We start from the raw sequence: 230,686 nt of genomic DNA, 5'->3' as shown, positions 1-230,686 counted from the left end.
GCGATATGAAGCCGCAAATTCTTTAGAAATGTAATTATCATAGCTTTGGCATACCTCAGATGCCAGATCCATGCCGCAACGGATGATCTTTTCCCATGTCTCTTTGCTTAAGGTAGGAAGATCATGATATCCGATATTGTATTTAAGCAGTCCGTAAATGATGCCGGCATTGAAATTGTCGCCGGCCCCGATGGTGCTGACGGGATCGATCGGGTCCGTATCGAAATGTTCGGATAATTTATTTGTGTATAGATTGACTCCGTTTGCTCCGTGTGTGGAGATGAACCGTTCGCAATAGAACTTGATATGATCGGAATAGACCCTGTTTACGTCTGTCTTTCCAAAGATATTGAGAAAATCTTCGTCCGATCCGCGTACGATATCTGCATATTCCAGGTTCTCCAGGATCGTGGGAGTGAGGTATATCGCCTCGTGTGCGTGTGCTTTCCGGAAATTAGGGTCATAATAGATGATCGCTTTCCGTTCTTTGGCATACTCCAGGAACTCGACCATTCGTTCCCGCAAGGCTGGGTTCAGTGAATAATAGGAACCGAATATGAGGATATCGTCCTGATTGATGACCGGCATCGGCACTTCCAGCCGTTGTTTGGGGTAATCTTTATAAAAGATGTAATTGGCATTGTTCTCATTGTCGAGGAAAGCCAGCGATATGGGACTTTTCCCATCGGGGAAACGGTCTACCAGTTCCGTGGAAATATGATTCTCTTCCATGAATTTGCGGATAATATCGCCTACGCGGTCGTTTCCAACCTCGCTGATGAAAGAAACCGGGACGTCCAGACGGCCGAGCGACACCAATCCGTTGAATACTGATCCGCCCGGTACGGCTGCATGGGGCTGGTTGTCCTTAAAGATGATGTCGAGAATGGTTTCTCCGATGCCAATAACTTTTCTCATATATAAATGGTCTGTTTATAATCTATTCGTTCTTGCTCTGCTCGCGGCTTTTTGATCCGAGATAACCGCCATGATGCCGTTTGGCATAGTCTTTATTGTTGAAATTGATCCTTTTCATCGTACCGACAACCAGGATATCTCCGATAACGGTCATCACCGTAGTGGATGTAGTCGGTGTGAGACCGAGCGGACAGACCTCGTTCGGTGCTCCGGTAAGCAGGCATACATCAGCATCTTTAGCCAATGAGCTTTTCGAATTGCTGGTGATAACGATAAATTTCATATCGGGCACCAGTCCGCGTGTCAGGTCGACCAGTTCCAGCAGTTCACGGGTCTTTCCTGAATTGGAGATCAGGAGCATGATATCGTTGTCACGTACGATACCCAAGTCGCCGTGTTGTGCTTCGCTGGGATGCAGGAAGAAAGCAGGCGTTCCGGTAGAACTGAATGTGGTAGCAATATTCATCGCGATCTGGCCGGCTTTCCCCATTCCGCTGGTGATCAGCTTTCCGCCGAGTTCATGGACATATTTGACAATAAGAGTTACTGCATCTTCATAGCCGGAGGTTACCGGGATATTCAGGACTGCTTCAGCTTCCTGTTGCAGGATGCTCGCGATTACTTCGTGTGACATAGCTACTTTATTATTTATACAATTATCTCTAACAGTTTGCAAAAATACTATTTTAATCGGTTGGTTAGATAGGTATTCCTATTAATATATTGTTTTCCTGGTCTTCTCCCATCCAACACCCAGTATAGAAATCTAAAATACGGGGTAGGGTAATTATATTTTGATAGTTGGAGATTCTATTTTTCTCCCATACAAAGTATCGTTTTATTGTTATCGAATGAAAGAAGCATAATTATCAAATGAAAAGAACACACATATGCTTTATTCGTTTGATATATGTCAAACGAATGAATGATCGAATGGAAATATTATACAGAGGCAGTGTTTTGGAAAAGGTTCGCCATAAATTTCAGTTCCAAAACACGGAATATGGAAGGGTGGAAGGTTGTTTGATTTATACTTTATAATGAGAGTGATGGTTCTCTGTTGTAGAATTTTGTTTTACCTTTGTGCGTTTGTAACGTAAAAAGAAAACAATGCATTACTTCTCACATATTTTACCCAATGGTCTTCGTATGGTACACTTGCCGATGGAATCACCGGTTTCGTACTGTGGTTTTGCGGTGAATGCCGGAACGCGTGATGAAGAGGCGAACGAGTTCGGCCTGGCACATTTCGTGGAGCACATGATGTTTAAAGGTACAGAAAAACGGAAAGCATGGCATATACTGAACCGGATGGAGAATGTTGGTGGCGAGTTGAATGCCTATACGACCAAAGAAGAGACATTTGTTTATTCCATCTTCATGGAAGAGCACTATCAGCGTGCCCTGGAATTGTTGACTGACCTAATCTTCCATTCTCAATTTCCGCAGCAGGAAATAGAGAAAGAAGTGGATGTCATTCTGGATGAAATCAATTCGTATGAGGATAGTCCATCTGAACTTATCTTCGATGAATTCGAGAATTTACTTTATGACGGGCACGCTTTGGGACATAATATCTTGGGGGATGAAGCCTCTCTTTTGACATTTAACTCTGAGTCTGGTCGTTCTTTCATGCGTCGTTTTTATGCACCGGAGAATATGGTATTCTTTTCGATGGGGCGGATTGATTTTAATAAGATCGTGAAGATGGCCGATGGTTTTTTGTCGGATATTGCTTTTCCGGTAGCTCTGCGTAACCGTATTGTTCCCAGTGCAATTGAACCTTGTGTTAGGAAGGTTCATAAGGATACACATCAGGCACATGTATTGATTGGTAGCCGTGCTTATAGTATGCATGATGAAAAACGAATACCTTTGTTCCTGCTTAATAATATGTTGGGCGGACCGGGTATGAACAACCGTTTGAATGTCTCGCTTCGGGAAAAGCACGGGTTGGTCTATAATGTCGAATCGAATGTCACTTCTTATACGGATACCGGATTGGCCAGTATTTATTTCGGAACAGACCCGAAAAATATGGAGAAAGCTTTACGCCTGGTTTATAAAGAGCTGGATAAATTGCGGGATAATAGTTTATCTGCAACGCAGCTGGCAGCAGCCAAGAAACAGGTGATCGGGCAGTTGGGTGTTTCCGGTGATAATAAGGAAGGGCTTTTCCTGGGATTGGGGAAGAGCTTCCTGCATTATAACCGCTATGACACGCTTCCGGAGGTTTTTGCCCGTATTGAAGCCCTTACCATAAAAGATATTCAGGAAGTAGCAAACGAGGTTTTTGCTCCGGAACGGTTGTTTAGTTTGATTTATCAATAACAGTTTTCGGGCTATTTAATATTTTCATCATACATTTTGTATCATACAAAATGTATGATGCTTTTACCAACATTCCGCTTTGTCGGTAAGTTCCGGGATACTGTTTTTATCGAAAACAGGACTTATTATTCCTTTTTGCTTTTGGGCAATATAATCTTTCAGTAAAAGGAATGCCTGGCGACTGAGCAGGGAGATGGCAATCAGATTGCAAATGGTCATCAGTCCCATGGTTATATCAGCCAGGCTCCATGTCAGGTCAAGGCTTGCCAATGCACCGAACATCACCATTCCACCGACTAACAGGCGGTATGTAAACAATACGCTCCTCTTTTGGGTAACAAACCGTATGTTTGCTTCACCATAATAATAGTTACCGATGATACTGCTGAAAGCAAACAACAGAATTGCTATGGCGACAAAGATGCTTCCAACGCTTCCTACTTCATTGGTCAGTGCATGCTGCGTTAGCTGTACGCCGTTAACTGATCCGTCGAGCGGTGCACCACTAAAAAGAATAATGAAAGCTGTACAGGTACATATAATCAATGTATCGGTGAAAACGCCTAGTGTCTGGATCAAACCTTGTTTTACCGGGTGAGAAACATCAGCCGTGGCGGCTACATTCGGAGCGGAACCCATACCGGCCTCATTGCTGAACAATCCTCGCTTAATACCTTGCATCAGAGCTGCGCCGATGCTGCCGCCAATGGCTTGTTCCCATCCGAAGGCATTATTAATGATCAACTCCAATACGGCAGGAAGTTTCCCGATATTGAAAAGTACGATGCCCAATGCCAGTGCTACATATCCGAGAGCCATGACCGGAACAATGATACTACTTACTTTGGCGATCCGCTGAATGCCTCCGAAAATGATCAGAATGGTCAATACGGTCAATATCCCGCCAATAATCCTGTGATCGAATCTGAATGCCCCTTCCCACGCAGCACAAATCGTATTACTTTGTACGGAATTGAAAGCAAAACCGAAGGTAATAGAGATCAATACGGCAAAAAATACTCCCATCCACCGTAATCCAAGTCCACGTTCCATGTAATAGGCAGGACCTCCGATAAAAGAGTCTTTCCCTCTTCTTTTATATAATTGCGCCAATGTGGATTCTACAAAGGCACTGGAAGCTCCCAGCAGAGCAATTATCCACATCCAGAATACGGCACCCGGACCACCGACTGCGATGGCAGTAGCTACTCCGGCCAGATTACCCGTTCCTACGCGACTGGCCAATGATACGGCAAAAGCCTGAAAGGAAGAGATATGTTTTTCACCGTTTTTAGTTTTTTCGGTGGAGTCGCCAAGCAATTTTATCATTTCTTTAATCATACGGAACTGTACGAAGCGGGTTTTGAAGGTAAACCATATCGCACAACCCAATAGCATGATTATTAATATATAAGACCATAAAACATCGTTGATGGCGCTGATCCAGGAGTTTAATATATCCATGTGTTTTGTTCGTTTTGTTTCAAAGATACGGGTTTTCTTGAATTTTCGTGTGGGATATGTTTATAAACGAAAAAACGAGATTTGGGCTCTCTGCCGAGTTTTTATTTTTTTGCTTCTTCTGTGTAACCTTTTTTCGAGTTGCTTCGTCTTACTAACAGAAACAAACAAGAAAGCGGGGAAGGCCACCCTGCAGATTGAAATAAACAATAAACTTATGAAACGGATAATATTCGGGATCATGCTGCTTGGCTGCATGGTACAGGGAGTTTTTGCTCAAAATTTAGGGATAAAAGGTTTGGTGAAAGATGGTCGGAACAAAGAACCTCTTGAGTTTGCCAATGTCGTTCTGCAAACGATGGATTCTACGTTTATTACTGGAACAACTACCGATGGAAAGGGACATTTTGTTTTAGATAAAGTGAAATCCGGTGATTACCTGCTGGCTATCTCCAGCTTGGGATATGAGACGCAGTATGTTTCTTTAAAAGGATTTAATAAAAGTGTGACGTTGGGTGATATTCCGATGGAGGATGCAGCGGTCTCTTTGGATGGTGTTACAGTCAGTGCATCCAATACGAGCAGCCGTTCCGACCGGAAACTGGTTTTTCCGTCCGAGCGGCAGGTAAAGGCTTCAACCAACGGTATGGATCTGTTGCAACAACTGATGCTGCCGAAGATACAGGTGAATCCGTTGTCAAGCGAAATTAAAGTGCCGGGAAACGGTGAAGTTCAACTTCGTATAAACGGGGTGAAAGTGGAACTGGATGAAATCAAATCGTTGTTGCCTTCTGATATTATCCGTATTGAATATCATGATAATCCCGGATTACGTTATGGTAATGCGGAAGTGGTACTCGATTATATCGTTCGTCGTCCGGAGACGGGGGGAAGTTTCAGCGTGGATATGAGTCAGGGAGTAAATGCTCTATGGGGAGAACATCGGGTTTCCGGAAAGATCAATCATAAGAAATCAGAGTTCGGTGCTTCCTATCGGATCGGTCCGCGCGATTTTTATGGACTTTCCAGGGATAATGAAGAAATCTTTCATTTGGGTGACGGGACGGTTTTGCACCGGAAAGAGGAAGGTGAACCGGCTCATGGCCGTATGTTCATGCATAATCTGAACCTGAATTATAGCGTACAGGATCCCGAGAAGTATTTGTTCAATGCTACATTCCGTTATTGGAATAACCATCAACCGCATTGGGATTACCGCGGTATTTTATCCAATCAGGAAAATTTGTCGGACTATGTAAATATGGTCGACCTGAATAGTTCAGATAATCAGGTTCCTGCATTAGACTTATATTATCAGCGTAATTTGAAAAATGATCAGACGCTGGTTTTTAATGTGGTTGGAACCTACAACCGTACTTCTTCCCATCGTTTTTATCAGGAAAGTCGTGGTGAGGATTTACTGACGGATATCAATAACCGTGTTTCAGGAAATAAATATTCAGTGATCGGTGAAGGTATTTATGAAAAGAAGTTGGAGAATGGGAACCGTTTGAGTACCGGTATTCGCCATACACAGTCGTTTTCCAATAATGAATATCGCAACGGGCACGATTATAATACTCGTATGAATCAGTCAGAAAGTTATCTCTACGGGGAATTCAAAGGAAAAGCCCGGAAGCTGGATTATACGCTAGGGGTTGGTGTGTCGCGTTCCTATTACAAACAGGATGGAACAGATGATTCTTACCAATATTATACGTTCAATCCGCGTTTTACATTACAATATGCTTTACCCGGACAATCGTTTATCCGTTTGAGAGGTTTTGTCGGTAATTCTTCTCCTTCATTGGGGAATTTGAGTGCTATCGAGCAGGTAATCGATTCTTTGCAGCTGCAACGCGGTAATCCGCAACTGGAGGCTTATATGCGTTATCGCCTGGCACTAACTTATGAATATCAGAAAGGTATCTTTTATACCAATTTAGACGGAGCCTACGAGTATCTTCCCAATCCTATTATGGACGAGAAATATCAGGAAGGCAATAAGATCATCCAGACCTGGAATAACCAAAAGAACTGGCAACGCCTGACCGGTTCGGCTATGTTCCGTATCGGACCGATCAAAGACATTCTGCAGTTCTCGTTTACTGGTGGTGTGAATCATTATATCAGCAACGGAAACACCTATTCCCACCGCTATACGAACTGGTATTGTGAAGCACAGGCATCTCTCACCTGGAAAAAGTTCATGCTGATGTATCAGATGAATACGAACTGGAACTGGTTTTGGGGTGAAACCTTGGAAGGCGGCGAGAATATTCAGATGTTAATGGTGCGCTACAGTCATAAGAATCTGTCGCTGGGAGTAGGGGCACTTAACCCGTTCTCTGATAATTATAAGGTGAAGACAGAAAATTGGAACCAGTATGCATCTTATAAAAAAGCGATGTATATCAAAGAAAGCTCGCGTCTGTTCGTTGTCTCATTGACTTATAATTTCTCATTCGGTCGAACTTATAAAGCAGGTCAGAAACGTCTGAACAATGCCGATAACGACTCCGGTGTAATGAGTACGGGTAAATGATATTCTTTGTACCTTTGAAAAAAATTAAAGCGTATAATGTATGAAAGCAATTGAACCCAGTCTGATCAAGGACAACTTTATTGAGATGATCGGTAAAGAGTGGATGCTGGTAAGTGCCGGCGACAATGAAAAGTTTAACATGATGACGGCCAGTTGGGGAGGCATAGGTTTTCTTTGGAATAAACCTGTCGTATTCGTATTCATCCGTCCGGAGCGATATACCCGTGAATTTGTCGATGAAAAGGGATGTTTTACACTCTCTTTCCTGGGAGAAGAACACAAAGCGGCACATAAAATCTGTGGTTCTAAATCCGGACGTGATATTGACAAAGTTGCCGCAACCGGGTTGACTCCCTATTTTACTGAGCAAGGAAACCCCTGTTTTGAGGAGTCCCGGTTGACACTTGAGTGTAAGACGCTCTATGTGACAAAGATGGATAAGAATAGCTTTGTCGATCCGGCTTTGTATGAAAAATGGTATAGCGCGATGGCAGGTAATCCGCATAATGTATATGTGGCGGAAATACTGAATGCCTGGGAAAAGTGATTTTACCTTAATCCGAGTTCCCTAAGCATTTGCTCCGTATGAGTTAAGAAATACTTCGTCAATTGATAATGTTGTGTTTCCTCATACGGAGTAATTTTTGCTCCGTCTTGGTCGATCGAGTAGATGTCTGCATCCGGATAGGCCATGATGATCGGCGAGTGGGTAGAAATGATCAACTGACAGCCTTGTGCGACGAGTTCATGGATGCGTACCAGCAAAGCCAGTTGGCGTTGAGGGGAGAGGGCCGCCTCCGGTTCATCGAGGATAAAGAGAGTGTTTCTTCCTGCGTAATTCAGGAAAGTGCTGAGAAAGCTTTCCCCGTGCGATTGTTCCAGTAAGCGTCGTCCGCCGTAGGCTCCCATCGAATAATCGCGTCCATACTTCAGAATGTCTTTCATCGACTTGGCATCGATTTCGGCAGCATGATCGAAAAAGGATTCAGCGCGGAAAAAGAAGTGGTCGAAAGGTTTCCGCTCTTCAATCAGGCGAATGCACTGTGGCAGAACGTTTGAGTATGATTTCCATGCTTCAACACCGTCATAAAGCATTCCTTGTTGATCTTCGTCGCGCTCCTCATATTTGAACATGATACCTTCCAGCAGGGTCGATTTGCCTGCACCGTTTTCACCGACCAGAAAAGTAACCGGTTTACGGAAAACGATTGATTCGATATAGCGTACGGCTGCAGCGCGGAACGGGTATTTTAAGTCTTCTACCGGTCCTTCCACTTCTGCCGGATTGGTCAGTTTTACTTGTTTGAGGTAAATCATAGCTTTCTTTTTTTACAAATGTATATAAACTTCTTTGCTTATTCAAACGACAGATAGGGTGTCAGTCTTTCCTTGTCGGTATGGGTAAATTCTTCCAGTAGCTGAAAATTCTCCCAACCGGTCAGTTTCCCCTTTTGTTTTCGTAATTGTTCGATAATGCGGGCTTGCTGCTTGTTTATATAAGGATGTCTGTAGAGGTCTTGGATGTAAACTCGGTTTACAAATAATTTACAAATAGCTGATGTGTCTACCGAAAACCACGATTTCATCGCATTATATCGTTCCTCGTCGATTCCATATACTTCACAAAGTTGGGATACGGAATAGAAGCCTCCTAACAATTCTCTGTATTTAACAATCCGGCGGGCGAATGTGCTTCCGATGCCGGGTACTTTTTTTAGAATTGTCGTATCGGCGGTATTGAGCTCGACGATAGTTCCGACGGGGTATTTTTCTGTTGGGGGAAAATACTTCCTTGCGGATGTATTTTTAGTTTCTCTCGAATGAAATTCTTTTTTCTCTCGGGAGAAATTATTTTTGCTATCGGATGAGGGTATTTGTCGCTTCCCGGAATTAGGTCTGTTCACAGTTGTATCTGCAGTTATCGGAACCGGTTCCGCTGCCTTTTTATTTTCATCGGCAAAATATGCCGGTTTGTTGTCTGTCAGCAACAAAATGATCCAGGATATAGAGATCAGGCAGAGTAGGAGAGTAAGGGCCTTGCGTTCCCCTTTTGAAAAATAAAGTAAATCCCGCCAGTTCATAGTTTATAAAGATTATGGTTTGATATTTCGTTTGTTTCTGATGTGTGAGATGCTTTCCCGATAGGAAATGATGTCAAGTACTTTAATCCGTTTGTTTTCTCCTTGCTTCCCTCCATTTTCTCATCATTTCGAAACCTTCATCCAATGTATAAAAAGGTCCTTCTTCCGCTTTGCGGACACGTGCGATTAGTTCTTCTTGGGTCATGTTTAATCCCGGAAGTAATTTCTGTTCCTTGGAAACAGTTTCAATTTCAAGTGAGACGGTTTTGATTTCCATGTTGTTGTTTTGTTAAAGATGAATACTCTGTTACAAAGATATAAGTTACTGCCAATAAACAAGTAACTTATATCGTTTATTTTTCAAAACAAAGCGGTTATCTTTTTGACCAGTCCCAATTCGTTCAGGAAAATAAGTCCGATCGCTGCCGGAGCGATGTATTTGATAAAGAAAGCATATGTGTTGAAGAAATAAAAAGTGATTGTCCCTTTGTTTGTCAATTCCTCTTTCAGAACTTTCTTTTCAATCCGCAGGCCGACGAAGATACAGATCATCATACCTCCGATAGGCATCATTATTTTGGCTGTCAGATAATCCAGTGCATCGAAAAGGATCATGCCTCCGATCGTGTATTCTTTAAGCAGGCCGAAAGATAATGAACTCAAAGCGCCGATGACGGCAACCCCTATGGAGACAATCCAGGCGGCTTTTTTTCGGGTCATGTGATATTCTTCATGTACATAAGCGGTAGCGACCTCGTGTAAAGAAATCGTAGAGGTTAATGCTGCCAAAGCCAGTAAAATAAAGAAAATGAGTGACCAGATATTTCCAAACGGCAGTTGTTCGAAAATATTGGGCAGAGTGATGAATACCAGTTCCGGACCTGCAGTCGGTTCGATACCGAAACTGAACACGGCAGGAAATACCATAATACCTGCCAGCAATGCTACGAAAGTATTCAGAACAGTTACTTGCACCGCCGTTAATTGCAGATTGGTCTCTTTCCCGAAATAAGAAGAATAGGTAATCAGACACCCCATACCGATACTCAGTGAAAAGAAAGTTTGTCCCATCGCACTTAGAACGACGGAAGAGGTGATCTTGTCGAAGTCAGGCTTGAACAGGAATGCCAATCCTTCATCCACTCCCGGTAAGGTGACAGAACGGATACACAAGACCAATAATATGATAAACAAGGCTGGCATCATAATTTTGGAAGCCCTTTCAATCCCTTTTTCTACACCCGAAACAATGATGAAATGCGTCAGTCCGATAAAGACAATCGTCCACATAATAGGTCGCAGGGCACTTGACGAAAACGCCTCGAAGTCTGATGTAAACTCTGCCGTTGTCTTTCCTGACAGCGAACCGGTCATCGCCTGCCATATATATTCCAGCGTCCAGCCGGAAACCACCGCATAAAAACCTAATATAAGAAAAGCCGCCAGGACACCGTTATAACCGATCAGCGACCATTTTGTACCCGGTGCCAGCTCCTTGAAAGCTCCGGCTGCATTTCTGCGTGAATGCCGGCCGATAAAAAATTCAGTAATCATGATGGGAAGTCCGAGCAAGACAGTACATATCATGAAAACCAACAGGAAAGCACCTCCGCCATTCGATCCTACCATATAAGGGAAACGCCAGATGCTCCCTAAACCTACTGCGCATCCGACGGTTGCTAATATTACTCCGATTTTGCTACCAAAAGTGACTCTCTCTTTATTTGCCATAACTGATTTATACTCTTTCTTTTTATTGTAAAACGACCCCGTCTTTGATATGTATCACGCGGTCTGTGTTTGCCGCCAGTTGTTCGTCGTGAGTTACAATGACGAATGTCTGATGCATCTGGTCACGTAACTCAAAGAAAAGGCTGTGTAATTCTTCTTTATTTTTGGTATCCAAACTACCGGAAGGTTCGTCTGCCAGGATCACTGACGGGTTATTGATCAGCGCACGTGCTACGGCAACCCGCTGTTTTTCTCCTCCGGATAATTCTGCCGGCTTGTGAGTCATGCGGTCTGATAGTTTCATGAAATCAAGAATCTCTTTCGCCCTTCTTTCTGCATCGGAAGCCTTTTCATGTGCAATCAGAGCAGGGATCATGACATTTTCCAGAGCCGTGAACTCCGGTAATAGCTGATGGAACTGAAAAACAAAACCGATATTCTTATTGCGGAAAGAAGCCAGTTCTTTTTCAGATAACTTGCCGGTTTCGGTCCCGTTGATGAACAATTGTCCGTTATCCGGTGCATCCAGTGTACCGATAATCTGAAGCAGCGTTGTTTTTCCCGCTCCGCTGGGACCGACAATCGCTACAACCTCACTCTTATTAATGGTCAGGTCAATGCCTTTCAGCACCTGTAAATTCCCGAAACTTTTGGTAATGCCTTGTGTCTGTATCATATTAGATATTTCTTATTACATAGGAAGCCAGATAACAACCGAAAATGGCGGGCATATACGCGACCGTTCCGGTGGTTGTCCGCTTGCATTGTTCGTTTTCCACCTCTACGATTGCATCCGGATCGGCGAACTCGGTAGAGAAGACGACCGGAATGCCTTTGTTCACACCCAAATGGTGAAGACGTTTGCGTACCGCCCTTGCCAATGTGCAGTTGTAGCTCTTGGAAATATCGGCTATCTTCACCTGCGACGGATCGAGCTTGGCACCGGCTCCCATAGAGGATACAATTGGAATATCATGTTTGTAGGCATAAGCCAACAGGTATACTTTCGGACTGAGCGAATCGATGGCATCCACGATGAAATCGTATTTTTGGGAAGAAAGAACTTCATCCGTCCGTTCGTCGCGCAGGAATTCATTGAGTATTGTCAGCTTTAACCTGGGATTGATATCGAGCAGACGTCGGCCGACGACTTCAGCTTTCTGCATCCCCAATGTAGAATGCAAAGCAGGCAATTGCCGGTTGATATTGCTTTCATTTACCGTATCCGCATCGACAATGGTCATATGTCCGATTCCGGCCCGGCAGATCTGCTCGGCTGCATACGCTCCGACACCTCCCAATCCTACAACCAGCACATGGCAATGTGATAAGTACTCCATCCGTTCGGCACCGAGTAAAAGTTCCGTCCGTGTGTTCCAATTGTAACTCATTAATATGTTTTTGAGCACAAAAGTAATAAATCAATCAGAAACCGCCTTTTTATTAGTCATCTTTTAACTATTCCTTTATTTTAGGCTTGTCCGGATGATTAAAAAGCAGTAATATTGTGCGCTTAAATTTAAAATACGATGAAGATAAGACGCTATTTGATGCTTTTTGCAGTATGTACTCTCTTTTTAGGGAAAAGTTTTGCTGCCAATAATGAGAAACCGTTCGTGATACCGGAATTACAGGAATGGAGAGGTGCTCAGGGAATGTTTACACCCTCGGCAACTTCCCGTATCGTTTGGCAAGGGAAAGATTCGGCTGTAGCCCGTGTTGCCAATCAGTTTGCAGAAGATTATGAGACGATGTTCGGGCGTAAACTGACTGTTGTACAGGGCAGAGCTTCTGCCGGTGATTTTGTTTTTTCTTTGTCCGGCGACCGGCAATTGGGTGAAGAAGGATATGCTGTCCGGATTGCAGACCGTGTAAACGTATCTGCTCCTAAAGCAAAAGGTTTATACTGGGCGACCCGTACACTCCTGCAAATGACCGAACAAAACAGTGATCAGGCATTGCCGAAAGGTTCGATGCGCGATTATCCCGACTATGCGATCCGTGGCTTTATGATGGATTGCGGGCGAAAATTCATTCCGATGGATTTTCTGCGCGATTATGTAAAGATGATGGCTTATTATAAGATGAATACTTTTCAGATCCATCTGAACGACAATGCATTTAAACAGTATTTCGAACATGACTGGAATAAAACCTATGCCGCATTCCGCCTGGAAAGTGAATTTTTCCCTGGACTGACAGCCCGTGACGGTTATTATACAAAGAAAGAATTTATTGATTTTCAGTTGATGGCGGATAGCCTCGGAGTCGAGATCATTCCGGAAATAGATGTTCCCGCCCATTCATTGGCACTGACGCAGTATCGTCCGGAGATCGGTAGCGAAGAATATGGCATGGATCACCTGGATTTGTTCAAACCGGAAACCTACCAGTTTGTCGATAGCCTGTTCCGTGAATATCTGGAAGGACGAAATCCGGTGTTCAGAGGTAAAAGGGTCCATATCGGTACCGATGAATATTCGAATAAAAAGAAAGATGTAGTAGAGAAATTCCGTGAATTTACCGATCATTATATCCGTTTTGTAGAAGGCTTCGGCAAGCAGGCTTGTGTCTGGGGAGCTTTGACCCATGCAAACGGCGATACTCCCGTTAAGTCTGAAAACGTGTTGATGAATGCCTGGTACAACGGCTATGCAGATCCGAAGGAGATGATCAAACAGGGATATGACCTGGTCAGTGTTCCCGACGGTTATTTGTATATCGTTCCGGCTGCCGGTTATTATTACGATTATCTGAATACGGAGAAATTATATAAAGACTGGACACCGGCACATATCGGTAAAGAGGTTTTCCCTGAGAAACATAAACAGATCAAAGGTGGAATGTTTGCCGTGTGGAATGACCATGCAGGCAACGGAATCAGTACGAAAGATATTCACTACCGTGTATTCCCGGCGATGCAGACATTGGCTGTTAAGATGTGGACGGGCAAAGACTGTAAGGTTCCTTACGAGACCTTCAATACGATGCGTACCGTATTGGGTGAAGGTCCTGGTGTAAATATTGCCGGACGTATGGGAAGCAAGCCTCGTGCTGTCTACAACCAGGATGTTTTAAAACCGAATACAAAGACGGGGCTGAAAGAGATCGGTTATCATTATACAGTTTCATTTGATGTCCAGTCCGTTAAAGAAGAACCCGGAACAGAACTATTCCGTTCTCCCGATGCCGTATTTTATTTGTCCGATCCAGTCAGCGGTAAATTAGGTTTTGCCCGTGACGGTTATCTGAATACATTCAATTATCAGTTCTATCCCGAAGAGGAAGCATCCGTAGCAATCAGCGGTGATGAAAAAACAACACGTTTGTATATTAACGGAGACCTGAAAGAAGAACTGAATATTCAGAAACGTTTCTTTAATGGCGGAAAAGACTCTATGAGTTATGTACGGACACTGGTCTTCCCATTAGAGAAAACCGGTGATTTCAAGAGTACGATTAAGAATGTGGAAGTGCTGAATTATTGCAAGTAAGCCGTCGAAGAACGGTTTATATTTTATAAAGTAAGGGGTGTGTTATTGTTCGCTTAAAGCAAACGATAACATACCCTTTTTTAGTTGATCTTTCGGAGATAATCCTTATACCTTTTAATCGTAATAAGGAAAGAATTATGTGTTAATTCAGGAGGAACTATCTGTTAAGTCTTTACTTTTTGTTGCTACCCTCTACACCCTGCCGGATTACCCTGTACACCCTGCGCGGGCAGCCTCTACACCCTGGTCGGCTACCCTGTACAGGGTGGTTTTAGCAGGTCGGGACTTTTGTGTTAGTTTGTCGGGACTTAACACGTAGTTGTCTGCCTTTTAACAGATAGTTTGTTAGGGTTACTGTGACAGATGACAGACTCTGTTGCAGATAAAAAAAGTATCTGCAACGCCTTTATCTGCTGGATGTCTGATTATTACAAAGGCTGGTGACAGATGGCAGATACTTTTCTAAAACTTTATGTAGGATTGCGATGTAAAAGACGTATTTGCCTTGCAATAGGAGGAAGTAATCAATCAGAACCGGACCTGTAGCCGCAGTTGCATCATGTTAATTTCGCATTTTCCTAATGCCGAGTATTTATCCATCCAGAGATGTGCGTAATTCAGGCGGGAGGAAATATACTTGTTGAAATAGTAATTGATGCCGATCGACAGGTCGTGCTGGCTTCCTCCTGTCATGTTGCTGCTGAAGTCATTCAGATTGGTGTAATTATAGCGGCAGGCGAGCAGGATCGAGTGGGGCTCTTCCGGCATGACCGGTACGGCATCGAGGGTGTCGTAAGCGTACTTTGTGCCTTTCAGCAGGAAACCTCCCATAATATAGCCGCCATGAGCGGAATAGGAGGGCTTATGGTTCTTACGGTGGATATTCGTATATAAAAACTCGGTCTGAAGCAGCCATTTATGGCGGAAGAACAGGCATTCCACGTTAGACTGGACCTGGTTTCTCGCCTCTCCGACAGTCAGCTCTAACGTCCGCGGGGAAGGGATATAGGTGACACCTTTACTTTTTAACCGGATTTGTTGAGCCTGTGTTTCCGTATCTTCGTCCGGTACTTTGAATAAGGCACCGGTTCCGATATGAAATAATTGTCCGGACGAATTGATCGGCCGCCATACGATACGCCCTGAGAAGTTGTAACCGGGTTTGGTTGTTTCGGTGAAGCTGAGTCCGTCGCCGCAGAATGCGCCTGCGGATAAATAATATGAAGGGAGGGAACGCGTATAGGATACACCGATCCGGCGGTCCGGGTAGAACGTTTCAGATACGTTGGAGGCTGTGTTGAAGATAAGATCGTTCGTGCTGGTCGATTGGTCTATGCTGTAATAACCGAGCATATAGCCGGCACGAAAGTAGTTTCCGTCTTTCCCGTATTCGGTAAACGCATCTTTCAAGGTGACCTTATTGTTAGCAAAACCGACATCGATCTTGGTATACCAGCAGGAATAGATACGGACTTTTGCCGCTAGTCGTACATCCGAAATATGTGCACCTGCGTGCAATGCTTCAGGCGAATGAATATAGGCACCGCCATCTAGAAATAAACGTCCGGATAGCTTCCAGTTGATAGGAGAGGAGTCGGGCGTTGCGAAAACAGGTAAAGTTATAAGTAGAATCAGAAATAAGGTTGCTATATGTTTCATGAAAAATGTACCTTTACAGTATGAAACCGTAAAGGTACAAAAAAATGGAAAAAATTGAAGTGATATTGTAAAGATATTGGTTATAGACCGAGCTTACATTCTTTACTAAATAAGTAACTAAAAAGACCAGTGCTGTTGTATGATTGCTAGTCTCGACCTTTTTTAAGTATCTTTGGAGTCAGTTTTTATTATGTTGCTTTGTATTTGAGATATTTTATAGATTGATTTTTTTAATTATTTGTCCTTTAGTATCTAAAACAGTAAGAAGCATTTCTTTCCCTTTTTTAGCCAGGATCATGATTGTTGCATTTTCCGGTTTGTTTCCTCCACCGATAATTACCGGGAAATTATTCTCCTTACTATTTTTAGGGTAATATGCAAAGCGATGTATATGTGCATTGATACATATATCAAAAGATGCATTTGAAAGAAGATTTCCCCATAACTCCCGACAAGGAAGATAGGCTTTTTCGGGCATTCCATATAATGGTATATGATGGATCAGAACTTTTTTTGAGGCTTTCTTGAACTCTTTTCCTTTTAGTTCGTTTTTTAGGAAATTGATTTGTTCAGAGCGTAACTTATCAAAATTATTCAGATTATAATATACCCATGTTGTGTCAGGTTTATCTTCACCGCAGTCCAACATTATGAAACGTGTATCTCCCCAGTTGAAGGCTCCATAAGTTTTATCTCCCACATAGTCGAATAGTTCGCGTAGTTGTATGGAATAGGCATTACGTATTTCGTGATTACCTCGTAAATAAAAGACCGGAGTATTTTCTGCGCCCACCTTTTCATTTAAATAGGACAAAAAACGAACCGCTTGTTCTTCGTTATACGGATCATCAATGCAGTCTCCGTTAAATAGAACGAAGTCATAGTTTATATCTTTTACTTGTTCTGTTAGCATTTCTAAAACTTGGTTGTTTTTGTGAAGATCATTTAAGATGATTGCCGTGAAATCAGATGTATCTTTTGCAGGAACAGTGAAAGAGTAAATATCAGAATAAGCAGTATTGCCAAATTCTTTTTTGTAAGCTTCATATAAAGTGATTTCTTGCGAACATACACGATAATAGTAGGTTTTTCCAGGCTGTAAATTAGCCAGCCTTATTTTATGATGCTTATTATTGCATATAATCTGTCCGTCAACAATGTTTTCTTCCCGGTTTCTCAGATTCAGATCTGTACCATATTCGACCCAACTGTGAACCGGAACATGGGTCAGCCAGGAAACGGTGATACCGTTTCCTGTTGGGTTCTGTAAATATGGTTTTGTCCGAAAAATGTCAATAACATTTGCTTTTAGACGTACATCGACGAATAAAGGCAGATGATCGGAAGCTGTTTGTTCTTCCTGAAGTACTTGACGCTGTAAAACACTGTATGAGTTCCCATTATTATATCCATATATAAAATCAATACATCTGTTTGGATTAACCACCGGAATAGTGTTTACCTTATAATTATTCAACGGTATAAACTTTTCTTGCAAGGCGACTTGCGTCGGTGATCCCTGGACAGAATTCATATCTCCCGCAAGAAATAATGGTTTTGTTATACCTTTTAATTCTTCAAAGATTATAGGGACTGACAAGATTTGATCTTCCTTGGTCAAAGAGAAATGGCTGCAACAAAGAATATATTTTTCAAATTCTGTTATTAGTAGCAACCGATTTTCTTCACGTCCGGGTAGTTTTACTGTTTTGTAATTTAAAGGTTTTTCTTTAGAAAGAATACCAATACCATATTTCCCCCCTTGATAGTCTATGGAAGCACCATAAACGTAATGCATGAGTGTCCTTTCTGACAACTCTTTTAATGCAAATACACCTTGGTTCCTCTCCGTTACACTATCGAGTTCCTGTACAGCTACCACATCCGGATTTACTCGATTGATAATATCGGCAACTCTTTGGTAATTTATAATATCATCCATCCCTCGGCAGTTTCGTACATTGTAACTCATTATACGTAACGAGTTTTCTTCTTTCGGTTCTATGTCATTTCGAGCATGAACGGCTAGCCCCAGCAACAAGCCGGTGATTAGTAAAAAATATTTCTTCATGGCTGTATGAAAATAATTATAACCCATCGTTCCAACCTGGATTTTGAGTCAGATTCGTATTTAATAAGCGTTCCTGAATTGGTATAGGATATAAATAGTCTTTATTTTCATCCCATACTTTTTGGAGATGGGGATTAACAACAATACATCCACTTTCTCCGTTTTCCAACGTAATATCACTATTCAGTTTTAGATATTGAATTGATTTACCATCTAATGATGGTTTTGAGTCTTTGTAAATATGTATATCGATATTCCCATCTCCATCCAGATCGAAAGAACCTATGCTTGGAAAATACATTCCTTTAAACTGTTCTGTGAATGTAGCCCCTTCTTTCCAGCGCATCATATCATCCCAGCGGAAACTTTCCATAACAAGTTCTATACGTCTCTCTCTTCTTATTTCCAGAATGACACCTTTATTGGAACCTGATACATGTGGGTATTGCTTTTCCAAGTATGGATCCGGATTTGAGTTGGCTTTTGTCAGATCTATATTAGGCATTCCAACCCGGTCTCTGATTGGTTTGATGGAGATATCAAGATCATTTTGAGTAAGAATCCCTAATTCGGCTTTTGCTTCAGCATAGATTAAAAGTGCTTCTGCAAAACGGAAAATGGGCATGTCGTTAATATCCTTCTGATTTGTATCCCACTTTCTCTCTGTTACAAATTTTATCAATTGGTAACCTGTTACTGTAGAGCCGAATTCCTGTACAAGAGTTTCTGTCTCATCAATACGAGTATACCCCGGTGTACGTATGGTTTGGCTTAGGCGAGGATCTCTGTTTTTAGTTTCATCGGTAAAAAACATGGTTTCATGCCCTGGTATATCTGTAAAACGTTTTCCATCTCTCATCAGATAGCTGTTTACCAATCTTTTTTCAAGTCCCGGGCGTCCGTAGGAAGCTGTCATTGTATAATAATTCAGGTTGTGATATACCTGAAATTCATCACTATACCCTCTTGCAAGTATCACCTCGGCAGGAATGGCTTCATGGGATGCAAAGAAATTGAGATAATCTTTATCCGGGTTACCCGTAGAATAAATTTTATATCCGCTTTGCGAGATTAATTCTTCAGAAGCATTTACTGCCTCTTTTAAGAATTTATCGGCATCCGGCAAGTTAAATTCTGTATGATATTTGCGGAAAGTACCTTCATGAAGACATATACGTGCTTTTAAAGCCAATGCTGTCCATTTAGACAATTCGTTCACTGTTTTTTCTGTTGGTAAATGTTCAATAGCTTTGTTGATGTCTTCCAATATATGTTCCATGATTTCCGTACGGGGACTCCTGGCTTTTTCCAATGCTTCCGTATCCTGATCATTAATGACTTTATCATACCAAGGAACATCTCCAAAACGCTTTACTTTATCAAAATAGAAGAAAGCACGGAAGAAATAAGCAATAGCATCATAACGTAACCGCGATTTCTCATCACTACATTTAACAGAGTTCTCCAGATAGAAATTAATGTTTCTCAAATCTTCCCAAACCCAGTTTCCACCGCTGGTCGGAACGATGCGTGTACCTCTTAATTCATCGGCTAAGTCCATCTTTATAATATTGTCTACCGCTTCATTATATACACCTTCTGCATTAGGTAGTGTTTTATAGAAAGAATTTGTGTAAAGCCTGAGGTCGTTTCCTGTATTAAAGAATGTGTTTGGAGAGATAGCATCCAATGGATATTTTTCCATTTCACAAGCAGAAAAACAGCAACTTGCGATTAATATGTAAATGATATTTTTCATAACGATAATTCCTTTAAATGATTAATTAGAATGTGATATCCAATCCAATAGAGAAAGTTTTTGATAACGGATAACTTCGTCCGTTGGAATCGGCTACAGGTTGTTCCGGATCGATATAATCCGTTACAAAAGGTGTCCATGTTATTAGGTTTTCTCCACTAAGATAGAGACGACAGTGTTGAACTGCAATCTTTTTCATCCATTTTTCCGGAAGAGTATATCCTATTACCAGATTTTTGAGTCGTAAATAACCTATATTCTGTATATACTTATCATTGGGGTCTCTTAAACAACCGCCGCTGTTTAAGGCTGTGTAACCTCGTAATACCGGAAAATAGGCATTTGGGTTATCTTCTGTCCAGACTAGGTCATTGAAATTCTTTGGAGTAAAAGAGAAATATGGACGTGAATAAGGTCCCCAAAACTTGTCTGCATTATTACTAGGATACCAGTCTCTGCGACCAATTCCCTGAAAGAATACAGATAAGTCAAGACCATTCCAGTTAGCATTCAAATTTATGCCGTAATTGTAACGGGGTTCGGAGTTTCCTATGATTTCCATATCTCCGGGATCATCAGCGGTCTTTTTCCCTGGACTGATTATTCCGTCATTATTCAGATCTCTGAATTTCAGGTCTCCAGCACGTAGTTTTCCCCATTCACCGGGTGCTTTTTGGATTTGAGTATTCACCAGCTTTTGGTCTATTTTCCAGTTGGCAGCCTCTTCGTCTGTTTGAAAGAATCCATCTAGTCTGTAACCCCATATTTCTCCGAAACGTTCACCTACATAATGGTTTGCAAGTAATTTATTAGGATTGTCATATCTGGTTATTTCGGATACGGCATCTCCGAAAACGAAAGATACTCCATAATTAAAAGGCTTTCCTTTCAAAGAAAATTCATCTTTCCAGTTTATTACGATTTCATAACCTTTGGTTCTTAAGTCTCCTGCATTTTGCTGTGGAGAAGCGGCTCCGAATACGGCAGGTAATGTTTTTCCTGGCACAAGCATATCTGTAGTATTACGTACATATGCATCAGCAGATATATTTAATCTGTTATCTAGGAATCCCAGGTCAATACCAGCATTGATTGTTGTTGCTTTTTCCCATGTCAGGTTATCTATGATCGGGTTGGGAGAACTTACATTCTGAGTTTTTTGTCCATCGATCAACCAATTAGAAAGTTCCATTCCCATCGTAGAGATATATGGATAATAATTAGGACTTTTACTGTTGACTGCCTGATTCCCCAGTGAACCATAAGATGCACGGATCTTCAGATTGTTTACTACTTCTTTTGCTTTATCGAAAAAGGCTTCTTCGCTTAATCTCCATCCTCCCGATACGGAAGGAAAGAAACCATAACGCATTCCTTTTTTGAAACGTGATGTTCCATCGTATCGGCCGTTCACTTCAATGAGATATCTGTCGTTGAAATCGTAGTTTGCACGGAAAAATGCTCCAAATAAAGCATAATCATAAGCTCCGCCCTCAACCAACATGTCTCCTGTGCCCAAATTCAAGTCATTTAGAGATTCTGATATAAGATTTTTACGGGAAGCCATCATCCGTGAATGTTTTTTATTTTCATAATTTATACCGGCCGTTAATCCGACGGTATGTTTGCTAAATGTTTGATTATAATTAGCATAAATGTTTGCTACATGCATCGGATCGAACCACATTGTCTTTTTAAACTGGTCTGTATTGTAGTTGGGGACTTCTTGTATAATGCCTGGTTCAATAGAATAATGTGCTACTGTCGAACGGTACCAGTCATCTGCAATGTAAAATGAATAAGTATAATCTGCATTTAATTTTATATTCTTGGTTATATCTAATGCCATACTGGTTGTTGTCGTGAATTCATGTATCCCTTTTTGACCACGCGAACCTCCATCAAGTAACATGGCATAAAGTCCATCTCCGATTGAGTAGTTATTTTTTAGAGTATTGTAAGTTGCAGTTCCGTCTGGATTGATAGGGGCATAACATGGTAATGCATGTACGGTTACATATACGAAGTTTGGATTTCCTCCTCCTTCTCTTCCATAGTATTTGTAACTTTTATCATAATAAGAAGTGTTGTTGGAGACCTTCAGGAATGGGAATAACTGGGCATTGATTTTACTGCGGAAATTGAAAGATGTAAATTTATCCGTATTAATTTTCATGATGCCATCTTTAGTATAAAAATTACCGGATAGAAGGAAATTTACTTTTTCGGTTCCTCCCGATAAATTAATACTATGTGATTGTGATGGCTGGTGGTCGTTAAATACGGTCTTCCACCAGTCGTAGTTTCCGTAATAGTTATAAATGTCTTTTCCGTTCACGTTTTTAACAACAACCCAAGGGCGTTCCGGATTTTCAGTTTTGTCGTAGCGGCGTGCTTTCAGTTCTTCCATATCCTCATCTGTATATCGGGTGTAGGTGTTTCCTGTTGCTCTGCGGAATGCTTCGTCGTTCAACATGACGGCATCGTATCCGGTGGTCATGAAATCAGTTCGTACAGTAGGTTTCGAAGATGCGAAGAAGGTCCCGTATGTGATACTCATTTTCCCAGCCTTTGCATTTTTAGTGGTTACCAAAATTACCCCGAATGCACCTCGTGCTCCATAGATGGCAGATGCTGCAGCATCTTTTAAAACGGATACAGATTCAATATCTCTGGGGTTTACGCGGTTTATATCTCCCGGAACTCCGTCGATGAGAACCAGTGGTTCCCCTCCGTTTATGGAAGCTTGTCCACGCACATTAATAGAACCTCCGGCTCCTGGTTCACCAGTGGAGAAGGTGATATTAACGTTTGGCATTGTTCCTTGCAGGATCTGAGTTGCGTTTGATACCGGACGGTTTTCTAATTCTTTGGCAGTGACTTGTGCTACAGCCCCTGTCAAGTTTACCTTTTTCTGTACTCCATATCCGACTACTACAACTTCATCCAGAGCTTGAGTATCTTCTAATAGTTTAATATCAATATTGTTTTTATTTGCGACTGGTATTTCCTGTGAGTTATAGCCGATAAATGAAATGACGATTATGGCTGACTCCGCGACATCCAGGCTGTATTTTCCATCTATATCTGTAATTGTACCATTACCGGTTCCTTTTTCAAGAACATTGGCTCCAATTACGGGTTGTCCACTCTGATCTGTAATTGTCCCACGTACTCGTTTTGTTTTTGGGGAAGTTTGTGGTTTTTTCATTATGTTTATGTGGCGGTCATTGATGGTGTAAGTCAGATCTGTCTCTTTTAGTGCCTGATTTAACACATCACTGATTTGTTTATTCTGAGCATTGACATTGACATAAATGCCATTAATATCAGAGTCAACATAAAAGAAAAGGAATTCACTTTGTTTCTCAATTGTAGAAAAAACTTCGGAAAGTTTGATTTGTCCAGCATTAACTGAAACCTTCGTATTCTGCGAATAAGAATCCATTGCAACAGCCTGAAACAGGGTCACAAATAGTAGAACGACTGTGATCTTCATAATCTGAATGATTTTTTTTAGATCTTTAGATAAAAAAGATCTGTAGTAAGAAACATTTTCCATAATTTTGCGTAGATAAAAGATTTATAATAGCTTCAGTCACAATGTTTGGTCGCGGAGCGACTGAAGCGGATTAAATTTTTGCGATAAACCGGTTATATCAGTATAGCCGGTTTTTGTAGGTTAACATTATTAATACTCCATAGGCTTTCTGTTTTCGTTAATAAAGATTTATCTGATGTAATATGTATTATTCTTTTTTTTCCATTTTATAGGGAGGCTTCGTGAAATTATTTCTAATATTTTATCTAGCGTTTGTTCTTCGCTAAAACTACCGGATATGGTAATGGATGGTTTCATTAATTGCTTGTTTTCGATAATAATTTGTACATTGTATTTCTTCTCAAGTTCTTTTATTAATTTGCTGAACGAGATCATTTTATATTTTATCAAGCCATCTTTCCAGGAAATTTCTTTTTCTATATCTACTTCATATACATCGATGTTACTGGTTGAATAGTCGAATGCCAGTTGTTGGTTGGGATATAATTTAACTTTTTGTCCGGATCCTTCGAAAGATATCCCCCCTTCTATTAATGTGGCAATGATTTTTTCTGATTCAGTATCAATTTTAGCATTGAACACCGTACCTAAAACTTTAATAGTACCTTTGTGTTGATTACCTACCTCAAAGGAAACTTTAAATGGGTTATCAGAGTTTTTGGTAACTTCAAAAAGGGCTTCTCCTTCCAGTTTAACCGATCGGTTAACTTTACCATAAGCGTCTGTATAAGTGAGTGTACTATTTTTATTTAATGTGACTTTTGTACCATCATTGAGGGTGAACTCTGATTTATTGTTATTGGTAAGATAAGTATAATATTTCGTATTTTTCTCATTTGTATGGGTTATAATAAAAAAAGACGAAATGCCAATAATCAAAATAATAGAAGCTACAATTGGGAGAAGGATTGATAGTAAATACTGTTTCCTGGGAATTGGATGTATATTTATTTTATCTTGCAACTTCTCTAATGAAATAGAAGGATTTACATATAGATTAGATGAAATATCTGCATTCCAATAACTTTTCAGCAGATAGAATGTTTGACGATTCTCCTCTTTTTCATTTATCCAATTACTGATGACTAGAATATCTTCAGCTGAAGCATTTTCTGTCAGAACCTTTGTTATAATATGATCTATTTTGTTATCCATCTTTGTTGCTTCTATTAAAATAGTCGCAACCTTGGAGAAAAACCCTTAGTTACAGATGGAAAAATATTATGCGAATAGTAAAAAATTGTATCTGATTCTGCATTTTCCTGATAATGGATACTTGTTCATCGTTGATCCGGATTATGTATTATGAAAATCGTACCTTTACAGTATAAAACTATAAAGGTACGAAAAAATGGAAAAAATTGAAGTGATATTGTAAAGATATTGGTTATAGACCAAGTATGTATTTTTATTAATAAGACATGAATTCCGTGAATACCCCTATTGGAGAAAGGAAAATATTCTAGTTCTGATAAATATAAAAAATGAAAGGGAAAGTCTGGGTTTAATTCCAGCTCTTCCCCTCTCTTACTTAACCGACCCCCTTATTTCCCAATAAGTTTTATGTAACAAATGTATATGATTTGTTAGGATGATTTGTTTCGTAAATCAAGCAAATTAATTCTGTGTTCAGTCAAATTTCATTCTAGATTACGATATGTAGTTCTATGACCGATACAAAATAGACTCTGTATTGCTGCTCGTTTTAAAAAGAGTGCCAATTGGAATAATAAGTTTCGGTCTGAGACTATTTTTGAGAAGTTAGTAACTTATTTATCCTGTTTGAGTGATTCGCGTAGTTTTTTGATGGCAGTAGAGAGATGGGCTTCTAGTGTTTTTACGGATATGTCTAATATAGTTGCTACTTCTTTATATTTAAGTTTATCTTCACGAACCAGTTTGAAAGCTGCTTTGCATTTAGCAGGAAGGGCATCGATGGCTTTATTTAGTTGGTTGATTCTCTCTTTAGAGATAAGGTCATCCTCTGGAGTTGTTTCTGTATATGTGAAAAGATCGATTGAGATTTCATTTAGTTCTATCTGTTCCATATGTATAGTACGGTAATAACTAATAGCTTTGTGTCTGGCTATAGAATAAATGTAAGCATCAAAGTTGGCTATTTTCAATAAAGATTTCCTGTTGTTCCATACAGCGAGAAAAGTATCTGATACTATTTCTTCGGCTTCTACCGCAGAGGAGACATAAAGAGTTGTAAATCGCATCATCCTTCGAAAATAAGTGAAGTATAACGATTTAAAGGCCATTTGTGAATCGTGCAAAGCCATTTCACATATCCATTTTGCTATGTCTTCTTTATAGTCGTTCAATAGTTGAAAGTTAACAACTTTATTAATATAGTCGTATTTGAAAGGAAAAACCCTTAGTGTGATAACTTTATTTTCTTACGGTTTTTAATAATACGAGGGTGTTTTAACGATTGTAACATGTTTGTAACATCTGTGTAACACATGTGAAATATTTGTTTCAGAACTTTGCCGTCGAATATGTAACACTCATTTATGGAAACATTTTATCTGTTCCTCGTAATTTTCCTCTTTGTGCTGGCGGTGTTCGACCTGTCGGTCGGAGTCAGTAATGACGCAGTAAACTTCCTTAATTCTGCAATCGGTTCGAGGGCCGCATCATTTAAAGTAATTATGGTCATCGCCGCAATCGGTATTTTTGTCGGCGCTTCATTGTCAAACGGAATGATGGATATTGCCCGGCATGGGATCTATCAGCCCCAGCACTTCTATTTTTCGGAAATAATGTGCATTCTGTTTGCCGTTATGCTTACGGATGTTGTTCTGTTGGATGTATTTAACTCGTTAGGTATGCCGACTTCTACAACTGTTTCTCTTGTATTTGAACTCTTAGGAGGTACTGTTGCACTTGCTCTGATTAAAATAGCCCATTCTGACGGGGCTTTGCAATTGGGAGACCTGCTGAATACGGATAAGGCATTTACCGTTATTCTGGCGATATTCCTGTCCGTTGCGATCGCCTTTTTCTTCGGTTCCGTAGTGCAGTACATCTCTCGTCTGATCTTTACCTTTAATTATAAGAAACATACCAAATACTTTATCGCTCTGTTCGGCGGTCTGGCTGCTACTTCCATTTTATATTTTATGCTGATAAAAGGATTGAAAGAAAGTTCTTTCATGACAAGTGGATTGAAAGAAGCTGTATATGGTAATACGGAGACGATTGTCTGGTGTGCCTTTATCGGTTTCACGATCCTGATGCAGATTCTTCACTGGCTGAAAGTGAATGTGTTCAAAGTAGTGGTGTTGATGGGTACGTTTGCCCTGGCGCTGGCTTTTGCGGGCAATGATCTGGTGAACTTTATCGGTGTTCCTTTGGCTGGCTATTCTTCTTATATAGATTTGATGGCACAGGGGGGAACGACTACGACGGATACGTTCCTGATGTCTTCCTTGCTCGAACCGGCACAGACACCCTGGTATTTCCTGGTAGGATCGGGGCTGGTGATGGTGATTGCATTGGCTACATCCAAAAAGGCACAGAGCGTAATCAAGACTTCGCTGGATTTGTCCCGTCAGACGGAAGGAAATGAAAATTTCGGAACTTCACCTGTTGCCCGTGTGCTGGTCCGGACATGCAACAACACAGCCAGTACGCTGCTGAGTGTGGTTCCTCCCCGCGTAAAAGACTGGATAGACAGCCGTTTCAATAATGACGAGATCATCCTGGAAAATAAAGCCAGCTTTGACCTGGTCAGAGCTTCGGTCAATGTTGTGTTGTCCGGTTTGCTGATTGCACTGGGTACTTCTTTGAAATTGCCTCTGTCTACTACTTATGTTGCGTTCATGGTGGCGATGGGTAGTTCGCTGGCCGACCGTGCCTGGGGACGTGAGAGTGCCGTTTACCGTATTACCGGTGTGTTGTCCGTGATCGGAGGATGGTTCATCACGGCGGGTGCAGCATTTACCATTTGTTTCCTGGTTGCTTTGCTGATTTATTTCGGCGGTATTGCCGCCATGGTTGCCATGGTCGGTGTAGCGGTTTATATGCTGATCCGTAATCAGATTGCCTATAAGAAGAAACTGAAGAAAGAGGCTTTGAAAGAAGAAGTCAATACGACGGTTGCGAAACTGCGTGAAACAACCGACGGACGCGAAGCACTTTCTTTGTTCCGCGAACATAGCCGCGAAGAATTGGAATCTGTCCTGCTCTTCACTGCGGATATGCTGGATAGATCGGTCCACGGATTTATGAATGAGAATCTCCGTGAACTGCGTAAGGTCCTGAGTGCCGTGGAAGAAAAGAAAATCCACCTGAAGCAGGTAAAACGAGTCGGAACTCTTGGTGTCACTCATTTGGATCATGATATAGCCGTTGAAAAGGGGTTATATTATTACCAGGGAAATGATTTCGCCAGTGAGATCATATTCAGTGTCCGCCGTATGACGGAGCCGAGCAAGGAGCATGTGGATAATAACTTCAGTCCGCTCAACGATATCCAAAAAGAAGATTTCAGTAAGATGACGGAAAGTATCGTTACTTATCTGAAACGCTGTGCGACTATGGTCGAGAAGAACGACTATCATCGTTTGGACGATGTGATCGCCGAATCGGTGGATTTGACAAACCAGCTTACAGCTTTGAAGAAAGGCGAGCTGAAACGTATCCAGGGACAAAGCGGTAGCACCAAGGTGAGTATGGTTTACCTGAACATGGTACAGGAGGCGCAGAATATCGTATCCTTTACCGCGAATCTGATCAAAGTAAGCCGTAAGTTCCAAAAAGAATGAAATACAATCGTCGGCTGAAACATATTTGTAACAAAATCTAAACAGATTGGTCACATCATAGAAATACCCTCGTCATATCGCGAGGGTATTTTTGTTGCCGGAAATAAAACGACAACAAAGATGAACAATTTGTTACAGATAAATGAAACGACCCGGAAACGCCTTTCCGACTTCCTTTTTATCCTTTGGGCGGGAGGAGCCGCTTTGCTCTCTTATTCCTTGGTTTATGCACTCCGTAAACCGTTCACCGCAGCCTCTTTCGAGAATGCGGAATTTTTCGACCTGGATTATAAGGTGGTGGTGACGATCTCCCAGATACTGGGATATGTGATCTCCAAGTTTATCGGTATCAAACTGATCTCTGAGTTGAAGGCGGAGGAGCGGTTTAAGTTTATTCTGACATCCGTCTTGCTGGCGGAAGCGTCGTTGATCCTTTTCGGATTGCTTTCAACGCCGTTCAATGTGGCTGCGATGTTCCTCAACGGTCTTTCTTTGGGATGTATGTGGGGAGTGATTTTCAGCTTTATCGAAGGACGGCGGGTAACGGATATTCTGGCGAGTCTGCTGGGTGTCAGTATGGTGGTCAGTTCGGGGACGGCGAAGTCGGTCGGATTGTATGTCATGAATCATCTGCATGTAAGCGAGTTTTGGATGCCTGCACTGATCGGTGCAGTGGCACTTCCCCTGTTGCTCCTGCTGGGTTGGGCACTTAACAGGCTTCCCAAGCCGACCCAAGAGGATATCGCCATGAAGTCCGAACGCGAAACACTGAACGGAAGACAGCGGCGGGAGCTCTTCAAAAGCTATATGCCTTTTCTGAGTATGCTTTTCGTGGCCAATATCGCGATTGTCGTTTTGCGAGATATAAAGGAAGACTTCCTGGTGAATATAATAGATGTATCCAGTTACTCGCCGTGGCTCTTTGCCCAGATAGACAGCATCGTGACATTGATTATCCTGGGGATATTCGGTCTGATGGTCTTCGTGAAAGACAATTTGAAGGCACTGTCTGTATTGTTTGTTCTGATCATGTCGGGAATGGTGGTGATGTCGGTCGTCTCTTTCGGGCAGGAACAGTTCCGGCTTTCGCCTGTTGCATGGTTGTTTATCCAGAGTTTGTGCCTGTATATCACCTACCTGACATTCCAGACTATCTTTTTCGACCGTTTCATCGCTTGCTTCAGGATTCGCGGGAATGTCGGTTTCTTTATTGTGACGACAGACTTTCTGGGATATACCGGAACCGTCGTTGTGCTTGTCCTGAAGGAGTTTTGCAACCCCAATATCGATTGGGCTTTGTTTTATAACCAGCTGGCAGGTTATGTCGGTATCTTTTGTTGCATCCTTTTTGCTTGTTCTTTTGTATATTTGCACCAGCGTTTCCGTAGAGAAACAGGTGTGACAGCCGCCAGGGAAGAGACACTAGAAGCCGTTCCGCAGAATGCCATCACCGTTGCCTGAATTTGATATATCGGAATATAAAGAATAATCAGTATATAAATGAAGTTATGAAGAAGATTTCGTGTGTAATTATGGACTGGGCGGGAACAGCTGTCGATTTCGGTTGTTTTGCCCCATTGAACGCTTTCCTGAAAGTTTTCTCGGAAGAAAAAGGGATCGATATTACGTACCGCCAGGCACGTGAGCCGATGGGACTCCTCAAGATCGATCATATCAAGGCTATTCTGAATATGCCGGAAGTCAGTGATAAGTTCCGTGCCCGTTATGGCCGCGACTGGAACATGGATGATGTGAACGAGATGTATCAGAGTTTTGAGAAACATCTGTTCGCCTCGCTGAAAAACTTTACTACTCCAATACCCGGCGTATTAGAAACAATGAAACTGCTACGTGAGGACGGTATAAAGATCGGTTCTACAACCGGCTATACACAGGCTATGATGGACGTGGTCCGTCCCGATGCCGCTGCCAAAGGCTATGAGGTCGACAATTTGGTCACTCCCGACGATGTTCCTGCCGGTCGTCCTGCTCCTTATATGATCTATAAAAATATGATCGATCTGGCTATTCCGTCTGTAGATAATGTTGTGAAAGTAGGCGATACGATTGCCGACATCAAAGAAGGCCTGAATGCGAAAGTTTGGAGCATCGGTATCGTAACGGGAAGTAACGAGATGGGAATTACTGAAGAAGAATACAACCATCGCTCTGCCGACGAACTGGCTGAACTGAAGCGCGAAGTACGCGAACGTATGCTGGCTGCAGGTGCTCATTTCGTATTGGATAACATTACCGAACTGCCTGCTTGCATTGAGAAAATTAACCGATAAAATAAAGACATAACATATCCATTGAAATGAGAAATTATCTTTTACTGACTCCCGGCCCGTTAAGTACTTCACAGACAGTACGCGAAGCCATGCTCCAGGATTGGTGCACCTGGGATAAAGATTATAACGAAGGAATTGTAACTCCGATCCGTAAAGGCTTGCTGGCCATTGCCGGACTGGATGAGAACGAATATACCGACGTACTTTTGCAGGGAAGCGGTACTTACTGCGTGGAAGCAACGATCGGAGCAGCCGTGAAACCGACCGATAAACTGCTTATCCTTGCCAATGGCGCATACGGTAAGCGTATGGCGCAGATTGCTGAATATTATCATATCGATTATGTGCTGGTCTCTCTGCATGAAACGGAGCTGATCACAGGAGAAGTTGCCCGCAAGGCACTGGAAGCGAATCCGGGCATCACCCATCTCTCTATGGTGCACAGTGAAACAACGACCGGTCTGCTGAATCCGATTGAAGAAGTGGCGGAAGTGATCCGCGGTAAGGGAATCACGTTTATCGTAGATGCCATGAGCAGCTTCGGAGGCGTGCCTATCGATGTGAAGAAGCTGAATATCGATTTTTTAGTGAGCAGTGCCAATAAATGTATTCAGGGAGTTCCCGGTTTTGGCTTCGTCATCGCCAGGAAGGAAAAGCTGATGGCCTGTAAAGGAGTTGCCCGTTCGTTGTCCCTGGATATCTATGCACAATGGGAAACGATGGAAAAAGGCGGAGGTAAATGGCGTTTTACGTCACCTACGCATGTGGTCCGCGCTTTCTACCAGGCAATGAAGGAACTGAATGAAGAAGGTGGCATCGCAGCCCGCTACGAACGCTATAAGAAGAATCACCGTACATTGGTAGACGGCATGCGTGCATTGGGATTCAAGACGTTATTGCCGGATGCTTCGCAGGGGCCGATCATCACATCTTTCCTGTATCCTCATGCTGATTTTGATTTCCATGCTTTTTATGAAGCACTGAAACAAAAAGGTTTTGTGATTTATCCCGGAAAGATCTCGGATGCCGACACTTTCCGTATCGGGAATATCGGGGATGTTTTCCCTCAGGATATGGAGAATTTGCTGGAAGCGATCAAACAGACATCTATCCGTTGACGGCATTGTCTGACTCACAAGGATGAATGAATACAAAGCGGGCTCCGGCAGTATATGATGTATCCAGGAATATGCTGTCCGGCCCGCTTAAATGTTCTGCTATATAACTGCATATATGGAGACCGAGACCTGTGCCTGATTGGTAGTTGTCCGACTTTTCGAAACGTTTAAATATTTCTTCCTGCTTTTCTTTTGGAATACCCGTTCCGGTATCGGTGACCGTTATCCGTACGTGCTTTTTATCTGCTTCCAACGTATAAGCCAGGTTGATTTCTCCTTTTTCCGTAAATTTGGCCGCATTGGTTAGCAGGTTGGTTAGTAATTGTTGCAGGCGTATGGTATCTGTATTGATAATCACTTGTTCTGAGGTAGGGGAAAAAGTTAATACCACTCCTTCACGTACATGTTGCCGGATGCTGTTGAGAGCTTTTCGGCAGCAATCTTTCAATAATACTTTTTGCAAATTGAAGCTCATGTCACCCGTTTTCATCATTGACAGGTTGAGTACATCATTTATTAACGTCAGCATCAAATCGGTATTATTCTGAATGATTCCGGAATATTCTCTTTTCTCTTCTGGAGTTGTTCCCTTTTCTGTCAGCAACTCGGAAAAACCGACAATTGCATTCAGAGGAGTACGTATTTCATGACTCATATCTGCAATGAAAGAACTTTGCAGGCGATTGGCTTCATCTGCTCGTATCGTTTCGAGTATCAGTTTTTCTTTTGATTTTAGTAAAGCCTCTTTTTCCTGCTGTAAATAATTCTTCAACCGTTGTGTCCTGCTACTGTAAATATATAGGATATAGAGTGTTATTAGTAATATGATAATTACAGACAGGAAGAATAGCAACTGATTTTGTTTCTGTATAATTTGCTTTTGGTTATTCTTCATCTGGTCTTTTTGCATGATATCGAAATTGATATCATGTAATGTACGCAGTTGGTTCACTTGACGCAGAAACATTTCGTTGTTACTTTTGTCATTATAGGCGCTGATCTCTTCATAAAGCTTCAGGACTTCGTTTTCTTTCCCTTGTTTTTTCAGTATATCGGCTTTTAATTGTAAATCTTCCGGTAAACGCTGTTTTTCTAAAAGTTTGTCAATGTAATGTAAAGCGAGTGTAAAATTACCTGTTCGGGCATAATAATGGGATTTGACAGCCAGATATACTTTTCCTGCATAGTCTCCCTCTACAAATTCACTTCCTTCGAAGCGACTGGCCATTTCGATGGATTCCCTGGCTTTGTCCAATTCATTCTCTTTCAGATACAGATCGGTATAGAAACAATATAAAAGCCAGTATTCCCGGTTGACGGGGAATAAACCGTTTTGTGTTTTATTCAATCCATCTAATTTGTCTATCAACTGCTTATAATCCGCGAGCATTTCCAAGGTCTTTTTATATGAATCGGTCCGCAGGCTCGACTCTATTTGGTAAGCGATCAGACGTAATTCGGTGTCATTGTCGTCTCCCTGTTGTTTCAGACGGTCGAGTCCGTCCTGGAAAGCGATCACGGCATCGCTATCACGACGGATGGCTTGATAAATCTGACCCAGGCATTCCGAACTGCGCAAGAGTCCGTAACTTTGTTTCGTGTTTATAGCCAATTGGTATAGATTATGAGTATTGTTCAATGCTTCTTCATAATTCCTGTGCCATAACAGATCCTGGCAGTATAATGCTCTTGCCCTGAATAAGGCATCCGGATATTCATTACGTTCACGGGCGATAGAGTCGATCGTGTGCATCCAGTAAGCCAGACTGTCACTTTTATCCAAATTATAATAGTAGGTGGCAATGTCCGACAATGCTGTATAAACAGCTTGGACAGAATCGATCTTTTCAGCTTCTTTTATTGATCTTTTCAGGTATTCGATCTGTTCTGGTTTTTGTTCATGGAGAAGAGAAAGACGGTATAATACCGGAATTTTTTCCTGTGGTTCGGATTGCTCCGGCAAAATGGCTTTCAGACTATCGATTTCTGCCATATGTGAGTTGATGGCCAGTGCCGATAGGGGAAAAAGCAGGAGTAACCTTATCATAAGTGCCCAAATCCTGACATGATATGTAAAAGATAGAAGCTGTCTTTTCATGATTGTTTGTTGTTTATCAGCTCCGTTGAATGCGTAAAAATAAAACGGGCTCCTGTTGTATAAGCAGAATCTATAAATAAACTCCCTTTAAATTGTTCGGAGATATGTGAGCTGATAGCTAATCCAAGACCTACACCCTGGACAAACTCGTTTACCTTTTCAAACCGATGGAATATATGTGATTGTTTTTCAGGGGAGATCCCACATCCTGTATCAGTGACCGACACTCGGATTAGATGTTCTTCTTCTTCGAATGTAAGATTTATTTCTCCTTCCCGTGTAAATTTAGCTGCATTTTCCAATAGATTCCTCAGGACTTGCATGAAGCGGTTCCGGTCTGTATTTAGCATGTATTTTTCTACCGGAGGTTCAAAAACTAGTCTGACATTTGGCTGCATAAGGGAGTTGATTTCGCTGATGACTTCCCGGCAACAGGCTATCACATCGTAGGCTTTTATATTCAGGCTGAACCTACCGGCATCGACCAGGGCAAGATCGAGTATGTTGTTTACGATATTCATCAGCAATTTGGAGTTTTCTTTAATTAAGTCTGTAAATTCTTTTTTCTCTTCGTCAGAGAATGAATCCTCATCCTCACTTAATAGTTTGGAAAAACCGACAATGGCATTTAATGGAGTACGTATTTCATGACTGATCTTTGCGATAAAATCAGTCTTTTGTCGGTTGGCCTCTTCTGCTTTCTCTTTGGCCAGCCGTGATTCTTTTTCTGATTTAACCAATGCTTCCTTTTCACACTCCAAAGCATTTTTCAGTTTATTGGAGCGTAAATAATAACGGATTCGTATAAATAACAATATGAGTAATAACAGAGAGATTCCTAATCCCATCCTTACCCATTGTGTCCGTAAGGCCAGTTGATCGTTTTGACGCTGCAGTTCGTAAGTCTGCCGTTCCTGATCGTTCAGATCATTCAGTAACCGGAGTTGTTGTATCTGACGTTCGAAGGCTTCTTTTTTCATACGGCTATTCAATGCAAACAATTCTTCATAGGTTGCAATGGCTTTTGCTTTTTGTCCGTCGGCTGTCAGGATATCTATTTTCAGCTTTAAATAATGGGGTTGAACTTCGATATCCAGTCCTCTATTAATGGCTTTGAGGGCATTAGTGTAGTCTTTATTTTTATAGCAGTACAGGGCTTTTATACGGTAATATGGATATTTCATATTCTCTTCTGTCGACTGATCGATATATTTATCAGCCTCTTTAATATATTTTCCAGCTTTATCGAGTTGTCCTTTTTTCATGTACAATTCCGCATAATAACTGTTGAATAGCCATTTATGCCATATCGACTGATAAGAAACTCCTTTATCTGCGTAAATTTTATATACAATCTGATACAGCTCTTTATATCTGTTTATTAATTGGAGAGATTCATCTAACAGGTTCTCGTCCAGGAATGACGGAATAATTTCCGATACATATTGTATTTCATAAACCGGGTTGGAGTTTAGCTTTTTCAGATAGATTAAACCTTCCTTATAAGCAGTGGTCGCTTCTTTATTTCGCCCCATACCTTGGTATGCAAATCCGATACATTGGTTGGCCAGCATCAGGCCATAGTCATCCTGTGCCTTTTTAGCGTCGTTCAACAGTTTGAAAGCTTCACTGATGGCTAGTTCATAATTCAATATTCCCTGATAATATTTGCATAGCAATAGTCTTGTCTGGAAAAAAGCCGGTGGTGTTATTGCATGTCGGCGGTAGATCGAATCCAGTTGATTTTTCCAGTAAATCAAACTATCCAATTGAGATTCATTATAATAGTACCGGCATAATCTTGAGTAACTTTCACCGATATAATTTAGAGTATCGAGTTGTACGGATAAATCGATAAGTTCTTTCAACAACGTAGCTTCTTCGGGTTGTTGCCAATAACTACGGGATAATTCGAGTAAGACCGGCAGCTTTTCTGATGGCTCTTTGGTATTCTTCAAAATAGTATGCAAGCTGTCTTTCCGGCTATCGTCTGTTTGTGCCTGCAAATGTGGGCGGGAAGATAAACCGGTTATTACAATAAGTAATAATATTGAAATAAATTTAGGCATACTAGTGTTCGGTAAATGCTATTGGGTCCTAAAATACACTTTTGCAAAGATACTCTTTACTAAATAAAAAAAACGGTTTATATCAATAAAAGCGTTGTTTTATACACACTTTGGTTATTTTTTACCATTAAGGCTGGAATAAGTCTACTTTTTTGTGTCCGGAGAGTAAAATAAGTAAATAAAAGCTGCGTATAATAAATTATTTTGATTACGTTTGTATCCGTTAATTTTCAACTAATCTGAAATTTTTATCAGAGAGATTTTTTTACAAAGTTGTACTTTAATTAATAAAAACAAATGAAACGGTCAGATTTAATTGCAGCTATAGCTGCTGAAAGTGGTTGTAGTAAGAAAGATGTAGATGCAATGCTCGAAGCATTTTGTTCTGTTGCGACTGACGCACTTCGTCAGAGAGATCCGATAGTCCTGAAAGGATTTGGTACTCTTTCTCCCAGAGAGCAAAATAGTCGTCCGGCCCGCAACCCCAAGACAGGAGAGGTTGTTATTATTCCGAAGCGTCTGAGTGTGAAATTCAGCGTCGGTAAATTCCTTTTTGAAGATCTGAACAAGTAACTGCTATGCAGGGCGGATGGAGTCGCGCAGAACAAGTATTCCTTCCGGTCCCGTGTTGAATAGCAAGTCTACAATACTTAAGTTGGGGAGGAATCCGAATTTATCCCGGAATACCTGGTAATAGGGTTGCGGGATGAAGTCAGGATCTTCCCCTTCGTGTTTCGGGCGGATGATCTCCCGGAAATCGTTTTCTACCTCCGGTGTATAAGTTTCTGTATAGGCAATGTTCGGCTGCAAGTCCAGTAACCGGCAAACCAACATGCGTAGCTCCTCATTAAAATCGAACAGGAACTCAAATTTCTTTTCATAGAACGGAGCGAAGTCTTCCTCGTAATATTCAAAGAACGGACTCATATTATAAGCCGAGACCAGCGCATTCCAATGAAGATGGCGCCAGTTCCCGTGGTCGGATATACGGATATCTTTTGTCGGGCATTTCAATGTGTCCGGTTTGACGATGGGGACGGAGAGGGATAACGGACCGTTGGCGGCTGCGATCGTACAGCGGTTGCGGTAGGTTTGTTTCAGATAGTTCTCTGCTGTCTCTATCCATACTTTCTCAAATTGGAAAAGTTTACAGTACTGTTGTACCGGACCCAGATAGGCCGATGATATATATACAGATTGCATGATCAGTTTATGGGTTTAAAGATTCGTTGCCTGTCCGGACTGTACCAGCTGAACCAGGCGTTTCCTATGATATGGTCGCGCGGAATGAATCCGAGATGGCGGGAGTCTACCGCATCGTTGGTATTATCTGAAAGCATCCAGTAATAATCCTGGTTGAAGAAAAAAAACGTAGTTTCCCTTCCGTCTAAATATAGCTTTCCGTTACGGAAAACAGCCTTTTCTCCAGCCTCGGCCAAGATCGCTTCACGGCAGGCGGTCAATGCGGCAGCATCGAGCCGATGAGCTCTTCCTTTTTGGGGAACGATCAGCTCATAACTGTCTGTCCGGTCTTTTATAAAACGGATATCGGCTTCTTCCGATAATTCCTCCCTGATCTGATACTCTTCAAAAGAGGTGAGATAGAGAGAGAGCCCAAATTCCTCCTCTTTCATTTCCCTGACGGGGATGTTCAGCTTCTTCTGTATAGCCGAAAATTCGTCCTGCCCTGCCTTTGTCACCATATACCGGTTAAGTGATTGCGGCGAATGGGGGATGAGCTTTCCGTTGACCAGATAGCCGTCGCTTGCGACACGGATCGTATCGCCCGGCATACCGATACAACGACTCAGGAATAAAGGAGTCGAAACGGAATCTTTCAGCAACGGACTGGTAAATAAAACCACCCTGTTGCGCCCGGGATTATCTTTCAGAGGTAACTTGTTGACCAGGATATAATCGCCTTTATGCAACGCCGTCTCCATAGAATTGGTCGAAACATGGAAAGACTCCACACAAAAGTGGCGGACTGCCATAACGCCTCCTGCCAGCAACACGATCGTTGCCAGCCATCTTACTGCAGATATAAAGGAGCGTTTTGCCATATTATTCAAGTTGACAGATGACAGTTGACAGGGGACAGATGAGCTTCGAATTTATCAAACTTTCAACTGTCCCTTGTCAACTGTCAACTTTTAATCAGGGTGTACCATGCGGAACAGGCGGTTCCAGCGGATACCACCGTCAAACAGACTGCGGTCTTTATCCAGTGACAACCAGATCAGGATCGGTTTTCCGACGATATGATCTTCCGGAACGAATCCCCACGAACGACTGTCGGCACTGTTGTGACGGTTGTCCCCCATCATCCAATAGTAATCATATTTGAATGTATAGTCTGTTTCCGGCTTGCCGTTGATATAATAGGTTCCGTCTTTTACTTCCAGTGTGTTGTTCTCGTAGTTTTTGATGCAACGGCCATACAAGGCGATGTTACGTTCGTTCAGCGGGATGGTCGCTCCTTTTTTCGGAATCCACAGCGGACCGAAATTATCGCGTGACCAGCCTGTTTCGTACCATGCCGGATACGTATTTCCAGCCCAGGCATCCGGTTCGATAACGATCTTTTTCACAGACGGTAGTTTCTCGGCAATGGCAAGCGCTTTCTTGGTCAGAGGCATGTGGTAAACCGGGTTGAACTGTCCGCTTTCATTCGGCTTAAAGCCGAGGAAAGACATCAGGTCCTGATAAAATCCACTGTTCGTAGCCAGTATGCGATCATCTTTACTTACCTCCATCAGGCGGAACTGTTCCTCCGTGATGGGAGAACCGTCCGTTTCAACAAAGTAGTTGAACTGCAGGTTTTCCGGATTCTTGGCAGGTTTGCCGTCGATGTATACCTGGTTATTTCGTAATTCGATCGTGTCGCCGGGTAAACCGATACAGCGTTTTACATAATTCTCGCGTTTGTCTACGGGACGGTAGATCACCTCTCCGAATGTGTTTTTATCCATCCAGATCCGGTCGCGTCCGTACATGGCGACCAGTTCGTCGTAACTCGGATTCTGTTGTTTCAGGGCAACCGTGTCGCCTGCCGGGAAGTTGAACACGACGATATCGTCACGTTTCACATGACCGAATCCTTTGACACGCTTGTAACCCCATTCAGGCCAGTCCAGATACGATTTGCAGTTGAAGAAGGGCAAGGTGTTTTGTACCAGCGGAAATGACAGCGGCGTGTTCGGTACGCGCGGACCATAGCTCAGTTTGCTCACAAACAGATAATCGCCAACCAGCAATGATTTCTCCAGCGAAGAACTCGGTATCTGATAGTTTTGGAAGATGAACAGGTTAATGAAATAAACGGCAATCAGCGCGAACAGGATATCGTCCACCCATTCCAGTGCATTCCGCACACTTGGGTTCTTCGACTGTTTCCAGGCTCCCCAGGGAATGTATTTTGTCAGGAAAATATCCACCAGCACGATCAATCCGAGCAACAACCAAAGGTTCTGCATCCAGATTGAAAAGAGTATATACAATACGGCCGAGATGCCGAACTTGATCCATTGTTTCTTGGAAAACTTTTTCATTTGTAGACTAATCTGTGGAATTAAAATTGAAGCATATCATCCATACCGAGGAAGCCTTTCTTCCCGGCTGTAAATTCGGCGGCAACGACAGCGCCGAGGGCAAAGCCGGCACGGCTCTTGGCATCATGTTTGATGCTGATATAGTCGACATCCGACTCGTAGGTCACTTCATGGATACCCGGCACTTCTCCTTCGCGGATGGCGTGGATCGGCAGGTCGGTCGGCTGTTCGGCTGTTTCCAGCGTCCAGCGTTCTTTCCGGTCTACATTTTCAAGAATGCCTTCAGCCAGTGTGATGGCCGTTCCGCTCGGAGCATCCAGCTTATGGATATGATGCGTTTCCGTCATGCTGATATTGTAGGAGGGGAAGTTATTCATGATCTTCGCCAGGTATTTGTTGAGGGCGAAAAAGATGTTTACCCCGATGCTGAAATTGGAGGCATAGAAGAATGTCTTGCCTTCCTTTTCACATTTCTCTTTGATTTCGCCGATGCGGTCCAACCAGCCTGTCGTCCCGGAGACAACGGGAACGCCGGCAGCGAAACTTTTCATATAATTGTCGAAAGCCGTGGCAGGAGTCGTAAACTCGATGGCAACGTCTGCGCTCTTGAAATTAGCTGACTGAAATTCTTCCGGGTTGTTTATATCTACGATAGAGACGATCTGGTGTCCTCTGCTGAGTGCGATTTGTTCGATGGTTTTCCCCATCTTTCCGTAACCGATAAGTGCAATCTTCATATCTTTAAAAATTGAGAATTGAGAATTGAAAATTGAGAATTAGAGAATGAAATAAGGTTTATTGTTCATTTTCAACTTTCAATTTTCAATTTTCAATTAGTTATAGGGTGCAAATATAAAGAAAATGAATTAGATTTGTGGCATAAATCTTAACTCTGAAAAGAATATGGAACGTTTATTACATTATGTTTGGAAATACAAACTGTATCCGGCACTGCCGCTTCTTACCACCGATGGTCGTCTTGTCTCCGTAATCGATCCCGGAATACTCAATTCCGATGCCGGACCGGACTTCTTCAATGCAAAGATAAAAATAGCCGATACTCTGTGGGTCGGCGGTGTGGAAATCCATACCAAAGCGTCTGACTGGCTGCTTCATCGGCACGATCTGGATAAGGCCTACGATGCTGTGGTGCTGCATGTCGTGGAGTGTTCGGACTGTGAGGTGTGCCGGACGAACGGCGAACCGATCCCGCAGCTGAAACTGGCTGTTCCGGAGGCTGTGGTCAGGAATATGGACTGGCTGTTGTACCGTGAAGTTTCCATGCCGTGCCTGGGCTATATCCGGGAAATAGAATCGTTGTACATTTCCTCTTGGCTGGATGCCCTGCTAGGTGAACGGCTGGAGCGGAAGACGGCTGATATTTTCCGTCTGCTGGACCTGTATGGCGGCGATTGGAACGAGGTCTTTTATATTACTTTAACCCGTAATTTCGGCTTTGGAGTGAATAACGATATTTTCGAACGTCTAGCGAAAAGCCTGCCGTTGCGCTGTATTCAGAAACAACGCGGCAGCTATTCGCAGGTGGAGGCGATGCTGTTCGGGCAGGCGGGAATGCTGGACGAAGCGCTCGACTGTCCTTACTACCGTTTGCTGCAACGCGAATACCGGTTCCTTCGTCATAAGTTCGGGTTGACACCGCTCGATCCTTCCCTGTTTAAGAATCTGCGTATCCGTCCGGTCAATTTTCCCTGTCTGAAACTGGCACAACTGACTGCCGTCTGGACGCAGCACGATACCTTGTTTTCCGAAATACTGACAGCCGGCAGTATCGGCCAGATCAAACAATACCTCCGTGTTTCTCCATCCGAGTATTGGGCGACACATTATAATTTCCGTTCTGTTTCCCTCCGGAAAGAAAAGCCGGTGGGAGAAAATTCCTTATGTATCCTGCTGATAAATACGGTGGTTCCGATACTTTTTGCTTATGGTGTCCGGAATAAACAACCGGAATATTGCGACCGTGCTATCCGTATCCTTGAAAGCCTTCCGCCGGAAAAGAATGCGATCGTTTCCGCTTTTGGGCAAGCAGGAATCAAAGCCTGCCATGCCGGAGACAGCCAGGCTCTTATCCAACTGAAGCGGGAGTACTGCGAGAAAAAGAAATGTTTGTATTGCCGGATCGGGTTCAGGTATCTGAAACAGGATGTTTTGAAATATTAATCTCGTAGAAGTTGTAATATGTTTAAACTTTATATACTTTTGTCCTATGGATGATGAACGAGAAATAGTAGCATATAAAAGTTACTTTTGGGACTTCATGGATACTCTTACCGAAAATGAGTCTAAAAATATACTATATACTTGATATACTGAAAGTCAGATATCTATCGAGTGTTTTTTTGTTTTGATAAAGGGAAGATCGTTATTCTGTTTAATGGGTTTCAGAAAAAAACGCAAAAGACACCAGTTAAGGAAATAAATAAAGCATTAAAAATCAAAGAAGAATATTATGGAAGCAAATCTGAGAAGCGTTGATGCAATAATGGATCAAAAATTCGGCAAAGTAGGAACTTCCGAGCGCGATAATTTTAGACGTGAAGCCTATTCTTATTGTATGGGTCAAATTATTCATGATGCGCGTAAAAAAGAAAAGGTGACGCAGGAAGAACTGGCAAAGCGTATTGGGGCAAGTAAGTCATATATTTCGCGTATTGAAAAGGGGGTTATAGAACCAGGTGTAAGTACGTTTTATAGAATTATTGAAGCACTGGGATTACGTATTGAAATTGTGAAGCCTGTGATATAAAAGACCTGCCGGCTGTTCGATTTTGTTTATAAATCAAACAAAATCGAACAGATAACTGTTATGAGATTCATCGAGAATGCCATTCTTATATAAAACTTCATATACGTTTTGGAGTGCTTTCGAGCCAAAACTTCTGTAGCATTTCAAATGATATGCTTTGTGCTCTTTAAGCTCGACCAATATATCTTTCACCGTACATATATCTAACGCATGGAATGTCAGCCTGACCCGCGTACTGAAATCAAACTTGTAAAGAGACTGTTGAAGCACAGCCATCACCTCTTCCAGAAGCATGGGGGCAAGTTCGTATTTATAGATTTCTTCCAGGGGAATATAACTTTTATTACGCCATGAGTTATAGAGTAACAACCGAAACCGTTTGTTCTCAAACTCCAGCGCATGACATCTTATAGTCATCTGATTGATAAGATATTCCTGTTTTGCCACTTTCTCCCGCAGCAAAGCTTCCGATTCGTTATTTGTATTGTGTTCTGCCATAATATATAATGTTTAAAATAAACTGCCATATCCTCACGGACGGGCAGTCTCAACTTAACCGATATATAAATCGTTTCAGGCTATCACGCCACGATCTATATACACCCTATAGTATAGTTAGTAATGTCCGAAAGTATCAGGAAGTAACTGGCTGTTTATTTTATAGAGGAAGTCGCTGCTGATACTAGTGTGATTAAAATCAGCAGTTTCATGACACAAAAAAAGTGTGGAACTGCTGCTATTATTCGAATACTAGGTTTTTCCCGACCCACTCCATAAATAATAGACAACAGCCCACACTAATATATTATATACATAAGTATATACAACTAACATGGGCATTTTGTTGCTATTATTCCGAATAGAGTATAAATCGGGAAAATTTAGTATTCTCAGAATAATCTCTTAAAATGCTTAACTTATAAATTATATTGCCGTAAGCCGGTCACCGCTGTAACCAACTTTGATACGACATGACAAATGTAGTCTTTATTTATAGAAAAACCATGTTTATCCAAGGTTATTTCTGCATCGAAGTCTTATTTTTGAAAGCCGGATAAAAAGAATAAGGTTTATACATTATCTATACCATCGCCTTTTACCCCATTCGAATGACTTTTCAATTTCTTCCGAATGAAATTCGATTTTCTTCCGAAAGAAATTATTTTTTCTCCCGAATGGTCTATTTTATTATAGAAAACAACGCCTTTCGCCAAATACGGAAAATATACAGTAAGCCTTTTTGGCTGTAGTAAATATTCCCCGTAGGAATTTAGCAATAATATATGGAGATGAATGTTTCTTCAACAAATATCGTATGTGCTTGTCAGCGAAGATGTGCGGCTGGTTTTGCTGAAACAGCAGGCAATGGCCGTTTTGCTGAAACGCTTTTTCGACCGGCTGATAGCGGAAGAAAGGGAATTGTCCGGGCAGATGGTGGCATGAATGACGTTTCAATTTCTGATTTGTTATAGTGAACTTACGTTATTTAGCGTATATATCACTGTTTGTCACCGGATTTTTCCCTATTTTTGCCCTCTGATTAAAAAGAGATTGAATGGGTAACAGATATATAAACAATTTATTGCTGGCGGTGTGCGGGCTGTTTCTGTTGGTAACCATGTATTCATGTGCCAATATGGCTTCTCCGAACGGAGGACCTTATGATGAGACGCCGCCTAAATTTGTCAGCAGCCTTCCGGCTCCAAACCAGAAGAACTATAAGGGGAAGAAGGTGGAAATCCTGTTTGATGAGCTGGTGCAGCTGGATAAGCCGTCGGAGAATGTGATCATCACACCGCCGCAAATGCAGTTGCCGGTAATCCGTGCTGCCGGAAAGAAGGTGGTGGTCGAGCTGAAAGATACACTGAAAGAGAATACGACCTATACGATCGACTTTACCAATTCGATCTCCGATAATAACGAGAAGAATGTGTTCGAGAATTTCTCTTTTGCCTTCTCTACCGGTGATGTGATCGATACGCTGGAAGTTTCCGGTATCCTGCTGAATGCGGAAAACCTGGAACCGATGCCCGGTATCACGATCGGTCTGCATAAGAACCTGGAAGATTCGGCTTTTGTGAAACTGCCTTTCGACCGTACTTCGCGTACAAACGATAAAGGAGAGTTCACCATCCGTAATATCTCTCCGGGCAGCTATCGTATATTCGGTCTGAATGATGTCAATCGCGATTATAAGTTCGACCAGCCGGGCGAAGAGATTGCTTTCAACGACTCTATCATCATCCCGTCGCTGGAACAGACTACCCGGCAGGATACGCTTTGGAAAGACAGCCTGACCATCGATACGATCCGGACGGTTGGCTATACTCGTTATTTTCCGGATGATATCCAGTTGCGCCTGTTCAAGGAAAACTTCGTGCGGCAATATCTCCTGAAACCGGAACGCCAGCAGGAAAACCTGTTGACGATACGTTTCAACGCTCCGCTGGATACCATCCCGTTGCCGAAGCCGCTCAATTTCGATCCGGCGGATTCCGACTGGTTTTTTACCCAGGAAACGGATGAGGGGAAAGGGGTCAATTTCTGGCTGACCGATTCGCTGGTGTGGCAGCAGGATACGTTGCAGGTGGAATTGTCTTATCCGAAGAGTGATTCTCTAAATATTCTCCGTCCGCAAACGGATACGCTTCAGTTTGTGATGCGTCGCCGTCCGGAAAAGAAGAAAAAGAAGAAAGATGACGAACCGGAACCGATCGTCTTCCTCGGCATGCAGATAGATGCGCCAAGCTCGATGGACCTGTTCGATACCGTTTCGGTGACGTTCAATGAGCCGGTACTCGACTTGCCGAAAGAGGTCTTTTATCTGGACCAGAAGGTGGATACGGTCTGGACTCCGGTCGATTTCGACTTTTTCAGGGATTCCGTCAATACGTTGAACTATTTCATCCGCCGTCCGTGGAAATACGGTGAAGAGTATCGGTTGTCGGTGGATTCGGCGACGATATTCAGCCTGTATGACAAATGGAATGAACCGTATTCGGGCGAATTTAAGATCAAGAAAGAAGATGAATACGGCCATTTATATCTGAATATAGAAGGAATAGATACGACGGCTTATGTCGAATTGTTGAACAGTAGCGATACACCGGTACGGAAAGTAAAGGTGAAGAACGGGGGAGCCCTGTTTATGGACCTGAAGCCGGACAAATATTATGTGCGTCTGGTGGTCGACCTGAACGACAACGGCAAATGGGATACCGGTAATTACGCCGACAAGCGGCAGCCGGAAGAAGTCTTCTATTCGCCGGTGAAGTACAATGTGATGCAGAACTGGCAGGTGGAAGAGACCTGGAATGTGAAAGCAACCCCGCTGGCTAAACAGAAACCTATCGAAATTACAAAGAATAAGCCTAAAGAGGCTACCAAGAAGAAAAGAAATTACAAAGATGAAGGACAACAGAAGTCTTCTTCGCGCAACAGCAGTGGAAATATGGGAATGCCGTTCTAAAGGGATCGGCTTCTTCCTGTTTGTTTGGTTGTTGCTTCTTCCGGGAGTGACCGGGGCGCAGACCATTCCGGTGAAAGAGCGGTTCAGTGCCGGTGAGGTGGTGCAATACGAATTGTATTTCAAATGGGGCATTCTGATGCCTCGTGCGGGGCAGGCTACGCTTTCTGTCAAGGACGCTCGTTATGAAGGAGATCCGGCTTATCATTACCGCCTGCTGTTCCGCACGTCCGGCATGTTCGAGAAGGTATACGCTATGCGCGATACGATCGACTGCTATTTCTCGCCTGAGATGTTGTTGCTCCGGAGCGAGAAGCGCGTGAATGAGAATGATTATTATCTGATAGATGATCTGAAATTCTCTTATGAGCCTGGAAAGATATCCGCCCGTTCCCACCGGTATACGCCTTCGCGGACCAAGATAGATACGATGATCGTCTCGGAACAACGCATGTTCGATATGCTGGGCGCCACGATGTATCTCCGGTCGCTGGACTGGGATAAGATGCAGTATGGGGATGAGTTTCCTTTCCATGTAGCGATCGGGCGCGACCGTATCAATATCAGTTTCCGCTATACCGGGCAGCAGATTGTCGAACGTAACGAGACGCTGAAATATCGCACCCGTCATTTCTTTATAGATATCTACGACGATGCTTTCACTCAGAGCAAGGCAGCTGCCGAAATATGGATCGGGGATGACGAAAATCATATCCCGGTCAAGATACGCGCCAAACTGAAGATCGGGGCTGCCGAGGTCTATTACAAATCGTCGAAAGGATTACGTTATCCGCTTACTTCACGCGTGGAAATTCCCCGTCGTTGAGGGCAGGGAGATGGTGAAACGCGTTTCGGTATAAGGCTGCGAATATACCTGCAGTTCGCCGCCGTGCATACGTATGATTTGGCGCGAAAGACTCAGGCCGATGCCGCTTCCCCTGTTTTTGGTCGTAAAGAAAGGAATAAATATATCTTCCTGCAGATTGTGCGGAATGCCCGGGCCGTTGTCCGTGATCTCGATCAGGGTCGTGTTGCCGGGTTGCTGTACGGTGAGGGAGATTTCTCCGTTATCCTGCTCTTCCAATGCTTCCATGGCGTTTTTCAGTAGATTGATTAGTACCTGCGAGAGCAATTCTTCGTCTGCATTCACTGTTATTTCTTCCTGGCAGAGACGGATATCCAGTCCGATCTGTAACCGTTGGAGGTCCGACTGGAACAACAGCTCGATGTTGCGGACCTGATTGGATAAGGAGAAGGGTTTGGGATTGGGTGTCTGCAAATGAGCGAGCTGGCGGTAAGAGTGGGTGAAGTTCATGAGGCTTTGTCCCTGGCTCTTGATTGTGTCCAGTCCGCGGATCGTTTTACGGATCGTGGCATCGGTGATCTCGTCGCAGCTTTTGGTGGTCTCTTTATTCCGGTAGTAGGAAAGGAGCGTCCCCGAAAGGGAAACGATCGGGGCGATCGAGTTCATGATTTCGTGGGTCAGGACGTGCATCAGCTTATCGTATGACTCATATTCTTTCCGTAGCAGTTCGCGTTCGAATTCTTTCTGCTTGCTTTCCGTCATCAGGCTGTGAATACGGTTAAATGCCGTGTGCAGTTGCCGTTGTTCTTCGGGACCGGTGTTTTCGGGAAAGTAGAGCATCGATTCATTGTCTTCGATGGCATCCAAAAAGAGCTGGATACGGCGGTTCGAGGCGTTCAGGAAATAGACGAGAACGCCGGTCAGCCATAAAGCGATCAGCAGGGTGACGCATCCCAGGATGATGGCTTTGCCGCTGACAATGCCTGCCAGTCCCAGGCCGGCAACGATCACGATAATCGCCACCTGGAAGACTATCTTCAGATAGATGCGTGTGCTGAACATCCGTTTCACAGGTTGAACCGTTTTAGTTTGTTATATAAGGTTTGCCGGCTTACGCCCAGTTGTTCGGCGGCTGCGGTCAGATTCCCGTCATGCTGGGTGATGGCTGCTTCGATGGCCTTGCGTTCCACTTCTCCCAGCTTGGGAGCTTCGGAGAACGAGACGGCTTTGCCGGGACGGATAAAGAGGTCGGTGGCTCGGATCACATTCTTCTCGGCAAGGATCACAGCCTTTTCGATGGTATGTTGCAGTTCGCGTATGTTGCCCGGCCAGTCGTACCGTTCCAGTTTGCTCATTGCTTGCGGATGGAGCGTCAGACCGGTTTGTTTATATTGGGTGGTGTATTTTTTCAGGAAATAATCGATGAACAGGGGAATATCCTCCCGCCGGCTTCGCAGGGGCGGGATTTCTATCTGAATGGTATTGATCCGGTAAAACAGGTCTTCGCGGAAGAGCGATTGTTTCACCATTTCCGGCAGATTCCGGTTGGTGGCAGCAATCAGGCGTATGTCGACCGGTATTTTACGGTTGCTTCCCAGGCGTGTGACTTCGCGGTTCTGAAGGGCGGCGAGCAGTTTGGACTGCAGGCTGACAGGCAGGTTACCGATTTCATCTAGAAACAGGGTGCTTCCGCTGGCAGCTTCGAACTTGCCCGGACGGCTTTCGCGGGCATCGGTAAAAGCGCCTTTCTCGTGTCCGAACAGTTCGCTTTCGAAGAGCGATTCGCTGACGGCTCCCATGTCGACGTTGATCATTTCCCGACGACTGCGGAGAGACAGGCGGTGTATCTCGCGGGCGAGCATTTCTTTGCCTGTACCGTTCTCGCCGGTGATCAATATGTTGGCATCCGTTTTGGCGACCTTGGTCACGACTTTGATCAGCTTCATCATGACGGGAGAGTGGCCGATGATCATGGCGGGCTCGGAGGGACGGCTGGTCTTGCTGCTTTTGCCGGCATTCTGTTTCATCCGTTCTTGCTCGGCGGCTTGTAATGCGGTATGTATCTTTTCCAGCAGAACATCGTTGTCCCAGGGTTTGAGGATGAAATCTACTGCTCCGCTTTTCAGTGCCTTGACTGCCAGTTCCACGTCTCCGTAAGCGGTAAGCATGATAACGGGCAGTTCGGGAGCAATTTCCCGGATACGGCGTAACCAAAATAAGCCTTCGTTGCCGGTATTGACTCCGGCGGAGAAATTCATGTCGAGAAGAACGAGATCGACCGGCATTGTATCCAGAACAGACAGGATCCGGTTCGGATTCGAAGCTGTTTCAATTCGTTCGAATTCGTCTTCCAGTAATAATTCGAGTGAGGTCAACACACTTTTATTATCGTCTACTATAAGAACTATTCCGCTTTGCATACGTCAATTTTTCTGTAAAGGTATCGGCTTCCGGGGTACTTTGCAAATGAGCGTCAAAATATTTGACAGTTGAGAGAATGTTATTTTGTTAAGTGTTGCTTTGCCGGCTTTCGCAATCCTGTGTCAAGCACGGAAACGGGGTAGCTCTATTTCTTTTATATTAAATCGCGGCTAATCATATGATTATTAATGATCTAATACCGGTAGGTTAATTAGGGCGCCCAAATCTCGTTTTAAACGAGCGAAAACTTGTTTTAAACGAGCTTAACATCCGTTTTAAACGAAAAAAAACTCATTTAAAACGAAATATGGGTTCGTTTAAAACGAGTTTTTGGGGAATCTATGTCATCTGTGTTCTCTCTATATATAGCTCACCTTTTTCTAAATAGGAACATATTCCCTTGTCTATTCTGTGTGCGTTCTGTAACGTCAAAATATTTGACAATTGCGTGTCAATATATTTTACACTTTACAGATGATATCTTTCTGTGGTATTTGATAATCAGCTGATGAAAAATATGGCATGCCATTTGTCCTTGTATTGGTATGATGAAAATACAAATAACAACCAAATACGGATTACTGGTTATGGGGCTGTTGCTGTTGGGCTCAGCGGTCACTGCACATGCCCAGGATTCCTGGACGGTCGATTCCTGTATGCGTTATGCTATAGAGAAGAATTTGACGCTGAGAAATAGCCGTTTGGATACCCGTATTGCCTGTGAAGACTTTACGGCGGCAATCGGTGACTTTCTGCCTACGGTCAGTACCAGCGGAGCGTTCGGAAAACGGATGGGACGTTCGGTAGATCCGAAAACGAATCTGTACACCACTTCTTCTTTTCTGGAAAGCACGGTGGGAGTGGATATCTCCTTACCTGTTTTTGACGGTTTCAAACGTATCAACCGGGCGCAGTTCACCCGTTTGAACCGGCAATTGAGCGGCGTAACGGAAAAAGCGGAAGAGAATCGGGTGGCTTTTGAGGTGATGGATGCCTATTATGTGTATATCTTTGACCGGAAGATGAGTGCTTTGGCTGCCGAACAACGTAAACTGAGTGAACGGTATCATGAACAGATGCTTGAATATGTGGACCTGGGACTTCGTTCACCGTCGGATCTGCAGGAGGTGAAAGCCCGTTTACAGAGTGATATTTATCAGGAGACAGTGAAGAAGAAGACTGAACGTCTGTCTTTTTTGGCGTTGAAGGAGTTGCTGCAGATGCGTGATTCGGATACGTTGTCCATTGCCGACCAGGATGCTGGCGGAGAAGAACCGCCGCTTCTCAGCAGCTATTCGGCTCCGGATATCTATGCCGAGTCGGAGACTGCACTTCCCGAATTTCGGATGATGGACTTGCGGGAACGCGCATCACGGAAATCGTTGGCGATTGCATCCGGAGCTTTTTCTCCCACGATCCGGGCAGACTTCAGCCTTTATTCGGGCTATTACGATACGGAACGCAATGCCGACGGACATATCGTCTCTTTCGGGCAGCAGATGAAAAATAACTGGAATAAATATATCGGTTTACGAGTATCATTCCCTATTTTCAGTGGCTTATCCCGCTTTACGGCAGTCCGGAAAGAACGTTTCCGCCTGCAGCAGATCAGAAATAATAACGACCGGCAACGTATATCCTTATATAAGGAAATAGAAGATGCCTGCCTTACCCTCCAGGCTTCGGCGGAAGAGTATCATCAGGCTGTCCTGCAGTTGAAAGCACTGACCACCACGCTGAAAGAGAATGAGGAAAAGTGGGAGGAAGGCATGATCTCCGTTTTTGAACTGATGGAGAAACGTAACCTGTATATTTCCGCTAAGGCAGAACTGGTGCGCACCCGACTGCAGTACGATCTGAAGCATCGGATGGTCGAATTTTACCGGACCGGGTCGTTTTTATAAATAATAATTGAATAAACATATAGATATATGAATAACAACACCATGGACACCCCTATCGAACGGAAATCCCGTTTGAAAAAGAAACATATTTACGCTGTAGCAGGAGGCGTTTTCCTGCTTGTCTGCGTGTTTTACTTTATCTTTCGTGATACTTCTTCTTCCATGAAGGTCGAGAAAGAGCGGCTGACGATTTCCACTATCATTCAGGGTGAATTTAACGACTATATCCGTGTGATCGGACAGGTCTTGCCGGACCGTATCATTTATTTGGATGCCGTCGAAGGCGGTCGTGTGGAAGAACGTCTGATTGAAGAAGGAGCGCAAGTCAAAGCCGGCGATGTGATCCTCCGCCTGAGTAACCCGTTATTGAATATCGGCATCCTTCAAAGTGAAGCCGACCTTGCCTATCAGGAAAACGAACTCCGTAACACCCGTATCAGCATGGAGCAGGAACATCTGAGTCTGAAACAGGAACGCATCAACCTGAATAAGGAGCTGGTACAAAAAGAGCGTCGCTACAAACAATACGAACGCTTGTACAACAAACAACTCCTTGCCCGTGAAGAGTATCTTCTGGCAAAAGAAGATTACGAAAGCGCCCGTGACCAGCTTGTCGTACTGGACCAGCGTATCAGTCAGGACGACCTTTTCCGCAGTAGCCAGCTGGAGAGCCTGGATGAAAATATCCGGAATATGAAACGAAGTCTGGCACTTGTCCGAGAACGTTTGGAGAACCTGAAAGTGAAGGCTCCCGTAAGTGGACAGCTAGGTAACCTGGAAGCACAGATCGGTCAGTCTATTGCCCAGGGAGAACGCATCGGCCAGGTGATCACTCCCGAACTGAAGGTAGAAGCCAGGATTGACGAACATTATGTAGAGCGTGTCATGCCCGGCCTTCCTGCTAACTTCGAACGTGAAGGAAAGACCTATGAGATGGAAATGACGAAAGTCTATCCTGAAGTACGCGACGGCCAGTTCCGTACGGACCTTCATTTTACCGGTGGCCGTCCCGAAAATATACGTGCCGGACAGACCTATCATCTGAACCTGCAACTGGGTGATCCGGTACAGGCCATCCTGATTCCCCGCGGCAGCTTCTACCAGGGAAGCGGCGGACAGTATGTATATGTAGTAGATGAAGACGAGACAACCGCCCGTCGCCGTCCGGTGAAGATCGGTCGTCAGAACCCTCAATACTATGAAGTGACCGAAGGATTGAAACCCGGAGAGAAAGTGATCATTTCAGGCTATGAACTGTTTGGCGAAAACGAGCGTCTTATAATCAGATAATAAAAAAGAAAAATATGGATTACCTGTCCCAAGTCATTAAAAGTCAGCGGGCCCGTAAGTCACTATCGGTGATCAATATCCTCGGTCTGTCCGTATGTATCTCAGCAGCACTGCTGATCCTGCTCTATGTCCGATTCGAGCTGAGTTACGACTCCTTTCATGACGGTGATCGCATCTACCGTGTCGAAAGCCGCTTGTACGAAGGGAAAGCGCTGACCGATAACTGGGCCACTACCGCTTTCGGACACGGACCAGTCATGAGCCGCGAGATCCCGGGAATCGAGAAGTTCGTCCGCCTCACCGCACAGGATAGGGAACAGGTCGTTACCTATCAGGATAAGCAATTTGCCGAAGAACGCTATTGCTTTACCGAACCTGCTTTCTTCGAACTGTTCAACTTCCCTATAAAAAGAGGAGAGAAGACAGGCCAGCTGGTCCGTCCCAACACAGTCGTATTGACGGAAAATGCTGCCCACCGTTATTTCGGCGAGGCAGAACCGTTGGGAAAAATCCTGACATTCCGGACAGCGACTGCCGAGCAGCATTTTGAGGTCACTGGCGTTATCGACCGGATGCCGACAAACTCACATTTGCAGTACGATTTCCTCCTTTCCTATTCCACGATACCGAAAGAACGGCAGGATATTTGGTATGTCCACGGCGTGTACACCTACGTTCGCCTGGAGCCGGGAAAGAATCCGCAGGAGATAGCGGATGCCTTTGCCGCCATCTCAGATAAATACAAGACAGCCGCTTTGAAGCATAAAGACTGGCGGGTGGAGTTGATCCCGTTGAAAGAGATCCATCTTACCCCGCAGAAATCGTATGAGAAAGAGACGAAGGGCAGCCGTACCGCCGTCTATATCCTGTCGGTGATGGCGGTCGCCCTGTTGCTTATCGGCTGGGTGAATGCGCTGAACCTGATGGTCGCCCGTTTTTTGGAACGGGGAAAAGAGTTTGGTGTACGCAAGGCTTTCGGAGCTTCCCGTAAGCAGATGCTTTTCCAGGGATTACTGGAAGCTGGCATTGTCAATACTCTGGCTGCCGGAATTGCATTAGGCTGGCTGGAAGTGCTCCTGCCCGTCGTCTATTCACGGGCTGCCTACGATTTTGGAGCGAATACCCTTTTACTGCCGGGATTTTGGGTGGCGGTATTGAGTATTATCGCTTTAGGAACTTTCTTTACCGGTTTATACCCTTCCTTTCTTCTGACGCGCATCCGTCCTGCCGACATTATGCGCGGTAAGCTCTTGCACAGCCGGAAAGGAAATAAGATGCGGAAAGTCTTGATTGTCGTGCAGTTCGTCGCGTCCTTTATTTTGATAACAGGTACTTTCGTTGTTGTCGCACAGGTTCGTTATATGGAGAATGAAACGGCTTCAGCTGCGATGAAACAGATTGTTGTTCTGAAATATCCTTCTTTTACGGATGAGTTGTCTGCAAAAATGGAGAGCTTTAAGAAGCAGTTGAAACAAAAGACATATATCCGGCAGGTCACTGTCTCCGGGGCAGTTCCGGGCGTGGAGGTTGCCAATTATTTTACCAATCGTCCGTATGGCAGCGACCAGTCGGAAGTGAAACTGATCCAAATGTTCGCTGTCGATTATGATTATCTCCCCACTTATTCCCCCGATATGGTTTGTGGCAGGGCTTTCTCGGAAGAATACGGGGATGAGCTGAATAAGGTGGTATTGAACGAGGAAGCTGTCCGTTTGTTAGGCTTTCCTTCCAATGAGGCTGCTTTGGGCAGGCAGTTGGCGATGGAGGTGGTGGAAGAGCCTCTCCAAGTGATCGGTGTGGTCCGTAATTATCATCAGCAGTCGCTTGCCGTGCCTTACAAGCCGATCATTTTTTTCATCAAAGAACGCGTGCCGTTTATCGGGACACCTTATATCTCCATCCGTATGGACGGTACAGCCGATGCAGCGCGTCTGGCGGAGATCGAGCAAGTTTACCGGGATTTCTTCCCGACTTCGCTGTTCTCTTATTTCTATCTTGATGATTTCAACAGGAACCAGTATAAGGAAGACCGGAATTTCGGATGGATGTTTGCCGGTTCGGCGTTGCTTGCCGTCTTTGTTGCTTGCCTGGGATTGTGGACTGTCACGCTTTTCTCCACCCTGTCGAGAGTGAAAGAAATAGGGATACGGAAAGTTTTGGGAGCAGGAAAAGCCAGTCTTTTTGTAGTTTTGACACGTGAGTTATTACTCCTGACGGTGATTGCTTCCGTGATCGGTGTCCCTGTCTCCGCTTTCCTGATGAACAACTGGCTCGAAGGCTATGCGTTCCATATCGGGTTGCCCTGGTGGAGTTATGCAGTAGCGTTCGTCTTGTTGATGTGTATCGCTTTCGGGACTGTTGCGCGGCAGGTATGGCGTATCATCCGCTTGAAACCGATGTATATTTTGAGGAGTGAATAATTTATAAACAAAGAAATATGATTAAAACAGAAAAACTGTCTATGCTCTTCACAACGGAAGATGTACAGACCAAAGCATTGAATGAAGTAAGTCTGGAGATAAAGAAAGGCGAGTTTGTCGCTATCATGGGGCCTTCGGGCTGCGGCAAATCCACCCTGCTGAATATCCTGGGAACACTCGATTCATCGACTTCCGGCAAATATTACTTTGAAGGGAAAGAGATAGACAAGATGAGCGAAAGCCAGCTGACTTCTTTCCGGAAAGGAAACATCGGCTTTGTCTTCCAAAACTTCAACCTGATTGACGAGTTGACGGTTTTCGAGAATGTAGAACTGCCGCTGGTCTATTTGAACGGGAAAAAGTCGGACCGTCGGAAGAAGGTGATGGAGGTCCTGGACCGTATGAACATAGCCCATCGCGCCGGACATTTCCCGCAACAGTTGTCCGGTGGTCAGCAGCAGCGTGTCGCCATTGCCCGTGCCGTGGTGACGGACTGTAACCTGATCCTGGCGGATGAGCCGACAGGTAACCTGGATTCTACCAATGGCGTTGAAGTCATGGAGCTGCTTAGCGAACTGAACCGGCAGGGAACGACGATTGTGATCGTTACCCACTCCGAGCGGGATGCGAAATATGCCCATCGGGTGATCCATTTACTGGATGGAAAGATAGTATCGGAAGAAAGGCACTAAATAATCAGACAACAACGAATATGATCTTATCAAATTATTGGAACAGCGCCTTGCGCAGCCTGGCGAAGAAGAAAGGCTTCAGCGCAATCAATATAACCGGTCTGGCAATCGGCATGGCGGCAGCCCTGCTGATCCTGACTTACGTGGCTTTCGAATACAGCTACGATAATATGCACACCCGTGCCGACCGCATTTTCCGTGTGGAAGCACGCTTTTTCGAGAACGGCGAGATGACTGACAACTGGGCTTCCAGCTCGGCGGGTTATGCAACTGCCATGAAACGCAATCTCGCCGGTGTAGAGGATTATACCCGCGTGGGTAGCCAGTATTACCCCGAACAGATCGTTAAATACAATGAGCTTCTCTATCGTGAAACGAATATAGGTTATGCCGAAAAGAATTATTTTAACTTCTTCGATTTCGAATTGCTGAAAGGAGATAAGAGCACCTGCCTGGATGGTCCGAAAAAGGTGGTTATTACCGAACGCATCGCCCGTAAATATTTCAAGGGAGCCGATCCGATCGGGAAGATATTGATCTTCCGTAGTAATATCGGCGAGGAGGCATGCGAAGTGACGGGTATCATGAAGGATATGCCTGTCAACTCACATGTGCGTTACAGTATGCTGATCTCTTATGAAACACTTCCGAAATGGATGGATGAATACTGGTACCGGCATGAGGTGTATTCGTATGTTCTTCTGAAATCTGCCGGAATGAGGAAGCAGGTGGAAGATGCTTTCCCTGCGATGGCAGAGAAATACAAGACGGATGAGGCATTGAAGAATAAAACATGGGCCATTCAGCTGACTAAATTGAGAGATATCCATCTGACTCCGCAGAAAGCCTATGAGCCGGAGACGAAAGGAAACCGTTCATCCATGCTGGTCCTGATCTGTACGGCTTTGGCGATCCTGTGCATTGCCTGGATCAATTATATCAATATGACGGTAGCCCGCTCGATGGAACGTGCCAAAGAGATCGGGATACGTCGGGCTTCAGGAGCTAGCCGACGGCAGATCGTTACGCAGTTCCTGTTTGAATCGTTGGTGACGAACGGGATTGCCTTTATCCTGGCGCTCGGGTTGATGGAGGCGCTGATGCCTGCATTCAATAACCTGACATCGCGCGATCTGGGCTTCTCCGTGTGGGTGACGACCTCTTTGGGGTGGATGTTGCTGCTGATATTTGCACTGGGTGTCTTCCTGTCCGGTTTCTATCCGGCGACGATCCTCTCCGGCATTAAGCCGATCAAAATGCTGAAAGGTAAATTTACGCATACGAAAAATGCGACGCTGACCCGCAAGGTGCTGGTCGTACTGCAATATACGGCCTCTTTGGCGTTGTTGTGCGGCACGCTGATCGTTTATGCACAGCTGCAGTATATGCGTCAGGCTTCCCTGGGAGTGCGTGTCGATCAGACATTGGTGCTGAAATTTCCTGCCCATTGCGAGGATATGGCTACGAGGCTGACTGCCATGAAACGGGAGTTGAAGGCATTGCCGTCTGTGAAGAACGTGACGGTTTCAGGTGCCGTCCCAGGGACGGAGGTGACCGACTTCCTGTCGATCGTCCGCCTGAGCGACGTGACGAAGCAGACCCGTTTATTGGAAATGCTTAACTGTGATGTGTATTATTTGGATGCGTATGACCTGGAATTTGTTGCCGGGCGTGGCTTTGCCGAGGATTTCGGAGGAGATGTCTATAATATCGTCCTGAACGAAACGGCTGTCCGCACATTGGGTTTTGCTTCGCCGGAGGCTGCTTTGGGCGAGCGTCTTTCCGTGGAGACTGTCGATCAGCCGATGCAGATTATCGGGGTGGTAAAAGACTATCACCAGCAGTCGCTGAATAAGGGTTATACGCCTCTTCTGTTCGCCTTGCACGATAAGTTGAGCTGGATGAAACAACGTTATATTTCTGTCGTTATGGAGAATGCCAATCCCCGCGAGCTGGTGAAACAGTCGGAAGAGATATGGGACCGTTATTTCCCTGATTCCAGCTACGACTATTTCTTCCTGGATCAGTTCTTCGACCAGCAATACCGCCAGGATGAGGTCTTCGGTTTGATCGTTGCCCTCTTTGCCATACTGGCGATTTTCATTTCCTGTATGGGGCTTTGGGTGCTGGTGATGTTCTCCTGCTCGACGAGGGTGCGTGAGATGGGAATACGCAAAGTGTTGGGCGCATCGAAAATGCAGTTGTTCTACGAGTTGGGCCGCGAATTCTTTGTTCTGATCGGCATAGCGGTCGTCATCGCGCTTCCTTTGTCGTGGTGGATCATGGACGGCTGGCTGGATCATTATTCGTTCCGCACCGCCTGGAAAGCCTGGTTCTTCCTTGTTCCGGTGATTTTATTGTGTGTGATCTCCCTGTTGACCATAGGCTGGCAGACTGCTAAAACAATCCTTAGCAAACCTGCCCGGTCGTTGCGGTATGAATAAAAAGTAATGTGCCAATTGAACATTGGCACATTATTGATAAATAAAAGAACAATAGTTTTTTATTCTATCGGGGCGAACGGCAGCTCCGTATCTTTCCGGTATCCGGAACCGCTGAATGTGGCGATCAGTTCGCCCGCTTCGTTTGTGATGTTTACTTCACAATTGGCCAGCCTTTTGTGGCTGAATACTTCGCGTGCTTCGGCATACAGGAATCCTTTGCTTTCGGCTTTGAAGAAGTTGATATTGGAAGTAATCGACAGCGTGAGCCGGGCATGGCTGTTGGTTGCCGCTGCGAAAGCCAGGTCGGCAAGTGTAAAGATAGCACCTCCCTGACAAACACCGCCGCCATTCAAATGCATCGGCTTTATTTCCATACGGGCTTTGGCATAGCCGTTGCCCGTTTCCAGTAATTCTACTCCGGCAAATAATGCAAATTTGTCGCCCTGAAGAAATTCGTTGATCGTCATGATTATAAATTATCAAGAGGCGAACGTTTCATCAAAAGCGGATAACGCTCGGGATGTTTTAAACTTTCTATCTCCAAATCCACGTCCAGTGCCGGCCACGCTATTGCCGAACGTCCTGATACTTCTATATTCAGGACATCACTGATTCGTGCATCTTTCAACCAGGGAACCCGGTTGTAAGAAAGGAAGTAATCATGTCCTAATACAGATATCATAATTCCCTGGGAATTAATCATCAATACGCTTGCCAATGTGTTCTGCGAATTTGTGTTTAAACTCGTCTCCATATTGTTCTATTATTTGGGTTATATTCCTAATCTCTTTGTTGTTGAATCCGTAGTTCTCTGCTATTTCAATAACAGGCTCCAACCAGAATTTAGCTTCATTTTCCGCTTTTATCACATGGATATGTTTGCGTTCTTCCTCGTTAGAATATATTTTAAAGAGATAGCCATTTTCTCTTTTGAATATCGGACTCATATTATTTACTCAGCTTCCATTCTGCCCCGTCCTTGGTATCCTTGATCTCGAAGCCCATGGCGGTAAGTTCGTTACGGATCTTGTCGGAAGTAGCCCAATCCTTGTTGGCTTTTGCCTGCTGGCGGATTGTCAGCAACAAGTCTACTGCCTTGCCGAATGTCTCGTAGTTGTTTCCACCGGCGGAAGCCTCGTCTTTCATACCCAGGATATCGAATATGAATGTATGGAATACGTCCTGCAGCTCTTTCAGATCCTCGGCGGAGATGGTCGCGTTGCCGTCCTTTACCGAGTTGATGGCGCGGGCTGCATCGAACAAATGAGAGATAACGATCGGAGAATTTAGGTCGTCATTCAGAGCGTCGTAGCATTTCTTACGAAGATCTTTCACATCAACAGTCGAGGCATCCGAAGCGCTCAGTTTCTGCAGATGATTATAAGCGTCCATCAGACGGCTCAATCCTTTTTCTGCCGCTTGCAATGCTTCGTTACTGAAGTCTACCGTACTGCGGTAATGCGCCTGCAGGATAAAGAAACGGATCGTCATGGCGGAATAAGCCTGGCTTAACATCTTATGGTCGCCGGTAAAAAATTCGTCCAGCGTGATGAAATTGCCTAATGACTTGCCCATCTTCTGACCGTTGACGGTGATCATGTTATTGTGCATCCAGTAGTGAACCATATCCTCGCCCTGTGAAGCAACAGCCTGTGCAATCTCACATTCGTGGTGCGGGAAGATCAGGTCCATGCCGCCCCCGTGGATATCGAAATGCTGTCCCAGGTATTTCTTACCCATAGCCGTACATTCGCAGTGCCATCCGGGAAAGCCGTCGCTCCACGGAGAAGGCCAGCGCATGATATGTTCCGGCTGTGCGCATTTCCAGAGGGCGAAGTCGATCGGGTTATGTTTCTCGTCCTGTCCGTCCAGTGCACGGGTCGTATTCAGCATATCCTCGATATTACGACCGGAAAGGACACCGTAGTTATGATCTTTGTTGTATTTCTCTACATCGAAATAAACGGAACCTTCGCTTTCGTAAGCGTATCCGTTGTCGAGAATCTTCTTCACCAGTTCGATCTGTTCGATGATATGTCCCGAAGCATGCGGTTCGATACTGGGAGGAAGTACATTGAGGGCGTCCATTGCCTTGTGGTAACGGTTCAGATAGAACTGTACCACTTCCATCGGCTCCAGCTGTTCCAGACGAGCTTTCTTGGCGATTTTATCTTCGCCTTCGTCCGCATCATGTTCCAGGTGGCCGACGTCGGTTATGTTGCGTACGTAACGTACCTTATATCCTATATGTGTAAGATAACGGAACAACAGGTCGAATGTAATCGCCGGACGGGCATGTCCCAGGTGCGCATCTCCGTAGACCGTCGGTCCACAGACATACATGCCTACGTGGGGTTCATGCAACGGAATAAATTGTTCCTTCTTTCTTGTGAGCGTGTTGTAAATACTTAATGGATGTTCCATATCTGTTTATACTTTAAAGGTTGCTTAGTTTCCTTCCGTATTTTCGTAACCGGTAGGAAGACAGACCGCAAAGATAGTGTCTTTGTCTATTTTGAGCAATCTTCGCAGCAACCTTTTAATACGTAGTTGATACTTTCCAGCGTAAAATTACGCGGTAATTCCACCATCGGGACCGGAATATTGCGCAGACAAAACGTCCGGTGGCATTTTAAACAATAAAAATGCGCATGAAGTTCTTCCACGGAACAATTACATTCGTTTCCGCAAACCGAATACTTCAACGAGCCTGAACCATCGTCGATACAATGTATCAGGTGATGCTCCAAAAAAAGGTTGATCGTCCTCGATACCGTCGATTTATCCACTGTCTCCAGATAATTTTCCAGGTCGAGCGAACTGAAGGCGCGCTCGAATTGCATCATCGCTTTCAGGATAAGCAGACGGATGGCGGTCGGCTTTATCTTTCTTCTGTTCAGTATGTCTAAATAAACTTCCATATCAGTCGGGGTTGTTTGTCTTTAAAATTCTTACTGCGTTGAGGATCGCCAGCAGGGCAACGCCTACATCTGCAAATACGGCTTCCCACATGGTTGCTACACCACCGGCTCCAAGGATCAGGACGATCAGTTTGACGCCGAACGCCAACGCAATGTTCTGCCATACGATCGTACGTGTGAACTTTCCGATGCGAATCGCCGTAGCCACTTTGCTCGGCTGGTCGGTCTGTATCACCACGTCTGCCGTTTCAATCGCCGCATCGCTGCCCAATCCGCCCATCGCAATACCGATGTCGCTCAGGGCGAGCACGGGAGCGTCGTTGATACCGTCGCCCACAAAGGCTATCCGATTCTCCGGATTCCGCTTCAGTTCTTCCAGGTGAGCGACTTTGCCTTCCGGCAGGAGGTCGCCGTATCCGTGCGGGATTCCTAAACGGGTAGCTAAGTTAGTCACAATTATTTGTTTATCTCCGGATAATATCTCTATATTATTAACATATAAGCCTTTTAATTGTTCAACGGCTGCGGCAGCGTCTTCTTTGGGTTCGTCAGTCAACAACAGGTGACCGGCATATTGTCCGTTTATTGCACAAATAACGACAGTCTCCGGAATCTGTTTCACCTCGGAGAAACAGTTGTTCCATCTTGGAGAAACACTTGTTTCACTAGGGTGAAACAAAATTCCTTCCTTAGCCATCATCTTGTCATTCCCTACTGCTATTTCTTTGTCTCCGATAATCGCCTTTAATCCGAAGCCTGCCAGTTCGGTTGTCTCCACGGATGAGTCGATTTCCACCTGCTGTTCGTGGGCGTATGCCAGGATCGCCTTGGCGATCGGGTGGTTGCTGCGGCTTTCAACGGAAGCAATGACGCGGAGTAATTCCTTTTCCGACAGATGACCGGCTGTTGATAAGGATTGTACTTCGAATATCCCTTTGGTCAGCGTCCCGGTTTTATCGAAAACGACCGTATTGATTTTGGTGATGGCATCCAGATAATTGCCTCCTTTAAATAAGATACCTTGCCGGGAAGCCGCCCCGATCCCTCCGAAATAACCCAGCGGGATGCTGATAACCAGTGCGCAAGGGCAGGAGATAACGAGGAATACCAATGCCCGGTACAGCCAGTCGTTGAAAATGAACAGGAAGTCCGGCTGTATCAAGGAATAGACATAAGGCAGCAGGACGATCAGGAAAGCCAGTCCAGTCACGATCGGCGTATAAATGCGTGCGAATTTGCGGATGAACAATTCTGCCGGAGCTTTCCGTTCCGATGCGTTCTGAACCAGTTCAAGGATACGTGCCAGGGTGCTCTGGCTATAAGGTTTCGTTACCTCCAGGCGGATTACTTTGTCGGTTACGATCATTCCGGCGAGCACTTCTTCATCTTGGCTGATCGTACGCGGCACGCTTTCTCCGGTAAGGGCTGCCGTGTTGAAGTCGGCGGTCTCGCTCAGTAACTTTCCGTCGAGAGGAACACGTTCTCCGGCCTTCACCTCGATGATCTCTCCCGGGGTGACATCGGTGGGAGCTGTCCGGAAATATTCGTTATTGCGTACGACGGTTGCCGTTTCAGGACGGACATCCAGCAGCGTACGGATGTTTTTTCGGGCTTTCGCCAGGGCATTTCCCTGGAATAGTTCGCCGATAGAGTAGAACAGCATGACGGCCACTCCTTCCGGATATTCACCGATATAAAAAGCACCGAGTGTCGCAATACACATCAATGTAAATTCACTGAATATATCTTTTTCGCGGATGCTCTCAACCGCTTCTTTCATGACCGGTAGTCCGACCGGCAGATAAGCCAGTGCGTACCATATAAATCGTATCGTTTGATTGAAGAATCCTGCTTCTGCCACCTGCATGGCGATCCCTCCCAGTAACATAAGAAAAGAGATTGCCGGGAGAAGATAAGGTGAAATTTTACTTTTGGGTTCACTATGGCAGTGGCTACAATTACAATGTCCCATATCTTTTATTCTTTTATTTGTTTTTCTGATACAAAGGTAAGGGAAACAAGGTGCAACAAAGTTGCAAAGAATCCGTATATTTGTCAGGTTAATAGTTAGAAAATAAGTAATATGAAAAACTCTCAAACTTTTATTGGTATTTTAGTATGTCTGGCAATGCTGTGTTCCTGTACACAGACGAAGAGTCCCTATGACTTGTCGAACTTCGGCCTTGTCCCTGACCGGAAAGGCAATGCTTCCCCTCTGATGGCAAAGGCGTTGGAACAGATTGCCGTTTCCCATACCGGGAACGATACGATCACGATCGTACTGCCTCCGGGACGTTATGATTTTTATCCTGAAGGAGCCGCACAAAAGGAGTATTTTATCTCCAACCACGATCAGGACAATCCGAAACTGGTGGGACTTCCTTTCGAGAACATGAAGAACATTGTTTTCGACGGGCAAGGTTCGGAACTGATCTTCCACGGGCGTATGTTGCCGGTTTCACTGGTCAACTCGGAAAACTGTACATTGAAGAACTTCAGTATCGATTTTGAAAATCCGCATATCGCTCAGGTGAAAGTCCTGGAAAACGATGCGGAAACAGGGACTATCACCTATGAAGTGGCTCCCTGGGTACAATATGAAATTCGTGACAGTGCACTTATCGTGAAGGGCGAAGGATGGGAACATTCTCCTGCCTGGGGAATTGCATTCGAAGGCGACACGAAACGGTTGGTTTATCGGACGAGCGACATTGCTGTCGGTTCGAAAGGCGTTTCAGAGGTTTCTCCCCGCGTGGTCAAATCTACAAAATGGAAAAACGAAAAACTGATCCCCGGAACGGTTGTCGCCATGCGCGGTTACGGTCGTCCTACACCGGGTATCTTTGTCTCTTATGATACGAATACGACGCTCGAAAATATCCAGGTCCATTATGCAGAAGGAATGGGCTTGCTGGCTCAGATGAGCGAAAATATTACGCTGGATAAATTCTCGGTATGCCTTCGCGGTGACAGCGATCCCCGTTATTTTACAACGCAGGCAGATGCTACCCATTTTTCCGGTTGTAAGGGAAAGATCATTTCCGTTGGCGGTTTATATGAAGGGATGATGGATGATGCGATCAATGTGCACGGCACGTATCTGAAAGTGCAGAAACGTGTGGACGACAAGACATTGGTCGGTGAATACATGCATGGACAGAGTTATGGCTTTGAATGGGGATTTTCGGGAGATGCCGTACAGTTTATCGATTCAAAGACTATGGAGATCCTGGGCGACCAGAACAAAGTCGTTGCTATCAAATCCGTGGACAAACCGAGTGCACATGGCGCCAAACAGTTTGAGATCGTTTTTGAAAAAGCCATCGATCCTGCTATCAGCGAAGCCGGTACGTTCGGTATTGAAAACCTGGAGTGGACTCCGGAGGTTTATTTTGCAGACAATACGATCCGCAATAATCGTGCCCGCGGCTCTTTGTTCAGTACCCCGAAAAAGACTGTTGTCGAAAAGAATATCTTCGACCATACTTCCGGTACGGCCATCCTGCTGTGCGGCGATTGCAACGGTTGGTTTGAGACGGGTGCCTGCCACGATGTCCTGATCCGTGATAACAAGTTCATTAACTCGTTGACGAATATGTTCCAGTTCACGAATGCCGTTATTTCTATTTATCCCGAAATACCTGACCTGAAAGATCAGAAGAAATATTTCCATAGCGGTATCGTGATCGAGAATAACGAATTTGAAACATTCGACGCTCCGATCCTGTATGCGAAGTCGGTAGACGGACTGGTCTTCCGTAACAATGTAATCAAACAGAACAACCAATATCCGGCTTTCCACTGGAACAACCATCGTTTCTTTTTCCAGCGTGTGACCAATTATGATATCAAGGATAATCAGTTTGACGGCGGACTGGATGAAAAGAAGGATCTGAAAGTTGAAAATTGATTTACCTTTTCAATAAAATTATCGGGAAGGTGTGTCGAAGTTCATTCTACGATACACCTTCTTGTTTTATGGCAGTGTCCTTTTCCAAATGGATAAGACAAGGGACTTTCTATAATTCCTTTTATTAGCTTGTTACTTTTGGATTTTCTTCAGACTATAATTCAATTCTGTTTCCGCTTTCTTGAAATCATCGCCGATCAGGGTGATTGTCGAATCGTTCTCGCAAAGGAAGTTCATCACTTCATCGCCGTTGTCGGAAACCAGCTGCCATACGGTCACATTCTTTTCTCCCGGTATTCCCTGCAAAGTGATACATTTGCCGTTTGTGACAAATGTGGCATCTTTGCCGTCTTCTGCTTCCAGGTATGTTTGTGAGAGAGAGAAAGTGCCTTCTCCGCTTTTTTCATGGCTGCGGATGGTCAGGTCGTAACGGATACCCGGACAGTCAGCACAAGGTAACACACCTTCATACGTCTGTGTCAGAACTTCACCTGATGAATTGTCGACATCTTTTTGATTTTGCCGGTAGATTTCTTTACCTCGCTGGCTGATCGTCCATACCCCGTCGATCCTGCGTACATTTTTGGTATCATCATCTTCTACATTCCAGGCATAATCGCCGGCAGGGAGTGAACGGCGGTCGAGTATTTCGCTCGGCGTATCGTTTGAGAAGAATAATTCTGCTTTCAGCGAATCGGGACTGAACACCAGATAAGAGGATGATTTTCCGTCGACAGCTTCCAGGCGTGTTCCGGATTCGAATAAACGGATGCAGTTCTGTTGTACTTCCGACCAGATATAACCCGCCGAGGCGATACAGCCATGTTCGTCTTTGTCATTACCGACCATTTCGGTGGAGTCTTGTTCGGTGCCCGAATCTTGTTTTGCTTTTTGTTGTCCGCAGGAAGAAAGTAGGCTTACGCTCATGATCAGAGCCGATAGGATAAGCCCGTTACTCGTTTTTTTCATCAGAATGAATGATTTTAATTGTTTATAAACGGATATCAATATACCATATAGAAGAAACAAAGATAGGTTATTTTTTGTTTCTTTGTGGCTTAATAAAATAAAGTCTGTAAGAATGAAAGTATCCTTTTATATTTCCATCTTTCTGATAATAGCCTGTCTGTCACCTGTCAGTGCACAGGGCGAGACCTTACAGCGGGACAGCCTGAAACAGAAAATGCCTGTTGTCGAATATAAATTTAATGCCAAACATCTGATACTTCCGGCTTCCCTGATTACAGTCGGGGCTGTGGGAACGGCTATCGACGGGATGAACGATTTCCATCTTTTCTCCCGAAAAAGCGATGTGAAAAAAATACGGGTGGACGATTATCTGGAATGGGGAATGCTCGGATGGGTATTTGTTTGCGACCTGATGGGGAAGGAGAAGCATAACTGGGTGGACCAGCTGATGCTTGTCACCCTGGCGGAAGGGATGAATGCGGCTATGACACGTACCTTGAAATATACGGTGAAAGAGACGCGTCCGGATGGCGGTCCGTATTCTTTTCCTTCGGGGCATACGGCGAATGCTTTCCTGGGGGCACATATGGCTTATAAGGAATTTAAAGACAGCAGCCCGGTTTTGGCTTATTCGGGATATGCGATAGCGCTGTTTGTCGCGGGCTCCCGGTTGTATAATAACCGGCATTGGGTGGCGGATGTGGTGGCGGGTGCCGGATTCGGTATCCTTTCCGTCGAATTGGCTTATCTTACTTATTTCCCCATCCGCAACGCTATTGCCCGCAAGCTAAACCGTCGGGCTGCCCGGAATATGGTGGTTGCTCCGACATTCAATGAACAGGGCGGGGGTATTTATTTTTCCTATGCGTTTTGAGAATCCAACCTGTTGTCGATAGCGAGTAGTTCTTCGATATGCGTCCGGTCATTGCTGAGACGTGGTATCTTATGCTGTCCGCCTAACTTGCCTTTTTCTTTAAGCCATTCGTAGAAGGAACCTTCGTGGGCTACAATGATTTCCAAAGGTTGAAGCGATATCTCTTTATAACGTTTGGCTTCATAGTCGGAATTCAATTCCTGTAATGTTTTATCCAGCAACGTGGCAAATTCTTCTATGGAAGGAGGCATCTTTTCAAATTCGACAAACCATTGATGACGGCCTTTCGCCTTGTCGAGCATGAAAAGCGGGGCGGCTGTATATTCTTTAACGACAGCTCCTGTCTGACGGCTTACTTTGCTGATTGCCTTGTCTGCATTGTCGACCATCAGTTCTTCTCCGAAGGCGTTGATATAATGCTTGGTTCTTCCCGAAATAACGAATTTATGCGGGAAAAGTGAAGTGAAACGCACCGTATCACCGATTTGGTAACGCCATAATCCGCCGGAGGTTGTTATGACCATCGCATAGTTCTTTCCTGTTTCCACGGCTTCCAGCGGCAGGACGGTCGGATTGGGAGCGCCTACTTCCGACATAGGGATAAACTCGTAGAAAACGCCGTAATCCTGCATCAGCAGCAAACTCTGGTCCGAAGGATCATCCTGTATCCCGAAAAAGCCTTCCGATGCGTTATAAGTTTCCATATAATGCATCTTATCCGAAGGGATCAGTGCTTTATATTGTTCCCGGTAAGGTTCGAAACTGATTCCCCCGTGGAAAAAGACCTCCATATTCGGCCAGACGTCGGTCAGGTATTCCCGTCCGGTCTTTTTCAGTATCGATTTGATCAGAACCAGCATCCAGGAAGGAACGCCGGAAAGACTGTTGACATCTTCATTCCATGTGCTGTCGACGATCGCTTTTATTTTGCTTTCCCATTCGTCCATCAGGATAATCCGTTTGGCAGGAACACGCATCAGGTTTACCAGCGGACTCAGGTTTTGCAATAATACGGCTGAAAGGTCACCGCAATGGGATTTTTGATTGATTGGGGAAGGACTGTGGCTGCCACCGAGGATTAATCCTTTTTTAGAGAAAAAGTGGCTTTCCGGATTATTACGGAGATAAAGGGCTACCGTATCGAAGCCTCCCTGGTAATGACAACCGTGGAGAACTTCCGGAGTGACGGGAAGAAATTTACTCTTATCATTCGTGGTGCCGCTACTTTTGGCATACCACTTGACGACCGAAGGCCAGAGTATGTTCCTCTCTCCATTGATCATCCGGGTCACATACGGCTTGATATCGTCGTATAGTTGCAACGGAACCCGCTGACAGAAATCTTCGTATCTCCGGATGCTTCTGTAATCGTGTTTTAACCCCCATTCAGTGTTGCGGGCTGTAGATAATAATGACCGTAACTGCTTGCGTTGCAGTTGGTCAGTCTCCTGCCCATATTTTTCGATCTCCTTTTGACGGGGGCGGAAGAGTAGTGATATTGTATTTGTTAAAATATCCATGCTCTTTTTATTTGTATCGGCTGCAAATGTAGGCATTCTCTTTTTATTTATATCTTTGTTGCATACATAATTAACAAAACAATGAAAATAGGTATCCTTTCTTCCGGAGGTGATTGTCCCGGTATAAACGCAACGATTCGTGGTGTAGGTAAAACTGCCATAATGCATTATGGCATGGAAGTGATCGGAATTCATAGTGGTTTTGTTGGACTGCTGAACAAGGATATTCAATCGTTTGATGAACGCAGCCTGTCAGGCATCCTGAACCTGGGAGGAACTATTTTGGGAACTTCGCGCGAAAAACCTTTCCGCAAATTACTCGCTTCCGGCGAAAGTGAAAAGCCGCAGGTCATTATACAGAATTATGAAGAATTAGGATTAGATTGCCTGGTCTGTATCGGAGGAAACGGCACACAGAAGACTGCCGGTATGCTGTCGGCACTGGGTCTGAATATCATCGGTGTGCCCAAGACTATCGATAACGACGTTTGGGGAACGGATATAACTTTTGGTTTCGATACGGCTGTCAATATTGCGACAGATGCTATCGACCGCCTGCATTCAACAGCCAGTTCACATAAACGGGTGATGGTGGTGGAAGTGATGGGGCATCATGCCGGATGGATTGCTCTGTATGCCGGAATGGCGGGTGGGGCAGATGTGATCTTATTGCCGGAACTGGGATATGATATGGATAAGGTGAACCAGACCATTCTCGACCGTGCCCGCCGCGGCAAACCTTATTCGATCGTGGTTGTTGCCGAAGGAGTGGAAACGCCGGAAAAGAAACGTCCTTCCGACTACATAACACGTACGATAGAGGCGGCTACGGGCATAGAATCACGCGATACGGTACTGGGATATATCCAGCGTGGCGGTAATCCTTCGCCTTTCGACCGTAATCTGGCTACCCGTTTAGGCGGCCATGCTACGGAATTGATCGCCAACCGTCAGTTCGGACGTATGGTCTGCATGAAAGGAGATAAAGTGGAGTCGATCGCCTTGTCTGAAGTAGCAGGCAAATTGAAACTGGTCACTCCTGAAAATGACCTGATCATTCAGGGGGAAAGAATGGGGATTTCGTTCGGTAAGTAATTACCGGACTTCTTCATTGATCGTAGCGTCGATACATTCGGGTATATTGCTGCTCTTCATTTGTTCTGCAGGTTTCGACGCATGCTCCGTCGTCGCATCCTCCTCCGGAAGATCCTCAAACTCATGATCGGCAGTGCTTTCGCCGGTCTGCTTCTTCAGTTCGGAAATGACTTGCTGAAAAGCTTTGTCGGTACGCAGTTTCTTGATCGCCATCTTGGCAGCGTTCTGCTGTGATTCTTTTTTGGAATAGCCGATGCCGACACCGATTTGCATATCGGCCAGGGTGACACCTGTCTGGAAGACCGGGTTCCCGTCGTTATCGGCAAATGATTCTATCAGGTCGAACGTGATCTCCAGCTTGTTCTTCTGGCTCCATTCGATCAGGCTGGATTTGAAGTTGACCTCTTTGCGGGCTATATTATCCAGGTCGATGTATTTTTTGATAATTACGTTCTCGACGAAATTGTAACAGATGCGGTAGCCCTGATCCAGGTAGATTGCCCCGATCAATGCCTCCAGTGCATTTCCGTACATGTGATTGTTGTGTGAGCTCAGCTTGGCGGAATAAACGACCATTTTGTCGAGGCCCAACTCGACTGCCACGCGGTTGAGTGTCTCGCGTTGAACGATTTTGGAACGGGTATTGGTCAGGAAACCTTCCCGTTTGTTTTGGAAATGTTTATACACAATGTCTGCCACGACGGCATCCAATATGGCATCGCCCAAGAACTCCAGTCGTTCGTTATTCAGCCATTTCCCGTCGCTGGCTTCCACTGAGGAAGATTTATGCAGGAAGGCCTGTTCATAAACGTGGATGTTATCGGGGTAAAATCCCAGTATCTTATATAAAGAAGAATAAGGCTCCTTATTCTTGTGTTTAAGAAGCCTTATCTTTTTGTATAGTTGTGTAAACACGTTACTTCACAAATTTTTTAACAATAGCACAAGCATTATGGCCGCCGAATCCAAATGTGTTGGATAATGCTGCCCGTATTTCTCGTTTTTCAGCTTTATTGAATGTGAAATTCAGTTTATAATCTATTTCAGGATCATCGTCGCCATCTGCATGGTTGATCGTCGGAGGAATGATTCCCTCTTTGATTGCCATGATACAGAACATAGCTTCGATAGCTCCGGCTGCACCCAATAAATGGCCGGTCATAGACTTCGTTGAACTGATATTCAGTTTGTAAGCATGATCTCCGAATACTTCTTTGATCGCTTTTACTTCTGAAACATCCCCAACAGGAGTCGATGTTCCGTGAACATTGATATAATCGATATCCTCCGGAGCCATTTCTGCGTCTTCCAGTGCATTACGCATCACCAACTTTGCACCTAATCCTTCCGGATGAGAGGCTGTCAGGTGGTATGCATCGGCAGACAATCCTGTTCCGGCGATCTCGGCATATATTTTAGCTCCACGTGCCAAAGCGTGTTCCATCTCTTCCAGGATCAAACATGCTCCACCTTCTCCCATGACGAAACCGTCGCGACTTGCGCTGAATGGACGAGAAGCTGTTTCGGGTGAATCGTTACGGGTTGACAGCGCATTCATTGAGTTGAACCCACCGACACCGGAATCTGCAATAGCTGCTTCCGCACCACCTGTCACGATTACATTGGCTTTACCCAAACGGATATAGTTGTATGCATCAGCGATCGCGTTGGTAGAAGAGGCACAAGCCGACACTGTTGCAAAGTTAGGACCACGGAATCCATAAAGCATGGAGATATGTCCGGCTGCGATATCCGAAATCATCTTTGGGATGAAAAACGGGTTGAATTTCGGTCCGATCGTATCTTTTATCTTCGCATATCCTAATACTTCTTCGTCAAATGTCTTGATACCGCCGATACCTGAAGCAAAAATAACGCCGATACGGTCCTTGTCCTCTTTGTCCAGGTCCATAGCAGCATCTTCAATTGCTTGTTTTGCGGCACTTATTGCAAATAAACTATAACGGTCACATTTACGGGCTTCCTTACGATCCATTACTGATAACGGATCGAAGCCTTTAACTTCGCATGCAAATTGTGTCTTGAATTTGGATGCATCAAACTGCGTAATAGGACCGGCTCCACTCTTCCCATTGATAATACCCTCCCATGTTTCTGCGAGGGTATTACCAAGAGGAGTAATGGCACCAAGACCTGTTACTACAACTCTTTTTAATTCCATACCTTTAATTAAAAGGATTGATTACTTCGCGTTAGCTTCGATATAAGCAACTGCGTCGCCTACTGTTGTAATCTTTTCTGCCTGATCATCAGGAATTGAAATACCGAATTCCTTTTCGAATTCCATAATCAACTCTACAGTGTCAAGAGAGTCTGCTCCTAAATCATTAGTAAAGCTTGCTTCGTTTGTAACTTCTGTTTCTTCAACACTTAACTTATCAACGATGATAGCTTTTACTCTAGATGCAACTTCAGACATAACTTTTTCAATTTAGATTAATAAATACGAATATACTTTTTAAATTTGCAGTGCAAAGAAAAGAATTTTTTATGTTACAAAACAAATTTAATGCACTAAAAATGCGGAAAACTGCACATTTTATCTTTTCGTGTGCACTAAAACATAGGAAAATATGAAAAACGTAGCAATTTTTGCCTCGGGATCGGGAACAAATGCCGAAAATATAGCCCGGTACTTCTCTAAAAGTGAAACTGTTAAAGTAGCAGTTGTTTTGTCCAATAATAAAAATGTGGGCGTGCATGACCGTGTCAATAAATTGGGAATTCCTTCTTTTGTGTTTTCCCGCGACGAATTTGTGGAAGGAACGCCTATACTGGCGAAACTGGCAGAATATCAGATAGATTTGATAGTCCTGGCCGGTTTTATGAATAAGATATCGGATACATTGCTGAATGCCTATCCGGGTAAGATCATTAATATCCATCCGGCTTTGTTGCCGAAACATGGCGGAAAGGGTATGTATGGCATGCATGTGCATGAGGCTGTCGTGGCTGCCGGAGAGAAGGAATCGGGCATTACAATCCATTATATTAATGAGAATTACGACGAAGGCGATATCATTTTCCAGGCTACATGTGAAGTGTTGCCTGCCGATACTGCCGAAGAGGTCGCAACGAAAGTGCATGCGCTGGAATATGCGCATTATCCGCATGTGATAGAGGAAGTTTTGGGGAATTGAAAATTGAAAATTGAGAATTGAAAATTACGGATACATGTATTAATTTTCAATTCTCAATTTTCAATTAGAACGACATATTCAGTTGCATCACGTAAGTACGCGGTGCGGAGACTAGCATCGGACGTGTGCAGTACTCTTTGTTGAACAGATTATTGATCATGAACTGGAACGATACGTCTTTGGTTATTTTCACGCCTGCACGCAGGTCGACAACACAATAGTCCGTATTCTTTTCTTTCCAGTACGTATTAAGCGTTTCCCCGCCGATATTTCCATACAGGAGCTGGCGGATATATTCCATGGCATCCGGCTGGTCTTTTTCGCGTTCGTCCACCATCAGATAGTCGACAGCCAGCATTTTACTCTTCCAGGTAACGTTTATACCCAGGTTCAGACGTTTCCATTGCAGGTCGACAACACCTTTCACCGTGTGTTTCTGACGGTATTTCAGATATTTGGAGTCGTTGGATTTTTCTTTTGCACGGAGAGGATCGTTGTACTGGGCTTCGATTTCGTTCTTTTCCTTGTAATCGGCATCTTCCGGTTCGATGAAAACATATCCCAGGTTGTAGGACAGTTTGGTATCGGCATTGAAGTCATAGAAGCCGTTTGTACTTATCTCTGCCCCGTAGATACGTGCTTTGGAGACATTGTAGAACTGGGCTCCTATACCCGGCATCTGACCCTGTGCAATGATTCCCAGGATTTCCTTCGTACTGTTGGCATAGGCATATGAATTCGGGTCGAAGAAGCCGAAGCGAAATTCGATCATGTCTGTATACTGCGTATAGAAACCGGCTACATCGAAGAACCCCATCAGGTTGCCGAATTTATATCCCTGTTTGATACCCAGTTCGGCATTCACTCCCTTCTCTGCTTTTACTTCATTATTCGGGAATACACCGACCCCGCCGATGTCCTTACGGGCATATTTCTCTGTCAGGGACGGATAACGGTAACCTTGTCCGAAGCTGGCGCGGATAAAGCTGTAGTCTGCCAGCTGGTAATTCAGTCCGGCACGGAAGATCGGTTTTACAGGTACTTTGGCTCCGAATATCTTTGTGTCGGCTTCACGCAGGAAGTCGTCGACGCGATAATATTCGGCACGCATCCCGGCAGATACACTCAGCCGGTCGAAAAAGCGTTGGTCATACTGGAAGAACATGGCGGCATTATCACTGTCATGGTTACCGGTCGTTACCGAAGTACTGCGCATATGTTCGTAGGTGGCTCCGGCTGTGATCTGTGTACCGTTGTCCCATTTTTTGTTGAACTGATAATCGAGATAATAAGTATAGTTTTTGTCGATGCTGACCGGATCGGATTTCGGATTGATCGCATTCGACAGCCACGGAACCAGGTCGGACGTACTGCTTGGAATGCCACGTTTCATTACCCATGAAAGCAGGTCGCAGTAATCGGCCGTAGTGGCAGTCGGGAAGATCTGACCCAGGATATTCGTCGTACCGTTCACCAATCCGTTCAGGTCGCCCTGTAAAGCCGGCTGGATGATCGGATAGAGCATGCTGTAATCGCCGTTCTGTACATTTTGTACGATCCCGGTGATAGCATTGACATCCGTCCCCATATTTCCGAGGATATCCGTAATGGAGGCATCGTTATTCGATCCGTCGGCAATATTGTCGCCGCGATAATAGAAGCGGGCTTTGATTTTATGGGATGTATTGTTGTTCGGGTTTGTGAAATTGAAGAACGGATCGATATAGAATGTATTTGCTTCACGTCCCATATTAGCGATAGGAGACGGTTCGTACACATCTTTCGGCGAACGCCACAGGAAGAAGTCGGCATACTTGTCGCTCATGTAGTTGACATTGAAACCGTAGTTGAGCAGATTCCCGTCATTCATCGGCTGGTGGTAAGTCAGGTTGCCTCCGGCACGGAAACGTTTGTTATATCCCTGCTTTTTATATCCTTCATCGGTGAACATGTTTAATCCGGCGGAAAGGTCGAAGTTACCGACACGGCGGGCATGAGAGAAATCGACACCTTCATAAATCGGGTTACGGATACCCGATAATACGTTCTTACGCAGGAATGGTTCTACCTCGTATTTGCCCTCTTTCCAGAAAGATTTGTCGCTCCATTGGTAGTCTTCGTTATCCGGATCGCCATAGATACCCAGATAGGTACGTAAAGTCGTAACAGGCGTGAGACCCGGACGTTTTGTGCGGATATTGATTACTCCGTTGAGGGCGGACGATCCGTAAAGCACGGACGAAGCACCTTTCATCACTTCCACCTGTTCGATATTTTCCAATGGTACAATGTTCCAGTTGATAATACCGGTTCCGGAAGTCAGTGCACTCATCCCGTCGATCAATACCATGCTTCGTGATCCGACACCATATGTCCAGCCGTTTCCTCCTCGGATAGAAGGCTGTTTGTCGTTGATGTCCACGCCGGGCATTGTGTTCAGTGTCGCACTCAGGTCGGTAGGAGCCTGCTTGGTGATATCTTCCGCTTTCAGCAAGTCCATAGATACCGTTACATTACTCAGTTTCTGTTCGAAACGTCCGGCGCTGACTACTACGTCGCCCAGCAGATTGGCCTTGATACGCATAAATATATTTTGCGTCTTCGTTTCATTGCGGTTGATCACAACCGGAACCTGCTCATTTTCATAACCTATATAACTGAACAGCAGATCCACGCCGCCTTCCGGCAGTCTGATCTCATAGGAGCCGTCGGCTTCCGAAATGGTTCCGTTTGTCTCGCCGCTGATTCTTTTATAGGTGATATTGACACCCGCCAGCGGCTCATTGTTCTCTTTATCGTACACGAATCCTTTCATGACCTGCCCGAAAGAGGGTAGAGTCAGGAGGGTCAGTAAAAATAATATAGTATATTTTTTCATGTTTGTACTCTTTATTTGTTGTTGTATCTCCTTTTATTTGGTCAGCATCATGCCCATTTCCAGCGTCTTCGCTTGTTGCAGGCTATTGGCAAGCATATCCAGTAAAGGGCCTATCATCGATCCCATCGGGCCGTTGAGTATATCTTCCGGAAGCAGGTCTTTAACCAGTGACAATAAAGGGAGGAAAGCCGCCACTTCTTCTTTGTCGAGGAACAAAAAGATATCGCCTTTGTAAGCGATCAGTTTACCCATATTATTATAGGGTGCTTCCGAGTTTTTGCGAATGTTCATCCGGATGCCTGTCGTGCTCCATTTGTTGAGTTGCTGGTAGACAGCGGCAATAACGGCAGCATCCAGACCACCGTCAGCTTTAGTTTTGTTCTGCTCGATCTGGTAAAGGATCATGTCAATATTGGGAATGATATACAGTTCCGAATCGTCTTTTACATAATAAGATGCCAGGTTGATCGGAGAGGAGAGCCATTCACTGTCCTTCCTGTCGGGAGGTATGTTTATCAGGTCGCCGATTGCTTTGCCTTCCGGCATAGTAGCGTAGCGGGCTGTGATATTGCCGTCCGGATTGAAAGTGACTTCGTTGATGAACCAGGTAATCAGATTTCCGAGTATGGCTTCCAGTTGAGGGGCGGCCTGTCCCAGGATCAGATTGTCGGTTACCAGGTGGAAAGCATAGTGATAGCAGGTGTATTCTCCCTTTATCGGATCAGTCTCCGTCGTTACAGCGGTCTGTACCGGATGCCATTTCGCATTCGAAGTCAGTTGGTTGGAGGCGACTTTTACGTCTGTCAGGGCGAGTGTCATTTTTCCGGTTTCCACTTTTCCCTGGTAGGAAAATGCAGTTCCGTTGTTCCCTGTACTACTTCCTGAAAAGGAATATCCGTTCCCATCGGCGGAGATAGGAATATTTTCCAATACAGTAGCGGTTTCACCGGGGAGGATGCCGTGCAGGGTGATGTTAGCTGTATTTCCGTTAACCTGTTTGAAGGTAACGTCCTTACCGATGAACTCACGTCCACTGTAAGTCAGGGTCAATGTGTTGTCACCCTCGGGTGTGCTCAACTTGTTGGAGTAGATTCCGCTGATTCCGGAACCATCCTGATCATCATTGTCATCGCAGGCAAACAACAAGGTGGCCATACAAATGGCATAAAGAAAGTTGCGCAATAAATACTTGTTCATTTACTTTTCTTTTTATTGTTTATTTGATGTTACAAAGTACTGATATAACTTTGTACCAAACAATAGCTATATTTCAGAATCAATATTCTATTATTAAGAATTGACTTTTATAGGGTGTGTAACTGCTTGTATATGAATATGCGGTAAAGAGAGATTATTAATAATGGAATATCGAATGTGAAAAATAGACATTGACGGATATGTTTATATATACGTTCTTTGTTCTCATTATGTTAATGAGTCTATTATTAGGATTTTTGGCCTTTCTGGTCCGGATGCTTTTTAAGCGGAAGGCCGCAGGTAAAAAGGTGAGCGAGGCATGTGAAGTAAAAGAACAGTGCCAGGAAAAAACTACGTATAATAATATAGAGTAAATGAAAATACTACTTGTAACAAGAGGATCACAAGGTGACGTGCTGCCCTATCTGGCGGTGGCACGCGAGTTAGTCAAGCGCGGTCATGAAGTAACAATGAATGTTCCCCAGGTCTTTGAGGAAATGGTCAGAAAATACCCGGTGAAGGTCGTTTTGCAGGATTTCGATAATATCGGCGGAATGATGGCGGATGCAGCCGAGAACAAACAGAGCTTCAAAAGGATCGTGGAATGGACGCGTGATGCGATCGACAAACAGTTTGTGCAGGTGATCCCGCTCCTCGAACAGAATGATGTCCTGGTGGCAGCCAATACGGAGTTTGCGGCGACCGGCATTGCCGAATATTGCAAGAAGCCTTTTGTGCGTACGGCTTTCGCTCCTTTCCTGCCGGGCACAAAGATGCCGCCTCCCGCTTTCCCGTACCCGAAGCCCAATCCGGTCATTACGCCAAAATTGCTTTGGCTGATGATGAACAAGGTTTCCAACTATATGGTGAAAGATACGATCAACAAGAACCGGGTGAAATATGGCCTGTCACCGATCGATAACTTTGGTCAGGATGCGGCGAAGAATAGCGACAACTTCCTGCTGTACAGCCGTTACCTGGGACATACCGATCCGGTGTGGGACGAACGTTTCCGTTGGAATATCGGAGGCTATTGTTTTAATGATACGTTTGAATATGACGAAGAGGCTTATCAGGAACTGATGGCATTTATCCAAAGAGACCGGACACCGGTCATCTTCTTTACTTTGGGCAGTTGCACATCGAATGACCGGGAGCGTTTTTGTGGCATGCTGGCGCGTATCAGTGACCGGAAAAAATACCGGTTGGTTGTCGGTTCCGGTTGGGCAAAGACAGGAGAAACCTTGCAGGGAAGCGAACAACTGTACCTGATGAAGAAGCCGATTCCCCATCATCTTATTTTCCCTCACTGCGATGCCGTTATCCACCACGGAGGAAGCGGTACGACCCATAGTGTGGCGCGTGCAGGTGTTCCCCAGCTGATCACTCCTTTACTGCTTGACCAGCCTTATTGGGCGTATCGGGTACAAGTACTGGGATTAGGTCCGGAACGGGTGAAGATCGCCAAGGTGTCCGAGAATGAACTGGAACATAAAATAGCGGATTTGGTCGGTAACCCGGATTATAAAAAGAATGCAGCCGCAGTAAGTGAGCAGATCAAAAGTGAGAAGGGTATCGAAAACCTGTGTGATTATATTGAATCTTTAGGGTAAGATTGCAGGCTAAGAGAATTGTCTTTATTTTTGCTGTCGAATTATTCGGGTAAAAATTAAATTCCGGGAAATATGGGAATATCTCTTAAAGACATAGCTACTGCATTGAACGTCTCGAAAACAACCGTTTCATGGGTGTTGTCCGGACGTGGAGATGAGAATAAGATCAGTATGGCTATGCAGAAAAAGATAAAAGACTATGCCCGTCAGCATAATTATCAGCCCAATTTATTGGCAAAGAGCCTGAATTCAGGGAAGACGAATACAATTGGGCTGATCATACCGACCATTGCGGATACTTTCTTTGCGCAGATAGCCCGTGAGATAGAACTGGAAGCCGAGAAGTTAGGATATACCGTTACTTTCTGCAGTTCGGAATCGGACCCGGTCCGTGAAAGCAAACTGATTCGGATGCTGAAAGCCAAGCAGGTGGACGGATTGGTCATCGCTGTGACCGAGCATTCGAAGAAAGAGATTGAAAACCTGATGCAGGAGTCGTTCCCTTTCGTATTGATAGATCGCTACTTTTCGGATTTATCAACCAATTATGTGATCATAAATAATGAGGACAGTGTCCGTTGTGTCATGGATCGACTGATCGCAAACGGAAAGAAAAAGATAGCATTCGTAACCACAGAAACACGCCTGGGAGTTATGCAACAGCGTTTTAAAGGCTATTTGAGTGCTTTGCAGGATGCCTCTATAGATACTGATCCGAGGTTGGTGCTGGATATTGAGTACGATGAATATGAAAGTGATATAATCAAGAAACTGGATAAATTGTTTACAACATGTCCCGATGTGGACGGATTCTTTTTTGCCACTCACTTTTTGGCGTTGGAAGCATTGCGTTATTTCTACAGACATTCGGTCGACATTACGGAAAAAGTCGGATTGGGATGTCTGCACAGAATGCCTTCCTTCAGCATCCTGGCTCCCGGGATGATCGTGGTCGACCAACCGGTATCGATGATCGGAAAACAATCCGTGGATATTTTAATACAACATGTAAAAAATAAGGATATGCCCGTAGTCCGGACAGTCTTACCTATAGCCTTAGATCCGAATAGTAAGATAGTATAAGCAGATCGTAAGAATTGCTATTATTTATTTCCTCCAAGTTCTCGTCCTTTGGCAAATAATAAAATCAGTGATCTTATATCTTTCTACTTGACCGGTAAAGTAGGGTGATTTGAAGATTAGACAGACCAGTTAATGGCTGTTTTATATTGTTGGCTTTAAAATTAAAGAATATTCATATGGACACATTTGAACCGGATTACAGGAATATATTGAAAGTCCTGTATAATCAACGGCCAGATTATTTGCCCTTGTACGAGCATAATATAGATGCGCCTTTCATTTCCAAATGTACGGGAGAGGAGCTTTCGCTGGCTGCTTGTAAAAGTCAGTCCGACCTGGACTGTTACTTTGGGAAATATATCTCTTTTTGGAAGAAAAACACATACGATGCTTTCAGTTATGAAGCGGCTATTTGTGAGATACTTCCCGAACACGGTGCTATATTGGGAGGAAAGTTAGGTCCCATTCAAACCCGTGATGACTTTAACAAATACCCTTTTGAAGATATACCGCGTATTTTTTGGGAAACCTATGAGCCTCGCCTGCAGTCTATCCGGCGGATGATGCCGGCTGGAATGAAAGCGTACGGCGGTTGCGGTTATGGTATTTTTGAGACAGCACAGGATCTGGTAGGATATGAGAGCCTTTGTACGATGCAGTATCTCGATCCTGAATTATTTGCCGATTTGTTCCAAAAGATAGGCGAGTTGTATGAAACTCTCTGGAGCAGAATGGTCGACGAGTTTGACGACCTGTTTGTTTTTTACCGGATGGGAGATGATCTGGGACATCGCACCTCTACTATGCTTGAACCGGATACGATTCGTCACTTTATTCTTCCGCAACAGCAGAAAGTAATAGATATCGTTCACAGGAAGAATAAGAAATTCCTTCTGCATTCCTGTGGTAATATCATGTCGATTATGCCTGATATTCTGAAAATGGGGATCGATGCAAAGCATTCCAATGAAGATCAGATATGTCTTTTTGATGTATGGATTGATAATTATGCCGACAAGATAGGTTTGTTTGGTGGTTTCGATATGAATTATCTGATACTGAATCCGTATGACCAGGTGTATAATAAAGTCCTGGAAGAAGGCACCCGCTTTCGGGAAAAAGCGAATGGATATGGTTTGGGTTCAGGTAATTCTATTCCTGACTATATGCAGGTGGAGGGCTTCTATGCAATGGTAGATGCTGTAAAAGAGATCAGAAGAAGAGAAAAATAAACATACTAAATTGATACATTATGGAAACTATTTTTGAAAAAATAGCGTATTGTGTAGAAGTCGGCAAGATCAATGCCGCCACTCCTTATCCGCCGACGATGAAAGGAGAGGACGGTGCCGACGAGTTGACAGCTGCCGCTCTGGCAGAAGGATATTCACCGAATGAGGTGCTGACCGAAGGACTGATTGCCGGAATGAATCGCACAGGCGTTAAGTTTAAGGAAAACAAGGTATTTGTACCGCAGGTACTGATGAGTGCCAAAGCGATGAGCAGCGGTATGAACCATTTGAAAAAATACTTTGCAGACGGTTCTGTTAAGCGGAAAGGGAAGTTTATCGTTGGTACGGTACAAGGGGATTTGCATGATATCGGCAAAAACCTGGTCTGTATGATGGTCGAAGGAAACGGTTATGAGGTTATCGATCTGGGAGTGGACGTTTCGAAAGAGACTTTTGTGGAAGCTGTCCGGAAAAATCCGGATGCTTTTGTCGGTATGTCTGCCTTGCTGACGACAACGATGGTCAATATGGGGCCGATCAATGAGGCTATTAAGGCAGAATTTCCAAAGGTAAAAACATTTGTAGGAGGTGCACCCGTGAACGGTGATTTCGCCCAAAAGATAGGCGTGGATTATTATACGGAAGAACCTCAAAAGTTAGTTGAAATTTTAAACCGGTTAGCAGCCAATTGATATGACACCAAGAGAACGTTTTCTGACCGCTTTGAATGGCGGCGTTCCTGATAGAATACCTATTACGGAACATCTTTTCAGCCAAAAGCTTTTAAAGGAAGTTTTAGGATATAACACAATCCTTTATGAAGGAAAGGCGCAGGCCGAACTGGCTGCGAAACTGGGTATAGATGCCATATGGACTCCCATTAACGGTTTCTGTGGCATTGAAGAAACACCTCATGAAAAGGATGAGATTTATAAAGATGAATGGGGAGTTACGTATCGTAAAAACGGCTGGCCGATCATAGCCCAGATCGATACGCCTGTAAAAAGCCGGGAAGATTGGGAAAAGTATAATTTTCCGCCGGTGGATACGCCATACAGGCTCCGGATTTTTAAAGATACAAAAGGGGCCAATTCCGGTGATCTGGCTATAGTCCTGGGTGCCCTCGGTCCGTTCACGATGTTATCGTGGTATATCATGGATTTTGAAACTTTGTCGATCACGATGTATACAGATCCGGAAATGATCCATGAAATGAATGAAGCCGTGCTGAAATGGACGTTGGACGTTATTCGCCTGGCGATAGCGGATGGCGGTGTCGATTGTGTACAGATTTCGGACGACTGGGGAGGTACGAATTCGTTATTAATCTCTCCGGATGATTTCCGTACATTTTTTGTCCCGTATTTCAGACGGTTGGTAGAAGGCATAAAGGAGACGGGCGTTCCGGTGATCATGCATAATGACGGAAGAATATGGGACGTATTGGACGATCTGGTCGATTGTGGAATAGACGGACTGCATCCTGTAGAACGTGCCGCCGGTATGGACCTGAAAAAGGTGAAGGAAAAATATAAGGGAAAGCTGACTCCTGTCGGTAATATCAATAATAAAATAACAATGGCATCTGCAGACCCTGAAGATGTAAGGAAAGAAGTTTTGGAATGTATAAAGGAAGCCGGAGCCGACGGAGGTTATATTATTGCGACGGATCATAGCATACACGATCTGATCCCGTATGAGAATGTCAAATGTTTGATTGAGACCGTGAAGGAATACGGAACTTATCCGATTCAGCTTTGAACCGGCAAATAGCGGAGGTGAACGGATCGTTCATCTACCGCAATTTGTTTCTGTTGAAATGGGGGCCTGCTTTGAGAATGAAAAAGAAGGTCGACAATACCGTCAGGCAGGCCCCGAACAGATAGGCATAATTGAACCCGCCGAACTCCTGTGCAATGCTTCCGCCGATCATCAAACCGATGCCGATACCAACATCCCAGCTGGTCAGATAGGTCGAGGTTGCTGTTCCGCGCTGACTGTTGGGTGCCAGATTTACGAACAGGGTATTGAATGCCGGAAACATCGTACCGAAAGCCACTCCTTGCGACAGGGCAATGACAATGTATAAATAAGAGGTGAATACCGGATTCCATTTCATCAGTGTTTCCAATGATGCCAGGGCAAAGAAACTGGCACAGGCCAGATACATACCCAAAGTGATAACCAACGTGATACGCCCTTTGTCGACCTGCCGTCCGGAGAACAACCGTGATATGGCGAGACCTATTGCCATAAAGGTAAAGTAAAGCCCCGAATTAACGGAAATCCCTATCTCATCCGCATACATGGCGACATAGGTGGTCGTCATTCCGTAAGGAATGGATAGCATCAGCAGAGAGATGCCTGCCCAACCTCCTTTCATCAGGAAGAAGCGGTCGAGCGAGATCGGTTCTTTCTTTACCGGTTGCTTGTAGGGCGTTTTGACCAAGTATGCCATGATAAATCCCAGGAAACAAGAGACCAGTGAACAACCGAAGATCACTTCGTAGCTGAAGCTGGTATGCATGAACAGCCCGATCATCGGACCGAAACTCATCGCCAGGTTGTTCGCCAGTCCATAATAGCCGATCCCTTCACCGCGCCTGGAAGAGGGCAGAATATCGATCACGATCGTATTACCCGAAACCGTCACCATCCCGAAAGCGAACCCATGCAGGATACGCAGCACGATGAATATACTCAACAGGCTGGCAACCATATATCCGGCAAAAATGATCATGAACAGGACGTAAGCCAGCAAATACAGCGGACGGCGCGCAAACGTATCCAGCAGATATCCCGAAAACGGACGGATACAAAGAGCCGCTATCGTGTAGCAGGACAGGATAATTCCGATCATCGACTTGTCTGCCATGAACCGCTCCTGCAGGTAGAACGGTAGGATGGGCAAAATGAGGTAGAAGGCAAAAAACAGCAGGAAGTTTGCTGCCAATATATAACAAAAACCGGGTGATACTAATTTATCTTTTGCCATTGCAGTGAGTTGTTAGGATAACTTCTTGTCATTTTGTAAATAAGTAGCGTATATACAATATTTTCGCCGTTATGTCTGCCTGTTTGGTTGCCAATGTTTTTGCTTGTCGATAATTATGAACAAGCCTGTCGACAATTATCGGCAAGCTTGTTCATAATTGTCAACAGGCTTGCCGACAGTTGTCGACAGGCAAGAATGTCGCTGACAAATTTCATTGAATCCGTGTATAAAAAGAAATGTGTTCATTTGCTTTTTCCTTTATTATCGGAACCCTAGCTTGTTCAGAAGCATTCTTTCCTTATCTGTCGTATTCTTGACCTTATAGGCGGCAAACTCCCGCGGATGACTGTAGTTTGCACGAAACCATTCGAACCTTTCGGGCGTATCCCGTAAAGCCTTGTCGACAACAAGCGGATCGAAGCTCCGGAAGATTGCCTGTTCGATACGATGTTCCGTTACTTCGGCCAAATCGATTACCGGATCGACCGGATCGGGAGGTACGACTTCATTCAGCTTTTCTATGTGTAGACCGAAAAAGCGTTCGATATTTTCCAGGCAGGTGCGGGTCCCGTTGGCTTTGCCATCGGCAGAGAATCCGGCAATATGAGGAGTGGCTATGGCTGCCAAACTTAACAATTCGCGGTCGATCGCCGGTTCGTTTTCCCAGCAGTCGATCACTGCTTCGCTGATTTTTCCTGATTTCAGGGCTTCTATCAATGCCATCGTATCGTGTACAGCTCCTCTTGAAGCATTTACAATCCAGGGCTTTTTACATGTTTTGTTGAAAAAATCTTCGTCTGCCAGGTGACGGGTTGCATAAGGCCCTTCCTTTGTCAGCGGCGTATGGAAGGAGATAATATCAGCTTCTTCGGCGATCGTCTTCAGCGAAACAAATCCGGTCTCGCCCTCTGCTTCAGCCCGCGGCGGGTCATTGCGTAAAATGCGCATGCCGTAGGCTGTGCAAAGCTTCTCCAGTTCTTTCCCTACATGCCCTACGCCGATTATCCCGATTGTTTTCCCCTGTAACGGTTCGTTCCTGCGAAGTCCGATGACGATCAGTGAAGATAAAACGTATTGAGCGACTGAAACGGCATTGCATCCCGGAGCATTTTTCCAGGTGATGCCCGCTTCATCACAATACTTTATATCGATGTGGTCAAAGCCGATAGTTGCTGTCGTGATCAGCTTGACACGGCTTCCTTCCAATAATTCGCGGGTACATTTGTCGATGCTTCGTACAATCAGGGCGTCGGCATCATGAATGGTTGAAGGAGAAAACTCGTTTGAGTTGAGGTATTTTATATCTGCAATCGGTTCGGCTATACCTTTCAGGTAGGGAACCGTATTATCTGCTACTATTTTCATTTTGCCCGTATGTTACTGTATACACGGACAAAGGTAATGCTTTCTATGCGATTGATAACATTGCCCATATAAAAAGATTTTCTACCTTTGTCAACAGTATTTACAGAAAGCAAAACGATTATTTATGAATTTCAGCGAACAGTGTTACCGGATATTTGAACAGGCTACGAAAGCGTATCATGTTTCTGATGATGTGGATGCAACTATGCATAATCCGTATGAGGTGAAAAGTATCGAGTTTTATCTTTATTTGAAGAACTGGATTGATGCAGTGCAATGGCATCTGGAAGATATCATCCGTAATCCGGCGATCGACCCGGTCGAAGCAATTGCGATCAAGCGGCGTATAGACAAATCCAATCAGGACCGTACTGATCTGGTGGAACTGATCGATAGTTTCTTTCTGGATAAATACAAAGAAGTAAAGGTATTGCCGGACGCAACGATCAATACGGAGAGTCCGGCATGGGCGGTAGACCGTCTGTCTATCCTGACACTCAAGATCTACCATATGGCCGAAGAGGTGAATCGCCCCGATGCGACTGCTGAGCATAAAGCCAAATGTGAAGAAAAACTGAAAGTATTGCTGGAACAAAAAAACGACCTTTCAACAGCTTTGGATCAATTACTGACCGATATCAAGGAAGGACGCAAGTACATGAAAGTGTACAAACAGATGAAAATGTATAATGATCCGGCCTTGAATCCTGTATTATACGGTAAAAAATAATGGCAAAAATACTTGTTATACGACTTTCAGCTATAGGCGATGTCGCTATGACGGTTCCGGTGATTTACTCTGCCGCCAAAGCGAATCCGCAGGATACGTTTACTGTTCTTACGCAGGCTTTCCTGATACCCGTCTTCATGAACCGACCGGCGAATGTAGACGTGATAGGTATCAATACAAAGGCTGCGGAAAAGACCTTACCTGGACTGCTCCGGTTTGCTTCTGCTTTAGTTAAGTTTGAGTATGATATGGTATTGGATCTGCATAATGTGATCCGTACGATCATCATCCGTAGCTTATTCCGGATAAAAGGGAAAAAGGTCTATGTCGTAGACAAGGCTAGGAAGGAACGGAAAAACTTGACAGATCGCAATCATAAGAAACTGAAACCTTTGCGTCCGGTAATTGAACGTTATGCCGATGTGTTTCGGGCTGCCGGATTGAACTATACGGAAACGTTTACTTCCCTTTATGAATCGCATCCCGCTGACCTCTCGGCTATGGAAGCGGTGGCCGGTACGAAAAACGGCAAATGGATCGGGATTGCTCCTTTTGCCAAGCACCGGGGAAAAATATATCCGATAGATGATATGGAGCAGGTGGTTGCCCGTCTCTCCGAAAATGAAGATTACACGATCTTTCTGTTGGGAGGACGTGGTTACGAGGAAGCTGTCCTGGAACAATGGGCATTCCAGTATCCGCGTGTGAAAAGTCTTGTCGGACGCTATTCACTGGATAACGAACTGGCTTTGATCAGCCGGCTGGATGTATTGCTCTGCATGGATTCCGCCAATATGCATTTTGCCTCTTTGGTCGGAACGAAAGTGGTCTCTATTTGGGGAGCGACTCATCCGTATGCGGGATTCTATGGTTATCACCAGGATCCGAAGAATGCTGTTCAGCTGGATCTGCCGTGCCGTCCTTGTTCCGTATTCGGACAGAAACCCTGTTTTCGGGGCGATTGGGCCTGTATGATGCAGATAACACCGGAGAGGATAGTAGGAAAGATAAAAGAAATAATATGAAAATCGTAATAAATCCTTTATATAAAGAGTTTCAAACATTTATCGCTACATTGCCTGAAGTTTTTGAACAGGAAGGCGAAATAATTTTTCAAGGAAGAAATGTTTTAAAACGTTTTCAGATAAAAGGTATTTCCTTTATTGTTAAAAGATTTAAAAGACCGAATTGGATAAACCGATTTATTTATGTTTCCTTTCGTTCGTCTAAGGCAACACGTTCTTACCTAAATGGATTGAGGCTGGTAGAGTTTGGAATAAATACGCCATATCCGGTTGCTTATATAGAAGAATATTACTGGGGATTGTCTTATTCCTATTATATTACTTTAGAAGAAAAAGGGATGAAAGAAATCCGTTGTTTTTGTTCGGGTTTCGGGAATGGTGAACCTGTTGGGGTATTGGATGCATTCGGTAAGTTTACAGCTGATATGCATAAGAAAGGAGTGTTGCATAAAGACTATTCTCCAGGGAATATATTGTTCGCTTATCGTAATGGTGAAATATATTTTTCATTAGTAGATATAAACCGGATGAAATTTGGTGTTATTTCAGAAGAAGAAGGATATAAAAGTTTGAATCGGCTTTGGTTTGATGATAATGGATATAAGAGAGTAGCTTTGGCTTATGCCAAAGAAGCGGGCTATAATATGGAACATGCTTGGGAAAGGATTCGTTTTTATAAAGATAAGTTTATGAATTGAGACTTATCTTTTTGATCTTCTTCAGTATGGGGGTTTTGGGAAAGTTTTGATGAATATAACTGACTTGTTTGTGGGTAAGGCGTTTCATTTCATGATTTCTCATAAAGCTATCGACTCTTTTTTCAAATAATTCTCCACCATATACAGGATATCTGCTGGACTCTTCATTGTATTCATTATAAATGGGTTGTTTGAATATGTCGTTTTTAACTAGGTAGCATTGGTCTGAAAAACCATATCCAATGTAAAAGTTTTCTGTTTCATCAATGGATTCGTGTGCAGCTTCTTTATATTTATGGTTCCACACAGGATTGGCAACGGCAAAGTCCGTATGTTCATTCATTAGTTTGATTGCTTCTGAAATCCAATCAGTAGAAGGTGCTTTCTCCATTCTTGCGTCACTCGAAAAATGCAGATGATAAGTTGTTTTACTTAGATAAATCCCAACAAGTTCAGCTATCGAATAGTAATATCCTTTCCCAAATGATTTTTTGTCTATCTGAAAGAAATCAAGAGCTTCCTGGGCGTAATTTTCAGCAACATAGTAGGCGTCGATAACTCCTTTTCTTATTTTCTCATCTGCGAATTTGCATACTAAAGGAAGGTCGTTGACATTATTAATAATTAATTGTTTATGTTGAAATGTCGTATTACATCTTTGTATCATTTGATCCAAATAGGGAGTTTGTAAAAGGAACTCCCAGTCATTCTCATAACATTTGGTTTCGAAAGTAATTGTATCCATTTTCTATTTTATTTTAATTCCGGGTCTATCTCGTTTTCAGAAATTCTGGATTCCCATATTTTGGCAATAGTTGCAAATTTATAAAATGCATTTAATCCGCAATAAGTTAATCCTGCTTTGCCATCTCGAAAACCACCTTTTAATATATAAAGTTTGAAAAAGCGAAAAGTCGTTTCTCCGATTAATGACCAAAAAGGATATTTATTGTTTTTGCGCTTATCCAATTCATTGTCAGTATATTGGTTGGTTTTTCGTATATTTGTTGAAACAGAATCATTTGCCAGGTGTATAAAAGCCAGGTCTTTTCTATTTGAAGGGATGACTTCTATTTTCCCTTTAATTTGTGGCTGAGAATGTATAGAAGAAGGCCAATAAGTATTTTCCTTTTTTACAAAACGCAGCAAGTAACTTGGATAAACACAATGCATAAAGCGTCCCATGAAATAATTTTTCATAGGGATGCGAATACCGGAAGGACAGTTTTCTTCTTGAATCCGTTTGTATAAGAAATCTTTTAATGCGGGAGGAACTATTTCGTCTGCATCAATGACCAATACCCAAGGATATTTGGCAGATTGTATGGCGTAATTACGTGCAGGCTCAACATATCCGGTATTCTCGTGATAGATGATTGTGCAATTATATTTTTGTGCAATTGGAATAGTATTATCTGTACTATACATATCACAGATAAGTATTTCGTCGAATCCTTTTACAGCTTCTAATACTCTTTCGAGATACTTTTCTGCATTATAAGTATTTATGACAACGGAGATTTTCATATTTGATCAAAACTGTATAATCGGTTTCCAAAACTTCTTCATTTTTCTTTTGTACCATGAATGACATCCGAAGGGGAGTTGATGGTTATTTAATTTGTAGCAATATCCCGGATATTTATCGAAAGCAAAGCGAAGGGCTTCTTTTACTTCCGGATAAATAAAGCCGTCTGCTTCAGTTGCCCAGAATACATCTTCATTATAAAGATGATATCGTTCCTTCGATAGGTAAAATCCTATTAGGTCCGCTTGTTTTTTAGTAACTCGGTAATGGCTATCTACTTTACGTAAAGATAGGCCACCATTACCTATTTTATTGTATAAATCTTGTTTGGATGGTTTGCCTGTTGATTTTTGGTACTGATGTATTAAAGACATAATGGATGAAATAACCGGCAATCGGTAGACCGGTTTTTGAAGCCAGGGAGCACCGATATAATCATATCCTTTATTACACCAATCCGCCAGCTCGTCGCGGAAGACAAACGCATCTAATTGATAAATCAGTATGTATTGGCTGTCAAGAAAACGTTCATAAAACTCGGATGTGAGCATCAAATGGTTGTAACCGCTGATTCCTTTGAAATAGTTATCATCGAATGAAGTGACTATCAATTTCGGAAATTCAACTTGTAATTCAGACAGGTCCAGGGATAAAGGTTTGATTACAACTAATGGATAAGAATGCAAAACTTCGTATGCCTGCGTTAATGAACGCATTTCCATTTTGGAAAACGTATTCTTATAAATGGGTATGACAACTTTTACTAAATCCACTTTTGTTCTTGTTAAATAACTTGTTATTGAGGACAAAGATATAGTTTTTCTTTGTTTTAATTATCTTTGTGCAATTTTGATATGAAAGTTTCATATATAATGGACAAAATGAGAATAGCAATTATCGGTCTCGGGTATGTAGGTTTGCCATTAGCGCGTTTGTTTGCTACTAAATATTCGGTTGTTGGCTTCGATGTGAAACAAGAACGGGTTTCAGCGTTGAGTTTAGGGGAAGATACCACAAAGGAGGTGTCGGAAGAGTCGTTGAAATCGGTTTTATCAGACCATTTGCCGGAAGAAGGGGAAACAGGACTTTATTTTACTTCTGATCCGGAAGATCTGGCTTCCTGTAATTATTATATAGTGGCTGTTCCTACGCCGGTCGATACGCATCATAGTCCGGATCTGACCCCTTTGTACCGTGCCAGTGAAACGGTTGGCAAGGTGTTGAAGAAAGGTGATATTGTTATCTATGAATCAACGGTTTGTCCGGGTATTACGGAAGAGGAATGTGTGCCGATTCTGGCAAAAACATCCGGACTGAAATATAATGAAGATTTCTTTGCCGGCTATTCTCCCGAACGCATCAATCCGGGAGATAAGGAGCATACGGTCGAGAAAATCATGAAAGTAACTTCGGGTTCTACCCCTGAAACAGCAGCGAAGGTAGATGCGCTATACCGTTCTGTGATCGTTGCCGGAACATTTCCGGTTTCAAGTATCCGTGTGGCAGAGGCTTCCAAAGTCATTGAAAATACGCAGAGGGATATAAATATCGCTTTTGTGAACGAACTGTCTAAAATATTTCATTTGCTGGACATAGATACGAATGAAGTGCTGGCTGCTGCTGAGACAAAATGGAATTTCCTTCCGTTTAAACCGGGGTTGGTCGGAGGACATTGTATTGGTGTCGATCCTTATTATCTGATTCGTAAGGCGCAGGATTATGGATATCATCCGGGTTTGATTTTGTATGGCCGTCGTATCAATGACACGATGGGTGAATATATTGCTAACCGGGTAGTGAAATGTATGATCAAAAAGGACGTCCCGGTTAAGAAAGCGGAAGTCCTGGTTCTCGGTTTTACCTTTAAGGAGAACTGTCCGGATGTCCGTAACACGAAAGTGGGAGATGTTGTCCGTGTGTTGAAAGACTATGGCATGAATGTCTCTGTCTACGATCCCTGGGCACGTACGGAAGAAGTTCGGAATGAATACGGGCTTGAGCTGTCTGATTCTTTGTCTTCCGGAAAGAAATACGATGCTATTGTGCTGGCAGTCGCTCATGCAGTCTTTGGGGAGCTCGATATTCCGTCTCTTGTCAAAGAAAACCATGTCGTATATGATGTAAAAGGTTGTTTGAATCCGGCTTGGGTGGACGATCGTCTGTAAATATAAATTCACATACGTATAGAATGAAAACGAATACGCTTTTTTTACTCCTTGTCTTTTGTTGCAGTCTTTTTACCGTGTTGCCGGCTAATGCCGACGATTGGCGGGATAAGATGCCTTTTCTAAAATATACTCCCCGGTATTTCGGACCGAATGCGTTTCCTCTTCCTGAGTTGATGGGAGGAAAGTTGTCTTCACGGTGGGAAGTGGAGTTAAGAGGTGAATACCATAAAATGACGGGGGACAAGACGAAGGATGTTTTTGCACGTTTGTATATTCCTATAGCCAAAGGACGTGCCGGCATATCGCTTTACGGGGTGATCCAGGAGTGGTATGAGACATCTCCCGAGGTGCGCGACGAACGTAATGCGGTCGAAGTCAAGTCTCCTATTCCCTGTCATGGCGATTTTATCCTAAGTTGTCATTATCAGGTGCTGACCAGTGAGAAATGGGTGGATATCGTAGCAAATGCGAGCTTGAAAACAGCCAGTGGCGGTCGCCTATGTGATGCCCGCTATACGGATGCGGCGGCTTATTGGTTCGATTGTAATATCGGACGTACGTTATGGCAGGATCCGGAAACGGCAGCTTCAATTCGTGTACAGGGAATGGCTGGTTTTTACTGCTGGATGACAAATGACCTGATACATCGCCAGAATGATGCTTTAACATATGCTATCGGGGCACAGGCGACTTTTCGCGGTTTCACCCTGAACTGTGACTATACCGGTATAAAGGGGTACAGGGGAGAAGGAGATAAGCCGATGGTACTTCGTACAAAGCTGAATTATGAAATTAAGAAGAATATTATCTCTTTCGGTTATAAGCATGGCATACAGAACTATCTGTACGATAGTTTTTCATTAGCCTATATCCGTTGTTTCTAAAATTTATTTCCTCCCGAAATCGGCAGGAATCTCTCCCCATTCGGATGTTTCCCACTTCAGGATCGTAGTGGTATATGTATTGTTGTTCAGCCATTTTTCAGCACGTTCGATCAGATCGAAGATCGGTTCATTGACCGGTTCCCGCTCCAGCAGCGTTTTACATTTCTTCTTTTTTACCCAACTAATCGCATTGCGACTGTCCGAATAGATAGGCAGGCTGCTCTCTTTCTGTTTCAGCAAGGCCAGACCGTGCACGAGTGCCAGGAACTCACCTACATTATTGGTACCTTTTTTCAGAGGACCGATATGGAATATCTCCTGTCCGGTAGCCGTGTAAACACCCCGGTATTCCATATCCCCCGGATTACCGCTGCAGGCAGCATCGACAGCCAGGCTTTCGTTGATCGGCTTGCCGACAGGCGCTTTGGGAGCCAGACTGGCGGCGGCTTTCGACGATGAAGCCGTTTTCAGGTAATGCGTATATCCTTTTTCAAAGGCCTCGAAAGCTTCTTCGCGGGTCTCGAACGATTTGTATTTCGCTCCTTCCTGTCCTTCTACCTGCATTTTACACTCCGCCCAGTTGTCGTAAACACCTGGGTTCAGCCCTTTCCATACTACGTACTGTTTATTCTTCGCCATTTTCTGTATTCTTCGGATATGAGATGCAAAGGTAATATTTTGTTACTTTTCTATTGAAAGAAAAGTAATGAAGAAAAAAAACTTTACATTTGCGGTAAACAATCATATACGAAATGAAGCGTATTTTTCTGATAGGTTATATGGGAGCCGGAAAGACGACAGTCGGTAAAGACCTCGCCAAGCTGATGGACCTTTATTTTATTGACCTGGACTGTTACATCGAAGGCCGTTATCATAAAACGGTCGGACAGATATTTGCTGAAAAAGGGGAAGATGCATTCCGCGATATTGAACGGCGGATGCTGCATGAAGTGGCTATGTTTGAAAACGTGCTGATCTCTACAGGTGGCGGCGCTCCCTGCTTTTTTGACAATATGGAGTTTATGAACGAAATGGGGACTACGGTCTATCTGAAAGTTTCGGTGGAAGAACTGGCTAAACGTCTTGAAGTTTGCAAATCGACCCGTCCTGTGCTGAAAGGACGCTCCGGCGACGAACTGGTTGCTTTTATTGCAGAAAACCTGAAGAAAAGAACTCCTCATTATATGCAAGCATCCATCGTATTTGATGCCGAAGTGATGTTGACGGAAACAGATGTGCACAAAATTTCGGAAGCATTGAAAGAAATAGTATAATATATAATGTAAGGCAGTTGTCATACTTGCCGACCGTAAAATCGTATTATGGAAGCAACAGGAGGCAGACAACCCCAGGGTGCATATATCACCCAGGAGTTGTTGAAGGAATTGAACAAGATAGGAAATCGTTTACTGATTGGTGTCCCTTGTGAGCGGAAAGAAGGGGAAAAGCGTCTGGCGCTTACTCCCGAGGCTGTTGACATGCTGACCGACCGCGGGCATCACGTATTGGTGGAGTCGGGTGCCGGTCTGGGGATCAATTACTCTGACAATCATTACTCTGAGGCCGGTGCCGAGATCGTAACTACTCCGGCTGAAGTCTTCCAGGCGGATATCATCCTGAAGATACTTCCTCCGTTACCGCAGGAAATCTTGCTGATGAAGCCCCGTTCGACCGTTTTTTCCATGGTGCAGCTGAATCTTTTCTCGCAGGAGGCGTTTGAGCTGATGATGGCGAAACGAATTACAGCCATTGCCTATGAACTGATGTCGGACGATCAGCGCAGGTGTCCTGTCCTGAATGTTATTTCAGAGATAGAAGGGACTGCTTCCATCACCATTGCTTCCGAATTGCTGAGTAATACCCAGGGAGGGAAAGGAATCCTGTTGGGAGGCATCCCCGGTGTATCGCCTACCGAAATCGTGATCGTGGGAGCCGGAAATGCCGGAACGGTTGCCGCCCGTGCTGCTTTGGCATTGGGTGCTTCAGTCAAGGTGTTCGACGACGATATCAATAAACTGCGTACCATCCAGCAAGTTTTGGGACAGGGATTGTTTACTTCCAATTTTCACCCGAACGTATTGCATAATGCTTTCCGTACCGCTGATGTCGTGATCGGGGCAATGCGTTATATCAATACGCGTTACCGGTATGTGATTGCAGAGGAACTGGTGCGGACCATGAAGCGAGGATCGTTGGTGATCGACCTGCGTATCAGCCAAGGCGGTTGTTTTGAAACGACTTGCTGCCTGGCAAACTCCGATCCGAGCGTGTTCGAACAATACGGTGTATTGCATTATTGTATACCTAATATAAGTAACCGGGTGGCACGAACCACTTCGATGGCTTTTAGTAATATATTCGTCCCGGTCTTCCTCTCTTTGGGAGATGCCGGAACAGTCCAGAATATGATAAAGACCGATGATGGCTTTCGTTCAGGAGTTTACATGTATTGTGGGAAACCTGTAAACAGTTATGTGTCTAATCATTTTAATTTATCATCGAATAATCTGGATCTATATCTATCTGCTTTTTAAGGAGCAAAAGTTTTGAACTGGTAAAGTTTATTCTTTACTTTGCGGAAATCTAACTACAAACAAGCGATTAAGCTAATATAAATAATTATGGCAGAACAAACAAAAGTAACAACGTTGGAAAAGGTTGTCATCCGTTTTTCGGGAGATTCCGGAGATGGTATGCAGTTAACCGGAACAATCTTTTCTAATCTGTCGGCTATCTTCGGAAATGAGATATCTACATTTCCCGATTATCCGGCGGAAGTACGTGCTCCTCAGGGAACACTGAGTGGTGTATCAGGATTTCAGGTGCATTTGGGATCACGTAAAATCTTTACTCCCGGCGATAAGGCGGATGTCCTGGTTGCTATGAACCCAGCCGCTTTAAAGGTGAACGTGAAGAATATCAAACCCAATGCAATAGTTATCATAGATACCGATTCATTCAAGAAGAGTGATTTGGACAAGGCTTTGTTTACAACTGACGATCCGTTCAAAGAACTGGGTCTGAACAGTGTGCAGGTTGTTGCTGCCCCGATCTCTACCATGGTAAAAGACGGGTTGGCTGAGTTCGGGCTGGATAACAAATCGGCTCTCCGCTCAAAGAATATGTTTGCCCTGGGACTTGTTTGCTGGTTGTTCGACCGTCCTTTGGAAGAAGCCATGCATATGCTTCAGAATAAGTTCGCCAAAAAGCCGGTGATCGCACAGGCCAACATCAAGGCGTTGACAGACGGTTATAACTACGGTCATAATATCCATGCGTCGGTTTCTACTTATCGTATCGAAAGCAAGAAAGCCGAACCGGGATTCTATACAGACGTAAACGGAAACAAGGCTACTTCCTACGGGTTGATCGCTGCAGCGGAAAAGGCAGGCTTACAGCTCTTCCTGGGTAGTTATCCGATTACTCCGGCTACTGATATTTTGCATGAATTGTCTAAACGGAAAGATCTGGGTGTGATCACGGTACAGGCAGAAGATGAAATAGCCGGTATCTGTACGGCTATCGGCGGTAGCTTCGCTGGTTGCCTGGCTGCTACCTCTACTTCCGGTCCGGGACTGGCACTGAAGAGTGAAGCGATCGGTCTGGCTGTAATAGCTGAGTTGCCGTTGGTTGTCATCGACGTGCAGCGTGGCGGTCCTTCAACCGGTATGCCGACCAAGAGTGAACAGACTGACTTGATGCAGGCTTTGTATGGGCGTAACGGTGAAAGTCCGGCTGTCGTAGTTGCCGCATCTACTCCGACAGACTGTTTCGATGCTGCTTACTGGGCTGGTAAACTGGCTGTAGAACATATGACTCCGGTAATCCTTCTGACAGATGCCTTTATCGCAAACGGCTCTTCTGCCTGGAAATTGCCTGATCTGGACAACTATCCGGCAATCCAACCGAATTATGTTTCCAACTACCACGACGAAAAACCGTGGAAAGCCTATCGTCGTGATAAGGAAAGCCATGTCCGTTGTTGGGCTATTCCGGGAATGGAAGGTTTCGCACATCGTTTGGGAGGTCTGGAAAAAGACTACGAAACGAGTGCTATCTCTACCGATCCGGTCAACCACCAGAAGATGGTTACTACCCGTCAGGCAAAGATCGACAAGATTGCCGACTTTATCCCTGAACAGGAAGTGATCGGTGATCCCGATGCCGACCTGTTGCTGGTAGGCTGGGGCGGAACATACGGTCATCTGTATGAAGCAATGGAAACGATGCAGGAACAAGGTAAAAAAGTGGCTTTGGCTCACTTCAAGTTCATCAGCCCGCTTCCGAAGAATACGGCAGAGATACTTTCCAAATATAAGAAAGTGGTTGTTGCCGAACAGAATAACGGACAGTTTGCCAACTATCTGCGTGGCAAAGTTCCCGGATTCAATCCGTACAGATTCAATCGCGTGAAAGGCCAGCCTTTCGTTGTTGCGAGATTAGTTGAGGAATTTACTAAAATATTGGAGGCGTAAGAAATGACAGATATAAAATTCGAACCGAAAGATTATAAGAGCGACCAGTATGTTCGCTGGTGTCCGGGTTGTGGAGACCATGCCGTATTGAACTGTTTGCACAAAGCAATGGCGGAAGTAGGAGTAGCTCCTCATAATATGGCCGTTATCTCGGGTATCGGGTGTTCTTCCCGTTTACCTTATTATATGAATACATACGGTTTCCATACCATCCACGGACGTGGTGCTGCGATTGCAACAGGTGTGAAAACTGCTCGTCCCGACTTGAGTGTCTGGCTGATCACGGGTGATGGCGACTGTCTGGCTATTGGCGGTAACCATTTTATCCATGCCGTACGCCGTAATGTCGACCTGAACATTGTCCTGTTCAATAATAAGATTTATGGTTTGACCAAGGGACAGTATTCACCGACTTCCGACCGTGGATTCGTTTCCAAGAGTTCTCCTTACGGAACGGTGGAAGACCCGTTTATTCCGGCTGAACTGGCTTTGGGAGCACGCGGGAACTTCTTTGCTCGTGTGATCGATGTAGACTTGAAGAATACGACGGAAGTACTGGCTGCTTCTGCCCGTCATAAAGGGGCTTCCGTTACGGAGGTGCTGGTAAACTGTGTGATCTTCAACGACGGTATCCACAAAAGCATTGTCGATAAGGAATACCGTGCTGACCGTACGATCTTCCTGCGCCACGGCGAAAAGATGATCTTCGGTAAGGAAGGCAACAAAGGTCTTGTGTTGGACGGACTGAAGCTGAAAGCAGTTACGATCGGTGAGGACGGTTATACGATGGATGATATCCTGGTTCATGACGCTCACGAAAAAGACAATACGCTTCACCTGATGTTGGCGATGATGTCGGACGATATGCCGATTGCCCTGGGTGTGATCCGTGATGTGGACGCTCCGGTATACGATGAAGCCGTTCATCAGCAGATCGAAGAAGTGCAGGCGAAGAACCCTACCCGCAAACTGAAAGATTTCTTGATGCAAGGGGAAGTTTGGGAAGTGAAATAAACGATATGAGATAAGTAAACAGGCTTCTGTTTTTAATTGACAGGCTGTTATAAAAGCTTCATTACATGAATCTATGTAATAAAGGCTTTTGTAACAGCTTTATTTTTTGCCTGGCTAATGCTTTATTCATTGAAAGAATGTGATGGGGCTTATTTTGATCAATTTCACTCATGTGTAGATCTCGATGATTATTTATTCCTAACTCAAAAATCATATACTTAATATATAAGGATCGTATGGTAGGAACTTTTGGAGGTACTTAAAAGTCTGTTAGAAAAAAGATATTTTATTAATGGCTGAAATTGATTGAATATCAACCGTTGATGAATGTACTAAAGTTTTGAACGTAGTTCTATGAGAACTATGTTACTCCTTTCTAAATTTACTTCTGCAAATATATTATTATTTTTCAAAATAAAGCATCTATTATTAAAATATTTTTATTTATATCTGTATTTGGTTGAATTATTAGATTAATAGCTCCGTATATTGTAAAATATTAGTTTGGTTTTGAATTTTTGTGATTAGTACTTACGCCTCCTGAATTTTTGTAGGAAAATGATGTTACGGGTAGAAAGTAAAAATGTAACATGCTTTATTTAGCAAGTATATCGTCCCTGATATTGTCTGTAAAGTATGAGTATAGGTAGTAACATAGTTCTCATAGGACTTTGTTCAAATCCATAAAAACTTTTTTTTACCTTTTAAAAGTAACACTTTATGAAAAGAATCTGTTTGTTTTTTTTGCTTTTGCTGTGTACAGTGGGAGCAATGGGCCAAAAAAGGTCAATCACGGGTGTAGTTGTCGATATGACAGGCGAACCGATTATTGGTGCTAGTATAGTAGAAATAGGGACAACAAATGGCACTGTTACCGACATTGATGGGAAGTTTTCTCTTTCCGTACCTACGAATGGAAAGATTCAGATCTCCTATGTTGGGTATAAACCAGAGACACTGACTATTAAAAATCAGACTGTTTTACAGATTAAAATGGCAGAAGATTCTGAAATGCTGGGAGAAGTGGTTGTCACAGGTTATGGTGGAACCCAACTTCGTTCTAAATTAACGAATTCGATTTCAAAAGTGAAAGAAGAGCATTTGGCTGTTGGTCTTTTTTCTAATCCTGCACAGGCTCTTTCCGGATCTGTTGCCGGTCTGAAAGTGACCCAGTCTACCGGTAATCCGGCTGCATCTCCTGTTATCGTACTTCGTGGTGGCACTAATTTGGACGGAACAGGTTCACCTTTGATTCTTGTTGACGGACAGCAACGAGATGATCTGAGCGATATCAACCCGGCGGATATTGAATCGATGGAAGTGTTGAAAGATGCCGGCGCAACAGCACTGTATGGAGCTCGGGCTAATAATGGAGTAATTCTTGTTTCGACAAAACGTGGAAAAGCCGGGCATACCTCTATTAATGTAAAGGCGCAGGTTGGATTGAATTATATGAGAAATCCCTATGACTTTATGGACGGAGGCGACTATTTATATTGGATGAGAAAATCATATCAGAATGCAGGTCAGGTTTTTAAATCTGTATCCGGAAATTGGGTGGGATGGAATGATATGAGTACGCTAAAGGGAAATCAGCCTTACGGTACCGGAAATATTTATTGGGCTGATGCTGCTAAGACTATTCCTGCTGATGGAAATGTGAATTCAAGTGCAGTATGGAGTACAATGAAATATACAGATGACCTGGCCTTTCTTTTGAACCAGGGATGGAAGACTATGACCGATCCTGTATATGGGGACAAATTAATTTATAGAGATTGGGATATGGCTGAGAACAATTTGAATCATCCGGCTATTTCACAGGATTATAATATCAATATTTCCGGAGGAAATGATAAAGGAAATTATTATGCAAGTGTCGGCTATAATCGTACGGAAGGTATTCCATTGGATAACTTCTATCAACGTGTAAATGCAACCTTAAATGCCGATTATAAAATTCGTGAGTGGTTAACCTCTTCAACGAACTTTTCTTTCTCCGATTCTAAATGGAATGGTCTTCCCAATGGATTGGAAAGAAAGGAAGATTTGACGGAGTATGATGAGACTGAACATAATTTCTTTGTTCGTATGTTGAGTGCACCTCCTACATTGCGTGGATATAATGCAAATGGCGAATTACTTCTCGGACGTGACTATAAGGATGGTAATCAGGCTGTGAATTCCAGTAAATTCGGTCGTGATTATACTGCTAACAAATTCAATTTCGGTGAAAGTTTGAATTTTCAAATATTGAAAGACCTTTCTTTGAAAGTTGGGGCTATATGGATGTATGATGAAAAGCTGAAAGAAAAATATAACCAGGACTTTTTACAATCTCCGGGTAATATCAATAAGACTAGAAGTGCTTCCGGCTATTTTAACCGTGTATTTAAACAGACTTATAATGCGGTTGCTAATTATAGCTTGAATATAAAACAGGAACATAGCCTCAATGCTTTGGTTGGATTCGAATATTACAATGAAGCCAAAAAAGGATTCAGTGCAGAAGGCGCAGGTGCTCCTACCGATGGTTTGACGGACCTGGGATTAACTGCTTCCGGAGCTAATCAGCGGACAATTGATTCCTGGCATGAAAGAAAAGCCATAATGTCTTATTTCGGACGTGTTAATTATGACTACCAAGGCAAGTATCTTTTGTCTGCAACTTTGCGTCATGACGGATATTCTGTTTTGTTAGGTGATAACCGTTGGGGTACTTTTCCCGGTGTTTCTGTAGGTTGGATTTTCGGTAAGGAAAAATTTATGGAAAATCTTCAGAATGTTGTATCATTTGCTAAATTACGCGCCAGCTATGGTCTGAATGGTAATGTTTCAAAGATTGGAGCTTATGAGTTACAAGGCGATTATTCGACAGTTTCATACGGAGGTCTGTCAGGCTTCGAGATCGGTAAGTTACCTAATCCTTCATTAAGATGGGAAAAATCTCATACTTTTGAAGCTGGGCTTGATTTTGGATTCCTGGAGAATAAGATCAATGCAAACTTTACATTCTATAATCGTCGTACGCAGGATAAATATGCTAATATTCCGCTCCCGGGTTCATCCGGTTTTGACTCTTTTAAGACAAATAACGGTGAAATACAAAACCGCGGACTTGAAATTGAGCTGGCATTCAAAGTAATAAATACGAATGACTTTAAATGGAATATTGGTGTTAATGCTGCATATAATAAAAATAAGATCCTTAAATTACCGGATAATGGTCTGGAACGGAACAGACAAAATGCCTTTCAGGTGTATGATCCTAAAACAAAAGAACTTATTTGGGTAGGCGGATATCAGGAAGGGCAAGAGCCCGGTGCTTTGTATGCATTTAAATATGAAGGTGTATATAAAAGTTATGATGAAATACCGGGTAATCTGAAAGATATTGCTTATAAAAGTAGTGGCTTGACGCTGTATGGGCCTGATGCCTGGGCAGCACTTCCCGAATCGGAAAAAGTAGGTAGTAATGGGAAACCGTTGGCGTTGCCTATTCAACCGGGAGATGCAAAGTTTAAAGATGTCAATGGTGACGGTGTGATTGATGATTATGATATGGTGAAAGTCGGTAATACTGTCCCTCATTGGACGGGTGGTATTAATACGGACTTAACCTGGAAAGATTTTTCTTTGTATGTTCGTATGGACTATGCGTTGGATTATAAATTGCATGACTTCTCTTCTTCCTGGATAATGGGTAACCTGCAGGGAACATTCAATACCCTGGAAAAGACAAAAGACTCCTGGACACCCGAAAATCCGAATGCGAAATATCCGACTTATGTTTGGGCAGATCAGTTGGGAAAAGGTAATTATCAGCGTCGCTCGACTATGTTCACTCATGAAGGCAGTTACTTGGCATTCCGTGAAATCGCCTTTACGTATACAATGCCTAAAAAGTTGATTTCCAAATGGAATATTGAAAGATTAGCTTTCACTGTAACAGGACAAAATTTGGGTTACCTGACTGCTGCAAAAGATTTATTCTCTCCGGAACCGACGGAGATCTTGAATGAGGACGATCTGCATTTGGGTGGTTATCCATTGCCACGTTCTGTGATATTTGGAATTAATCTTACATTCTAATTTTTTAAACTTACAATATTATGAAATACTTAAAACATATTTTTGTTTCATGTCTGATGACGGGAATGTTATTATCCTGTGATGCATTGGATTATAAGCCTGAAGATTATTACGGAAGTTCTACATTTTGGGATAATGAAGCACAGGTGGATGGCTTCATGGTTGGGATTCATAAGAATTTGCGTGATATAAATGAGTATATATTCCTATTTGGGGAAGCACGCGGAGGTACTCAGAGAACGGGTTCGGGTACTCAGGGAGTAAGCTATGATTATAGTTCTCCGATTAAAGACAACAACTTTACATATTATAATACGGGGGTTAGTAACTGGGCTAAGTTTTATCCCAAAATATTGAATATAAACGAGTTTATTTATGAGGTAGAAAACAATTGTGATTTTTTGGATACTGCGGCAAGAAATTATTATTTGGGGCAGGCTTATGGTGTTCGTGCATATCTTTATTTCCATTTGTATCGTACATTCGGTGGCGTTCCTGTAGTGAAAGACCCGGACGTAATGAACGGAATTACTAATGCCGGGGATCTATACCAGGCTCGTGCTACAGCAAAACAAACTCTTGATTTTATTAAAGAGGATATTACCAAATCGGAAACAGCTTTTGGGGATGATGAAACCGTAAATTTAAATAAGGGCATGTGGTCGAAAGCTGCTACTATGGCCTTGAAGGGAGAAGTATATCTATGGTCTGCCAAAGTAACGACTGATGATCAGTCTCCTGCAAGCGGTGATATTGCGACTGCAAAGAATGCTCTTTCCGGTTTGATTGGAAAATATCGGTTACTGGATGATTACGCAGATGTGTTCGCTTATGAGAATAAAGGAAATGATGAGGTTATCATGGCTTTGAGATTTGTGGACGGAGAAAAATCCAATTGGATCTATAATTTTACCTATACCGATGCGGATTTTCTGAATAAATTCTATGGAGTAAATGGACTGTTGATTACTTCTGATACTTTGGTGCTGAATAATCAGGGTAAACAGCGCCATGAATGGAAAGAAGGATTTTTCAAATCATACGATGATAAGGATATGAGAAAGCGTGAAATCTTCCTCGATTATTATGATCAGGAGGGAAATTATTCCGGAACGGTTTTACGTAAATGCCTGGGTACGATAAATGCTGCGACCAATAAACGTGTGTTCAGTGATGATTATGTAATTTACCGTTATGCAGATGTCTTGTTAATGATGGCCGAAGTAGTCAATATGGAAGGAGGAGACGTCGCTTCTTATCTGAATCAGGTTCGTAAACGCGCTTATGGTAGTAATTATGATGAAAGTGTATATGGATATACAAACGGGACATTCGAGAAAAACGAACTGGCTATTTTGTATGAGCGCGATAAAGAATTTGTATGGGAAGGTAAACGTTGGTATGATATCCGTCGTATGTGGGATGCCAACCATAAACCACTGGTTTTCTCTTCTGAGGTGAATTACGATACGCAGGAACCGGTCGTAAAGGAAAGCGATGCGTATAAACTCTTGTGGCCGATCGATATTGAAACATTGAATAAAGATCCGGAACTGGTAAATAATCCGGGTTATATGAAATAATATAATCTGATTAACAAGAAGAGGTTATTGACATAGAATGAAAGTAACCTCTTCTTTTTCTATTGCAAACCATAAAAACTATTATATCATGAAATTTATTAAAAACATAATGCTTTTGGCTTTCCTGGCTTTTTCTACCTCTTTAATGGCACAGGAAACAACGTTTGTCCCTTCCGAACATGGTTTTATTAAGTCTGATAGGGAAGACGGACGCTTTATCAGTTCGAGAAGAATCGTACATGCCATGCTTAAAAATACGCATCCTAAATATACATTCAATCCGGATATGAACTTGTCTGAGTTCAAAATTTGGCAAACAGGTTTGAGAGAAGCGATGAAAGATATCATGTGTCATCCTGATATCAAAGGACAGCCTGCTCCTAAATTACTGAAAAGTGAACCGCGCGAAGGATATGTTCTTGAGAAATGGGAATTCTATCCTTTACCGGAGTGTGTATCTACATTTTTGGTATTGATACCCGAAAATGTAAAAAAAACGTCTCCGGCAGTAATGTGTATTCCGGGGTCAGGAGGAACAAAAGAACGCCTGGCGGGTGAACCGCCATTGGAACCCAAATTTGAGGAAGATTATCATAATGATAAAGCGGCAATGGCACTCCGTTATGTAGAGATGGGGATAATTGCAGTTGTTGTAGATAATGCTGCAGCCGGCGAAGCTTCCGATCTGGAGAAATATACGGTAGGTACCAGTTTCCATTATGATGGAACTGCCCGTTATCTGTTGGAACTGGGCTGGAGTTATCTGGGTTATACCTCTTTCCTGGATATGCAGGTTATCGACTGGATGAAACAGGATAAACGTATCGATAAAGACCGTTTAATCGTTAGCGGTTTTTCTTTAGGCACGGAGCCTTTAATGGTGTTGGCTTCACTGGACCCTTCCATCTATGCATTTGTTTATAATGATTTTCTGTGTAATACGTTGGAACGTGCTGTCGTGATGACAGAACCTGACAAGAATGGCATTCGTCCCTTTCCGAATACAATCCGCCATTTGATCCCCAGATTCTGGAATAATTTTAATTTTCCGGACATTGTGTCGGCTATTGCTCCGCGTCCTTTGATATTGACCGAAGGCGGACTCGATCGTGACTTGAATCTGGTTCGCAAGGCTTATGAAATAACCGGACATCCGGAGAACTTGGAAATACATCATTATCCTAAATTCTCTGATCCGAAATCACGTATTGATTTGAAGACATTGCCTGAAGGTATTAACCGCGATCAGTATTATGATCTGGTCAATGTGGACCGTACCAGCCATTATTTTAAAGCTATAACTGTGATCCCCTGGCTGACGAAACTGTTGCAACGCGATTCCAAATAGATGGCTTATGAAAAGGAATTTGTTATGTATGATTTTTATGCTGGTCGTCACGATAGTGAAAGGAGCTGCAACGGATGTAACAGTTCTGTTTTATGATGCGGAATTACCTGTTTTGGTGAACAAACAGGAAAATATCGTTTGTGAAATACTTATTAACAGCAAATTCGGAGGTGAAATAGTAAATGAAGTCTTTTTAACCCAGGAAGGTATTCTTCCTGGGGATGGAATAGGGTGCTCTTTGTTTTTTAGCGGGACTTCTTCTGTCTTGACTTCCCGTACTCCTTCTCAGGCTATACATGAGGGAGTGAGAAATACCGGAGGTAGTCAATCTTTTTATTGTCATCCGGCATATTCCATTAGAAAAAGTGCTTTGGACGGGATTCCTGACAGAATCTTTTTCCCGGTAAATACCCGTTTGGTTAAAGGAGATAATTATTTCTGGATCAGTTTTAAATTGAATCCTTCTGCTTCATTGGATACCCGCTTTGCAGTTGCATTAGAGGCTGTGAAAATAAACGGAGAGAATATTCGGGTACGGAATGTGAAAGAGAGAAATATTATTCATCGTACCGGATATGCTTTACGGCAATCGGATGATGATAACGTGGATTCATACCGTATTCCGGGTTTGGTTACGACGAATAAAGGAACATTGATCGCTGTATATGATGCCCGTCACCAGACAAATATAGATCTACAGGAAGATATCGATATAGGAATGAGTCGTAGTACTGACGGAGGAAAAAGCTGGGAACCGATGAAGATCATTATGGATATGGGAGAATACAACGGATTGCCCCAGAGTCAGAATGGCATAGGAGATCCGGCTGTGTTGGTGGACGAGCGGACGAACACAATCTGGGTTTCTGCTGTTTGGGTACACGGTTTGGCTAATGCCCGTGCCTGGAGAAGTGTCCGGCCGGGAATGAAACCAGAAGACGGTACTGGTCAGATCATGTTAGCTAACAGTACAGATGATGGTTTGACATGGTCTGATCCAATAAATATTACTTCTATGGTAAAAACAAGAGATATGACAATGCTTCTTCAAGGACCAGGCAGAGGTATAACGATGCGGGACGGGACACTTGTTTTTCCGGTTCAGTATAAGAGTGTCGAAAATGATCTTAGAGGTGAAATTTCAGTCATATATAGCAAAGATCATGGTCTTACCTGGCATCGTGCAAATCCGGTACCGACGGATGGTGGCATTTCCGAACCACAGATTGCAGAAATTGATTCCGGTATTTTAATGATCAATGCACGCTCTTCTGCTCCTTATCGTTTTATCGCTACTACTTCTGATTTGGGAGAAAGCTGGAGAATACATGAATCATCAGATAAGATACTGGTAGAATCCGGTTGTATGGGAAGTTTGTTGCATATAAGAAAAGAAGATAATGTTTTAAAAAAAGATATATTGCTTTTTTCTAATCCGGACTTTAAAGCCTCCCGACCGGCAATGTCTTCACGAAGAAATATTACGGTCAAGGCGAGTCTGGACGGAGGGGAGACCTGGCCGACTGAATATCAGATAAATCTGGATGAAGAGCAAGGGTGGGGATATTCTTGTCTGACCCGGATTGACAGCGAAACGATAGGTATTCTTTATGAAGGGAGTACAGCTCAGATGGTCTTTCAAAGGATAAAATTGGATGATTTGATGAAGAAATAAAATCTTTACCCGAAACAACTGAACACTCTGTTTGACACTTTTGTTCTATATTGTAAAGTTCAGTTTGCAAATTGATTACCCCATTTGTTAATTGCATGGAAAAGAGCAATTATTACTGAAAAATTTCCTTAATAGAGTGTTTGCAATAAAAAAAAATATTACTTTTGTACCGGTCTTAACAAGGCGGGGGAACAGCAAGTAATAAATAGGTATTAGACCCCTGCTAATTTTATTTCGAGAGAGAGAAAAGTTATATAAAGTCAATCATTTAAATTATTATCAAGAATGGCTAATTTAGATTTAAGCAAGTACGGAATCACTGGTGTAACAGAAATCTTACACAATCCGTCTTATGATGTTCTGTTCGCAGAAGAAACAAAACCGTCTTTGGAAGGTTTTGAAAAAGGTCAGGTAACAGAACTGGGTGCTGTAAACGTAATGACTGGTGTTTACACAGGTCGTTCACCTAAGGATAAATTCTTTGTAAAGAATGAAGCCAGCGAAGACTCTGTATGGTGGACTTCTGAAGAATATAAAAACGATAACAAGCCTTGTACTGAAGAAGCATGGGCTGATCTGAAAGCTAAAGCTGTTAAGGAATTGTCTAACAAACGTTTGTTCGTTGTCGATACATTCTGCGGTGCAAACGAAGCGACTCGTATGAAAGTTCGTTTCATCATGGAAGTAGCTTGGCAGGCACATTTCGTAACTAACATGTTCATCCGTCCGACAGCTGAAGAACTGGCTAACTACGGTGAACCTGATTTCGTTTGTTTCAACGCTTCTAAAGCTAAAGTTGACAACTACAAAGAACTGGGTCTGAACTCTGAAACTGCTACAGTTTTCAACCTGAAGACTAAAGAACAGGTTATCCTGAACACTTGGTACGGTGGTGAAATGAAGAAAGGTATGTTCTCTATCATGAACTACATGAACCCGCTTCGTGGTATCGCTTCTATGCACTGCTCTGCTAACACAGATAAAGAAGGAACTAGCTCAGCTATCTTCTTCGGTCTGTCCGGTACAGGTAAGACTACTTTGTCTACTGACCCGAAACGTCTGTTGATCGGTGATGACGAACACGGATGGGATAACGAAGGTGTATTCAACTACGAAGGTGGTTGCTATGCTAAGGTTATCAACCTGGATAAGGAAAGCGAACCGGATATCTACAACGCTATCAAACGCGACGCTCTGTTGGAAAACGTAACAGTTGCTGCTGACGGTACAATCGATTTCGCTGATAAGAGCGTAACAGAAAACACTCGTGTTTCTTATCCGATCTATCATATCGAAAACATCGTTAAGCCGGTATCTAAAGGCCCGCACGCAAAACAGGTTATCTTCCTGTCTGCTGATGCATTCGGTGTATTGCCTCCGGTATCTATCCTGAACCCGGAACAGACTCAGTATTACTTCCTTTCTGGTTTCACAGCTAAATTGGCTGGTACAGAACGTGGTATCACTGAACCGACTCCTACATTCTCTGCTTGTTTCGGTGCTGCTTTCTTGTCATTGCACCCGACTAAATACGGCGAAGAATTGGTTAAGAAAATGGAAATGACCGGTGCTAAGGCTTATCTGGTTAACACTGGATGGAATGGTTCTGGCAAACGTATCTCTATCAAAGATACAAGAGGTATCATCGACGCTATCCTGGATGGTTCTATCGACAAAGCTCCGACTAAGGTTATTCCTTACTTCGACTTCGTTGTTCCGACAGAATTGCCGAACGTTGATCCGAAGATCCTTGATCCTCGCGATACTTACGCTGACGCTGCTCAGTGGGATGAAAAAGCAAAAGACCTGGCTGGTCGTTTCATCAAGAACTTTGCTAAGTTCACTGGAAACGAAGCAGGTAAGGCTTTGGTTGCTGCTGGTCCGAAATTGTAATTTACAGATTCAGGGCTATATAACCTGGATTAAGTATAAAAAATCAAAAAGCGTAGAACATTTTGTTCTGCGCTTTTTTTATATATCTATATTAATTTTATCATAAATGTTAGTTTGTTTTAAAATCTATTATTATCTTTACCCCAAATTATCCGTTATTGTGGGGTTTAAAGGTAGAATGATAAAGCATTTATTATTGATTTTCGGAGTCGCATTGTTTTTGTCGTCATGCGGCAAGGACGTCTCTTACCGAATAGAAGGCAAATTGTCTAATTTGGAAGATGAGACGTTGTATGCTGTTTTTGAAAATGACAATTACAAGGTCGTCGATACCATCACGTGTGAAAAACCCGGACAATTCTCTTTGAAACGCAATGAAGGTGATTTCAATACGGTCACAATCTTCTTCGATAACAAGAAAAGCTGGACTACGGCTTACCTGATCAAAGGTGAAAAAATAACCATTAGCGGTGATGCTCTTTATCCGTCTCTGTTGCAGGTAAAAGGCGGACGGATCAACGATCAGTTGAACTCCTACAAGAAGAGTATCAGTCCCTTGCTGAAGGAACAAGCGGATCTGTTCAAGATTTTGACGAATAAGGGAAGCTATACGAATACAACGGAGGAAACCGATATCCCGTCTCGTCTGACCAATGTGAATCATACGTTGTCGGAACGGGCCATGGAATACATACAGGCGCATCCCGATGAGGAGGCTTCGGCTGTTTTACTGCAATATTACTTCATGAATCCGGATGACACCCGAAAGCTGGATGAGTTACTGGCGGTGCTGAGTCCGAAGTTGAACAATTTCTATCTGATACGTAAACTGCAGGAATATAGTGCCAAGGCACAACGTACCTTGTTGGGTGCGGAAGCCCCCGGCTTTCATGTAAAGAACGTATACGGACAAACTGTGAGTCTGGATTCATTCCCGCAACGTTATTTGCTGCTTGCTTTTACGGCTCCCTGGTGCGATATGTGCCAGACGGAAGACCTGTTTTTGGATAAAGTCGCAATGAAATATCCGAAAGAGAAAGTGGATATGCTGCTGATCAGCCTGGACGACGACCCGAAGGAAGTCCGCAAGCTGCTGGCTAAAGACAGTATCGACTGGAACCTGGTGACCGACTCTGCCGGACAGGCAACGATGTTGGTCGACCTCTATAATGTAAACGCACTTCCCCGCTGTTTCCTGATCGATGAAGAAGGAAAGATCGTCATGAAGACGGACAACGGTGTGGAAATAGAACAAACACTTGAAAAACTGATAGAGTGATGAAATAACGAATTATAAACTTTCAACCAAAATCATTAATTATGTTAGTCAAATCGTATGCCGCCGCGGTGCAGGGCATCTCTGCAACCATTGTCACCATTGAAGTCAATTGTACGAAGGGAATCCAGTTCTTTCTGGTCGGTCTCCCCGATGTTGCCGTACGCGAAAGTCACGAACGTATCATCTCTGCCCTTCAGGTAAGCGGATATAAATTCCCCCGTAATCGTATTGTGATTAATATGGCGCCTGCCGATATCCGGAAAGAAGGTTCTGCCTATGATCTGCCGCTGGCTGTCGGCATATTGGCTGCGGCTGAAGAGCTGGATGCTTCCCGGCTGGATCAATTCATCCTGATGGGAGAACTTTCGCTCGACGGGAGCCTGCAGCCGGTGAAAGGGGTGTTGCCTATCGCCATCAAAGCGAGGGAAGAGGACTTCAAGGGCTTTATTCTTCCTAAACAGAATGCACGAGAAGCTGCGGTAGTCAATAATCTGGAGGTGTACGGGGCTTCGACCATCAAAGAGGTAATCGAGTTCATGAGTGGAAAGCGTGAACTGCAGCCGACTGTCGTGAACACGAGGGAAGAATTTTATGCCCGCCAGGAGCAGTTTGAGTTCGATTTCTCCGATGTACGCGGGCAGGAGAGTGTCAAGCGTGCCTTGGAAGTGGCTGCTGCCGGTGGTCATAACCTGCTGATGATAGGTGCACCGGGAAGCGGCAAGTCGATGCTGGCAAAACGGTTGCCGACTATTCTTCCGCCGTTCACCTTGCATGAATCGCTGGAGACAACGAAGATCCATTCTGTAGCAGGAAAGATAGGGGTGGAGACTTCCCTGATGGTACAGCGTCCGTTCCGTTCGCCGCATCATACCATTTCGAATGTGGCGATGGTAGGCGGGGGAGCTTATCCGCAACCGGGAGAGGTCAGTCTGGCTCATAATGGGGTACTGTTTCTCGATGAGTTGCCGGAGTTCAACCGAAGTGTGCTCGAAGTGATGCGTCAGCCGCTGGAGGATCGCAAGATCACGGTTTCGCGTGCCCGTTTCTCGGTCGATTATCCTGCCAGCTTTATGCTGGTCGCTTCGATGAATCCTTGCCCGTGCGGTTATTACAACCATCCCGACCGGCCTTGTCTTTGTCCTCCGGGAGCGGTGCAGAAATACATGAACCGTGTTTCGGGACCGTTGCTCGACCGTATCGACATACAGGTGGAGATCGTTCCCGTGCCTTTTGAGAAGATTTCCGAACAACGTCCGTCCGAACCCAGTCTGGCTGTCCGTGAACGGGTTATCAAGGCGCGTGCTATCCAGGAAAAGCGTTTTTCCGATTATGAAGGTATCTATTGCAACGCCCAGATGACTACGCCGCTTCTGCATAAATATGCCGTGCCCGATGCCGCCTGTCTGGCCTTGCTCAAAACCGCCATGCAGCGTCTGAGCCTGTCCGCCCGTGCCTACGACCGTATCCTGAAAGTCTCCCGCACCATTGCCGACCTTGATGCCTCCGAAAACATCGAGACCCGCCATCTCGCCGAAGCCATCAATTACCGAAACCTCGACAGGGAGAGTTGGGGACTGTAGAAATTTAAGGAAGACTATTTCTACCAGGATGATACTATTGCGTCGCTTCCTAAGTAAATTGGGTAATATACCATTCACCTATCACCTTTTCATACTCGCTTTTTGATTATCATGGGCTTATGGGTGAATGGATGGGGTGAACGGTTCTATAAAAAGGTGAATGGTTGGTTTGAACCCTTCACCTTTTTAAAATGAACCCTTCCGGCAATTAAAAAGTATCTTGCTTCTGGTTACTTGTTGCTATCAAACACGTTACTAATTAACTCTTTAGATATTACTTTCGGTCTTTAGAACCTCCGTCGTTAAGCTTTGCGACCTTTGTCGTTAAGCTTTGTGACCATGCTCGTTAAGCTTGCCGACCTTGGTCGGTAAGAATAGAGGTTATGACGTTTGACTTAATCGTTCCTGACTTTCTGTTTGGTGAGCAATACTATGAGTAATAAAAATAAGTAATCTAAAAAATGAGAGTGAACGGTTTATGCGAACCATTCACTTTTTTGAGCAACCGTTCACCTGTTAAAATGATATGTTATATGTTGATATTTAGTTGAATATGTTTGTTATGGTGAACGGTGAACGGTTTAATCCTGTTTTATCATGTAGAGGCGGTAGTTCTCACAGAACTTCAACTATTCCGGTATTCCAACGGGCTGATACCCACATGTCGTTTAAAATATTTGCCGAAGAAGGACATGTTTGTGAAGTTCAGCGAATAGGCGATATCCTGCACCGAAGTCTCGGTCGATTTCAACTGGGCTTTGGCATCCATGATGACCATCGATGCGATGATATCGATGCAGGTTTTTCCTGTGGCTTGCCGGATCGTTGTACTTAAATGAGCCTGTGTAATTCCCAGTTTATCAGCATAGAAGGATACGTTTCGTTCCTGACTGTAATGTTGCATGACCAGTTGTGTAAACTCGTGTGCGATCTGTTCACTTTTTCCTAAAACTGTTTTTTTAGTTCGTAAATCCTTATACAAATCGCCTAGTCCGTGGATCAAGGTGAAGAACATATGTTTGGTAACCTCTCTGCTGATTTTTCCGTAACAAGTGATATAGGTCCTGGCCAGCAGATCCATATGGTCGCGGAAGATTTGGGCGACTTCTTCTTTCAATGGGAAAACCGGTGAGGTCTTTATCGTATAGAAGATGTCGAGAGTCGATTTGATAATATTGGTTGATGTAATGAACTGGGAGGAATAGCCTATGAAATAGATCTTTAGCTCTCCTGTTACTTTCAGTATCTGGAGAATACTTCCCGGCAGGATGGTCACGAAGTCGTTTGCTTTTACCTGGTAGGTCGTTGCATCGATTGAAGCCTCGATTTCTCCTGCCATGCAGAGCACGAAGATACCAGCTTTCAACCGGCAGGGGAAATTCGTGTACATATTCAGTATTTCGGGGCTGATATCTTTCCCGACAATCCAGTCTTCGGGGATGTCGAGTTTGGGTAGCTCCTTAGCTGTATTTGTGTCCATTTGCTTGTTTTTATATAGCTGCAAATGTATTCATTATTTTTCAAAGGCTGATCTGTTTTCTTATAAATAGAACACTGGAATATCTCCTTTCTGTACCATATCATATATAATAAAGAAAGTTAGTTAATATGTTTTAAGACATGTCTAAAAAAAAGGACAGCAAATCGTATAAATAGACCTTGTGAGGTTCCGAAATTCGGAGTTAATTTGTCCCCGATAAAAAATGCATAGATACTAGTATATAATATTAAGGTTAGCAAATAACCGTAAAATTGGCATAAGAGGGAAATGGAAATGAAGAGAAGACATAGTTCTGCGAGAGCTATGGCGTTGTTTACGTATATTTCTGTATTAATATTAAGTCTGTCTGCTTGTGATGAGGAAGGTCATTCTTCCAAATCGGGAAAACTACGTTTAAGTCTGACCGCCGATACCACTTCCCTGAAGAAAGGTATCGATTCGGGCATCACCAAAGCGGTTTCGGACGAGTTCACGCAATTCCTTACTACAGAAGATTATCGGATATTGATTGTCTCTGACAAAGACACCACAAAATCATACGACCGTTTCGACCAGATGCCGTCTGAGATCGAACTGCCCGAAGGTGCTTACACCCTGGTTGCCTCCAAAGGGAACAATCTCCCTGCTGAATTTGAGAATCCTTATTTCGAGGGGAGTACTGCCTTTACCGTAAAAGAGGGGATGAGTACGCCGCTGGAGGTGACGGCGACATTGGGGAATGCACGGATCACGGCTGAATATACCGACGATTTTAAGGAAGCGTATTCAGAGTATACGGTTTTGCTGAGTTCTTCGTATACGACTGCCGATTTAGAGATTGTCAAAGGCGAAACGCGTCCGGCATATATGCAGGTGGACAAGGACGGAACGAATATCGCTATCGGTATCAAACTGAAGAAAATAACTGAAGAGACGGAGAAAACATATTACGTACCGACTGCATTAAAGCTGGAACGCCGACAGAATGTCCGCCTGGTGTTCAAGACGGATGGAGAAGCGTTGGATGGAATCGGGCTGGATATTGTATTGGATGATACGATGGAGGAAGTGACGATGACGACGGAGATTCCGGATTTTATGTGGCAACAGGTGACGAAGCCGACACTGAGTGCCGGAGGCTTTAAAGATGGTGTTTCTTTGGAAGTAAAAACTTCGGTATTTGATGAAGAACTGCAAGTGGGATTCAATATTCCTGGTGGTCTGAAGTCTTTGTCCGTAAAACGTTGGATAGGTGATGCGGATGAAGAAGAGGCCGAAGAAATCGATTTTGTGACGCAAGCGGATGAGGCAAAGTTACAGGGATATCGCTGGATGGTCGGTGATACTGAAGACGGAGATTTGTCTAAAGCTCGGGCCGGTTATGTGAGTTTGTTGACGGCAATCCGGAGCTTGCAAGCAGACCCGGATGTTCCTGTGGTTTATCATTTTTCATTCCATGCTATTGATGCGACAGGGAAGGCGTATGAGAGTAATACAGTTCGTCTGACTGTAACAGTATTACCAGCGGGTAATCCATTTATCGATAAACAGGCGTTGGCTTTACCTTCGGAAGTGGTAGAAGGAGATGAGTTGGAAGATGTGTTACAAGCATCTTTGATAGCAGAAGGCTTGATTGATCAAGAGAATACGACATTGATATTAACTGGTACAGACGGATTGAAAAAGGCCTTTAAATTGAGTGATGATACAGATCGGAATGCATTATATACAATGTATGGTATCGGTGTGGAGAAAATAGCTGATTCACGTTTAGATCTGTATATATTTAAGCCATTCACAACATTTTTGTCTGCCCCAAAAGAGGGAGGAAGCCATACATATACATTGAAGTTACATCTGCAAGATAAAAACGGAAAGACGGATGAAATGATGAAAGAGATTGTAGTGAAAGCTCCGAAATTCGATTTTGTGACAAGTGAGGGAGACGCTTTTGCTAAACGAATTGTCCTACGTACTGATTTCTTGGGTGATGAGAACAAGAATAAACTGACTTATCAATATTTGAATGGAAATGATTGGACGGATATACCGAATCAATCGTTGAGAAAAGATGCTGAAGGAAACCAGTGGGTAGACACTTTGCGTAATTTGACTCCGGAAACGAAATATTCAGTTCGTGCGATATATAACAAGGGTAAAGAGTATGAACGTGTCAGTAAAGAGGTAATGGTTACAACTGAGACGACTGGCACGATTCCGAATGGAGGGTTCGAAGAATGGAGTTTTGAGAAAATAGGTTATTGGGAAAAGTATTTCCCTTGGAAAAATGAAGAAACAAAAGGATGGAACACTGTTAATTTGAAAACTACTCAAGATGGTGGTGATAGGTGGAGTATAAGTTTTCGTTATATAGCTAATTCTAGTACAATGTCTACAACAGATAAAGGTGAAGATGATATCGCAGCTTTAATTAGAACAGTAGGGTGGGGAGCCGGAAATTCAGCAGGAGGGAATGCTTCTGTAATCAAACATTTAACTCCTGGAGAGTTATTCTTAGGAGAAATTGATAATAATACACTTGAACCTATATATGGCTATAAGTTTAATTCACGTCCCACGGGTTTCTCTTTTGATTATAAATACGAAACGAAATCTGGTAGTGATGATAAGTTTGTTGCCAAGATTGTTGTGTTGGACGTTAATGGTGAAATTATAGCTGAACAACAGTTGCCATCGATAAGTTCTGGGACGACTTCTTCTTGGATTACAGGTCAAGATGTTCGATTACAATATATGGGGAAAAATGGTAGATTGAAAGCAGATAAGATTTATATTTTATTTAAATCAAGTTCTTCTGATAATTATGATTATTTGAGAAATAATTTAGTGAAAATTCCGCCAGTGGCAAATTTGAGTGATGGAGAATCTGTTGGTAGCCAACTTTATATTGACAACGTCGAATTAATATACGAATAAGGAAAAGATGAAAAGAAATATACTATACTGTTGTCTGTGTACTGTATTGCTGGGTTTGTCGGCTTGTGGAGACGGGTCGGTTGATAAGAACGAATACTTTGAGGAGGGTATGGGAGGTTTGCGACTGATGGCCGGTTATTCAACTGAAATAAAGGTGCCGATTATTACCCGAAGTGCGGATTTCAGTGATTTGGTAGTTGAAGATCTGCATATAGTGATTACTGATAACAAGGATAATTTAGTGAAGCTGGATAAGGTTTATGGGGATTTGTTGAACGAGGAAGAAGGAGGTCTGCCTATCGTCCTTCCGTTGGGTGAATATACCGTGAAAGCTTGTACAACCACGGACACGGCTGACGGTATAACTGAAATTCCTTATTTTATGGCTGAAAATAACAAGGTCATGGTGGTGGAAAAACAAATTTCTAATGTAGCCCTTTCTTGTACGTTCGAAAGTATAGGGGTTGAATTGGAGATTTCAGATCAGTTTAAGCAGCTGATGAAAGAACACCCGAATAACTATTCTTATCAAGTAACAGTTTCTAATGGTGTGGCTTCTTGGGAGTTTACGCCGGAAAAAATGACGACTGCTTATTTTTTGGATGCATGTAAAGCATTAGTTGTAAAAGTGAAGGTTCGACTGGGTAGTTCTAATAAGTGGTATCCGGAGCGGACGTATTACGTAAAGAATAGTTTGAATACACCTGCTACTTCTCCGCAGTTGGGAGAGTATTATGTAATACGACTGGATGCGGGTCTGGAATCGGAAAAGGTCTTGTCGTTGAAATCAGTTACACAGAACATAACAGAATAAACACATGAATAACAGAATATATTGGAGCCTTTTATTGCTTATCTCTTTTTTGTTCTCTTGTGAAATGAAGAAAGATCTGTTCGGTGAAAAAGAAGGACAGACAGGAGATGGCATGTCGATAGAGAATGTCGGTTTGCTCGATTTGGAAGTAAATGCAGAGAAAGAGACCCCAGTACCGGGTACTAAAGGTGATAGCGATATAGATGAGACATTGAACTCGGATGATTTTGCCGTTTCTATTTTGGATAGTTTAGGACAACTTGTAAAGTCGTATGAGTCGTTTGCTGCGATAAAAGAGGAAGGTGAGTTGTTGTTGCCTCCCGGACTTTACCAAGTATCGGCAAGTTTAGGTGATAATGTGAATGCGGGATTCGATCAACCGTATTATGCAGGTGATACCACTTGTATAATCTCAGCTAAAGAAGTAGCGAAAGTTGTGGCTAAATGTCGGTTACAGAATAAAAAACTGCAGTTTGGCTTTTCTGATAAATTCCTGCAGCAGTTTAAGGGTGATTATACGATCGTGGCAGACAATGGTGTAGGTGTGTTGACTATTCCAGCTAATGAAGAACGTGTTGCTTATCTGAAGAACAGCGGAACCTTGCGTTTTACTGTTTATGCTACGACAAAGGATGAGAAGGCTTGTACCTATTCAGTAGACCTATCTAAAGAAGATACGATATTGGAACATAATAATGTATATATCGAATTAGATACCGAATCGATTAACCCTATTCCCCCTGATACACCTGATGGTGGAGATGAGGGGGAAGAGCCGGAAGAACCAGTTGATCCTGATGAACCGGAAGTACCTGACGAACCGGGAGATTCAGAACAGACTGTTGCTCGTCCTTTGCTGAAAGTGGATATATCTTTGGTGGAGAAGGACTATGTGATTGAAATACCGTCTGTCTTTGAAGAGTCGGAAAAACCGGATACACCGGGAGGAGATCCGGATACGCCCGGAGGTGGGGATGAGCCGGGAGGAGATACACAGCAAAAGATTGGTATAACCGGAACGATCGATGGACGTTCTTTTGATGTTAATCAGGTGCAGACAATTACATCTACAACCAAAAGCGTGGTAATTAATTTGTATTTGCCAACAGGTTTATCTCAGTTAGATGTGGATGTGTCGATCGGAGCAGATATAAAGTTATCGCTTGATTTGCTCAATAAGTCTTCTGTGGATGAAGTAAACGGTATCCTGGCTAATTTGGGCAAGAAACTGGTAGTTCCTTCGAAAGGTGATAAAGGTAATTTGAAGTTTGATATATCGGGTTTTCTAGGGCTGATGGATACGAGCAACTCGTTTAAAATCTCTTTGGGAGACAAGAATGGAGAGAAAACGAATGCGACTATAAAGTTGAATAAGAAATAAGCGATAGATATGGACTATAAAAGGATAATAGGATACATTCTTTGCCTGTTAATGACTTTTTGTCTTTCATGTAAGGACGATACGGAGGGACTTCCAACCGGTATGCTTTATTTGAATGTGGAGGAAGATGCATCTTTGCAGACCCGGGCTACATCGGCAGTAACTTATGAATCGCTCCGGGTAGCGATCATTAAAGGAGAAGAAGATACGTTGAAAGTTTATAATGATTATCTGGAGGAGGTAAAAGGTGAACGATTGATATTGCCGGTCGGAACATATACGGTTGCCGTTAGTTCTAATCATGATGGTGCTGCTGCATGGGAAGCTCCTTTCTATGCTGGGCAGGAAACAGTGGAAGTGAAGCAAGGCGAGATAACAAATGCAAAAGTGACTTGTACTATCCATAATACAAAGGTTTCGGTTGAAGCTTCTCAACTGAAAGAATATTTCACTGATTATCAAACGGAAGTGAGTAACTCTTCCGGTTCGCTGACTTATACCCGCGATGAGTACCGTGCCGGATATTTTGCACCTGAAAAGTTGGCGCTTAAGCTAAGGTTGGTGAATCGGGACGGCAACGAGTTTGTCATTAAACGAGTATATCCGAATATTGAGCCGAAATATCATTATACTTTTAAGTTTGAGATAGATAACCAGGGACCGGGAGATACGGATGCCGGTATCGATTTCGATATCACTATTGATGAAGAGCATAAAGAAATAACCTGTCCGATCTTTATCCGTGAAGAGGATTTGACACAAATGGGAGAACCTTCTTTGCGACTTCAAGGTTTTACGGATGAAGGGATTTATCAGCATCCGGAGATCGTGGACGGTATGGATGTACCCGTGGCAGGGACAGTAGGTTTGGTTTATCGTATAGGTAAGAAAAACAGTGTTCAATCATTTAAGGTGACAACCGACTCTCCGGTGTTCGGTACTTTCGGATTGGCGGAATTTGAAATGACCGATGAAGTGATTGCAGAGCGGGCTGCCCAATTGGGATTCCCTCGTTTGCCGGGTAAGTCTATTGAAGAGGAAGAACTTTATGTGAACTATGAGTTGGATCTTTCGACTATGTTATCTTATCTGAAAACTATAGATCGCAAACCAACCATACATACCTTTACAGTCACCTTACTCGACAATATCAATCAGGAAACATCCATTGATTTCTCCTTCAAGATAATGCCGGATGTGGATGCATATGTAGAAGAGCCTATCAAATGGACGCACTTTGCTGTATTGAAAGGTGTTTGTCTGGATGAATCCAGTTATTTCATGTTGAAGGCAGCAGACGGAGAACCGAAGAAGGTTGATGTTGTTCAGCGAGATGTGGAAGGAAATTTGTCAGCTTTGGTGATTGGATTAACTCCTGATACAGAATATTCGTATTGGATTGAATCGGCGGATAATAGTGCGATGAAGTGTGAACCTGTCGTTTTTAGTTTAACTAAGCCATTTGAGGTGCCGAACTTGAATTTTGACCAATGGGGTAAACGTAATGATCAGGGAGCTTTAGGGAAGGTCGATTATATTTATGCCGTGGGGGTAAATTCTACTGGAGGTATTTTTTGGGAATCCGGGAACCGGGGTGCTGCATCCGGGGGGGAAGTCCTGTTGCAGGGAGAAGACTCGGATGTCAAACAAGGGAAAGCTGCCAGATTAACTTCTCGTTGGGCCGGAGCTATTGGTATCGGTGCGTTCTCTGCAGGTAGTATATTCTCTGGTTCTGTACAGGAAGTTTCTACTGCAGGTGCTAAGCTGAAGTACGGACAATTGCACAATGGTTATCCGACTGCTTTACAGGGATGGTATAAATATCACCCGGGTAAGATTAATTGGGTGGATAATAAAGAGACATCAACAAGCGAGACGGATGAGGCCGTTATTTATATAGCTTTGGCTACTAAGCAATATATCTTGGTGTCGTTACGGACAGATATAAAAGGTGTCGTGACTTTCGATCCTACAGATAGCGGTGTGATCGCTTATGGTGAAATGAAGACTCAGCAGGAAGTTGCAAATTATGAACAGTTCAATATACCGTTGATATATTCTCGATTGCCGAAAGCAGATGAGAAAGTATACCTTATTATTATGGCTGCATCAAGCAGTAAAGGAGAGTTTTTTAAAGGTTCAACGGACAGTTACTTGCTTTTGGATGAGTTCGAATTGAATTATGACTACAATGATTCTGCCATTCCCGCTTCTATGGCTGGAGATATGACACCGGTAAATATAAACGAATTAAACTAGAATATGAAACAACTCTTATCCCTTACCATATTGTTGATATGTTGTTCTGTATTGCCGGCGAAGGCAAAGGAGAACAAGTATGACCGGGGTATTCTGATGAAAACTTTTATCCCGAAAGGGCAATGGATGGTTGGTACTACGTTTTCCTATAGCGAACATGTGGACGAAAACTTTGAGTTTTTATCTGTGTTGAAGGATATTAATAGCGAAGGGTATACCTTTAAGGTGACTCCGTTGGTGAGTTATTTTATTCGCGACAATATTAGTATCGGCGGTCGTTTCTCCTATTCACGTACCAATACGGATATAGGTAATATATCTCTGGAACTGGGTGACGATCTGAGCTTTGATGTCGATAATTTTAAGTCTGTATCCAATACATATACGGCGGCGATCTTTCTCCGTACCTATTTGAATCTGGGAGACAGCAAGCGTTTCGGATTGTTTAATGAGGCGCGTGTGTCGTATGGTTATTCAGAAAGTAACAGTAGCTCAGGTACAGGAATCGATCTTTCCGGTATGTATCAGTTAAAGCATAACCTGAATATCGGTGTGGCTCCCGGTCTGACTGTCTTTATTAACGATTATGTGGCAGCTGAGGCTTCGGTTAGTGTGGCAGGTTTGAACTTCAACTGGTATGATCAGACAAAAGATCAGGTATATAAAGGGAAACGCACGGCAAGTTCCGCTAATTTCAAGATCAATCTGTTGTCGATCGATTTAGGTATTGTCTTTTATTTGTAAAAACAGGGCATGAAGGGAAGAAATAGTATCTGGTGTTTTTTAGTAGGTCTGCTGCTGACAGGCTGTGTGGAAAACGATCTGCCTTATCCTACCATCGAAGGGATTATCGAAGAGCTTGCCGTTGAAGGACAGACTTCGGTAAAGATCGATAAGACTTCGGCTTCCGTCTCTGTAAAGGTGGCGGATACATTGGACCTGAGGGACCTGAGAGTGGAAAAGCTGGTCGTTACTTCGGGTATGACCGTTATACCGGATTCTGTAGCTTGCAAAGACTTCCGCCATTTCCCGGATACCGGATTTGTGTCGGTTGACAGTTTGCCCGAGACGGTCAATACGCGAATGAACTTTAAGAAACCGGTTTCTTTTCTGCTTCGTTTGTATCAGGATTATCCCTGGAAAGTGACGGTGGTACATGATATACTGCGTAAAGTAACTGTTGCAAACCAGCTGGGGGCTTCCCTGATCGATGCTGATACGCATAATGTAATTATATATGTGGATTCAACAGCCCAGCCTTCTTTGCGTAATGTGAAAATAGAGACCTTCCAGTTAGGTAGCAGCATCGCAAAAACGACACCCGAACCGTCGGAGGTAACCGATTTTACCCGTCCTCGCATCTTCCAGGTATCCGCTTTTGATGAAACGGAAGAATGGACCGTGAGTGTGGCGTATCCGCCTGCCGGAATGTCGTTTACCTCTTTGTCGGCATGGGCAAAGCGGGCGGTTGTGACGGGTAAGACATTGACCGGACAGGTTTCGGCTTGCTATCGCGGTAAACCGCAGGCGGAGACAAAGGCTGATTCGGAAGAAGGCTGGGAGGAAGTGCTTTCCAGCGAAATAGAGATAGATGAAGAAGGAAACTTCACGTTGGTCTTTACGCATCTTAAACCGGGCATGGAGTATGAATATCAGTTAACGGTGGATGGTGCATCCGAGGATATCAAAACATTTACGACGGAGGCGGTGGAGTTGGTGCCAAACCTCTCATTGGACGATTGGTTCAAAGACGGCAAAAGCTGGTATGCCGACCTTGATCTGACTCCGGAGAATTATTTCTGGGATTCAGGAAACAAAGGCTCGAATGCCGTAGGTGAAGCGAATCCGACTTCTCCGGAAACCAGTGATGTCGTAAAGGGGAAAGCTGCTCGTCTGGAAAGTAAAACGGTAGCCGGTGTGTTTGCTGCCGGTAGTTTGTATACCGGGACTTTTGGTAAGGTTGAAGGACTGAGTGGTGCTTCGTTGAACTTCGGTCGTCCGTATACGGGTCGTCCATCTGCTTTGCGTGGCTATTATAAATACAATTCCGGTACCATTGATAAAGCGAAAGATCCGTATAAGGAGCTGGAAGGGCGTAAGGATTCTTGTCATATCTATATGGCTTTGTTTTCCGGCTGGACATCTCCGTTCCCTGTCAATACGAATACCGGAACATTTGTCGACCTGACCTGGAACAATGAGAATCTGCTCGCCTTCGGTCAGCTGGTTCAGGGGGAAACTGTCAAAGATTACACCCAGTTCCGTATCGACATGGAATATCGTGATCAAACAACAAAACCGACTTATATATTGATCGTCGCTTCCGCCAGTAAGTATGGTGATTACTTTACGGGCAGTACGAGTAGCGTGTTGTTGCTGGATGAGTTGGAGTTGGTGTTTGAGTAGGTGGAGAATTATCCATCGAATTGTTCTTTGAAGTAATGGGATTTGGAATGCAGGAAGATTCTGGAATAAAAATAGTCAGAAATGTTTCCTAAAAGGGAACGTTTTGCTATCTTTGTAGCATAAACTTAAGACTATGAAAGCAAAAGCGAAGTTTAAAATCATATATTCGGATGAAGCTATTGATTTTTTAGATAGCATTGATGTCAAAGCGAGAGCTAAGATCATGTATAATGTAAACAAAAGTAAGTTTGTTCTTGACAAAGAATTATTTAAAAAATTGGATGGTACGGACATTTGGGAATTTAGATCTGTGTATAACGGAATTGCTTATAGGTTATTAGCATTTTGGGATACAGAAAAAGATACTTTGGTAATCGCTACTCATGGTTTTATTAAGAAAACTCAAAAAACTCCACTAAAGGAGATTGTTAAGGCAAAAGAAATTAGGAAACAATATTTCGATTCTAAATAATTAGAAATATGGAAAAAATGAAATTTTATACAGAAGAGGAAGCTTTAGACAGGCTATTAGGTGTAAGAGGCACTCCGGAACGGGAAAAGTATGAAGATGATATTAACAATTTCCTAATCGGCGAGGCTATCAAGCAAATTCGTGAAGCCAAGAATCTCACCCAAGAGCAATTGGGGGAATTGATGGGTGTCAAGAGGGCGCAAATATCCAAAATAGAAAGTGGAAAAAGCGTCAATTTCTCAACGATTGTCCGAGCTTTCAGAGCTATGGGCGTAAAATCGGCAAACCTTGATTTAGGCTCATTGGGCAAGGTCGCTCTTTGGTAAATACCTTCTCGATAAAAAATATTTCCTTCCTTTCTGATTCCAAATTCAGAAGAAAACCTGCTTATCAAGTAAGATCAAGCTTACTCGATAAGTAGATAGAAACTTACTTACTAAGTAGCTGGCGGTTTACTTACCGAGTAACCGGAGGCATACTTACTAAGTAAGTTTTTGCTTGCTTCAGTACTTCATAGAACGGTTGATTAAGAATAAAATAATGGGATTGTGTCAAAACAGAGGTTCTGTCATGGCGGACTTGATCCGCCTTTCATATTAAACCTTGAGTTTGACATATTTTTCATTCGATATAAAATGAGAACTCAAATACATTCGGAAGAAATGAAAAAACTTCCGGATGGAAATATAGGAAAAGATATGGAAAGAAAGATAATGATGATAAGAAGTTTGTTACTTGTATTAGTATTGATGCAGGTATCGAATGAAGGATGGACGAAGGATATATCTGATGCTAAGGGATTTGCAAGAGCATGTAATGGTTTGGGAAGTTCTTATGCGTCGTATAGCGGTGATATTGTCACTCTGAAAAAAAATACGGAATTTACTTCAAATAACTTGAATTTAACAGGAGGTAATATTACTCTTAATTTGAATGGTTCTAGTTTATATAGGAATAACGGTGATTTATTAATGATTAGAAAAGGTGCTATTTTTACAGTAAAAGGGAGTGGTTCAATTTATTGTGGAAGTTCAACTTCTTCTACAATCTGGGTAGATGGAGGTACTTTGAATATTAGTTCTACCGTTTATAGTACAAGCTATGAATCTATAACAATAACAAATGGTGGTGTTGTAAACATTTTGGATGGAGCTGATATTTATACAAACAGTTCATCTGCATCTTTAAGATTAGCAAGTGGTACAGTTAATTTTAAAGGTGGACAGGTTAGTAATGAAGGAGGAGGTGTTTCTATAAAGATTGAAAATGGACAAAAACTGGAAGATCTCTGTGAAACAGGTTATAAACCATATCGGGATAATAAACATTTAGGAAGTCCTGATCTTATAGCTAATTCCATATCTGGTGTTATTACAATTAAGCCGGTTTATACACTTTCAACTACCGTTACGGGGAAAGGTTCTTGTGTATTAAAGATTGATGATCAGATAGCATCTTGGGCTGCAAGTGGAGAAAAAGTAGTGGTGGAGCCTACAGCAGAGAAAGGATATAAATTAATAGAACCTTCTGTTTTATCTTTTGATATGCCTGCTAGTAGTAAAAATGTAGCAATTGTTTTTCAGCGCGAAGATTATAGTATAACTTACAACAATATAAAAGCTGGAGATACAAATAATAATCCGAAAACTTATCATGTGGAATCAGGTACGATCTCATTAAAAGATCCGCTTCGTGAAGGCTATCGTTTTTTAGGTTGGTATAATGATGATCAGTATACAACTCAGGTAACACAAGTTGAGGCAGGAGATACTGGAAATAAAATATTCTATGCTTATTGGTCTCAGATATACACTGTGCAATATGATTTGAATAATGGTGTTTTAGATGGAGATTATGTTTCAAACTTTATAATAGAAGATTATAAAAATAAGGATTTGATCTTGCCTACTCCTAAGCGTACAGGTTTTAAATTTGCCGGATGGTATGAAGACGAATCTTGCATTGAGAATCCTGTTTCAAAAATCGTAACTCCCGGAAATAAAAAATATTATGCTAAATGGCTGGAAGCTTATTCTATAACATGTAAATGGAATGATGGGATAACTGCAGATTGGGCAACAGCCTATGATGAATCGGATAAGACCATAAAATTACCGGTAGGTATTACTCGTTCAGGCTATACTTTTGTTGGTTGGTTTGATAATGCTTCATGTACAGGATCTTCGATTGCAGAAGTACCGCAGGGTTCTACAGGAGATAAAGTATTTTATGCAAAGTGGAATATTATTCAATATAAACTGAATTTCTATTTGTATGATGGAAATTCGGAAAGTCTTCCTAAATCTTATACAGTGGAAGATGAAGTAAAACTACCGATTCCTCAAAAAGCAAACTTTACATTTAAAGGCTGGTATCTGTCTGGTTCTTTTGATGGAATGCCTATTTCTACAATTGCAAAGAATACAACAGGAGATATGGAGTTGCATGCAAAATGGTCTTTATTTGAGTATACAATAACATTGAATACAGGGATGAATATAGAATTGAGTCCAATACCATATACTGTTGAAACGGATGGTTATGTTCTTCCTAAAAATCTTAAACGTAATGGTTATGCCTTTGCTGGTTGGTATAAAGACAAGGACTGTACTTTGGCTTTTGGAACGACTATACCAAAGGGAACTAATGGCGATTTTATGTTGTATGCTAAATGGGAGTCTGCAAAATATACAATCACTTACAATACTTATTCCGATGTAAAAGTCCCATCATCCACCTATACCATTGAAGAAGATGTTACTTTGCCGGTACCGCAACGTACTGCCTATAGTTTTGCCGGTTGGTATGAATCGGATCGTTTAGAGGGTGAACCTATCATGGCTATAGAGAAAGGTTCGACTGGGAATAGAACGCTTTATGCGAAATGGTCTTCTGGTTCTGTTGTGAATATCGTAAAGGCAGCTAATGGTACGTTTACTGTGAAAAATGGTGATACGGAAGTGAAGTCTGGTGACTATGTGGGACAGGGGACTAAACTGACATTGACTGCTACCCCAACTGCTCCTTATACATTGAGTAAATGGGTTGTTAATGGTAAGGATGTTACTGGTAATCCGGTAACAGTGGAGATGCCGGCTTCCGGAGGACTAGCTATTTCGGCTGTATTTGCAGATAATCGTGTGGCTGCTTCTGCTCCGGAAATTGTTACAAATCCGGTAAATACGGATAAAATAGCAAAAGGGGAGACGGTGAAAGTTCAGTTACAGAAAACGGATGAATCTACATCTTTATATTATAGTGTGGATGGTGCTCCCGATAAGGCATATACAGGGGAGTTTATGGTATCCAGTTCGAAAGACACACTGGTCTTTAAGGCGATAGCACGGAAAACGGACTATAAAGATGGAGTAACCACACGTTTGTTTATTTTTGATAATAGTAGAATTACCCTGACCTTCGATCTCCCTTTAGGTGTGAAAGCGACTAATCCCACCGGTGGCGATGTGGTGACGGCTACCACGACCGGAGGTTCTTTTGAGTTTAAGCTGACGGTGGATAAAGACTATTATACGAATCTCGACTCAATGGTTGTCTCGGCGAATGATTCGACGATTACGGGGAATGCTTCCGGGCTTTATACGTTAACGAACTGCTCGTCCGATATTACAGTGACTGTCTCCGGTCTGAAAGCTAAAACCTGTACGGTTACATTGCAGCAGACAGAGAACGGACAGATCAAGTTTACCGATGGTGCGGACGAAACGGCCTCGGAAGTTGGATACGGATCATCGGTATCGATTACGGCAGTTGCTGATGAGGACTTTAAGTTCCTGCAATGGAATACCGGCAGCCAAAGCAACCCGCTGAACCTGACGGTTAGCAGGGATACGACTATTTCTGCCCGTTTCATCTCTGATTATAAGTCGTATATGATGACTTTGCCGCAGATGGAAGGAGTGACCGTGAAACCGTTCTCCGGTTATTCTACCGAAGTGAAGAAAGACGGAACGTTTAAGTTTTACCTGGTTCTCGCTAAAGGATACCGTGAAGGAAATCTGGTTGTTCGTGCCAATGGTGAAGAGTTGACGAAGAATAAAGGAGGATATGCGATCTACCATATAAATAAGAACATCAGCATTTCGGTCGATGGTATTGTCCGGGATTCCATAAAGCTGACATTGCCGGATCATGTGACGGCGAAAGTTGTTGAAACGATGTCCGACGTAGCCGGTCAAGGGCTATTTGAAGAAACGATGCTTTTGCTTCAGGCGAAAGCGCCCGAAGGCAAAATCTTTAGTAAATGGACGGACGGAAAGACGGATAATCCCCGAATGGCAACGGCAGTGGATGCAGCCCAGCTCATACCTCTGTTTACAGATAAGGAAGATGCTGCGTATGCAAAGGTGATCCTGAATCAATCACCGGGAGCTGGTATTACGGGAGCCAATTCGAATATGGATGCAGTGAAGAGTGGTGATGTTGTGCAATTGAAAGTTGTTTTGCTTCCTGCTTATAGCCAGAGCGAAGTCGTTTTGACAGCCGATGACAAGGTGCTGATTCCTGAAACTTCTTTACGCGCAGCATCTGAGACGAAGACCTATGTATATAATTTGCCGGTGGATAAAGACGGTATAACGGTGAAAGTATCGGGACTGAAACTAAATAGCTACGAGGTTGCAGTGAGCCAGACTAACGGTGGTACGGTATCTGCTGTTCCGGCAGGAAAGGTTATTCATGGGGATAAAGTTCAGTTGAAGGCAGAGGCGGCTTCCGGCATGTTGTTTGTCAAATGGTGGGATGGCAACACCCTGAATCCTTATCCGTATACGGTCACCTCCGATACGGAAGTAAAAGCCTGTTTCGTTGGAACAGAATCGACTGTCGATAATGAATCCATCCGCAAAGACGATAAGGTTTCGGTTTCAGTAACCGGACGGGTATTATCTGTCGCAGTCGCTGAAAAGTCAGCGCTATACATCTGGGATTACAAAGGCTCTTTGTTCCGTAACCAAACAATACCGGCAGGAGAATATACAATGTCATTACCCTCCGGAGTTTATCTGGTTAAGGTGGGAGATATGATAGTTCGAAAGGTTGTAGTTCGATAATAGGAATTTGTTAGTAAGTATTTGAAATACGATTTATTAAGAATATTCTTGCAAATGAGAACGGAATTTCTTTCCTTTGTGAGATAGTAAGTGTTTGTTTATGAAGACAAAAAAAGAATATATAGAATTGTTACGTAGCTACTTTTTGAATAATGCCAGATATTATGGTGTTGTCCGGATGGCTCTGTTTGGCTCTATTGTTCGAGGTGAACAAACTGAAAATAGCGATGTCGATGTAGCTTATGAAGGTGAGGCAAATCTTCTGCTAAGAAGTCGCATGAAACAGGAATTAGAATTATTATTTGGATGTAGAGTTGATCTGGTCCGTTTGAGAGAACAATTATCTGGCTCTACTTTTGGAAAGAGTATATCAAAAGATTTGATATATGTTTGATAAAGAAAGAATTCAGTCTTTGCTTAATCGAATAGAAGACTCTATTTTGTTAATTCAAACGAAGTCGGAGCAAATATCCACTCCGGAAGATTTTTTGTTGACTCCCGACGGCATGTTTATTTTAAGTGGTATCTGTATGCAGTTGATTTTTATAGGAGAAAGCGTCAAGACTATTGATAATAAAACAGAACATTCTTATTTGAAACGTTACCCGGCTGTTCCTTGGACTGGAATTATGGGATTACGGGATATTATTGCACATGAATACCATCGGATAGACGAAGAAGAAATATTTAATGTAATAAAGCAAGATTTAGCTCCTTTGTTAATGACTATCCGTCAGATGAGGACTGACTTATAAGTATAATTGATTTTACCTAATCATATTTCGCAAATATTTCCGTACCTTTGCCCCTCAAAAAGAGAACACAAGGTATGGAAAAACAGTTTAAGAGAACGCTGATTACTACGGCGTTGCCGTATGCGAACGGGCCGGTACATATCGGACATCTGGCCGGGGTGTATGTGCCGGCCGATATTTATGCCCGCTACCTTCGTCTGAAGGGGGAAGAGGTTTTGATGATCGGGGGATCGGATGAGCACGGTGTGCCTATTACGCTTCGGGCTAAGAAAGAAGGAGTTACACCGCAGGATGTGGTGGACCGTTTTCATGGTATCATCAAGAAGTCTTTCGAGGAGTTCGGTATCACGTTCGATATTTATTCCCGTACTACTTCGTCTACCCATCGTCAGGTGGCTTCGGATTTCTTCCGGACACTCTACGAAAAAGGTGAATTCATCGAGAAGACCAGCGAACAATATTACGACGAGGAAGCCAAACAATTCCTTGCCGACCGCTATATAACCGGTACATGCCCGCATTGCGGAAATGAAAAGGCCTATGGCGACCAGTGCGAAGCCTGCGGTACTTCGTTAAGCCCGACAGACCTGATCAATCCGAAGTCTGCCATCAGTGGCAGCGAGCCGGTGATGAAGGAAACCAAACACTGGTACCTGCCGTTGGATAAACATGAACCGTTCCTGCGCAAATGGATCCTCGAAGATCATAAGGAGTGGAAGCCGAACGTATACGGACAGTGCAAGAGCTGGTTGGATATGGGATTGCAGCCACGCGCCGTAAGCCGCGACCTGGACTGGGGTATCCCTGTGCCGGTGGAAGGTGCTGAAGGCAAAGTACTTTATGTGTGGTTCGATGCCCCGATCGGTTATATCTCCAATACCAAAGAATTGCTGCCGGATAGCTGGGAGACCTGGTGGAAAGATCCTGAAACCAAGATGGTACATTTCATCGGTAAGGACAACATCGTGTTCCACTGCATCGTATTCCCCTCTATGCTGAAGGCGGAAGGTTCTTTCAACCTGCCGGAGAACGTACCTGCCAATGAGTTTCTGAACTTGGAAGGTGATAAGATCTCAACTTCACGTAACTGGGCTGTTTGGCTGAACGAATATCTGCTGGATATGCCAGGTAAACAGGATGTGTTGCGTTATGTCTTGACAGCTAATGCTCCTGAAACAAAAGATAACGATTTTACCTGGAAAGATTTCCAGGCTCGTAATAATAATGAGCTGGTGGCTATCCTGGGTAACTTCGTGAATCGGGCACTGGTACTGACTGAGAAGTATTTTGAAGGAAAAGTGCCTGCAGCCGGTGAGTTGACCGATTATGACTGTCAGACATTGAAGGATTTTGAAGATGTAAAAGTAAATGTAGAACGTTTGCTGGATACATATCATTTCCGTGATGCTCAGAAGGAAGTGATGAATCTGGCACGTATCGGAAACAAATACCTGGCGGATACAGAACCCTGGAAGCTGGCGAAGACGGATATGGCACGTGTGGCTACGATCATGAATATCGCTTTGCAGATCACGGCTAACCTGGCCATTGCTTTCGAACCGTTCCTGCCGTTCAGTATGGAAAAACTCAACAAGATGCTGAATGTGGAACCGTTAGGCTGGGATCGTCTGGGGGCTACCGATTTATTGGAAGCCGGTCATCAGCTGGGTAAATCGGAATTGTTGTTTGAAAAGATCGAAGACAGCGTGATCGAAGCGCAGGTTCAGAAGTTGCTGGATACAAAGAAAGCAAACGAAGAGGCCAGCTATAAAGCGAAACCGGTACGTGAGAACATCGAGTTCGACGATTTCACGAAACTGGATATCCGTGTAGGTACTATCCTGGAATGTACGAAAGTACCGAAAGCCGACAAGCTGTTGCAGTTCCGCATCGATGACGGTCTGGAGAAACGTACGATCGTTTCGGGTATCGCCCAGCATTATGCTCCGGAAGACCTGGTGGGTAAACAAGTTTGCTTTATCGCTAACCTGGCTCCGCGCAAACTGAAAGGTATTGTGTCGGAAGGAATGATCCTGTCTGCCGAAAACTTCGACGGCAAGCTGGCGGTTATCACTCCGGAGAAGGAAGTGAAGCCGGGTAGCGAAGTGAAATAAGAAAAATAAACCTTCAAATGAAGGTGTCAGGGTGTGTCATCTTGTTTACGCATGAATGGCACACCTTTTTTATAATAATATAGCTGTTGCTACGTTATTAAAAGCAAAGAAAAACAAAACGGACACAGACGGTAAAGATGTTTGAAAAACATATACAAATGGTCGATCTGCAAGGACAGTATCATCGCCTGAAAGAGGAGATAGATGCGGCGATGCAGGCAGTGATTGAAAGTAGCGCTTTTATCAATGGACCGCAGGTGAAAGCTTTTAGTGATCATCTGGCTGAATATCTGGATATTCCTCATGTCATCCCTTGTGGAAACGGGACGGATGCGCTTCAGATTGCTTTGATGGCATTGGGGTTGCAGCCGGGGGATGAGGTGATCGTTCCTGCATTTACGTATGTGGCGGCAGCCGAGGTCATTGCTTTGCTGGGGCTGACACCTGTCCTGGTGGATGTGGATCCGCACACTTATAATATCGATCCCCGTAAGATAGAAGAATCGATCTCCCGGAATACAAAGGCGATCATTGCCGTTCATCTGTTCGGGCAGTCCTGTGATATGGACCCGATTCTGAAGATTGCCGCGATGTATCATCTGTATGTGGTGGAGGATAATGCCCAGTCGATAGGGGCGGAATATACTTTTCCGGATGGGCGTGTGAAGAAAACCGGAACGATGGGGATTATCGGGACGACTTCATTTTTCCCGTCCAAGCCGTTGGCATGTTATGGGGACGGGGGGGCTTTGACGACTTCGGATGAGAACCTGGCAAAGCGTATCCGGATGATTGCCAATCATGGTCAGGAACGTAAGTATCATCATCAGCTGATTGGCTGTAACTCACGACTGGATACGTTACAGGCGGCTGTTTTGGATGTGAAACTGAAACACATAGATGAGTTTACAGCCTCCCGCCAGGCTGTTGCTGCCAGATATGACGAAGCTTTGGCTTCGTGCGAGCAGTTGCTTCTTCCGCGGAAAAGTACTTTTTCTACGCATGTATATCACCAGTATACGGTCCGGTTAAAACCGGCAGGTGATGTTGCGGATACGGCAAAATACAGGGAGTCTTTGCAAGCGTCACTGAAAGAAAAAGGGATTCCGACCATGGTGTATTATCCATTGCCTTTACAGGCGCAGGAGGCTTATAAATGGATGGCACGTACACCTGGAGCTATGGATGAAGCAGCCCGTTTGAGTACATCTGTTTTATCGTTGCCCATCCATACGGAAATGACGGAAGAAGAACAAGAATATATAATAGATACATTGTTAAAGGAAATAACTCATATTTGACTAAATATGAAAGAGAATAAAATAAAATTTGCCGTTGTCGGCTGTGGTCATATCGGGAAACGTCATGCAGAGATGGTTACCCGTGATTCGGATGCCGAACTGGTTGCCTTGTGTGATATTCGTCTTCGCGAGGAGTTGGGAATAGAGGGGTATGCTGTTCCTTTTTTTGCCGGTTTGCAGGAGCTGTTGCAGAGTGGTATTCATATAGATGTCGTTAATATCTGTACGCCGAACGGACTGCATGCGGCTATGGCGGTGCAGGCGATAGAAGCCGGATGTAATGTGGTGATTGAAAAGCCGATGGCATTGACGCTGGCTGATGCGGAAAAGGTGGTATATGCCTCCCTGAAGTATCGTAAACAGGTATTCTGTGTGATGCAAAACAGATATTCTCCTCCATCGGTATGGATCAAGGATATGATCGATTCCGGTAAATTGGGAAAGATCTATATGGTTCAGTTGAACTGTTATTGGAATCGTGACGAGCGTTATTATAAGCCGGGCGGTTGGCATGGTGATGCAGCACTGGACGGTGGAACACTTTTCACACAGTTCTCCCATTTTATCGACATTATGTATTGGCTGTTTGGCGATATTTGCAATATACAGGCCCGTTTTGCCGATTTCAATCATGAGAAGCTGACGGCTTTCGAGGATTCCGGCTTTGTGAATTTTAACTTTGTGAACGGTGGAATGGGGAGCCTGAGTTATTCGACTGCTGTTTGGAACAGGAATATGGAAAGCAGTATGCTGATCGTTGCCGAGAATGGCAGCGTCAAGATCGGCGGACAATATATGAATGAAGTGGAGTATTGCCATGTGAAAGATTATGAGATGCCGGAACTGGCTCCGACGAATCCCGGGAATGATTATGGTCCTTATAAAGGATCTGCCCAGAATCATAATTTTGTCATTCGTAATGTTGTGCGTGTGCTTTCCGGAACAGGTACCGAATGTATTACGACGAATGTTCTGGAAGGTATGAAGGTGGTAGATATTATTCAACGTATCTATGCTCAGAAAGAACAATGATGTTTCATAGAGGGATGGATAAGGGCTGATTTGCATAGTCTCCCTTTCGTACAAATAACCATTTTTATAGAGGTTGTATCCCTGCAAATTCCTATCTTTGTGCAAGTTTAGTCATTCTCGACATGGGACTGACCAACATTGTTGCGTTCTCGTTTTTGTGAAAACAGCTGAAGTGTATAGGAAAACACAAATTGAATAAATAGCATGAAACAGATTTTGGTTACCGGTGGAGCCGGGTTTATCGGCTCTCATCTTTGCGAACGCCTACTGAAAGACGGGAACAATGTGATTTGTATGGACAACTATTTTACAGGTTGTAAACAGAATATTGTTCATTTATTGAACAATCCTTACTTTGAGTTGGTTCGCCACGATGTGACATTCCCGTATTATGTAGAGGTAGACGAAATCTATAATCTGGCATGCCCGGCGTCTCCGATACACTATCAGTTCGATCCGGTGAGTACTATCAAAACATCTGTTATCGGTGCGATCAATATGCTTGGGTTGGCTAAACGTACGAAAGCGAGTATCCTTCAGGCTTCTACCAGTGAAGTGTATGGCGATCCGGCTGTTCACCCTCAGGAAGAAAGTTATTGGGGTAATGTGAATCCTATAGGTTTGCGGAGTTGTTATGACGAAGGGAAACGTTGCGCAGAGACTTTGTTCATGGACTATCATCGTCAGAACAAGCTAGATGTCAAGATTATCCGTATCTTTAATACATATGGACCACGTATGCGTCCGGACGATGGCAGGGTGGTATCGAACTTTATCATGCAGGCATTGAAAGGGGAAGATATCACTATTTATGGCGATGGAATGCAGACTCGTAGTTTCCAGTATGTAGACGATTTGGTCGAAGGTATGGTGCGTATGATGGCAACGGAGAATTTTACGGGACCTGTCAATTTAGGAAATCCCGGTGAATTTACAATGATTGAATTGGCGGAGATCATATTGAAAATGACGAACTCGAAATCAAAGATTGTATTTAAGCCTCTTCCTTCCGATGATCCGAAACAACGCAAACCGGATATTTCTTTAGCCAAAGAAAAACTGAATGGCTGGGAACCGACAATCCGCCTGGAAGAGGGATTGGTAGAGACTATTAAATATTTCAAGAGCCTTTAATTTGCATTTTGATTATAAATTATGAAAATAGCGATAGTAGGAACAGGCTATGTGGGCCTGGTTACCGGAACCTGTTTTGCAGAAATGGGAACCGAAGTCTTTTGCGTCGATGTAAATACTGAAAAAATTGAAAACCTTAAACAAGGTATAATCCCTATATATGAACCGGGCCTGGAAGATATGGTTCACCGTAACCAGCAGGCCGGAAGATTACATTTTACAACTGATTTGGCAGAGTGCCTGGATGAGGTAGAAGTCTTGTTCAGTGCCGTAGGTACACCTCCCGACGAAGATGGCAGTGCAGACTTGAAGTATGTGCTTGAAGTGGCACGTACTGTCGGTCGCAATATCAAAAAGCACATTTTGGTAGTAACGAAAAGTACAGTGCCTGTCGGTACTGCTAAAAAAGTACGCCAGGCTATCCAGGAAGAGTTGGATAAGCGTGGGGTACAAATTGAATTTGATGTTGCTTCCAATCCGGAATTCCTGAAAGAAGGTGCTGCGATCAGTGATTTTATGAGTCCGGACCGTGTAGTCGTAGGTATTGAGTCGGAGCGTGCAGAAGAGCTGATGACTCGTTTGTACCGTCCTTTCCTTTTGAACAATTTCCGTGTTATTTTTATGGATGTGCCCTCTGCGGAGATGACCAAGTATGCTGCGAATGCCATGCTGGCTACCCGCATCAGCTTTATGAATGATATCGCGAATTTGTGTGAGATTGTTGGTGCTGATGTGAATATGGTGCGCAAGGGGATCGGATCGGATAGTCGTATCGGTAACCGTTTCCTGTATGCAGGTATCGGATATGGTGGTTCTTGTTTTCCAAAGGATGTGAAAGCCTTGATTAATACGGCTAGACAGAATAAATACCCGATGCGTATCCTGCAGGCTGTAGAGGAAGTGAATAATGAACAGAAATCTCTTTTGTTCCATAAGCTTGAAAAACATTTCAAGGGCGACTTGAAAGGAAAACGTGTTGCTATCTGGGGATTGGCTTTTAAACCTGAAACAGATGATATGCGCGAAGCTCCCTCTTTGGTCTTGATAGATAAGTTATTGGCTGCCGGTTGTGAGGTGTATGCGTATGACCCGGTGGCTGTGGAAGAAGCCAAACGTCGTATTGGTGATGCGGTTCATTATGCAAAAGACATTTATGATGCTGTTGTAGATGCTGATGCCTTGATGCTTGTGACGGAATGGAAAGAATTTCGTATGCCTTCCTGGTCTGCCATTAAGAAACTGATGGCTACCCCGCTGGTACTTGACGGTCGTAATATTTATGACATCAAGGAGATGGAAGAGAATGGGTTTGTTTATCATTGCATAGGGAGGTAGAATAATCTATTTGAACTGGTTAAAACTTTTGACCAGTTCTGCTTTTTCAAGTATATTCGTTGAAGCTTTTGAGAGAATCGACATACAGTAAAAAGGAAATCAGAGTGAGCTTGAAAAGGTTAATAATAAATAAAGACCAAAACAATGACGAAGAAAGAAGCAATTAAAATTTTTGAAGAAAAGAAAGTGCGTACCCTTTGGGACGACGAAACGGAAGAATGGTATTTCTCTATAGTAGATGTGGTGAGTGTACTGACGGATAGTGAGAACCCACGTAGATATTGGAGTGATTTGAAACGGAAGTTATCTGTAGAAGGAAGTCAGTTGTACGCTCAAATCGTACAACTGAAATTACCATCAGCAGACGGTAAATATTATAAAACCGATGTTGCCACAACTGAGCAGTTGTTCCGTTTGATCCAATCTATCCCATCTCCGAAAGCTGAACCGTTCAAGCTTTGGATGGCTCAAGTCGCTAAAGAGCGATTAGACGAAATGCAGGATCCGGAACGGACAATCGATCGGGCGATGATGGAGTATAAAAACTTGGGTTATTCGGACCATTGGATCAACCAACGGCTCAAAAGCATCGAGATTCGTAAAGATCTGACCGATGAATGGAGAAGTCACGGCTTACAAGAGGGTGTACAGTTCGCCACTCTCACGGATATTATTTATCAAACATGGTCTGGTAAAACATCAAAAGAGTATAAACGTTTTAAAGGGTTGAAAAAAGAGAGTCTTCGTGATAACATGACGAATACCGAACTCGCCCTCAATATGCTGGCAGAAGCTGCAACTACGGAATTATCCAAAGAAAAGGATCCACAATATTTTGAAGAGCATGTACAAGTAGCCCAACAAGGAGGAAAAGCTGCCGAAGCTGCCCGAAAACAATTGGAAAGTGATTTGGGACATTCGGTTATTTCTCCGCTTAATGCGAAAACGGGGTTGAGGTTGGATAAAGGAAATGATAAGAAAGAATAAATGGCAGAGCAAACGCTGAAAGAAAAGACGGCAAAAGGACTCTTTTGGGGAGGATTGAGTAATGGTGTGCAGCAGTTGCTAGGCATGTGCTTTGGTATTGTTTTAGCTCGTATTTTGGATGCAGAAGATTATGGATTGGTAGGTATGCTCGCTGTCTTTTCCGGGATTGCAGGAACGATTATTAATAGTGGGTTTACTGTTGCATTAACGAATAAAAAGAAAATATTGCATAGTGATTATAATGCCGTATTTTGGTTCACAGTTATTGTTGGTTTGATTTGTTATCTAGTTCTTTTTCTTTTAGCTCCAATGATTGCGGAGTTTTACCATCATCCTGAATTGATTTGGCTTTCGAGAGTTCTGTTCTTGGGCTTTTTCTTTTCTGGATGTGCTTCTGTATCCTATACAGTCCTATTTAAACAGTTGATGGTGAAGCAACAGGCTCAAATTGATATTTCAGCAATGGCTCTATCTGGAACTGTAGGAGTTGTATTGGCAATAAAAGGATATGCCTATTGGGCTTTAGCTCTGCAAAGTCTTACATATGCAATTAGTGGGGCAGTTCTGAGATTCATATTTGCACCTTGGAAACCAACATTTGAATTTAACTTTGCTCCATTAAAAGGTATATTGGGGTTTAGTAGTAAAATGTTTCTAACAAATATATTTCAGCAGATTAATGTAAATGTATTTTCTATATTGTTGGGGCGTTTTTATAATGCAAATCAGGTAGGATACTATTCTCAAGGGAATAAATGGATGACTATGGGGTATGGTCTGGTTACAGGAATGGTTCTAAGTGTGGCTCAGCCTGTATTTGCCCAGGTAACAGATGATACGGAAAGGGAAACTATGATTTTACGAAAAATGCTTCGTTTTGGCGCTTTTGTCTCTTTCCCTTTATTATTAGGATTAGCATTTATAGCTAAAGAATTCATTATTATTACAGTTGGAGAGAAATGGTTAGCTAGTGTGCCTTTTCTGCAATTGTTTTGCTTGTGGGGAGCTTTTGGCTATATATGGTTTTTATATACTAATCTCTTGATAGCACATGGAAAATCTGATATTTATTTAAAAGGTGTAGTGGGAACTGCCATTGTTCAGTTATCTGTGGTGGCTCTATGTTTCCCTTTAGGCATTTATACGATGGTGTGCGCTTATATCTTTGTTTTTTTAATTAGTATTATATGGTGGCATACCCGCGTTTCTAAAATATTGAATTTGAAATTTGTTTTAGTACTTAAAGATATTTCCCCTTATCTACTGTCTGTATTGTTTTCTTTCTTTGTAGCGTGGGTATTGTGTCTTTATATATCAAATATTTATTTGTTGTTATTCTCAAAGATATTAATCACTGGCGTTGTATACTTTGCTATTCTTTGGGGTGCTGATTCAAAGATATTAAAAGAGTCGTTGAATTTTGTATTAAGAAAAAGATGAAACAAAATGGAAGATATAAATATATTCATATAATGCCTATGGGGGCATCTTCGTTTTGTATAAATTTCATATTGTTCATTGATAAATATTTGTCTGCACGTGAACATTTGTTTGTACTCTTGTCAAAGAATATTATAGATAAATTAGTTGATTTAGACAATGTTATTTACGAAGATAAAAGTCGAGCAGAGGTTTTATATAAATATTTGCCTTTAGGTGATTCGATAATTCTGCATAGTCTTCCATATCCTATTTGGACTTTTTTATTTATGAAGAAAAGTTTGTTAAGAAAAATAACTTGGTGGGTTTGGGGACATGATTTATATAGAACTCATAGAGTCAAGCGTGATATTTCTTCTTTGAAAAAGCGGTTAGTGTATTGTTTGAAGTTTACACTGAATTTAATGTATTCATTTGTGTATGAGCTGATTTGGAGCTGTTTGTACTTCTCTAAAGTAAAAAAAATGAAATCGATCATAGTCTGTTGCCGCGCAGATCAAGATGAAGTTAGAAGAAGGTTCGGATCTGATATGAAAATATTTAGATCTTACTATACTTCTGGGTATTACTATCCTGAACTTGTTCAATTAGAGGAAAAACGGATGGATGATAGTATAAATATAATGATAGGTCATTGTGCCTTTGATTTTTTAAAGCATAGGGAATATCTGGATAAATTGTTAGTATATAAAAATGAAGATATAAAAATAGTATTACCACTTTCTTATGGTGATATCTCATATGCTGAGACGATTGAAACTTATGCAAGAACTCTTTATGGTGATAAGGTGCTGATTTTACGAGAGAATTTAGGCTTTTTGGATTATGTTAAACTAATAAAGACTATAGATATCGCTATTTTTGACTATAAACATCAATCAGCATTAGGAAATATAATGTTGTTACTACTTTGGGGTAAAAAAGTTTATCTATCTTCTAAAGGTATTTTATTCAAAGGATTTAAAGATGATGGTGTGAATGTTTATGATTGTGATGAGATAGGAAATATACCTTTAAAAGAATTGTCTTTGCATTTATATCCGAATACTTTGGGTATCGAATATGCCAAAGAGGCATTTGATGAGAAGTTCTTAAAAAAGAACTATGAAAATATATTTGAGTATTTAGCAAAAAAATAAGATATATGGAAGAAATAAAAGTAACCTCTCCATTGCTTCCTTCATTGGATGAGTTTATCGTATCATTAAAAGATATTTGGGATAGGCAATGGCTTACCAATAATGGGTTATATCATCAGAAATTGGAGAAGGCTCTTTGTGAATACTTAGGGGTACCATATATTAGTTTATTTACTAATGGAACATTACCTTTGATCTGTGCATTGCAAGCAATGAGAATTACAGGAGAAGTCATTACCACTCCATATAGTTTTGTTGCTACTACCCATGCTTTGTGGTGGAATGGCATTAAACCAGTATTTGTTGATATAGATCCTGAGACGGGTAATATAGATCCTGAGAAAATAGAAGCAGCAATAACACCTAAGACAACAGCAATTATGCCTGTTCATGTTTATGGGCAACCTTGTAAAATCAGGCGTATTCAGGAAATTGCGGATACTTATGGATTGAAAATAATTTATGATGCAGCTCACGCTTTCGGGGTTCAGGAAAATGGACAATCTATTATTAATGCTGGAGATATGGCTACATTGAGTTTTCATGCTACGAAGGTTTATAGTACAATAGAGGGAGGAGCTTTGATTTGTCATGATGAGCAAACAAAACAACGGATTGACTATATTAAAAATTTTGGATTTGCGAATGAAACAACTGTTGTTGCTCCTGGTATTAATGGAAAAATGGATGAAGTGCGTGCTGCATATGGTTTATTGAGCCTTAAACATGTGGATCAAGCTATAGAAAAACGTTGTCGGGTGGCAAAACAATATCGGGAAGCCTTGAATGATGTTGAAGGGATACGTTGTTTTGATGATAAACCGAATGTTAAACATAATTACTCTTATTTTCCTATCTTTGTGGATGAAAAGAAATATGGTATGAGTAGAGATGACTTATACGAGAAAATGAAGTCTGTAGGTGTCTTTGGGCGTCGCTACTTTTATCCTTTAATAAGTACTTTTTCTACATACCGTGGTTTGGAGTCGGCTTCCAAAATGAATTTGCCAGAAGCTTATAAAATGGCTGAAGAGGTAATTTGTCTACCGATGCATCATGGCTTGAATGAAAATGATATTGAGCGAGTAATAAAGTCTATTATACAATGAAGCATTTAATAATCATCGGAGCACGTGGATTTGGTCGTGAAATATACAATTTAGCGATTGAATGTGATGGATATGGTAGAGACTTTATTGTCACAGGATTCCTGGATGATAAAAGTGATGCTTTAGATGGATATGAAGGTTATCCTTCTATATTGGGAGCTGTTGAGGATTATAATATCCAGGAAAATGATATTTTTGTGTGTGCTTTAGGAGATGTTTTCTATAAGAAAAAGTATGTACAAATGGTGTTGGATAAAAATGGAAAATTTATGACTTTAATTCATCCTAATGCTTATATTTCAAAAAATGTCAAAGTAGGAACAGGATGTATTATTTGTCGTAATGCCTTAATTTCATGTGATATCACTATAGGTGATTTTGTGACTATACAACCTTTCTCTGATTTGGGACATGATGTTAGAGTGGGTGATTATTGTCATTTGAATACTTATGCTTTTTTAGGTGGATATGCCGAATTAGGTGAAATGGTGACCATTCACACGGGTGGAATTGTTTTGCCGCATAAGAAAATTAACGATAAAGCAACAGTTGGGGCTGGTAGTGTTGTTATTAGAAATGTGAAAGAAGAAATGACAGTGTTTGGTTTGCCAGCCGTAAAAATATAATAAATTAGAATATATATATGGATTTGAATCTTTTTCTTGAAAATTTTGCAGCTCAGTTCGATGATACTGATATTGACGAAATAAAAGCGGAGACTGCATTTAAAGAGTTGGAAGAATGGTCTTCTTTAACTGCTTTATCTATTATCGCAATGGTTGATGAAGAATACGAAGTTAGTATAAAAGGAGACGATATACGTAATGCTATTACTGTGGAAGATTTGTATAATATAGTTGTATCTAAGTTGGGATGAGCCAGTTAGAAGGGAAACGTATATTAATAACAGGAGCTTCTTCCGGTATTGGTCGAGTTGTCGCTCAATATGTAGCTCGCGAGAAAGGACAAGTTGTCTTAGTTGCCAGAAACGAAGAACGTCTGAATGAAACATTAGTTACTTTGGAAAACGGGGATCATAATTATTTCTGTTGTGATCTAACGAAAGAAGAGGAATTAAAGTCTATTGTAGATTCTATAGGGCATTTAGATGGTGTAGTTTTTTGTGCTGGAGTAAATGAGTTTGTTCCTGTGAAATTTATTAATCAGGAGAAAATTAATTCCATGTTTCAAATCAATTATTTTTCACAGATAATACTGATTCAGAAACTTCTCAAAAAGAAATTGATTAATAAAGGTGCTTCTTTAGTTTTTATATCTTCTATTTCTTCATTATTAGGTACACCTGGAACGACTTTATATGCTGCGTCTAAAGGAGCTATCAATTCAACGGTAAAAGTTCTTGCTGTAGAGTTATCTGGAATGAGAATTAGAGTTAATGCAATATGCCCTGGAATAGTCAGGACCCAAATGATAGGAAATACAAATATTTCAGAAGAACAGTTTTTAGAACAGGAAAAATTATATCCTTTAGGGTTAGGATCGCCAGAGGATGTCGCTAATGCTGTCATATATCATTTGTCGGAAGGAAGTCGTTGGTTAACAGGGAATATAATGGTTTTAGATGGTGGTTTTTCATTAAAATAGTCATGGCAACAATAACATATCATAACGTTGGAATAAAGGCAATGAGTGCATGTGTCCCTTCAAAGATTGCTTATAATAGGAATTTGAATGCTATTATGGAACAAGAAGAGGTTGATAAAGTGATCAATTCGGTGGGTATTCATGAGAGGCGTATTTGTGAATCAGATGTTTGTGCATCTGATTTATGTTATAAGGCAGCAAAACGGCTGATTGAAGATAACAATATAGATATTGCATCAATTGATATGTTGTTATTTACCAGCCAAACAGCAGACTATAGAATACCTGCTACATCTTGTATTCTCCAACATCGATTAAATTTACCTAAGTCCTGTGCCTGTTTAGACTTGTCTTTGGGATGTTCTGGGTATGTATATGCGCTTTCAACAGCATTTGCATATGCCTCTTTGGAGGGCATTAATAGGGTTTTATTATTGGATGGAGAAACTTTCTCTAAGATAGTGAATCCCAAGGATAAAGTGAACGCACCTCTTTATGGGGATGCAGGAACTGCTACTCTGATAGAGAAAGGGGAATATAAGGATTCCACATTTGTTTTGAATACAGATGGTTCTGGAGAAGATTCTGTTAAAATTCCAGCCGGTATGCGTAATCCTGTCATGATTGACTCGTTAGAGGAAAAGGAAAGAGAGAATAATAATATTCGTACTGAGATGGAAATTTATATGGACGGTATGGATGTTTTTAACTTTGCTATAAGCGTAGTACCTAAGAGCATTAAAGAAGTTGCCAAAATAACTCAAATAGAGTTGAATGATATAGACTATCTTGTTTTTCATCAGTCAAATAAATTTATGACAGATTTCTTTATCAAAAGGTTAAAGTTTGATGAAAAGAAAGTTCCCTATTGTATTGCCAAGTACGGTAATACCAGTTCTGCTTCTATTCCTCTGACTATTGTTTCAGAGTTAGAGCAAAAATTGAAAGGAGAAAAACAAGTAATAATGTGCGGATTTGGAGCTGGTTTATCGTGGGCTACAGCACTTATTCATTATAGAGATTGCCATATATCACCAATTATAACATATTGACATGTTACCAGATTTTAAATTTCATCACATAGGAATTGCTGTTTTTGACATTGATGCAACGGCTAGGTATTATGTAGAAGCTGGATATAAAAAATCAGAAACGATTGTTGATCCGATCCAAAATATCCGGATTTGTTTTTTGTCAAAGGAAGGGATGCCTATGTTGGAACTTTTAGCTCCTGTGGATGATAAGTCTCCGGTAGTCAAAACTTTGGAAAAAGTTGGGGTGACTCCTTATCATTCTTGCTATTTAGTTCGAAATATTGAAGAGGCGATAGTTCTGTTAAAAAAGAAACATTTCATTCTGCTGGGAAAACCTGTAGAAGCTTGTGCTATAAATAATAAGAAAGTTTGTTTTTTGTTTAATAGAGAAGTTGGATTAATAGAATTACTGGAGGAATAAGTTTTATCTATGGAATATTTTGTTTTTCGAAATAATACAATTGAAATCTTCTTCGGAGCATCCGAATTTGAATATAGTGGTTATGGTGATATATCATTTATTCCGACTGATGCTACTTCCTATATTTGGTTTTATCAAGTTCCGTTTAAATCGGATATAGCTTCTTTAGTAGGTGAAATATCTGAGTATTTTGATAAATTAAGACTTGTCTATCAACAATTACCAGAGAACAGACAATTGATTGTTTTTACGTTAGAGAATTTATTTCCTCTTAAATATAGTAGTGAAAACTATGAACTAACTCAAGAAATAGAAAGATTCAATTCCAATATATATTCTTTTTCAAAAGAACATCAAAATGTGAAATTTATAGATTTTTCGGAATTTATACGAAATTATTCTTTAGAAGAAGTTGTTGATTGGAAATATTATTTTATTTCTCAGATTGGATTAAATCCTAAACTGGCTGTATCTTTTCGAAAATGGTTTACTCAGAAAATTAATGAAATCCAATTGAAGCGTAAAAAATGTTTGGTTTTGGATTTAGATAATACGCTTTGGGGAGGTATCTTGGGAGAAGATGGTATAAGTGGAATAAAGATTGGGGGGGATTATCCGGGTAATGCTTTTTTATATTTCCAGGAAGCATTAGCAGAATTGACTCGAAAAGGTATCATTCTCACTGTCTGCAGTAAAAATAATGAGCAGGATGTATTGGATGTTTGGAATAAGAATCCATATATAGTCTTGAAAAATGATTATATAACGACTTATAGGATCAACTGGAAGAATAAAGCAGATAATATTCAGGATATAGCTACAGAGTTAAATATAGGATTAGATAGTTTTGTTTTCATAGATGATAATCCTGCGGAAAGAGAATTAGTAAGACAGTTATTACCGATGGTTGCTGTTCCTGATTTTCCAGATAAACCATATGATCTGCCAAGCTTTTTTAAATTATTATTAAATGATTACTTCCGGATTTATACATTAACAGATGAGGATAAGCAAAAAGCTGCTCAGTACAAAGCGAATGCAAATAGACAAAAAGAATTATGTAAATTTACGAATTTGGATGAATATCTGGGGAGTCTGAATATAGAGGTAGAGGTTCAATCTCTTAATGAATATAATTTATCTCGTATTGCTCAAATGACTCAAAAGACAAATCAGTTTAATTTGACGACTAAGCGTTATAATGATTCTGATTTGTTAGCATTTGCGAAAGATGGATGGAAGATCTATTGTATTAAAGTAAAAGATAAATTTGGTGACAGTGGTATAACTGGAACAATGTTTTTGAAGCCGAATGGAAAGTCTTGGATAATTGATACTTTGTTACTAAGTTGCCGAATTTTAGGAAAAGGAATAGAAGAGGTATTTGTTCAATCTGTTTTACAAAAGTTACGATCAGAAGGTATTGAATTTGTAGAGGCTGTCTATATTCCTACAATGAAGAATGCTCAAGTCGCTAATTTCTATGAAAAAATGGGCTTTACAATCGTTGATAATAAGGAGTCTCTTAAAACGTATTCTTTAGATTTAAAAGAATATGGTGTAAAAATTAAAACATTCTATAAAATACAATTTAAGTAAATATGGAAGAGCGTATATTAAATGTGCTAAAACAAACTTTTGGTTTAGATCAAGTTGATACAACAATTTCACAACAGACATGTGCTAAATGGGATTCAATGAATCATCTTAATTTAATAATTTCAATCGAATCAGAGTTTGATATATCTTTGGAACCAGAAGAAATTGCAGAATTGAAAAGTTATTATTCAATTAAGAGTCTTTTAGAAGCAAAGTTGAAATAATGATGTATGCACCTATCATTGTATCCGTTTATGATCGATTGGAACATTTACGGAGGTGTGTAGAGTCTTTGAAAGCCAATAAATTGGCAATCGAGTCTATATTGTATGTAGTTTCAGATGCAGCATATAAAGAGGAGCATGTTGACAAAATACGGAAAGTACGTGATTATATTTCTTCAATAAACGGTTTTAAGGAAGTACGACCTGTTTTTAGGGAAAAGAATTTAGGAGCCCAGAAATCTATAGGTTTAGTTTTGGATGATGTATTGTCTACGAATGATTCTTTTATCTTCCTGGAAGATGATATTGTTGTTTCTAATGACTTTTTGCAATATTTAAATGATGGTTTGGCTTACTATAGAGAGCAAAAAAACATTTTTGCAATTTGTGGTTTTAAAGCACCGTTCGATTTACCCTCTGATTATAAAGAAGACGTTTTTTTCTATCCCTGTAATTCTCCATGGGGATTTGCGACATGGAAAGATCGATGGGAGTCTGTAAATCATGATTATTATGATCGTTATTCAGAACTGAAGAAGGACAAAAAAAAGTTTAAGGAGTTTCTTTCTATTGGTTTTTATATAAAAGGGATTTTACAAGCTGATTCACGAAAAGAAATTGTGGCTGGAGACCTACGAGTTTACTACCATATGTTCCAGCACAATATGTGTTCTGTCTTTCCTGTTAAATCTAAAACTCAAAACTGGGGATTTGATGGTACTGGAGAACATTGTGGAGATAAAAACGTTTGGTGGGCAAAACCTAATTTAGGTCAATCAGATTCATCCGTTCGGTTTATTTCTTATAAAGGATATAATGATGATATATTAAAAAAATCCAGATCTTTTCAAGATGAGATAAATGGAGGATTTTTGGCTAAATATTTAAAATATACTTGGCTTCATGATATATATAAGAAATTAAAGAGAATTTCAGATAAAATCTTATTGCTAAAAAATGTAGAGAAATGAAGATTAATTTGATATCTACAGATGTAGAAATATTTAAGAAACAATTATCTTCTAACTGGAAAACAGATGGATATGAATTTTTTTTCAATTCGCAAGAAGATATTGTTTGGGATTCTGTGATTGTTTATGAAAATATAAATCAATACTATCATTTAAAATGTAGAAAAGGAGGATTTTTTTTCATATCAGGAGAACCTCCAATTGTAAAGGTTTATTCTCGATCTTTTTTAACTTTATTTGATCATGTTATATCTGCTCATAAACTAAAGCATTTGAATAACCATAGAGATCAACAAGCTTTACCATGGTATTTTGGTTATAATTTTCGTGAAAAAAGTCCATCATTTTCTTATGAAGAGATTGAACAAATGGATGTTCCTTTAAAAAGGAAGAAAATATCATTTATTACTTCTACACGAACATTTCTTCCGGGACATAAAGAACGGTTGAGATTTCTAAAAAGAATACAGTCTGAGTTTGGTGATGATGTAGACTTTTATGGTAGAGGAATTAATATTGTTGATGATAAAGCAGATGCTTTATTACAATACAAATTTTCAATTTGTATTGAGAATTCATGTATAAATGATTATTGGACAGAGAAAATAGCAGATCCATTTTTAGCATACACGGTTCCTATATATTACGGATGTAAAAATATTAAACGATATTTTCCGGAGAATTCAGTTAGACTAATTGATATTCAGGATGTGAAAGAAGCAATTGATGAAATTGGAGCAATAATAGCTAATGCAGATTCTATTTATAATGAAATGTTACCCTCTATAAAAGAGTCAAGAAATAGATTATTATTCGTATATAATATATTTCCATTTGTAATAGCATATATCAATAAGTATATTGACATCTCTTCTAAAGAGATAGTTGAAAAGGAGATTACTCCTTATGTTATGTATCCTGTAAATATAGTAGATGATATGTTGTTAAGAATGAAAAGAATACTTTTAAAACGTTTTTAACTTCAAGTATATTATGAAGATATTATATGACCATCAAATGTTTTCCATGCAAAAATATGGAGGTGTAACTCGCTATTTTTGTAATCTAATGCAAAATCTGCCGCAGAATATGGAATATGAATTACCTATTGTCTATTCTGAGAATCATTATTTGAAAGAGATGATGGGGTTGGAACTTAAGCAGATTTCGTTGATATCTTCCTTTCGTATAAAGAGACGTGTATATTATTTTTTTAATGATAGAGTATCCTGCAAACATATAAAGAAAGGTGAGTTTGATCTGTTTCATCCGTCATACTATTCTACTTATTTCTTAAAATCTATCAAGAAGCCTTTCGTATTAACGGTGCATGATATGATTCATGAGAAATTTCATGATTTGTTCTCTCCCTATGATAAAACTACTGAATATAAAAAGAACTTGATCAATAAGGCAGAGCATGTTATTGCTGTTAGTCAATGTACTAAAAATGATATAGTAGACTTGTTCGACATAAATCCCGACAAGATATCAGTCGTTCATCATGGTTATGAATCTTTTGCGACCCCGGTGGATCGCCTTTTTGATTCTTATATTCTATATGTTGGCGATAGGAAGAATTATAAGAACTTCAATTTTTTCATAAAATCCGTAGCTCCTTTACTTGCGCAAAACAGAGAACTGAAAATTGTTTGTACCGGAATGCCGTTTAGTAAGGAGGAATTACTGTTATTCTCGGAAGAGAAAATACAAAATCAATTAATCCAGTTATCTGTAAATGACAGACAATTGGCTTCATTGTATAAATATGCATTGTTGTTTGTATATCCATCTTTGTATGAAGGTTTTGGAATACCTATTTTGGAAGCTTTTAAAAACAAATGTCCTGTTTGTTTAAGTGATGCTAGTTGTTTTCCTGAAGTGGCAGGGGAAGCTGCTTGCTATTTTGATCCGTATGATAGTGATTCTATCTTGGATGCTGTATCCAAAGTTATAAACGATGAAGAATATGCTGATACGTTGCGAAATAGAGGGGAAATGAAGGTTGAAGAGTATTCAATAAAAAGGATGGTTGATTCAACATGCGATATTTATTATAAGTGTGTATGAAAATAGAAAATTATGGATAATAAGATTCCGGTTATATTAGTACATAAGGGAAATACATTTTATTTAAAACCAGTTTTAGAGCATATCCGTTTATTTAATCCGGATACTCGGATTTGTTTGCTTAGTGATGCTTCTACTAAAGGTAAATTTGATTTTGTAGAACATTATAATCTGGAAGATTATTCGGCTGGGGCAAAGTCTTTTGAAGCTGTTTATGATCATATGTCATCTAATCCTTATGAGTTTGAGCTTATCTGTTTTCAACGATGGTTCTATGCTTGGGATTTTGCAAAAGCTCAGGGCTTAGACTATTTTTTCTGTATGGACTCGGACGTATTATTATATTGTAATATAGATACCGTTTTATCAAAATATAAGTCCTATGATTTTACAATCTGTAATAGATATGGACCTGGCTGTTCCCTGTTTAATATATCATCTATTACGAGATTTTGCGAATATATGATGTCTATGTATACGAAAGAATCTCTTATAAGCAGAATGAAAACCATGTATCAGGGGTTTATTGACAATAAGCAATTAGGTGGTGTTTGTGATATGACAGCTTTTACCTGGTTTCAGGATGATGAGGATTGTAACGTGGCGGATATTGCAATTCCGGAAAATGGCGTATGTTTTGATGGATGTATTACATGGGATCTGGGATTTGAGTATGAAAATGGAAAGAAGAAAGTGTATTGGGTCGATAATCTTCCATACGGGAGATTGAAAGGAGATCCTTCTCTGATCCGTTTCTATTGTTTACATCTTCAGGGAAGAGCTAAATATTCCATATTCAAATACGTCTTGGATAAAAACAAAGTGCATCGTTCCGGATTTCTGTATACATTAAAGTGGATGCTATCGAAAGAAATAGTGAAAGCCAGGCTTAGAGGAGTAAAAAAGGCCATTCATAATCCTCAGCTATTTGTGAACTTTATAAAAGCAAAATTGAAATAAAGAATGCACAACCCTGTTTTTTCAATTATAACAATCACTTACAACGCCTCCCGTTGGTTGGAACAGACTATTTTGAATATTCTGAGCCAGTCTTATTCCAATATTGAATATATCATCATAGATGGAGGCTCGACTGATGGAACGGTCGATATTATCGAGCGGTATGCTTCCGGTATTTCTTACTGGGTAAGTGAACCGGATAAAGGAATCTATGATGCGATGAACAAAGGACTCCAAAAAGTAACCGGTGATTATGTATGGTTTATTAATGCCGGTGATTCCTTATATACATCGGATACGGTTCAGCGGGTAGCGTCATTAATCCAAAAGAAAAAAGTTTTGCCGGATATTATTTATGGTGAAACCTCAATCATTGATGAGAATGGAAATTCTTTGGGAAGACGTAGATTGAAGGCTCCGGATAAATTGTCATGGAAAAGTTTCCGGATGGGGATGTTAGTTTGTCACCAGTCGTTTATAACAAAACGCACTATTGTTCCGTTATATGATTTAACATATCGTTATTCTGCTGATTTTGACTGGTGTATCCGTTGTATGAAGCAGGCAAATAAGATATATAATACGCGTATGACACTCTCTAACTTTCTGGAGGGAGGAGTTAGTACAACTCAACATAAAGCCTCTTTAAAAGAAAGATACGAGATCATGTGTAAGTATTATGGAACTGTATCGACCTCCTTGTTACATGTATGGTTCGCCATACGGTTTTATACGGCGAAATGCCTGGGAAAGAAAGTTTAAAAGATAATCATAGAATAGTTATATATGCATAGTTTAATTAAAAATGTAGGAAAGCATGTAGCAGCCCTTGTCCTGTTTCTGGGGTTAGTAATGGCCTATTTCTCTCCCGCTGTGTTTGAAGGGAAAGTTATACGGCAAGGAGATAATATAAAAGCTGCCGGGCAGGGTGGTAGTCAGGTCGAAAAATATGCGAAGACAGCTGAGCCAGGTGAGTTTAGTATTTGGTCTGATGCGATGTTTTCCGGGATGCCTTACGGACCGGGATATGGTAATCCGGCTCTGGAGTTACCGTCTTACTCCGTAGTAGATAACTTGTTAAAAATGCCCGGTTATTTTCATGCCGCTATGGTCTTTACAGGACTGGTCTGTTTTTACCTGCTGATGTGCGTGATGGGGGTAAACTGGTGGTTGGCGATTGCCGGGGCTATAGCCTTTGCTTTTGCCTCTTATAATATCATTATTATTGAGGCCGGACATATTGTCAAGGCTTATGTAATAGCCTATATGCCGATTACGCTGGCAGGTATGTTCTTGTTGTTTAAGCGCAAATGGCTATGGGGAGCGGTGTTGTTCCTGCTGGGAGTTGCGTTCTCATTATCAAACGGGCATGTGCAGATCACTTATTACCTGGTATTACTCTGCCTGTTTATTTATATAGGATATACGGTAATGAAGATCAGAGAGAAAGCTTATGGAGAATGGATGAAGACATCTCTGATCATGGCGGGCTGTGTGATTCTGTCTGTTTTACCCAATGCCAAACATATGTATGCCAACTGGGATTTGGGAGAACATTCCATCCGTGGCGCTACCGAGTTGACACCTAAGGCTGATGAAAGCGGAAACGTAGAGAAGGTCTCTTCCGGTCTGGATAAAGATTATGCTTTCCAGTGGAGTTATGGCTGGAAAGAATTGTTGACAGTAATGGTTCCGGATGTATACGGAGGTGGTTCGGGAGGAACTTTGGACAGTTCATCCGAATTGTATAAAGAACTGAAGAAGAATGGGGCACAAGTAGGAAAAGAAGTACAGACTTATACATACTGGGGCGATAAACCTTTCACTTCAGGGCCGGTTTACTTTGGAGCATTGGTTTGCTTCCTGTTTGTACTGGGTATGTTTGTGATTAAGAATCCGATGAAATGGTGGTTACTGGGCGGATCTGTCTTTCTGACATTCCTGGCACTGGGACGTAATTTCGATGCATTCAATGATTTCATGTTCCATTATCTGCCATTATACAATAAATTCCGTACGGTAGAGATGGCGCTGGTAATTCCTGGTCTGGTATTCCCGATTATAGGTATCTGGGGATTAAAGGAAATTTTGGCGGAAAAGGTGGAAGAAGCCCGTTTGAAAAAAGGTTTCTTTTGGTCTTTGGGACTGACCGGAGGTCTCTGTTTGATACTTTGGTTAATGCCGACGCTATTACTGAACTTCCAGTCTGCTTATGATGCACAGTTTCAGAATCAGGTACCGGAATGGTATTACACAGCTCTGTTGATGGACCGCGCATCTTTGGCTTCAGCCGATGCATTGCGCTCGTTGATCTTTATCCTCTTAGGGGCTGCACTCCTTGTTTGGTTCTGGAAATCCGGGAACAAGAAAACAACAGGCATGTTTGTGAGTGCAGGCATTGCGGTACTGATACTGGTCGATTTATGGACTGTAGACCATCGTTATCTGAATGATAGTAATTATGTCAAGGATAAACCGCAGGAGACCTATAAGGAGACAGTTGCGGATAAGGAGATATTGAAGGATACGGATGAGTCCTTCCGCGTGTTCGGTTTGAATAATCCGTGGCAGGATACCAATGTCTCTTACTTCCATCATTCTATCGGAGGATATCATGCCGTTAAACTACGTAGATATCAGGAACTGATCGATCATCGTTTAGATCCTGAATACAGGAATATAGTTGGTGCTTTACAAAAAGCCCAGTCGGTAGATGATATTTATGCTGTGTTAGCAGCTTCTCCATCTCTGAATATGCTGAATACCCGCTATATCATCTATAATCCGGATCAGGCTCCGATCCGTAACCCGTATGCTTTTGGCAATGCCTGGTTTGTGGATAAGGTGGAAATTGTGGAGAATGCGGATGCTGAGATAGATGCGTTGAATACGATCAATCCGTTGGAAACGGCTGTTGTGGATAAACGTTTTGCGAAAGATCTGGAAGGTTTTACTCCTCAAAAAGATTCGACAGCTTCGATTGTATTGGAAAAATATCGTCCGAGCCGTTTGACCTATAAAACGAAAGCCGCTTCCGATCAGTTGGCTGTATTTTCCGAAGTCTATTACCAACCGGGTTGGAAAGCTTATGTGGATGGAAAAGAAGTTCCGCATTTCCGGGTCGATTGGATCTTGCGCGGAATGGTAGTTCCGGCAGGTGAACATACGGTTGTTTTCGAATTTTATCCGGACACATATGTTTTGGCAGCCAATGTATCGGCTTATAGCTCATTCCTGATCCTGTTATTGCTGTTGGCTGCTATAGGATGGTCGTATTGGACATACAGGAAAGAAAGTAAGACCAAGGAATAGAAGAAAAAAGCTAAATCATAAAAAAGCCGGGATTCAAATTGAAGTGAATCCCGGCTTTTTTTATTTATAAAAGTTCTTTTGGAATGCTGAGTATTTCTCTTTTTTCAATATCAACAGATTCCATACAGCTGCCAGGAAGCCACTGCCGTAACCGATGAGCTGTACAAAAGAGGCTATGATAGATAAGAATCCTATCTTGCAGTTTTTATTCTGGTAAGATGAATCCAGGAATATCAGCACGCAATAGATCAACAGAGGCAATAAACTCCATTTGCAGAAAAACGCTCCGATAAGAAAAAACAATGTTCCCAACGTGAAAACAGCAGGTAGTAGATGTACTATCTTCAAAGAATCCGGATACTTCTTGAATAAAGAGATACGTGCAATACCTGAATTATATACCTGACGGAAGAATTTCTTCCAGTCTGTCCGGCGCTTGTGGAATACCCAGGCAGACGGGAACAGGCATACTTTATAACCGTTTTTGTAAAGACGTATACTAAAATCTATATCCTCTCCGAAGCGCATGGCAGAAAAGCCTTCTAATGCTTCATAAGCACTTCTCCGGATCCCCATGTTAAAACTGCGGGGATAAAACTTGTCCATTTTCTTTTTTCCGCCGCGAATACCTCCGGTGGTAAAGAAAGAGGTCATCGAATAATTGATGGCTTTCTGCACATCGGTAAAGCTGTCCGATGCTTTATCCGGACCGCCGAACGCATCGGCCCCGGTTTTCTGAAGTTCTTTATGTACAGCCTCGATATAAGCCGGTGGCAGAATACAATCGGAATCCAGAACGATCAGGTAATCGCTGTTGGCTTTGGTTGCACCGTGATTGCGGGCATTCCCCGGACCACCATTCGGGATAAAATAATAATATACAGCCAGTCTGTCCGCATACTTGTCTGTAATATGTTTACAGGTATCCTTTGAACCGTCTTCGACAATGATTACCTCGAAGTCTGTCCTTGTTTGTTTGGTAAGACTATCCAGTAACTCATCAACCTCGTTCGGACGGTTATATACGGGTATAATAAGTGATAATGTTGCTGTATCCATTAAAATTGACAATTAACAATTGACAATTGACAATTGATGATTAACAATTAGGTTTTAAATTTGAAATTCAATAGGCTGGAAGCCGGAATAATTGTCAACTGTCAATTGTCAACTGTCAATTGAATTAGTATCTGTAATGATCAGCCTTATACGGACCTTCTACCGGAACCCCGATATACTCGGCCTGTTTAGGACTCAGTTTAGACAGTTTCACGCCAATCCGTTCGAGATGCAGGCGGGCAACTTCTTCGTCCAGACGTTTCGGCAGGCGGTAAACACCTACTTCATAAGCCATCTGCCACAAATCCATCTGTGCCAGTACCTGATTGGTGAACGAGTTGCTCATCACGAATGACGGGTGGCCGGTTGCACAACCTAAGTTAACCAGACGGCCTTCTGCCAGCAGGAAGATAGAGTTTCCGGTCGGGAAAGTATATTTGTCGACCTGCGGCTTGATGTTGGTGTGCTGGATATTGGGGTAGTTCACCAGTTTTTCAACTTGTATTTCATTGTCGAAATGACCGATATTACAAACGATTGCCTGGTCTTTCATCTGTGTCATGTGCTCGATCGTGATGATGTCGCAGTTACCGGTTGTCGTAACGAAGATATTACCTTCTTTTACGGCATCTTCCATCGTTGTTACTTCGAAGCCTTCCATTGCAGCCTGCAAAGCACAGATCGGGTCGATTTCCGTCACCAGTACACGAGCTCCGTAAGAACGCATGGAATGGGCGCAACCTTTACCTACATCGCCATAGCCGGCAACGACAACGACTTTACCGGCTATCATTACGTCAGTAGCACGTTTGATGCCGTCAGCCAATGATTCGCGGCAGCCGTACAGGTTATCGAATTTGGATTTCGTTACCGAGTCGTTTACGTTGATGGCCGGAACCAGCAGTTCACCTTTTTCCATCATCTGATACAGGCGGTGTACGCCGGTAGTTGTCTCTTCCGAAACACCTTTCATCTCGGCGATTGTACGATGCCAGCGCTGGTTATCTTCTTCCAGGATACGGTGTAAAGTATCCAGAATGACCTGTTCCTCGTGATTACCGCCCTTACGATTGATCGTTTCGGCGTTATCTTCGGCACGGTATCCCATGTGAACCAGTAAAGAGGCATCTCCGCCATCGTCAACAATCATATGAGGACCTTTTCCGTCAGGAAAACGGAGTGCCATGTCAGTACACCACCAGTATTCCTCCAGCGTTTCACCTTTCCAGGCAAAAACGGGAACGCCATCGGCTGCGATAGCCGCTGCGGCATGGTCCTGTGTAGAGAAGATGTTACAGCTTGCCCAGCGTACATCTGCTCCCAACGCAACTAATGTTTCGATTAACACTGCAGTCTGAATGGTCATGTGCAGTGAGCCGGTGATACGGGCACCTTTCAGAGGTTTCTGATCGGCATATTTCTGGCGCAGAGCCATCAGTCCCGGCATTTCGTGTTCGGCGATCTCGATCTCTTTGCGACCAAAGTCAGCCAAACTCATATCCGCCACTTTATAAGGCAGATTAGTTGGAAATAATTGTGACATAAATAATACTTATTTTGAATGTGTGGCAAAGATAAGAAATTATTAGGTTGTTCAGATAATTCCCGGGGACAAACATAATCATCCCCTGGTGTCTTCAAAATTTCCTGCTTAGGAAACTACAGTTTCCAAGGCAGGAAACGCTAGTTCCCTCGGCAGGAAATTGCAGTTCCCCGCGCAGGAAACTGGAGTTTCCTAAGCACGGAATTACGAGGAAACTGTAATCGGTTGGTTGATAGGTCTATGTCTGTTTTTTATACCGGCGTAATACCTTGTTCGGCAAGTAACTTCAGACTCAGGTCTTTCAGTTTGAATTTTTGGATCTTGCCGCTACCTGTCATCGGGAATGTATCGATGAAGAAAATATATTTCGGTATCTTATGGCGAGCGATCTTGCCGCGGCAAAAGTCCTTTACTATATCTTCTGTCATTGTTACACCCTCGTGCAGGATGATGAAAGCGCCCACTTCCTCTCCGTACTTCTTGGACGGAACGGCGGCTACCTGTACGTCTTTCACACCTTCCAGGTGATACAGGAACTCTTCTATTTCGCGCGGATATACGTTTTCTCCACCGCGGATAATCATATCCTTGATACGGCCGGTAATACGGTAATATCCGTTTTCATCTTTTATACCGAGGTCGCCGCTGTGAAGGAAACCGTCTTTATCGATTACTTCGGCTGTGGCGGCAGGGTTGTTGTAATAACCTTTCATGTTGTTGTAACCGCGGTTACACATTTCCCCTTGTACGCCGACAGGACATTCTTCGCCGGTTTCCGGGTCGATAACGCGGACTTCCGTAAATTCGAAGTCACGTCCTACCGTGTTATGCCGTGCCTCTGCCGGATCGTCGATACGGGAGTGGGTCATGCCCGGAGATGTTTCCGTCAAGCCGTATACACTGGTTACCTTCATATACATTTTCTCTTCCACCTGGCGCATCAGTTCGACCGGACAAAGTGAACCCGCCATAATACCGGTGCGGAGTGAGGTAAGGTCGAACATCGGGAACATCGGATGATTCAGTTCGGCAATGAACATGGTCGGTACGCCGTAAAGAGCCGTGCAACGTTCTTTGTGGATGGAAGCCAGTACAACCAGCGGGTCGAATTTCTCGACCATCACCTGTGTACAGCCGTGTGTCAGCACGTTCATGGAAGCCAACACCACGCCGAAGCAGTGGAAGAGGGGAACGCAGCAACAAAGTTTGTCGTCGGCAGTAAATTTCATATGTTCGCCGGTCAACAAACCGTTGTTGGCAATGTTATAATGCGTCAGCATGACCCCTTTCGGGAAACCGGTCGTACCGGAGGTGTATTGCATGTTGACAACATCATGGCAGTTGACGAGCTTTTTAGCTTCCTCCAGTCTGTCATCGCTGATATTTTCACCCAGCAGCAATAATTCCGGTGTATTGTACATGCCGCGGTATTTCTCCTGGCCGATATAAACCACATTCTTCAGTCGCGGGAAACGCTTGCTTTTCAGGTATCCGCGTTGTGACTCCCTTAGCTCGGGAAGCATGGAGTACATCATATCTACATAACTTCCGTCGAATACGCCGTCGGTGATACACATTGTATGTATGTCGGCATTCTCAACGAGAAATTCCAGTTCGTTCTGCTTATAGTTTGTATTTACCGTAACGGCAACGGCGCCGATCTTGGCGGCTGCATAAAGGAATGTCAGCCAGTCGGGCACATTGGTCGCCCAGATACCTACGTGTGTACCATGTTCGATTCCGATGGACAACATACCTTTTGCCATCCGGTCTACGCGTTCGTTAAACTCTTTCCATGTGAAACGCAGGTCGCGATCGGAATAAACCACGTATTCCTTGTCCGGCGTAGTAGTGGCCCAATGTTCCAGCCATTGACCTAAAGTCTTATCCTGTAATTGTATTTCCATATCCTTCGGTCAATTAGTACGGGGTATAAACAACTCCAAGTATTTTAGCAGTGCTGTCGGCTGCAGCATGAACATGGTGTGCAACGATAGAATCATAATAGATGCTGTCGCCTTCTTCCAGTAAATAGGTATTCTTCCCGTAGTTTATTTCAACCACGCCCGCCAATACATAAATAAATTCTTCGCCTTCGTGTGTGGAAAGAACGAAATCAACGCCTTCTTCTGATGGAGAAACATCAATCAGGAACGGTTCCATATGTCGTCCGGACTTATCCTGTGACAGAGAGTGATATTCCATATGCTTGCGGTTTTCCATCGAGTTGTTGGTAAAGCCGATGCTGTTGGAGTCGTTGCTGTCTTTCTTACGGCAAATGACCGGACCCAGTTCTGACTGGTCGTCGAGGAATGTTCCCAGACGGACACCGAGTACCCGTGCTATTTTGATAAGTGGTGCCAGTGACGGAAAGTCTACATTACTTTCTATGCGTTCGATCTGTTCGATACCCAGGCCGGAACGTTCGGCTACTTCTTCAACGGAAATTTGTTTTGATTCACGGATACTTTTAATTTTGGCTCCGATGATTTTGTTGTTTCCCATAAGTATGTTTATTTTAGATTCTCTTTTAATTTGTAACTAAACGCCGCAAATTTACATTAATATTTTATTTTACCATGTAATTTGCTGAAAGAAAAAAAGGGCAACCCTTGTTTGAGTTGCCCTTTTGTAACTTCCGGAGAAGTAGTTTCTTATTTTCTGATACCAAGCTCTTTGATGATAGCACGATATCTTTCGATATCAACTTTGATCAGATAGTCCAATAAACGACGACGTTTACCAACCAACATCTTCAATGCTCTTTCTGTACTGTAATCTTTGTGATTACTTTTCAGGTGCTCTGTCAAGTGTGCGATACGAACTGTGAACAAAGCGATCTGGCTTTCTGCCGAACCTGTGTCAGTAGCAGATTTACCATACTTTTCGAAAATTTCTTTTTTCTTTTCTGAATCTAAAAACATGATTCTTTTTACTTTAATAAATTGATACTATATTATCTAAGCGGATGCAAAGGTAGGCATTCCTTTGAGATATACAATACTTTTCATCTTATTTTTTGTATTTTGAGACATGAATGACATATATATATCGTAAAAATGTCGTATTTTTGCAGCCAATAAATTAGTCTTCGATGCAAAAACTCAGAAACATCGCGATTATCGCGCACGTAGACCACGGCAAAACGACGCTTGTGGATAAGATGTTATTAGCCGGTAAGCTTTTCCGTGAAGGACAGGCAGAACCGGATCAGTTCATGGACAACAATGATTTGGAACGTGAACGAGGAATTACGATTTTGGCCAAGAATGTCTCTATTAATTATAAAGATTACAAAATCAATATTATTGATACTCCGGGTCACGCTGACTTCGGAGGTGAAGTAGAGCGTGTATTGAACATGGCCGATGGTTGCTTGCTGCTGGTCGACGCGTTTGAAGGACCGATGCCTCAGACCCGCTTCGTATTACAAAAAGCAATTCAGCTGGGACTGAAACCGATTGTGGTTATCAATAAGGTAGACAAACCGAACTGTCGTCCGTCGGAAGTGCAGGAAATGGTTTTCGAATTGATGTTCAGCCTGGATGCTACGGAAGAACAGTTGGACTTCCCGACAATCTATGGTTCTGCCAAGCAGGGATGGATGTCGACCGACTGGAAAGAGCCGAAAGAGGATATTCTGGCATTGCTGGATGCCATCATTGAATATATTCCGGAACCGAAAGTGCTGGAAGGAACTCCTCAGATGTTGATCACATCACTGGATTATTCTAAATATGTCGGACGTATCGCTGTCGGACGTGTTCACCGGGGTGAGCTGAAAGAAGGACAGGACGTTATGCTGTGCAAGCGTGACGGATCGATGGTCAAATCCAAGATTAAGGAAGTCGATGTCTTTGAAGGTTTAGGCCGTACAAAAGTATCTTCTGTTCAATCAGGTGATATCTGTGCTTTGATCGGAATCGAAGGTTTTGAGATCGGTGAAACGATTGCCGATGTTAATGAACCGGAACCGCTGCCTACGATCGCTATTGATGAGCCTACCATGTCTATGCTCTTCACGATCAATAACTCTCCGTTCTTCGGTAAAGACGGTAAGTTCGTGACATCACGTCATATCTTCGAACGTTTGCAGAAAGAGTTGGACAAGAACCTTGCCTTGCGTGTGGTCCCGACAGACTCTGCCGATTCATGGCTGGTATATGGTCGTGGCGTACTTCATTTGTCCGTATTGATCGAAACAATGCGTCGTGAAGGTTACGAATTGCAGGTAGGACAGCCTCAGGTTATCATCAAAGAGATAGACGGCGTAAAATGTGAGCCGGTTGAACAGCTGACTATCAATCTCCCGGAAGAATCTTCCAGCCGTATCATTGATATGGTGACCAAGCGTAAGGGGGAAATGACGATGATGGAAAGTAAGAACGACCGTATGCATCTTGAATTTAATATTCCTTCACGTGGTATCATCGGTTTGAACAATGCTGTTCTGACCGCTTCTGCCGGTGAAGCAATCATGGCACATCGTTTCCTGGAATATCAGCCTTGGAAGGGTGATATCGAACGTCGTAACAATGGTTCTATCATTGCCATGGAAACAGGCACAGCGTTTGCTTATGCCTTGAATAACCTGCAGTCACGCGGACGTTTCTTCATCTCTCCGCAGGAAGAAGTTTATGCCGGGCAGGTCGTAGGTGAGCATACAAAAGAAGGTGACCTGGTTGTGAATGTTACGAAGTCGAAGAAGCTGACCAATATGCGTGCTTCGGGTTCTGATGATAAAGTATCATTGGCTCCTCCTTTGGTATTCAGCCTGGAAGATGCGCTGGAATATATCAAGGCAGACGAATATGTGGAGATCACTCCGAATTATATGCGTATGCGTAAGATCATTTTGGATGAAACAGAACGTAAACGTCAGGGTAGATAATAGTACATATATAATATGAGTAAAGCCGGATGCACTGTTGATGTGTATCCGGCTTTTATTTTATAATGTCGATGCGTAATTATAGATTTGCAGGACGTTTTCGATATCGTTAAAGTCTATCTTGTTGTCATCCGCATATTTCTTCAGTTTCTCTTTTTGATCCGGGAATGCTTTGAGGAATTGTTTTTCATTAATGAAACGGTATTGTTTTCCTTTGCGCTCTATCCGGAAAATCTTGTCGATGCGGGTTAGGATCAGCTTTTCTGTTTCCAGTTTATGTGTAGTGCTTCCGGACTGGAATGTCGAATAAGTTTCGACTGCCGATGTTTCCGAGCGGCCTCCGTAGCCAACCCGTTTACCTTCCCATTTTAACGAGCCTCTGTATTGAACGAAGATAGGAGGATCTTTCTGAAGCACTTCCGTTGCACCGTCTTTGGTAGGAAGGAATGTCCTTTCTCCGATCTTGATGGTGGCTACCATTTCAGGTTCCGAGAACTCTTTGATTGCATTATCGTCATGTTGGTCGATAAACAGGAATTTCTTGATCAGCAAACTGTAGTTCAGGGGGACGGTGAATGTTCGTCCGTCCTTATAATACACATACCCGTTTTCAAAGCTTCGTAACAGAAACTGTGAACTGTCGACCGGGGCTTCCTGTGCCGTCCCATTGAATCCTGGCAGGTTTCCGATGCAGATAATCAGAAAAATAACAAGTCGCTTCATAATGCCTCAGATTAGTTAGTGCAAGATACAACTTTCTGATTAATAATAAAATATCCGGCGAGTTTTTTTTCTTGTTGGCAGTAAGGCAATAAAAAAGGCCATCTCCGGAAGGAGACAGCCTTTTATATAGGATTGTGTAATATACTAATTACTTAACCAAGTTAGCGAATTCGCTGTTAGTTGCATATTTAGCAAATTCCAGGTCGATAGCAGCTTCTTTAGCCAGAGCTTTGTCTTTTGCGATAGCAGCTTTCAAGTTGCTTACAACGCCGTTAGCGTCGTTTGTACGAGCAGCTACAACAGCTTTCAAGTAAGAAGTGGTTGCGTCAGGATTAGCAACAGCATTCAGAGTCTGAGAAGCTTTGCTGTAATCTTTTACTAACAACTGAGCCAAAGCAGCGTTGTTTGTCTTAACAGAACCGAAAGAGTTAACAGCCTTAGCATATTCGCCTTGTTCCAGATAAAGAACACCCAGAGCTTCGCCTAATTCAGCTACACCTGCAGCGTTACCGAACAATTGCTGAGCTTTAGCCTGGTCACCCTTAGTCAGAGCGATAAGACCTAAGTTCATGTTAGCTTCGTTGTTAGCTTTAACAGAGTTAGATTTGTTGAACATCTGTTCAGCCTTTGCCAAGTCGCCAGCCTTGAATGCCATCATACCGATGTTGTTCCAAGTGCGGTAGCAGTTAGGATATAGTTCAGAAGCTTTTGTATAGATAGCCATCTTTTCAGCATCGTTGTTAGTCAGAGTAGCAGCATACAGAATTTCTTCAATGTTCAGTTCAGAAGGATTGCTCTTAGCCAATGCGCTGATTTCGTCGTCAGACTTACCGATGATTTCGATATTAGCAGTCAAACGAGAACGACGCAACTGAGGTAAGATAGTTTCTGCCAAATCAGAATATACAGCAGAGATATTTTTGATTTCTTTTTCTCTTGTTTCAGGATCCTGGTACATAGAGATAACTCTTAATACGAGGTCTTTATCCTGCAGGTTAGAAGCAGATACCAATTCTTTGAAGCCTTCCCAGTCCTGAGCAGTGTAACGTGCATCAACCGGAGCATCCACCTTCATTTTCTTCAATTCTTTAGCCAGATATTTAGAAGTATTACCTTCACGTCTTTCAGCCAAACCTGTGTTCAGTTTAACACCACCATCAGGAGAAGCATAAGCAGAGATTTCGATTGCTACATTCTGGTTAGGAGCTTCGTCAGCATTTTTTACCAGGTCTTTCCAATCTTTGATAGCTGTAGAGTTCAGTTCTTTTGAACGAAGTTCAGCCTGCTGGATCAAGAACATGATGTTAGCATCGTGAGCTTCTTTGATGATACGCTGGAATTTGTCAGCAGCGATAGCAGCAGTTGCAGTAGCAGCGTCAGCCAGTTCAGAAGTTGCGATTACTCCTTCACCGATCTTTACGTCCGGTAATTTAACTGTTTTGTTTTTGATTTTTGCATCGAAAGTCAGATACAATTCTGATTTTTTCATTTCAGGTTTGTAAGTGAAAGCAGATTTCATGGTTACGTTAGCACCTTCTTTCTGCGGGATAACCTGATTGTTACCTTTTACTTTCTCACCCTGATAAGTGTAAGATGTTCCCCATGCTTCACCACCGGCATAACGAAGAACCGGAGTTACTGTTACTGTAGCTTTTTTGTTGAACCATTTTGCAGGGAAAGTCGCGTTGATAGTCACGGGTACTTTGCCTCCGATAGCCTCAAGCGGCTGCGGCTCAGCTTTGATGTACTCTTCAGCTAGCGGTTTCAACTTGTTTGAACAAGAAGAAAGGGTTAAAATTGCTGCCATTACAAAGAATGACAATAAAAACTTTTTGTTCATAATTTGATGTAAGTTTAAAATGTTACTATGTTTATATATTCACTTTCAATTGTCCCTTAGCCATCAAAGTGCAAAACTAAAGCATTTTTTTGTTATGAATAGCAAAGATACGATAAAATCTTTCTAATTAATACTTATTAATGAATCCATGTCTCTTTTTTCCTTAAAAAGTACATAAGATACAGAATTTACGGACGTTTTAATAGCATTCGTCCGATTGTATTTTAGTTAAATTTTCGTGTTTCGTTTCTCTTTGTATGTCTTGTTATGCTTTGTTTGATGTACTCTTATTGTTTATTTTTGACTAAAATAAAATCTTTTGCGTAAAACTGTCCTTGTTGGAGGTGATCTGTACCAGATAAATGCCCGGCCCGGCACCTGTTACTACGATCGTATTTTCTCCGCTATGGACAATCCCGTTTTGCAACCTGGTCCCATTCATGGATATGATTGAATATCGGGCTTCTCGGATAGTGGCAGGTAACAGGATATGGACTGTTTTGGATGCTGCTTCCGTGAATATGCGGATGGGATTGTTGTTGTCGATGGATGTGTTGGCTGATGCCGTATTGTATTGGATGACAGGATCGATGAACAGGGACGTGCTCATTGGTGAAGCCGGATGGGCGGAAGCCTCTGTCCATTGGCCTTGATAACTGATCCATGCCGTGTTTTTGCTTGTTTCTCCTTTCGGGAGGTTATAGGCAGAGAAAGAAGTGCCGGCGGTAGCTGTCCTGATCTTATATCCGACAAAGAAACTGCCGGATACATCTACCGGTTCGGAAAAAGTGATAAACGATTCCTGATCACGGCTCAATGGCTTGATGGAGTCGATAAAATCTATTTTGTTATTGGTGGTTACGAACGACGGTCTGAATGATTCGGTATGCAACAGTGTTTCCGGTTTGCCGGAGCCGCTGTAGACGGTGATCTCTACGTCTATTTCTTTATCCTGGGTGATGGCCGGATTCACGATATATGTGCCGTATACTTTTGCTTCTCCGGTTATTTTATAAGCCTCGGCAAACTCGTTCATGTTCAATGAATTGTTTCCGAATGCCGGACCGGTCCCGGGAGAGGGCAGAGGAGTGGCTTCTATTTTCTTCGCTTTTCCGCTTTCCTTTATGTTGCTTAGACGAATGCAGGGGGTTGCACTGTAAGGATCGAGACCTTTGCAGGTGCGTCCTGTGTTTGTTCCGGCGGGGTCGAGCCATGTTTTCAGTTGTTTGTCGGCATCGGTAGATGCTTCCCAGCTTTGGCTTAGGGCAAAATAGAAATCGTTATAAGGTGCCGGGCAGCTGGATTCGCCTCCCGACAATCCCCCGATAAGCTGGTTGTTGCTGTCAAACAGTCCGGAGCCGGAAGAACCGCCGGCTGTGCTGCCGCTTGTCCATTCTTTCACATGCCAGTGTCCGTTCTTTATAAAGTCCATTCCGGGATAGGTCGCCGATTCAACTAGCTTAGTCGTGTTGACCCGCTTTACGGAACCTCCCGGATGGTGTATTCCTGCGTAAGGGGCGGTTCCCTCGTCTTTTGCATTCCATCCGGCATAATAAGGTTGATAATAGGCCGGAGGTGTCTCTTTTAGTTCCAGCAATGCCATGTCTGTACTTTCATTGGTTGCCCTGAAACGGGCGGAAGCCATCGACATCTCTTCCGTTCCCCTCATGACCGGGTCGCAAAGAGGACTTTCGTAATTGAAGAATGTGACGATATTTCCGGCGATCGTTTCATAGTCCGGATTGGTAATTGTGAATTGATTGTTCAGGCAATGTGACGCTGTTAACAGATAGGGTTTACCATCATTTAATGTATTATTAATTAACGTACCCGAACAGGCATTTTCGCCATTGATGATGATCAGCACGACACTGCGGCCAATGTCATTATATTTGTCTGTAGTGTCCTGATAGCATACCAACGGCTTCATACACCAATGGTAGATGGTGCTGTGCCCTTTGGGTTCGTATCCTCTGAGATTGCGGTAGTCATGGTTTACTTCACCTACTTTCAGTCTGCCGTGGAACGGGACGTTGGCAGGTTCCTGGTATTCGATAATCAGTTCGTCACCCTGGACCGGCGAGACGGGAAGCTTGTTTAATTCGGAGTTATTCAAATGGTTAAATGCTCCCAGAATATGGGTCTGGTCCGGGTTGTAGAGGAATAGCTGGGCACCTTCCGGTATCTCGTATTCGGAGAATAAGACATTGATAGAGTAGGCTCCTTCCGACCGTATCCCCAGCCGCCATACGTGGGTACCGTCTGCTCCTGTGAACCAGTTACCCGAATTTTCCGGAGTAAAGTCTGTCATGAATTTATAAGCGAAATGGAATCCGCTGCGCAAGTCACTTTCATTCAGCGAGTCGATCCGTAATTGTTCGGCAACATCGAAAGGCGGCATTTCCTTGAATTGTGTTCCTGACCGGGTGTTGAGAGTCGACAACGGAAGAGGTTTGCCTCCGTGGCTGACCTGGCTTATCATGTGGTTGGCTGACAATAAACACAGGATGAAAAGGGTGACTAGCTTTTTCATATACCTGCAAATATATGTTTTTCTTTTAACAATTTAATTGTTTCCGGTGAACAAATTTGTGAAAGCACTCCCGTATTTCGTGATTTTTATCTAAGTTTGCCAAGCGAAAAGAATGATTCTGAATTTGTAAAACCAATATTACATAATTAAATAATAAAGATATGGCAACACCTCCTTTCAAGTATCAGGCACCGTTCCCACTCGGACCGGATACAACAGAGTATTATCTGCTTACAAAAGATTATGTATCGGTATCCGAATTTGAAGGACAGCCGATGCTGAAAATTGCAAAAGAAGGACTTACAGCGATGGCTAACGCTGCTTTCCGTGATGTGGCTTTCATGCTTCGTCCTGAGCACAACGAACAGGTGGCTAAGATCCTGAGCGATCCGGAAGCCAGCGACAACGACAAGTTCGTGGCATTGACTTTCCTGCGTAATGCGGAAGTATCTGCAAAAGGGCAGCTTCCTTTCTGCCAGGATACCGGTACGGCTATTATCCACGGTGAAAAAGGCCAGCATGTATGGACTGGATATTGTGATGAAGAAGCGCTTTCTCTGGGTGTTTACAAAACTTATACGGAAGAAAACCTGCGTTATTCGCAGAATGCTCCTTTAAATATGTACGACGAGGTAAATACGAAATGTAACTTACCTGCACAGATCGACATCGAAGCTACTGAAGGTATGGAATATAAATTCCTTTGTGTAGCTAAAGGCGGTGGTTCTGCCAACAAGACTTATCTGTTCCAGGAGACAAAAGCGATCCTGAACCCGGCTACCCTGGTCCCGTTCCTGGTAGAAAAAATGAAGACATTAGGTACGGCTGCTTGCCCTCCTTATCATATTGCGTTCGTTATCGGCGGTACTTCTGCTGAAAAGAACCTGTTGACAGTGAAACTGGCTTCTACTCATTATTACGACAACCTGCCTACAAGCGGTAACGAAGGCGGACAGGCTTTCCGTGATATCGAATTGGAAAAACAGGTACTGGAAGCCGCTCACAACATCGGTTTGGGTGCTCAGTTCGGCGGTAAGTATTATGCTCACGATGTACGTATCGTTCGTCTGCCCCGTCACGGTGCTTCTTGCCCGGTAGGTATGGGTGTTTCCTGTTCTGCCGACCGTAACATCAAATGTAAGATCAATAAAGACGGTATCTGGATCGAAAAGATGGATTCAAATCCTGGCCGTCTGATCCCAGAGGAATTGCGTAAGGCAGGTGAAGGTAATGCTGTAAAGATCAATCTGAACCAGCCGATGGCTGATATCCTGAAAGAACTGACTAAATATCCGGTATCGACTCGCCTTTCTCTGAGTGGAACGATCGTGGTAGGTCGCGACATTGCGCACGCTAAACTGAAAGAACGTATCGATAAAGGAGAAGGTCTGCCTCAATACATCAAAGATCATCCTATTTATTATGCAGGTCCTGCCAAGACTCCGGCTGGAATGGCTTCCGGTTCTTTCGGCCCGACAACTGCCGGTCGTATGGACTCGTATGTCGACCTGTTCCAGGACAATGGCGGTAGCATGATCATGATTGCCAAGGGTAACCGTAGCCAGCAGGTAACAGATGCTTGTCAGAAGCATGGTGGTTTCTACCTCGGAAGTATCGGTGGTCCGGCTGCTATCCTTGCACAGGAAAGCATCAAGAAAGTAGAATGTCTGGAATATCCTGAACTGGGAATGGAAGCAATCTGGAAGATCGAAGTGGAAGACTTCCCTGCATTTATCCTGGTTGACGATAAAGGCAACGATTTCTTCAAACAGCTGAAGCCACGTTGCTCTTGCAGTAAATAAGACTAATTCATTATAAGAGGTGAAAGCTGCTCCATTCTGTGGGGCAGCTTTTTTTCATGCTGAAGAATTATCGGTGTCCTGTTTTCTTTCCTCTTGATAACGATAACAAAAAAAGAGCCATCCTGTCGCAGGATAGCTCTTTTATATATAATGTATAAGAAAGTCGTTTATTAATAACGATCGTTACGACGGTCTCCGCGATCTCCACGGTCACCACGATCCTGACGAGGACCACGGTCTCCGCGATCACCACGTTCCGGTCTCGGACCTCTTTCGGGTCTCGGCGGACGTTCTTCGTAACCTTCCGGTTTCGGCAGCAATACCTTGCGTGAAAGTTTGAACTTACCGGTCTTTGCATCGATGTCTACCAGTTTCACCTGAATAGTATCACCTTCTTTCAAACCAGCCTGTTCAACTGTTTCCAGACGAGCCCAGTCGATTTCAGAGATGTGCAGCAAACCGTCTTTGCCCGGCATAAATTCAACGAATGCACCGTAAGGCATGATAGAAGAGATCTTTCCTTCATATACTTCGCCGATTTCAGGAACGGCAACGATACCCTTGATCGCTCTGATAGCAGCATCGATCGTATCTTTGTTTGTTCCGGAGATTTCGATCTTACCAAAACCGTCCACTTCTTCGATTGTGATAACAGCACCTGTCTTTTCCTGGATACCCTGGATAATCTTTCCACCCGGGCCGATCACTGCGCCGATGAACTCTTTGCCGATCGTCATCGATTCGATGCGCGGAGCATGCGGTTTCAGTTCAGCACGTGTCTCCGGCTGAGCTTCCATGATCTTTCCTAAGATGTGCATACGGCCTTCTCTTGCCTGAGCCAGTGCGTTTTCAAGGATTTCGTATGACAAACCGTCAACCTTGATGTCCATCTGAGTGGCAGTGATACCGTCTGCTGTACCTGTTACCTTGAAGTCCATATCTCCCAGGTGGTCTTCGTCTCCCAGGATATCCGACAGGATAGCGTAGTTTTGACCTTTGTTCTCAGAGATAAGCCCCATTGCGATGCCTGATACCGGTTTCTTCATCGGAACGCCGGCATCTCTCAATGCCAGTGTACCGGCGCAAACAGTTGCCATAGAAGAAGAACCGTTTGATTCGAGGATATCGGAGATTACGCGTACAACGTAAGGATAATTATCCGGGATCATGCGCTTCAAAGCACGGTGAGCCAGGTTACCATGACCTACTTCGCGACGTCCTACACCACGTGATGCTTTTGCTTCACCGGTAGAGAACGGAGGGAAATTATAATGTAATAAGAAACGTTCCTTGCTGTGGTTCAGTACGTCGTCAATCATTTTCTCGTCGGCTTTGGTACCGAGTGTAACAGTTGTCAACGACTGAGTTTCACCACGTGTGAAGACTGCAGATCCGTGAGGTCCCGGAAGATAATCCGTTTCGATCCAAATCGGACGAATTTCTGTTGTCTTACGACCGTCCAGACGCTTTCCTTCGTCGAGGATAGCACGGCGCATGGCCTCTTTTTCTACATCGTGGTAGTAACGGCCGATCATTTCAGCCTTGGCTTCCAGCTCTTCTTCAGAGAAGTTTGCTTTATATTCGTCTACGACAGCCTGGAAAGCTTCAGCGCGTTGGTGCTTGTCTGTGCCGGATGTAGCGACAGCGTATGCTTTTGCAAAACATTTATCGTGTACATCTTTGCGCAGTTCTTCGTCATTTTCTTCGTGGCAGTATTCGCGTTTAACGAGTTTGCCGCAAGCTTCCGACAGTTCAAGCTGAGCCTGGCACTGTGCTTTGATCGCTTCGTGAGCCACCTTGATTGCTTCCAGCATTTCGGATTCCTGAACTTCTGCCATTTCACCTTCCACCATCATGATGTTGTCGATAGTAGCAGCAACCATCATGTCGATATCAGCTTTTTCCAATTCAGAGAATGTCGGGTTGATGATAAATTTACCGTCGACACGTGCTACGCGAACTTCAGAAATCGGTCCGTTGAAAGGTATATCGGATACTGCCAAAGCAGCAGATGCTGCTAAACCAGCCAGAGCATCCGGCATATCTTCGCCGTCAGCAGAGAATAATATAACGTTTACATATACTTCTGCGTGGTAATTGTCCGGGAATAACGGACGCAACGCGCGGTCTACGAGGCGCGATGTCAGGATTTCGTAATCCGAAGCCTTTCCTTCTCTTTTTGTAAAACCTCCGGGAAAACGGCCAAATGCGGAGTACTTTTCTTTGTATTCAACTTGCAGCGGCATGAAGTCAACACCGGGATTTGCATCTTTAGCGGCACAAACAGTAGCCAGCAACACTGTGTTGCCCATACGAACAGTAACCGCACCGTCCGCCTGTTTTGCCAACTTCCCGGTCTCGATGGTGATGGTTCTTCCATCAGCCAACTCGATCGTCTTGTTAATTGGATTAAGCATAATCTTCTTTCTTATTTTTCTATCTGTAAAAATTGGTGCAAATGTAATGAAAGTTTGCCTGTAAACACGTGAAAATGAAAATAAAAAACATCAGAAAAGCCCTTTTTTATAAAAATAAAGGGAAGATTTCACGAATAATAGTGCCACAATTGTAAAATAATGTATATTTGCATCGGAATTACGAACATTGTAAAGAAAAAATGATGAAACAAATATCTGCAAAGTCACAGTCCGTTATCGGAGTATGGTTACTGTTTGTTGTCGGGATATGTATATTGCTATTCACGGCCTGTAACAACACGTCCGATTTTACAGTGAAAGGAGTTGTATCCGGAGCTGATGGTCAGACCATGTATTTGGAAAACGTCGGCATATCGAATGTCGAACTGATAGATTCTGTTAAGCTCACGGCGGCAGGTAAGTTTAAATTTACGCATAAGCGTCCGGATTTTCCGGATTTCTATCGTCTGCGTCTGAACAATCAGAAGATTAATTTCTCGATCGATTCGGTGGAGACGATTACGATTGCAGCCGATGCCGGAACGTTCGCCACCTCTTATTCGGTGGAAGGTTCTGAAAACTGTAAGGCTATTAAGGCGATTACATTGGCGCAGCTGGATGCCAATCAGGCTATCGGTAAGTTACGTAAAGAATATGAAGATAAGCATATTGCAGATACGACATACCGTGCGAGAATTATAGAAACAGCTGAAGCTTACAAAGAGGTTGCCCGCAAATATATTTATTCGGCTCCGATGTCTACTGCTGCTTATTATGCTTTGTTTCAGCAAATCGACGGTCTGTTATTCTTTGATTTATACGATCGGAATGATGTGAAAGCTTATGGCGCGGTTGCTACCAGCTACGACCATTTTTATCCGGGCAGTCCGCGTTCAAAACATCTGTATAACCTGACGCTGCAGTCTATGAAGGTACTTCGTGCCCAGCGTCCGGTAAATTTGGATGATGTCAAAACGACTGAAATCAGTTTCTTGGATATCGAATTGCCGAATCTGAAAGGGGAGGTGGTTAAACTCTCTTCTGTTGCAGAAGGAAAGCCCGTGATCATTAATTTTACGGCTTACCAGGCAGAATGGTCTCCGGCACTGAATATGGCTTTGGGTGAAATCTATACAAAGTATCATGGTCAGGGACTGGATATCTATCAGGTCTCTTTGGATTCTGATGCCCATTTCTGGAAGAATGCCGCTTCAAATCTTCCCTGGGTGGCTGTGCGTGATCCGCAGTCGGTTTATTCTCAGATCGCAGGACTGTATAATGTAAAGCAACTGCCTGCTATCTTTATCCTGGATCGTAAAGGTAATTTGGTGAAACGGGTAGACGATGTGAAAAACCTGGAAGCGGATGTAAAAGCGGTACTTTAATGTAGTACGCTAGTAATCAGATTTATATGTTGTAAAGCACTTACGACGGTTTGTGCATCTTGAAAAGATGTCTTATCTTTGCAATGTTTAAAATAGATAGAAAGAGGAGTTCCGGCCATGTTCTGGTCGGGATTCTTTTTTTATTATGTGGTATAAATATTAATTTAATAATCAATAATTAGGAGGATTTAGTATGGCTGTTAGTTATATGACAGAAGACGGCTACAACAAGATTTTAGCTGAAATCAACTATTTGGAAACCGTGAAGCGTCCTGAAATTTCTGCCCAGATTGCTGAAGCCAGGGATAAGGGTGACCTGTCTGAAAATGCAGAATATGATGCTGCTAAGGAAGCTCAGGGCATTATGGAAGCTAAGCTTGCCCAGTTGAAAGGGCTGATATCTAATGCACGTCTGATAGATGAATCACGTGTTCAGACTGACGAGGTTCAGATTCTGAACAAGGTGAAGATCAAGAACACAAAAAATAATGCTGTGATGACATATACGTTGGTTTCTGACTCTGAAGCAAATCTGAAAGAGGGTAAGATTGCTGTCAGCACTCCGATCGCCAAAGGGCTGATGGGAAAGAAAGTCGGTGACGTGGTGGAAATCAAAGTGCCGTCGGGTTTGATGACTTTTGAAGTGATGGAAATTTCAATTTAATACAATAAGATATGGCAACAATATTCAGTAGAATAGTGGCAGGAGAAATACCTTGCCATAAGGTTGCGGAAGACGAAGAATTCTTTGCCTTCCTGGATATTAATCCGGTAGCGAAAGGGCATACTTTGGTTATTCCAAAGCAGGAAACAGACTATCTTTTTGATTTGGAAGACGCATTGTTAGGGCGAATGATGGCTTTTGCCAAGCGTGTGGCACGTGCTCAGGAAGCTGCTATTCCCTGTAAGCGTATAGGCATGGCAGTGATGGGACTGGAAGTACCTCATGCACATATCCATTTAATCCCTATAACCAAGGAGTCGGATATGTATTTCGGAGGCGATAAAATGACAATAACCCAGGAGGAGTTGGCAGAGGTTGCTGCCTTGATAAGAAAAGCGTACAAATAATTGACGAAAGTCTTTTTTTATTAAAAATAATACCTATATTTGTAACCACTATTACTGCGAGTTTTAAAACGGCAGTGATAGTGGTTTTTTAAATGATTCATTAGTGGTTTTTACTCATAAATTTGTTAACCTTAGAAGAAAGGCCCTCCTGAGACAGGACGGCCTTCTTTTTTAAACACACAAATTATAAACCTATTTCTTATCCAGTCTTTTATATATGTATTGAGTAGTTGTTATGCCAGAGGTATGGACTAAGTGCCGGCAACCCTACGTTTACAAAATAGATAATGCATCCTGCCACTGCGATTAGCCATAAAACCAACAATGTCCATTTAGCTGGTGTGGGTAATGGTTTTAAATTGAATAATTGCCCGCATACAGCGTAAAGTAATGCGATTGCAGGAATGCCGATTAATAAAATGACACCGATACAGCCGATCACAGCCATGTAAACGGGAACTCCGCTATACAGGTCCCATCCGAATGGCGAAAGCTGGTACAACATGCTTGCTCCGCCTCCGACTAAAGCTACAGTCACAATGAACAATACGAAAACGATAAGCAAAAGCGGAGGGAGCAGGATGATTCCGGCTAAGACAGCCCCGAATTTTAGCAGGAAGCCGAATACTGTTACAAACAGATCAGCCAGTTTCTGAAAAAAACTTCTGGGCTTGTCGGAACTGATATAGTCGTTCACATTATGGGATACCTTCTCGAAGCCGTCTGTAACGGTTTGTCCGATTGTCTCAAGTGTAACGCTTTTCCCTCGCATGATCAAGCGGTCGGCAGCCGTTCTTGCTACCGGCATAACCATCCATAAAATGATATATAATAAAGCCATCCAGTGTACGACTGGGATAAACAGCAGTAAAATCATGGCTAATCTGACGGCTGTTGCGTCCCAGCCCATATAAGCGGCAATACCTGCGGCAACGCCTCCGATCACACGGTTGTCCGGATCACGCATCAGTTTCTTCTTGCCTGTGGTAACCTGTTCCTGGAAAACACGTTTTTTAGCGTTCTCTTTTTCCTCTTCCGTTTCTTCTTCCTCGAAAATCTCCTCCGGTTTGCCCATGCGGTTGATCACTTCTTCCACATGTTCGATCGTGATTACTTCGTGTCCTAGACGAATTCTTTCACCGAACAATTCGGAAATACGCATTTCAAAATCATTCATGATCTCTTCCGATCCTTCCTCTTTACGGAAATGTATGCGTAAATTAGAAAGATATTTATCCAGCAGCTGGTATGCATCTTCGTCAATGTGGAAAACTGTTCCTCCCAAATTAACTGTAAGCGTCTTCTTCATTGTCTTCTAATTTTAATTGTTTCTAATGTGGTTTATTGTATCATTTAGTTCCTGCCAGGAGTTTTCCAGTTCTCCGAGGAATTCTTCGCCCTTCGGAGTGAGTTGGTAATACTTGCGGGGCGGGCCCTGAGTCGATTCTATCCACTGATAACTTAACAGTTCACTGTTCTTTAACCGGGTTAAGAGAGGATATAGCGTACCTTCTACTACAATCAGTTTAGCTTCCTGTAACTTCTGAATAATGTCAGAGGTGTAAGCCGGTTCTTTCTTGAGAAGTAAGAGGATGCAGTATTCCAGCGTCCCCTTTCTCATCTGTGATTTTACGTTCTCTGCATTCATCTTTTATAGTTTTATGATGCAAATATATGTATTGCCTATGTACTATGCAATACATGCTACTATGTTTATCCTATTTTAACATCTTTCGGATGTATGCCGGACTGCATTCCCATATCCACTTTTTGCACAAAAAGTGCGATTGTGTGTAAAAAAAGAAAGGAATGTGTTGCTATTCAGTAGGAAAGCCGTACTTTTGTTGTATCAATTCAAAACGAAGAATTATGGTATATTACCACTATGCCGAGTTAATTCACCGGCAGGCTGAAAAGTATGGCTCACGTACAGCTTTGAAATACCGCGATGACGAAAGCGGGAAATGGTTAAAGATCTCATGGAGAGAGTTCTCTGAGAAGGTAATGCTTACTGCTAAAGCAATGGCTGAGTTTGGAATAGAAGTACAGGAGAAGATCGGTATCTATTCTCAGAATATGCCTCAGTGTTTATTTACTGATTTCGGGGCTTATGGAAACCGGGTGATATCGATCCCGATGTATGCTACGAATTCTCCGGCACAGATAGAGTATATCATTAATGATGCGGAGATCCACACCTTATTTGTCGGCGAACAGCTTCAGTACAACAATGCTTTTAAAGTGCAGAAAGAGTCGACTGTATTAAAACGGTTGGTTGTTTTTGATCCTGCCGTTAAACTGAATCCGGACGACAAGACTTCCATCTATTTTGATGATTTCCTGCGCCTGGGCGATAATGCACATGCGGAAACGACTGTAAAGATCCGTACCAATGAGGCGAATCCTGAGGATATTGCTACTATAATGTATACATCCGGTACGACCGGTGAATCGAAAGGGGTAATTCTTCACCATTTTAATTACCTGGAGGCAATGCGTATCCATGATATCCGTTTGCCGATGGTGAATGATAAAGACCTGTCGATGTGTTTTCTTCCTTTGACTCACATTTTTGAGAAGGCATGGACTTATTATTGCCTTCATAAAGGAGTGAAGATCGCTATCAACCAGGACCCGAAGATGATACAAAAGACATTGCCGGAGGTTCATCCGACTTTGATGTGTAATGTGCCGCGTTTCTGGGAGAAGGTCTATGTCGGAGTTCATGAGAAAATAAACTCTTCGTCGCCTTTCCTGAAGAAAGTATTCCTGAATGCGATAGAAACAGGACGTTTATATAATCTGGAGTACAAGAACAAAGGTATCAAGGCTCCATTCTGTCTGAAAACCAAATTTGAATTTTATGATAAAACGGTATTTACGCTTCTGAAAAAGGTGCTGGGTATCGAAAGAGGCCGTTTATTCCCGGTTGCAGGTGCGCCGTTATCCGATACGGTCAATGAGTTTTTGCAATCTGTCAATATTCCTATCGTATATGGATATGGTCTGAGTGAAACGACGGCTACCGTTTGTTTCTATCCGGAAATAGGTTTCCAGTTCGGTTCCATCGGTGAGACGATGCCGGGTGTCGAAGTGAAGATCGATGAAAGTAACGGGGAGATCCTCGTGAAAGGAAAGACTGTCACCACCGGTTACTATAACAAGCCGGAAGAAAATGCCCGTTCCTTTACGGCAGACGGTTTTTTCCGCACAGGAGATGCCGGACGTTTGGAAGGAAATGTATTATTCTTTACGGAGCGTATCAAGGATTTATATAAGACTTCGAATGGGAAATATATAGCTCCGCAAGCGATCGAGATGGAAATGAGCAGTGATAAATATATCGAACAGATTGCCGTTATCGGTGACCAGCGCAAGTTTGTCAGTGCCTTGATCGTTCCGTCTTATCCACTTTTGGAAGCGTATGCAGAGAAAAAGGGTATTTCTTATAATAGCCGCGAGGAGCTCGTTGCCAATCATGAAATAATCCGTCTGATAGAATCGCATATCGAAGAACATCAGAAAAATCTGGCTTCATATGAAAAGATCAAGCGGTTCACTTTGCTTCCCCAACCGTTTACGATGGAGGGACGTGAGCTGACAGACACATTGAAGTTGCGTCGTCCGGTCGTTTTGCAGAAATATGCAAATGAGATTGAAGCGATGTATGCTGAGTGAGCGGACGATTAATTTCTTATCTTTGCACGAATTTTAAAACAAAAACAAGATTATGATAACATCAGACCAGCTACAGAACGTGTTGGAGCGCGAGCAAGCGCTGAGGGGGTATCTTTGACATAGATGGTAAGACCATCCAGTTAGAAGAAGAAGAATTGCGTACGCAGGATCCCGGATTCTGGGAGGATGCCAAACGGGCGGAGACTCAGATGAAGAAAGTAAGAGAGCTGAAAAAGTGGATCGAGCTTTATAACGAGGTGAATGCTGCGGCAGAGGAATTGCAGTTGTCTTATGAATATGTAAAGGAAGAGGTTATCACTGAAGAAGAGGTTGATGCGGCTTATGCCAAGGCTTTGGAGCTGGTGGAGAATCTGGAATTCCGGAACATGCTTCGTGACGAGGCGGATCAGATGAGTTGCGTGCTCAAGATAAATTCCGGGGCAGGTGGTACCGAAAGCCAGGACTGGGCTTCTATGCTGATGCGTATGTATCTGCGTTATGCTGAATCTCACAATTATAAGGTTTCTATCGCCAACATACAGGATGGTGATGAAGCGGGTATCAAGACTGTCACTATTAATATTGAAGGCGACTATGCTTTCGGTTATTTGAAAAGTGAGAATGGCGTGCATCGTCTGGTTCGTGTTTCCCCATATAATGCGCAGGGAAAACGAATGACTTCTTTTGCTTCCGTGTTTGTTACTCCGTTGGTGGACGATACGATTGAAGTGAAGATTGAAACAGCTGCTATTTCATGGGATACTTTCCGTTCAGGCGGTGCCGGTGGGCAGAACGTAAATAAAGTAGAATCAGGAGTACGCTTGCGTTATCAGTTTAAGGATCCTTATACGGGTGAGGAAGAAGAGATCCTGATTGAAAATACCGAGACGCGTGACCAGCCGAAGAACCGTGAGAATGCGATGCGTCAGTTGCGCTCTATCCTGTATGATAAGGAGTTGAAACATCGTTTGGCAGAGCAGGCTAAGATTGAAGCCGGTAAGAAGAAGATCGAATGGGGATCACAGATCCGTAGTTACGTTTTCGACGATCGCCGTGTGAAAGACCACCGTACCAACTATCAGACCTCTGATGTAAATGGTGTAATGGATGGTAAGATCGACGAATTTATCAAGGCTTATCTGATGGAGTTTGGCGGTGAGGAAGCTGCTGAAAAGTAAAGTTTTTAATGGAAAACTTGCAAAACTCGATTAAAAGTCGTAATATTGCACCCGATTTCAGAGTAACCCTCTGAAATACCGGTCCTATAGCTCAGTTGGTTAGAGCACCTGACTCATAATCAGGGAGTCCTTGGTTCAAGCCCAAGTGGGACCACCTTCGGAAAAAGGCTTTGCGGGTGACTGCAAAGCCTTTTTTGTTTTGTTGTACTGGGAAAAGCATCAACATTAAAGTCGAATAATCATGATTGAAGATCTAAGTATCGTATTGCAAGAAGTGGATTCTCTTAAAGCGGAACTAGCTACTTTGCGTCCATTGCCCCCGGAAGCCTTAAAAAAGATAGCGGATGCTCTCGAAATGGAGTATACCTATGAAAGTAACCGAATAGAAGGAAATACGCTTACATTGCAGGAGACGGCCCTTGTTGTGAATGAGGGTGTAACCATATCCGGTAAATCTATGCGGGAGCACTTGGAAGCTATCAACCATGCGCAGGCCATCGATTTTATCAAAGATATTGCCCAGCAAAAAATAGAGATAAGCGAACGGACAATTAAGGAAATCCACGCTATCGTGCTGCATGGCATTAACCGGGAGAATGCCGGTCGTTATCGGACTGTGCCGGTACTGATAACGGGGAGTACTCACATACCGCCTCAACCCTATCTCATTGAGAAACAAATGGAAGATTTTATTTTAAAGTTTCAGCAAATGGAGAAGGAGGGCATCCACCCGGTAATAATAGCAGGGTACTTACATGACGAACTTGTCAGGATCCATCCGTTTATCGACGGAAACGGGCGAACATGTCGTCTTTTGATGAACCTTTACCTTTTACTGCATGGTTATATCCTTGTTACGCTGAAAGGTGATAATGACAAGAAACTGCAATATTATAAGGCTTTGGAAAAGTCACATACAGAGCATGAACCGAATGCTTTTTATCTCTTGGTAGCCGAGGCTGAAAAAGAAGCATTGCAGCGGTATATTCAGATTATAAAATGAAATAGATTTCTTCTAAACTTTATTTTTTTAATATCTACCGCATCAAGCCAATCCTTTGTATATTGATAACGAAAGCCCGACCAGTTCATTCCAGTCGGGCTTGTTTTTGTCTGTCTTTGCTCTTCACAGAGATCGAACAGAAGAACTTTATTTTATTACTTTTTTTATAATCTGCGAAAGCGGAAATTCATGACGTGAAGTTTAAAAGGTGTGTCTATTAAGCTGTATCCCAATTGCTTATTAAATTAAAAATAAACTTAACGAGTCTGTTTTATTAAATAAATATAGCGATATTTGTCTTGAGTATAATGAGTTAAAAACCAGTTTGTTGTTGAATGTCCGCTTTTTAGTATGGACAAAGATATGAGCGCTTAAAAAAAGGGGTATACACAAATTATGAAGAAAAATATTTTCACAAGGATAGCCACTATTGTATGTTTATTAACCGGAATGGCCGGAGTATTTGGGCAGAGTGCGCAGGCTGAAACGATTCCAGCTGCAAATGATCCGGGACTTAATAAAGAAAGTCATGGGGTAAAAACTATTTATAGTAATTACTATGGGAAGCGTACTGATTTACAATATGATTCGTGGGGGGCAACTCAAACGACTATAAAGTCCACAGAAAACAATAGTAATGGTCAAGAAATGATCGAGTTTTCGTCGTTTGATAATCAGGTTATTGCGTTTTATGATGAAAATGTAGAACCTAATGTTAAGATAGAAACATCTTCTATTAGCCATATCAATATTGATATTTATCTAAGCGAAAAGATAGACGGTCTTTATATAAAGTTGTATGCACCTCTTTCTGAGGCGGTTTATGGCTATACGGCTTCAAAAAATGATACAGACGGAGAATTGTCATCAGGTGTTTGGCATACCCTCAGTATCCCTTTGAGTGAATTTAGATCTGTATCATATGAGGGAAATGAACTGAAACAAATAAACGCTATTGAATTAACGGTTGTAGACGGGACGGGGAAACCTGTCAAGGGGAGCGCAACGGCTTATTTGGATAACATCTTTTTCTATAAAAACGCGGATGTTTCTACTACTTTATTAGAAGCCGCACCTATTCCAAAATACCAGCGTTCTAATATCAAAAACTTCTACAGTACGGAATATGGGACAGATATCAGTATAGAATATTTACAATGGGGATCATCGACTCTAAACTCAACAGCAAAGGATGAAAATCAAAAAGATATTCTCAAATTCTCAACATTTGGATGGATGGCAATGCAATATAACCCTACTAATCAGGTTTTGAATATAGAGGGGAAAGACTATTTGCATTTGGAAGTTTATCCTGAGACTGCAATATTATTTGCCGTAGAGTTAATTCTTTATGAAGACAGAATAGAAGGGGTTGATGAATCCCAAAAAGTAAAAACCAACTTCTATAGCCTTACTGCCAATAGCTGGAATTCTATTGATATAAATCTTTCTGATTTTTACGAGAAAACAGGTGGAAATAAGTATATCAGTGTTATAAATCTTTCTTCCAATAGTGAGCTTACTACCGTATACATGGATCATGTCTATTTCTATGATAGCAAACAAACGGTTGTTGAAGGGACGCCCGATTTTACCGCTTATCTTCCTCCGGTACGCAATGCGGATGATGTGATTTCTTTATTTGGCGATTCATATACAGATGTAAGTTCTAAGAGAAAGGTTGATTTTCTTGCAACATCAAGTCATCAAACCACTGTACCACAACCTACGTCCATTGCTAATCGTGAAGTGATGGCTTTGATCGATATGAATCATTGCCCGATACAGATTCTCGATGAGAATAAAGATGTCAGTGGGATGGATTTTTTCCATATCGATATCTATTCACCGGTAGCAATAAGAAGCTTTAATGTTAAACTAAATGGTAATGAAAAAACTCATGATATTAATTTACCCCTTGAAGCTGGTAAATGGAATCGTTTTGATATTGATTTGAGTACGCTCAAATTAGGAGAAAATAGAAGTATATTAACCCGATTAGATTATGTATGGCCTGAAAATGGAGGATCGAATACCCTCTTTGTCGATAACATATACTTCTATAACAAGCAAGATCATTTCGATCCAACTCCGATTTCCACCTTTAACAATCAGTTAGGTCGTGGTGTCAACATCGGTGCCACTTTCGAGCAGGAAGCTGACTATCTGTGGGATGATTATTATATCCAAAAGATAAAAGAAAAAGGCTTTAAGCATGTACGTTTACCTGTTCGTTGGGATAATTTCCCGACAAGCGATTATAGAAGTCTCAAAGAGGCACCTTATAATATAAAGCCGGAATTTCTGACAGAAATACAAACAGTTGTAGATAAACTTTTGGCTGCCGATCTGAAAGTCATTCTTAATATACACCATTATGATCCGTTGATGGATCTGACGGGTGATACACAGGAGGCTGAAATAAAACGATTCCTGGCTCTTTGGGGACAACTGTCCGAGTATTTCCAAAATTACGATGAGCGTCTGATTTTCGAAATATTGAATGAACCAAGAGATGCGATGGATAGCAAATGGAACAGAGTTTTCAAAGATGCTATTGGCGTGATAAGAAAAGAAAACAAATTCGGAAACGCCAACAACCAAAATCGTGTCCTTATGGTTGGTACAACGGATTGGGGAACGATCAACGGCTTGGAAGGCAGCAATGCCTTAATATTACCAGAGGATGATAAACGTTTGATCGTAACGATTCACTATTACAACCCATTGCCTTTTACTCACCAGGGAGCGAGTTGGGTAAAGCCAGGCTATCCTATCGGATTGAGATGGAACGATACACAAAAAGAGCGGGATGCTGTCACTGCTGATTTTGAAAAGATAAAAAAATTTAGCGAAGACAATAAGAATGTCCCTATTCATATCGGAGAGTTCGGTGTCCATTTTGAGGCAGATATCGATTCACGCCTCCTTTGGACAAATCATATAGCACGGACAATCGATAAACATGGATTTAGTTCTGCTTACTGGCATCTGACGTCAAGCATATACAATAAGTCAAAAGGAGATTTCCCTTATCTGCCCGATGCATTGCTTACTCATTCGATGCCCGCTAAAGTGTCTGGTATAGAGTATCGTGAAAAAGAGTCTGTTTATGATATAAAAAATCCTGGTGGAAAGAGTTGGTCAGGACATGGATATGTGGGTGAACTTAATTCTGTCAAAGATGCTTTAACGGTACAAATAGAAAATGGAGGTGAGTATACTTACTCGGTTCAGGCACTATTAAGAGGGTTACCTATAGAAAACAATGCGACCTATGAGGTCTCTTTTACTGCTATGTCAACAGGTGAGGGGGATAGCTATTATACTTATGTCGGTTCAGAAGGTGAAGGTCATACTCCATACGGCAATTTCTCTTTTGCGCCGGGAAATGAAGAACAAGTATTTTCTTATGCCTTTACCATGCATTATGATACGGATGCCGAAGCTCGTATGGCTTTTGACTTAGGAAAAGGAAGTCCGGCTACAATTACTTTAAAGGATATTACAGTAAAGAAGGTTGTCGAAGTCATTCCGCAGGCTCCTGTTCCATCCAAAAATGCAGAAGAAACAACATGTATATTCAGTTCAAAATATACCGGAGATTTGTATATTCCGGCAGCGAATGATTTAGCCATGAACATGCAAGAACAGAAGATTATTCTATTCTCAGACTTTGACTCACGGGAAATTTCTTTTGCAACAACGTCTCCGGGAGATAAGAAAATGCTTCACCTGGAAGTATATCCAGGGAGTTGGTTTGATGTAAAGATAGCTGTTACCGGAAATGGAGATACTTCAGCAGAAGAAAGCTATACATTGAAACCCCATGAATGGAACGGCATCGATATAGACTTAACCGGTTTCCTATCCCAGACAGGTGGAAAACTGAAGAGTATCCAGCTATCCGGAGGAACCGGAGAAGAACGCAGAATTTATCTGGATCATATCTATCTATACCAAAAGACGGTGGTAAAACCGGACCCAGAGGATCCGGACCCTGAAGATCCCGATCCGGAAGATGAATCTGCCCCCCTTTGGCCGGCATCAACGCCGACTCTCCTGCAGGAAAATGTGATCTCTGTATTCAGCAATGTTTACGAAAATATTTATTCCAGCTTTGAGAGCTTGGAAGGGCAGGATACTAAAGTGGAAACTATTACAGTTAAAGGTATTCCTGTATGGAAACTGACCAATACGAATATACTGGCAGTCAACATTAAATTACAGGATGTATCTTCGATGGAGTTCCTTCACTTGGATGTATGGAGTCCTAATGCCGGAACATTGAAAGTATATTTGTCGGACGGCATAAGTGAAACGGAGCTTACCGCACTCTCGATCCCGAAAGAAAACTGGCTGACATCCAAATTGACTTTGCCGGATTGGAGTATCGTCAAGTATATCCGGTTTGAGAGTGATACGAAAGGCACTTTCTATCTGGATAATCTCTATTTCTCTAAAAGTCCGGCAACAGGAAATGAAGAAATCAATGCTGATGCAATCGTTTGCCAGGTATCCAATAGCCGCTTGACCGTTGAGGCTACCGATCCGGTTGTAGTTATAGAGATCATTGATATTACAGGACGTCTTATTTCCAGAGAATCACCGATGACTAATATTGCGACTGTCGATATTCATTCGATAAGTAAAGGAGTTTATATTGCACAAGTGGTATGTACGAATGGAAACAGGGAGACTTTTAAGTTTGTAAAGAAATAAAGTCAAAAACTCCTTTTAAACGAACCTCAACTTCGTTTAAAAGGAGTTTTTTTTCGTTTTAAACGAGGTTATAGTCCGTTTAAAACGAATTTTATCTCGTTTAAAACGAGATTTTGGAATGTCCTTGACAAAATACTCTAGCTCAACAAAGTAGACCGAGAATTTATTTTGAAAGCCTGTACGAATTTAATCCTTCTCCATACTCGTTTAAATAGGATTCTGCCGGATATGTTTTTAAATAATCAGCGTCTATATACACTGCAAAAGAAGTGATATTCTTAATTCCTAATTTTGCATATGTATCTATGTCTGATTTAAAAACATCTTTATGCCATGGTAAATCTACAGCTGGTTTCTTCCAGTTGCTGAAAAGGGAAACGTCCAGCCAATATTCCAAAATTACTGCTGTTTCCGCAGGAAAAACTTTTAAATTATCATGTAAATATTTTAGATTTTCCGAATGCTTCATACCTCTCCCTTCAGCAGATAAGTCAGACAAAGGCTTTTCCCATGTCCGAAGGAAAGGTGCAAATTCAAGAAAAATACCTTCTTCCGGTTTTATTTTCTGCGGAGCATCTAATGTGTTGAAATAGGCTAAATGAGCTAACTGAGCCTGAGGGTCAAATGTTCTCAAAGCTTTGATCATCCTGTTTTCTATAATTAAAGCTTGTTCACTAGCTGTATATTTTGAACATGAAGGACATTGGCATGTGGGTGCTCCGTCATCCAGCCAAAAATAGTATCGATGATTGGAAGGAGGTAGAAGTTTGGCATATTCCAAAGCCTTACTTGCTATAATATCCAATGCTTTATCAGAACTCGTACAGCAATTAAAATCGGTGACTCTTCTTCCTTCTTCGTTCATCCTGAACATTGTAGAATCTTCCGAATATAATTCTCTCGGTAACAACTCTTTCATTGCATGTAACTGATGCTCTACTGCTATTCCGTGTTTTTGACAGGACTGCAGAAAAGCTTTTCCTTTATCTGTTTGTAAAAATGATGAAACTTGATCGGGAAACATATGTGTACCAATTGTGTTTATACCATTTTTAGATGCTAATGCGGGCCAGTCCGTTGTTTCCAGATCTTGAACGCTCAGGATGATACCTTTCATTTCAAAAAACTGTTTTGATTCTGTTTTTGTACAAGAATAAAATGAACAACAGACCAAACATATGAGTGATAAAATTAATTGATTCTTCATGTTTTATATTTTAATGTGATTCTTAAGGAGTTGTCCAGCCTGGATTCTGTTTAAGATTCGTATTTAACATCAATTCTTCTAAAGTCAATGGAGACAGATAGTCTCTTTCCGGGTTGAATTGCCAACCGTTAGGTAATGAGGTCGCATATGGGTCTACGTAGCCATCTGCAGACAAATAGACATTTTTCCCAATTACAAGTTCGGGATAATCATTCTGGTTATATTTAATACCCAATGGTTTTACTCCTGTAATCAGACGATCTCCTTTCCAACGGCGTAGGTCGTTCCAGCGGAAACCTTCACAAGCAAGTTCAATCCTTCTTTCCCTTCTGATTTCATTAATAATAGGGGAGAGTTCCGGAAAATCCCAAGCCGGATCTTCTGCTATATTATCAAGTGAGAGATGAGCCATACCAATACGATCCCGTATGGTGTTAATAGTCAGATCTATATCCTCTTGTGTCAGAGTTCCTAATTCAGCTTTTGCTTCTACGTAATTTAATAGAACCTCGGCATATCTGAATAGGATATAGGCTGTTATGGATGTTTGATCGGTTGTCTGAACTTTATTTGTGTTCTCAGGGGAAGAGCCTTTTTTTAGCTGATAACCAGTCGTACAAAAATTCTCTCCGGCCAGATGTAAAGGAGCTCTTTCAAAAATTTTGATTGTATCTCCGTTTTCAATAGTGATAGGATCACCTTTTACGAAAGTGAGTTGTCTTAAGCGCAGATCCCTATTTTCGAATACGGAATAGGGCAGATCATCTCCCTTATATAAGCCGTCACTATTGTGTATAGGTCTTCCATTTGAACACAAATAACTGTCTATTAATGCTTTTGAAATACCGAAATCTCCAGCCAGGATACCAACATAACGTTGACAGTTATGTGTAAATTTCAGATCGGCACTGTATTTTCTCCAAAACATAATTTCAGGATTATTCTGTAAATCATCCTGATTAAATAGATTCATATAATCTTTTTCAATATCCCCCGTTGAATAAATCTGATATGAAGTTCCATATTTACCATCCATTATGGCTTTTGCAGCCTGCATTGCCTCATCCAAAAAATAGTCGGAGCGATTATTGGATGCTGCGAATTTACTACCGTTATGATATTTCTCCCATGTCCCTTCAAATAGTGCAACTCTCGATTTGAAAGCTAAGGCTATTTCTTTATTCAAACGAAATGCTACCGCTTCATTTGCTGGTTTCAGGTATTCAATCGCTTTATCCAAATCTTCTAAAATATGCGCTGCAATCTCAGATCGGTCAGCCCGTGATGAATATAATTCAGGTGAACTGGTTGTCAGCACCTTGTCAATCCAAGGGACTCCTCCATATTCTTTTAATAAATCCCAATAATACCATGCCCTGAAAAAAAGTCCTTCTCCAATGTAAGGGTTCTTCTCATTATCCGGAAGGTCCATTTCTTCTGATTTTTCCAGAAAATAATTGACGGAACGAATATTCACATAATATAAATTACTGCCTGATGTCGGAGTAACAGTTAATCCGGCCAGACGTGCATTATAAGTTGTGGGTATCAGATTATCGGTCGAACGATCTAACCAATATGCTCCGGCATCATACGTTCCATATGTTGGGAACATTGCATAATATTGATTTAGAAAAGTTTCCATATCTTGCGTATTCTGCCAGAATGATTCTTCTGTGATATTAATCTGAGGGGGCCTGTCCAAAAAATTGTCTCCACATGAAAATGAGAAAAATATCAGACCGGATAAAAGTGTATTTACTATAGCTTTCATAATTCTATTTTTTATAATGTGACTTTATAATACGACTGTTAACCCAAAAGAGAAGCTTTTTGACAATGGATATATTTTCCCGGCTCCAAAAGAACCATATAAAGCTTCCGGATCGAATGTAGAGGGCAAACTGGAAAAAGTGATCAGGTTTTCTCCGCTGACATATAATCGGGCATATTTCAGGAATATTTTTTCTACCCATTCTTTTGGAAGTTCATATCCTATCTGCAGGTTTTTCAATCGGAAATAAGCTCCATTTTGTAAATAACGAGATGAAACCTGTCTGTTTTTAGCATCATCAAAGGCTAAACGAGGAAAATAAGCCCCTCTGTTTTCTGTTGTCCAGTAATCTAAGTGGGGTTTAAATCCTGAACTAGCCCAAATGTTACCACTCCAAACTTGTCCCCAAAACATATTATATCCGCTGTCAAACCAAACACCATATTTCCCAACGCCACTCCAAAACATAGATAGGTCTATGTTTTTCCATTTTAGATTCGTTTTCAAATTATAATAAACCGAAGGGATTGAGTTTCCTATGACCTTTAAATCTCCGTGTTCTTTCAAGGTATTTTGTCCGACACTAATTATATTATCTCCATTCAGGTCGGCATAACGAACATCTCCGGGATACCATGCTCCATATATTGAGGACTGAGAAGGAGCCTGGTTTATTTCCTCTTCCGACTGAAATAAGCCGTTAGATTCATATCCCCATATTTCTCCAACTCTCTTTCCTACATAATCAGAACTTAATATTTGTTCGGGATTATCTGTTTTAGTAATAAAAGACAAGTGTCTTTCAAGGTTCACTCCAATGCTGTAGCTCCAATCTTTTCCTATATGATCTGCCCAGTTCAGGCTCAATTCCCATCCACGGGTTTTCATTGCATCACTGTTTATAGAAGGTGCTGAAGTCCCAAGTAAGGAAGGAAGAGGTTCTCCCGTTGTAATAATGTCTGTCCGGCTTTTTTTGTAAATATCAAAAGATGCATTCAATCGGTTGTTGAGTGTTGCGATATCAAGTCCGAAATTCAGAGTGGACAAGGTCTCCCAGGTTAACGATTCACTGAGTAATGCTGGTATATATACCGTTGCGGGTCTACCGTCATTATTAATCCAGTTGATTTGTGGAGTCGTACCCATTATTGCAAGATAATTGTAATCAAGTCCATTCTGATCTCCTAGAGAACCATATGAGAATCTCAGTTTTGTATATGGGAGAATTGACTTAAGTGATTTCCAGTAGGGTTCTTCTGATAATCTGTATGCCAATGATATAGATGGAAAGAATCCCCATCTGTCCTCTTTCCGATATTTGTAGGAACCATCTAGTCTTCCATTCAGTTCGAGAAGGTATTTTTCCTTGTAATTGTAATTTATTCTGGCAAAATATCCCATAGTGGCCCATGAGGATGCATTATCTCCGTTCAACATTTGTCCGATTGCCGTATTGAATGAAGGGACAGCATCTGTAATCAGGTTTTGTTTAGTCGCATTTAATGAATTTAACGATTTTGTTTCCTGGTTATATCCCAACATTACTTTGAATGCATGATCTTCAAATGATTTATTATAAGTTGAATAGACATCCAAGCGCTGATAGGTATCTCCGTCAGCCTGTTTATAAACCTGACTTGGCGGAACTATATCATAAGCGATAAAAGGATTACCATTGAGGTCGTTCAGATAAATAACAGGTTGATGGATAAAGCGATTATATCCTCTGTAATTGAAAGTATAGCTTCCTTTGATAATCCAGTTTTTTAATGGTTCCAGTTCAAGTTCTCCGGTCAGCCATAGTTGATTATCATTATATTTATCACGTGCCCCACTTTCATAAATATGAATTCTGGACATTTCACCCCATTGTCCGTCAGGGGTTTTCACAGGATCTGTCGGCCAACGACGAGCTATATCATGAAATAGAACTGATCGTCCCAGCCCATTGCCTCCATAACCATCTTGTGGCCAGTCTGATTCTGCCCTTGAAAATTTGGTTTTTGTATTTAAGCGTAACCAACTTGTTATATTTGAATTGAAATTGGCAGATGTTGTGTACCGTTTGTATTTGTCATCGCCATAGGCCATTTGTCCTGCATTTGTATATAAACCTGCAGAGACATAATATTTAGAGTTTTTTGTATTTCCGGATATACTGATATTATGTTGCTGTGTCTTTACAAAGTCTTTGAAAAATACTTTATACCAATTGGTATTGGCATTCGCATACATCATTTTCCCCCATTTGTTGGGAATGGTTGGATCCGGATAGGTAGAAGGTGTGTTTGTAGGATCTACCATATAATTTTTTATTCTTCCAATGACTTCATCTGAGAAAATTTGACCTGCACCTGAGTTTGATGCTGCTTCATTCCACCAGGTAGCATATTCCAAACTATTCATCGGATCTGGTAATGAAGTAGGCTTAGACCATGCGATATTATTCGTGTAGGTAATCTCAGGTTTTTCTTTATTGGAAGTTCCTTCCTTTGTTGTGATTAAAACAACTCCATAAGCTGCCCGTGCTCCATAAATAGCCGCACTTGCTGCATCTTTCAAAACAGAAATATTTTCTATATCATTGGGGTTTACCATGTTGATATCCATAGGAACACCATCCACTAACACATAGGGTGACCCTTGACCTCTGATCTGCCAGGTAAGAGCAGCATCCGGATCTCCTCCGGTAGTGTTCGTGATGACTAATCCCGGAACTTGTCCTTGTAATATTTGTGATACCTGAGAGACGGCTCTGTTCTCCAGATCTTTATTGTCTACTACACTCAATGCTCCTGTTAGATTTATCTTTTTTTGGGTACCGTATCCGACAACAACGACTTCTTCCAATTTTTGAGAATCTTCCTGCAATTCTATATTGATTATTGAATTGTTCTCTGTTTTTACTTCCTGAGTATTATAGCCTATATAGGAAATAACAAGAATTGCATTTGCGGCTGTTTCTAGTTGGAAACGACCGTCTATATCGGTGATAATGCCGTTGGTTGTTCCTTTTTCCACGATGTTAGCTCCTATGATAGGTAGACCGTCGGAATCGGTGACCGTTCCTGTTATTTTCTTTTTCTCAGTTTTCGATTGATTAGAAAGTAAGTCTTTCTGAATGATGATATTCTTATTCTTGATCTCATATGAAACTTTTTGACCATGTAGTATTTGTTTTATAACCTGATCTACTGTTCCATTCTGTACATCTACCTGAATGACTTTCTGTGTGTCTACATCCCCGGAAGCAAAAACAAAGGAATAACCGTTTCCTTCCTTCAATGTTTCCATGGCTTTTTTCACTGTTACATTATTTAATTTGAGGTTGATATTCTGCGCAAATGCAGTCAAATTAATGCATAATATTGCCAGGACCATATATATGGCCTTCTTTTTAATTTTCATAAGTAATTAGAATTAATTGTTTTAAACAAGAAATCTTAATACCGGAAGTAAAGTTTTATTATATTTGTCATTACTTTCGGAAACTCGCAGAGATAGAGTCCGGAAACTTGAATCGGGAGATTGTGCAGATCTTCCGGTTCTTTTTTATTTTGGACTCTGTTCCTTTTACTAACCAGGGTCTTTTCTTTTCATATAAATTCAATTTTAAAGTTAATAATACAGTTATCAATAAAAGCTTTTATTTAGTATATAGTTGTATTTCTTTACCATTTACTTTGTATTCAAGTTTGCCGGTTGAGGCTAACATATCCAGTATTTCTTGGATCGTTTGTTCTTTCCGTAAGAAATTCCCGTAAAAACGGAATGTTTTTAAAGACTCGTCTTTTATATAGATTTTTACGTTGTAACTTCTTTCCAACTCTTTGATGATATCCGGCAATAATTCTTCATCGAAGAAAAGAAAGTCGTTAGTCCATTCTGCAGCATAGCGTACTTCTGCCATGGAGACTTTTAATTGACCGTCTTTTTTATTCAGTATAGCTTTCTGATCGGGTTCCAGATAACACAGGTCATTGTTTTTCAGATAATTTGTCAGGCGGACTTTCCCTTCTAGCAAACTGACTGAAATCTCCTCATCTTCCGGATAGTTCCTAAAATTGAATTTGGTTCCCAACACCCGTAGCTCCAACTCTTTTGTTTTGATCTCGAAAGGTATTTGCTCATTTTTAGTGACTTCAAAATATCCTTCACCTGCCAGTTGCAGTTTTCGTTCGGCAACACCGAAGCCTTGTGAATAGGTGATTTTCGAGCCGGCATTCAACCATACCAATGTGCCGTCCGGGAGGTATAATTTTGTTTTCGAGCCTAAAGGAGCTTCTATCACCATCTCGGCAAATTGTTTCTTGACCTGTTCGGAGCCACTCCAATAAGAGGCGAAAGAAATGAGACATAAAAGAGCAATTGCTGCTGCCGCATACATATATTTGTGCAGAGGATGTTTTTTGATCACTTTTTTCTCTGCTGCTACCTGGGTTTTGGAAAGGAACCGTTGGAATGCTGCTTCTTTATCGTATCGTGTCTCTTCATTAGCTCCGATCGTAGAGAACCAAACTTCCCGTATCTGTCGGAAATATTTTTGGTTTTCCGGAGAAGCCTTGAGCCAATCTTCGAGCTCAGTTAATTCCTCTGTTCCCAAACCTCCTGAAAGGTAATTTGTGATCAGTTCGTCTATTCTGGTATGTATGTTTGTTGCTTTCATTTTTCGTTCTCTTGTATATATGACAGTTAGAAAAGGGGAGAGGGTAGTGCGTTCGGATAATTTTTTCAATTAAATCCAAAAACAGCATATGAGCAGGAGCAAATACTTACTTAGATCAGCACTTAGGCGAGATATCGCATTTTTTATATGATATTTTACCGTATTGACGGAAATGCCGAGTTCTTCAGCTATTTGTTCATATCGTTTTTCTTCGAAGCGGCTTTTTTTGAATACAACTTTACATTCTTCAGGAAGTCTGTCTATGGCATTCCTGATCTCTTGTTCGAGCTCATTCTCCAGCAATCGTGCCAGTGGGTAATCGTCGGATGGGAAGACAGAATTTATCCACTCATTTTGCTGGTCGATGACTGAAAAGCGGACTTCTCTTTTTTCTCTTTCCAGGTTCAGATAATTTATACAACGGTTACGGACAGCCTGAACCAAATAACTGCGCAGGGAGGTGGTAATTTCAAGGGTATCTCTTTTCTCCCAAAGATGAAAAATAATATCGTCGACAATACTTTCAGCCAGAAAATCGTCTTTCAGGAATTCATAGGCAATCTTACATAACAGTACATAATGATGATCATATATGTATTTGTATGCTTGATTATTTCCTGATTTCAGGGAATGAATCAAATGTAGTTCTTCCTTTTTTTCCATATAATTATCCGTTCTCCCTGTTTCTGAAAGATGTATTGTCGCAAATATACACGATTTATATAAATCTCAGTTAGTATTTGGAGAAAAGAGGTAGGTCTTTTTCTAATTAAAAAAGGAGACTATCTAACATTTGGTTGTTAGACGGTTCCTTTTTTATCAGCTTATCTTACATTTTAATCAGTCCTTATTTTCGGAAACTCGAACATATTCCATTATAGTTTTAAAGGCTTTTGCCGCTTTGCTATCCCGCTTAGCCGGTCGACCATAATAGGTATTTATAAAGTTTTCGGCGGGTTCCCAGGAAGTCGTAAATATTCCTTGCATCCTAGAAGACAGGATAGGAGAATAACTTTCTTTAGCTCCGTTTCTTCGTACCATTTCCAACATTTTCAGTTGGTCTATGGCAACATCAGATTTCCAAAATGTACTGACCAATACATTAAATCCTTTTATAGCAAAATATTCAGGTGTAGGCGGAGCATCTTCATATTTCCAATCACAAATCATTATATCTTTCGGGATCAAATCAATAGCCCTATGTGTATCAGACAAACTGGCTTGCCATGCTCCTAGCCCCGTCGTTTTTCCATCGATCAGTCTATCCCCCCACATCCACATCTCACAACTTTTACTCTTAAGGTGGTTATAAAGATTTCTTACATGTTCGGCATAAATTGCAGACCGATCTCCTCCGAAACATCTGGGGCATTTCTCATGAGCAATGATCCAAACTTCATCCAAACCTACGTGAAAAGCATCTGCCTCACAAACATCGATTAACTCATCCATTAGAGGGAATAAAATTTTATATATATCCGGATGTTGAGGACATAAGCTTTTACAAAGGAATCCGCCCTGAGGGTAAGCGTCTACCCATGGGACAGGAGGATTGACCCCTGGAGACTCGTCAAACTCTGGATATTTGATAAGTAATGGCTCCACATGTGTTCCTTCCGATTGATGTCCCAACAGATTCATTTTGGGAATTAAACGTATACCCACATCCTTACAGGCTTGTACTATCTGTTTCACTTCACTTTTAGACAGAGCCAATGTATCTGCCAATTCCGGATGAGACTCAAATTTATATCTATATTTAAATCGAACAACCAAGGTATTAATTCCTTCTTTAGGCAAAGCGTCTTTGATAAAATGACAAAATGATTCTACCTGTCCTGGTTCAGGAGGAGCTAACAAAAGGGCTTTAATCGGTAATTTATTCCACTCTTTAGCGTCTTTTTGTGAATATATCTCCTGAACCCCCATGAAAAACATGAATAAAAATAAACATGCCTGATAACAAATTTTCTTGTTCATAATGCACTTAGGATTTCGGTTGTTCTACAACATTCGTATTTCCACCTCCACGAAGAGAAAGATCCACCGGACGATTCTTTTTCCAAGATCCTCCTGTAAAATCCGGAACATCAATTGAATTGGAACGATTTGCTACCGACCAATAACTTAATGGCGTAATACTACACCATGCTGCCGCATCATATACATCCATATCCAAAGGCAAGCCGTTACGTAAGCAATCGATCATTCTCCAATCCATAATAAAATCCATACCTCCATGACCTCCTATAATTTTGGCAACTTCAGAAATGTGTTTAACAACCTCTGGAGTATATTGTTCTTCCAGTTCTGTCATCTTCTCTTGCGAAATATAATCGTGCCCAAATGCAACTTTACCTGGTTCGGGATATTTGCGGCAAGAACCTTTTGTTCCAGTCAGTACATGCAAACGATCGTATGGATGAGGAGTACTTACATCATGTTGGATCATAATTGTTTTACCTTTCGCCGTACGAACAGTTGTTGTATTCATATTACCTCTATATTTCATTGCCGCCATTGGTTTATAATAATCATTTTTAGCCGCCAACTCTTTCGCTTTTGCTTCCATCATGAAATCATCGGTTGATATGGAGGTCAGATATTCCATTTTGTCGCCACGATTGATATCCATAGCCCAGCATACCGGTCCTAGACCATGTGTCGGATAAGGATTTCCACTTTTATGATTTTCATCCCATCTCCATGCCGGCCATTCCGGTTCTCCGAACATGCCACTTAGTAATTCGTGGATATAGGCACCCTCTCCGTGAATTACTTCTCCGAACAATCCTTTTTGAACCATGTTTACCGTTAAAATCTCAAAAAAGTCATAACAGCAATTCTCCAGTTGCATACAGTGTTTTTGGGTGCGTTCAGATGTTTCAACAAGCTGCCAGCATTCTTCCAATGTTTTTGCAGCCGGAACTTCTACCGCCACATGCTTTCCGCATTCCATTGCATACACAGCTATGGGAGTATGCCACTTCCAAGGAGTAGCGATGTAAATCAAATCAATGTCTTCCTGCTCACATAACTTTTTCCAAGCATACTCATCTCCAAAATACTCCTTTGCCGGATGTTTATTAAATTTTTTAAGTGTCTCCTGGTTCTTCTTCACTGCCTCTTCCCGTAGATCACACAAGCCCCTGACCTCTATTTCTTTGATATTGAGGATACGAGTTACGGCCCAGCTTCCCCGGCTCCCTATTCCTACATAACCGATCCGGACAACCGGAATAGGATCGGCGGCATAACCGCACATATTAAACAGTTGTTTTCTATTTTTCCCTTTTTCTACGCATTCTCTTACAATGGCTTCTGCCTCTGATTTATCTACGGAAGAACAACTAGTAAAGCCGGTCAGAGCCATCCCTGCTCCGAAAAGAGAACCTTTTAAAAAGTTACGACGATTTATACTCATGATAATAATATTTTACAGATTGATAAAAATAATCCTGAATGATTTCGACCACTCAGGATTATACGGTCTAAAGAATTAATCCCAACCTGGATTTTGTTTCATAATATCTTTACCGATCAGGTCGATTTCATCTTGGGGAATCGGGAAGAGATAATGATAAGAAGGGTTAAAACGACGCTCCATCACTAAAATATGGTCTTTACTGCCCTTTTTCACAGGAATTCCATAACAAGCGCCGTTCAATGCTTTTTCGGCTGTTTTCCAACGAATAATATCGTCTCTGCGCTGTCCTTCAAAACAAAGTTCGGTCATACGTTCACGGCGTATTATCTCTCTCAACTCGGTTTGAGAACCTCCTGTAACAGCAGGATATTTATCAGTTTCACTAATATTAACCCCATAGGCTCTTGCTCTCAATAAATTGATGGCATCATACACAGACTGATCGATTGAGCCGGATTCAATCTTAGCCTCTGCATAAGTTAGAAGTACTTCTGCATAACGCAATATGACTACATTACTTTCCATAGGTATCAAAGCATATCTGACAGCTCCATCATCCAGGAATTTACGAGTATAATATCCGGACTGGGAAGAATTTCCTGTTGCTCCCGGATAGTCTACATCGCCATAAACCGGAATTTCGACATCCCTATAAGTCGCTCCCGGATATATGATGGACATATAAAAACGAGGGTCTCTATTCTCATATGGTTTTTCGGGATTATATACGGCAGACTCATAAGACGGCTTTCCATCTGTACAAGGAAATTCATCAATAAAGCCCTGTAAAGGATTTGTTCCACCCCAACCGCCATAACTAGGGAAATGCATATAGATTTGCGTATAGTTTGCCATATTTTGTCCTACAAATTGCCAAGCATATAATATTTCATCATTATACTTATTATTTATTTCAAATAACTCTTCATAGTTAGGATACAGCGAATGTACTCCTAAATCCATTACAGCTTTTGCGGCAACGGCAGCTTCTTCCCAACGTCCGGCATATAACAATGCACGTGCTTTCATTCCTAAAGCTGCTCCTTTCGTAATACGTCCGGCATATTCAGACGACCATGTTTCCGGGAGGACCTTGATTGCATCGTCCAAATCTTTTAAAATAAAATCCAACACTTCTTCTGCTGTGTTTCTTGGGCGTTTCAGATCCTCCAGATTCAGAGGTTCTTCAATAATGGGAACTCCTCCCCAGTTATTCAACAGAAAATGATAAGCAAAAGCACGCAGGAATTTAACTTCCCCTTTCATTTGTTCACGCTTTGTATTATCCATTTCCGGTTTGTCAATATTAGTCAGAAACACATTGCAAGTACGAATAATACGATAGCGGATAGACCATAACTCTTTCGTATACCACATGGAAGGGCTGTTATTTCCTGCTCCCAGGTTATTATAATCATTACCTTTCCACACATTGACAGCTTCGTCCGTCCGGGCCGGCAAACCTAATATATGATCATAATACATCCAAACATTATCACCGTCCGTATAACGGGAATAAACGCCGACCAACGCATTAAAAGCATCCGTTTCCGTGGCCCAAAATGTTTGCTCCGATAATTGATCTCTCGGATTCAGATCCAGAAAGCTATCATTACAAGCTGTAAATAAGGGGAATATGATCCCTATCATCCATATAAAAATATACTTTTTCATGTTTATCATCATTAACGATTAGAAGACAAGATTTAAACCAAATGTATAAGAAGTAACCATTGGATAGATATTACCTCCACCCCACGGAGTTTCCGGGTCGAAACCTCTGAAACTTGTAATTGTGAACAGGTTATCCGCACTTACATAAAAACGGCATTTTTCAACGAACAGGTTACTTAACACAGATTTGGGTAAGGAATAGCCGATTTGTAAATTTCTCATTTTTATATAGCTGGCATTCTCCATAAAGAAAGAGTTCGTCTGCGTATAATTCCTTGATGCGTTGTTCAACGAAAGGCGAGGATAAGAAGCATTCAAATTATCTGGTGTCCAACGATCCTTTTGTGCTTCCAGAGCACTTGCTCCATTAGAAAAAGCTTGGGCGGCTGTTCCCGTCAAGTAACCCTGGACATCAGCTACCGCCTGAATCGTAGTTGCTATATCAAAACCTTTATAACTTGCACCGAGCTGTAAACCAAAAGTTACGCCAGGAAAAGAGTTACCGATGTTGACACGGTCTTCTGCTGTAATTTTCTTATCTCCATTCTGGTCTTTATATCTGATATCTCCGGGGGAAGCACCTCCTGTATAATCTTGATTCGGAGCATTTTTAATTTCCTCTTCAGAAGCAAACAAACCGATGGCTTCCAAACCAAATATATTATTAATCGGATCGCCAACTGAACGTCCTGGAGTATCAGCTCCTTTCAGATCCGTAATCTTATCCTTTACTCTGGATACACTCAGATTAGCATAATAATTAAAGTCCTTTACTTGATCATTCCATCCTAACTGCATTTCAAAACCATTGTTCCGTACTGCACCGGCGTTGATTACCGGAGCGTAAGCTCCCAAAATGGAAGGCTGAGGCAAACTCATTAAGATATCACGAGTGTTTCTAACGAAATAATCAAATGTAAACGACAGTCTGTTGTTAAACATATTCAAGTCCAACCCGGCATTCACCATTTCGGTATTTTCCCAGCCAATAGTTGCATTGGACATACTATAATTCTCTGCGATACCAGAATACATTATATTTCCGAAACCATATAAACGCCCTAAAGAATATTTATTCTGATAGGCATAATTACCAATTTCCTGATTTCCTAAATGTCCCCATGAAGCTCTTAATTTCAGGTTTGAGACAGGATCGAAATGGAAGAACTCTTCTTCAGATATGCGCCAACCTGCCGATACGGAAGGGAATAATTCAAAACGATTATCTTTAGGGAAGCGGGAGGAGCCGTCATAACGCAATGTAACTTCCAATAGATAGCGTTCTGCAAAATTATAGTTTACCCTGCCAAACACGGAACGGATACTATTTTCATCCATTCCTCCGTCGTTTCGCTGGTCGGAAGCATCGCCGGCATTTATTTGATCCAACATGTTGTTTTCCGGAAGATCATAACGGGATGCGGCGATGGAAGAGTTTGTGTATTTACGTTGTTCGTAACCAAGGACCGCAGCCACATTATGTTTCCCGAATGTTTTATCATAATTAAGAAACGCCTGTAAATTTATATCAGAAGATTCTCCTCTGTTCTCATATAAATAAGGTCTGAACTTCATACCGACAACATCAGGTGCATTATAAAGCAACAGGTTGTATTGCTGTCTTTTGGTATGGGTGAAATTACCATTTAAGGCAGCAACACCTTTTACAGATAAGCCCTCCATGAGCTTTACTTCGAGTGTTCCAATAGCAGTCAGGAAATTATCTGTATAATGATCATAGCCTCCGTCTTGTGCTTCTGCTACTGAATTATGTTCATTCATGAAAGCAGCCCAGTTTCCGTTCGACCATTTGATCGGAGTAACAGGTGTTTCACGATAAGAACGGTGAACCAACTCATTGATACTCTGATAAGGTTGTGATTTTTCCTGTCTGATGTATGAGAAATTCATACCAAAATTCACTCGTTTACTAATGTCGAAATCAAAATTACCTCTGATTGAATATCTCTCCAAACCAGTTTGAGCAATTAATCCTTCTCTGTTCAGATACCCTAAAGAGAAATTATATCTTGTCTTTTCCGTTCCTCCATCCAACTGTACATGGTGGCTATGCTGGAATCCGCTTTTTGAAAATAACTCGTCGGTTTGATTCGAATTAGGATACAGATCCGGATCTGTTCCTTTTCGGTAATTTTCGATGTCCGTATCTGAATACTTGGGAGCCAATCCGTCATTAGTCAACGCTTCATTATACAAGGTCGCATAATCGGTAGAGTTCACCCATTTAGGTAGACGGGTTGGGTTTTGAAAGCCGATATACCCATTATAAGATACTTTCATGCGACCTTCCTTCCCTTTCTTGGTTGTAACCAAAATTACTCCATTACCAGCACGCACACCGTAAATAGCAGCGGAGGCAGCATCTTTCAGAACACTGATGCTTTCTATGTCATTCGGATCAATGGCATTCATACTACCCGGAATTCCATCGACAATGATCAAGGGAGATGTAGAATTCAGTGTTCCGGGACCACGAATAATAAATTCTGCACCGTCGGCTCCCGGCTGACCGGAACGTTGAATAGCTGTCAATCCCGGAGCGATACCGGTCAACAAGTTCGTAGCATCTGATGCTGCTCTATTGGCAATTTGTTCCGATCGTACACTGGCGACAGCACCGGTCAAAGTAGCTTTCTTTTGTGTACCATAACCTACCACCACCACTTCATTCAATGTTTGGGAATCTTCTTTTAGGATAACAGATATGACAGATTTATTACCGATAGGAATACTTTGTTCGATATAACCAATATAAGAGATTTTCAATGTAGCTCCGTTAGGTACTTCCAATGTAAAATTACCATCTGTATCTGTAATTGTACCAATCGCTGTTCCGGCAACTACTACATTTGCTCCGATAACGAATTCTCCATTTTGATCTACAATTTTTCCTGAAATCTGTTTTTTTTGTTGCTGAATAGCTGGTTTTGTAGTCACAGTCTGTTTTTCGAACAAATAGATCTTATTGTTTTTGATCTCGTAATTCAGATTGGTATCGGCAACCAGTTTTTCCAGAACCGAGGCAACATCTGCATTTTCAACCTGGATACTCACTTTTCTGTCCAGATTGACAATTTGCTTGCTGTATGCAACGCTAAGTCCCGTCTGTTTGGTGATGGCTGATAACACTTTTTCAACCTTGACGTTGTTGAGTGACATAGAAACCCGCTGGGCTGAGGCTTCTGCTGTAAAGGTTAACAAGGAGATAACCAAAAATAAAAATGTCAGTTTCATTGCATTCGGGATTTTCTCAATTAATATTAAAAGGTGCCTGGGGATAAGGCACGAATCATTTTTTTTCATACTTTTGAAATGAATTTATGTATTAGAAATTAATTTGAATTTCGGTACGCGGATAATCGGGAATGTGGGGACATTTCCGGTTATTTTTTTGAGTTTATTATGTTGTGTTGTTCATGTGTGTCTTTTTTATAGGTTAAACAATTTGATGCTTTCTATATAGTAGACACACGGTGGTAGAAAAAGTATGAGTAGAAAATGAAAAAAGTTTTATTTTTTTAGTTCTATGCTGATAATACCTTCTTTTTCAATGAATTTCACTGGTGTTATTTTCTCAATATCTTTCAGAATTTGTTCAATGCTCTGGTTTGTTGAGGTAAGCGTGTAGTTATAGTGGAGAACCGATGAGTCAGCTATGATAAATTCTACATTATACCAGCGTGACAAGGTTGTTATCACTTCAGACAGAGGCGTATTATCGAATACAATCTGATTCTTTTTCCAGGCAGAAAGGAGATTGATGTTCTCTGGACGGGATATTTTGCAAACGCCGCTTTTCCGGTTGTAAGTCGCTTTTTCTCCTGGTTTCATGTAGGCTAATGAACTGTGTTGGTTTGCCAGTTGTACTTTTCCGCTTTCCAGGGAAACAAAAATATCCGGATCGGTTGCATATGCCTTTACATCAAATGTCGTACCCAGTACCTTTACATTGATATCTTTCATATCAACGATGAATGGGCGGTCCTTGTTCGGCGAGACCTCGAAGAATGCTTCTCCTTCCAGTTCGACCTTGCGTTCGGAGAAACCGAATTTTCGGGGATATTTGATACGGGTTTCGGCATTGAGTGTGGCGCGTGAACCATCCTGGAAGATCAGTTGCATGCGCTCTCCTTTAGGTACATATATTTCTTCGTAACCGGAATCAGCGAAAAGGTCGATGCGTTTATCTATATACCAGAATTGCCCGAGGAACAACAGTAACGGAATAAGGATGGCGGCTGCACGAAAAATGAACCGCTTCCTTTGTTGCAGGTGGATCTTCTTCATGATGTACTTGTACATCTCGTCTGTTGGGATGGATCGTTCTGCATATAATTCTTCGCAGCCGGGCTGTATCTTTTCCATATCTTCATCCATTAGCGATGACAAATATCGGGAACCTTCGGGAGTGGAGAACCAGCGGATTACCTGGCGTGCTTCTTCCGGAGTGGCGGTATTGTCGAGCGTTCTGTCGATGATATGTTTATCTGGTGTTTTCATTTTTTTATTCCTGTTTTCTTAATTGACACATAACTGGACTGTTGGTATGAGTGTTTGTTACTCTTTTTCCCTTTTTTAGAGGAAAAAAGAAGAGAGTAGCAGGATTAGCAACTTATCGAAATGTTCCCTGAGCAGTTTGATGGCCTGCGAATAATGAGTTTTGACTGTCGGTATCGATATCTGCATCTTTTCTGCAATTTCTTGATTGGACAATCCTTTCTCCAGTTTGTACAGGCAGACGGTTTTCTTCTGTTCCGGCAGGTCGCCGATAGCCCGATATAACTGTTCGTTCATTTCCTTCTCTTCCAGCTTTTCCAATATTTCGTTTTCATACTCGATTGTTTCTTGTGCCAGTTCATAATTCTTCTCCAATGCGGTATAGTTATTCCTGATCTCGTTCAGCAGGTGATTTTTCAACATGGTGTACAGATAATTTCTCAGGTTGATCTGGATGCTGAGGAGTGTGCGCGACTCCCACAGCTTCAGGAATACTTGCTGGACGGCATCTTTGGCGGTATCGTTGTCCTTTAAATATTTGAAAGCAACAACATAAAGTAATTTATGATACCGCTCATAAATAGTAGTAAAAGCCCTCTCATTTCCTTTTTGCAAAAGAATAAGTAACTCATCATCGGTTTGCCCGGATATGGAGAGGAACCGCTTGTGCATATAATAGTATTCCTTTTAGATTTTTTGCAAATATAACTTTAATACGAAACTTTCCAATCACTAAACTCCAAACTTAACTGTTCCCACCGTTCTTTTTTTACAGTTTCTTCCCGTTCTTCCTGTGGGTTTGAAACAGAAAGGCCAAGCAGTCGGATCGGGTTCGTTTCATAATCGACCTCTTTCAGCAGTTGTTTGGCAAGGGGGAGGATCTCGTTTAAGGAGGTCAGTTCGTGCGGTTGGGTAATACTTTTTGTTTTTAAGGTGAAATCGTGGAATTTGATCTTTAATGTCAATGTATTTCCTTTGAATCCGGTTCGTTGCAGGCGGCCGATTAGTTCGGTCGCTACATGATAAAGTTCGATGATGACGGACGATTGGCGGGAAATATCTTTTTCCAGCGTATGTTCGCAGCCGACGGATTTGCGGATACGTACGGCTTCTACCGGGCGCAGGTCTATTCCGCGGGAACATTCATAATAAAGGAAGCCGGCTTTCCCGAACTGGCGGGTAAGCATTTCCAGTGAGCATTCCCTTAGCTTTTCTCCGTTGTGGATACCTAACGTATGCATCTTTTTGGCGGTGACAGGGCCGACACCCCAGAATGATTCGATGGGCAGGCGGGCAATAAAATCGAGAGCCTGTGCCGGATGGATCGTACAAAGACCGTCCGGTTTCCGGTAGTCGGAAGCTATTTTTGCCAGGAACTTATTATAGGATACGCCAGCTGAGGCGACCAGGTTCAGTTCCTGCCGTATCCGCTGCTTGATCTCTTTGGCAATATCGACGGCAAGAGGTATCTGTTTTTTATTTTCTGTGACATCGAGAAAGGCTTCATCCAACGAGAGCGGCTCGATGATATCCGTATACTCATGGAATATCTCATGAATGTGGTTGGAGACTTCTTTGTATACACTCATCCTGCCCGGAACAAAGATCAGATTGGGACATAACCGCTTTGCTTTCTGCGACGACATGGCAGAACGGACACCATATTTTCGCGCCTCGTAACTGGCTGCTGCAACCACACCGCGTTCTTCCGAATAACCCACCGCCAAAGGTTTCCCCCTCAGTTCCGGATTATCCCGTTGCTCGACCGATGCATAGAATGCATCCATATCTATATGTATGATTTTGCGTTCCGTATAGCCTCCTTTTCTTTATCAAAGATAATCAAAAAGAGGGAGAAAGTGCGTTTGTCGTTAGATTTATAGCGTTACCCCGGACTTAAATATAGCAATCTCCCGATATCCTTTCCGTTCATTGTTGGTCTGTTTTCCTCCGGCAATATCCTGTATGAACCGGATAAACTGTTCGGCGAGGGGTTCCATTGCTTCACCTTCCGCCAAAGTTCCGGCGTTAAAGTCGATCCAGCCGGGTTTGTTTTCTGATAAAGCAGTGTTGGTTGAAATCTTGACAGTGGGGATAAATGTTCCGAAAGGCGTTCCCCGTCCGGTGGTGAAAAGTACCATGTGGCAACCCGAGGCGGCTAATGCCGTGCTGGCTACCAGGTCGTTTCCCGGGGCGCTCAACAGGTTTAAACCTTTAGCGGATAAACGCTCTCCGTACGTAAGGACATCCTTGACTCCTGATTTACCTGACTTCTGTGTACAGCCGAGTGATTTTTCTTCCAGTGTAGAGATACCTCCGGCTTTGTTTCCGGGAGAAGGATTTTCATAGACCGGTTGTTTGTTTTCCAGGAAATAGGCTTTGAAGTCGTTGATAAGGCGGACGGTCTTGTTGAATAAATCTTCTGTACCGCAACGATTCATTAATAATGTTTCGGCACCGAACATTTCGGGGACTTCCGTCAAAACAGTCGTTCCTCCCTGTGCAACCAGAAAATCGGAAAATACACCCAATAGCGGATTGGCGGTAATACCGGAGAAACCATCCGAACCGCCGCATTTCAAACCGATACGCAGTTCGCTGAAAGGAACCGGCGTACGTTGGTCGGTTGAGGCTATGGCATATAATTCGCGCAGTAGCTTCATACCTTCTTCCTGCTCGTCTTTCACTTTTTGGCAGACCATAAAGCGAACACGTTCCGTATCGTATTCTCCCAGAAACTCACGGAAAGTATCCGGCTGATTGTTTTCACAGCCTAGTCCGACCACCAGTACTGCACCGGCGTTCGGATGTTTCACCATGTCCCGGAGAATTTTACGGGTATTCTCATGGTCGTCACCTAACTGGGAACAGCCGTAATTATGGGGAAAAGCCACGATCGCATCCACACCTTTTCCATCCGTTTCCCGTCGGAGAGTTTCTGCTAGTTGGTTGACGATACCGTTTACACAACCGACTGTCGGCAGGATCCATATCTCATTACGTATGCCGACTTCTCCGTTTTTACGTCGATAGCCGTTAAAGGTCAATCCTCGGTCGGGAATATGCAATGTTGTGTCCTGTGGTTGCCAGGTGTAATCCTGTAACCCGTCCAGGTTTGTTTTTATATTTTTCTCGTTTACCCAGGCTCCGGCAGGGATATCGTTCCGCGCGTGGCCGATGGGAAAACCATATTTGATAACAAAATCACCGGTGGTGAAATATTTCAAAGCCACTTTATGCCCGGTTGGGATCTCTTCCCGGATAGTGATCGTCAGATCACCAAGCTCAATCTGATCTCCGGCTGATAACGGGTCTATGGCAACGATGACATTATCAGCCGGATTTATTTGGATATACTTTTTCATCAGAGAATCTCTTTTACTACCTCTCTCATACCTTTTTCCTGAATCGCATCCAGGTAATAAATAACCCGCTCTGTTAACCCGGAAATCCGGTTGAGGTCTTCGCCCCAAATCTCATCCACAGCCAGGATATTTTCAGCCACGGTCCGTGTAGAGTTGGTTGCCCAAAGTTCTTTCATCAGGCATATTGTCTTCGGATCATCGTTGGGTACGATCTCGGTTCCGTCCTCACGTTTGCCTCCTTTATAATAGGTAAGGATCGCTGCCAGTCCCAATACTAGTCCTTCCGGCAAAACACCTTTGCGTTTCAGGTATTCTTTCAGCCCCGGCAGGTCGCGTGTCTGGTATTTGGGGAAAGAGTTCAGCATGATGGAAGTGACCTGGTGATCGACAAACGGGTTGTTGAAGCGGTCCAGTACATCATTTGCAAACTGTTCCAGTTCTGCTTTAGGCAGGTTCAACGTTTCCATCAGTTCTTCGAACATCACTTTGCGGATATATTTTCCGATCACTTCATCCTGGCAGGCATCCCGTACGATGTCGATTCCGGAAAGGAAAGCAACGGGTGAAAGGACGGTGTGAGGGCCGTTCAGTAAAGTAACCTTTCTTTCGTGGTAAGGAGCTTCGGAAGGAACGAACAATACATTCAGGTCGGCTTTATCGGCGGGAAATTCCCTGGATATTTCCTGTGGTGCTTCGATCACCCATAAATGAAATATCTCAGCCTGTACCACCAGGTTATCGTTATATTGGAGTTTTTCTTTGATGGTATCGATCTCCTTTCGTGGAAAACCGGGAACGATACGGTCTACCAGCGTGGCATAAACACCACAGGCCTCTTCGAACCAGGTTTTGAATGCTTCGCCCAGTTGCCAGAGATCGATGTATTGGTAAATAGTCTCCTTCAGTTTGTGTCCGTTCAGGAAGATCAGTTCGCAGGGGAAAATGATTAATCCTTTGTTCTTATCCCCGTCGAATGTTTTGAAACGGTGGTAAAGTAACTGTGTCAGTTTACCGGGGTAAGAGGAGGCTGGTGCATCATTTAGTTTGCAGGACGGATCGAAAACGATGCCTGCTTCGGTCGTGTTGGAGATCACGAAACGCATTTCCGGCTGTTCCGCCAATTGAATGAATGCTTCGAAATCGGTGTAAGGATTCAGTGAACGGCTGATTACGTCGATCAGTTCGATACTGTTGACTGTTTTCCCTTTGTCCAAACCTTGCAGGTTGACATGATACAGGTTATCCTGCTTCTTGAGCATGTCGACCATCCCTTTCTCAATGGGTTGAACAACTACAACACTGCTATTGAAGTCCGTTTGGGCATTCATATTCCAGATGATCCAGTCCACAAATGCCCGAAGGAAATTACCTTCTCCAAACTGTATGATACGTTCCGGGCGGATGGTGACCGGAGCGTTCTGCCTGTTTAATTCTTTCATTTTATTTTATTTGTTTACAACGAAGTTTCGTATCTGACATTCCGTACCTAAAGAATCGGGATTCTTTTCTTTCGAGATACGAAGTACCAGCTTATGGGCAGTGTCGTCTAATTCTGTTTCCAGCATATATACCCAGGGAATATAAAGGTATTTACTCCATTCGGTGAACGTATCGAGCTTTTTGAATGGGGTACCGTCGATGCTGTATTCAAGGATTCCGGCTGTCGGACCCGGTGTACAGAAGATACCGATCGCTTTTCCCGTGAAGTCGAGTGTCAATTTGTCGCCCGGACGAGTAGCTTCCAATATGGGAACATCAACGAAACCTCTTCTCTTTTCATACGTATTATCCGCACGCCAGGAAGGAACGTATTTCCAGCCTTTGTTCAGTTTAGCCTCTTTCAGGTCGATAAAGTCGCCGCCATAATAACTGTATGCATCGAGTGGTTGTGCAGGTATTTCGTGGGCAACGACCGGACTGTCGGGAGTGATTCCTTTCCACATCGTATCGAAGAGGTGGTTGATGGCTGCGGCATAGAATTTATGTCCGAACGGTAGCGGATGGGTTCCGCCGAACTGTTCCCAGGTGAACTCGCCGTCCTGCATCCGTTCGCCTATTTCCTGAACCAGGTTGACAGAAGGGATCAGATAATGGTTTGCCACCCGTTCGTGGTTCAGTATGACGTCCGGTTGCTGTTTTTTAGCAACCATCGGGATAAACGGATCGTAGATGAAGTGTAACATCACGATATCCATTTCCGGATTACTCAGTAATGCATGGCGTACTTCCCCTTCCATGCCACGAACCTGTTCCAATGGAGTGAAATGGTTTGTATGGTCGTTCACGGCTGCTTCCACAAAAAGCAGGTCTATTTTTCCTTTCGAGAGAATATCATTTTTCATTCGGAAGGAACCCGGAGTCGTTCCGGTAGAACCGATGCCGGCTTCTACAAATTCGAAAGTCGTATAAGGGAAACGTTGTTGCAGTTGTTTTTCGATCATGTTCTTCCAGCCGTTCATCTCTGTGATAGAACCGCCCAGAAAGGCGACACGTGCTTTACGTTCTTTCTCGAACTTGACAAACGAGTTTTGCAGGCTGCCGCGCACGTTGTAATGCAGGTATTTCTCATATTCCGGTTGGTGGCGAAGGATGAAGTCCACAACCGGTTCCGGATTTTCCAAACTGTGGGGATGATGGTCTACGCCCGGTTTGATAATTACCTCTACCGGACCACCCAGAGCCAGGTAGCGGGAACGTACTATATCCATATTCTCCTTGAACGGAACGACTTTGTCGGCATCTCCGCAAACGCTGATGATCGGGATTCCGGCTTTTGCCAACGGTTCCAGATTGTCGATCGGATTACCTTTGAACGAATTCATCTCTTCGTCTGTCAGGTCCCATTCTTTCAACAAGTCGTTCCACAACTCTGCATTCTTTCTTCCCGGCCAGCTGAATACATTGCAAACCGGGGCGTCGATATAGATGCAGGCGATCTTGTCTGTGTTTTTGGCAGCCCAGTTCAAAGCATATAAACCACCGCGGCTGAATCCTTCCAGGGTCACTTTCGGGGAAAGTCCGTACCAATCTTTCATATAATGGTAGAACTCCGTACCTAGTGCTACTGCACGCGGGTTCCCATAACAATGTGTCACATCATAATAAACCACATGAAATCCTTTTTCCAGTAAGGCCTTGTCTACGCTGGGGAAAGCATTGAAGAAAGCCGGTCGCCATATCCACGGATTTCCTTTGGCCGCCTGTTTAGGGACAACCACGATCGCATCGCGTCCCTTGAACTGGAAATCGTAACGGTCGCATCCGTTCCATTCGCTTTTCAGACCGGGAAAAGCCTGCATCCGGTGAGAAGTTTCTTTGCCTGTGATTGCTTTGTAAACGGTCTCGGCGAGCTTATGTGCACCGACCGGATCGGGATGGACATTATCCGGAAAATGTTCCTGCATGCCGCTCAATGCCGTATGTAAATCAATGATTGGTAATTTATTCCTTTTCGCTACCTGTTCAATCACTGGAATAACACCGGCTGCAATGATACTGTCGTTAATACTGGCATCGCTGACATAGGCTTTGGGCGGATAACAAAGATAGATCTTTGGTTTTGACGGGATTGCCTTAAACGCGTTGATCATCGTCTGAATATCTCCGGGAAGTCCGGCTTTGTATTTCCAGTTGAACGATTTGGAATCATTTGTCCCCAGCTTGATTATAACGATGTCGGGATTATAGCTGAGAGCATCTTTAAACATTTGTTCCTTCATGTAAGGACGATCCCCTTTCATGAGCATAGTACGGGCACTAAAGCCGAAGTTCCGTACTTCATACTTCTTTCCGAGCATTTGTCCGAGAACCGAAGGGTAACTGTCGCGGTCGCGGTTGGCAATCCCGGCCCCAAATGTAATACTGTTTCCTACACATGCCACCCGGATTACTTCAGCGGCTTCCTGCGCCCAGCCATTCAGACTGACGATCAGAAAAAATACGATTAGATTGATTAGCTTTTTCATGATAACTTATCTCGATTCTTGATTCTCTATTCTCTATTCAGAGTCTGCTAAATGGCACGCAGATAACACAGATTAAGCTGATTATCGCAGATATATTATTAAAAAAGATCTGTGGTCATCTGCTTAATCTGTGTTATCAGTGTGCCATCTTGTAGCCTTGCGAAGATAATTAAATTTTTTATATGTCAGAACTTTACAAGAATACGAAATACTTTACCGGGAGCAGCGCTCCATGCCTGCATGGCGGCAAATGCTTCTTCGGGGGTGACAATCCGAGATATCAGTTCTTCCCGCGGACAACTGTCCTGCTGAAGATAACGTACTACAGCCCTGAAATCTTCCGGCAGTGCGTTGCGTGAACCCCGGATATCCAACTCTTTCTGTACGAAATATTTGGTCTGAAAGGTTACTTCGCTTTTCGCATAGCCGATGCATACTACCCGTCCGGTGAAAGCGACTTCGTTTACCGCCGTTACATAAGTTGCCGGACTTCCTACCGCTTCGATGACAACATCCGGTCCCAGGCCGTCCGTCATTTCCTGTAAACGTTCATGTACATTTTCGGTCTGTGAGTTGATGGTGTAACGGGCACCGATGCGTTTGGCCAGTTCCAGTTTTTCATCATCCAGATCCATGGCGATCACTGTTGCACCTCTTAATGCAGCACGTACAATCGCTCCGCAACCGATCATACCGCAGCCGATAACTAGAACGGTGTCGATGTCGGTGACTTGTCCGCGGGAGACAGCATGAAATCCTACGCTCATCGGTTCGATCAGGGCACAGTCACGGGGAGAAATGCCGGGAGCCGGAATGACTTTCTGCCAGGGCAGAGCGAGATATTCTCCCATTGCACCGTTACGCTGTACGCCGAATGTTTCATTATGTTCGCAGGCATTTACCCGTCCGTTGCGGCAGGCGGCACATTTACCGCAGTTTGTGTAAGGATTTACGGTAACACTCATGCCCGGTTCGAATCCGCCAGGACCCCCGGGACCTACGGCTTCAATCACAGCTCCGACCTCATGACCGGGGATAACGGGAAGCTTGACCATTGGATTACGCCCCAGAAATGTGTTCAGGTCGGAGCCGCAAAAACCGACAAACTTAATTTTCAGAAGAACTTCGCCGTTTTTTACTTCCGGCTTTGCTATGTCGACTACCTGCAGTGTTGCAGGAACGGGAATTTGTATTGCTTTCATATACATTATATATATTATAAATTAATCGACCACTTTATAGCCTTTCCACCCGTAGTAAGCACAGAAAAGGAAGCAAACCAACGGGATCAGATAAGCGATATAATAAACAGCTTCGAAATGATGCATCACGTAAGCCGTCAGCTGGGGCAGACAGGCATTTCCGACGATTGCCATCACCAGGAAAGCCGAGCCGCTCTTGGTATTGTCGCCCAGTCCTTTTAACGCCAACGAGAACTGTGTCGGATACATGATCGACATGAAAAACGATACAGCCAGCATCGCATATAACCCGACCATTCCGCCGCATAAGGCGATCACTCCGCAAAGTACGACATTGAGCAGTGCATAAACCAGCAACATGTCCTGCGGACGGAAGCGGACCATCAGCAGGGTGCCGATCCATCGTCCCAGCAGGAAAGCCAGCATATACAGACCGAAGAAAGTGGTCGCGACCGATTCCGATAACCCGGCATAACTGCAACAGTATACCAGGAAAAGGCTGTTGATCGCTGTCTGCCCTCCATTATAAAAGAACTGTGCGATCACTCCCCAGCGCAGATGCGAACGTTTCAGCACACCGAAGTCGATCAGCTTTCCCTCTTTCTCTCCTGTATGTTCTTCGTCCTGGATACGGGGTAGTCTGGAAACAATGAAAACAACTGCGATAATGATTAATAAAAGTGCTAATAGAAGGTATGGCTGTTTCATTGAATCCGTTTCAAACTGGATGTACGCATCCCAACCTCCGGGATAATCGACGGGCAGACTTTCACGTGTATAGTGGTTCCCGCTTAATACCAGTTTACTGAGGAACATGGCCGAGATAAAGGCTCCTAATCCGTTGAACGACTGTGCCAGGTTCAGCCGTCGGGGAGCCGTTTCCGGATTACCCAATACGGTTACGTAAGGATTGGCTGCCGTTTCCAGAAAACACATACCTGTCGCGATAATGAAAAAGATACTGAGATATGCCCAGTACTCTTTTAACAGGGCAGCTGGGAAGAACAATAAACCTCCGAAAGCAGCCAGGAACAGTCCGAAAACGATACCAGCCTTGTAACTATACCGTTTCATGAACATGGCGATCGGGATCGGGAAGATGAAGTAAGCCAGCCAGTAGGCCGTTTCGGTAAATGATGCCTCGAACGGATTCAGTTCGCAGGTTTTCATCAGCTGCCGGATCATGGTCGGCAACAGGTTGCTGCTGATCGCCCATAGGAAGAAAAGGCTGAATATCAGTGCCAGCGGTAGCATGTAGTTTTTCTGTTTCATGGTATGATTGTATTAGGTCGTGTTTATTCGGACATGTTTTTGATATAAGGTAATTCGATCAGCTTTTTGAATCCATAGAAAGTGGCTGCATTTTCTCCCAGGAAGAGGTCCTTTTCCTGTTCTGTCAGTTCCTCGGTCTTCAGGATGAAATCGTATGACATCCTGTAGGTGATAGCCGTAATCGTACGGGGATAATCCGATCCCCACATCAGCTTCTCCATGCCTACCCGGTCTGCTGCTTCGCGTATCGCTTTAACGGCACCGGGGAAAGGATAAAATTCGTCGTTGAACAACCAGGTGATACCTCCGGATTCGATGCGGACGTTCGGGTAACGTGCCAGGCTGATCTGCGCCAACCAGTTCGGTCGGGTAACCATACCGAAATGTCCGATCGCAATTTTTAATCCGGGGCATTCCTGAATCACCTCTTCCAGTTCACCGGTCTGGCTGTCGCCATCAGCCAGGTCGACGGAGAGGATCATATCTTTGTTTTCCATAAAATGGAACATTTCCATCATTTCGTCACCATTCAGACAGACCCGCCCTTCCTGGAGTAAAAGGCGTTGTGCCGGAACCTTGATAGCCTTGAATCCGCGGGCAGCCAGTTCGCGTGCCTGTGCCGCATAGCCGGGACGGCGAAATTCGCAGAGACCGCAGACAAAGAAGCGATCCGGATAGCGGTTGGCGACCTCCAGCAAATAATCGTTTTGCATGCCGTCGATAAACTCTTGGGTGACGACGGCTGCCGAAACCTGTGCATAATCCATGTTCGACAGGAATATCTCTGCCGTGTTCCTGCCGTCGATGATAAACGGAGGAACCATCTGCCGGATTTCACCCATAAAGAGTGAACGTCCGTTAGTGAGTGTCCGTATCGGCAATCCGTCGACTACCGTATCCTGCCTGAGCCAAAGATGGGAATGGGCATCTATAATCTTTCTGTTCATGGTACTTTCTTTAAAGGATATTTGTTTTCCGGTCAGGAGTTCGACCAGCTGACCCGCTTTTGGTCGCCGATAATCTCCTGTACTTCACGAACCAGGTCCCAGTCGATCGGGTCTTCTATATATTGGATGTTTTTCCGGACATTCTCCGGATTTGCCGAACTGAACAGGGTGGTTGCGATTCTCGGGTTACTTACTGAGTATTGCATAGCCAGTTTTTCTATCGGGTAACCTTTGGAAGCGCAGTGTTGCACTGCTTTTTGGCAGGCTTCTACCAGTGCTGCCGGTGCCGGATGCCAGTCGGGAACACCCCGTTGCGACAATAATCCCATCGAAAGGGGAGAAGCATTGATGATACCGATCTGTTTGGATTCGAAATAATCGAAATAGTCGGCCAGCTTATCGTCGTTCAGGCAGTAGTGGCAGAAATTGAGAATGGTTTCTACCGTTCCTTCGGGGACGCGGTCGATTACCCATTGCAGGTTTTCCAGTTGAAGGTCGGTAATGCCGACATGCTTTACGATTCCTTTTTCGCGTAATTCCACCAATGCCGGCAATGTTTCGTTCACCACCTGGTTGAGGTCGGCAAATTCGATATCGTGTACATTGATCAGGTCGATGTAGTCCAAATGCAGCCGTTCCATGCTTTCATATACGCTTTCGGTAGCCCGTTTGCCGGAATAGTCCCAGGTATTAACGCCGTCTTTTCCGTAGCGGCCGACTTTTGTTGAAAGCATAAAAGCGTCGCGGGGAATTTCTTTCAGTGCCTTTCCCAATACCGTTTCCGCCTTGTAATGTCCGTAGTAAGGGGAGACGTCGATAAAGTTCATCCCGTTTTCGACGGCAGTAAATACTGCCTGGATGCTTTCCGCTTCCCGTGTTTCATGAAAGACACTGCCCAACGAAGAGGCTCCAAAGCTCAGAACGGGTACTTTCATCCCTGTTTTTCCACAATATGAGTAGTTCATGGTATGTATGATTTGAGTTATCGATTGCTCAAATGTATAGCTTTTATGGTTTGCTTATAGCCGTTTTGTGCTGAAAAATCTACGCAAAGGTTTGCACTATGCTGCGGTGGTCGAAACTGTTTCACCCCGATGGAACAACTGTTTCACCTAGGAGAAACAAGTGTTTCATCGGGGTGAAACAAATTGAAACAGCCGGAGGATCTGTTGGAAATCGGTTGAGAGTTTGAACGGATGTGATGAAGAAAAGCCGGTTTTCTGCCGGAAATAAGTATATTTGCCGGAAGTAATCGGAATTGTAATGCCTAAGAAAAGACACATATCGCTGAAAGACCTGGCCAAAGAACTGGGTGTTTCCGTTTCTACTGTATCGCGTGCGCTGAATGACAGCTACGAGATCAGTCCCGAAATGCGGGAACGGGTGAAGGCGCTTGCCGAAGAATGGAATTACCGGCCGAACCCGTTTGCGTTGAGTCTGTTGAAAAATACACCGCGTATTATCGGCATCATCGTGCCGGATATCGTTACTCATTTCTATTCATCGATTATCAGCGGTATCAATGACGTGGCGCGTAAGAACGAGTATTCCGTTATTATCACTTCTTCCTATGAACAGTACGAACAGGAACTGCATTGTGTGGAAGACCTGGTAAACATGCGGGTGGAGGGTATATTGGCCTGTCTTTCACAGGAAACGACCGATTATTCCCATTTTCTTTCTCTGGAGGATATGGATATTCCGCTGGTCTTTTTTGACCGTGTCTGCCTGACAGGTACGATCCCTTCGGTGGTGGCCGATAATAAGGAGTCGGCCCGGGTGGCTACCAGGCATCTGTTGGAGACGGGATCGAAACGGGTGGCTTTCTTGGGTGGTTCGGATCATTTGGCGATCGTGCAGCAGCGTCGTGACGGATATATGGAAGCATTGAAAGAGGAAGGTTTGCCAGTCGTAGAAGAGTTGATTGTCTGTAAGAAGATGACCTATGAAGAGGGGCGGGAAGGTTGTTGCCGGTTGCTCTCATTGCCGGAACCGCCGGATGCCATCCTGGCAATGAATGACACACTGGCTTTTGCTGCCATGAAAGAGATTAAAAAGCATCAGTTCCGCATCCCTGCTGATATTGCCCTGATCGGTTATACCGACGAGCTTCATTCCAACTATGTGGAACCAGCCCTGACAGCTGTCACTCATCAGACCTATAAGATGGGAGAGGAATGCTGTAACCTCCTTCTTAAGCAGATAAAAAAACGGGAAAAGCCCCGGCAGATCGTTGTACCTACCCATTTGTCAGTGCGGGAAACTTCCCGGAAAAGATGAATTTTTTTTCATTCCTCATTGGGGATACCTTGATTCTGCTTTTCAAAATCTTTAGGTGTCACACCAAACTGTTTTTGGAATATCTTACTGAAATAAGAAGGAGAGTTGATACCTACCAGGTAACATATTTCCCCGATCCGGTGCTGGCCGTCGAGTATCAGTTCTGCTGCTTTCTTCAGGCGGATGAGACGGATAAAGTCATTCGGAGACAATCCGGATAACACCTTTATCTTGCGCAACAGGCTGGAGCGGCTCAGGAAAAGTATTTCTGCCAGTCTCTCTACACCGAAGTTTTCATCCGTAATATTTTCGTGGATGATTGCAATGATCCGATCCATAAACTCCTTGTCTGCCTTGTTCATCTGCATATTATTGACCGGGAAGAACGGACGTTTGGAGAATGCTTCGCGTTCTTTCTGCCGGTTGTTTAGCAGCGAGAATATCTGTGTCGCCAGGTAATTGAAAGAGAAAGGCTTTTCTACATATGCTTCCGCTCCCAGGCGCAGACCATTGATCTTGCTGTCGAGATCGTTCTTGGCTGTCAGGAAAATAACCGGAATATGGCTGAGTTCGATATCTGCTTTTATTTCTTTACATAGTTCGAGGCCGTTCATCACAGGCATCATAATGTCGCTGACAACAATATCTACGTGATGTTCACGCAGAATCTCCAGTGCCACTTTGCCGTCGGGAGCTGTTTCCGTGATGAAGAGTTCCTGAAGTTTTTCCGCCAGGAACGAGCGCATAGTCTCATTATCTTCTACGAGCAGAAGCGTATAGTTCCGGCCTTCGGCATTAACTGTGGTCCCTTCTTCCGGGAAAATGAATTCTTCCTGGATAATGGCACTTTCCTGTTGCCGGACTTTTTCCTGGACAAGAGGTAATGTCAGTACAAATGAATTGTCGGTGGCCTTGGTATCCAGCCAGAGCTGACCGGAATGGAGCATGGCGAGCGAACGGGCGAGCGGCAGACCGATACCGGCTCCTGCCGATGCTCCCTCTTTCTTGTTGATTTGGTAGAAAGGTTCGAATATCTGTTGGCTGAGTTCTGCCGGTATTCGTTTTCCGTCGCTGATCACGCGGATACTGAAGGTGGTCTCCTCCTGACGCAGTTCGATCCGTATCGTCTGTGCCGAATATTTCAGTGCATTGTTCAGCAGATTACTCAATATCTTGGTAACGGCTTCCTGGTCGATGGCAGCCGTGATCTCTTCTTTCGGAATGTCGACGGACAGTACTTTCTCTTGTTGCAGGATGGTCGGCTCGAAGCGCAGGATCGTATCTTTAAGCAAGGTGGTGACATTCACCCAAGCAAAGTCCATCTTGAATTTATTGGCTCCGACTTTCCGGAAATCAAGCAACTGCCCGGTCAGTTCGAGCAGGCGTTTGGTGTTTTGGGCGATCACGGTCAGGTTACGCGTGATCTTGCTGTCCTGGATATGCATATCGAGGATCGTTTCCAGCGGACCGTTGATCAGTGTCAGGGGCGTACGTACCTCATGGGCGATCTCGGTAAAAAATTCCACCTTAGCTTCGTAGAGTTCCTTTTCTTTGGCTATTTCGAAAAGTTTCTGTTTTTCTTCCATCTGCCGTTCCTTACGCCGTTTGTACCAGCGGAACCATCCGTATATCAGGCATAGCACCAGTAACGTATAAGCAATGTAGGCCCAGGTCGACAACCACCAGGGAGGGAGAATGGTGATGCGGAGCGATGTAGCCGATTGATCGTCTGTATCCTCTTCCTGTGTTGCTTTTACGTGGAATATATAATTGCCGGGAGGTAATTTGGCATAGGATATGTTCTGATTGCTGTTTGACTTTACCCAGTTATGGTCCAGCGGTTCCATTTTATAGAAACATTCTTTGCTGCGTGCAGACGAATAAGAAGGTATAGCTACATCAAAACTGATGTTCGACTGGTCGTAAGGCAATACGATCCGGTTTGTATGCAAGATGCTTTTACTTAACGGCGAATTGGGCGTATGTACCGTTACTTCCTTATTATAGATGCTGAATTTGGTGATATAAACCGGAGGAATGGAATCACTTTGCTGGTCGTCATTCGGATTAAAGGCGATCAGTCCGTCGATCGTCCCGAAATAAAATTTTCCGTCGCTCGCCTTAATTCCTGAATTGTAGTTGAACTGGTTGCCGATCAATCCGTCCTGAACGGTGAATACACGGACATCCCCGGTCTCCGGTTTAAACTTTACAAGTCCCTGGTTCGTGCCGAACCAGAAATTATGTTTGTTATCCTCCAATATTTTATAGGCGACATCATCGGGTAATCCCTGCTCTTTGGAGAAAGTGGTGAAATTATCATCCGTCTCATTATACCGGCAGATACCGCCCCGGTCTGTAGAGAACCATATCTGTCCTTTGCTGTCTTCCAGAATGGAACTGACAGAGTTTGAACTCAGGCTGCCGGGATCTTTTTCGTCATTAAAATATTTCCTGAAAGTGTTATCTTCCTGTGTATATTTCCAGACACCGCTTCCCATCGAGGCGAACCATATCCGTCCTTTTTTATCTTCCAGCATGCACACGATCCAGTCGAGCCCAACCTCAGGAATCCGGGTAAAGTTGGAAGAATTAGCTTCTGCCCGGGATAGTCCCCACGCATTTCCAACCCATAAACGACCCCGACTGTCGATTAGCTGGGAATAAACGCTTTCTTCGTCGAGGTTTAACTGTTGGTGGGTGAGGTGCCTGATCGAATGGTCGGATATGTTGATAATATCCAACCCGTATTTGAACAGCCCGCAGTATATTTTCCCGTCATGGAAGCTCATGGATTGGGTCATGAGGTGGTTTTTCCTGTCGGAAGCCGGATAGTTTATCTGTGTCACTTCGCCGGTTGAGGGATTCAGTATATTGATGCCGTTATCTTCTGTCCCGATCCATATATTGCCGTCGGGAGCTTCCACGATTTCACGGATGCGTCGCGTGTTGAGCGATTTTTCCGAACTGGAAGGAACATACTTTTCAAACAGCAGCTTATGGTTCGGCAGGTAGTTGACACCCCCGAATTTTGTGCCGAGCCAGATCCCGCCTTCCCGGTCTTTATGGATGCAAAAGATGATATTATCCGAAAGATTGTACGAATGCATCGGGTCTTCTTCCAGATGGGTTACTTTATTGTGGGCTTCATCGACAATGAATAACCCGGCATGCGTGCAGACCCAAAGTCTTTCTTTGTCCAGGCATACCACATCCCGTAGGATCGTATGGTGCACGCCCGGGGCTTTCACTGTCTGCAGGACGTTGGTCACCGGATTGTATTTTTTCAGTTCGCCGTCATGAATGGCGAGGGCGATCCAGTCGCCATATTCACACATGGCAAAGATATGCTCGCCCATCAGGCTGTTGCCATTCTTATCGGTATGGTATTGAGTGAATGAATCTGTTTCGGGGTTGTAACGGAAGATACCGACTCCTGCCGTGCCGATCCACACCTCGCCGTTTTCTTTTACACAGATGGCTTCCGTACTTTCCCGTTTGATATTATCCTTGTTGGTGATGGCATAATAATATAACTTCTCGTCTTTATAACGGAAAGCGCCCTGGTCAGGGATCAGCACCCATATATTTCCATCATGGTCGGACGTTATTCTGGCTACCCAGTTGAACATTCTTTCCCCATTCTCAGCCTCCAGGTTGATGAAAGAAAATTTGTCGTAAACCGGATCATAGATATACACGCCCCGGTCCGTACCTACCCACAACTTTTTATTTTCATCTTCAAAAAGGGCGGATATATTGTGATTGCTTGTTCCGGTGATATAATCGTCGCAATTGAATGTCTGGATAGAGGTCCCGTCATAGCGGTTCAACCCGTTTTTAGTCCCGAACCACATAAAGCCATAACTATCCTGTAGGATTACTTTGACTTGACTTTCAGATAAGCCGTCTTCACTTGAGATATGTGAAAAGTAATAATTGAATGGTTTTCTGTTGGCGGCATATAGCCCGGATAGACAGAAAATCATCAGCAAAAGGTATAGAATAGATTTTCTCATAAAGACAGCTTGTAATGTGTTGTGTGTTTTCTTTATACAAAGATGATAAAAAAAACGTAGAACCCAACTCTACACAGAATCATTTCTTGATTATAACCCGGTTCTACTGTGAGTTCCCAATTAAATGAAAATAATTGTGTATTCGCACACACAATATGCTTTGTATTTAAAAAAAATGATATATATTTGCCGCAAATCATGAAAAACCAGTAAGAAATGAGCACATTAGGCAATGTAGGTCAGAAAATGACCCAGTACAGATGGACAATCTGTGCGATGTTGTTTTTCGCAACGACAGTAAATTATCTCGACCGTCAGGTCTTATCACTAACCTGGGATGAATTTATCAAACCCGAATTTCATTGGAATGAATCCCATTACGGAACGATCACTTCTGTATTCTCTATTGTATATGCTATTTGTATGTTGTTTGCCGGTCGCTTTATCGACTGGATGGGTACGAAGAAAGGATATCTTTGGTCGATTGGTGTCTGGTCGGCTGGTGCTTGTTTGCATGCTTTGTGTGGTGTTGTAACAGAGCATTATGTAGGTATGAACAGTGCTGCCGAATTGATTGCTGCAACAGGTGATGTAGTGGTTGTTTTGGCTACTGTCAGTATGTATTGCTTCCTGGTTGCCCGCTGTGTGCTGGCATTAGGAGAGGCAGGAAACTTCCCGGCAGCTATTAAGGTAACAGCCGAGTATTTTCCGAAAAAAGACCGTGCCTATGCGACGTCTATATTTAATGCCGGTGCCTCTATCGGTGCTTTGATCGCTCCGCTGACTATTCCGCCGTTGGCTAAATGGCTGGGTTGGGAGATGGCGTTTATCGTAATTGGTGCGTTGGGCTTTGTTTGGATGGGGATGTGGGTATTTATGTACACTTCGCCAGCCAAGAGTAAACATGTAAATGCTGCTGAACTCGCTTATATTGAGCAGGATAAACACGAAGAGGGTGTAGCTCCGGAATTGCCGGAAGACCAGCAGAAGAAAATAGGTTTTTGGCAGTGTTTTACTTTTAAACAGACTTGGGCATTCGTTGTCGGTAAATTCATGACAGACGGTGTATGGTGGTTCTTCTTGTTCTGGACTCCTTCTTATTTGAATACACAATTCGGGATCAAAACTTCAGATCCGTTGGGCATGGCACTTATCTTTACTTTATATGCCGTGACAATGCTCTCTATTTACGGTGGTAAACTGCCGACTATATTTATCAACCGTACAGGTATGAACCCGTATGCAGCCCGTATGAAAGCGATGTTGATCTTTGCTTTCTTCCCGCTCGTTGTATTGCTGGCGCAACCGCTGGGTACGATCTCTCCCTGGTTCCCGGTTATATTGATCGGTATCGGTGGTGCAGCTCACCAGTCCTGGTCTGCTAACATTTTCTCTACGGTAGGCGATATGTTCCCGAAATCAGCGATTGCTAGTATTACCGGTATCGGTGGTATGGCTGGCGGTGTAGGTTCGATGATCCTGCAAAAAGTGGCAGGTAACCTGTTTGTTTATGCGGATGAGACTCATATGACGTTTATGGGATTCGAAGGGAAACCAGCGGGATATTTCATTATCTTCTGCGTATGTTCGGTCGCTTATCTGATCGGATGGGTAGCAATGAAGGCTTTGGTACCGAAATATAAAGTGATTACATTGGACTAATTGATAGTTAAGTATAATAAAACCGGAGTATTAAAAGCTCTGTATGAAATGAAAAAGCCCTGGGTGATCCCGGGGCTTTTTTGATATTCATTCTGTTTTTACAGGAATGCCGCCGCTTTGCTGAATATACTGTTGAATTCCTGGTTTACGAGTGTCTGGTCGGTCTTTGACCGGAACGGGAACGGTATCTGATGTGAATAGGGGAAAGGAAAATCCAGTTCTTCCAGTATCTTGCCGGATGCTTTGCCCAATGCTTTGATCACTCCGCCGGTCGGCATGACGACATCTTTCTTCAGTGAGATCGCCTGGATCCGGTGACATGCTTTTTGGAAAAAGGATTCGCGGTATTCCTGTAGCACATCCGGACGGATCATAGCCTTGAAAGCCTGTTCGAGGAAATCATTCTTAAACGAAGTCGGTAAAGAACGGTTTTCCAGGAAGTCATGGCGGTAAAAACGCTGCAGGCTGTCGAATGCCTCCTTATCCATAATGTCGCGTGCATTTCCATCCATCTCGCTGAATATGGAACCGCCGCAGAACATGAACAGGCGGGTGTCGTTGAACATTTTCTCCGGATTACTCAATAATAATACCTGCGACAGCAATGCTCCGATCGAGTAGGCAAACAGATTGATGGACGTATCTTCTTTGAACAGAGGATGTCTGCCGCTTTTGATTTCGTATACCAGTTGCCAGAGGTTATACACCGATTCCCGTCCCGAGGCATAGAAGCGCAACGGGTTTATTGACAGCCGACTGCTTAATGCCACATTGGCAAAGGTGGAGTTGACCAGGTTGTTTATTTCCTGTTTCCGTTTGCCGACCCAGGGTAATACAGTTCGCGGATTGCACCAGCTGCCCGGTGTCCGGTTCATATGGAAAGCGATCGGGAAAAGTATGACCGGCTTTCCGGTCGACTCGGTCAGGTATTCGGCCCACGTCAGGTATTTTTCCCAGGTCCGCTCGTTCAGTCCGTGCAGGAGAATGATGGCTTTGTCGCGCTTCTCTTTTCCGGAAGGGGCAAAAACCGTATAATTAAATATTTTATTTTCCTGGATATGGTCGTCGGTGACGGAACAGAATTCGGTCGTGGCAAGCTCCTTTTGGAATTCGTTTATTTCGCTGGCACCTATTGTCTGCGTAAAACGAAAGGGAGTTATTTCCAGACGGCTCTCTTCCAGGCGTGCCTTTTTATCGTACGAAAAAAGGCTGTTTAGTTGTTGTGTGCGAAGTGAGATATCCATAACAATCGATTTTTGATGCAAACAAACATTATTAAAACAATCCTTGCAAATAAATGGTTCCGGTGAACTCCGGCAGGGGCATAAATCCGAATAGCGGGGTGAAATTTTTGTATACGGGGTGAATGTTTCGGGATTTACTAGTACATTTGTTACCAAATAAGAGGCAAAAGATATGGGAATGCTCGGTCATAAAATACCCGCTTATATTTATGAGAAGTCGAACATCGTTCGCCTGGTTCTGCTGACGGCACTTTTCGCTTTGGTGTTTATCAATATTTATAAGCCGTTCAGTTCGTCTAACTGGTATCCGGTTTCAGAGTTTAAATTTTTTGTTTTTTCCAGCCTGATAATCCTTACCGGTGTACTGGTGGTGGTAATCAGCCGGATCGTAATGTATTATTGGGGGAGGAAACATGTTGTTTCGGTAGGCGGATATTCGCTGTGGATCCTGCTGGAGATATTTTTTATGTCTCTGTTTTATACGATTTATACGCTGGTATTGAATCCGGAACGTGAATATTTGAGTGTATTCAAAGAGTCGGCTATCAATACGAGTCTGGTATTGCTGTTGCCTTATTCGGCTTTGCATCTTTATTTTTCTTATCAGGAGAAAGAACGGCAATTGAGGTTGCTGGAAGAAGACAGGGCGGAAGCTGCCAACAAATTATCTGTATTCTCTTTCTATGACGAGAAGCACGAATTGCGTTTGTCGGTGAAGCGGACAAATCTTTTATATATTGAATCTGCTGATAACTATGTCTGTATCTGGTACCTGAATAAAGGAGTGTTGACAAAGTTCATGCTTCGCAATTCGTTGAAGGCGATCGAGGAGAGCCTGGCGGAAACAAATGTGTTACGCTGCCATCGTTCCTATATGGTCAATTTCGACCAGGTTAAAGTGATCCGTCGTGAAAAAGATGGCGTTTATCTGGAATTAGGGGTAGAGAAAGTCCCGGATATCCCGATCTCGAAGACCTATAGCGAGAAAGTTACGCATTGGTTTATGACCTATTCCTCATGATCCTGTTTTGTACGAATAAGAGCGTTCTTTTGTCGTATAAAAAAACCGGAGCTGGTATCACTACTAACTCCGGTCAGGTGTGTCTAGTAAGATTTTAGGTTAATATGTATGTTTTATAAATAGATTTTATAAATTAATCGTCAACAGCAAGTCCTGTATAGCGATATCCGGAAACTTTATACTTCATACCAGGTTCATCGTCGCTGAATGAGATATAATAGACAATACTGTCTGCCGGTGTTCCATGGGGTGTCGTTGCAGCTCCCAATAAGATTTTACCGCCGTCAATCGTCACATCACATTCGTAGGCTTCATTGGAAGCAGCGCCATTAGTCGCAAATGTCAACGCACCGACATCCGATTTAACCCGTACTTTATATTCCCAAAAGTTACCTATATCGTCTACATACATTTCAGAGGGTGTGTTTGCTGCCGTGTTATAGGTATTCATTAGGATATACCCCATTTCATAACAATCTTCGGCAATGACGTTACCTCCTTCATCTACTGCATCTACCGTCACTTTCCATTCACCGGCAAGTGCTTCGGTTGCTGTGTTTCCTATTTCGTCTTTTTCGCAACCTGCCAATACGAATACCAGCAGGGTAAATAACCAAATAATATGTTTGTTCATAATTTCTATCCGTTTATTTGTTCATTATTACATAGAATGTCATCGTTCCTGCATAGTCGATATACCAGGAAATCTGTCCCGTTTCCGGGTCGTATTTCCCATCTTTCATATTGTCCATAGAGTCTCCCCAACCTGCAACTAAGCTACTGAGTGGTTCGATTGTATTGTCTGCATTCAGTTTGAAATAGCCTTTCATGGCATAAGTTGAACCGTAAGCGGCTCCTTGATCATACCAACCTCCCAAAAAATCGGATACAGCAAATATGCCTGGTGCTACCAAAGTAACAGATACGCTGAAATCTCCTTTGAACGGAACTTGCTCACCACTCATATTTCGATAACTAACACTTGAATCTACTGTATAATTACCAGAAGCATCTGTTGTAATCTCCGGATCATAAACAATCACCGTACGTTTAATTGAACTGGAGAATCCATCCGCATTTGCTGCTGAATAAGATACGGAATACAGACCGATCTGATCAGCATTCACATCACTATTGACAGCAACCGAAGCGGTCACGTCTTCTTCTCCCTCCATAGCAATTACACCGGGATCAGAAAATGTACTACCCATCGATACCAGCATGGGATCATCACCATTTAGTTCGAAGTTCACATAATAGGTCACTTTAGTCAGACCTTCTGTCGTTTTCTCGCAGCCCCATAAACCGAAAAGACCGCAAAAAAGCAATAAGATATAAATTACTTTTTTCATAAATCTCTCTTTTAAATTAAATTATTTACCCCAGAACACCGGTGACGTATATCCCGGGAATGCCGGTGTGTTCTCATTACGGGAAGAAGAACTTTCTGCATACGGATAACGTTCCAGCAATTTATTTGCACCCACTTCGCCAAATACCTGAATCGGCGTGTACAACGTACCGGGAACATATTTGGATGTATTGTATGATTCCTGATCGCCTTCGGTATAAAAGTCGCTACCTTTGGCTGTACCGAATGTGGGGTAATCCAAACGACGCATCTCACACCAGGCTTCGAACGGGTTGACACCGGAAAGAGCGACCCATTTAGCTATACCGATACTCTTCTTATAGTTGGAAGTATCGAACGGATAACGGGCTACATAGTCGGCAGCTCCGCTTACGTTAGCAGAAGCAAAAGAAGCCTCGATGGCGGCCGCATAATGAGTGGCGGCATCGGCTGCAGATCCATAACGTGCATAATATTCAGCCTTGAAGAATTCAACTTCCGATACGGTGATCAGGTAAACCGGCATATCGAATGTGGCCACCGGACGACACCAATCCTGCAATTTGCTGGTCGATTTCGGATAGTTGGTTCCTGAAATACCGCCAATATATTCGCCGGCTTTGTTTTTTTGGAAGAATACAGCCAATCGTGGGTCTTCATATTCAATTCCTCCTTCGCTGTTTTTTATCTGCATAGTACTAATGACAGCTAGGTTTGCCGCGATATTGGTTTGTGTAGATCCCCAAGTTGTAGCGAACTCTTCTGAATAGAATGGATTCATTTGACCCGGTTCGTTTTTCCAACAACCTTTATAAGCGACATCGGAAGTCGGAAAGTTATTTTCTGCAATCAAAGCTCCCACCTCTGCTTTTACATCTTTAACGTCTGCCATACGCATCAACATCTTTAGCTTTAGAGCATTGGCGAACTGGATCCATTTATTGGCAGTTTCAGAGGGATACAGGAAATTAGTACATACGATATTTACCGGTGAGACTTTTTCCAATGCCGTATTAATCTCTGTAATTACGCCTTCATAAATAGTCTGGCCATCATCGTATTTTGGAGTCGGGAAATTCTCCAAGTCCAATGCTTCTGTATAAGGAGCTTCGCCATAACAGTCTACCAAAGCTTGGTAAATGAATGCACGCAAAACCGTACCTGCAAGGTGAGTACCCCAATCTTCTTGCTCAACAGACTTGTTCAGTAACGTTTTTAAGTTCTGTAATGCCTTTTGATTGAACTGCGTATAGGTACTGCTGCTACGGGTAGCCGACATATTAAATTTTGAATAGTCCAAATAGTTGCTCGTACCGAACAGATGAGCATACTGTTGAGCATGGAAACCGCCTGCGATACGTAAGAAATTGCCATAACTTGAAGCTGTATTCATTTCGATGGCAGGCATCAACATAAAAGTTTCTATATTTTCCTCTGCGGGCGAGTTCGGATCGGTATTGATATCCAAATAACTGTCGCAAGAAGTGAAACCTACACCTAAAAAGAGTGCTGATGCTAATAATATCTTTTTCATACTTATATTCTCCTTGTTTTTTAGAATTTAACACTTAGGTTACATCCGAATACGCGGCAAGACGGGTTGGTATAAAGTTCACCAAATTGTGTTGCCAAGTCACCATAAGAATCCTGTGATACGGTTGTTGATTCCGGATCGACATAACGGTTGTCGGAAGCGGTCCAAGTAAATACATTATTACAAAATGCTGTGATAGCCAAATTACTTAATGACATTTTGCGTACCCATTGTTTCGGAACATTCCAAGTCAAGCTGATGTTACGCAATTTCACAAATGAACGATCGAGCAGGTAAGCTTCACCGCCGTCACCATATCCATAATCATTAAAATAAGTTTGATAACTACCATTACCCAAATAGATAGGAGTTGTATTTTCGGAATAACTACCATCGCCATTATCTACGACTGAATTCGGGATAATGAACGGACGGCGGTCGTTGTAGGTCGTAACCACACCATTACCAGTAAACTGCATCAGGTTCTTCGTACGTGAGAACATGTAGCCACCGCTACGAATATCCAAAGCTGCGCTCAAGGTAAAATCTTTATAAGTAAAAGCTGTATTGATACCGCCGGTCCAATCGTGATTCATATTTTTTCCGGAATCTTCAACAGAGGTACTTAATATAGGATAACCATTTGCATCCACGATAGGTTTTCCGTCTGCTGTCTTCTTAGGTAAATAGGTATAGAACTGTCCCATCGGCTTGCCTTCTTCTGCATACATGTAAATAGCATCATTTCCGGCGGAGAAGTTGTAAATGGAAACTTTCCCACCTTCTAGGCTTTCTGGCAATGAAAGAACTTTGTTGTTATTCTTTGAAAAATTGAAACTCAAATCCCATCGGAAATCTTTAGTTTGTACGGGGATTGTATTGATTACTAATTCTACCCCCTTGTTACTAACTTCTCCGAAATTGGTCACCATATAGCTGAAGCCGGTTGACGGATCGGTTGGAAGAGTAAAGATCTGGTCTTTTGTCTTACGATTGTAATAAGCGGCATCAAAACCTAAACGTCCGTTGAAGAATTGTAGATTCATTCCAACTTCAAATTCAGATGTCATTTCCGGGCGCAACGTGTTACTTCCTTTGGTATTGGAAGCCATAAAAGCGTTCACTCCGTTCATTGGAAATTTAGACACATCACTGCCATAATAACCATGTGCCGTACCTTGTACATACGTCAAACCTGTTTGGTATGGACTGGCATCGTTACCGGTTTTACCATAAGCCAAGCGGGCCTTACCAAAAGTAAGGATCTCATTTTCCGGAATCAAGCGGGTGAAGATCCAGCTCAATGTAGCTCCTGGATAGAAAAAGCTGTTGTTGTTAAGCGGTAATGTAGACGACCAGTCATTTCGAGCAGTTAAGTTCAAATAAATCATATCGTCCCAACCTACAGTCACATCTCCAAAGAGGCCGACTAAACGACGTTTATTTTGGCTTTCCGATAGCGTTGTCTTTGTAGAACCATTACTCAGATCCCAAAATCCGGAATAGAAAGACAGGTCGTCGGTCTGTCCGGTCATGCGTGTATACCCGCGTTCATTCATGTTTACTCCGGCATTTACATTAATGTCCAATTTGTTGTCTAAGAAGCGTTTGGCGTAATTGGCAAGGAAGTCGTGATTTAATTCGTAATGACGGCCGTACCTGGTATATACAGATCCACTTTGGTTCATGTTAGAAGGTGCATATCCATAGTCTTCGTCAATCAGCGCATCGTCCAGATTAATTTGCGGAGTACCGACCTTATGGTCGTAGTCTGTATAGTCGAATCCCATGCGATAAGAAAGTTTCAGTTCTTTAATTGGGTTGACATCTAATTGTACTTTACCGTAAATTTGCTTTGAAGCCATATGGTTGTAGTTGTTTTCCAATGCCCAATATGGGTTAGTGATACCATAAGGGGTGAAATAAGCCTCCGGTGTATTAAATGGAGAACTGGTATCTTTCATGTCCACGATAGAAATATCACGTGGTAATTCGAGTACACCGTCTATTACGGATGTTCCTTGGTAACTACCTACAGCATCTGTTTGGCTACGTGCAAAGTTGACTGAAGAAGAGACTTTCAACCAGTCGGTTGCCTGGTAACCGCCACGGAAAGCGACTGTATTACGTTCATACGTGTCATAATCATACGGCATAATACCATCATCACCAGTGAATGAATAAGATAAGTAATAATCCATTTTATTGTCATTGGAAACGCCACTCAACGAAATTGTATGATTATGTGACCAGCCTGCATCAAAGAAATCTTTCAGATTATCTTTTTTGGCGCTGTATTCATGAATCAACTGCTGGTTATTCCAAATCGGACCATACACTTGCATGGATCCATCTAACCGGGGACCCCAGGAACCATTTTCGATATAAGTCTGAGCACCATTCCAACCTTGCCCGAATGAGTTTTGTAATTCCGGCAAAAAAGAGACCATACGTGCTTGCACATTACCGCTGTAACTGATTGAGAAATTCCGTCCGTCGCCTCTCTTTCCTGACTTTGTAGTGATCACGATCACACCATTGGCAGCACGGCTACCATATAAAGCGGTTGCAGCTGCACCTTTCAATACGGTCATGGAAGCGATATCTTCGGCAGAAACACTAGATATACCACCTGTTGAGACGTTTTTACCATCTTTGGAAACCATATTGTTCTGTAAAGGTACACCGTCAACCACATAAAGTGGTTGATTACTTCCGTTGATAGAACTGAAACCACGGATGATAATGTTACTAACTGAACCTGGATCGGAAGAGGTAGAGCTAACCGATAATCCGGCTACCTTACCGGAGAGGGCATCGGCAACATTGGTCGTACGTGAGCTGATAATTTCATCGGCCTTAACGGTCGTTGCTGAATACCCCAGGGTCTTTTCGGAACGGGTAATACCCATTGCCGTAACGACAACTTCTTCCAATTTCTGGGTGTCTGATTGCAGGAGCACTTTAATAACTGGTTTTACAGCTACTTCCTGCGTGTTCATACCGACATACGAGATTTGCAAAATCTTTCCTTCAGGTGGTACATCCAAAGAGAAACGACCTTCTATATCCGTTACTGTACCAATCGTTGTCCCTTTAACAAGAATTGATGCTCCAATAATCGGTAGACCGTCATCTGCGGCGGTAACAGAACCTGTCACCTTCACATTTTGAGCTACTACTGTACACATGCAGATCACAAGGCACAGTAAAGTAAAAGTTAACTTTTTCATTTCACACACATTAAATTATATAATATAACTACAATTTTCACTAAGGTTAAATAAGGTATATCTAAGTCCTTGGAGGACTATGTCTTTTAGTTAGAAGAAAAGCTTAATGATTTTATTTTGAACAGTCGTTATTCTGTTCTTGCTTTGAATTTAAGTCAATTGAGTATCATGTTCTTTGTGGATATAGTAGAAGGGAAATTGGCTATAAAATGAAGATTTGATGTCTATTGTTATTTAAAAGATGTAAAAAAGTGGCTTTCATTGGTTCGTTTTCAGTGGCTCCTGCTGCTAAATATTTAGTATGGCTGGATATTTTATGTAAAAAAAGTTGTAGTTGTGATATTTTTATATAACTTGCCAGCGTTTTTTAATAATTTGAAAAAAACGACCACAAGCACCAATAAGTTTATCGTCTTAAGTCTAAAAATATTTTTATAAAAAGCTTTTGCTATTACTATAAAGATATTCCAAATGAACATAGTTCTCCAAGAACTAAGTAAATAAGATTGTATTATCAAAGAAATGCTATTATATATAAAGAAGGAGTGTCAAACATACGTTTCGACACTCCTTCTTATTTGAATCGTATTGGTTTTGTACTACTGGCTTTATTCAGTAATAACTGAAAACTCCCCAATCCCAGCTTGCGGCAAATCATCCACAATCCGTGTTGCTACAAACCGGATCTTATCCCCTTTTACAGCCGGGAAACGTATTTCCTGTTCGATCGGATTATGTTTGATGTTTGAGAACTCTCCTTCAGCAATTTTTTTGTTGTTCACAAATAACTGATAATTGGAAATATGTCCTCCTGCATCACGTCCCTGGTTAGGCACATAACGGAATCCGGCGATCGGAAGTTCTTTAGCCAATTGTATCTCAATCTCTTGCTTTCCTTTCGGTAAATAAAAAGTTGTATATCCGTTACCGTCGAACATGGCAATAGCCTTTTCGTTCTTTGGAGAAATAACCGTGTAGTCTGAAGCTGGAATATCCAGTTCTTTTACAGATACCGGACTGGCTTTGTCAAATGTACGGTCGTATGAAATAGCTTTGATCGTACCTTTTTGAGCAAACGCAAACGGTTCTGTGTAACGAGGAGAGTCTTTTGTCGGTTCAGAACCGTCGGTTGTGTAATGAAGTTCTGAATTTTTATCTTCCACCTGGATTGTAATGATATTCTTCGAGTCACGTCTGATTGCAGGTTCTGTCAGCAATGCAGGTGCAAGGAATGCTTCTACATTATTAATACATAGCGGACCGCGTGCATCCAGGAAGTTGATGCGTATCTTATCAGCGTTGACGGTCTGGAAGCGGACAATTCGTTTATAACCGACAGTTGTCGTAGAGTCGGCTGCTTCGACGGGAGTCCATTGTCCGTCTTTTTCCGTTTCGATGGTAAATGCTTTTACGCGCTGCCCCAATGGAATGTATTCCTGGATCATCAGGCGGTTTACATCTGTCGGTTTATTAAATGTAAAGGTAAGTGTTGCATTTGTGACGTCATCATCTGTAGCCCAGTAAGAATCCCAATCCCCGTCATTGACTTTGTCGGCTTTGAACTGACCGCCGCGGGAATTGCTGGCTTTTACAGAGGTACCTTTCAATAAATCTGTTTTAAGATCGTTCTGTATGGTCTGATGCCATTCGATAGCGCGGATCGAATCGGTCGGGCTGATCTTTCCGTTCAGTGCGACAGGGAAATTCAACAGGAAGTTCGCATTATGTCCCACACTCCGGTAATACAGATCTACCAGATGTGACAACGACTTCACCTGGTGGTCTTCGCGTGCATGATAGAACCAGCCCGGACGGATGGATACATCGCATTCGCCGCCCAGCCACTGCTCGCCATCTTCCAGTCCCCATTGGCTCTGACGGTAATGTATGCCGTCTTTTTTGGTAAACATACTCCATTGTGTATCACCTGCCCAGCCTTCTTCGTTCCCGATCCAGCGGATAGTAGGTTCGGTTCCGCCGAAGATCATGACTGACGGATTGTATTTTTTGATGGTGTCGACGGCCTGTTCGTATTTATAATAACTGTTCGGGTCGATCGAACGTGTTTCATCGGCACCGCCGTACCAGCCGTTTCCTCCGTTTGCGCCGTCGAACCAGTATTCGAACAACGGGCCATAGTTGCACACCAGTTCATGCAATTGGGCATGAAACTTCTCTACGTATCCCGGTTGTCCGTAATTTTCACTGTTGCGATCCCAGGGAGAAAGATAGATTCCGAATTTCAGTCCGTGTTTATGGCAGGCATCGGAAAGCTCTTTCACCATATCTCCTTTCCCATCTTCCCAAGGGGAGTTTTTCACGCTGTATTCTGTAGTAGCAGTCTGCCACAGACAAAAACCGTCGTGATGTTTGGCGGTGAGGATCACCCCTTTTAATCCGGCTGCCTGGATCGTGCGGACCCATTGTTCGCAATCCAGATCAGTAGGATTGAAAGTTGAAGCCGGCGTATTTCCGTATCCCCATTCAAGATCGTTGAATGTGTTCAAACCAAAATGGACGAATGCATAGGTTTCCATTTTATGCCATTCCACCTGCTCCGGTGTCGGAATAGGATAGACAGGGTCAGGGGCACTTACTTCCTTACAGGAAAATAACGTACTGAGTCCGACCCCAAGGAGGAAAAGATAATTTGTGCTTTTCATCTCGTGTTTATGTTATTGTTTATGCTTCCAAAGGTACGAAAAATCTGGTTTGCCGATGTTTTTCCAGTCTGTTTTGATATTTTTACTTATTGTATAACAGGGAAAAAGCTATCCGATAGGATCTTGGCGTATTTAGTACAATATTCTTTGTCTTATTGTATTAAATACATGTGGTATTTCTCTATCTGCTTAATAATGTGATGTATAAAATGTATTCTAAGTTTGTTTTGTTGATAATGAATTCATATATTTGGGCATCTAATAACTATATTATTTATAATAGATACCATGAAAAGAAGAGATTTCTTAACAAACACAGCATTGTTGGGTGCCGGAATACCACTGGGTATGTCGTCGGCTGTAATGACTTCATGTACGCAAGAAAAACAAGGTGCAGGTGCCGCTGCGAAGAATTATTCTCCGGAAGAATTGGGAATGTTTTCTTTTGTAGAAGTGGCTCCTGACGGAAAACCGTTAAAAGCGGCGTTGGTCGGTTGCGGTGACCGTGGAACAGGTGCAGCTACTCAGTTTCTTAAATCCGGTCCGAATGTTTCCATCATCGCTTTGGCTGATCTGTTTCCGGATAGAATGGCTACTTGCCGGAAAGTATTATCGGAACAATTTAAAAACGAGGTTTCTGATGCAAACTGCTTCCTGGGATTCGATGCGTATAAAAAGGTATTGGCGATGAACGATATAGACGTCGTTCTGCTGTGTACTCCGACACATTTCCGTCCGGAACAGTTTAAAGCTGCCGTTGAAGCCGGTAAACATATCTTTATGGAAAAGCCTTGTGCTGTCGACCCTACGGGTATACGTACAGTGATTGCTGCGGCAAAAGTGGCAACTTCAAAAGGTTTGACTGTAGTAACGGGAAATCAGCGTCGTCATCGTAAAGACTATTGGGAAGCTTATGTTCAGGTAAAAAATGGATTGATTGGTGATGTGGTGTCATCTTCAGCTCATTGGGATCAGGGTGCCTGGTGGAATAAACGGAAACGGCCGGAATGGAGCGATATGGAATATTGTATCCGTAACTGGTTTAATATTAAATGGCTAAGCGGTGACCATCTGCTGGATCAGGCTATTCATAATATTGATGTTGTTACTTGGTTTATGGAAGATCGTCCGGTTCGTGCAGTAGGTTTCGGCGGTCGTGCACAGCGTCTGACTGGCGATATTTATGACTTCTTCAGTGTAGACTATTATTACAATAATAATAAACGGATGTTGGCAACTGCTCGTCAGATTGACGGTTGTGACGGAAATGTATCCGAACAGGTATATGGCACCAAAGGCGTTGCCCTGTTGAACGACAGAGGTGAAATTAAGCTTGTAGATTACAATGGGAATACCCTTTGGGAGTATGACTATCAGAATAAACCGGTGAAAAATCCGTATGATCAGGAACATGTCCATTTGGTTGAATCAATTCGTTTAGATAAAAAAATAAATCAGGCAGAAGCACTGGCCTATTCAACCCAGGTTGCTATTCTTGGACGTGAAGCGGCTTATACCGGTAAACCGATTACATGGGATGAGATTATGGCATCGACTCTCCGTTATGGTCCGGAAGAATATAAGATGGGACCGTTACCATTCTATAAAGAAGGGGAAGCTCCAAAGCCGGGTAAAGCTCCGGATGCTCCGGTTATGTAAATTTGAAATTGCGTCAATAGCGAAACTCCGTATTCTTATATCGAAGAATACGGAGTTTTGTTTAATATATGGTGAACAGATAAAGTTGATTTCTCAAACAATTTGCCTTTCGACAGCTGTGGTAAGATATTTCGATAGCTGTCGAAAGGTTTTCCCATAGCTGTCGAAAGGCCTTCCCACAGCTGTCGAAAGGCAAACCCTTTGGAATGTAAATACACAATGAACGGCATCCTTGTTCTTCTTCCTGCTTATGGATTGTACCGGTTTAGACTTAGCGACAGAATGAGCGA

171 protein-coding genes, 1 tRNA gene and 1 pseudogene (1 of these 173 cut by a window edge) are annotated in these 230,686 nt (G+C 42.8%); 92 read left to right on the top strand and 81 right to left on the bottom strand.

Annotation, left to right across the window (positions count from 1 at the left end; genetic code table 11):
- On the bottom strand, positions 1–918 hold the 5' portion of the coding sequence (locus DXD68_RS12745; protein WP_122361925.1) for a carbohydrate kinase family protein. The gene continues 6 nt to the left of window position 1, outside the view; the window shows 918 of its 924 coding nt (coding positions 1–918); its start codon is at positions 916–918; its stop codon lies beyond the left edge, outside the window.
- Positions 919–940: 22 nt separating this feature from the next.
- Complete coding sequence (locus DXD68_RS12740; RefSeq protein WP_122361923.1) at positions 941–1,552, bottom strand: SIS domain-containing protein; 612 nt, start codon at positions 1,550–1,552, stop codon at positions 941–943.
- 476 nt (positions 1,553–2,028) lie between these two features.
- On the opposite strand from DXD68_RS12740, the gene DXD68_RS12735 reads away from it, so the two are divergent.
- Positions 2,029–3,249, top strand: a complete 1,221-nt coding sequence (locus tag DXD68_RS12735; RefSeq protein WP_122361921.1) for a M16 family metallopeptidase — start codon at positions 2,029–2,031, stop codon at positions 3,247–3,249.
- A gap of 63 nt (positions 3,250–3,312) precedes the next feature.
- On the opposite strand, the gene DXD68_RS12730 is transcribed toward DXD68_RS12735, so the two are convergent.
- The gene (locus DXD68_RS12730) at positions 3,313–4,713 is read right to left on the bottom strand and encodes an alanine/glycine:cation symporter family protein (RefSeq protein WP_122361919.1); all 1,401 of its coding nucleotides are present in this window, start codon (positions 4,711–4,713) and stop codon (positions 3,313–3,315) included.
- A gap of 214 nt (positions 4,714–4,927) precedes the next feature.
- Between DXD68_RS12730 and DXD68_RS12725 the strand changes: the two genes are divergently transcribed.
- Both DXD68_RS12725 and DXD68_RS12720 read left to right on the top strand, forming a co-directional pair.
- A complete protein-coding gene (locus tag DXD68_RS12725) occupies positions 4,928–7,255 on the top strand; it encodes a TonB-dependent receptor (RefSeq protein ID WP_122361917.1) in 2,328 nt (775 codons plus the stop codon).
- Positions 7,256–7,295: 40 nt separating this feature from the next.
- Entirely contained in the window at positions 7,296–7,802 is a 507-nt protein-coding gene (locus DXD68_RS12720) for a flavin reductase family protein (RefSeq protein WP_122361916.1), read from the top strand.
- A gap of 2 nt (positions 7,803–7,804) precedes the next feature.
- Here the strand turns inward: DXD68_RS12720 and DXD68_RS12715 are convergent, their stop codons facing one another.
- From DXD68_RS12715 to DXD68_RS12690, 6 genes are all read right to left on the bottom strand, one after another.
- Entirely contained in the window at positions 7,805–8,572 is a 768-nt protein-coding gene (locus tag DXD68_RS12715) for an AAA family ATPase (protein ID WP_122361914.1), read from the bottom strand.
- A 38-nt stretch (positions 8,573–8,610) separates the two neighbouring features.
- Positions 8,611–9,336, bottom strand: coding sequence for a ComEA family DNA-binding protein (locus DXD68_RS12710; protein ID WP_122361912.1), 726 nt, complete (start codon positions 9,334–9,336; stop codon positions 8,611–8,613).
- Between the two features lie 82 nt (positions 9,337–9,418).
- A complete protein-coding gene (locus tag DXD68_RS12705; RefSeq protein ID WP_122361910.1) occupies positions 9,419–9,613 on the bottom strand; it encodes a hypothetical protein in 195 nt (64 codons plus the stop codon).
- A gap of 83 nt (positions 9,614–9,696) precedes the next feature.
- Entirely contained in the window at positions 9,697–11,067 is a 1,371-nt protein-coding gene (locus DXD68_RS12700; RefSeq protein ID WP_122361908.1) for a sodium-dependent transporter, read from the bottom strand.
- 22 nt (positions 11,068–11,089) lie between these two features.
- Positions 11,090–11,743, bottom strand: a complete 654-nt coding sequence (locus DXD68_RS12695; protein ID WP_122361906.1) for an ABC transporter ATP-binding protein — start codon at positions 11,741–11,743, stop codon at positions 11,090–11,092.
- A gap of 1 nt (position 11,744) precedes the next feature.
- Complete coding sequence (locus tag DXD68_RS12690; RefSeq protein WP_122361904.1) at positions 11,745–12,458, bottom strand: ThiF family adenylyltransferase; 714 nt, start codon at positions 12,456–12,458, stop codon at positions 11,745–11,747.
- A 138-nt stretch (positions 12,459–12,596) separates the two neighbouring features.
- Between DXD68_RS12690 and DXD68_RS12685 the strand changes: the two genes are divergently transcribed.
- Positions 12,597–14,561: a family 20 glycosylhydrolase gene (locus DXD68_RS12685; protein ID WP_122361902.1), complete on the top strand. Its 1,965-nt coding sequence runs from the start codon at positions 12,597–12,599 to the stop codon at positions 14,559–14,561.
- A gap of 528 nt (positions 14,562–15,089) precedes the next feature.
- Here the strand turns inward: DXD68_RS12685 and DXD68_RS12680 are convergent.
- The 6 genes from DXD68_RS12680 to DXD68_RS12655 form a co-directional block, all read right to left on the bottom strand.
- A complete protein-coding gene (locus tag DXD68_RS12680; RefSeq protein ID WP_122361900.1) occupies positions 15,090–16,220 on the bottom strand; it encodes an OprO/OprP family phosphate-selective porin in 1,131 nt (376 codons plus the stop codon).
- 214 nt (positions 16,221–16,434) lie between these two features.
- A complete protein-coding gene (locus DXD68_RS12675) occupies positions 16,435–18,291 on the bottom strand; it encodes a metallophosphoesterase (protein ID WP_122362072.1) in 1,857 nt (618 codons plus the stop codon).
- Positions 18,292–18,307: 16 nt separating this feature from the next.
- A complete protein-coding gene (locus DXD68_RS12670; RefSeq protein ID WP_122361899.1) occupies positions 18,308–20,050 on the bottom strand; it encodes a RagB/SusD family nutrient uptake outer membrane protein in 1,743 nt (580 codons plus the stop codon).
- A gap of 25 nt (positions 20,051–20,075) precedes the next feature.
- Entirely contained in the window at positions 20,076–23,549 is a 3,474-nt protein-coding gene (locus DXD68_RS12665; protein ID WP_233577137.1) for a TonB-dependent receptor, read from the bottom strand.
- A 231-nt stretch (positions 23,550–23,780) separates the two neighbouring features.
- Entirely contained in the window at positions 23,781–24,767 is a 987-nt protein-coding gene (locus DXD68_RS12660) for a FecR family protein (RefSeq protein WP_122361895.1), read from the bottom strand.
- A gap of 614 nt (positions 24,768–25,381) precedes the next feature.
- Positions 25,382–25,897 (bottom strand): RNA polymerase sigma-70 factor, encoded by a 516-nt coding sequence (locus tag DXD68_RS12655; protein ID WP_199715659.1) that lies wholly within the window; start codon positions 25,895–25,897, stop codon positions 25,382–25,384.
- A gap of 234 nt (positions 25,898–26,131) precedes the next feature.
- Between DXD68_RS12655 and DXD68_RS12650 the strand changes: the two genes are divergently transcribed.
- The 4 genes from DXD68_RS12650 to phnW all read left to right on the top strand — a co-directional run bounded on the left by DXD68_RS12650 (position 26,132) and on the right by phnW (position 31,796).
- Positions 26,132–28,387 (top strand): inorganic phosphate transporter, encoded by a 2,256-nt coding sequence (locus tag DXD68_RS12650; RefSeq protein WP_122361891.1) that lies wholly within the window; start codon positions 26,132–26,134, stop codon positions 28,385–28,387.
- Between the two features lie 120 nt (positions 28,388–28,507).
- Positions 28,508–29,848 carry a DUF5690 family protein gene (locus tag DXD68_RS12645; protein WP_122361889.1) on the top strand — a complete coding sequence of 447 codons (1,341 nt, stop codon included), beginning with the start codon at positions 28,508–28,510 and terminating at the stop codon, positions 29,846–29,848.
- Between the two features lie 47 nt (positions 29,849–29,895).
- Positions 29,896–30,678 carry a phosphonoacetaldehyde hydrolase gene (gene phnX, locus DXD68_RS12640; RefSeq protein ID WP_122361887.1) on the top strand — a complete coding sequence of 261 codons (783 nt, stop codon included), beginning with the start codon at positions 29,896–29,898 and terminating at the stop codon, positions 30,676–30,678.
- 26 nt (positions 30,679–30,704) lie between these two features.
- Entirely contained in the window at positions 30,705–31,796 is a 1,092-nt protein-coding gene (gene phnW / locus DXD68_RS12635) for a 2-aminoethylphosphonate--pyruvate transaminase (RefSeq protein WP_122361885.1), read from the top strand.
- On the opposite strand, the gene DXD68_RS12630 is transcribed toward phnW, so the two are convergent.
- Together DXD68_RS12630 and DXD68_RS12625 are read right to left on the bottom strand one after the other, a co-directional pair.
- The gene (locus tag DXD68_RS12630; protein ID WP_122361883.1) at positions 31,786–33,894 is read right to left on the bottom strand and encodes a sensor histidine kinase; all 2,109 of its coding nucleotides are present in this window, start codon (positions 33,892–33,894) and stop codon (positions 31,786–31,788) included. The two genes, phnW and DXD68_RS12630, sit on opposite strands and share 11 nt — an antisense overlap.
- A complete protein-coding gene (locus DXD68_RS12625; protein ID WP_122361881.1) occupies positions 33,891–35,963 on the bottom strand; it encodes an ATP-binding protein in 2,073 nt (690 codons plus the stop codon). The genes DXD68_RS12630 and DXD68_RS12625 overlap by 4 nt, the downstream gene beginning before the upstream one ends.
- 297 nt (positions 35,964–36,260) lie before the next feature.
- Between DXD68_RS12625 and DXD68_RS12620 the strand changes: the two genes are divergently transcribed.
- A complete protein-coding gene (locus tag DXD68_RS12620) occupies positions 36,261–36,536 on the top strand; it encodes an HU family DNA-binding protein (RefSeq protein WP_122361879.1) in 276 nt (91 codons plus the stop codon).
- A gap of 3 nt (positions 36,537–36,539) precedes the next feature.
- On the opposite strand, the gene DXD68_RS12615 is transcribed toward DXD68_RS12620, so the two are convergent.
- The 4 genes from DXD68_RS12615 to dapB all read right to left on the bottom strand — a co-directional run bounded on the left by DXD68_RS12615 (position 36,540) and on the right by dapB (position 40,251).
- Positions 36,540–37,166, bottom strand: a complete 627-nt coding sequence (locus DXD68_RS12615; RefSeq protein ID WP_122361877.1) for a WbqC family protein — start codon at positions 37,164–37,166, stop codon at positions 36,540–36,542.
- Positions 37,167–37,168: 2 nt separating this feature from the next.
- Entirely contained in the window at positions 37,169–38,026 is an 858-nt protein-coding gene (lepB, locus tag DXD68_RS12610) for a signal peptidase I (RefSeq protein WP_122361875.1), read from the bottom strand.
- Positions 38,027–38,116: 90 nt separating this feature from the next.
- The gene (gene lepB / locus DXD68_RS12605; protein ID WP_122361873.1) at positions 38,117–39,514 is read right to left on the bottom strand and encodes a signal peptidase I; all 1,398 of its coding nucleotides are present in this window, start codon (positions 39,512–39,514) and stop codon (positions 38,117–38,119) included.
- 20 nt (positions 39,515–39,534) lie between these two features.
- A complete protein-coding gene (gene dapB / locus DXD68_RS12600) occupies positions 39,535–40,251 on the bottom strand; it encodes a 4-hydroxy-tetrahydrodipicolinate reductase (protein WP_122361871.1) in 717 nt (238 codons plus the stop codon).
- A gap of 166 nt (positions 40,252–40,417) precedes the next feature.
- Between dapB and DXD68_RS12595 the strand changes: the two genes are divergently transcribed.
- From DXD68_RS12595 to DXD68_RS12585, 3 genes and pseudogenes are all read left to right on the top strand, one after another.
- A complete protein-coding gene (locus DXD68_RS12595) occupies positions 40,418–41,695 on the top strand; it encodes a DUF2851 family protein (RefSeq protein WP_122361869.1) in 1,278 nt (425 codons plus the stop codon).
- Positions 41,696–41,741: 46 nt separating this feature from the next.
- Positions 41,742–42,010: pseudogene (locus DXD68_RS24845) on the top strand (type II toxin-antitoxin system RelE/ParE family toxin).
- Positions 41,985–42,281, top strand: a complete 297-nt coding sequence (locus DXD68_RS12585; RefSeq protein ID WP_122361867.1) for a helix-turn-helix transcriptional regulator — start codon at positions 41,985–41,987, stop codon at positions 42,279–42,281. Before DXD68_RS24845 ends, DXD68_RS12585 begins: the two are co-directional and overlap by 26 nt.
- A gap of 33 nt (positions 42,282–42,314) precedes the next feature.
- Here DXD68_RS12585 and DXD68_RS12580 read toward each other — a convergent pair whose 3' ends face one another.
- A complete protein-coding gene (locus DXD68_RS12580; protein WP_122361865.1) occupies positions 42,315–42,779 on the bottom strand; it encodes a hypothetical protein in 465 nt (154 codons plus the stop codon).
- A gap of 795 nt (positions 42,780–43,574) precedes the next feature.
- On the opposite strand from DXD68_RS12580, the gene DXD68_RS24095 reads away from it, so the two are divergent.
- From DXD68_RS24095 to DXD68_RS12570, 3 genes are all read left to right on the top strand, one after another.
- Positions 43,575–43,724, top strand: coding sequence for a hypothetical protein (locus DXD68_RS24095; RefSeq protein ID WP_158585879.1), 150 nt, complete (start codon positions 43,575–43,577; stop codon positions 43,722–43,724).
- A 112-nt stretch (positions 43,725–43,836) separates the two neighbouring features.
- Positions 43,837–45,750 carry an Ig-like domain-containing protein gene (locus DXD68_RS12575; protein WP_122361863.1) on the top strand — a complete coding sequence of 638 codons (1,914 nt, stop codon included), beginning with the start codon at positions 43,837–43,839 and terminating at the stop codon, positions 45,748–45,750.
- Entirely contained in the window at positions 45,689–46,573 is an 885-nt protein-coding gene (locus DXD68_RS12570; protein WP_233577132.1) for a DUF3108 domain-containing protein, read from the top strand. The genes DXD68_RS12575 and DXD68_RS12570 overlap by 62 nt, the downstream gene beginning before the upstream one ends.
- Here the strand turns inward: DXD68_RS12570 and DXD68_RS12565 are convergent.
- Positions 46,547–47,614: a sensor histidine kinase gene (locus DXD68_RS12565; RefSeq protein ID WP_122361861.1), complete on the bottom strand. Its 1,068-nt coding sequence runs from the start codon at positions 47,612–47,614 to the stop codon at positions 46,547–46,549. The two genes, DXD68_RS12570 and DXD68_RS12565, sit on opposite strands and share 27 nt — an antisense overlap.
- A gap of 5 nt (positions 47,615–47,619) precedes the next feature.
- Positions 47,620–48,972 (bottom strand): sigma-54-dependent transcriptional regulator, encoded by a 1,353-nt coding sequence (locus DXD68_RS12560; RefSeq protein ID WP_122361859.1) that lies wholly within the window; start codon positions 48,970–48,972, stop codon positions 47,620–47,622.
- A 546-nt stretch (positions 48,973–49,518) separates the two neighbouring features.
- Here DXD68_RS12560 and DXD68_RS12555 point away from each other — a divergent pair.
- Genes DXD68_RS12555 through DXD68_RS12535 form a run of 5 tightly spaced genes read left to right on the top strand, consistent with a single transcriptional unit; the run spans position 49,519 to position 57,723 of the window.
- The gene (locus DXD68_RS12555; protein ID WP_199715657.1) at positions 49,519–50,877 is read left to right on the top strand and encodes a TolC family protein; all 1,359 of its coding nucleotides are present in this window, start codon (positions 49,519–49,521) and stop codon (positions 50,875–50,877) included.
- A gap of 42 nt (positions 50,878–50,919) precedes the next feature.
- Positions 50,920–52,167, top strand: a complete 1,248-nt coding sequence (locus tag DXD68_RS12550; RefSeq protein ID WP_122362070.1) for an efflux RND transporter periplasmic adaptor subunit — start codon at positions 50,920–50,922, stop codon at positions 52,165–52,167.
- A 14-nt stretch (positions 52,168–52,181) separates the two neighbouring features.
- Entirely contained in the window at positions 52,182–54,587 is a 2,406-nt protein-coding gene (locus DXD68_RS12545) for an ABC transporter permease (protein ID WP_122361856.1), read from the top strand.
- 17 nt (positions 54,588–54,604) lie between these two features.
- Positions 54,605–55,279 (top strand): ABC transporter ATP-binding protein, encoded by a 675-nt coding sequence (locus tag DXD68_RS12540; RefSeq protein WP_122361855.1) that lies wholly within the window; start codon positions 54,605–54,607, stop codon positions 55,277–55,279.
- A gap of 20 nt (positions 55,280–55,299) precedes the next feature.
- A complete protein-coding gene (locus tag DXD68_RS12535) occupies positions 55,300–57,723 on the top strand; it encodes an ABC transporter permease (RefSeq protein WP_122361853.1) in 2,424 nt (807 codons plus the stop codon).
- Positions 57,724–57,782: 59 nt separating this feature from the next.
- On the opposite strand, the gene DXD68_RS12530 is transcribed toward DXD68_RS12535, so the two are convergent.
- From DXD68_RS12530 to DXD68_RS12505, 6 genes are all read right to left on the bottom strand, one after another.
- Entirely contained in the window at positions 57,783–58,190 is a 408-nt protein-coding gene (locus DXD68_RS12530) for a PaaI family thioesterase (RefSeq protein WP_009860656.1), read from the bottom strand.
- A 2-nt stretch (positions 58,191–58,192) separates the two neighbouring features.
- On the bottom strand, positions 58,193–58,426 hold the full coding sequence (locus DXD68_RS12525) for a DUF2442 domain-containing protein (protein WP_122361851.1): 234 nt from the start codon (positions 58,424–58,426) through the stop codon (positions 58,193–58,195).
- On the bottom strand, positions 58,419–58,670 hold the full coding sequence (locus tag DXD68_RS12520) for a DUF4160 domain-containing protein (RefSeq protein ID WP_122361850.1): 252 nt from the start codon (positions 58,668–58,670) through the stop codon (positions 58,419–58,421). Before DXD68_RS12520 ends, DXD68_RS12525 begins: the two co-directional genes overlap by 8 nt.
- A gap of 1 nt (position 58,671) precedes the next feature.
- A complete protein-coding gene (gene cysS, locus DXD68_RS12515; RefSeq protein WP_122361848.1) occupies positions 58,672–60,147 on the bottom strand; it encodes a cysteine--tRNA ligase in 1,476 nt (491 codons plus the stop codon).
- A gap of 86 nt (positions 60,148–60,233) precedes the next feature.
- Positions 60,234–60,644 carry a Fur family transcriptional regulator gene (locus DXD68_RS12510; protein ID WP_122361846.1) on the bottom strand — a complete coding sequence of 137 codons (411 nt, stop codon included), beginning with the start codon at positions 60,642–60,644 and terminating at the stop codon, positions 60,234–60,236.
- Between the two features lies 1 nt (position 60,645).
- Positions 60,646–62,616, bottom strand: coding sequence for a heavy metal translocating P-type ATPase (locus DXD68_RS12505; protein WP_122361844.1), 1,971 nt, complete (start codon positions 62,614–62,616; stop codon positions 60,646–60,648).
- Between the two features lie 111 nt (positions 62,617–62,727).
- Here DXD68_RS12505 and DXD68_RS12500 point away from each other — a divergent pair, with 111 nt between their 5' ends.
- On the top strand, positions 62,728–64,554 hold the full coding sequence (locus DXD68_RS12500; protein ID WP_122361842.1) for a right-handed parallel beta-helix repeat-containing protein: 1,827 nt from the start codon (positions 62,728–62,730) through the stop codon (positions 64,552–64,554).
- A gap of 132 nt (positions 64,555–64,686) precedes the next feature.
- Here DXD68_RS12500 and DXD68_RS12495 read toward each other — a convergent pair whose 3' ends face one another.
- The gene (locus DXD68_RS12495) at positions 64,687–65,523 is read right to left on the bottom strand and encodes a copper resistance protein NlpE N-terminal domain-containing protein (protein WP_122361840.1); all 837 of its coding nucleotides are present in this window, start codon (positions 65,521–65,523) and stop codon (positions 64,687–64,689) included.
- A gap of 112 nt (positions 65,524–65,635) precedes the next feature.
- Here DXD68_RS12495 and DXD68_RS12490 point away from each other — a divergent pair, with 112 nt between their 5' ends.
- Complete coding sequence (locus DXD68_RS12490; protein WP_122361838.1) at positions 65,636–66,397, top strand: phosphatase PAP2 family protein; 762 nt, start codon at positions 65,636–65,638, stop codon at positions 66,395–66,397.
- Here the strand turns inward: DXD68_RS12490 and DXD68_RS12485 are convergent.
- Positions 66,385–67,917: a GH3 auxin-responsive promoter family protein gene (locus DXD68_RS12485; RefSeq protein ID WP_122362069.1), complete on the bottom strand. Its 1,533-nt coding sequence runs from the start codon at positions 67,915–67,917 to the stop codon at positions 66,385–66,387. The genes DXD68_RS12490 and DXD68_RS12485 overlap by 13 nt on opposite strands.
- 81 nt (positions 67,918–67,998) lie before the next feature.
- Here DXD68_RS12485 and DXD68_RS12480 point away from each other — a divergent pair, with 81 nt between their 5' ends.
- On the top strand, positions 67,999–69,012 hold the full coding sequence (locus tag DXD68_RS12480) for an ATP-dependent 6-phosphofructokinase (protein ID WP_122361836.1): 1,014 nt from the start codon (positions 67,999–68,001) through the stop codon (positions 69,010–69,012).
- Here DXD68_RS12480 and rnc read toward each other — a convergent pair whose 3' ends face one another.
- The 3 genes from rnc to DXD68_RS12465 are packed head-to-tail and all read right to left on the bottom strand — an operon-like array spanning position 69,013 to position 71,452.
- Entirely contained in the window at positions 69,013–69,927 is a 915-nt protein-coding gene (gene rnc, locus DXD68_RS12475; protein ID WP_122361834.1) for a ribonuclease III, read from the bottom strand.
- 1 nt (position 69,928) lies between these two features.
- On the bottom strand, positions 69,929–71,194 hold the full coding sequence (gene fabF / locus DXD68_RS12470) for a beta-ketoacyl-ACP synthase II (RefSeq protein ID WP_122361832.1): 1,266 nt from the start codon (positions 71,192–71,194) through the stop codon (positions 69,929–69,931).
- Between the two features lie 21 nt (positions 71,195–71,215).
- Positions 71,216–71,452, bottom strand: a complete 237-nt coding sequence (locus tag DXD68_RS12465) for an acyl carrier protein (protein WP_009860668.1) — start codon at positions 71,450–71,452, stop codon at positions 71,216–71,218.
- Between the two features lie 154 nt (positions 71,453–71,606).
- Here DXD68_RS12465 and purN point away from each other — a divergent pair, with 154 nt between their 5' ends.
- Positions 71,607–72,173: a phosphoribosylglycinamide formyltransferase gene (gene purN, locus DXD68_RS12460; protein WP_122361831.1), complete on the top strand. Its 567-nt coding sequence runs from the start codon at positions 71,607–71,609 to the stop codon at positions 72,171–72,173.
- A gap of 64 nt (positions 72,174–72,237) precedes the next feature.
- Here purN and DXD68_RS12455 read toward each other — a convergent pair whose 3' ends face one another.
- Positions 72,238–75,051, bottom strand: coding sequence for a TonB-dependent receptor (locus DXD68_RS12455; protein WP_122361829.1), 2,814 nt, complete (start codon positions 75,049–75,051; stop codon positions 72,238–72,240).
- A gap of 33 nt (positions 75,052–75,084) precedes the next feature.
- Positions 75,085–76,248: a DUF4925 domain-containing protein gene (locus tag DXD68_RS12450; RefSeq protein ID WP_122361827.1), complete on the bottom strand. Its 1,164-nt coding sequence runs from the start codon at positions 76,246–76,248 to the stop codon at positions 75,085–75,087.
- A gap of 374 nt (positions 76,249–76,622) precedes the next feature.
- Between DXD68_RS12450 and DXD68_RS12445 the strand changes: the two genes are divergently transcribed.
- The 5 genes from DXD68_RS12445 to DXD68_RS12425 all read left to right on the top strand — a co-directional run bounded on the left by DXD68_RS12445 (position 76,623) and on the right by DXD68_RS12425 (position 81,937).
- Positions 76,623–77,861: a glycosyltransferase gene (locus DXD68_RS12445; protein WP_122361826.1), complete on the top strand. Its 1,239-nt coding sequence runs from the start codon at positions 76,623–76,625 to the stop codon at positions 77,859–77,861.
- A 72-nt stretch (positions 77,862–77,933) separates the two neighbouring features.
- Complete coding sequence (locus tag DXD68_RS12440; protein WP_122361824.1) at positions 77,934–78,944, top strand: LacI family DNA-binding transcriptional regulator; 1,011 nt, start codon at positions 77,934–77,936, stop codon at positions 78,942–78,944.
- Positions 78,945–79,120: 176 nt separating this feature from the next.
- On the top strand, positions 79,121–80,176 hold the full coding sequence (locus tag DXD68_RS12435) for a uroporphyrinogen decarboxylase family protein (RefSeq protein WP_122361822.1): 1,056 nt from the start codon (positions 79,121–79,123) through the stop codon (positions 80,174–80,176).
- Between the two features lie 20 nt (positions 80,177–80,196).
- Positions 80,197–80,868: a corrinoid protein gene (locus DXD68_RS12430; RefSeq protein WP_122361821.1), complete on the top strand. Its 672-nt coding sequence runs from the start codon at positions 80,197–80,199 to the stop codon at positions 80,866–80,868.
- A 1-nt stretch (position 80,869) separates the two neighbouring features.
- Positions 80,870–81,937: a uroporphyrinogen decarboxylase family protein gene (locus tag DXD68_RS12425; protein WP_122361819.1), complete on the top strand. Its 1,068-nt coding sequence runs from the start codon at positions 80,870–80,872 to the stop codon at positions 81,935–81,937.
- 34 nt (positions 81,938–81,971) lie between these two features.
- On the opposite strand, the gene DXD68_RS12420 is transcribed toward DXD68_RS12425, so the two are convergent.
- Complete coding sequence (locus tag DXD68_RS12420) at positions 81,972–83,171, bottom strand: MFS transporter (RefSeq protein WP_122361817.1); 1,200 nt, start codon at positions 83,169–83,171, stop codon at positions 81,972–81,974.
- Between the two features lie 261 nt (positions 83,172–83,432).
- Positions 83,433–84,536, bottom strand: a complete 1,104-nt coding sequence (gene pdxB / locus DXD68_RS12415) for a 4-phosphoerythronate dehydrogenase PdxB (protein ID WP_122361815.1) — start codon at positions 84,534–84,536, stop codon at positions 83,433–83,435.
- Between the two features lie 124 nt (positions 84,537–84,660).
- Between pdxB and DXD68_RS12410 the strand changes: the two genes are divergently transcribed.
- The 3 genes from DXD68_RS12410 to DXD68_RS12400 are packed head-to-tail and all read left to right on the top strand — an operon-like array spanning position 84,661 to position 86,989.
- Entirely contained in the window at positions 84,661–85,266 is a 606-nt protein-coding gene (locus DXD68_RS12410; protein ID WP_122361813.1) for a DUF4254 domain-containing protein, read from the top strand.
- The gene (locus DXD68_RS12405) at positions 85,266–86,291 is read left to right on the top strand and encodes a glycosyltransferase family 9 protein (protein ID WP_122361811.1); all 1,026 of its coding nucleotides are present in this window, start codon (positions 85,266–85,268) and stop codon (positions 86,289–86,291) included. The genes DXD68_RS12410 and DXD68_RS12405 overlap by 1 nt, the downstream gene beginning before the upstream one ends.
- A complete protein-coding gene (locus DXD68_RS12400) occupies positions 86,288–86,989 on the top strand; it encodes a lipopolysaccharide kinase InaA family protein (protein ID WP_122361809.1) in 702 nt (233 codons plus the stop codon). Before DXD68_RS12405 ends, DXD68_RS12400 begins: the two co-directional genes overlap by 4 nt.
- Here DXD68_RS12400 and DXD68_RS12395 read toward each other — a convergent pair.
- From DXD68_RS12395 to DXD68_RS12385, 3 genes are read right to left on the bottom strand one after another with little or no spacing between them, the layout of a single operon-like run.
- Positions 86,979–87,734, bottom strand: a complete 756-nt coding sequence (locus DXD68_RS12395) for a hypothetical protein (RefSeq protein ID WP_122361807.1) — start codon at positions 87,732–87,734, stop codon at positions 86,979–86,981. The genes DXD68_RS12400 and DXD68_RS12395 overlap by 11 nt on opposite strands.
- 8 nt (positions 87,735–87,742) lie before the next feature.
- Positions 87,743–88,516 carry a glycosyltransferase family 2 protein gene (locus DXD68_RS12390; protein WP_122361805.1) on the bottom strand — a complete coding sequence of 258 codons (774 nt, stop codon included), beginning with the start codon at positions 88,514–88,516 and terminating at the stop codon, positions 87,743–87,745.
- A 6-nt stretch (positions 88,517–88,522) separates the two neighbouring features.
- Positions 88,523–89,290: a DUF5672 family protein gene (locus DXD68_RS12385; protein ID WP_122361803.1), complete on the bottom strand. Its 768-nt coding sequence runs from the start codon at positions 89,288–89,290 to the stop codon at positions 88,523–88,525.
- Between the two features lie 99 nt (positions 89,291–89,389).
- On the opposite strand from DXD68_RS12385, the gene DXD68_RS12380 reads away from it, so the two are divergent.
- A complete protein-coding gene (locus DXD68_RS12380) occupies positions 89,390–90,682 on the top strand; it encodes a nucleotide sugar dehydrogenase (protein ID WP_122362068.1) in 1,293 nt (430 codons plus the stop codon).
- 23 nt (positions 90,683–90,705) lie between these two features.
- Positions 90,706–91,569 (top strand): hypothetical protein, encoded by an 864-nt coding sequence (locus DXD68_RS12375; RefSeq protein ID WP_122361802.1) that lies wholly within the window; start codon positions 90,706–90,708, stop codon positions 91,567–91,569.
- A 3-nt stretch (positions 91,570–91,572) separates the two neighbouring features.
- Here DXD68_RS12375 and DXD68_RS12370 read toward each other — a convergent pair whose 3' ends face one another.
- Entirely contained in the window at positions 91,573–92,208 is a 636-nt protein-coding gene (locus DXD68_RS12370; protein WP_122361800.1) for a viroplasmin family protein, read from the bottom strand.
- Positions 92,209–92,321: 113 nt separating this feature from the next.
- Here DXD68_RS12370 and DXD68_RS12365 point away from each other — a divergent pair, with 113 nt between their 5' ends.
- From DXD68_RS12365 to DXD68_RS12315, 11 genes are all read left to right on the top strand, one after another.
- Positions 92,322–92,843, top strand: coding sequence for a shikimate kinase (locus DXD68_RS12365; protein ID WP_122361798.1), 522 nt, complete (start codon positions 92,322–92,324; stop codon positions 92,841–92,843).
- A 48-nt stretch (positions 92,844–92,891) separates the two neighbouring features.
- The gene (locus DXD68_RS12360) at positions 92,892–94,103 is read left to right on the top strand and encodes an alanine dehydrogenase (protein ID WP_122361796.1); all 1,212 of its coding nucleotides are present in this window, start codon (positions 92,892–92,894) and stop codon (positions 94,101–94,103) included.
- Positions 94,104–94,190: 87 nt separating this feature from the next.
- Positions 94,191–96,044: a 2-oxoacid:acceptor oxidoreductase subunit alpha gene (locus DXD68_RS12355; RefSeq protein WP_122361794.1), complete on the top strand. Its 1,854-nt coding sequence runs from the start codon at positions 94,191–94,193 to the stop codon at positions 96,042–96,044.
- A 3-nt stretch (positions 96,045–96,047) separates the two neighbouring features.
- On the top strand, positions 96,048–97,058 hold the full coding sequence (locus DXD68_RS12350; RefSeq protein ID WP_122361792.1) for a 2-oxoacid:ferredoxin oxidoreductase subunit beta: 1,011 nt from the start codon (positions 96,048–96,050) through the stop codon (positions 97,056–97,058).
- 720 nt (positions 97,059–97,778) lie between these two features.
- The gene (locus DXD68_RS12345) at positions 97,779–101,150 is read left to right on the top strand and encodes a SusC/RagA family TonB-linked outer membrane protein (RefSeq protein WP_122361790.1); all 3,372 of its coding nucleotides are present in this window, start codon (positions 97,779–97,781) and stop codon (positions 101,148–101,150) included.
- Between the two features lie 20 nt (positions 101,151–101,170).
- A complete protein-coding gene (locus DXD68_RS12340; protein ID WP_122361788.1) occupies positions 101,171–102,733 on the top strand; it encodes a RagB/SusD family nutrient uptake outer membrane protein in 1,563 nt (520 codons plus the stop codon).
- Positions 102,734–102,821: 88 nt separating this feature from the next.
- Positions 102,822–104,081 (top strand): alpha/beta hydrolase family protein, encoded by a 1,260-nt coding sequence (locus DXD68_RS12335; RefSeq protein ID WP_122362067.1) that lies wholly within the window; start codon positions 102,822–102,824, stop codon positions 104,079–104,081.
- Positions 104,082–104,088: 7 nt separating this feature from the next.
- A complete protein-coding gene (locus tag DXD68_RS12330) occupies positions 104,089–105,756 on the top strand; it encodes a sialidase family protein (RefSeq protein WP_122361787.1) in 1,668 nt (555 codons plus the stop codon).
- Between the two features lie 285 nt (positions 105,757–106,041).
- The gene (pckA, locus tag DXD68_RS12325; RefSeq protein ID WP_122361786.1) at positions 106,042–107,649 is read left to right on the top strand and encodes a phosphoenolpyruvate carboxykinase (ATP); all 1,608 of its coding nucleotides are present in this window, start codon (positions 106,042–106,044) and stop codon (positions 107,647–107,649) included.
- Between the two features lie 178 nt (positions 107,650–107,827).
- Positions 107,828–108,928 carry a TlpA disulfide reductase family protein gene (locus DXD68_RS12320; RefSeq protein WP_122361785.1) on the top strand — a complete coding sequence of 367 codons (1,101 nt, stop codon included), beginning with the start codon at positions 107,828–107,830 and terminating at the stop codon, positions 108,926–108,928.
- Between the two features lie 41 nt (positions 108,929–108,969).
- On the top strand, positions 108,970–110,508 hold the full coding sequence (locus DXD68_RS12315; RefSeq protein WP_122361784.1) for a YifB family Mg chelatase-like AAA ATPase: 1,539 nt from the start codon (positions 108,970–108,972) through the stop codon (positions 110,506–110,508).
- A gap of 625 nt (positions 110,509–111,133) precedes the next feature.
- Here DXD68_RS12315 and DXD68_RS12310 read toward each other — a convergent pair.
- Positions 111,134–111,988: a helix-turn-helix domain-containing protein gene (locus DXD68_RS12310; protein ID WP_122361783.1), complete on the bottom strand. Its 855-nt coding sequence runs from the start codon at positions 111,986–111,988 to the stop codon at positions 111,134–111,136.
- A gap of 294 nt (positions 111,989–112,282) precedes the next feature.
- Between DXD68_RS12310 and DXD68_RS12305 the strand changes: the two genes are divergently transcribed.
- The 33 genes from DXD68_RS12305 to DXD68_RS12145 all read left to right on the top strand — a co-directional run bounded on the left by DXD68_RS12305 (position 112,283) and on the right by DXD68_RS12145 (position 151,868).
- On the top strand, positions 112,283–114,925 hold the full coding sequence (locus DXD68_RS12305; protein ID WP_158585878.1) for a DUF4493 domain-containing protein: 2,643 nt from the start codon (positions 112,283–112,285) through the stop codon (positions 114,923–114,925).
- 7 nt (positions 114,926–114,932) lie between these two features.
- Positions 114,933–115,739 (top strand): DUF4493 domain-containing protein, encoded by an 807-nt coding sequence (locus DXD68_RS12300; protein WP_122361781.1) that lies wholly within the window; start codon positions 114,933–114,935, stop codon positions 115,737–115,739.
- 4 nt (positions 115,740–115,743) lie between these two features.
- Positions 115,744–117,120: a DUF4493 domain-containing protein gene (locus DXD68_RS12295; protein ID WP_122361780.1), complete on the top strand. Its 1,377-nt coding sequence runs from the start codon at positions 115,744–115,746 to the stop codon at positions 117,118–117,120.
- Between the two features lie 9 nt (positions 117,121–117,129).
- Positions 117,130–119,379, top strand: coding sequence for a DUF4493 domain-containing protein (locus DXD68_RS12290; RefSeq protein WP_122361779.1), 2,250 nt, complete (start codon positions 117,130–117,132; stop codon positions 119,377–119,379).
- Between the two features lie 3 nt (positions 119,380–119,382).
- Positions 119,383–120,123: a hypothetical protein gene (locus tag DXD68_RS12285; RefSeq protein WP_075559845.1), complete on the top strand. Its 741-nt coding sequence runs from the start codon at positions 119,383–119,385 to the stop codon at positions 120,121–120,123.
- A gap of 9 nt (positions 120,124–120,132) precedes the next feature.
- Entirely contained in the window at positions 120,133–121,785 is a 1,653-nt protein-coding gene (locus tag DXD68_RS12280; protein ID WP_122361778.1) for a PCMD domain-containing protein, read from the top strand.
- Positions 121,786–121,918: 133 nt separating this feature from the next.
- On the top strand, positions 121,919–122,257 hold the full coding sequence (locus tag DXD68_RS12275; RefSeq protein WP_122361777.1) for a type II toxin-antitoxin system RelE/ParE family toxin: 339 nt from the start codon (positions 121,919–121,921) through the stop codon (positions 122,255–122,257).
- 8 nt (positions 122,258–122,265) lie between these two features.
- Positions 122,266–122,583: a helix-turn-helix domain-containing protein gene (locus DXD68_RS12270; protein ID WP_122361776.1), complete on the top strand. Its 318-nt coding sequence runs from the start codon at positions 122,266–122,268 to the stop codon at positions 122,581–122,583.
- 372 nt (positions 122,584–122,955) lie between these two features.
- Entirely contained in the window at positions 122,956–127,326 is a 4,371-nt protein-coding gene (locus DXD68_RS12265) for an InlB B-repeat-containing protein (protein WP_233577128.1), read from the top strand.
- A 100-nt stretch (positions 127,327–127,426) separates the two neighbouring features.
- The gene (locus DXD68_RS12260; RefSeq protein WP_122361774.1) at positions 127,427–127,720 is read left to right on the top strand and encodes a nucleotidyltransferase family protein; all 294 of its coding nucleotides are present in this window, start codon (positions 127,427–127,429) and stop codon (positions 127,718–127,720) included.
- The gene (locus tag DXD68_RS12255) at positions 127,713–128,081 is read left to right on the top strand and encodes a DUF86 domain-containing protein (protein WP_122361773.1); all 369 of its coding nucleotides are present in this window, start codon (positions 127,713–127,715) and stop codon (positions 128,079–128,081) included. Before DXD68_RS12260 ends, DXD68_RS12255 begins: the two co-directional genes overlap by 8 nt.
- Positions 128,082–128,155: 74 nt before the next feature.
- Positions 128,156–130,195, top strand: coding sequence for a methionine--tRNA ligase (gene metG / locus DXD68_RS12250; RefSeq protein WP_122361772.1), 2,040 nt, complete (start codon positions 128,156–128,158; stop codon positions 130,193–130,195).
- 137 nt (positions 130,196–130,332) lie between these two features.
- Positions 130,333–131,496, top strand: coding sequence for a DegT/DnrJ/EryC1/StrS family aminotransferase (locus tag DXD68_RS12245; protein ID WP_199715655.1), 1,164 nt, complete (start codon positions 130,333–130,335; stop codon positions 131,494–131,496).
- Between the two features lie 6 nt (positions 131,497–131,502).
- On the top strand, positions 131,503–132,528 hold the full coding sequence (locus DXD68_RS12240) for a Gfo/Idh/MocA family protein (RefSeq protein WP_122361771.1): 1,026 nt from the start codon (positions 131,503–131,505) through the stop codon (positions 132,526–132,528).
- Between the two features lie 204 nt (positions 132,529–132,732).
- The gene (locus DXD68_RS12235) at positions 132,733–133,662 is read left to right on the top strand and encodes a UDP-glucuronic acid decarboxylase family protein (RefSeq protein WP_122361770.1); all 930 of its coding nucleotides are present in this window, start codon (positions 132,733–132,735) and stop codon (positions 133,660–133,662) included.
- A 21-nt stretch (positions 133,663–133,683) separates the two neighbouring features.
- Complete coding sequence (locus DXD68_RS12230; RefSeq protein ID WP_122361769.1) at positions 133,684–134,997, top strand: UDP-glucose dehydrogenase family protein; 1,314 nt, start codon at positions 133,684–133,686, stop codon at positions 134,995–134,997.
- Between the two features lie 144 nt (positions 134,998–135,141).
- The gene (locus DXD68_RS12225; RefSeq protein WP_122361768.1) at positions 135,142–135,984 is read left to right on the top strand and encodes a Bro-N domain-containing protein; all 843 of its coding nucleotides are present in this window, start codon (positions 135,142–135,144) and stop codon (positions 135,982–135,984) included.
- Positions 135,985–137,424: a lipopolysaccharide biosynthesis protein gene (locus tag DXD68_RS12220; protein WP_122361767.1), complete on the top strand. Its 1,440-nt coding sequence runs from the start codon at positions 135,985–135,987 to the stop codon at positions 137,422–137,424.
- Positions 137,421–138,563, top strand: coding sequence for a TDP-N-acetylfucosamine:lipid II N-acetylfucosaminyltransferase (locus DXD68_RS12215; protein ID WP_122361766.1), 1,143 nt, complete (start codon positions 137,421–137,423; stop codon positions 138,561–138,563). Before DXD68_RS12220 ends, DXD68_RS12215 begins: the two co-directional genes overlap by 4 nt.
- 5 nt (positions 138,564–138,568) lie before the next feature.
- Entirely contained in the window at positions 138,569–139,672 is a 1,104-nt protein-coding gene (locus DXD68_RS12210) for a DegT/DnrJ/EryC1/StrS family aminotransferase (RefSeq protein ID WP_122361765.1), read from the top strand.
- Positions 139,669–140,298: a NeuD/PglB/VioB family sugar acetyltransferase gene (locus DXD68_RS12205; protein ID WP_122361764.1), complete on the top strand. Its 630-nt coding sequence runs from the start codon at positions 139,669–139,671 to the stop codon at positions 140,296–140,298. Before DXD68_RS12210 ends, DXD68_RS12205 begins: the two co-directional genes overlap by 4 nt.
- A 17-nt stretch (positions 140,299–140,315) precedes the next feature.
- Entirely contained in the window at positions 140,316–140,549 is a 234-nt protein-coding gene (locus DXD68_RS12200; RefSeq protein WP_122361763.1) for an acyl carrier protein, read from the top strand.
- Complete coding sequence (locus DXD68_RS12195) at positions 140,546–141,277, top strand: SDR family NAD(P)-dependent oxidoreductase (protein ID WP_122361762.1); 732 nt, start codon at positions 140,546–140,548, stop codon at positions 141,275–141,277. Before DXD68_RS12200 ends, DXD68_RS12195 begins: the two co-directional genes overlap by 4 nt.
- Positions 141,278–141,279: 2 nt before the next feature.
- Positions 141,280–142,329, top strand: a complete 1,050-nt coding sequence (locus DXD68_RS12190) for a 3-oxoacyl-ACP synthase III family protein (RefSeq protein ID WP_122361761.1) — start codon at positions 141,280–141,282, stop codon at positions 142,327–142,329.
- 1 nt (position 142,330) lies between these two features.
- Positions 142,331–142,732: a VOC family protein gene (locus tag DXD68_RS12185; RefSeq protein ID WP_122361760.1), complete on the top strand. Its 402-nt coding sequence runs from the start codon at positions 142,331–142,333 to the stop codon at positions 142,730–142,732.
- Between the two features lie 9 nt (positions 142,733–142,741).
- Positions 142,742–144,331, top strand: a complete 1,590-nt coding sequence (locus DXD68_RS12180; RefSeq protein ID WP_122361759.1) for an HAD-IIIC family phosphatase — start codon at positions 142,742–142,744, stop codon at positions 144,329–144,331.
- A 2-nt stretch (positions 144,332–144,333) separates the two neighbouring features.
- A complete protein-coding gene (locus DXD68_RS12175; protein WP_122361758.1) occupies positions 144,334–144,555 on the top strand; it encodes an acyl carrier protein in 222 nt (73 codons plus the stop codon).
- On the top strand, positions 144,555–145,526 hold the full coding sequence (locus tag DXD68_RS12170) for a glycosyltransferase family 2 protein (RefSeq protein ID WP_122361757.1): 972 nt from the start codon (positions 144,555–144,557) through the stop codon (positions 145,524–145,526). The genes DXD68_RS12175 and DXD68_RS12170 overlap by 1 nt, the downstream gene beginning before the upstream one ends.
- Positions 145,523–146,506 carry a glycosyltransferase family 10 domain-containing protein gene (locus DXD68_RS12165; protein WP_122361756.1) on the top strand — a complete coding sequence of 328 codons (984 nt, stop codon included), beginning with the start codon at positions 145,523–145,525 and terminating at the stop codon, positions 146,504–146,506. Before DXD68_RS12170 ends, DXD68_RS12165 begins: the two co-directional genes overlap by 4 nt.
- Before the next feature lie 13 nt (positions 146,507–146,519).
- Positions 146,520–147,596, top strand: coding sequence for a glycosyltransferase family 4 protein (locus tag DXD68_RS12160; RefSeq protein ID WP_122361755.1), 1,077 nt, complete (start codon positions 146,520–146,522; stop codon positions 147,594–147,596).
- Between the two features lie 12 nt (positions 147,597–147,608).
- Positions 147,609–148,556 (top strand): hypothetical protein, encoded by a 948-nt coding sequence (locus DXD68_RS12155; RefSeq protein ID WP_122361754.1) that lies wholly within the window; start codon positions 147,609–147,611, stop codon positions 148,554–148,556.
- Positions 148,557–148,559: 3 nt separating this feature from the next.
- Entirely contained in the window at positions 148,560–149,318 is a 759-nt protein-coding gene (locus DXD68_RS12150) for a glycosyltransferase family 2 protein (protein ID WP_122361753.1), read from the top strand.
- Between the two features lie 24 nt (positions 149,319–149,342).
- Positions 149,343–151,868, top strand: coding sequence for a YfhO family protein (locus DXD68_RS12145; RefSeq protein ID WP_122361752.1), 2,526 nt, complete (start codon positions 149,343–149,345; stop codon positions 151,866–151,868).
- A gap of 60 nt (positions 151,869–151,928) precedes the next feature.
- Here the strand turns inward: DXD68_RS12145 and DXD68_RS12140 are convergent, their stop codons facing one another.
- From DXD68_RS12140 to rpsO, 5 genes are all read right to left on the bottom strand, one after another.
- The gene (locus tag DXD68_RS12140) at positions 151,929–152,927 is read right to left on the bottom strand and encodes a glycosyltransferase (protein WP_122361751.1); all 999 of its coding nucleotides are present in this window, start codon (positions 152,925–152,927) and stop codon (positions 151,929–151,931) included.
- Positions 152,928–153,051: 124 nt separating this feature from the next.
- Positions 153,052–154,470: an adenosylhomocysteinase gene (ahcY, locus tag DXD68_RS12135; protein ID WP_122361750.1), complete on the bottom strand. Its 1,419-nt coding sequence runs from the start codon at positions 154,468–154,470 to the stop codon at positions 153,052–153,054.
- Between the two features lie 251 nt (positions 154,471–154,721).
- Positions 154,722–156,377, bottom strand: coding sequence for an AMP-binding protein (locus tag DXD68_RS12130; RefSeq protein WP_122361749.1), 1,656 nt, complete (start codon positions 156,375–156,377; stop codon positions 154,722–154,724).
- 13 nt (positions 156,378–156,390) lie between these two features.
- Positions 156,391–156,975: a helix-turn-helix domain-containing protein gene (locus DXD68_RS12125; protein ID WP_122361748.1), complete on the bottom strand. Its 585-nt coding sequence runs from the start codon at positions 156,973–156,975 to the stop codon at positions 156,391–156,393.
- A 149-nt stretch (positions 156,976–157,124) separates the two neighbouring features.
- A complete protein-coding gene (rpsO, locus tag DXD68_RS12120) occupies positions 157,125–157,394 on the bottom strand; it encodes a 30S ribosomal protein S15 (RefSeq protein ID WP_122361747.1) in 270 nt (89 codons plus the stop codon).
- 170 nt (positions 157,395–157,564) lie between these two features.
- Here rpsO and typA point away from each other — a divergent pair, with 170 nt between their 5' ends.
- On the top strand, positions 157,565–159,361 hold the full coding sequence (typA, locus tag DXD68_RS12115) for a translational GTPase TypA (RefSeq protein WP_122361746.1): 1,797 nt from the start codon (positions 157,565–157,567) through the stop codon (positions 159,359–159,361).
- Positions 159,362–159,421: 60 nt separating this feature from the next.
- Here typA and DXD68_RS12110 read toward each other — a convergent pair whose 3' ends face one another.
- The 3 genes from DXD68_RS12110 to DXD68_RS12100 form a co-directional block, all read right to left on the bottom strand.
- Positions 159,422–160,084, bottom strand: coding sequence for a hypothetical protein (locus DXD68_RS12110; protein WP_122361745.1), 663 nt, complete (start codon positions 160,082–160,084; stop codon positions 159,422–159,424).
- 148 nt (positions 160,085–160,232) lie between these two features.
- Positions 160,233–161,924, bottom strand: coding sequence for a hypothetical protein (locus tag DXD68_RS12105; protein ID WP_122361744.1), 1,692 nt, complete (start codon positions 161,922–161,924; stop codon positions 160,233–160,235).
- Positions 161,925–162,228: 304 nt separating this feature from the next.
- On the bottom strand, positions 162,229–164,457 hold the full coding sequence (locus tag DXD68_RS12100) for a trypsin-like peptidase domain-containing protein (RefSeq protein WP_122361743.1): 2,229 nt from the start codon (positions 164,455–164,457) through the stop codon (positions 162,229–162,231).
- Between the two features lie 161 nt (positions 164,458–164,618).
- On the opposite strand from DXD68_RS12100, the gene DXD68_RS12095 reads away from it, so the two are divergent.
- Positions 164,619–166,259 carry a fumarate hydratase gene (locus tag DXD68_RS12095; protein WP_075559886.1) on the top strand — a complete coding sequence of 547 codons (1,641 nt, stop codon included), beginning with the start codon at positions 164,619–164,621 and terminating at the stop codon, positions 166,257–166,259.
- Positions 166,260–166,429: 170 nt separating this feature from the next.
- On the opposite strand, the gene pnp is transcribed toward DXD68_RS12095, so the two are convergent.
- Positions 166,430–168,676, bottom strand: a complete 2,247-nt coding sequence (gene pnp, locus DXD68_RS12090; RefSeq protein WP_122361742.1) for a polyribonucleotide nucleotidyltransferase — start codon at positions 168,674–168,676, stop codon at positions 166,430–166,432.
- Between the two features lie 203 nt (positions 168,677–168,879).
- Here pnp and DXD68_RS12085 point away from each other — a divergent pair, with 203 nt between their 5' ends.
- The 3 genes from DXD68_RS12085 to DXD68_RS12075 all read left to right on the top strand — a co-directional run bounded on the left by DXD68_RS12085 (position 168,880) and on the right by DXD68_RS12075 (position 171,132).
- On the top strand, positions 168,880–170,061 hold the full coding sequence (locus DXD68_RS12085; RefSeq protein ID WP_410510721.1) for a DUF4369 domain-containing protein: 1,182 nt from the start codon (positions 168,880–168,882) through the stop codon (positions 170,059–170,061).
- 193 nt (positions 170,062–170,254) lie between these two features.
- A complete protein-coding gene (greA, locus tag DXD68_RS12080; protein ID WP_122361740.1) occupies positions 170,255–170,725 on the top strand; it encodes a transcription elongation factor GreA in 471 nt (156 codons plus the stop codon).
- Positions 170,726–170,736: 11 nt separating this feature from the next.
- Positions 170,737–171,132: an HIT family protein gene (locus tag DXD68_RS12075; RefSeq protein ID WP_122361739.1), complete on the top strand. Its 396-nt coding sequence runs from the start codon at positions 170,737–170,739 to the stop codon at positions 171,130–171,132.
- A gap of 211 nt (positions 171,133–171,343) precedes the next feature.
- On the opposite strand, the gene DXD68_RS12070 is transcribed toward DXD68_RS12075, so the two are convergent.
- Together DXD68_RS12070 and DXD68_RS12065 are read right to left on the bottom strand one after the other, a co-directional pair.
- Positions 171,344–172,441 carry a PspC domain-containing protein gene (locus DXD68_RS12070; protein WP_122361738.1) on the bottom strand — a complete coding sequence of 366 codons (1,098 nt, stop codon included), beginning with the start codon at positions 172,439–172,441 and terminating at the stop codon, positions 171,344–171,346.
- Positions 172,442–172,453: 12 nt separating this feature from the next.
- Positions 172,454–172,780: a PadR family transcriptional regulator gene (locus DXD68_RS12065; protein WP_122356051.1), complete on the bottom strand. Its 327-nt coding sequence runs from the start codon at positions 172,778–172,780 to the stop codon at positions 172,454–172,456.
- 221 nt (positions 172,781–173,001) lie between these two features.
- Here DXD68_RS12065 and DXD68_RS12060 point away from each other — a divergent pair, with 221 nt between their 5' ends.
- The 5 genes from DXD68_RS12060 to DXD68_RS12040 all read left to right on the top strand — a co-directional run bounded on the left by DXD68_RS12060 (position 173,002) and on the right by DXD68_RS12040 (position 181,713).
- Positions 173,002–174,810: an AMP-dependent synthetase/ligase gene (locus DXD68_RS12060; protein ID WP_122361737.1), complete on the top strand. Its 1,809-nt coding sequence runs from the start codon at positions 173,002–173,004 to the stop codon at positions 174,808–174,810.
- A gap of 52 nt (positions 174,811–174,862) precedes the next feature.
- Positions 174,863–175,988 (top strand): peptide chain release factor 2 gene (gene prfB / locus DXD68_RS12055; protein WP_122361736.1). Its coding sequence is split into 2 segments (ribosomal slippage): positions 174,863–174,925 and positions 174,927–175,988, totalling 1,125 coding nucleotides; the frame shifts between segments, so codons are not numbered across the junction.
- Between the two features lie 80 nt (positions 175,989–176,068).
- Positions 176,069–176,142: transfer RNA gene (locus tag DXD68_RS12050), tRNA-Ile, on the top strand.
- Between the two features lie 87 nt (positions 176,143–176,229).
- The gene (locus DXD68_RS12045; protein ID WP_122361735.1) at positions 176,230–176,991 is read left to right on the top strand and encodes a Fic family protein; all 762 of its coding nucleotides are present in this window, start codon (positions 176,230–176,232) and stop codon (positions 176,989–176,991) included.
- A 396-nt stretch (positions 176,992–177,387) separates the two neighbouring features.
- Positions 177,388–181,713 (top strand): cellulase family glycosylhydrolase, encoded by a 4,326-nt coding sequence (locus DXD68_RS12040; RefSeq protein WP_122361734.1) that lies wholly within the window; start codon positions 177,388–177,390, stop codon positions 181,711–181,713.
- 163 nt (positions 181,714–181,876) lie between these two features.
- On the opposite strand, the gene DXD68_RS12035 is transcribed toward DXD68_RS12040, so the two are convergent.
- The 19 genes from DXD68_RS12035 to DXD68_RS11945 all read right to left on the bottom strand — a co-directional run bounded on the left by DXD68_RS12035 (position 181,877) and on the right by DXD68_RS11945 (position 210,695).
- Positions 181,877–182,920 (bottom strand): DUF4838 domain-containing protein, encoded by a 1,044-nt coding sequence (locus tag DXD68_RS12035; protein ID WP_122361733.1) that lies wholly within the window; start codon positions 182,918–182,920, stop codon positions 181,877–181,879.
- 22 nt (positions 182,921–182,942) lie between these two features.
- Positions 182,943–184,694, bottom strand: a complete 1,752-nt coding sequence (locus tag DXD68_RS12030; protein ID WP_122361732.1) for a RagB/SusD family nutrient uptake outer membrane protein — start codon at positions 184,692–184,694, stop codon at positions 182,943–182,945.
- 24 nt (positions 184,695–184,718) lie between these two features.
- Complete coding sequence (locus tag DXD68_RS12025; RefSeq protein ID WP_122361731.1) at positions 184,719–188,102, bottom strand: TonB-dependent receptor; 3,384 nt, start codon at positions 188,100–188,102, stop codon at positions 184,719–184,721.
- Positions 188,103–188,340: 238 nt separating this feature from the next.
- A complete protein-coding gene (locus DXD68_RS12020; protein ID WP_122361730.1) occupies positions 188,341–189,360 on the bottom strand; it encodes a FecR family protein in 1,020 nt (339 codons plus the stop codon).
- Positions 189,361–189,429: 69 nt separating this feature from the next.
- Positions 189,430–190,023: an RNA polymerase sigma-70 factor gene (locus tag DXD68_RS12015; protein WP_075559908.1), complete on the bottom strand. Its 594-nt coding sequence runs from the start codon at positions 190,021–190,023 to the stop codon at positions 189,430–189,432.
- Positions 190,024–190,200: 177 nt separating this feature from the next.
- Positions 190,201–191,340 (bottom strand): family 20 glycosylhydrolase, encoded by a 1,140-nt coding sequence (locus DXD68_RS12010; RefSeq protein WP_122361729.1) that lies wholly within the window; start codon positions 191,338–191,340, stop codon positions 190,201–190,203.
- Between the two features lie 7 nt (positions 191,341–191,347).
- Positions 191,348–192,784: a Gfo/Idh/MocA family oxidoreductase gene (locus DXD68_RS12005; RefSeq protein ID WP_122361728.1), complete on the bottom strand. Its 1,437-nt coding sequence runs from the start codon at positions 192,782–192,784 to the stop codon at positions 191,348–191,350.
- A 75-nt stretch (positions 192,785–192,859) separates the two neighbouring features.
- Positions 192,860–194,461 (bottom strand): RagB/SusD family nutrient uptake outer membrane protein, encoded by a 1,602-nt coding sequence (locus tag DXD68_RS12000; protein ID WP_158585877.1) that lies wholly within the window; start codon positions 194,459–194,461, stop codon positions 192,860–192,862.
- An 18-nt stretch (positions 194,462–194,479) separates the two neighbouring features.
- On the bottom strand, positions 194,480–197,716 hold the full coding sequence (locus tag DXD68_RS11995; RefSeq protein ID WP_158585876.1) for a TonB-dependent receptor: 3,237 nt from the start codon (positions 197,714–197,716) through the stop codon (positions 194,480–194,482).
- A 276-nt stretch (positions 197,717–197,992) separates the two neighbouring features.
- A complete protein-coding gene (locus DXD68_RS11990; protein ID WP_122361725.1) occupies positions 197,993–198,982 on the bottom strand; it encodes a FecR family protein in 990 nt (329 codons plus the stop codon).
- Between the two features lie 75 nt (positions 198,983–199,057).
- Entirely contained in the window at positions 199,058–199,651 is a 594-nt protein-coding gene (locus DXD68_RS11985) for an RNA polymerase sigma factor (protein ID WP_122361724.1), read from the bottom strand.
- Between the two features lie 38 nt (positions 199,652–199,689).
- The gene (gene dinB / locus DXD68_RS11980; protein ID WP_255419285.1) at positions 199,690–200,781 is read right to left on the bottom strand and encodes a DNA polymerase IV; all 1,092 of its coding nucleotides are present in this window, start codon (positions 200,779–200,781) and stop codon (positions 199,690–199,692) included.
- Between the two features lie 75 nt (positions 200,782–200,856).
- On the bottom strand, positions 200,857–202,344 hold the full coding sequence (locus DXD68_RS11975; RefSeq protein ID WP_122361722.1) for a UxaA family hydrolase: 1,488 nt from the start codon (positions 202,342–202,344) through the stop codon (positions 200,857–200,859).
- Complete coding sequence (locus DXD68_RS11970) at positions 202,344–203,783, bottom strand: tagaturonate reductase (protein ID WP_122361721.1); 1,440 nt, start codon at positions 203,781–203,783, stop codon at positions 202,344–202,346. Before DXD68_RS11970 ends, DXD68_RS11975 begins: the two co-directional genes overlap by 1 nt.
- A gap of 6 nt (positions 203,784–203,789) precedes the next feature.
- Entirely contained in the window at positions 203,790–206,309 is a 2,520-nt protein-coding gene (locus DXD68_RS11965) for a GDSL-type esterase/lipase family protein (RefSeq protein ID WP_122361720.1), read from the bottom strand.
- A gap of 185 nt (positions 206,310–206,494) precedes the next feature.
- Positions 206,495–207,511, bottom strand: coding sequence for a zinc-binding alcohol dehydrogenase family protein (locus tag DXD68_RS11960; protein WP_122362065.1), 1,017 nt, complete (start codon positions 207,509–207,511; stop codon positions 206,495–206,497).
- Between the two features lie 21 nt (positions 207,512–207,532).
- Positions 207,533–208,783, bottom strand: coding sequence for an L-fucose:H+ symporter permease (fucP, locus tag DXD68_RS11955; RefSeq protein WP_122361719.1), 1,251 nt, complete (start codon positions 208,781–208,783; stop codon positions 207,533–207,535).
- 23 nt (positions 208,784–208,806) lie between these two features.
- Entirely contained in the window at positions 208,807–209,730 is a 924-nt protein-coding gene (locus DXD68_RS11950) for an amidohydrolase family protein (RefSeq protein WP_122361718.1), read from the bottom strand.
- Positions 209,731–209,762: 32 nt separating this feature from the next.
- Positions 209,763–210,695: an aldo/keto reductase gene (locus DXD68_RS11945; protein ID WP_122361717.1), complete on the bottom strand. Its 933-nt coding sequence runs from the start codon at positions 210,693–210,695 to the stop codon at positions 209,763–209,765.
- Between the two features lie 298 nt (positions 210,696–210,993).
- On the opposite strand from DXD68_RS11945, the gene DXD68_RS11940 reads away from it, so the two are divergent.
- Positions 210,994–212,010, top strand: coding sequence for a LacI family DNA-binding transcriptional regulator (locus DXD68_RS11940; RefSeq protein ID WP_122362064.1), 1,017 nt, complete (start codon positions 210,994–210,996; stop codon positions 212,008–212,010).
- 8 nt (positions 212,011–212,018) lie between these two features.
- Here DXD68_RS11940 and DXD68_RS11935 read toward each other — a convergent pair whose 3' ends face one another.
- Complete coding sequence (locus DXD68_RS11935; RefSeq protein ID WP_199715653.1) at positions 212,019–216,029, bottom strand: two-component regulator propeller domain-containing protein; 4,011 nt, start codon at positions 216,027–216,029, stop codon at positions 212,019–212,021.
- Between the two features lie 246 nt (positions 216,030–216,275).
- On the opposite strand from DXD68_RS11935, the gene DXD68_RS11930 reads away from it, so the two are divergent.
- Positions 216,276–217,691: an MFS transporter gene (locus tag DXD68_RS11930; RefSeq protein ID WP_122362063.1), complete on the top strand. Its 1,416-nt coding sequence runs from the start codon at positions 216,276–216,278 to the stop codon at positions 217,689–217,691.
- Positions 217,692–217,789: 98 nt separating this feature from the next.
- On the opposite strand, the gene DXD68_RS11925 is transcribed toward DXD68_RS11930, so the two are convergent.
- Complete coding sequence (locus tag DXD68_RS11925; protein ID WP_122361716.1) at positions 217,790–218,935, bottom strand: DUF6051 family protein; 1,146 nt, start codon at positions 218,933–218,935, stop codon at positions 217,790–217,792.
- Positions 218,936–219,113: 178 nt separating this feature from the next.
- Here DXD68_RS11925 and DXD68_RS11920 point away from each other — a divergent pair, with 178 nt between their 5' ends.
- Positions 219,114–219,956 carry a LytR/AlgR family response regulator transcription factor gene (locus DXD68_RS11920; RefSeq protein ID WP_122362062.1) on the top strand — a complete coding sequence of 281 codons (843 nt, stop codon included), beginning with the start codon at positions 219,114–219,116 and terminating at the stop codon, positions 219,954–219,956.
- A gap of 133 nt (positions 219,957–220,089) precedes the next feature.
- On the opposite strand, the gene DXD68_RS11915 is transcribed toward DXD68_RS11920, so the two are convergent.
- The 5 genes from DXD68_RS11915 to DXD68_RS11895 all read right to left on the bottom strand — a co-directional run bounded on the left by DXD68_RS11915 (position 220,090) and on the right by DXD68_RS11895 (position 228,737).
- The gene (locus DXD68_RS11915) at positions 220,090–220,590 is read right to left on the bottom strand and encodes a lipid-binding protein (RefSeq protein WP_122361715.1); all 501 of its coding nucleotides are present in this window, start codon (positions 220,588–220,590) and stop codon (positions 220,090–220,092) included.
- A 13-nt stretch (positions 220,591–220,603) separates the two neighbouring features.
- On the bottom strand, positions 220,604–221,308 hold the full coding sequence (locus DXD68_RS11910) for a BT_2262 family domain-containing protein (RefSeq protein ID WP_122361714.1): 705 nt from the start codon (positions 221,306–221,308) through the stop codon (positions 220,604–220,606).
- A 21-nt stretch (positions 221,309–221,329) separates the two neighbouring features.
- Positions 221,330–222,841, bottom strand: a complete 1,512-nt coding sequence (locus tag DXD68_RS11905; protein ID WP_122361713.1) for a SusD/RagB family nutrient-binding outer membrane lipoprotein — start codon at positions 222,839–222,841, stop codon at positions 221,330–221,332.
- 20 nt (positions 222,842–222,861) lie between these two features.
- Positions 222,862–226,074, bottom strand: a complete 3,213-nt coding sequence (locus DXD68_RS11900; RefSeq protein ID WP_122361712.1) for a SusC/RagA family TonB-linked outer membrane protein — start codon at positions 226,072–226,074, stop codon at positions 222,862–222,864.
- A 608-nt stretch (positions 226,075–226,682) separates the two neighbouring features.
- The gene (locus tag DXD68_RS11895) at positions 226,683–228,737 is read right to left on the bottom strand and encodes an alpha-L-fucosidase (protein ID WP_122361711.1); all 2,055 of its coding nucleotides are present in this window, start codon (positions 228,735–228,737) and stop codon (positions 226,683–226,685) included.
- Between the two features lie 288 nt (positions 228,738–229,025).
- Between DXD68_RS11895 and DXD68_RS11890 the strand changes: the two genes are divergently transcribed.
- The gene (locus DXD68_RS11890) at positions 229,026–230,396 is read left to right on the top strand and encodes a Gfo/Idh/MocA family protein (protein ID WP_233577126.1); all 1,371 of its coding nucleotides are present in this window, start codon (positions 229,026–229,028) and stop codon (positions 230,394–230,396) included.
- Positions 230,397–230,686: the final 290 nt, after the last annotated feature.

The sequence above is a fragment of the Parabacteroides sp. TM07-1AC genome (assembly GCF_003480915.1).
Taxonomy (GTDB): Bacteria; Bacteroidota; Bacteroidia; order Bacteroidales; family Tannerellaceae; genus Parabacteroides; species Parabacteroides chongii.
This window is presented reverse-complemented; position numbering and strand designations above follow the sequence as displayed.

Coding starts and splice junctions, on each gene's coding strand:
- fucP (WP_122361719.1), bottom strand. CDS start 208,783: ATGAAACAGAAAAACTACATGCTACCGCTGGCACTGATATTCAGCCTT.
- DXD68_RS12245 (WP_199715655.1), top strand. CDS start 130,333: ATGTTTGAAAAACATATACAAATGGTCGATCTGCAAGGACAGTATCAT.
- DXD68_RS12545 (WP_122361856.1), top strand. CDS start 52,182: ATGGATTACCTGTCCCAAGTCATTAAAAGTCAGCGGGCCCGTAAGTCA.
- DXD68_RS12125 (WP_122361748.1), bottom strand. CDS start 156,975: ATGGGAAACAACAAAATCATCGGAGCCAAAATTAAAAGTATCCGTGAA.
- DXD68_RS12675 (WP_122362072.1), bottom strand. CDS start 18,291: ATGAAGAAATATTTTTTACTAATCACCGGCTTGTTGCTGGGGCTAGCC.
- DXD68_RS11985 (WP_122361724.1), bottom strand. CDS start 199,651: ATGCACAAGCGGTTCCTCTCCATATCCGGGCAAACCGATGATGAGTTA.
- cysS (WP_122361848.1), bottom strand. CDS start 60,147: ATGGAACATCCATTAAGTATTTACAACACGCTCACAAGAAAGAAGGAA.
- DXD68_RS12165 (WP_122361756.1), top strand. CDS start 145,523: ATGAAGATTAATTTGATATCTACAGATGTAGAAATATTTAAGAAACAA.
- DXD68_RS12450 (WP_122361827.1), bottom strand. CDS start 76,248: ATGAACAAGTATTTATTGCGCAACTTTCTTTATGCCATTTGTATGGCC.
- DXD68_RS11900 (WP_122361712.1), bottom strand. CDS start 226,074: ATGAAAAAGTTAACTTTTACTTTACTGTGCCTTGTGATCTGCATGTGT.
- DXD68_RS12615 (WP_122361877.1), bottom strand. CDS start 37,166: ATGCAATCTGTATATATATCATCGGCCTATCTGGGTCCGGTACAACAG.
- DXD68_RS12145 (WP_122361752.1), top strand. CDS start 149,343: ATGCATAGTTTAATTAAAAATGTAGGAAAGCATGTAGCAGCCCTTGTC.
- DXD68_RS12320 (WP_122361785.1), top strand. CDS start 107,828: ATGATAAAGCATTTATTATTGATTTTCGGAGTCGCATTGTTTTTGTCG.
- DXD68_RS12365 (WP_122361798.1), top strand. CDS start 92,322: ATGAAGCGTATTTTTCTGATAGGTTATATGGGAGCCGGAAAGACGACA.
- DXD68_RS12575 (WP_122361863.1), top strand. CDS start 43,837: ATGGGTAACAGATATATAAACAATTTATTGCTGGCGGTGTGCGGGCTG.
- pnp (WP_122361742.1), bottom strand. CDS start 168,676: ATGCTTAATCCAATTAACAAGACGATCGAGTTGGCTGATGGAAGAACC.
- DXD68_RS12670 (WP_122361899.1), bottom strand. CDS start 20,050: ATGAAAAATATCATTTACATATTAATCGCAAGTTGCTGTTTTTCTGCT.
- DXD68_RS12455 (WP_122361829.1), bottom strand. CDS start 75,051: ATGAAAAAATATACTATATTATTTTTACTGACCCTCCTGACTCTACCC.
- DXD68_RS12170 (WP_122361757.1), top strand. CDS start 144,555: ATGATGTATGCACCTATCATTGTATCCGTTTATGATCGATTGGAACAT.
- DXD68_RS12260 (WP_122361774.1), top strand. CDS start 127,427: ATGAAGACAAAAAAAGAATATATAGAATTGTTACGTAGCTACTTTTTG.
- DXD68_RS12440 (WP_122361824.1), top strand. CDS start 77,934: ATGGGAATATCTCTTAAAGACATAGCTACTGCATTGAACGTCTCGAAA.
- DXD68_RS11895 (WP_122361711.1), bottom strand. CDS start 228,737: ATGAAAAGCACAAATTATCTTTTCCTCCTTGGGGTCGGACTCAGTACG.
- typA (WP_122361746.1), top strand. CDS start 157,565: ATGCAAAAACTCAGAAACATCGCGATTATCGCGCACGTAGACCACGGC.
- DXD68_RS12295 (WP_122361780.1), top strand. CDS start 115,744: ATGAATAACAGAATATATTGGAGCCTTTTATTGCTTATCTCTTTTTTG.
- DXD68_RS12530 (WP_009860656.1), bottom strand. CDS start 58,190: ATGACGATCAACGAATTTCTTCAGGGCGACAAATTTGCATTATTTGCC.
- DXD68_RS12035 (WP_122361733.1), bottom strand. CDS start 182,920: ATGAAGAATCAATTAATTTTATCACTCATATGTTTGGTCTGTTGTTCA.
- DXD68_RS12695 (WP_122361906.1), bottom strand. CDS start 11,743: ATGATACAGACACAAGGCATTACCAAAAGTTTCGGGAATTTACAGGTG.
- DXD68_RS12490 (WP_122361838.1), top strand. CDS start 65,636: ATGAAAGTATCCTTTTATATTTCCATCTTTCTGATAATAGCCTGTCTG.
- rpsO (WP_122361747.1), bottom strand. CDS start 157,394: ATGTTTTTAGATTCAGAAAAGAAAAAAGAAATTTTCGAAAAGTATGGT.
- DXD68_RS12085 (WP_410510721.1), top strand. CDS start 168,880: ATGAAACAAATATCTGCAAAGTCACAGTCCGTTATCGGAGTATGGTTA.
- DXD68_RS11970 (WP_122361721.1), bottom strand. CDS start 203,783: ATGAAAGAATTAAACAGGCAGAACGCTCCGGTCACCATCCGCCCGGAA.
- DXD68_RS11910 (WP_122361714.1), bottom strand. CDS start 221,308: ATGAAAAAAGTAATTTATATCTTATTGCTTTTTTGCGGTCTTTTCGGT.
- fabF (WP_122361832.1), bottom strand. CDS start 71,194: ATGGAATTAAAAAGAGTTGTAGTAACAGGTCTTGGTGCCATTACTCCT.
- DXD68_RS12535 (WP_122361853.1), top strand. CDS start 55,300: ATGATCTTATCAAATTATTGGAACAGCGCCTTGCGCAGCCTGGCGAAG.
- DXD68_RS12370 (WP_122361800.1), bottom strand. CDS start 92,208: ATGGCGAAGAATAAACAGTACGTAGTATGGAAAGGGCTGAACCCAGGT.
- DXD68_RS12340 (WP_122361788.1), top strand. CDS start 101,171: ATGAAATACTTAAAACATATTTTTGTTTCATGTCTGATGACGGGAATG.
- DXD68_RS12160 (WP_122361755.1), top strand. CDS start 146,520: ATGAAGATATTATATGACCATCAAATGTTTTCCATGCAAAAATATGGA.
- DXD68_RS12275 (WP_122361777.1), top strand. CDS start 121,919: ATGAAAGCAAAAGCGAAGTTTAAAATCATATATTCGGATGAAGCTATT.
- DXD68_RS11915 (WP_122361715.1), bottom strand. CDS start 220,590: ATGAACAAACATATTATTTGGTTATTTACCCTGCTGGTATTCGTATTG.
- DXD68_RS12155 (WP_122361754.1), top strand. CDS start 147,609: ATGGATAATAAGATTCCGGTTATATTAGTACATAAGGGAAATACATTT.
- phnX (WP_122361887.1), top strand. CDS start 29,896: ATGAAGAAGATTTCGTGTGTAATTATGGACTGGGCGGGAACAGCTGTC.
- DXD68_RS12290 (WP_122361779.1), top strand. CDS start 117,130: ATGGACTATAAAAGGATAATAGGATACATTCTTTGCCTGTTAATGACT.
- DXD68_RS12620 (WP_122361879.1), top strand. CDS start 36,261: ATGAAACGGTCAGATTTAATTGCAGCTATAGCTGCTGAAAGTGGTTGT.
- DXD68_RS12495 (WP_122361840.1), bottom strand. CDS start 65,523: ATGAAAAAAACGAGTAACGGGCTTATCCTATCGGCTCTGATCATGAGC.
- DXD68_RS12000 (WP_158585877.1), bottom strand. CDS start 194,461: ATGAAAAAGTATATTTTTATATGGATGATAGGGATCATATTCCCCTTA.
- DXD68_RS11930 (WP_122362063.1), top strand. CDS start 216,276: ATGACCCAGTACAGATGGACAATCTGTGCGATGTTGTTTTTCGCAACG.
- DXD68_RS12420 (WP_122361817.1), bottom strand. CDS start 83,171: ATGGCAAAAGATAAATTAGTATCACCCGGTTTTTGTTATATATTGGCA.
- DXD68_RS12345 (WP_122361790.1), top strand. CDS start 97,779: ATGAAAAGAATCTGTTTGTTTTTTTTGCTTTTGCTGTGTACAGTGGGA.
- DXD68_RS12015 (WP_075559908.1), bottom strand. CDS start 190,023: ATGGAAAAAAAGGAAGAACTACATTTGATTCATTCCCTGAAATCAGGA.
- DXD68_RS12430 (WP_122361821.1), top strand. CDS start 80,197: ATGGAAACTATTTTTGAAAAAATAGCGTATTGTGTAGAAGTCGGCAAG.
- DXD68_RS12285 (WP_075559845.1), top strand. CDS start 119,383: ATGAAACAACTCTTATCCCTTACCATATTGTTGATATGTTGTTCTGTA.
- dapB (WP_122361871.1), bottom strand. CDS start 40,251: ATGAAGATTGCACTTATCGGTTACGGAAAGATGGGGAAAACCATCGAA.
- DXD68_RS12070 (WP_122361738.1), bottom strand. CDS start 172,441: ATGAAGAAGACGCTTACAGTTAATTTGGGAGGAACAGTTTTCCACATT.
- DXD68_RS24095 (WP_158585879.1), top strand. CDS start 43,575: ATGTTTCTTCAACAAATATCGTATGTGCTTGTCAGCGAAGATGTGCGG.
- DXD68_RS12580 (WP_122361865.1), bottom strand. CDS start 42,779: ATGGCAGAACACAATACAAATAACGAATCGGAAGCTTTGCTGCGGGAG.
- ahcY (WP_122361750.1), bottom strand. CDS start 154,470: ATGTCACAATTATTTCCAACTAATCTGCCTTATAAAGTGGCGGATATG.
- DXD68_RS12010 (WP_122361729.1), bottom strand. CDS start 191,340: ATGAACAAGAAAATTTGTTATCAGGCATGTTTATTTTTATTCATGTTT.
- DXD68_RS11950 (WP_122361718.1), bottom strand. CDS start 209,730: ATGAACAGAAAGATTATAGATGCCCATTCCCATCTTTGGCTCAGGCAG.
- DXD68_RS12300 (WP_122361781.1), top strand. CDS start 114,933: ATGAAAAGAAATATACTATACTGTTGTCTGTGTACTGTATTGCTGGGT.
- DXD68_RS11905 (WP_122361713.1), bottom strand. CDS start 222,841: ATGAAAAAGATATTATTAGCATCAGCACTCTTTTTAGGTGTAGGTTTC.
- DXD68_RS12690 (WP_122361904.1), bottom strand. CDS start 12,458: ATGAGTTACAATTGGAACACACGGACGGAACTTTTACTCGGTGCCGAA.
- DXD68_RS12265 (WP_233577128.1), top strand. CDS start 122,956: ATGGAAAGAAAGATAATGATGATAAGAAGTTTGTTACTTGTATTAGTA.
- DXD68_RS12730 (WP_122361919.1), bottom strand. CDS start 4,713: ATGGATATATTAAACTCCTGGATCAGCGCCATCAACGATGTTTTATGG.
- DXD68_RS12150 (WP_122361753.1), top strand. CDS start 148,560: ATGCACAACCCTGTTTTTTCAATTATAACAATCACTTACAACGCCTCC.
- DXD68_RS12550 (WP_122362070.1), top strand. CDS start 50,920: ATGGACACCCCTATCGAACGGAAATCCCGTTTGAAAAAGAAACATATT.
- DXD68_RS12065 (WP_122356051.1), bottom strand. CDS start 172,780: ATGAATGCAGAGAACGTAAAATCACAGATGAGAAAGGGGACGCTGGAA.
- lepB (WP_122361875.1), bottom strand. CDS start 38,026: ATGGCAAAACGCTCCTTTATATCTGCAGTAAGATGGCTGGCAACGATC.
- DXD68_RS12665 (WP_233577137.1), bottom strand. CDS start 23,549: ATGAAGATCACAGTCGTTCTACTATTTGTGACCCTGTTTCAGGCTGTT.
- metG (WP_122361772.1), top strand. CDS start 128,156: ATGGAAAAACAGTTTAAGAGAACGCTGATTACTACGGCGTTGCCGTAT.
- DXD68_RS12060 (WP_122361737.1), top strand. CDS start 173,002: ATGGTATATTACCACTATGCCGAGTTAATTCACCGGCAGGCTGAAAAG.
- DXD68_RS12075 (WP_122361739.1), top strand. CDS start 170,737: ATGGCAACAATATTCAGTAGAATAGTGGCAGGAGAAATACCTTGCCAT.
- pdxB (WP_122361815.1), bottom strand. CDS start 84,536: ATGAAAATAGTAGCAGATAATACGGTTCCCTACCTGAAAGGTATAGCC.
- DXD68_RS12630 (WP_122361883.1), bottom strand. CDS start 33,894: ATGAAAAGACAGCTTCTATCTTTTACATATCATGTCAGGATTTGGGCA.
- DXD68_RS12505 (WP_122361844.1), bottom strand. CDS start 62,616: ATGGGACATTGTAATTGTAGCCACTGCCATAGTGAACCCAAAAGTAAA.
- DXD68_RS11990 (WP_122361725.1), bottom strand. CDS start 198,982: ATGAAAACACCAGATAAACATATCATCGACAGAACGCTCGACAATACC.
- greA (WP_122361740.1), top strand. CDS start 170,255: ATGGCTGTTAGTTATATGACAGAAGACGGCTACAACAAGATTTTAGCT.
- DXD68_RS11890 (WP_233577126.1), top strand. CDS start 229,026: ATGAAAAGAAGAGATTTCTTAACAAACACAGCATTGTTGGGTGCCGGA.
- DXD68_RS12715 (WP_122361914.1), bottom strand. CDS start 8,572: ATGATTTACCTCAAACAAGTAAAACTGACCAATCCGGCAGAAGTGGAA.
- DXD68_RS12655 (WP_199715659.1), bottom strand. CDS start 25,897: ATGGCTTTGCACGATTCACAAATGGCCTTTAAATCGTTATACTTCACT.
- DXD68_RS12645 (WP_122361889.1), top strand. CDS start 28,508: ATGAACAATTTGTTACAGATAAATGAAACGACCCGGAAACGCCTTTCC.
- DXD68_RS11935 (WP_199715653.1), bottom strand. CDS start 216,029: ATGAGAAAATCTATTCTATACCTTTTGCTGATGATTTTCTGTCTATCC.
- DXD68_RS12410 (WP_122361813.1), top strand. CDS start 84,661: ATGAATTTCAGCGAACAGTGTTACCGGATATTTGAACAGGCTACGAAA.
- DXD68_RS12525 (WP_122361851.1), bottom strand. CDS start 58,426: ATGATTAATTCCCAGGGAATTATGATATCTGTATTAGGACATGATTAC.
- phnW (WP_122361885.1), top strand. CDS start 30,705: ATGAGAAATTATCTTTTACTGACTCCCGGCCCGTTAAGTACTTCACAG.
- DXD68_RS12595 (WP_122361869.1), top strand. CDS start 40,418: ATGGAACGTTTATTACATTATGTTTGGAAATACAAACTGTATCCGGCA.
- DXD68_RS11965 (WP_122361720.1), bottom strand. CDS start 206,309: ATGAAAAAGCTAATCAATCTAATCGTATTTTTTCTGATCGTCAGTCTG.
- DXD68_RS12095 (WP_075559886.1), top strand. CDS start 164,619: ATGGCAACACCTCCTTTCAAGTATCAGGCACCGTTCCCACTCGGACCG.
- DXD68_RS12680 (WP_122361900.1), bottom strand. CDS start 16,220: ATGAAACATATAGCAACCTTATTTCTGATTCTACTTATAACTTTACCT.
- DXD68_RS12025 (WP_122361731.1), bottom strand. CDS start 188,102: ATGAAAATTAAAAAGAAGGCCATATATATGGTCCTGGCAATATTATGC.
- DXD68_RS11945 (WP_122361717.1), bottom strand. CDS start 210,695: ATGAACTACTCATATTGTGGAAAAACAGGGATGAAAGTACCCGTTCTG.
- DXD68_RS12710 (WP_122361912.1), bottom strand. CDS start 9,336: ATGAACTGGCGGGATTTACTTTATTTTTCAAAAGGGGAACGCAAGGCC.
- DXD68_RS12215 (WP_122361766.1), top strand. CDS start 137,421: ATGAAACAAAATGGAAGATATAAATATATTCATATAATGCCTATGGGG.
- DXD68_RS12180 (WP_122361759.1), top strand. CDS start 142,742: ATGGAATATTTTGTTTTTCGAAATAATACAATTGAAATCTTCTTCGGA.
- DXD68_RS12195 (WP_122361762.1), top strand. CDS start 140,546: ATGAGCCAGTTAGAAGGGAAACGTATATTAATAACAGGAGCTTCTTCC.
- DXD68_RS12585 (WP_122361867.1), top strand. CDS start 41,985: ATGGAAGCAAATCTGAGAAGCGTTGATGCAATAATGGATCAAAAATTC.
- DXD68_RS12020 (WP_122361730.1), bottom strand. CDS start 189,360: ATGAAAGCAACAAACATACATACCAGAATAGACGAACTGATCACAAAT.
- DXD68_RS12175 (WP_122361758.1), top strand. CDS start 144,334: ATGGAAGAGCGTATATTAAATGTGCTAAAACAAACTTTTGGTTTAGAT.
- DXD68_RS12315 (WP_122361784.1), top strand. CDS start 108,970: ATGTTAGTCAAATCGTATGCCGCCGCGGTGCAGGGCATCTCTGCAACC.
- DXD68_RS12485 (WP_122362069.1), bottom strand. CDS start 67,917: ATGGATATTTTAACAAATACAATATCACTACTCTTCCGCCCCCGTCAA.
- pckA (WP_122361786.1), top strand. CDS start 106,042: ATGGCTAATTTAGATTTAAGCAAGTACGGAATCACTGGTGTAACAGAA.
- DXD68_RS12360 (WP_122361796.1), top strand. CDS start 92,892: ATGGAAGCAACAGGAGGCAGACAACCCCAGGGTGCATATATCACCCAG.
- DXD68_RS12720 (WP_122361916.1), top strand. CDS start 7,296: ATGAAAGCAATTGAACCCAGTCTGATCAAGGACAACTTTATTGAGATG.
- DXD68_RS12705 (WP_122361910.1), bottom strand. CDS start 9,613: ATGGAAATCAAAACCGTCTCACTTGAAATTGAAACTGTTTCCAAGGAA.
- DXD68_RS12445 (WP_122361826.1), top strand. CDS start 76,623: ATGAAAATACTACTTGTAACAAGAGGATCACAAGGTGACGTGCTGCCC.
- DXD68_RS12390 (WP_122361805.1), bottom strand. CDS start 88,516: ATGAAAATCTCCGTTGTCATAAATACTTATAATGCAGAAAAGTATCTC.
- DXD68_RS12725 (WP_122361917.1), top strand. CDS start 4,928: ATGAAACGGATAATATTCGGGATCATGCTGCTTGGCTGCATGGTACAG.
- DXD68_RS12375 (WP_122361802.1), top strand. CDS start 90,706: ATGAAAACGAATACGCTTTTTTTACTCCTTGTCTTTTGTTGCAGTCTT.
- DXD68_RS12045 (WP_122361735.1), top strand. CDS start 176,230: ATGATTGAAGATCTAAGTATCGTATTGCAAGAAGTGGATTCTCTTAAA.
- DXD68_RS12305 (WP_158585878.1), top strand. CDS start 112,283: ATGAAGAGAAGACATAGTTCTGCGAGAGCTATGGCGTTGTTTACGTAT.
- DXD68_RS12005 (WP_122361728.1), bottom strand. CDS start 192,784: ATGAGTATAAATCGTCGTAACTTTTTAAAAGGTTCTCTTTTCGGAGCA.
- DXD68_RS12280 (WP_122361778.1), top strand. CDS start 120,133: ATGAAGGGAAGAAATAGTATCTGGTGTTTTTTAGTAGGTCTGCTGCTG.
- DXD68_RS12040 (WP_122361734.1), top strand. CDS start 177,388: ATGAAGAAAAATATTTTCACAAGGATAGCCACTATTGTATGTTTATTA.
- DXD68_RS12355 (WP_122361794.1), top strand. CDS start 94,191: ATGGCAGAACAAACAAAAGTAACAACGTTGGAAAAGGTTGTCATCCGT.
- DXD68_RS12330 (WP_122361787.1), top strand. CDS start 104,089: ATGAAAAGGAATTTGTTATGTATGATTTTTATGCTGGTCGTCACGATA.
- DXD68_RS11960 (WP_122362065.1), bottom strand. CDS start 207,511: ATGAAAGCAATACAAATTCCCGTTCCTGCAACACTGCAGGTAGTCGAC.
- DXD68_RS12700 (WP_122361908.1), bottom strand. CDS start 11,067: ATGGCAAATAAAGAGAGAGTCACTTTTGGTAGCAAAATCGGAGTAATA.
- DXD68_RS11940 (WP_122362064.1), top strand. CDS start 210,994: ATGCCTAAGAAAAGACACATATCGCTGAAAGACCTGGCCAAAGAACTG.
- DXD68_RS12310 (WP_122361783.1), bottom strand. CDS start 111,988: ATGGACACAAATACAGCTAAGGAGCTACCCAAACTCGACATCCCCGAA.
- DXD68_RS12570 (WP_233577132.1), top strand. CDS start 45,689: ATGAAGGACAACAGAAGTCTTCTTCGCGCAACAGCAGTGGAAATATGG.
- DXD68_RS11920 (WP_122362062.1), top strand. CDS start 219,114: ATGCTCGGTCATAAAATACCCGCTTATATTTATGAGAAGTCGAACATC.
- DXD68_RS12660 (WP_122361895.1), bottom strand. CDS start 24,767: ATGGATAACAAAATAGATCATATTATAACAAAGGTTCTGACAGAAAAT.
- DXD68_RS12225 (WP_122361768.1), top strand. CDS start 135,142: ATGACGAAGAAAGAAGCAATTAAAATTTTTGAAGAAAAGAAAGTGCGT.
- DXD68_RS12255 (WP_122361773.1), top strand. CDS start 127,713: ATGTTTGATAAAGAAAGAATTCAGTCTTTGCTTAATCGAATAGAAGAC.
- DXD68_RS11925 (WP_122361716.1), bottom strand. CDS start 218,935: ATGGATATCTCACTTCGCACACAACAACTAAACAGCCTTTTTTCGTAC.
- DXD68_RS12540 (WP_122361855.1), top strand. CDS start 54,605: ATGATTAAAACAGAAAAACTGTCTATGCTCTTCACAACGGAAGATGTA.
- DXD68_RS12425 (WP_122361819.1), top strand. CDS start 80,870: ATGACACCAAGAGAACGTTTTCTGACCGCTTTGAATGGCGGCGTTCCT.
- DXD68_RS12740 (WP_122361923.1), bottom strand. CDS start 1,552: ATGTCACACGAAGTAATCGCGAGCATCCTGCAACAGGAAGCTGAAGCA.
- DXD68_RS12565 (WP_122361861.1), bottom strand. CDS start 47,614: ATGTTCAGCACACGCATCTATCTGAAGATAGTCTTCCAGGTGGCGATT.
- DXD68_RS12510 (WP_122361846.1), bottom strand. CDS start 60,644: ATGGAAGTTTATTTAGACATACTGAACAGAAGAAAGATAAAGCCGACC.
- DXD68_RS12100 (WP_122361743.1), bottom strand. CDS start 164,457: ATGAAAAAGCTAGTCACCCTTTTCATCCTGTGTTTATTGTCAGCCAAC.
- DXD68_RS12500 (WP_122361842.1), top strand. CDS start 62,728: ATGAAAAACTCTCAAACTTTTATTGGTATTTTAGTATGTCTGGCAATG.
- DXD68_RS12625 (WP_122361881.1), bottom strand. CDS start 35,963: ATGCCTAAATTTATTTCAATATTATTACTTATTGTAATAACCGGTTTA.
- DXD68_RS12220 (WP_122361767.1), top strand. CDS start 135,985: ATGGCAGAGCAAACGCTGAAAGAAAAGACGGCAAAAGGACTCTTTTGG.
- DXD68_RS12240 (WP_122361771.1), top strand. CDS start 131,503: ATGAAAGAGAATAAAATAAAATTTGCCGTTGTCGGCTGTGGTCATATC.
- DXD68_RS12205 (WP_122361764.1), top strand. CDS start 139,669: ATGAAGCATTTAATAATCATCGGAGCACGTGGATTTGGTCGTGAAATA.
- DXD68_RS12480 (WP_122361836.1), top strand. CDS start 67,999: ATGAAAATAGGTATCCTTTCTTCCGGAGGTGATTGTCCCGGTATAAAC.
- DXD68_RS12105 (WP_122361744.1), bottom strand. CDS start 161,924: ATGAACAAAAAGTTTTTATTGTCATTCTTTGTAATGGCAGCAATTTTA.
- DXD68_RS12560 (WP_122361859.1), bottom strand. CDS start 48,972: ATGCAAAGCGGAATAGTTCTTATAGTAGACGATAATAAAAGTGTGTTG.
- DXD68_RS12555 (WP_199715657.1), top strand. CDS start 49,519: ATGATGAAAATACAAATAACAACCAAATACGGATTACTGGTTATGGGG.
- DXD68_RS12335 (WP_122362067.1), top strand. CDS start 102,822: ATGAAATTTATTAAAAACATAATGCTTTTGGCTTTCCTGGCTTTTTCT.
- DXD68_RS12350 (WP_122361792.1), top strand. CDS start 96,048: ATGACAGATATAAAATTCGAACCGAAAGATTATAAGAGCGACCAGTAT.
- DXD68_RS12270 (WP_122361776.1), top strand. CDS start 122,266: ATGGAAAAAATGAAATTTTATACAGAAGAGGAAGCTTTAGACAGGCTA.
- DXD68_RS12650 (WP_122361891.1), top strand. CDS start 26,132: ATGGAAACATTTTATCTGTTCCTCGTAATTTTCCTCTTTGTGCTGGCG.
- DXD68_RS12185 (WP_122361760.1), top strand. CDS start 142,331: ATGTTACCAGATTTTAAATTTCATCACATAGGAATTGCTGTTTTTGAC.
- DXD68_RS11995 (WP_158585876.1), bottom strand. CDS start 197,716: ATGAAACTGACATTTTTATTTTTGGTTATCTCCTTGTTAACCTTTACA.
- DXD68_RS12210 (WP_122361765.1), top strand. CDS start 138,569: ATGGAAGAAATAAAAGTAACCTCTCCATTGCTTCCTTCATTGGATGAG.
- DXD68_RS12130 (WP_122361749.1), bottom strand. CDS start 156,377: ATGGAAATACAATTACAGGATAAGACTTTAGGTCAATGGCTGGAACAT.
- DXD68_RS12200 (WP_122361763.1), top strand. CDS start 140,316: ATGGATTTGAATCTTTTTCTTGAAAATTTTGCAGCTCAGTTCGATGAT.
- DXD68_RS12400 (WP_122361809.1), top strand. CDS start 86,288: ATGAAAATCGTAATAAATCCTTTATATAAAGAGTTTCAAACATTTATC.
- DXD68_RS12380 (WP_122362068.1), top strand. CDS start 89,390: ATGGACAAAATGAGAATAGCAATTATCGGTCTCGGGTATGTAGGTTTG.
- DXD68_RS12235 (WP_122361770.1), top strand. CDS start 132,733: ATGAAACAGATTTTGGTTACCGGTGGAGCCGGGTTTATCGGCTCTCAT.
- DXD68_RS12140 (WP_122361751.1), bottom strand. CDS start 152,927: ATGGATACAGCAACATTATCACTTATTATACCCGTATATAACCGTCCG.
- DXD68_RS12190 (WP_122361761.1), top strand. CDS start 141,280: ATGGCAACAATAACATATCATAACGTTGGAATAAAGGCAATGAGTGCA.
- DXD68_RS12230 (WP_122361769.1), top strand. CDS start 133,684: ATGAAAATAGCGATAGTAGGAACAGGCTATGTGGGCCTGGTTACCGGA.
- DXD68_RS12685 (WP_122361902.1), top strand. CDS start 12,597: ATGAAGATAAGACGCTATTTGATGCTTTTTGCAGTATGTACTCTCTTT.
- DXD68_RS12520 (WP_122361850.1), bottom strand. CDS start 58,670: ATGAGTCCGATATTCAAAAGAGAAAATGGCTATCTCTTTAAAATATAT.
- DXD68_RS12735 (WP_122361921.1), top strand. CDS start 2,029: ATGCATTACTTCTCACATATTTTACCCAATGGTCTTCGTATGGTACAC.
- DXD68_RS12395 (WP_122361807.1), bottom strand. CDS start 87,734: ATGGATACAATTACTTTCGAAACCAAATGTTATGAGAATGACTGGGAG.
- lepB (WP_122361873.1), bottom strand. CDS start 39,514: ATGAAAAAGTTTTCCAAGAAACAATGGATCAAGTTCGGCATCTCGGCC.
- DXD68_RS12435 (WP_122361822.1), top strand. CDS start 79,121: ATGGACACATTTGAACCGGATTACAGGAATATATTGAAAGTCCTGTAT.
- DXD68_RS12465 (WP_009860668.1), bottom strand. CDS start 71,452: ATGTCTGAAGTTGCATCTAGAGTAAAAGCTATCATCGTTGATAAGTTA.
- DXD68_RS12110 (WP_122361745.1), bottom strand. CDS start 160,084: ATGAAGCGACTTGTTATTTTTCTGATTATCTGCATCGGAAACCTGCCA.
- DXD68_RS12030 (WP_122361732.1), bottom strand. CDS start 184,694: ATGAAAGCTATAGTAAATACACTTTTATCCGGTCTGATATTTTTCTCA.
- DXD68_RS12405 (WP_122361811.1), top strand. CDS start 85,266: ATGGCAAAAATACTTGTTATACGACTTTCAGCTATAGGCGATGTCGCT.
- purN (WP_122361831.1), top strand. CDS start 71,607: ATGAAAAACGTAGCAATTTTTGCCTCGGGATCGGGAACAAATGCCGAA.
- DXD68_RS11975 (WP_122361722.1), bottom strand. CDS start 202,344: ATGAAAAAGTATATCCAAATAAATCCGGCTGATAATGTCATCGTTGCC.